At 59.4% G+C, this 183,280-nt stretch carries 178 protein-coding genes, 2 tRNA genes and 2 pseudogenes (1 of these 182 only partly in view); 101 read left to right on the top strand and 81 right to left on the bottom strand.

What is annotated here, in order from left to right; all coding sequences use genetic code 11:
- The 7 genes and pseudogenes from ACIQJ2_RS18315 to ACIQJ2_RS18285 all read left to right on the top strand — a co-directional run.
- Positions 1-92: pseudogene (locus tag ACIQJ2_RS18315) on the top strand (50S ribosomal protein L13); the annotation flags it as partial.
- A 2-nt stretch (positions 93-94) separates the two neighbouring features.
- Positions 95-565, top strand: coding sequence for a 30S ribosomal protein S9 (gene rpsI, locus ACIQJ2_RS18310; RefSeq protein ID WP_400677868.1), 471 nt, complete (start codon positions 95-97; stop codon positions 563-565).
- A 138-nt stretch (positions 566-703) separates the two neighbouring features.
- Complete coding sequence (locus ACIQJ2_RS18305; RefSeq protein ID WP_400677869.1) at positions 704-967, top strand: hypothetical protein; 264 nt, start codon at positions 704-706, stop codon at positions 965-967.
- Between the two features lie 64 nt (positions 968-1,031).
- On the top strand, positions 1,032-1,409 hold the full coding sequence (locus ACIQJ2_RS18300; RefSeq protein WP_199149806.1) for an antibiotic biosynthesis monooxygenase: 378 nt from the start codon (positions 1,032-1,034) through the stop codon (positions 1,407-1,409).
- Positions 1,390-2,343, top strand: coding sequence for an agmatinase (speB, locus tag ACIQJ2_RS18295; RefSeq protein WP_400677871.1), 954 nt, complete (start codon positions 1,390-1,392; stop codon positions 2,341-2,343). Before ACIQJ2_RS18300 ends, speB begins: the two co-directional genes overlap by 20 nt.
- 84 nt (positions 2,344-2,427) lie before the next feature.
- A complete protein-coding gene (gene argC / locus ACIQJ2_RS18290; protein WP_400677872.1) occupies positions 2,428-3,360 on the top strand; it encodes an N-acetyl-gamma-glutamyl-phosphate reductase in 933 nt (310 codons plus the stop codon).
- Positions 3,361-3,784: 424 nt separating this feature from the next.
- Positions 3,785-5,125: a DUF2778 domain-containing protein gene (locus tag ACIQJ2_RS18285; protein ID WP_400677873.1), complete on the top strand. Its 1,341-nt coding sequence runs from the start codon at positions 3,785-3,787 to the stop codon at positions 5,123-5,125.
- Between the two features lie 135 nt (positions 5,126-5,260).
- Here ACIQJ2_RS18285 and ACIQJ2_RS18280 read toward each other — a convergent pair whose 3' ends face one another.
- Positions 5,261-6,364 (bottom strand): COX15/CtaA family protein, encoded by a 1,104-nt coding sequence (locus ACIQJ2_RS18280; protein ID WP_400677875.1) that lies wholly within the window; start codon positions 6,362-6,364, stop codon positions 5,261-5,263.
- A 113-nt stretch (positions 6,365-6,477) separates the two neighbouring features.
- Here ACIQJ2_RS18280 and ACIQJ2_RS18275 point away from each other — a divergent pair, with 113 nt between their 5' ends.
- Together ACIQJ2_RS18275 and ACIQJ2_RS18270 are read left to right on the top strand one after the other, a co-directional pair.
- Complete coding sequence (locus ACIQJ2_RS18275; protein ID WP_199087902.1) at positions 6,478-6,687, top strand: DUF2842 domain-containing protein; 210 nt, start codon at positions 6,478-6,480, stop codon at positions 6,685-6,687.
- 135 nt (positions 6,688-6,822) lie between these two features.
- Entirely contained in the window at positions 6,823-8,079 is a 1,257-nt protein-coding gene (locus ACIQJ2_RS18270; RefSeq protein WP_400677876.1) for a GNAT family N-acetyltransferase, read from the top strand.
- Here ACIQJ2_RS18270 and ACIQJ2_RS18265 read toward each other — a convergent pair whose 3' ends face one another.
- On the bottom strand, positions 8,080-10,287 hold the full coding sequence (locus tag ACIQJ2_RS18265) for a GumC family protein (protein ID WP_400677878.1): 2,208 nt from the start codon (positions 10,285-10,287) through the stop codon (positions 8,080-8,082).
- Between the two features lie 194 nt (positions 10,288-10,481).
- Here ACIQJ2_RS18265 and ACIQJ2_RS18260 point away from each other — a divergent pair, with 194 nt between their 5' ends.
- The 6 genes from ACIQJ2_RS18260 (at position 10,482) to ACIQJ2_RS18235 (ending at position 16,674) form a co-directional block, all read left to right on the top strand.
- Positions 10,482-11,057, top strand: a complete 576-nt coding sequence (locus tag ACIQJ2_RS18260) for a polysaccharide biosynthesis/export family protein (RefSeq protein ID WP_199149703.1) — start codon at positions 10,482-10,484, stop codon at positions 11,055-11,057.
- Between the two features lie 12 nt (positions 11,058-11,069).
- Positions 11,070-12,215, top strand: a complete 1,146-nt coding sequence (locus ACIQJ2_RS18255) for a glycosyltransferase family 4 protein (protein WP_199149704.1) — start codon at positions 11,070-11,072, stop codon at positions 12,213-12,215.
- 76 nt (positions 12,216-12,291) lie between these two features.
- Complete coding sequence (locus ACIQJ2_RS18250; RefSeq protein ID WP_199149705.1) at positions 12,292-13,854, top strand: undecaprenyl-phosphate glucose phosphotransferase; 1,563 nt, start codon at positions 12,292-12,294, stop codon at positions 13,852-13,854.
- Complete coding sequence (locus ACIQJ2_RS18245; RefSeq protein WP_400677879.1) at positions 13,851-15,113, top strand: O-antigen ligase family protein; 1,263 nt, start codon at positions 13,851-13,853, stop codon at positions 15,111-15,113. Before ACIQJ2_RS18250 ends, ACIQJ2_RS18245 begins: the two co-directional genes overlap by 4 nt.
- Before the next feature lie 29 nt (positions 15,114-15,142).
- The gene (locus ACIQJ2_RS18240; protein ID WP_400677904.1) at positions 15,143-16,321 is read left to right on the top strand and encodes a glycosyltransferase family 4 protein; all 1,179 of its coding nucleotides are present in this window, start codon (positions 15,143-15,145) and stop codon (positions 16,319-16,321) included.
- A 62-nt stretch (positions 16,322-16,383) separates the two neighbouring features.
- Positions 16,384-16,674: a DNA-binding protein gene (locus ACIQJ2_RS18235; protein ID WP_400677880.1), complete on the top strand. Its 291-nt coding sequence runs from the start codon at positions 16,384-16,386 to the stop codon at positions 16,672-16,674.
- Between the two features lie 154 nt (positions 16,675-16,828).
- Here ACIQJ2_RS18235 and ACIQJ2_RS18230 read toward each other — a convergent pair whose 3' ends face one another.
- Positions 16,829-17,851 carry an alpha/beta hydrolase family esterase gene (locus ACIQJ2_RS18230; RefSeq protein WP_400677881.1) on the bottom strand — a complete coding sequence of 341 codons (1,023 nt, stop codon included), beginning with the start codon at positions 17,849-17,851 and terminating at the stop codon, positions 16,829-16,831.
- A 226-nt stretch (positions 17,852-18,077) separates the two neighbouring features.
- Complete coding sequence (locus tag ACIQJ2_RS18225) at positions 18,078-18,290, bottom strand: hypothetical protein (protein ID WP_199149708.1); 213 nt, start codon at positions 18,288-18,290, stop codon at positions 18,078-18,080.
- 251 nt (positions 18,291-18,541) lie between these two features.
- On the opposite strand from ACIQJ2_RS18225, the gene ACIQJ2_RS18220 reads away from it, so the two are divergent.
- Positions 18,542-18,934: a hypothetical protein gene (locus tag ACIQJ2_RS18220; RefSeq protein ID WP_400677883.1), complete on the top strand. Its 393-nt coding sequence runs from the start codon at positions 18,542-18,544 to the stop codon at positions 18,932-18,934.
- Between the two features lie 148 nt (positions 18,935-19,082).
- Positions 19,083-19,736, top strand: coding sequence for a thermonuclease family protein (locus ACIQJ2_RS18215; protein WP_246762293.1), 654 nt, complete (start codon positions 19,083-19,085; stop codon positions 19,734-19,736).
- A 37-nt stretch (positions 19,737-19,773) separates the two neighbouring features.
- Here the strand turns inward: ACIQJ2_RS18215 and ACIQJ2_RS18210 are convergent.
- Together ACIQJ2_RS18210 and ACIQJ2_RS18205 are read right to left on the bottom strand one after the other, a co-directional pair.
- Positions 19,774-19,850 (bottom strand) — tRNA-Pro (locus ACIQJ2_RS18210).
- Positions 19,851-20,028: 178 nt separating this feature from the next.
- The gene (locus ACIQJ2_RS18205; RefSeq protein ID WP_400667028.1) at positions 20,029-20,424 is read right to left on the bottom strand and encodes a BA14K family protein; all 396 of its coding nucleotides are present in this window, start codon (positions 20,422-20,424) and stop codon (positions 20,029-20,031) included.
- 173 nt (positions 20,425-20,597) lie between these two features.
- Here ACIQJ2_RS18205 and ACIQJ2_RS18200 point away from each other — a divergent pair, with 173 nt between their 5' ends.
- Positions 20,598-20,852, top strand: coding sequence for a hypothetical protein (locus ACIQJ2_RS18200; protein WP_400667030.1), 255 nt, complete (start codon positions 20,598-20,600; stop codon positions 20,850-20,852).
- Between the two features lie 75 nt (positions 20,853-20,927).
- Here ACIQJ2_RS18200 and ACIQJ2_RS18195 read toward each other — a convergent pair whose 3' ends face one another.
- From ACIQJ2_RS18195 to ACIQJ2_RS18160, 8 genes are all read right to left on the bottom strand, one after another.
- Positions 20,928-21,257 carry a hypothetical protein gene (locus ACIQJ2_RS18195; RefSeq protein WP_199096405.1) on the bottom strand — a complete coding sequence of 110 codons (330 nt, stop codon included), beginning with the start codon at positions 21,255-21,257 and terminating at the stop codon, positions 20,928-20,930.
- Positions 21,258-21,486: 229 nt separating this feature from the next.
- The gene (locus ACIQJ2_RS18190; protein ID WP_199149713.1) at positions 21,487-22,593 is read right to left on the bottom strand and encodes a porin; all 1,107 of its coding nucleotides are present in this window, start codon (positions 22,591-22,593) and stop codon (positions 21,487-21,489) included.
- Positions 22,594-22,958: 365 nt separating this feature from the next.
- Positions 22,959-23,507: a MerR family transcriptional regulator gene (locus ACIQJ2_RS18185; protein WP_199096401.1), complete on the bottom strand. Its 549-nt coding sequence runs from the start codon at positions 23,505-23,507 to the stop codon at positions 22,959-22,961.
- A gap of 229 nt (positions 23,508-23,736) precedes the next feature.
- A complete protein-coding gene (locus ACIQJ2_RS18180; RefSeq protein WP_007692773.1) occupies positions 23,737-24,075 on the bottom strand; it encodes an integration host factor subunit alpha in 339 nt (112 codons plus the stop codon).
- A gap of 108 nt (positions 24,076-24,183) precedes the next feature.
- Positions 24,184-25,155: a beta-ketoacyl-ACP synthase III gene (locus tag ACIQJ2_RS18175; protein WP_199149714.1), complete on the bottom strand. Its 972-nt coding sequence runs from the start codon at positions 25,153-25,155 to the stop codon at positions 24,184-24,186.
- A 19-nt stretch (positions 25,156-25,174) separates the two neighbouring features.
- Complete coding sequence (gene plsX, locus ACIQJ2_RS18170) at positions 25,175-26,221, bottom strand: phosphate acyltransferase PlsX (protein WP_199149715.1); 1,047 nt, start codon at positions 26,219-26,221, stop codon at positions 25,175-25,177.
- Positions 26,222-26,323: 102 nt separating this feature from the next.
- Positions 26,324-26,881, bottom strand: a complete 558-nt coding sequence (locus tag ACIQJ2_RS18165) for a DUF177 domain-containing protein (RefSeq protein ID WP_199149716.1) — start codon at positions 26,879-26,881, stop codon at positions 26,324-26,326.
- A gap of 12 nt (positions 26,882-26,893) precedes the next feature.
- Complete coding sequence (locus tag ACIQJ2_RS18160; protein WP_199149717.1) at positions 26,894-27,448, bottom strand: ubiquinol-cytochrome C chaperone family protein; 555 nt, start codon at positions 27,446-27,448, stop codon at positions 26,894-26,896.
- A 279-nt stretch (positions 27,449-27,727) separates the two neighbouring features.
- Here ACIQJ2_RS18160 and ACIQJ2_RS18155 point away from each other — a divergent pair, with 279 nt between their 5' ends.
- Entirely contained in the window at positions 27,728-28,237 is a 510-nt protein-coding gene (locus ACIQJ2_RS18155) for an outer membrane protein assembly factor BamE (protein WP_199149718.1), read from the top strand.
- A gap of 74 nt (positions 28,238-28,311) precedes the next feature.
- On the opposite strand, the gene ACIQJ2_RS18150 is transcribed toward ACIQJ2_RS18155, so the two are convergent.
- The 3 genes from ACIQJ2_RS18150 to ribH form a co-directional block, all read right to left on the bottom strand.
- A complete protein-coding gene (locus ACIQJ2_RS18150; protein ID WP_199149719.1) occupies positions 28,312-30,450 on the bottom strand; it encodes a sodium-translocating pyrophosphatase in 2,139 nt (712 codons plus the stop codon).
- Positions 30,451-30,698: 248 nt separating this feature from the next.
- Complete coding sequence (gene nusB, locus ACIQJ2_RS18145; RefSeq protein WP_184701656.1) at positions 30,699-31,181, bottom strand: transcription antitermination factor NusB; 483 nt, start codon at positions 31,179-31,181, stop codon at positions 30,699-30,701.
- Between the two features lie 3 nt (positions 31,182-31,184).
- The gene (gene ribH, locus ACIQJ2_RS18140) at positions 31,185-31,640 is read right to left on the bottom strand and encodes a 6,7-dimethyl-8-ribityllumazine synthase (RefSeq protein WP_199094044.1); all 456 of its coding nucleotides are present in this window, start codon (positions 31,638-31,640) and stop codon (positions 31,185-31,187) included.
- A 198-nt stretch (positions 31,641-31,838) separates the two neighbouring features.
- Here ribH and ACIQJ2_RS18135 point away from each other — a divergent pair, with 198 nt between their 5' ends.
- From ACIQJ2_RS18135 to ACIQJ2_RS18125, 3 genes are read left to right on the top strand one after another with little or no spacing between them, the layout of a single operon-like run.
- Positions 31,839-32,348 carry a cupin domain-containing protein gene (locus ACIQJ2_RS18135; protein WP_400667036.1) on the top strand — a complete coding sequence of 170 codons (510 nt, stop codon included), beginning with the start codon at positions 31,839-31,841 and terminating at the stop codon, positions 32,346-32,348.
- Positions 32,349-32,387: 39 nt separating this feature from the next.
- Complete coding sequence (locus ACIQJ2_RS18130; protein WP_400667038.1) at positions 32,388-32,912, top strand: GNAT family N-acetyltransferase; 525 nt, start codon at positions 32,388-32,390, stop codon at positions 32,910-32,912.
- A gap of 16 nt (positions 32,913-32,928) precedes the next feature.
- On the top strand, positions 32,929-33,411 hold the full coding sequence (locus tag ACIQJ2_RS18125; RefSeq protein ID WP_400667040.1) for a GNAT family N-acetyltransferase: 483 nt from the start codon (positions 32,929-32,931) through the stop codon (positions 33,409-33,411).
- Positions 33,412-33,464: 53 nt separating this feature from the next.
- Here the strand turns inward: ACIQJ2_RS18125 and ACIQJ2_RS18120 are convergent, their stop codons facing one another.
- From ACIQJ2_RS18120 to ACIQJ2_RS18090, 7 genes are all read right to left on the bottom strand, one after another.
- Positions 33,465-34,088 carry a riboflavin synthase gene (locus ACIQJ2_RS18120; protein ID WP_400667042.1) on the bottom strand — a complete coding sequence of 208 codons (624 nt, stop codon included), beginning with the start codon at positions 34,086-34,088 and terminating at the stop codon, positions 33,465-33,467.
- The gene (ribD, locus tag ACIQJ2_RS18115; RefSeq protein ID WP_400667044.1) at positions 34,088-35,197 is read right to left on the bottom strand and encodes a bifunctional diaminohydroxyphosphoribosylaminopyrimidine deaminase/5-amino-6-(5-phosphoribosylamino)uracil reductase RibD; all 1,110 of its coding nucleotides are present in this window, start codon (positions 35,195-35,197) and stop codon (positions 34,088-34,090) included. The genes ACIQJ2_RS18120 and ribD overlap by 1 nt, the downstream gene beginning before the upstream one ends.
- Positions 35,198-35,199: 2 nt before the next feature.
- Positions 35,200-35,676, bottom strand: coding sequence for a transcriptional regulator NrdR (nrdR, locus tag ACIQJ2_RS18110; protein ID WP_068385764.1), 477 nt, complete (start codon positions 35,674-35,676; stop codon positions 35,200-35,202).
- A gap of 9 nt (positions 35,677-35,685) precedes the next feature.
- Positions 35,686-36,984 (bottom strand): serine hydroxymethyltransferase, encoded by a 1,299-nt coding sequence (glyA, locus tag ACIQJ2_RS18105; RefSeq protein ID WP_400667047.1) that lies wholly within the window; start codon positions 36,982-36,984, stop codon positions 35,686-35,688.
- A 174-nt stretch (positions 36,985-37,158) separates the two neighbouring features.
- Positions 37,159-38,472: a L,D-transpeptidase family protein gene (locus ACIQJ2_RS18100; RefSeq protein ID WP_199094036.1), complete on the bottom strand. Its 1,314-nt coding sequence runs from the start codon at positions 38,470-38,472 to the stop codon at positions 37,159-37,161.
- Between the two features lie 611 nt (positions 38,473-39,083).
- Positions 39,084-39,599, bottom strand: coding sequence for a transcriptional regulator LdtR (gene ldtR, locus ACIQJ2_RS18095; protein ID WP_199094050.1), 516 nt, complete (start codon positions 39,597-39,599; stop codon positions 39,084-39,086).
- Between the two features lie 133 nt (positions 39,600-39,732).
- The gene (locus ACIQJ2_RS18090) at positions 39,733-40,173 is read right to left on the bottom strand and encodes a DUF6163 family protein (RefSeq protein WP_400667050.1); all 441 of its coding nucleotides are present in this window, start codon (positions 40,171-40,173) and stop codon (positions 39,733-39,735) included.
- 144 nt (positions 40,174-40,317) lie between these two features.
- Between ACIQJ2_RS18090 and hemB the strand changes: the two genes are divergently transcribed.
- The 6 genes from hemB (at position 40,318) to ACIQJ2_RS18060 (ending at position 44,395) form a co-directional block, all read left to right on the top strand.
- Entirely contained in the window at positions 40,318-41,331 is a 1,014-nt protein-coding gene (hemB, locus tag ACIQJ2_RS18085) for a porphobilinogen synthase (RefSeq protein WP_400667052.1), read from the top strand.
- Between the two features lie 86 nt (positions 41,332-41,417).
- Positions 41,418-41,876, top strand: a complete 459-nt coding sequence (locus ACIQJ2_RS18080) for an RDD family protein (protein ID WP_400667054.1) — start codon at positions 41,418-41,420, stop codon at positions 41,874-41,876.
- A gap of 181 nt (positions 41,877-42,057) precedes the next feature.
- Entirely contained in the window at positions 42,058-42,837 is a 780-nt protein-coding gene (locus ACIQJ2_RS18075; RefSeq protein ID WP_199148867.1) for an arginyltransferase, read from the top strand.
- Positions 42,838-43,734: a DMT family transporter gene (locus tag ACIQJ2_RS18070; protein ID WP_400667056.1), complete on the top strand. Its 897-nt coding sequence runs from the start codon at positions 42,838-42,840 to the stop codon at positions 43,732-43,734. It abuts the gene before it with no gap.
- A gap of 50 nt (positions 43,735-43,784) precedes the next feature.
- On the top strand, positions 43,785-44,006 hold the full coding sequence (locus ACIQJ2_RS18065; RefSeq protein ID WP_400667058.1) for an AbrB/MazE/SpoVT family DNA-binding domain-containing protein: 222 nt from the start codon (positions 43,785-43,787) through the stop codon (positions 44,004-44,006).
- Complete coding sequence (locus tag ACIQJ2_RS18060) at positions 44,006-44,395, top strand: type II toxin-antitoxin system death-on-curing family toxin (protein ID WP_400667059.1); 390 nt, start codon at positions 44,006-44,008, stop codon at positions 44,393-44,395. The genes ACIQJ2_RS18065 and ACIQJ2_RS18060 overlap by 1 nt, the downstream gene beginning before the upstream one ends.
- Positions 44,396-44,467: 72 nt before the next feature.
- Here the strand turns inward: ACIQJ2_RS18060 and parC are convergent, their stop codons facing one another.
- Positions 44,468-46,726 carry a DNA topoisomerase IV subunit A gene (gene parC / locus ACIQJ2_RS18055; protein ID WP_400667062.1) on the bottom strand — a complete coding sequence of 753 codons (2,259 nt, stop codon included), beginning with the start codon at positions 46,724-46,726 and terminating at the stop codon, positions 44,468-44,470.
- A gap of 230 nt (positions 46,727-46,956) precedes the next feature.
- Here parC and ACIQJ2_RS18050 point away from each other — a divergent pair, with 230 nt between their 5' ends.
- Entirely contained in the window at positions 46,957-48,144 is a 1,188-nt protein-coding gene (locus ACIQJ2_RS18050) for a hypothetical protein (protein WP_199148893.1), read from the top strand.
- Positions 48,145-48,221: 77 nt separating this feature from the next.
- Here ACIQJ2_RS18050 and ACIQJ2_RS18045 read toward each other — a convergent pair whose 3' ends face one another.
- The gene (locus ACIQJ2_RS18045) at positions 48,222-48,869 is read right to left on the bottom strand and encodes a TetR/AcrR family transcriptional regulator (protein WP_400667064.1); all 648 of its coding nucleotides are present in this window, start codon (positions 48,867-48,869) and stop codon (positions 48,222-48,224) included.
- 66 nt (positions 48,870-48,935) lie between these two features.
- Here ACIQJ2_RS18045 and ACIQJ2_RS18040 point away from each other — a divergent pair, with 66 nt between their 5' ends.
- Both ACIQJ2_RS18040 and ACIQJ2_RS18035 read left to right on the top strand, forming a co-directional pair.
- Positions 48,936-50,105: a serine hydrolase domain-containing protein gene (locus ACIQJ2_RS18040; protein ID WP_400667066.1), complete on the top strand. Its 1,170-nt coding sequence runs from the start codon at positions 48,936-48,938 to the stop codon at positions 50,103-50,105.
- 170 nt (positions 50,106-50,275) lie between these two features.
- On the top strand, positions 50,276-51,445 hold the full coding sequence (locus ACIQJ2_RS18035; protein WP_400667068.1) for a hypothetical protein: 1,170 nt from the start codon (positions 50,276-50,278) through the stop codon (positions 51,443-51,445).
- A gap of 76 nt (positions 51,446-51,521) precedes the next feature.
- Here the strand turns inward: ACIQJ2_RS18035 and aspS are convergent, their stop codons facing one another.
- Positions 51,522-53,312 carry an aspartate--tRNA ligase gene (aspS, locus tag ACIQJ2_RS18030; protein WP_400667069.1) on the bottom strand — a complete coding sequence of 597 codons (1,791 nt, stop codon included), beginning with the start codon at positions 53,310-53,312 and terminating at the stop codon, positions 51,522-51,524.
- Positions 53,313-53,577: 265 nt separating this feature from the next.
- On the opposite strand from aspS, the gene ACIQJ2_RS18025 reads away from it, so the two are divergent.
- The 4 genes from ACIQJ2_RS18025 (at position 53,578) to ACIQJ2_RS18010 (ending at position 59,053) form a co-directional block, all read left to right on the top strand.
- A complete protein-coding gene (locus ACIQJ2_RS18025; RefSeq protein ID WP_400667071.1) occupies positions 53,578-54,969 on the top strand; it encodes a multicopper oxidase family protein in 1,392 nt (463 codons plus the stop codon).
- Positions 54,970-55,140: 171 nt separating this feature from the next.
- Positions 55,141-56,286, top strand: a complete 1,146-nt coding sequence (rnd, locus tag ACIQJ2_RS18020; protein WP_199148874.1) for a ribonuclease D — start codon at positions 55,141-55,143, stop codon at positions 56,284-56,286.
- Between the two features lie 192 nt (positions 56,287-56,478).
- The gene (locus ACIQJ2_RS18015) at positions 56,479-57,531 is read left to right on the top strand and encodes an adenylate/guanylate cyclase domain-containing protein (protein ID WP_199148875.1); all 1,053 of its coding nucleotides are present in this window, start codon (positions 56,479-56,481) and stop codon (positions 57,529-57,531) included.
- 163 nt (positions 57,532-57,694) lie between these two features.
- Positions 57,695-59,053 (top strand): esterase-like activity of phytase family protein, encoded by a 1,359-nt coding sequence (locus ACIQJ2_RS18010; protein ID WP_400667074.1) that lies wholly within the window; start codon positions 57,695-57,697, stop codon positions 59,051-59,053.
- Between the two features lie 67 nt (positions 59,054-59,120).
- On the opposite strand, the gene ppx is transcribed toward ACIQJ2_RS18010, so the two are convergent.
- The 4 genes from ppx to ACIQJ2_RS17990 form a co-directional block, all read right to left on the bottom strand.
- The gene (gene ppx, locus ACIQJ2_RS18005) at positions 59,121-60,641 is read right to left on the bottom strand and encodes an exopolyphosphatase (RefSeq protein ID WP_199148877.1); all 1,521 of its coding nucleotides are present in this window, start codon (positions 60,639-60,641) and stop codon (positions 59,121-59,123) included.
- 11 nt (positions 60,642-60,652) lie between these two features.
- Complete coding sequence (locus ACIQJ2_RS18000; RefSeq protein ID WP_199148878.1) at positions 60,653-62,851, bottom strand: RNA degradosome polyphosphate kinase; 2,199 nt, start codon at positions 62,849-62,851, stop codon at positions 60,653-60,655.
- Positions 62,852-62,926: 75 nt separating this feature from the next.
- Positions 62,927-63,640 (bottom strand): DnaA regulatory inactivator HdaA, encoded by a 714-nt coding sequence (hdaA, locus tag ACIQJ2_RS17995; RefSeq protein WP_400667076.1) that lies wholly within the window; start codon positions 63,638-63,640, stop codon positions 62,927-62,929.
- 2 nt (positions 63,641-63,642) lie between these two features.
- Positions 63,643-64,773: an AI-2E family transporter gene (locus ACIQJ2_RS17990; protein WP_199148880.1), complete on the bottom strand. Its 1,131-nt coding sequence runs from the start codon at positions 64,771-64,773 to the stop codon at positions 63,643-63,645.
- A gap of 221 nt (positions 64,774-64,994) precedes the next feature.
- Here ACIQJ2_RS17990 and purM point away from each other — a divergent pair, with 221 nt between their 5' ends.
- Positions 64,995-66,068: a phosphoribosylformylglycinamidine cyclo-ligase gene (purM, locus tag ACIQJ2_RS17985; protein WP_400667078.1), complete on the top strand. Its 1,074-nt coding sequence runs from the start codon at positions 64,995-64,997 to the stop codon at positions 66,066-66,068.
- The gene (gene purN / locus ACIQJ2_RS17980) at positions 66,065-66,736 is read left to right on the top strand and encodes a phosphoribosylglycinamide formyltransferase (RefSeq protein ID WP_400667081.1); all 672 of its coding nucleotides are present in this window, start codon (positions 66,065-66,067) and stop codon (positions 66,734-66,736) included. The genes purM and purN overlap by 4 nt, the downstream gene beginning before the upstream one ends.
- A 103-nt stretch (positions 66,737-66,839) precedes the next feature.
- Here purN and ACIQJ2_RS17975 read toward each other — a convergent pair whose 3' ends face one another.
- The 3 genes from ACIQJ2_RS17975 to ACIQJ2_RS17965 all read right to left on the bottom strand — a co-directional run bounded on the left by ACIQJ2_RS17975 (position 66,840) and on the right by ACIQJ2_RS17965 (position 70,868).
- Positions 66,840-68,009 (bottom strand): alpha-D-ribose 1-methylphosphonate 5-triphosphate diphosphatase, encoded by a 1,170-nt coding sequence (locus ACIQJ2_RS17975; protein ID WP_400667084.1) that lies wholly within the window; start codon positions 68,007-68,009, stop codon positions 66,840-66,842.
- A gap of 145 nt (positions 68,010-68,154) precedes the next feature.
- On the bottom strand, positions 68,155-68,748 hold the full coding sequence (locus ACIQJ2_RS17970; protein ID WP_400667086.1) for an NUDIX domain-containing protein: 594 nt from the start codon (positions 68,746-68,748) through the stop codon (positions 68,155-68,157).
- On the bottom strand, positions 68,745-70,868 hold the full coding sequence (locus tag ACIQJ2_RS17965) for a molybdopterin-dependent oxidoreductase (RefSeq protein WP_400667088.1): 2,124 nt from the start codon (positions 70,866-70,868) through the stop codon (positions 68,745-68,747). Before ACIQJ2_RS17965 ends, ACIQJ2_RS17970 begins: the two co-directional genes overlap by 4 nt.
- A gap of 81 nt (positions 70,869-70,949) precedes the next feature.
- Here ACIQJ2_RS17965 and ACIQJ2_RS17960 point away from each other — a divergent pair, with 81 nt between their 5' ends.
- Together ACIQJ2_RS17960 and ACIQJ2_RS17955 are read left to right on the top strand one after the other, a co-directional pair.
- Positions 70,950-71,801: a 23S rRNA (adenine(2030)-N(6))-methyltransferase RlmJ gene (locus tag ACIQJ2_RS17960; protein WP_400667090.1), complete on the top strand. Its 852-nt coding sequence runs from the start codon at positions 70,950-70,952 to the stop codon at positions 71,799-71,801.
- A gap of 25 nt (positions 71,802-71,826) precedes the next feature.
- Positions 71,827-72,420, top strand: coding sequence for a glutathione S-transferase (locus tag ACIQJ2_RS17955; RefSeq protein ID WP_400667092.1), 594 nt, complete (start codon positions 71,827-71,829; stop codon positions 72,418-72,420).
- Between the two features lie 238 nt (positions 72,421-72,658).
- Here the strand turns inward: ACIQJ2_RS17955 and ACIQJ2_RS17950 are convergent, their stop codons facing one another.
- A complete protein-coding gene (locus ACIQJ2_RS17950; RefSeq protein ID WP_199148888.1) occupies positions 72,659-73,291 on the bottom strand; it encodes an outer membrane protein in 633 nt (210 codons plus the stop codon).
- Positions 73,292-73,654: 363 nt separating this feature from the next.
- Between ACIQJ2_RS17950 and ACIQJ2_RS17945 the strand changes: the two genes are divergently transcribed.
- The 5 genes from ACIQJ2_RS17945 (at position 73,655) to ACIQJ2_RS17925 (ending at position 78,102) form a co-directional block, all read left to right on the top strand.
- On the top strand, positions 73,655-74,422 hold the full coding sequence (locus ACIQJ2_RS17945; RefSeq protein ID WP_400667094.1) for an SDR family oxidoreductase: 768 nt from the start codon (positions 73,655-73,657) through the stop codon (positions 74,420-74,422).
- Positions 74,419-76,461: an excinuclease ABC subunit UvrC gene (uvrC, locus tag ACIQJ2_RS17940; RefSeq protein WP_400667095.1), complete on the top strand. Its 2,043-nt coding sequence runs from the start codon at positions 74,419-74,421 to the stop codon at positions 76,459-76,461. The genes ACIQJ2_RS17945 and uvrC overlap by 4 nt, the downstream gene beginning before the upstream one ends.
- Positions 76,462-76,668: 207 nt before the next feature.
- Positions 76,669-77,256, top strand: a complete 588-nt coding sequence (gene pgsA / locus ACIQJ2_RS17935) for a CDP-diacylglycerol--glycerol-3-phosphate 3-phosphatidyltransferase (protein WP_199095546.1) — start codon at positions 76,669-76,671, stop codon at positions 77,254-77,256.
- Entirely contained in the window at positions 77,256-77,510 is a 255-nt protein-coding gene (moaD, locus tag ACIQJ2_RS17930; RefSeq protein WP_199150698.1) for a molybdopterin converting factor subunit 1, read from the top strand. The genes pgsA and moaD overlap by 1 nt, the downstream gene beginning before the upstream one ends.
- A gap of 124 nt (positions 77,511-77,634) precedes the next feature.
- Positions 77,635-78,102, top strand: coding sequence for a molybdenum cofactor biosynthesis protein MoaE (locus ACIQJ2_RS17925; protein ID WP_400667096.1), 468 nt, complete (start codon positions 77,635-77,637; stop codon positions 78,100-78,102).
- Positions 78,103-78,218: 116 nt separating this feature from the next.
- On the opposite strand, the gene ACIQJ2_RS17920 is transcribed toward ACIQJ2_RS17925, so the two are convergent.
- On the bottom strand, positions 78,219-79,115 hold the full coding sequence (locus ACIQJ2_RS17920) for a branched-chain amino acid ABC transporter permease (protein ID WP_199150700.1): 897 nt from the start codon (positions 79,113-79,115) through the stop codon (positions 78,219-78,221).
- 66 nt (positions 79,116-79,181) lie between these two features.
- Between ACIQJ2_RS17920 and ACIQJ2_RS17915 the strand changes: the two genes are divergently transcribed.
- Together ACIQJ2_RS17915 and ACIQJ2_RS17910 are read left to right on the top strand one after the other, a co-directional pair.
- On the top strand, positions 79,182-79,730 hold the full coding sequence (locus ACIQJ2_RS17915) for a CGNR zinc finger domain-containing protein (protein WP_400667097.1): 549 nt from the start codon (positions 79,182-79,184) through the stop codon (positions 79,728-79,730).
- The gene (locus tag ACIQJ2_RS17910; RefSeq protein WP_199150702.1) at positions 79,727-80,248 is read left to right on the top strand and encodes a hypothetical protein; all 522 of its coding nucleotides are present in this window, start codon (positions 79,727-79,729) and stop codon (positions 80,246-80,248) included. Before ACIQJ2_RS17915 ends, ACIQJ2_RS17910 begins: the two co-directional genes overlap by 4 nt.
- A gap of 73 nt (positions 80,249-80,321) precedes the next feature.
- On the opposite strand, the gene ndk is transcribed toward ACIQJ2_RS17910, so the two are convergent.
- Entirely contained in the window at positions 80,322-80,744 is a 423-nt protein-coding gene (gene ndk / locus ACIQJ2_RS17905; RefSeq protein WP_168805436.1) for a nucleoside-diphosphate kinase, read from the bottom strand.
- 192 nt (positions 80,745-80,936) lie between these two features.
- Between ndk and ACIQJ2_RS17900 the strand changes: the two genes are divergently transcribed.
- The 7 genes from ACIQJ2_RS17900 to ACIQJ2_RS17870 all read left to right on the top strand — a co-directional run bounded on the left by ACIQJ2_RS17900 (position 80,937) and on the right by ACIQJ2_RS17870 (position 88,918).
- The gene (locus tag ACIQJ2_RS17900; protein ID WP_199150704.1) at positions 80,937-81,446 is read left to right on the top strand and encodes a DinB family protein; all 510 of its coding nucleotides are present in this window, start codon (positions 80,937-80,939) and stop codon (positions 81,444-81,446) included.
- A 156-nt stretch (positions 81,447-81,602) separates the two neighbouring features.
- On the top strand, positions 81,603-82,103 hold the full coding sequence (locus ACIQJ2_RS17895; protein WP_400667098.1) for a hypothetical protein: 501 nt from the start codon (positions 81,603-81,605) through the stop codon (positions 82,101-82,103).
- 48 nt (positions 82,104-82,151) lie between these two features.
- On the top strand, positions 82,152-84,041 hold the full coding sequence (locus tag ACIQJ2_RS17890; RefSeq protein WP_400667099.1) for an ABC-F family ATP-binding cassette domain-containing protein: 1,890 nt from the start codon (positions 82,152-82,154) through the stop codon (positions 84,039-84,041).
- Between the two features lie 106 nt (positions 84,042-84,147).
- Positions 84,148-85,038, top strand: coding sequence for a polysaccharide deacetylase family protein (locus ACIQJ2_RS17885; protein WP_400667100.1), 891 nt, complete (start codon positions 84,148-84,150; stop codon positions 85,036-85,038).
- 118 nt (positions 85,039-85,156) lie between these two features.
- On the top strand, positions 85,157-87,211 hold the full coding sequence (locus ACIQJ2_RS17880) for a prolyl oligopeptidase family serine peptidase (protein WP_400667102.1): 2,055 nt from the start codon (positions 85,157-85,159) through the stop codon (positions 87,209-87,211).
- Between the two features lie 161 nt (positions 87,212-87,372).
- Positions 87,373-88,296, top strand: coding sequence for a Gfo/Idh/MocA family protein (locus ACIQJ2_RS17875; protein ID WP_400667104.1), 924 nt, complete (start codon positions 87,373-87,375; stop codon positions 88,294-88,296).
- 76 nt (positions 88,297-88,372) lie between these two features.
- Complete coding sequence (locus tag ACIQJ2_RS17870) at positions 88,373-88,918, top strand: GrpB family protein (protein WP_400667106.1); 546 nt, start codon at positions 88,373-88,375, stop codon at positions 88,916-88,918.
- A 30-nt stretch (positions 88,919-88,948) separates the two neighbouring features.
- Here ACIQJ2_RS17870 and ACIQJ2_RS17865 read toward each other — a convergent pair whose 3' ends face one another.
- Positions 88,949-89,398 (bottom strand): DNA polymerase III subunit chi, encoded by a 450-nt coding sequence (locus ACIQJ2_RS17865; protein WP_400667108.1) that lies wholly within the window; start codon positions 89,396-89,398, stop codon positions 88,949-88,951.
- A 32-nt stretch (positions 89,399-89,430) separates the two neighbouring features.
- The gene (locus tag ACIQJ2_RS17860) at positions 89,431-90,927 is read right to left on the bottom strand and encodes a leucyl aminopeptidase (RefSeq protein ID WP_400667110.1); all 1,497 of its coding nucleotides are present in this window, start codon (positions 90,925-90,927) and stop codon (positions 89,431-89,433) included.
- Between the two features lie 209 nt (positions 90,928-91,136).
- Between ACIQJ2_RS17860 and ACIQJ2_RS17855 the strand changes: the two genes are divergently transcribed.
- From ACIQJ2_RS17855 to rsmA, 7 genes are all read left to right on the top strand, one after another.
- Positions 91,137-91,919 carry a phosphatase PAP2 family protein gene (locus ACIQJ2_RS17855; protein WP_400667112.1) on the top strand — a complete coding sequence of 261 codons (783 nt, stop codon included), beginning with the start codon at positions 91,137-91,139 and terminating at the stop codon, positions 91,917-91,919.
- Between the two features lie 103 nt (positions 91,920-92,022).
- Positions 92,023-93,201: an LptF/LptG family permease gene (locus tag ACIQJ2_RS17850; protein ID WP_199150713.1), complete on the top strand. Its 1,179-nt coding sequence runs from the start codon at positions 92,023-92,025 to the stop codon at positions 93,199-93,201.
- Positions 93,198-94,283, top strand: a complete 1,086-nt coding sequence (lptG, locus tag ACIQJ2_RS17845) for an LPS export ABC transporter permease LptG (RefSeq protein WP_400667114.1) — start codon at positions 93,198-93,200, stop codon at positions 94,281-94,283. Before ACIQJ2_RS17850 ends, lptG begins: the two co-directional genes overlap by 4 nt.
- The gene (locus tag ACIQJ2_RS17840; protein WP_400667116.1) at positions 94,284-96,668 is read left to right on the top strand and encodes an LPS-assembly protein LptD; all 2,385 of its coding nucleotides are present in this window, start codon (positions 94,284-94,286) and stop codon (positions 96,666-96,668) included.
- Between the two features lie 210 nt (positions 96,669-96,878).
- Positions 96,879-97,823 carry a peptidylprolyl isomerase gene (locus ACIQJ2_RS17835; RefSeq protein WP_400667118.1) on the top strand — a complete coding sequence of 315 codons (945 nt, stop codon included), beginning with the start codon at positions 96,879-96,881 and terminating at the stop codon, positions 97,821-97,823.
- A 7-nt stretch (positions 97,824-97,830) separates the two neighbouring features.
- Positions 97,831-98,856 carry a 4-hydroxythreonine-4-phosphate dehydrogenase PdxA gene (gene pdxA / locus ACIQJ2_RS17830; RefSeq protein WP_400667120.1) on the top strand — a complete coding sequence of 342 codons (1,026 nt, stop codon included), beginning with the start codon at positions 97,831-97,833 and terminating at the stop codon, positions 98,854-98,856.
- Positions 98,856-99,683: a 16S rRNA (adenine(1518)-N(6)/adenine(1519)-N(6))-dimethyltransferase RsmA gene (gene rsmA, locus ACIQJ2_RS17825; RefSeq protein WP_199150832.1), complete on the top strand. Its 828-nt coding sequence runs from the start codon at positions 98,856-98,858 to the stop codon at positions 99,681-99,683. The genes pdxA and rsmA overlap by 1 nt, the downstream gene beginning before the upstream one ends.
- 24 nt (positions 99,684-99,707) lie before the next feature.
- On the opposite strand, the gene gmk is transcribed toward rsmA, so the two are convergent.
- From gmk to fabD, 7 genes are all read right to left on the bottom strand, one after another.
- Positions 99,708-100,370 carry a guanylate kinase gene (gene gmk, locus ACIQJ2_RS17820; RefSeq protein ID WP_199150833.1) on the bottom strand — a complete coding sequence of 221 codons (663 nt, stop codon included), beginning with the start codon at positions 100,368-100,370 and terminating at the stop codon, positions 99,708-99,710.
- Between the two features lie 3 nt (positions 100,371-100,373).
- Positions 100,374-101,261 (bottom strand): YicC/YloC family endoribonuclease, encoded by an 888-nt coding sequence (locus ACIQJ2_RS17815; RefSeq protein ID WP_199150834.1) that lies wholly within the window; start codon positions 101,259-101,261, stop codon positions 100,374-100,376.
- A gap of 109 nt (positions 101,262-101,370) precedes the next feature.
- A complete protein-coding gene (gene mltG, locus ACIQJ2_RS17810) occupies positions 101,371-102,582 on the bottom strand; it encodes an endolytic transglycosylase MltG (protein WP_199150835.1) in 1,212 nt (403 codons plus the stop codon).
- 216 nt (positions 102,583-102,798) lie between these two features.
- Positions 102,799-104,061 (bottom strand): beta-ketoacyl-ACP synthase II, encoded by a 1,263-nt coding sequence (fabF, locus tag ACIQJ2_RS17805; protein WP_400667123.1) that lies wholly within the window; start codon positions 104,059-104,061, stop codon positions 102,799-102,801.
- A 114-nt stretch (positions 104,062-104,175) separates the two neighbouring features.
- Complete coding sequence (locus ACIQJ2_RS17800; protein WP_004122114.1) at positions 104,176-104,412, bottom strand: acyl carrier protein; 237 nt, start codon at positions 104,410-104,412, stop codon at positions 104,176-104,178.
- A 285-nt stretch (positions 104,413-104,697) separates the two neighbouring features.
- The gene (gene fabG / locus ACIQJ2_RS17795; RefSeq protein ID WP_199088337.1) at positions 104,698-105,435 is read right to left on the bottom strand and encodes a 3-oxoacyl-[acyl-carrier-protein] reductase; all 738 of its coding nucleotides are present in this window, start codon (positions 105,433-105,435) and stop codon (positions 104,698-104,700) included.
- 23 nt (positions 105,436-105,458) lie between these two features.
- Positions 105,459-106,403 (bottom strand): ACP S-malonyltransferase, encoded by a 945-nt coding sequence (gene fabD, locus ACIQJ2_RS17790; protein WP_400667127.1) that lies wholly within the window; start codon positions 106,401-106,403, stop codon positions 105,459-105,461.
- A gap of 195 nt (positions 106,404-106,598) precedes the next feature.
- Here fabD and ACIQJ2_RS17785 point away from each other — a divergent pair, with 195 nt between their 5' ends.
- The gene (locus ACIQJ2_RS17785) at positions 106,599-107,642 is read left to right on the top strand and encodes an aldo/keto reductase (RefSeq protein WP_400667129.1); all 1,044 of its coding nucleotides are present in this window, start codon (positions 106,599-106,601) and stop codon (positions 107,640-107,642) included.
- Positions 107,643-107,691: 49 nt separating this feature from the next.
- On the opposite strand, the gene ACIQJ2_RS17780 is transcribed toward ACIQJ2_RS17785, so the two are convergent.
- From ACIQJ2_RS17780 to ACIQJ2_RS17770, 3 genes are all read right to left on the bottom strand, one after another.
- On the bottom strand, positions 107,692-108,906 hold the full coding sequence (locus ACIQJ2_RS17780; protein WP_199150839.1) for a hypothetical protein: 1,215 nt from the start codon (positions 108,904-108,906) through the stop codon (positions 107,692-107,694).
- Positions 108,907-109,043: 137 nt separating this feature from the next.
- Positions 109,044-109,790, bottom strand: a complete 747-nt coding sequence (locus ACIQJ2_RS17775) for a histidine phosphatase family protein (protein ID WP_400667737.1) — start codon at positions 109,788-109,790, stop codon at positions 109,044-109,046.
- Positions 109,791-110,010: 220 nt separating this feature from the next.
- Positions 110,011-110,691 carry a hypothetical protein gene (locus ACIQJ2_RS17770; protein ID WP_400667132.1) on the bottom strand — a complete coding sequence of 227 codons (681 nt, stop codon included), beginning with the start codon at positions 110,689-110,691 and terminating at the stop codon, positions 110,011-110,013.
- A 429-nt stretch (positions 110,692-111,120) separates the two neighbouring features.
- Between ACIQJ2_RS17770 and rpsF the strand changes: the two genes are divergently transcribed.
- The 4 genes from rpsF (at position 111,121) to rplI (ending at position 113,570) form a co-directional block, all read left to right on the top strand.
- Positions 111,121-111,567 carry a 30S ribosomal protein S6 gene (gene rpsF / locus ACIQJ2_RS17765; protein ID WP_028753379.1) on the top strand — a complete coding sequence of 149 codons (447 nt, stop codon included), beginning with the start codon at positions 111,121-111,123 and terminating at the stop codon, positions 111,565-111,567.
- 12 nt (positions 111,568-111,579) lie between these two features.
- Positions 111,580-111,828, top strand: coding sequence for a 30S ribosomal protein S18 (gene rpsR, locus ACIQJ2_RS17760; RefSeq protein WP_004122103.1), 249 nt, complete (start codon positions 111,580-111,582; stop codon positions 111,826-111,828).
- Between the two features lie 163 nt (positions 111,829-111,991).
- Positions 111,992-112,972, top strand: a complete 981-nt coding sequence (locus tag ACIQJ2_RS17755) for a DUF2232 domain-containing protein (protein ID WP_400667135.1) — start codon at positions 111,992-111,994, stop codon at positions 112,970-112,972.
- A gap of 19 nt (positions 112,973-112,991) precedes the next feature.
- On the top strand, positions 112,992-113,570 hold the full coding sequence (gene rplI / locus ACIQJ2_RS17750) for a 50S ribosomal protein L9 (protein WP_199150718.1): 579 nt from the start codon (positions 112,992-112,994) through the stop codon (positions 113,568-113,570).
- Between the two features lie 95 nt (positions 113,571-113,665).
- On the opposite strand, the gene ACIQJ2_RS17745 is transcribed toward rplI, so the two are convergent.
- The 3 genes from ACIQJ2_RS17745 to ACIQJ2_RS17735 are packed head-to-tail and all read right to left on the bottom strand — an operon-like array spanning position 113,666 to position 116,849.
- A complete protein-coding gene (locus tag ACIQJ2_RS17745) occupies positions 113,666-114,733 on the bottom strand; it encodes an HlyD family secretion protein (RefSeq protein WP_199150719.1) in 1,068 nt (355 codons plus the stop codon).
- 17 nt (positions 114,734-114,750) lie between these two features.
- Entirely contained in the window at positions 114,751-116,397 is a 1,647-nt protein-coding gene (locus ACIQJ2_RS17740) for an MFS transporter (RefSeq protein ID WP_400667138.1), read from the bottom strand.
- Between the two features lie 8 nt (positions 116,398-116,405).
- Positions 116,406-116,849: a MarR family transcriptional regulator gene (locus ACIQJ2_RS17735; protein ID WP_199150721.1), complete on the bottom strand. Its 444-nt coding sequence runs from the start codon at positions 116,847-116,849 to the stop codon at positions 116,406-116,408.
- Positions 116,850-117,198: 349 nt separating this feature from the next.
- Here ACIQJ2_RS17735 and ACIQJ2_RS17730 point away from each other — a divergent pair, with 349 nt between their 5' ends.
- Together ACIQJ2_RS17730 and alr are read left to right on the top strand one after the other, a co-directional pair.
- Positions 117,199-118,695 (top strand): replicative DNA helicase, encoded by a 1,497-nt coding sequence (locus tag ACIQJ2_RS17730; protein ID WP_092851542.1) that lies wholly within the window; start codon positions 117,199-117,201, stop codon positions 118,693-118,695.
- A 205-nt stretch (positions 118,696-118,900) separates the two neighbouring features.
- Positions 118,901-120,064 carry an alanine racemase gene (gene alr, locus ACIQJ2_RS17725; protein WP_400667140.1) on the top strand — a complete coding sequence of 388 codons (1,164 nt, stop codon included), beginning with the start codon at positions 118,901-118,903 and terminating at the stop codon, positions 120,062-120,064.
- A 59-nt stretch (positions 120,065-120,123) separates the two neighbouring features.
- Here the strand turns inward: alr and ACIQJ2_RS17720 are convergent, their stop codons facing one another.
- Positions 120,124-120,759, bottom strand: a complete 636-nt coding sequence (locus tag ACIQJ2_RS17720; RefSeq protein ID WP_199150723.1) for a LysE family translocator — start codon at positions 120,757-120,759, stop codon at positions 120,124-120,126.
- A 153-nt stretch (positions 120,760-120,912) separates the two neighbouring features.
- Here ACIQJ2_RS17720 and radA point away from each other — a divergent pair, with 153 nt between their 5' ends.
- The 9 genes from radA (at position 120,913) to rarD (ending at position 130,819) form a co-directional block, all read left to right on the top strand.
- Positions 120,913-122,316 carry a DNA repair protein RadA gene (radA, locus tag ACIQJ2_RS17715; protein WP_400667142.1) on the top strand — a complete coding sequence of 468 codons (1,404 nt, stop codon included), beginning with the start codon at positions 120,913-120,915 and terminating at the stop codon, positions 122,314-122,316.
- Between the two features lie 90 nt (positions 122,317-122,406).
- Positions 122,407-123,021, top strand: a complete 615-nt coding sequence (locus ACIQJ2_RS17710) for a CvpA family protein (protein WP_199088313.1) — start codon at positions 122,407-122,409, stop codon at positions 123,019-123,021.
- Positions 123,022-123,184: 163 nt separating this feature from the next.
- Positions 123,185-124,669: an amidophosphoribosyltransferase gene (purF, locus tag ACIQJ2_RS17705; RefSeq protein WP_400667144.1), complete on the top strand. Its 1,485-nt coding sequence runs from the start codon at positions 123,185-123,187 to the stop codon at positions 124,667-124,669.
- Between the two features lie 65 nt (positions 124,670-124,734).
- A complete protein-coding gene (locus ACIQJ2_RS17700) occupies positions 124,735-125,475 on the top strand; it encodes an SDR family NAD(P)-dependent oxidoreductase (protein ID WP_400667146.1) in 741 nt (246 codons plus the stop codon).
- Positions 125,476-125,701: 226 nt separating this feature from the next.
- Complete coding sequence (gene cysS, locus ACIQJ2_RS17695) at positions 125,702-127,093, top strand: cysteine--tRNA ligase (RefSeq protein WP_400667148.1); 1,392 nt, start codon at positions 125,702-125,704, stop codon at positions 127,091-127,093.
- A complete protein-coding gene (locus tag ACIQJ2_RS17690; RefSeq protein ID WP_400667150.1) occupies positions 127,090-127,572 on the top strand; it encodes a GFA family protein in 483 nt (160 codons plus the stop codon). The genes cysS and ACIQJ2_RS17690 overlap by 4 nt, the downstream gene beginning before the upstream one ends.
- Positions 127,565-128,041 (top strand): GFA family protein, encoded by a 477-nt coding sequence (locus tag ACIQJ2_RS17685; RefSeq protein ID WP_400667152.1) that lies wholly within the window; start codon positions 127,565-127,567, stop codon positions 128,039-128,041. The genes ACIQJ2_RS17690 and ACIQJ2_RS17685 overlap by 8 nt, the downstream gene beginning before the upstream one ends.
- 139 nt (positions 128,042-128,180) lie before the next feature.
- The gene (gene cimA, locus ACIQJ2_RS17680) at positions 128,181-129,797 is read left to right on the top strand and encodes a citramalate synthase (RefSeq protein WP_400667154.1); all 1,617 of its coding nucleotides are present in this window, start codon (positions 128,181-128,183) and stop codon (positions 129,795-129,797) included.
- A 110-nt stretch (positions 129,798-129,907) separates the two neighbouring features.
- On the top strand, positions 129,908-130,819 hold the full coding sequence (rarD, locus tag ACIQJ2_RS17675; RefSeq protein ID WP_400667156.1) for an EamA family transporter RarD: 912 nt from the start codon (positions 129,908-129,910) through the stop codon (positions 130,817-130,819).
- Positions 130,820-130,834: 15 nt separating this feature from the next.
- On the opposite strand, the gene ACIQJ2_RS17670 is transcribed toward rarD, so the two are convergent.
- Both ACIQJ2_RS17670 and ACIQJ2_RS17665 read right to left on the bottom strand, forming a co-directional pair.
- Positions 130,835-131,494, bottom strand: a complete 660-nt coding sequence (locus tag ACIQJ2_RS17670) for a YdcF family protein (protein ID WP_400667158.1) — start codon at positions 131,492-131,494, stop codon at positions 130,835-130,837.
- 76 nt (positions 131,495-131,570) lie between these two features.
- Positions 131,571-132,194, bottom strand: a complete 624-nt coding sequence (locus tag ACIQJ2_RS17665; protein ID WP_400667160.1) for a TIGR00730 family Rossman fold protein — start codon at positions 132,192-132,194, stop codon at positions 131,571-131,573.
- Positions 132,195-132,349: 155 nt separating this feature from the next.
- On the opposite strand from ACIQJ2_RS17665, the gene ACIQJ2_RS17660 reads away from it, so the two are divergent.
- From ACIQJ2_RS17660 to ACIQJ2_RS17635, 6 genes are all read left to right on the top strand, one after another.
- Positions 132,350-134,401, top strand: a complete 2,052-nt coding sequence (locus ACIQJ2_RS17660) for a LysM peptidoglycan-binding domain-containing protein (protein WP_400667162.1) — start codon at positions 132,350-132,352, stop codon at positions 134,399-134,401.
- 209 nt (positions 134,402-134,610) lie between these two features.
- Complete coding sequence (locus tag ACIQJ2_RS17655) at positions 134,611-136,497, top strand: ABCB family ABC transporter ATP-binding protein/permease (protein WP_400667164.1); 1,887 nt, start codon at positions 134,611-134,613, stop codon at positions 136,495-136,497.
- Between the two features lie 134 nt (positions 136,498-136,631).
- Complete coding sequence (locus tag ACIQJ2_RS17650) at positions 136,632-137,330, top strand: phosphatase PAP2 family protein (RefSeq protein WP_199149007.1); 699 nt, start codon at positions 136,632-136,634, stop codon at positions 137,328-137,330.
- A 307-nt stretch (positions 137,331-137,637) separates the two neighbouring features.
- Positions 137,638-138,336, top strand: a complete 699-nt coding sequence (locus ACIQJ2_RS17645) for a phosphatidylserine decarboxylase (RefSeq protein ID WP_199088293.1) — start codon at positions 137,638-137,640, stop codon at positions 138,334-138,336.
- A gap of 120 nt (positions 138,337-138,456) precedes the next feature.
- Positions 138,457-139,317: a CDP-diacylglycerol--serine O-phosphatidyltransferase gene (pssA, locus tag ACIQJ2_RS17640; protein ID WP_199149008.1), complete on the top strand. Its 861-nt coding sequence runs from the start codon at positions 138,457-138,459 to the stop codon at positions 139,315-139,317.
- A gap of 322 nt (positions 139,318-139,639) precedes the next feature.
- Positions 139,640-139,780 (top strand): hypothetical protein, encoded by a 141-nt coding sequence (locus tag ACIQJ2_RS17635; RefSeq protein WP_184701477.1) that lies wholly within the window; start codon positions 139,640-139,642, stop codon positions 139,778-139,780.
- A gap of 82 nt (positions 139,781-139,862) precedes the next feature.
- Here ACIQJ2_RS17635 and ACIQJ2_RS17630 read toward each other — a convergent pair whose 3' ends face one another.
- Positions 139,863-140,627, bottom strand: a complete 765-nt coding sequence (locus ACIQJ2_RS17630; protein ID WP_400667167.1) for an SOS response-associated peptidase — start codon at positions 140,625-140,627, stop codon at positions 139,863-139,865.
- 43 nt (positions 140,628-140,670) lie between these two features.
- Complete coding sequence (locus ACIQJ2_RS17625) at positions 140,671-140,991, bottom strand: YnfA family protein (protein ID WP_400667169.1); 321 nt, start codon at positions 140,989-140,991, stop codon at positions 140,671-140,673.
- 163 nt (positions 140,992-141,154) lie between these two features.
- Here ACIQJ2_RS17625 and ACIQJ2_RS17620 point away from each other — a divergent pair, with 163 nt between their 5' ends.
- From ACIQJ2_RS17620 to ACIQJ2_RS17605, 4 genes are all read left to right on the top strand, one after another.
- Positions 141,155-141,568, top strand: coding sequence for an NUDIX hydrolase (locus tag ACIQJ2_RS17620; protein ID WP_400667171.1), 414 nt, complete (start codon positions 141,155-141,157; stop codon positions 141,566-141,568).
- Positions 141,569-141,667: 99 nt separating this feature from the next.
- Positions 141,668-142,102, top strand: coding sequence for a TIGR02301 family protein (locus tag ACIQJ2_RS17615; RefSeq protein ID WP_199149012.1), 435 nt, complete (start codon positions 141,668-141,670; stop codon positions 142,100-142,102).
- Positions 142,103-142,206: 104 nt separating this feature from the next.
- Positions 142,207-142,464 (top strand): hypothetical protein, encoded by a 258-nt coding sequence (locus ACIQJ2_RS17610; protein ID WP_034507811.1) that lies wholly within the window; start codon positions 142,207-142,209, stop codon positions 142,462-142,464.
- 16 nt (positions 142,465-142,480) lie between these two features.
- Complete coding sequence (locus ACIQJ2_RS17605) at positions 142,481-143,242, top strand: hypothetical protein (RefSeq protein WP_400667173.1); 762 nt, start codon at positions 142,481-142,483, stop codon at positions 143,240-143,242.
- On the opposite strand, the gene ACIQJ2_RS17600 is transcribed toward ACIQJ2_RS17605, so the two are convergent.
- Entirely contained in the window at positions 143,226-143,420 is a 195-nt protein-coding gene (locus ACIQJ2_RS17600) for a hypothetical protein (protein ID WP_400667175.1), read from the bottom strand. The genes ACIQJ2_RS17605 and ACIQJ2_RS17600 overlap by 17 nt on opposite strands.
- Here ACIQJ2_RS17600 and ACIQJ2_RS17595 point away from each other — a divergent pair.
- Genes ACIQJ2_RS17595 through ACIQJ2_RS17585 form a run of 3 tightly spaced genes read left to right on the top strand, consistent with a single transcriptional unit; the run spans position 143,419 to position 145,402 of the window.
- The gene (locus ACIQJ2_RS17595; protein ID WP_400667177.1) at positions 143,419-144,258 is read left to right on the top strand and encodes a YgfZ/GcvT domain-containing protein; all 840 of its coding nucleotides are present in this window, start codon (positions 143,419-143,421) and stop codon (positions 144,256-144,258) included. The genes ACIQJ2_RS17600 and ACIQJ2_RS17595 overlap by 2 nt on opposite strands.
- Positions 144,255-144,872 (top strand): HD family hydrolase, encoded by a 618-nt coding sequence (locus tag ACIQJ2_RS17590; protein ID WP_199149014.1) that lies wholly within the window; start codon positions 144,255-144,257, stop codon positions 144,870-144,872. Before ACIQJ2_RS17595 ends, ACIQJ2_RS17590 begins: the two co-directional genes overlap by 4 nt.
- Positions 144,869-145,402, top strand: coding sequence for a tyrosine phosphatase family protein (locus tag ACIQJ2_RS17585; RefSeq protein ID WP_400667179.1), 534 nt, complete (start codon positions 144,869-144,871; stop codon positions 145,400-145,402). The genes ACIQJ2_RS17590 and ACIQJ2_RS17585 overlap by 4 nt, the downstream gene beginning before the upstream one ends.
- Positions 145,403-145,460: 58 nt before the next feature.
- On the opposite strand, the gene ACIQJ2_RS17580 is transcribed toward ACIQJ2_RS17585, so the two are convergent.
- The 3 genes from ACIQJ2_RS17580 to ACIQJ2_RS17570 all read right to left on the bottom strand — a co-directional run bounded on the left by ACIQJ2_RS17580 (position 145,461) and on the right by ACIQJ2_RS17570 (position 147,376).
- The gene (locus ACIQJ2_RS17580; RefSeq protein WP_400667181.1) at positions 145,461-146,117 is read right to left on the bottom strand and encodes an EF-hand domain-containing protein; all 657 of its coding nucleotides are present in this window, start codon (positions 146,115-146,117) and stop codon (positions 145,461-145,463) included.
- A 261-nt stretch (positions 146,118-146,378) separates the two neighbouring features.
- On the bottom strand, positions 146,379-146,888 hold the full coding sequence (locus ACIQJ2_RS17575) for a superoxide dismutase family protein (RefSeq protein WP_199149017.1): 510 nt from the start codon (positions 146,886-146,888) through the stop codon (positions 146,379-146,381).
- A 149-nt stretch (positions 146,889-147,037) separates the two neighbouring features.
- Complete coding sequence (locus tag ACIQJ2_RS17570; protein WP_199149018.1) at positions 147,038-147,376, bottom strand: hypothetical protein; 339 nt, start codon at positions 147,374-147,376, stop codon at positions 147,038-147,040.
- Between the two features lie 294 nt (positions 147,377-147,670).
- Between ACIQJ2_RS17570 and ACIQJ2_RS17565 the strand changes: the two genes are divergently transcribed.
- The 3 genes from ACIQJ2_RS17565 to ACIQJ2_RS17555 all read left to right on the top strand — a co-directional run bounded on the left by ACIQJ2_RS17565 (position 147,671) and on the right by ACIQJ2_RS17555 (position 152,018).
- The gene (locus tag ACIQJ2_RS17565) at positions 147,671-150,439 is read left to right on the top strand and encodes a DUF2339 domain-containing protein (protein ID WP_400667183.1); all 2,769 of its coding nucleotides are present in this window, start codon (positions 147,671-147,673) and stop codon (positions 150,437-150,439) included.
- A gap of 67 nt (positions 150,440-150,506) precedes the next feature.
- On the top strand, positions 150,507-151,160 hold the full coding sequence (locus ACIQJ2_RS17560; RefSeq protein WP_400667185.1) for an HD domain-containing protein: 654 nt from the start codon (positions 150,507-150,509) through the stop codon (positions 151,158-151,160).
- Between the two features lie 9 nt (positions 151,161-151,169).
- Entirely contained in the window at positions 151,170-152,018 is an 849-nt protein-coding gene (locus ACIQJ2_RS17555; RefSeq protein WP_400667187.1) for an MOSC domain-containing protein, read from the top strand.
- Between the two features lie 193 nt (positions 152,019-152,211).
- On the opposite strand, the gene recO is transcribed toward ACIQJ2_RS17555, so the two are convergent.
- The 11 genes and pseudogenes from recO to rpoZ form a co-directional block, all read right to left on the bottom strand.
- A complete protein-coding gene (gene recO / locus ACIQJ2_RS17550; protein WP_400667189.1) occupies positions 152,212-152,991 on the bottom strand; it encodes a DNA repair protein RecO in 780 nt (259 codons plus the stop codon).
- Positions 152,992-153,150: 159 nt separating this feature from the next.
- Positions 153,151-153,525: pseudogene (locus ACIQJ2_RS17545) on the bottom strand (response regulator); the annotation flags it as partial.
- A 330-nt stretch (positions 153,526-153,855) separates the two neighbouring features.
- Positions 153,856-154,608 carry a Crp/Fnr family transcriptional regulator gene (locus tag ACIQJ2_RS17540; RefSeq protein WP_400667191.1) on the bottom strand — a complete coding sequence of 251 codons (753 nt, stop codon included), beginning with the start codon at positions 154,606-154,608 and terminating at the stop codon, positions 153,856-153,858.
- 84 nt (positions 154,609-154,692) lie between these two features.
- Positions 154,693-155,637 (bottom strand): GTPase Era, encoded by a 945-nt coding sequence (gene era / locus ACIQJ2_RS17535; RefSeq protein ID WP_199149024.1) that lies wholly within the window; start codon positions 155,635-155,637, stop codon positions 154,693-154,695.
- Between the two features lie 22 nt (positions 155,638-155,659).
- Positions 155,660-156,379 (bottom strand): ribonuclease III, encoded by a 720-nt coding sequence (gene rnc, locus ACIQJ2_RS17530; protein WP_199149025.1) that lies wholly within the window; start codon positions 156,377-156,379, stop codon positions 155,660-155,662.
- Complete coding sequence (gene lepB, locus ACIQJ2_RS17525) at positions 156,376-157,122, bottom strand: signal peptidase I (RefSeq protein WP_199088265.1); 747 nt, start codon at positions 157,120-157,122, stop codon at positions 156,376-156,378. Before lepB ends, rnc begins: the two co-directional genes overlap by 4 nt.
- A gap of 115 nt (positions 157,123-157,237) precedes the next feature.
- Positions 157,238-157,642 (bottom strand): holo-ACP synthase, encoded by a 405-nt coding sequence (acpS, locus tag ACIQJ2_RS17520; RefSeq protein WP_199149026.1) that lies wholly within the window; start codon positions 157,640-157,642, stop codon positions 157,238-157,240.
- A gap of 37 nt (positions 157,643-157,679) precedes the next feature.
- Positions 157,680-158,264, bottom strand: a complete 585-nt coding sequence (locus ACIQJ2_RS17515; protein WP_400667194.1) for a DUF2062 domain-containing protein — start codon at positions 158,262-158,264, stop codon at positions 157,680-157,682.
- A gap of 231 nt (positions 158,265-158,495) precedes the next feature.
- Positions 158,496-158,645, bottom strand: a complete 150-nt coding sequence (locus tag ACIQJ2_RS17510; protein WP_081615336.1) for a DUF3563 family protein — start codon at positions 158,643-158,645, stop codon at positions 158,496-158,498.
- A gap of 193 nt (positions 158,646-158,838) precedes the next feature.
- The gene (locus ACIQJ2_RS17505; RefSeq protein ID WP_199149028.1) at positions 158,839-161,055 is read right to left on the bottom strand and encodes a bifunctional (p)ppGpp synthetase/guanosine-3',5'-bis(diphosphate) 3'-pyrophosphohydrolase; all 2,217 of its coding nucleotides are present in this window, start codon (positions 161,053-161,055) and stop codon (positions 158,839-158,841) included.
- A gap of 100 nt (positions 161,056-161,155) precedes the next feature.
- Complete coding sequence (gene rpoZ, locus ACIQJ2_RS17500; RefSeq protein ID WP_199091789.1) at positions 161,156-161,557, bottom strand: DNA-directed RNA polymerase subunit omega; 402 nt, start codon at positions 161,555-161,557, stop codon at positions 161,156-161,158.
- A gap of 311 nt (positions 161,558-161,868) precedes the next feature.
- Here rpoZ and ACIQJ2_RS17495 point away from each other — a divergent pair, with 311 nt between their 5' ends.
- Positions 161,869-162,453: an NYN domain-containing protein gene (locus tag ACIQJ2_RS17495; RefSeq protein WP_199091787.1), complete on the top strand. Its 585-nt coding sequence runs from the start codon at positions 161,869-161,871 to the stop codon at positions 162,451-162,453.
- 119 nt (positions 162,454-162,572) lie between these two features.
- Here the strand turns inward: ACIQJ2_RS17495 and smpB are convergent, their stop codons facing one another.
- Positions 162,573-163,052, bottom strand: a complete 480-nt coding sequence (smpB, locus tag ACIQJ2_RS17490) for an SsrA-binding protein SmpB (RefSeq protein WP_199149029.1) — start codon at positions 163,050-163,052, stop codon at positions 162,573-162,575.
- A 139-nt stretch (positions 163,053-163,191) separates the two neighbouring features.
- Positions 163,192-164,076 (bottom strand): 4-hydroxy-tetrahydrodipicolinate synthase, encoded by an 885-nt coding sequence (dapA, locus tag ACIQJ2_RS17485; protein ID WP_400667198.1) that lies wholly within the window; start codon positions 164,074-164,076, stop codon positions 163,192-163,194.
- Positions 164,077-164,293: 217 nt separating this feature from the next.
- Here dapA and ACIQJ2_RS17480 point away from each other — a divergent pair, with 217 nt between their 5' ends.
- Positions 164,294-166,342 carry a transglycosylase SLT domain-containing protein gene (locus ACIQJ2_RS17480; protein ID WP_400667200.1) on the top strand — a complete coding sequence of 683 codons (2,049 nt, stop codon included), beginning with the start codon at positions 164,294-164,296 and terminating at the stop codon, positions 166,340-166,342.
- An 86-nt stretch (positions 166,343-166,428) separates the two neighbouring features.
- The gene (locus ACIQJ2_RS17475; protein ID WP_400667202.1) at positions 166,429-167,322 is read left to right on the top strand and encodes an alpha/beta fold hydrolase; all 894 of its coding nucleotides are present in this window, start codon (positions 166,429-166,431) and stop codon (positions 167,320-167,322) included.
- Between the two features lie 123 nt (positions 167,323-167,445).
- Here ACIQJ2_RS17475 and ACIQJ2_RS17470 read toward each other — a convergent pair whose 3' ends face one another.
- From ACIQJ2_RS17470 to ACIQJ2_RS17450, 5 genes are all read right to left on the bottom strand, one after another.
- Positions 167,446-168,540, bottom strand: coding sequence for a porin (locus ACIQJ2_RS17470; protein WP_400667204.1), 1,095 nt, complete (start codon positions 168,538-168,540; stop codon positions 167,446-167,448).
- 475 nt (positions 168,541-169,015) lie between these two features.
- Entirely contained in the window at positions 169,016-170,077 is a 1,062-nt protein-coding gene (locus ACIQJ2_RS17465) for a porin (protein ID WP_199147372.1), read from the bottom strand.
- Positions 170,078-170,714: 637 nt separating this feature from the next.
- Positions 170,715-170,804, bottom strand: a tRNA-Ser gene (locus ACIQJ2_RS17460).
- Positions 170,805-170,987: 183 nt separating this feature from the next.
- Complete coding sequence (locus ACIQJ2_RS17455; protein ID WP_400667206.1) at positions 170,988-172,205, bottom strand: NAD(P)/FAD-dependent oxidoreductase; 1,218 nt, start codon at positions 172,203-172,205, stop codon at positions 170,988-170,990.
- A 148-nt stretch (positions 172,206-172,353) separates the two neighbouring features.
- Positions 172,354-173,472, bottom strand: a complete 1,119-nt coding sequence (locus ACIQJ2_RS17450) for a Gfo/Idh/MocA family protein (RefSeq protein ID WP_400667208.1) — start codon at positions 173,470-173,472, stop codon at positions 172,354-172,356.
- A gap of 228 nt (positions 173,473-173,700) precedes the next feature.
- Here ACIQJ2_RS17450 and ACIQJ2_RS17445 point away from each other — a divergent pair, with 228 nt between their 5' ends.
- The 5 genes from ACIQJ2_RS17445 (at position 173,701) to iolB (ending at position 180,581) form a co-directional block, all read left to right on the top strand.
- On the top strand, positions 173,701-174,573 hold the full coding sequence (locus tag ACIQJ2_RS17445) for a MurR/RpiR family transcriptional regulator (protein WP_199147378.1): 873 nt from the start codon (positions 173,701-173,703) through the stop codon (positions 174,571-174,573).
- Positions 174,574-174,752: 179 nt separating this feature from the next.
- Positions 174,753-176,687, top strand: coding sequence for a 5-dehydro-2-deoxygluconokinase (gene iolC / locus ACIQJ2_RS17440; protein WP_400667210.1), 1,935 nt, complete (start codon positions 174,753-174,755; stop codon positions 176,685-176,687).
- An 89-nt stretch (positions 176,688-176,776) separates the two neighbouring features.
- Complete coding sequence (gene iolD, locus ACIQJ2_RS17435; protein WP_400667212.1) at positions 176,777-178,627, top strand: 3D-(3,5/4)-trihydroxycyclohexane-1,2-dione acylhydrolase (decyclizing); 1,851 nt, start codon at positions 176,777-176,779, stop codon at positions 178,625-178,627.
- Between the two features lie 66 nt (positions 178,628-178,693).
- Positions 178,694-179,611, top strand: a complete 918-nt coding sequence (gene iolE / locus ACIQJ2_RS17430) for a myo-inosose-2 dehydratase (RefSeq protein ID WP_400667214.1) — start codon at positions 178,694-178,696, stop codon at positions 179,609-179,611.
- A gap of 172 nt (positions 179,612-179,783) precedes the next feature.
- The gene (gene iolB, locus ACIQJ2_RS17425; RefSeq protein WP_400667216.1) at positions 179,784-180,581 is read left to right on the top strand and encodes a 5-deoxy-glucuronate isomerase; all 798 of its coding nucleotides are present in this window, start codon (positions 179,784-179,786) and stop codon (positions 180,579-180,581) included.
- A gap of 247 nt (positions 180,582-180,828) precedes the next feature.
- Here the strand turns inward: iolB and ACIQJ2_RS17420 are convergent, their stop codons facing one another.
- Both ACIQJ2_RS17420 and ACIQJ2_RS17415 read right to left on the bottom strand, forming a co-directional pair.
- Entirely contained in the window at positions 180,829-182,196 is a 1,368-nt protein-coding gene (locus tag ACIQJ2_RS17420) for an MATE family efflux transporter (RefSeq protein ID WP_400667218.1), read from the bottom strand.
- Between the two features lie 65 nt (positions 182,197-182,261).
- Positions 182,262-182,696, bottom strand: a complete 435-nt coding sequence (locus ACIQJ2_RS17415; protein ID WP_400667220.1) for a glyoxalase superfamily protein — start codon at positions 182,694-182,696, stop codon at positions 182,262-182,264.
- Between the two features lie 310 nt (positions 182,697-183,006).
- On the opposite strand from ACIQJ2_RS17415, the gene ACIQJ2_RS17410 reads away from it, so the two are divergent.
- Positions 183,007-183,280 carry the 5' portion of a PilZ domain-containing protein gene (locus ACIQJ2_RS17410; protein WP_199147392.1) on the top strand. The gene runs 119 nt beyond the window's last position, so 274 of the gene's 393 nt are visible here — the first part of the coding sequence; its start codon is at positions 183,007-183,009; its stop codon lies beyond the right edge, outside the window.

Here is a 183,280-nt window from a genome sequence, read left to right as displayed (position 1 = left end):
TCTACGCCGGCTCCAACCATCCCCATGAAGCCCAGCAGCCCGTCGTCCTCGACGTCGCCAAGCTGAACAAGAAGAACGTAAGGAGCGCCTGATAATGGCTGATCTCTCTTCCCTGAAGGATCTCGGCACGGTATCGGAAGCAGCTGCTGCTCCGGTTCACGTCCGCAAGGTCGATTCGTTCGGCCGCTCCTATGCGACCGGCAAGCGCAAGGACGCTGTCGCCCGCGTATGGGTCAAGGCCGGCTCCGGCAAGATCATCGTCAACGGCAAGGACTACACGGCTTATTTCGCCCGTCCGGTTCTGCAGATGATCCTGCGTCAGCCGATCGTCGCTGCTGCCCGCGACGGCCAGTTCGACATCGTTGCAACTGTTGCCGGTGGCGGTCTCTCCGGCCAGGCCGGTGCTGTTCGCCACGGTCTGTCCAAGGCCCTCACCTACTTCGAACCGGGCCTGCGCTCGGTCCTGAAGAAGGGCGGCTTCCTGACCCGCGACAGCCGCGTCGTCGAACGCAAGAAGTACGGCCGTGCAAAGGCACGTCGTTCGTTCCAGTTCTCCAAGCGTTAATCGCTTGCCCGAGACGGGATTTGGAAAGGCCGGGGTTTCCCCGGCCTTTTTCTTTTGGCTATAGCGGCATGGTGTAGATCTGCCGGGCAAGACACGCCATTTTATGGCAGACTTGCATTGCAGATACCGAGGATTGCAATGGCCAAAATCATTCTGACATTCCTGTTGATACTCGCCAGCGTCTCGCCTGCCCTTTGCGACGACGCCAGGCAGCCGCCAGCTACCGACAAGGCAGCCGATATGCAGAGCATGAAGGACTTTCTTCAGGCGAACCCGGACTGTGTCGAATTTACCGACAACTGCTCCTACTGTCGCGTGACGAATGGACAGGCCGCATGTTCGACGCCGCAGATCGTCTGCGTGAAAAAACCGTATCAATGCAGCATTCGATCAGGCAAATAGTTGCCGACCCTTGGCTTGCGATTCCAAGCCAAATCCCGAATCTGACTACACCCGGAGGGATATGATGAGTACCAGCAATTCATCGCGTTTCGCAGCCACTCCCGAGCCGCCCTATTACATCGTCACCTTCGCTTCGATCCGCACAGAAGGCGACAATGGCTATGGCGCCATGGGAGATCGCATGGAAAAGCTCGCCCTCGAGCAGGACGGCTGTCTCGGGCTCGAAAGTGCAAGAGGCGCCGATGGTTTCGGCATCACCAACTCCTTCTGGCGGGACGAGCAAAGCATTCTTGCCTGGAAGAACGTGGTGTCGCACCTTGCCGCACAGAAACTTGGCCGCGAGCGCTGGTACGAGCAATATAAGGTTCGCATAGGACGGGTAGAACGGGCCTATGATTTCCAGGCGAGCAAAGGAGATACCCTTGCCGAGCACGTCGATTGATCACGCCTTCACTGCGAACAGTCTGACCTCGGCCGCCGGCGATCCAACCTTTGCCGGCGCACTCTCCTTCATGCGTCGCCGCTTCACCAAGTCGCTCGAAGGCGTCGATGCCGTCGTCTGGGGTATACCCTTCGATGCCGCCACATCCAACCGGCCGGGAACGCGCTTCGGGCCGCAGGCGATCCGGCGCGCCTCGGCTATCTTCGACAACGATCCGCAGTATCCCTTCAACCGCGACCTGTTCGCCGAGATGGCCGTCATAGATTATGGCGATTGCCTGCTCGATTACGGCAATCATCGGGACACGCCGGTGGCGATCGAGCGCCAGGCAACCGATATTCTCGACAGCGGCGCCTTCATGCTGACGCTCGGCGGCGATCATTTCGTCACCTGGCCCCTCCTGAAAGCGCATGCGGCAAAGCACGGGCCGCTGGCGCTTGTGCAATTCGATGCCCATCAGGATACATGGTTCGACGACGGCAAGCGCATCGACCACGGCTCCTTCGTCGCCCGCGCGGCGCGCGACGGCCTGATCGACCCGGACCGCTCTATTCAGATCGGCATCCGCACGCACGCGCCGGACGATTTCGGCATCCATGTTCTCTATGGCCATCAGGTCGAAGACATGAGTGCCGCCGACATCGCCTCGGCGATCATCTCGCATACCAAGGGCGCTCCGGCCTATCTCACTTTCGATATCGACTGCCTCGATCCGGCTTATGCGCCGGGCACGGGAACGCCGGTTGCCGGGGGACCGTCCAGCGCGAAGATCCTTTCGACCTTGCAGCGGCTGCATCAGCTCGATATCCGCGGCGCCGACGTGGTCGAAGTCTCGCCAGCCTACGACCATGCCGATATTACCGCCATTGCGGGGGCAACGGTGGCGATGTATATGCTCGGGCTTCATGCTGAAAGGCGTGCGGCCGGACGCTAAAGTCCGGCTGTTATCATATTGAATCAACTCCATGGCAAATTGAGTCTGGAAACACTCTTAACCTACTGAAAGAGCAGGAATAACATGGCACCGAAGATCTTCATCGATGGCGAACACGGAACCACGGGCTTGCAGATCCGCACGCGCATGGCCGACCGCCGCGACGTCGAGCTTCTGTCCATTCCTGAAGCCGAGCGCCGCAATGCTGCAATGCGCGAGGACATGCTGAACAGCGCCGATGTCGCCATTCTCTGCCTTCCCGACGAGGCGTCGAAGGAAGCGGTGAAAATGGTGGTGAGCAACAACAATGTCCGTATCATCGACACCTCGACGGCGTTCCGCATCCATCCCGACTGGGCCTATGGCTTTGCCGAAATGGACAGCAATCAGGGCCGGAAGATCAAGGATGCGCGTTTTGTCGCCAATCCGGGCTGCTACCCCACGGGCGCAATCGGCCTCATCCGTCCACTGCGCGCCGCAGGCATCCTACCGGCCGGCTATCCCGTGACGGTCAATGCCGTCTCCGGTTATACGGGCGGCGGCAAGCAGATGATTGCCCAGATGGAAGACGCGGATCATCCGGATGCGATCAGCGCACCGCATTTCCTCTATGGCCTGCCGCTGACCCACAAGCATGTCCCTGAGATGACGACGCATGGGCTGCTCGATCGCGCGCCGATCTTCTCGCCGTCCGTCGGCCGATTCCCGCAGGGCATGATCGTGCAGGTGCCGCTTCATCTCGATGACCTGGCGGAAGGCGCGACGCTGGAGAGCATCCATGCGGCGCTCACCAACCATTATGCCGGTCAGGATATCGTCGAGGTCGTCTCCCTTGATGAGAGCCGTGCGCTGTCGCGCATCAATGCCGTCGAGCTCGCCGGCAAGGACACGATGAAGCTCTTCGTCTTCGGTACGCCGGGCGCAGCTCAGGTCAATCTGGTCGCGCTGCTCGACAATCTGGGCAAGGGCGCCTCCGGTGCTGCCGTTCAGAACATGGATCTGATGCTGGGCGCCTGAGCCCGGCACACAAGCGAATAATCAGCAAGCCCGGTCGATCACCCTCTGAGGGTAGATTGGCCGGGCTTATTGCTGAGCTGATACCTTCGTCGATTCGGCACATTTTAGTGCCCGCAGCCACAATTCTGCCTTCCAGCTAAATTAGCAGACGCTACACGAAAAATTGATCTACCGTGATGCGGCGCGACCTATTGTCGGCCGGATTCACCGTTTATCGGCTTCACGGGCCGAGATGAATTGGACGTTAAACGCATCCCTTTTTCAATGAATATCCAAGAATGAGCCAGCGTAAAGGAATTGGTTACCATAATTCGGCATGCTTCCAGACAGTCGGCAATGTGGTGGTCAGACGCGAATTCCGCGTCGAGGCGCGTGTGCATCTGTGAGCCGGCATAGTGTCTGTGTAGTTTGGATAATGAGTATCATGGCGTTTGTCACCGAAGGCTTCGGTAACTTCAATTCGCGCTCCGGCTACGCCCCGCGCCTGAAAAAATCCTTCAACATCCGTCCCGGCACATTGGCCACCGGCGTCGCCGTGGTGGCCTTCGCCTGGGTGGCCGCGACGCTGGTGACCACCCAGTCGATGATGTTGTCCCTCCCCGGAGCGACGACGACAACCAACGACTTTCTGACCCCACGAGCGTCAGCCTTCATCGTGCCGCAGAACCCCATGGCACGCCCTGCCCGACTTTCCAGCCAGGTCGCATCCCTGAACGGACAAAACCGCTTCGCCAGTGCCCCCGCAAATGGGACGACCTATGCGACCGCAGGGAGCGATGTTCAGACCGGGACCGCCAGCAGAGACGCCATTCGTTCGCAACTGGCCAGCGCTTTGACGCAACAGGCGTCCCAGATCAAGTTGGAGCAAAGCGCGGCCGCCAGCATCAAGAGCGGCCGCATCGAAGTCGCCGCTGCCTCACCCGAAACGATCGACCGTCTGCGCAAGGTGATCGCCGTCAACTTCGCCACCGCTGTGCAGTCGCTGGCGCAAGTGAAATATGCCGCCGCCTCGATCCCGGCGGCGAGCCCGGCACAGAAGGCCGTTCAGCCGCTTGCGGTTGCTTCGGCAGCGCCCGCAGCCCTGCCGGCAATTGCGGAAGCGACGCCGCTACCGGCCAAGGATGCCGATATCGCGATGACGCAAGCGGTGCTGAGCGTCGTGCCGATGGCCCGCCCTGCCCGCGAGGAGGATATGCGGCGGCCTAACACTCCGGCCGCGGCCGCCGTCGCCAAGGCAACCGTCAAGGATACACCCACCCAGCCGCCGGCACGGCTTCTGGCCTATGCAGATCCGGACGACAGCTCCGTGCGCAAGGCCAAGCCCTTCATCAATCCCTTTGCTGCTATCAGCCCCGGCAGCGGTACGGCAATCTACGATATCGAAGCGAAGACGGTCTATCTTCCAAGCGGCGAACGCCTGGAGGCGCATTCCGGCCTCGGCCACATGCGTGACAATCCCCGCTATGTGGACCGCAAGAACACCGGCCCGACACCGCCTGAGACCTATAAGCTGACCTATCGGGAAAGCCTGTTCCATGGCGTTCAGGCGCTGCGCCTGACACCCACAGGCGGCGGCCGCGTCTATGGCCGCGACGGCTTGCTGGCGCATACGTACATGCTCAGAGGCGGCCGTGCGGAATCGAACGGCTGCGTGGTCTTCAAGGACTACAGTCGCTTCCTAGCTGCCTTCAAGCGCGGTGAAATCAAGCACTTGAAAGTCGTGTCGCGGATGTCGTCGGCAGCAAGCGTCGCTTCGGCCCGCTAGGGCGCCGTGCATCCTTTCGGATGCACAAGGCTAGTTCTATCTCTTTTGCTCTACGGCATCAGGCTTTCCGAAAATCTGAAACGATCTTCGGAAAGCCTGATGCCGTAGAAGGAATGAATTGAGGCGTTGTGCGCCTCAATCTCCGACGACAATCGAGGTCTGGCGCGGCAGTTCGCCATAGAAGCCTCGCCAGTTGGCAATCGCAAAGCCGAAGACGATCAGGGCGCCAGCCTGATGTGCGAGCGCCAGATGCAGCGGCACCTGCAGCAGCAACGTAGTAATCCCAAGAATCGCCTGAATGAGAACCAGCACGAACAGCACGACCGAACGGCGCGCATGCGTCGTCTGCGATGCGGCCCGCAACGAAATGATCATATTGATGACCACGACTGCGAAGAGCGCGTAAGCGCCGAGGCGATGGACGAACTGCACCATTTTCGGGTTTTCGAAGAAATTGATCCAGCCCGGCGACTGCACGAGCAAGCCATCCGGGACGATGGTGCCGTCCATCAGCGGCCAGGTATTGTAGCTCATGCCGGCATGGAGACCGGCGACGAGAGCGCCCAGATAAATCTGGAACAGAGACATGATCGCGATGAGGCCGGCCAGTTTTGCTGAATAACGGGTCGGCGCCGGCTCGTTCGAATGCGGGGACAGCGCCCTCATGAACCACATACAGGCAGCAAAAATCAGACAAGCCATAACAAGATGAATCGCAAGACGATACTGGCTGACATTGGTGCGTGCCTCCAGACCCGAATAGACCATCCACCAGCCGATTGCGCCCTGCAGCCCGCCAAGGAGAAAAATGCCGCCCAGCGGCAGCCACAGCCTGCGTTCGACACGGCCGGTCAGCACGAAGAACAGCAGCGGCACGCCGAAGATGACGCCGATGCCGCGTGCGAGCACCCGATGCGCCCACTCCCACCAGAAGATTCCTTTGAATTCGTCGACCGTCATATCCTTGTTGAGGATCTGAAACTGCGGGATGCGCTTGTAGAGATCGAACTCGTCCTGCCATTCCTGCGCGTTCAGCGGCGGGATGATGCCATGGATCGGTCGCCATTCCGTGATGGACAGGCCGGATTCAGTGAGCCGCGTCGCGCCCCCCACCAGCACGAGCCCGAAGAGAGCCAGCAGCACACAGGCAAGCCAGAGGCGGATCGCCCGGCGATTGCGATCCTGACGGACGACTTCCTTCATAATAGCCTGTTCCGACGTGAAATTAGTGGCAGCCATGGCGTCTCCCTTCGATCAGGCTGTTGATTTGCCCGATAGGGGCGTGCAAAACAAGTCCCGGGAGTTTGCGGCATGCCGTCGCGGCATGTCGCCTCAAGAGGAGAATCCAATCCGTGCCCCTTCGCCTGCGCAAATTCATCGGCATGATCCTGCTTGTTTTGCTGGTTGCAATCTATGCGATCGTTGCGATGATCGTTGCAGTGCGCACGCTCGGAGATCAACCCGGCTGGGTCCATTTCCTCTACTTCCTTTTCAGCGGCACCATCTGGGTGCTGCCGGCGATGGGCATCATCAAATGGATGGCCGGGCCGCGGCCACAGTGATGGATGCGTTCGTGTCGTTTACGCAACGCTAACCTTGATCCACAGGATGTGCGGGCAAAACGTGCCATCTTAAGCCAAAGATAAACCGCTATCCGCGAAACTGCGTCCGAATGCCGCCAATGCGGAAAGGATCGGATGCAGATACAGTCGCAAGATATCGCGGGCATCGCCACTGTTCAGGCAGCGGGCGAGCAGGATGCGTATGTCCAAACGCGGTCGGCGCTGCATGACGATCTAGAGGTCGAGATCTTCGACAGCATGGCGCCCCTTGAGGCCGAATGGCGCATCCTAGAGCGAGATAATCTTGCTTCTCTGCACCAGAGCTATGACTGGTGCCTGCCATGGGTCGAGATATTCCGGCGCCCACTCGCCATCATTCGCGGTTCCATCGATGGCCGGACCGCCTTCATCCTGCCGCTGGAAATCATCCGCAGCCGTGGCGTTCGGCGGGCCGAATTCATCGGGGGCCAGCACAGCAACATCAATACCGGCCTGTTCTCCAAGGAATTTCTGCCGAATGGCGATCTGACTGCGGCGCAAACGGCAGCCGTGGCCTCTGCTTTGCGCGGCAAGGTGGACCTCGCCATCCTGCGTAACGTTCCGCTCGAATGGCGTGGTCGCACAAGTCCGCTCGGTTCCTTGCCCGCAATAGAAAACCAGAACCATGCCTTCCAGCTGCCGTTCCTGGAGAATTTCGAAACGAGCCTGAAACAGGTCAACGCCAAGCGACGGCGCAAGAAGTTCAAGCATCAAAGCCGGATCCTCGAGGCTAAAGGCGGTTATGAATATCTGATTGCGGCACCCGATCAGCAGGATGCCTTGCTGGATCAATTCTTTCGGCAAAAGGCCATCCGCTTCAGGGAAGCAGGCCTCCCGGACGTCTTCGCCGATGCGCCGACACGAGCAACAATGCATCGGCTCCTGCGCCGGCGGGAGAGCGACAGCGTCGACGCCACGCTGCAGATGCATGCGCTACGGCTGAAGGGCGAGCATGAAGGCCATGTGGCCGCCATCGCAGCCCTCTCACGCAAGGGCGATCACGTCATCTGCCAATTCGCCTCGATCGACGAGTCGCTGGTGGCCGAGGCAAGCCCCGGCGAGCTGCTATTCTGGCTGATGATAGAGCGACTGCACAAGGAAGAGGTCGCCCTCTTTGACTTCGGTATCGGAGACCAGATCTACAAGCGCTCCTGGTGTCCGGTGGAAACCACGCAGCACGATCTACTTTTGCCCATTTCTACCGTGGGCCATGCCGCCGCGACGATGCAGCGCGGCATCATACGCGCCAAGACGGCCATCAAGAGCAACCGGCAAGTCTACGCCTTCATCCAAAGGTTGCGATCGCGGCATGTCGCCGCGACGGCGGAGGCAGATACGGCCGAGAAGGATTGATCAGGCGGCGTCGCGGCGCGTATCCGGATCATGCTCCTCACGCCATCCCGACATCAGGATAATGTGCTCGTAGCCAGCCTTCTGGAATTCGGTCATCGCCGAGATGAACTGCTTTTCGTCAGGCTCCGGCATGGACAGAATGATTTCGGTGTCCTTGCTCCGCGTCAACCGCGCCACGCCTGAAACTTCGGCTGCGCCGCATTCCACCAGAACGATATCATAGGCCGAACCGAGCGCGTCGAGGATTAGCGCCAGGCGATCCGCTCCGCGCATCGCACGCCCGAGGTCGCTCATGCCTTGCGGTACGAGATGAGCGTCGGAAAGCCGATCCGGATGGATCGTATCGGCAAAAGCGGTTTCCCCACAGAGCAGGTCGGTGACACCAGGAAGCTCGCCATGCTCTGCCATGAGCTTGGAAGGGCAGCCGGTTCCCGTCATATCGACGAGTACGATGCGATGTCCCGCATCGGCAATCGTTCGAGCCAGCATGACCGACGCCGTGGAACCGTCATCACCGGTCGGTGATATGACGATTGCGAGCCTCGAGCCGCTGTCGATCAGATAGTCGGCAACGGATTGGATGGAAAAATCCTCTTCGTCTTCCGCGTTCGGCGCGGTTGCCTTTGGTTTGCGCTCCGCACCGACCGCATCCTCTTCCGTCTTCCGGGCCAAGCTATCGGCCACGGGCACCGACAGCATGCTTGCCGGGACCTCGGTACGCCCGATTGCAGCGATCTCCGCAGTCGTATCGGGCTGATGAGGAAGTGAAGCGTTGGCGGCAAGCTTCCGCTCGCGGCTAACCGGGCCGACCGGCCGCAACGCACGGCCGCTGAACAGTTCGGCCAGCATGATGACTATGCAGGTCAAAAGGAAGGTTGCGAGCGTGGATACGACGACGATCGGGCCAACCTTCGGGAATGCGGGGTCGACCGGCTCCACCGCCGACGAGACGACACGGGCATCGGCCGGGCTCGAATTCTTGTCGACGCGGGAGGCTGCCTCGCGATAACGAGCAAGATAGGTCTCCAGCAATTGCCGCTCGGCTGTGGCTTCGCGCTCCAGCGCGTTGAGGCCGACCTCGTCCTCCCCCGCCTTGGCGCTTGCAGCTTTCAGCGTATTTGCCTGCGCCAGCAACTGCTGCTCGCGCAGCTGCGCAACCTTGGCTTCATTGTCGATGCCGGCGAGGATCCTCTGTGTTTCGCGGTTGATTTGCTGACGGCTGTCGGCAAGCTGCGCCCGCAGGCTCTTCAAGCGCGGATGGCCGTCCATCAGTGTCGTCGAGAGGTCCGATATCTGCGACTCCAGGCTGGATTCCGTCGCCTTCAACCGCTGAATGGCCTGCGATCCCGAAACGTCGGAAAGCGTGTCGATGGAGCGACCGCTCGAGAGCGCATTGCGCACGGCCTGGGAGCGTGCTTCGGCATTGGCCTTGTCCGCCCTCACCTGCGCGAGCTGCGTGAAAATATCGGAAAGCTGCTGGGTGGCGAAATTGTTGTTCTGGTTGCTCTGCAGAAGTCCGTTGGCGGACCGGTAGTCCGCAACCTTCTTTTCGGCTTCGCTGACCTTCTCGCGCAGATTGGTGATCTCCGGCTCCAGCCAGCGGGTCGCCTCGCTGTTGGAATCGAGCTTGGCACCGCTCTGCATCGACAGATAGACCTGTGCGACAGCATTCGGCACGCTGGCCGCAAGAGCGGGATCACGCGAGCTGAAGCTTATGCCGATCACACGCGACGAGTTGATCTGGTAGACCTGCAGCCGGCCGGTAAACGCATCCAGCATCCGCTCTTCCGGTGCCTTATCGGCAGGCGGACGCTTCAGATGAAGCTTGATGAGAATATCGGAAAGCGCCGAGCCATTGCTCGACGTGTCGAATTCCGGGCTCTTGTAAAGCCTGAGATTGGCAATGACCTGCTTGATCAGATCGGCCGACTGAAGGATCTGAACCTGGCTGGCAATATTGAGCTCGTCCAGCAGCGGCGCGGAGCCGGCGTCATTGCTTGAGGTCGTCGCGAATGCCGGCGCGCGGGCCTCGATCAGAATGCGAGTTTCGCTGCGATATTCCGGAGAAACGACCTTGGCAATGACAAGCGCCAGACAGGCACCCGCCAAAGTGATTGCAACCACCCGCAGCCTTCGCCGCCAGACGGCGCGAAAGAGCTGCGCAAGATCGATGTCTACATCCTGCTGGGTGTTGTTGACACCGGACATATACAAAAACTCCGTAATAGAAAGCCGGAGTTAATCGTAAACGACTATGGTAACCCAAGCGTTAATAGTATTTCAGCAGCATTGTTTTTGACATCGCTAATTTTTTGCCGGTTTTCCTCTTGGTCTTTACCGACCGTTAACCCTAACGGATTGATAACGACCACAGTGTCTTCTCCCTTTCTAATGAGCGCGAAATGCCCTTCGCAAAGCCAAAGATCGCCCTTGCACTCGGCATGCTAGCCATGAGCGTCGCGCTCACCGGCTGCAACACCTATCAGCCTGCGCCGAAGGCGTTCAGCGAAGCCACGATCCAGCCCTATACTTTGGACAGCGGCGACCGGCTGCGCGTAACGGTGTTCGATCAGCCAGGCCTCAGCAACACCTATACGGTCGATCAGGCGGGCTATATCGCATTTCCTCTGGTCGGTCAGGTCACGGCCCGCGGCAAGACCTTGCAGCAACTCTCCGGCCAGATCGCCCAGAAGCTGCGACAGGGCTATATTCGCGATCCCGACGTCTCGATCGATGTCGATCGCTATCGCTCGGTCTACATCATGGGTGAAGTCGGCCAGCCCGGCCAATATTCCTACGTACCGGGCATGACCGTTCAAAATGCAATCGCGGTTGCCGGCGGCTTCAGCAGCCGCGCCAATCAATCCAACGCGGACGTCACGCGCAAGATCAACGGTCACGTCATGACGGGCCGTGTCGGCATCTCCGATCCGGTGCTCGCGGGCGATACGATCTATGTCAGAGAGCGGTTGTTCTAACCGCGCCCACTCATGGCAAAACCGCTGCGCATAGTTCACTGTTTCAGATCGCCCGTCGGCGGGGTCTTCCGCCATGTCCGGGATCTGGCGGAGGAACAAAGCAAGGCGGGACATGAAGTCGGCATCCTTTGCGACAGCCTGACCGGCGGAGAGCACGAGGATCATCTGTTCGATGACATCATGCCTTTTCTCGCGCTCGGCGTCGTCCGGTTGCCGATCCGGCGTCAGATCAGCCTCTCCGATGCGTCGACGCTTTGGAGCAGCTATCAAAAAATCAAGAGTTTGCGGCCGGATGTGCTGCATGGGCACGGCGCCAAGGGCGGCCTGCTTGCGCGCGTTCTCGGCTCGATCTTGCGGGTTAACAGGTATCGCATTGCCCGCCTCTACACTGCGCATGGCGGTAGCCTGCATTTCTCACGCGGTTCGCTGCAGGGCTTGCTGGTGCACAGCCTCGAGCGAATGCTTGAATTTCTGACCGATGGCCTGATTTTCATCTGCGATTTCGAGCGTCTCGCCTACGAGAAAAAAATCGGCAAGCCTCGCACACGATCGGTGCTGATCTACAACGGCATCAGCGAGCGCGATTTCCGCTCTATCCCGACACGATCGGACTCCGTGCATTTTGTCTACATCGGCATGCTGCGGGATCTCAAAGGTCCGGATCTGTTTATCGAGGCCTTCGCCAAGACGGAGCGGCGGATCGGCAGGCCGCTCTCGGCGCTGATGATCGGCGACGGACCGGACAGGGACAAATACCACCGGATGATGATCGAGCGCGGCCTTGGCCACCGCATCGGCATGTTGCCAGCCATGCGCGTGCAAGAGGCCTTCGCTGTCTCGCAGAACATTGTCGTTCCCTCGCGCGCAGAGGCAATGCCCTACATCGTTCTGGAAGCGCTGGCGGCAGGAAAGACCGTCATTGCCTCACGTGTCGGCGGCATCCCGGAGGCACTCGGAGAAAACAGCGCCGCGCTGGCCAAATCCGAAGACGCCGACGACCTGTCCCGCGTGATGGCCGAGGCCATGACCGAACAGGACTGGGGCAACCGCCACATGCCCGATATCGAGACAATCCGGCAAAATTTTTCGGCGCCCGTGATGGCTCGGGATACTTTGAACCTGTATCAAAATATACTTGGTTCTGGTGACGAACATTAGAATACAAGCAGGTGTTGTAAGTGTTTCTTAGCTGATATCTGCTAGGCCTTCTCCGGTAACGACCGGATAAGTTGCCATGAACACTAGCGAAAAGTCCGAACAATTTAACTTAGACAATCTTCGCAAGCAGGCTTCGGAAATCCGCACCCGCGGTGCCGAAGAGGCTGACGGCGATCGTCCGAGCAACGAACTCAATCCCTATGCGCGACAGATCGCCGAGCAATTTCGCGAAACCAATCAGACGCCGGCGATTATCATCGGCCAGTATCGGCTGTTCGAATTTCTGTCGCTGCTCGCGGTCGGACTAGCGCTCCTGTTTTTCGGCACTACGCCCAGCGAGCATCCATTCCTGTCGAGAGTTGCGGTGACCATCGCTGTAAGCGGCCTTGCCATCGCATTCATGCAGGTGGCGGATGCCTATCAAATACCGATCCTTCGCTCGCCTCATCACTTCCTTCACCGAATTTTGGGGCCATGGATTGTCGCCTTCGGCATCATGACCCTGACCCTCGTTCCTTTCGGCCTGGGCGACATCTATTCCCTGCCCCTCCTTGGCGCCTGGCTGGGGGCGGGAGCGGCGTTCCTTCTCGTCGCACGGCTCCTTTTCGCCTATGGCATCCGCAATTGGGCTCGCAATGGTATCATGGAGCGACGCGCGGTGATCGTCGGCGGCGGCGAGCCTGCCAAGGAACTTATCCGCGCGCTCGAACACCAGCCCGATAACGATATCCGCATTTGCGGCATATTCGACGACCGTGGTGAGAAGCGCTCGCCGGTGATGGTCGCCGGCTATCCGAAGCTCGGGACGGTTCCGGAACTGGTCGAATTCGCCCGGCTGGCGCGGGTTGATATGCTGATCATTTCTCTTCCGAGCAGCGCTGAAGATCGCATCCTGCAGCTGCTGAAAATGCTCTGGGTTCTGCCGGTCGATATTCGCCTGGCCGCCCATGCCAACAAGCTGCGTTTCCGGCCGCGTGCCTACTCGCATGTCGGCGCGGTGCCGATGCTCGATATCTTCAACAAGCCGATCCGCGATTGGGACGGTGTCGCCAAGCGCATCTTCGACATCTTCTTCAGCCTCTTCGCCCTTGCCCTGCTCTGGCCGATCATGCTTGGCGCCGCGATCGCCGTGAAAGTCACGTCGAAGGGGCCGATCCTCTTCATGCAGAAGCGTCACGGCTTCAACAACGAGATCATCAACGTCTTCAAGTTCCGCTCGATGTATACACATATGAGCGATCCGACGGCGCGCAATGCCGTCACCAAGAACGACCCGCGCGTTACGCCCGTCGGACGCTTCCTCCGCAGGAGTTCCATCGACGAACTACCGCAGCTGTTCAACGTCTTGCTCGGCAGCCTATCGCTCGTCGGTCCAAGACCGCATGCCGTCCTCGCCGCCAGCCATAACCGCACCTACGCCGATGTCGTCGAAGGCTATTTCGCCCGCCATCGCGTCAAGCCCGGCGTCACCGGCTGGGCGCAGATCAACGGCTGGCGTGGTGAGATCGACAGCGACGACAAGATCAAGTTCCGCACGGCCTACGATCTCTACTACATCGAGAACTGGTCGCTGCTGTTCGACCTCAAGATCCTGTTCAAGACGCCGTTCAGCCTGTTCAACACGGAAAACGCCTATTGACCGCGATCGAGCTCCCACCTCCCGGCGTTGCGCAGCCGCAACTTGCGGCATTGCGACTGGTCGGCACGGCCTGCGTCACCCTGGGAGTGCTGATGTCAGGCTTCGTGATGGCCGAACCCGCGCCCTATGAGCTTTGGCTCGCCTTTCTCATCGGCACTTGGTTCATTCTCGGGCTGAAAATATCCCGCAGCGTCGCGCCGCTGCTGGTGCTGTTCCTGACGTTCAACATCGGCGGCATGTTTTCGATCACGCAGATGCGCGACCTGCAGGCAAGCAACCATCTCGACGGTCCGATCTATATTGCCGTCTCGACTTTCCTTGCGCTGAGCTCCGTCTTCTACGCCGCGATCATCGAGGACAGCCAGAAGCGGCTGAAGCTGATCTTCAATACCTGGGTGGTGGCGGCGCTGATCACCGCAAGCCTCGGCATTCTCGGCTATTTTCATGCCGTCCCGGGTTTCGATGTCTTTACCCGCTACGATCGCGCCATGGGCGCTTTTCAGGACCCGAACGTCTTTGGTCCCTATCTCGCCGCGCCCAGTCTCTATCTCATGCACGGGTTGCTGATCGGCGATTTGAAGAAGGCGCCAATCAGGATCGCATGCCTGCTCGTTCTCGCCTTCGCCGTCTTCCTTTCATTCTCGCGCGCAGCCTGGGGATTGTTTGCCTTCACATCGGCGATGCTGATCTTCTGCATGCTGCTGAAACATCGCAGCAATAAATTCCGGTTGCGCATCCTGGTAATAGCGCTTGCGGCGATCATCCTCATGGTCGTGCTGCTTGTGATCGCACTGCAGTTTCCGCAGGTCAGCGACCTGTTTTCCATCCGCGCGCAACTCGTTCAGAGCTATGACGGCAGGCACCTCGGCCGCTTCGAGCGCCATAGCCTCGGCTTTTTGATGTCGATGGAGCGTCCCTTCGGCATGGGACCGCTGGTCTTCGGTCACATGTTTGAAGAAGACGAGCACAATACCTGGCTGAAAGCGTTGACCACCTATGGTTGGCTCGGCTTCTTCTGCTGGGTCAGCATGATCACCTGGACCGTCTATATCGGCTTCCGCAACCTTCTGAGGGAGCGGCCCTGGCAGCCGTTCGCGATGATCGCCTGGATCGCTGTTCTCGGTCATGTCGGCATCGGCAACGTCATCGATACCGACCACTGGCGCCATTTCTACATGTTGATCGGCATCGTCTGGGGCTGCAACGCCCTCGAGCAAAAATATCAGCATGACTTGAGTGGAAAGGAGGCCGCGCCTTGAATATCCGCACCAGTATCAAGCGTCTGTCGATGCTGCAGGTCCTCGAGCCGAGCGGCGGCGGCTCCGGCCGGCACTTCCTCGACCTTTGCCGGGCCATGCAGCATCGCGGTCATTCGGTGACTGCCGTTTATTCGCCTGTACGAGCCGAGCCTGCCTTTGTTCGGGAATTGGAGGGCATCGGTCTCGACCGGGTCATCCCGGTCGCGATGCGACGTGCGCCAGGTCCATGGGACATCACCGCATGGAGACATCTGCGCAAAATCGCATCGAAGCAAGGTCCGTTCGACCTGATCCACGGTCACAGCTCGAAGGCCGGTGCGCTGACCCGGCTGCGCTTGCCGGGAAAACACACCCCGGTTCTCTATACGCCGCATGCCTTTCGCACCATGGACCCAACGCTCGGCTCAAAGGGCCGGCTGATCTATGGCGGCATCGAGCGCCTGCTCGGCAATTGGCTGACGGATCAGCTAATCTGCGTGTCGCGAGACGAATATAATCATGCCCTGTCGCTCGGTATCTCCGAAGACCGGTTGCGCATCGTCGTCAATGGCGTCAATGCGCCGCCGAACAGCCAGCGCGCCGCCATCCGCAAACGATATGGCATCCCCCAGGATGCGCTGCTTTTCGGCTTCGTCGGCCGAATGACTCGCCAAAAGGCCCCAGAGCGGCTGCTCGAGGCTTTTATCCGCATCGCCAGCGAGATGCCGCACGCGCATTTGCTCATGATCGGCACCGGGGAGTTGGCGGATGCCGTCACCGATATGATTAGATCAGCCGGCCTGGAAAAGCGCGTCTATCTCGACGGCAGCATACCGGGGGTAACGGCGATCGAGGCCTTCGATGTCGTTGTCATGCCAAGCCGCTACGAGGCGATGTCCTATGTGATGCTTGAGGCTGCAGCAGCAGGCAAGCCATTGTTGCTGGCCGATGTCGGCGGTGCGCGAACGGTACTCGAACACGGCAGGAACGGTTACATCGTGCCCAATAGCGATGATCCGAGGGAACTGGCCGGCACCATGGCGCGCCTTGCCGACCCCAAGCTGCTTGCGAGCCTCTCCGCCGAGGCGCGCAGCCGCAAGGATGGCTATACCCTCACCGGCATGGCCGATGCCACCGAACAGATCTACTATGACCTGCTTGGCTATCCCGTCCCTGCTCCGCTTGCGAGACCCGAAAGCATCAGGCCTCAGAACGCCGCGGCGTACTAGGCTCGCATGATTTTCGTCGGAAATCGGTTCCGATTTTAAAGCTTATACGGTAGAGTTACAGCATGATCACATCAGCACAATTGCGCGGCGCGCGCGCCATGCTCGGACTGACGGTGGAAGCGCTCGCCAGCGACAGCAAGCTTCCGATCTCGACCGTCGAAGCGCTGGAGATAGACCTCAATTCCAAAGATATGAAGGCGCTTGCCGCCGTTCGTACCGCCTTGGAAAGCCACGGTATCGTTTTTCTCGCAGGCGGCAGCGACGGAACCGGCGGGGCCGGTATCCGTTTCAAGCACTGGGCTGAGAATGACGGCATTCGGCCCGAAAATCTGAATGCGACCAACGACGATTGAGCGATCGCAGGAATAGAGATGCTTTGTGAAAGCGCCGGAGCGCTTTCTCTTGGGGCCGTCCTCGTCGCCGCGCGAATGCTCTATCGTCTTGAGTTGACGCATCCCGGACGGAAAACCGCCACGCACCTTTCTTGGAAAGGCCCAGAAGCGAGCCTCAGGCGGCCAGCCCCCAGCTCTTGACCAGCTGCTCGGGCGCGGAAACGGCGGCGGGTAGAATGTAGCGCTCGGTGTCGTTTGCCGGCTCCCTGCCCTCGATCGGCGGACAGACCGGCAGGCCATGTCCGAAATCGGTCAGCGTGACGAGTTCCAGAATCATATTGCCGTAGTCGTCGCGCCATTCGCGACGCTCGCCGCCTTCGAACAGGCGCAGGCGACCTTTGGTGCGCGGACGCTCGCGCACGGCAAGCCATTGTGCGACGGCCGATTCCGCATTGACGAAGGAAACGACCTCATCGGCGTCGCCGTGCCAGATGGACACGACCGGAAAACGGGTAGCATCGGGAGAGGCTTCGCGAACGAGCTCGCCCCATTTGTCGGCCGAGCGCGTCGAACCGCGCTTCATGACATCGAGCGCCGACATGGCATCGCGGGCGGCGCCGAAAGGCAGCCCGCCGATGATGGCACCTGCAGCAAACAGTTCCGGATAGGTCACAAGCAGCGCCGAGGCCATGGCGCCACCGGCCGACAGGCCCATGACAAAAATCCTGCTATCGTCGATTTCATGCACCTTGCGGCTGAAATCGATCATCTCACGAATGGAGCCGAGTTCGCCGCGATCGCGCGTCACCATGCTCGGACGGAACCAGTTGAAACAGAGATTGGGATTGTTCGATGCCTTCTGCTCGGCATAGAGCACGACAAACCCGTGCTGACGGGCAAGAGCCGACCAGCCGCTGGCGCGATCGAAATCCTCGGCGTTCTGATGGCAGCCGTGCAGGACGACGACGAGCGGCATGGGTCCTTTGATGCCAGGCGGCACGTATTCGAGCATGCGAAGGCCACCGGGATTGCGGCCGAACCACAAAATTTCGGTCAGCCGCTGGGGAACCGGACGCGTGGAGACGCGACGGCGCGACGGCTGGGCTTGCGGCTGCGTCACCGGAAACTTGAGCTGCGGCAGCTCGACGGAGTCGGTAAGCAGGCGGCGAAGCCGGCTCGGAACTTTAAAATTCATCATGGACCTTTCAGATTATCCACACCCGCCGCTTTTGGTTTTTGCTTTGTCACGGCGAACGCGCACTGTCCCGAACGGGAATCAGTGACATCGAGAGACGAACTCTCTTTGTGCAATGCAGCAAATATAGGGTGAAAGTACCGCTTCGAACAGCCACAATGCATCATTGCAGCTATGTGAAATCAGCTTAAACCGATTAGATTCAACGCTATAAAAAAACGCGGTTGTGTCAGAAATAAGCCCTTGCAAGCGCAAGCAGCTTGGCATCGTCCTTCACGCCCTGACGATAAAGCTGAATGATCAATGCGCCGAGACGCTCTGCCTGCAGACCGCGCGTATCAATCCCACGATCACGGCATATGGTGTCCAGCACCTTCTCGAGGCGATCGAGATCGTCCGAAAATAGAGGCAAATCCCTCGGATGGATGGGGGTTTCCAACATTCGCGCCGTCTCGTTCTTTGAGTTGAAGCGCGCCACGCCTCTTCGGTGGCCACCTCTTACTCTACAACACCACTGGACTATGCGCTTCGGCCCCAGACTTGGCAAGGAACCAATTGCGCATGCACTTGCTGTTGGGACGCTTCTGATTCGCAGGCTATGCGGAAGTCTCGACTGGAAATACAATTTTAAGTTAGGCCATTACCTCGCCTTCACCCAGGTCTGCGATAAACGGCAAAACAGGAGAGACGACAATGAACAGATTTTTGATCCCGACTATGCTTGGCCTACTGCTCGCCGGCATGGCGCTGCCGGCCGTTGCGCAGAACTTTCCAAATCTGCCGCTGCGCAATCCCCACCAGCTACCGGACGGATATATGTCCGTGCAATCGGGAATATCGCTCTCCTACTCCGTAGCGGACGGCAGCAACGAGGAGCAGCAGGAGAAGGCTTTGAAATCCTTCTACAAGATCGCCGCAAGCAGCTGCTCTACCCTGCTCGACACCATCGCAGAAGCCTGCGAAATCAGCGCCATGTCGAGCAATACATCCGCCAGTAACTTCGACGGCCGGGGACAGAGGCTCTCGGTGAACGGACAGGTGACCATGTCGGTGAAGCTGAAACTTTCGACCACTTCGGCGAAATAGGAATCCTTCCGCCTTGTCACTGGAGAACGAAAAGCCAACGGATCGGTAAGAAATCGCAGCGATAATCCCCTCGCAATTGAGGGACGATACTATGGCTAAGGCGAAACGACGCACGCGGCGGAAACCGCAACCCAAGACGGGAAGCTCAATGTGGCTGTGGGGCTTCGTCGGCTTGGCGACAATAGCCGGCATGTACGCCTATCAACATCGCAAGGATATGCCCTCTATGCTCGCTCATGCCGGCGCTGTCGCAGGCATGCCGCAGATGGCCCAGGAAGCGCCGACGCCGGCGGCAAAGCCAAAAATCAAGACCGCAGCGGTTATTCCGGAACCCCGCGCGACCACAGCCCTCCCCGTGCCGCCGGCAGCCATCCCCATGGTTACCGCCGCCATCCCCGTTGCTCTGCCGATTAACAGGCCGTCGATCGACCGCCCCGGCATGCGGGCGCAGACGGGTGGACGCTTCGCGCTTTGCGGCGCCGGTTCGGGCACCAACTGCGTGGTGGACGGCAATACATTCTGGCAGGATGGCATCAGGATCCAGCTCGCCGATATCGACGTGCCGGGCGTTGAGGTGGCGCGCTGCCCCAGCGAGAAGCAGAAGGCCGTGGCTGCGAAACTGCGCCTGCAGGCTATTCTGAATGACGGGACTTTCGTACTTTCCGGCAGCAACCGCCGCGACGACCTGAATGGCGGCAAGCTGCGCATCGCCATGCGTGCCGGCCGCTCGATCGGCGATCAAATGGTTTCCGAGGGACTGGCACGGCGCTGGACTGGCCAGTCATCCTCTTGGTGCGGCTAGATCATTGAAAATTTGATTGGGAGTTCAAGGAGATAAATGGTCGGGGCGACTGGACTCGAACCAGCGACCCCTTGACCCCCAGTCAAGTGCGCTACCGGGCTGCGCTACGCCCCGACCTGCCGAAACGGCTTGATCCTGTTAGACTTTCGGCATTTCCGGCGCAAGCGAAAAATCGCGCAATCAGAATAAAAATGGAACAGGGCCGAAGTGATGGATGGAGACGATGCAAAAAGCCGCACCGAATCCACGCCGCTGCTCTCGCGATGTTCATTCGCTCAGAAAAAATTCCTAGCTAGCGACATGCCTGCCTCGGCCCATGGCTCGGCTGGTAGGTATTGTCCGCGGGATTGTAGGAACGATAACGGCTTGCGCAGGCGCGCGCATGGCCATCGTAATAACCACGGTCGCGCTGCCAGCTGAACAGGGTGCCGGTCACGAAGGATTTGAAGAGCACGCCGCTATCTGAATCATCATCGTAATAGCTGTCGGAGCCATGAAACCGATGCCCGCCACCCCATCGGTTGTGGTGATGCCAATGCCCATGGCCGTGATCATGAACCTGGATGACATCGGACTGTTCGGGCACCGACAATGTCGGCATGGTAATCGCGCCGGCCGGCATGGCAGCGCCGGCTGCCAGCAACAAACCAAAGCTCGCGGTAGTTATCGATCTGGCAATCGTAAACATAGGCGACTCCTTCGAAATCCGGCCGCAGCGCCAAGCACATCTGCGTGAAAACCTTGTCGCCGAGCGCGCCGATACTACCTTATATAGTGATTTGGAGCCGCACTCATAGATGCCGTCCCTTCTTTATTGTGCGACGCTTTCGCACCAGCGGATGGGCGCAGAAAGTCAAGCCAATGAAACCCTTAATAGCTCTTTTGATATGCGCACCGCTGCTTGCGGCATGCAATACGACCGAGCCGCTGCAACCCATCCCCGGCAGCATCACCTATGGCGGTCAGCCGCATATGAAGCTGACCCAATCGCCCCCCGGCAGCCGCATCGAGCATCGTTTCACCAACAAGTGGGGACAGGATGTTTACGAGACCTACATCCTGCAGCCGGACCGCAGCCTGAAGCTTGTCAGCCGCGAGGAAATGACGCCGCTCTGACGATAGTCTCCGGATATGAAAACTCCGCCGGGTTGAAGCGGCGGAGTCTTGTTCAGATGAGAGCGAAGGCGGCGTTTACCAGCAGCGATAGCAGCGGCGGTAATAGGGCCGGTCGTAGTAGCGGCGATGATGATGATTGTCGCTGACGGCAGCGCCGATCAGCACGCCACCGATAATGCCTGCGGCTGCAAGGCCGGCAGCCTGATTTTCAGCCTGCTGCGCCTGGGCGCGATTGGCCTGATAGGTGCTGCCGACGCAACGGTTATAGCGCTGCGTGCCAGGGCGGAACCCCTGAGACTGACAGGTCATTTCGGCATTCATCGCGGATTCTTGCGGCGTCTGGCAGCTCGCTAGAATGGTTGAAACGGCGACAAGGCTCGCCGCCATAGTGGCACGTATACGCATATTCCCTCCGGCATAAATAATACAACCCCAAGGGATCGAATTACAGCCAAAGGTAATATTTAGCAAGTCGGGCTTATCAAGCTAAGCGCGAAATTGGCATCATGATTAATGGGTGAAAGCCGCCGGCATGCCCCTCACAACATGGGCTTCGCGTGCCGCGAAGCCCTTTCTAGCCTGGCCTCCGTCTGCCGGCAGAACCGCAGACGAAGACCGGTAGCGTCAACTCAAATCAGAAGTTCCGCTCGAAACGAAGAATGCCCGCAACAGTATCGTCCTTGATAAAGTCGTAGTGCATGTAGGTCACTTCGGGTTCGATCAGCAGATCCTTGACCGGATTGAACTTGAGGTTCGTGGTCGCCTCGAAAATCTTCGATTCCGTGTAGGCGAGCTGCAGGTTCCATTTCAGCTTTTCGTTGATCGGAACGCCGACGCCGCCCCAAACCGCCCAGTCTCCCCAGCCGCATTTGGCTGCATTCACGGCGCCGCTGGACGTCGTGCAGGCGGAAATGTCCTGATTGGTGCCGGCATATTTGTTCAGCTTGTCGCCGTCCGTGTTCCAACCGCCCATCAGGAAGGCTTCCACGCCGCCGAACTTCGCATCTATGCGCGCCTTGATGGCGCCCTCTTCGACGATCGAGTCATAACCGCCGATGACCTTGAAGCCCCAGTCGCCCGTCTTGTAGCCGAAGCCGGCGACGACATCGGGGGCATAGTGGTTGGACTTGTCGTCCGTCCACCAGCCAGCACCATAGGATGCCTGGCCATCGGTGGTGGAGTTGCTGTCTTCGAGCGAAATCACGGCCGTGAAGCCATTGCCGGCATCATAATTGTAGGTCAGCTGGTTCAATTCGTAAGGGCCGTCATAAATAGCGTCGTCGTTGATGACGTCGCCGGCATAGCCCGCATAAAGATTGAATTGAGAGTCGAGCTTACCGACCGTGAAGCCGGCAAGGCTGATATTGGCAAACAGCAGCTTGGAGGAGGTAGCGCCTCCATCGTTCCACTCCCAGCGGAAGATGGTGTTTGTCTTCAGCGCGCCATATTCCGTGTCAGTCGCAGTGTCGATATTGAGCTCGATGCGCTCATGCCAGAGCGTGCCGACCTTGCTACGCGGATTATAGGCGTCGAACCATTCGCCCTCGGTGCGGACCTTGCCGCCGACCTTCAGGCAAGTCTCAGTGCCGGGAATATAGAAATAGCCGGTGCCATAGGCATCGCAGATCCGAACGTATTCCAGAGGCTCTGGTTCGGCGGCGACAATTGCATCTGCAGCATGGGCAGCGCTCGCTGCGACGATCGCAGCAGCGGAGCCAAGAAGAAGGCTCTTGATGTTCATGGTATCTCCATTCGACGATCCATCAGGGATGGAGTCTCCCGGCAGACAATCTCTTGCCCCTCCATAGCCTGACTGGCTGTTCCCCTTCTCCGAAGGGTGAAGCAACGAAGCTTCACAGTCAGACTGAACCTGCAGTTTGCGCCCGGCAAGTTAAGAAGGCTGCCGAACTAATTTCATGCAACGCAGAAGCGCAACGTCGTGACAAATTTGTCACAAAGATATATCCGAAGACATGACAACGAAACAAAGTTGCGTCTTGGGAGGTTTCCAGCACCTCAAAATCTACCCAGGATTGAGCACACAGAGTTGCGCAGGCTCAAACACACATCTCGTTGGGTAAGATGATTGCGTTGCGAGTCGCGGCGCTATCGCACCTGATCGAGGAGGCGTTTGCACTCCAGAAGATCGTAGAGCGTCTCTTGCAACAAAGCCCGATCTTCCTTGCCGACGCTGGATTTACCGATGGAGACATCGGGCGCGCCATCGTCGCCGCTCACGAAATTGAAGAACCGACGGCTTATCGGTGCCTTTGCCCGGCCGACGACCTGATCTTCTTCTGGATTGGCGGAACTGACGCGCGGCTCGACGGGAGCGTGCTCCTGCGCCGCCGCGGCCAATGCTTCGACACTTGCGAGATCGCCGTGACCGACCGCAATGACAAACTTGTTGCCATTGGTCTTCAAAAGCTTCTGAACGCCCTTGATCGTGTAGCCGTGATCGTAGAGCAGGTGACGGATGCCGTTCAAAAGATCGACGTCTTCAGGTCGATAGTAACGTCTGCCGCCGCCGCGCTTCATCGGCTTGATTTGCGGGAAACGCGTCTCCCAGAAACGTAGGACATGCTGCGGCAGATCAAGGTCTTCCGCAACTTCGCTGATCGTGCGAAATGCATCCGGGCTCTTGTCCATCATCATACTCCCACAGTGCGAGTAAGGCGCCATTCGGGCCGGATCGCACAAAACCGGATATCGACGTCGTATCTTGTCGGGATACGAATCACCATATTTCAACGGTTTGGCAGAGGAAATTCAAGTGGCCTCTGCAGCCGCAGCACAATCAAGCTGCAAAAGCGTTGGAAAAGCCAACAACAAAGGCCGCAGCGCAAGGCTTACGGCCTGTGGGAAAATCGATCCTTGAAATGGATCAGGAAGCAGGATTGGCCGGCCTCGCCTTCGCCTTGCGGCTGGCGTGCGCCTTGAGGATTCGTGTCTTCAGGACATTCGACGCCTTGAAGGTCATGACGCGCCGTGGAGAGATCGGCACTTCCTCACCGGTCTTCGGATTACGACCAATACGTTCATTTTTATCGCGCACCTGAAACGTCGCGAAGGAGGAAAGCTTCACAGTTTCGCCACGCACGATGGCGTTGCAAATTTCATCGATCACCGTCTCGACGAGCTCGGCCGACTCCGTGCGGGAGAGGCCGACTTTCCGGAATACTGACTCCGCCAAATCCGCGCGCGTCACTGTCTTGCCAGTCATAGCTCCCCGCCCATACTGATTGGTAATCTTATTCAAGCCTTGCGAGACTATTGCCCTTGCGCCAAACGGTCAAGCTCTTGTTCGGAATCGGCTTTTAGAGATACGGCGCTACCAGCGCAGCAGCACCGCACCCCATGTGAAGCCGCCGCCCATGGCCTCCAGCATCACCAGATCGCCCTTCTTGATTCGCCCGTCACCGGCAGCTGTTGCGATCGCCAAGGGGATGGAAGCAGCCGAAGTATTGCCATGGAGATCGACGGTGATCACAACCTTCTCGGGAGCAATTCCAAGCTTCTTGGCGGAGCCATCGATAATGCGCCGATTGGCCTGATGCGGCACCAGCCAGTCCAGATCGTCCACCGTCGCGCCGGTCGCGTCGAAGGCGGCCTGAATGACGTCGGTGATCATGCCAACGGCATGCTTGAAGACTTCGCGCCCCGCCATATGAAGAACGCCGACCGTACCCGTCGAAGACGGGCCGCCGTCGACATAGAGCTTTTCCTTGTGGGCGCCGTCGGAACGCAGGCTTGCCGCCAGCACGCCTCGATCGCTGTTGGCACCGCTCCCCTCGCCCGCCTCAAGCACCAGCGCGCCAGCGCCATCGCCGAAGAGAACGCAGGTCGTGCGGTCCGTCCAATCGAGGATACGGGAGAAGGTCTCAGCACCGATGACGAGCACGCGCTTGGCAAGGCCGCCACGAATATAGGCGTCGGCCGTGGTCACGGCATAGACGAAACCGGTGCAGACGGCCTGAACATCGAAGGCGAAGCCATGATGCATGCCAAGCCGGTTCTGAATGTTGACGGCGGTTGCCGGAAAGGTGTTGTCGGGCGTCGATGTCGCGACGATGATCATGTCGAGATCATCGGGCGTCAGGCCGGCATTGGCGAGTGCCGCCCGTGCCGCCCGCTCGCCGAGCGACGCCGTGGTTTCGTCATCCCCCGCAATATAGCGTTGACGGATGCCCGTGCGCTGGACGATCCAATCGTCACTGGTATCGACGACCTGCTCCATCTCGGCATTGGTCATGACGCGCTTGGGGAGCGCCGCCCCAAATCCGCGAACAACTGAACGGATCATTCTGCTTGTATCCCGTCGTTCATGCCGCTTCCGGCCCAATCGGGGGCAGCCGCTTGGCATGGTATTTCTTCAAATCATTTTCAATTTTCTGCGTCAGGCCATTCTTGGCCATGTCGTAGCCGACATCGATGGCGGCCGCGAAAGCTTCGGCATTGGCCCCGCCATGGCTCTTGATGACGATGCCGTTCAGACCAAGGAAAACGCCGCCATTGACCTTGCTGGGGTCGAGCTTCTCGCGCAGCAGATCGAAGGCGCCCTTGGCAAGGACGTAGCCGATGCGGGCCAGCAGCGTGCGCGACATGGCAGCGCGCAGATAGGAGCCGATCTGCTTGGCTGTACCTTCCGCCGTTTTCAGCGCGATGTTGCCGGAAAAGCCTTCCGTGACCACGACATCGACCGTACCCTTGCCGATATCGTCACCTTCGACGAAGCCGAAATACTCCAGCGACTCCAAATTGGCTTCGCGAATCAGGCGGCCGGCATCCTTGACGTCCTCCTGTCCCTTGATCTCTTCGACACCGACATTCAGCAGTCCGATGGTCGGACGTTCGATCTCGAAAAGCGCGCGCGCCATTGCACCGCCCATCAGCGCAAAGTCGAGCAGCTGCTGTGCATCGGCGCCGATGGTGGCGCCGACATCGAGCACGATGCTTTCGCCCCGAAGTGTCGGCCAGATCGCTGCGATTGCCGGACGTTCGATATTGGCCATGGTGCGCAAACAGAATTTCGCCATCGCCATCAGCGCGCCGGTATTACCGGCGGAAACGACCACGTCGGCATCGCCTGCCTTCACCGCATCGATCGAACGCCACATGCTGGAAACATAGCGGCCGCGGCGAAGCGCCTGGCTCGGCTTTTCATCCATGCTGATGGCAACTTCGCATTCGTGAAAGACCGATTTTTCGCGAAGCTTGGGATATTTTGCGAGGACCGCTTCGCAGCGATCCTTCTGTCCGTACATGATGAATGTAATATCGGGATGCCTATCCAGCGCCTTGGCCGCGCCGGGAACAACAACCTCAGGGCCGAAGTCGCCACCCATTAGGTCAAGAGAAATTCTGATCACGCGTCCCTAGTCCTTTTTCTTCGCCGAGACCGGCGAATTTGGCGTCAAAATACCGTTTTCTCCCCCGGTTACAACAGAATTGTGCTCGATCAGCACTGTGGCCTAGTCCTTTTTCCAGTCTTTCAGAACTGCGAACGGCGAAGGCTTCCTGTCATTTTCACCAGTATCTTCAATGTGCCCTTCGAACTCGACGCCGGGCTTGCGCGGGTACGGATCGATGGCAAGGGCTGCGAATTCCGCAACGACCGCCCCGGCGTCGATCGTATCGCCGGTAAAGGTTTCCGGAAGGTCCGGGCCGTCCGGATCGAGCACCATCTCGCCCGCGTCGGTCGACGGTGAGCGCGCCAGCTTGGAATCTTCGGGCACGAAGATGTGCTCGAAATCTTCGTCGATTTCCGACTCGACCGGCTCAAGCGTGACGACGCAAGCCTGGACGATTTTCGCCTTCACATTACCCTTGACCCGCACACCATCGCGCTTCCAGCGCGAAATCTTCATATCGGCCGCCAGTTTTTCCACGGAGAGGACATCCCAAAGTTCCGCCAGACCGGCAAGCTCGCGCTTATCCGCTTCGACATGCACGTCGACAGGATTGGCGGAGATATGACCGACCTTCACGAGATAGGAAAAGGGTGTTTCATCGGATCCGTGTGTTTTCATTCCTGTCTCCTATTATTGCTCTTGGCCGCGCCCAACTGGCAACGGCAATGCCGCCGAACCGGTGGCGAGCTCCGCCTCCGGCACAGCGGCCAGATACGCCTCCGCCGTCATCATCCAGTCGGCCAGCCCGACCATGGACGCTGCGCCATCATCCGCTTTCGGATAGATGTTGCGCCGAAGCGCGGCGGCAAGAGCGGTGCGGTCCTCGCCATCCATGGCAGCCGCATAACTTTCAAGCCGCCCATAGAACATGCCGGCCAGTTTCTTCATGCGTTTCGGCACGCTGTTGTCGCCGATCCCGAGTTCGCGGATCGAATAATCTATATCCTCGAAAAACGCATCGACGATTTCCTGTGCAAGCTCCTGGCCGCTGGTCGCGGAAGACCGCGTGCGGCGAAAAAACAGGATCATGACGACGGAAAGCAATTCGAAGCGCCCCATCACCGTGTCGGGCACGTCGTAGTCGGTATAGAAAACCGGCTGCCGCGCCGTCGATGTCAGAAGCTCATATTGCCTGACGACGATGATCTGATTGTGATTTCTTTTGCGAAAGAGCCCAAAAATCATGAGAATTCCCGGTATTGGCTCGTTCAGAGCGCGCCGTTTTTGCTTGGCCTTGTTGCATCCACGCAAAAGCTGGTTTACCGAAGCAGGCGCGAATTGCAATGCCGTTTGTGCCCGCTTCGAGGCTCCTGCCCTTAACCGTCGTTACGTTGTGAATGATTGTTGATGAAGAGTGCCGAACAGCGTCTTGTGCCTTTCCAATCGCGGAAAGGCCACAATGATGTGCACAGCAAGGTCACACCGGCCGTCCGGCCATCGGATTGATTCATTAGGGGAGATGAGATGTCGTTGACCAGACGGTATTTCAAGTCTGACATATCTTTCAGCAGCACTGCCGCCATCGCCCTGGTGATTGCGACCATGGGCCTTTCGGGTTGCAAGACCAGTGAGGTCATGAACAACGGTTACATCTTCGACCCGCAGTCGCTTGCGCTTGCGCCTGTTGGTTCGAGCCGCGAGCAGGTCCTGCTCTCGCTCGGTACGCCTTCGACAACAGCGACCTTCGATGGAGAGGTTTTCTACTACATCTCTCAGAAGCGCACCCGCGCTGCTGCCTTCATGAAGCCGAAGCTCGTCGACCAGAACATTCTGGCGATCTATTTCGACAAAGACGGCATCGTGAAGCAGGAAGCCAATTATACGCTGAAGGACGGCAGGGTCTTCGACATGATCAGCCGCACGACGCCGACCGGCGGCCGCGACATCACCTTCCTGCAACAGATCCTGCAGGGCGGCGGCAACGGCGTAAACGGCGCAAAGAACTTCCTCAACAATCTCAATCCTGGCCAATAAACCGGGAAGCTATTTCACAGAAAAACCCGCGAAGCGCTGCTTCGCGGGTTTTTTGTTCGTTCTGTTCGCCTTCCTTATCCGGCAAGGATGGCGAGCAGCAGCAATGCCACGATATTGGTGATCTTGATTGCCGGATTGACTGCAGGACCAGCCGTATCCTTGTAGGGATCACCGACGGTGTCGCCCGTCACGGATGCCTTGTGAGCTTCCGAGCCTTTCATATGGCGCGTCCCGTCCTTGTCGACGAAGCCGTCCTCGAAGCTCTTCTTGGCATTGTCCCAGGCACCGCCACCCGATGTCATGGAAATGGCGACGAAGAGGCCGTTGATGATGACCCCGAGGAGCGAGGCGCCGAGCGCCGCGAAAGCCGAAGCCTTCGAGCCGGAAATCAGCAGAACGCCGAAGTAGACGACAATAGGCGCAAGCACCGGCAGCAGCGACGGGATGATCATCTCGCGAATGGCGGCCTTGGTCAGGAGATCGACGGCGCGGCCGTAGTCGGGACGCTCCGTACCCTGCATGATACCCGGCTTCTCACGGAACTGCCGGCGTACCTCCTCCACGATCGAACTGGCGGCACGACCGACGGCCGTCATCGCAATGCCGCCGAAGAGGTAGGGAATAAGGCCACCGAACAGCAACCCGGCAACGACATAGGGGTTGGAAAGATCGAAGGAGATCGTCCCGACATTGGCGAAGTAAGGGAACTTGTCGCCGTGCGCCGCGAAATATTGCAGGTCGTTGGAATAGGCGGCGAACAATACCAGCGCGCCGAGACCGGCGGAACCGATGGCATAGCCCTTGGTTACGGCCTTGGTGGTGTTACCGACCGCGTCCAGAGCGTCGGTGGATTTGCGCACTTCCGGCGGAAGATGCGACATTTCCGCGATGCCGCCGGCGTTATCCGTTACCGGGCCGAAAGCATCGAGCGCAACGATCATGCCGGCAAGCCCGAGCATGGCCGTAACGGCAATGCCGGTGCCGAACAGGCCACCGAGCTGATAGGTGGCGATGATGCCGCCGACGATGACGATCGCCGGCAGCGCCGTCGATTCGAGCGAGACGGCAAGACCCTGAATGACGTTGGTGCCGTGACCGGTGACCGACGCCTGGGCGATGGAATTCACCGGCCGCTTGTTCGTGCCGGTGTAGTATTCGGTGATGACGACGATCAGCGCCGTGACGATAAGGCCAACGATGCCACAGGCAAAGAGCCTCGTGCCGGTGACTTCAAAGCCCGCAACGGTACCTACCGAACCCCAGCCGATGGTCAGCGAAGTGGCTGCCCCAAGACCGATGATCGAGAGGACGCCCGTAGCAATCAGGCCTTTGTAGAGGGCGCCCATGATGGAGCCATTGGCGCCAAGCTTCACGAAGAAGGTGCCGATAATCGACGTGATGATGCAGGCGCCGCAGATCGCCAGCGGATAGATCATTGCGGAATTGAGCAGCGGCGAGCCGGCAAAGAAGATCGAGGCCAGAACCATGGTCGCGACGACGGAAACCGCATAAGTTTCGAACAGGTCGGCTGCCATGCCGGCGCAATCGCCGACGTTGTCACCGACGTTATCGGCAATGGTGGCCGGGTTACGCGGATCGTCCTCGGGGATACCCGCTTCGACCTTGCCGACGAGATCGCCGCCAACGTCGGCGCCTTTGGTGAAGATGCCGCCGCCGAGGCGGGCGAAGATCGAAATCAGCGAGGCGCCGAAGCCGAGAGCCACCAACGCGTCGATCACGTCACGAGAACCTGCCTCATGGCCGAGAATGCCGGTCAGTACATAGAAGTAGATGGAGACGCCGAGCAGGGCGAGGCCCGCAACCAGCATGCCGGTGATGGCGCCCGACTTGAAGGCGATATCGAGGCCAGCAGACAGGCTCTGCGACGACGCTTGGGCCGTGCGGACATTGGCACGCACGGAAACATGCATGCCGATGAACCCTGCGGCGCCTGAGAGGATTGCGCCGATCAGGAAGCCAAAAGCGGCTTCGGACGACAAAAGGAGCCATGCAGCAATGAAAACAATGACCCCGACGATGGCAATAGTTCTATATTGACGCGCAAGATAAGCCTGCGCTCCTTCACGAATATAACCGGCAATCTCTTGCATGCGGGCGTTGCCCTGATCGGCAGCGAGCACCGACCGGGTTGCCCATACGGCATAGATGACCGAGAGCAGTCCGCATGCGATCACTCCTAAAAGAATCGACATTTCGCTTTTTCCCTCCAAAAAAGCCGGCGGTTCACTCCTCCCCCGGCCGCCTGCGACATCGACCAATCCCCTCCTCCAGGGTGATCGACCAATGTGCAATGCAAGATTGATGTCGGCAAAACGTCGCGTCAAGACCGCCCGCAGGTAAAACACCCGCAGGAGGTTCAAAAGAAGATTCGAAGATGAAATCAGACGCGAACGAAGGAAACGAAAGCGCAACCCGGCATGGGCCGCGCCTTCAGGCGGGCCTATTTCTTGGCGTCGCCGCGAACCTGCTTGGCGATTCGGTCGAGAACCGCATTCACAAGCTTCGGTTCGTCCTCTTCAAAGAAGGCATGTGCGATCTCGACATACTCGGTGACAATCACCGGAACCGGCACGTCCTTGCGGTCGAGCAGCTCGAAGGTGCCGGCGCGCAGGATGGCGCGGACGGTGCTGTCGAGACGCGAAAGAGCCCAGTCGTCCTGAAGGGCAGAGCCGATCAGCGGATCGAGACGGGTCTGCTCGCGCACGACGCCCGACACGATGGAGCGAAACCAGGAGGCATCTGCCTTCAGATAGGTCTCGCCGTCCAGCTCCTGCCCGAGACGGTGCGCCTCGTATTCGGCCACCACCTCCAGAACGCCTGTTCCGCCGATATCCATCTGATAGAGCGCCTGCACCGCCGCGAGGCGTGCTGCGCCCCGCTGATTGGCGGGCTTTGCGGGTCGCTCGTTATCCTGATTGCTCATGAATTATGCACCCAACTTCTCTTTCAGCGCGATCATGGTCAGCGCCGCACGGGCGGCGAAACCGCCCTTGTCCTTGTCCGAACGGCGCGCACGCGCCCAGGCCTGATCGTCATTCTCGACGGTCAGAATGCCATTGCCGATCGCGAGAGACTCGCTCACGGCCAGATCCATCAACGCGCGCGAAGATTCGTTTGCGACGATGTCGAAATGATAGGTTTCGCCACGGATGACCATGCCGAGGGCGACGTAGCCGTCATAGATAACGCCGCCGTTGTCGCCACCGTCAAGCGCCATGGCGATCGCGGCCGGGATCTCCAGCGCGCCGGGCACGGTTACGACGTCATAGGTCGCGCCTGCCGCATCCAGTGCGGTCTTGGCACCGTCGAGCAGAGCATCGGCCATATCATCGTAGAAGCGAGCTTCGACGATAAGAATGTGGGCATTCGAAGAGCTGGACATACATCACCTGAGGATTGAGAGGGCGCGGCACCTTATTAGGCCGGGTCAAACCACGGCGGGCCGCGCTTGGCAAGTGTTTTTCAATGGTCCGCGCCGATTCCGGCCCTATTTGGAAATGAACGCAGCCCCGCGGAAATTGTGGCTTCCGCAGTCGCAACCGCTTCGATAATAATTTCTGGCCTGCGAAGGGGGAGCCTCATGACAAAAAAATCCATACCCGCCGTCAATGTCGGCGAGCTTGAACTGGAGCATTGGCAGAAGGGCAGCTTCTTTGCCGGCAGCGACACGTCCTTTGGCGCAATGCTCGGACTGAAGAACCTCGGGATCAGCTACAACGAAGTGCCGCCAGGCAAATCCGGCTGTCCGTTTCACAATCATCACGTCGAGGAAGAGATGTTCGTCATTCTCGACGGCGAAGGCGAATACCGCTTCGGCGATCATCGTGTCGCCGTCAGCAAGGGTGACGTGCTCGGCGCACCCGCGGGCGGACCGGAAACGGCACATCAGTTGATCAACACCGGTCCCGCCGTCCTGATCTATCTCGCCATCTCCACGAAGGCGAAAACCGAAATCGTCGAATATCCGGATTCCGGCAAGTTCCTCGCCAAAACTTATGGCGAGGGCAAGACGACGTTCCGTGCCATCGGCCGCGCCGCAGACACCAATCTCGACTACTGGGACGGAGAGCCCGGTGCCTCAGACGATTGAGCGTTGTCAAAAATCTATTTCAGCAAAGTTTTAAGCCCCATGACCATCATTCCGACGTTAACGACCGACCGACTTGTGTTGCGTGGCCACACGCTGGACGATTTCGACGAATTCCTTGCCCTCTGGAGACATGAAGACCTCGTCCGCTTTATCGGCGGTGAACTGCCGACACGCGAGCAGGTTTGGGCTCGCCTGCTGCGCTATGCCGGCCTATGGCACCACCTCGGCTTCGGCTTTTTCGCCGTCGAGGAAAGGCAAAGCGGCAAGCTGATCGGCGAAGTGGGCTTTCTCGATCTGCACCGGGACATCACGCCGACGACGGAAGGCACGCTGGAATCCGGCTGGGGGATTACGCCGCCGATGCAGGGTATGGGCTATGCAACAGAAGCGATGAGCGCGGCTATTGCCTGGGCCGACAGACAATTCGCCGGCCGGCGCATGACCTGTATCGTCGATCTCGACAATAGGTCATCTCTGCGCGTGGCCGAGAAAATCGGCTTCCGCAGGATCGGCGACGTCATTTATAAAGACAAACCCAACGCCATGTTCGAACGTTACGCCTGATATGACGGGGCGTGACATGCCGGCTTCACACGAAGAATTCTCGATCAAGGCGTACGAACCGGGTGATGCGCAAGCCACGATCGATATTTTTCTGCGGGCCATTCGCGAAGTCGCCTCGAGAGATTACGGCCCGGCCCAAATCGCTGCCTGGGCGAAAGTCGAAGACAGCCAAGTATGGGCACGATATCGAGCAAGCCGGCCGACCTGGCTTGCGATGGATGCTGCGACGCCCATCGGCTTTACGGATCTCAAAGCAGACGGCTGTCTGGATATGATGTTCGTCGATCCCGACTATCAGGGAAGAGGCGTTGCCAGCCTGTTGCTTGCGACGGTCGAGCAAGCCGCCCGTGAACAGGGCCTCTCGCGAATTTTCACCGAGGCTAGTCTGACCGCCCGCCCCTTCTTCGAGCGTAAGGGCTTTGGGGTCGTGACCACGCAGCAGGTGCAAAAGCGTGGCCAGACCTTCATCAATTTTCTAATGGAGAAGTCGCTTCGGTAGGAGAACCGAAGCGAGCCAGGGAGCAAATTCCTAGCAATTGAAGATCCTGCGACTCAAGCCTCTTCGCGCGCGACGGGGAATTCCGCCAGCCGTGCGGCGTAGCGCGCCATGGTGTCGACTTCGAAGTTGACGAAGTCGCCGGCCTTGCGTTCGCCCCAGGTCGTGACTTCAAGCGAATGCCGGATGAGCAGCACGTCGAATTCCATGCCGTCGACGGCATTGACCGTGAGCGAGGTGCCGTCGAGCGCGACCGAACCCTTCGGCGCGACGAATTTGGCAAGATGTTCCGGCGCACGCAGGCGAAAGCGCGTGGCTTCTCCTTCGGCCGTCACGGAGAGGATCTCCGCCTTGCCATCGATATGGCCGGAAACGATATGACCGCCGAGCTCATCGCCGATCTTGAGGGAGCGCTCGAGGTTGATCTTGTTGCCCGCTTCCCAGCTGCCGATCGTGGTCAGGCGTAGCGCCTCTTCCCAGGCCTCTACCTCGAACCAGCGCCCGTTGCTGCCCTGTTCCGGCAATCCGGTCACCGTCAGGCAGACGCCGGCATGCGAAATGGAGGCACCCATGTCGATCGTTGCCGGATCGTAATTGGTGGCAACGCGCAGCTTGATGCCCTCGTTCATGGGGGAAATGGATTCGACCGTGCCGACGTCAGTGACAATTCCGGTAAACATCAAAAACCTCTTTCGTATTCGTCGCAAAGATCGTCGCCGAAGCGGCTCTCGCCGACATGCCTGAAACTTGGGGGGATATTGGACTTGAGGACGGGTGATTCAATACCGCCCTTGCCGATAGTGCCCGGCCCCTGAAACAGCAGGATGCGATCGACGAGATCCGCATCCAGAAAGCGCTGCGCGGTCCTGGCGCCACCTTCCAGCAGCAGAGACGAGATGCCGCGCGTGCCGAGCGCCTCCAGCAGTTCACCCGGCTCGCTGGTATTCGATTGCAGGACTTCAACGCCCGCCGCATCCAGAGCCGCACGGCGCGCCTGGAAGGCGGCATCTGTGTTTTCATCGAAGGACGGCGGATGAGCGGCAACGGCGATGACCGGATGTTTCCGCGCCGTTTGCACCAGCGTGCTGCCGAGGGGGAGCTGCAGCTGCTCGTCGATGACGATGCGCAGGGGCGAGCGATTTTCCAGGCCGGGGATCCGGCAAGTCAATTCCGGGTCATCTGATATCGCCGTGCCGATGCCGACAAGGATGGCATCGCTCTCGGCGCGCAGCATCTGCACTTCCGCCCTGGAGAGATCGCCGGTGATGCGAACCTGGCCCTCGCCTACCCTGCCGATCATGCCATCGGCAGAAACAGCAAGCTTGAGAGTCACATAGGGCCGGTTTCTCGTCTGACGCATGAGGTAACCGGCCAGCGACCGTCGACCCTCTGTCTCCAGAACGCCTGTCTCGACTTCGATACCGGCAGCGCGCAGCATGTTGATGCCGCGCCCGGAGACGCGCTGGTCGGGGTCGGTGACGCTGATGACGACACGCGCCACGCCGTAAGCGATCAATGCCTCGGCGCAGGGCGGCGTTTTGCCGTAATGAGAGCATGGTTCGAGCGTCACATAGGCTGCGGCGCCCCTCGCCGCCTCACCGGCTTCCGCCAATGCCTGGGGCTCGGCATGGGGCCGGCCGCCAACCGCAGTGACGCCGCGGCCGATGACCGCACCATCCTTGACGATGAGACAACCGACCGACGGATTGGTCGAGGTCAGCCCCAGATGCTCACGCGACAGGCGGATAGCCTCCGCCATGAAACGTTCGTCTTCCGGCAGCTGTGTCATGGTCAGGGATCCAGCGGATCGCGCGCGATCTTGGCGTTGATCTCGTTGATGACGTGCTCGAAATCTTCCGCATGGGAGAAATCACGATAGACCGAGGCATAGCGTACGAAAGCCACGTCGTCGAGGCTCTTCAACGCTTCCAGCACCTGGAGACCGATCTGTTCGGAGCTGATTTCGGTTTCGCCCGAGCTTTCGAGACGGCGGACGATCCCCGAAACGGCGCGCTCGATGCGGTCGCGATCGACCGGACGCTTGCGCAGTGCGATCTCGAAAGACCGCACCAGCTTGTCTCGATCGAAAAGCACCTTGCGGCCGGTCTTCTTGATGACCATCAGCTCGCGGAGCTGCACCCGCTCGAACGTCGTGAAGCGACCGCCGCAATCCGGGCAGATTCGCCGCCGGCGGATGGAGGTATTATCCTCCGCCGGGCGCGAATCCTTGACCTGGGTATCTTCCGTACCGCAATAGGGGCAGCGCATGCGCCCTCCTCAGCCTAGGTAACCGTACATCGGGAAGCGGTCGGTGAGCTTGACCACCTTCTCGCGCACGGCAGCCTCGACGGCAGCGTTACCCTCGTCGGAATTGGCAACTTTCAGGCCATCGAGCACTTCGATGATCAGATTGCCGATTTCGCGGAAATCGCCTTCCTTGAAACCGCGCGTCGTGCCGGCCGGCGTGCCGAGACGAACACCCGAGGTGACGAAGGGCTTTTCGGGATCGAACGGAATGCCGTTCTTGTTGCAGGTGACGTAAGCGCGGCCAAGAGCGGCCTCGGCGCGCTTGCCGGTGGCGTTCTTCTTGCGCAAGTCCACAAGCATCAGGTGGTTGTCGGTACCGCCGGAGACGACATCGACGCCGCCGGAAATCAGCGTTTCGGCGAGCGCCTTGGCGTTCTTGACGACCTGAGCGGCGTAATCCTTGAACTCCGGCTGCAATGCTTCGCCCAGAGCCACGGCCTTTGCGGCGATGACATGCATCAGCGGGCCGCCCTGGAGGCCGGGGAATACGGCCGAATTGAACTTCTTCGCCAGATCCTCGTCATTGGTGAGGATCATGCCGCCGCGCGGGCCGCGGAGCGACTTGTGCGTCGTCGTCGTCGCGACATGGCAATGCGGGAACGGCGACGGATGCTGGCCACCGGCAACAAGACCGGCGATATGGGCCATGTCGACCATCAGGTAGGCGCCGACGCTGTCGGCGATCTCGCGGAAACGCTTCCAGTCCCAGATACGGGAATAGGCCGTGCCGCCGGCGATGATCAGCTTCGGCTTGGTTTCTTCGGCCTTGCGCTGGACCGCATCCATGTCGAGCAGGTTGTCGCCTTCGCGTACGCCGTAGGAGACGACATTGAACCACTTGCCGGACATGTTGACCGGCGAGCCATGCGTGAGGTGGCCACCCGAATTCAGGTCGAGACCCATGAAGGTGTCGCCCGGCTGCAGCAGCGCCAGGAATACGGCCTGGTTCATCTGCGAACCGGAGTTCGGCTGAACGTTGGCGAAGTTGACGCCGAACAGCTTCTTGGCACGATCGATGGCGAGCTCTTCGGCGATATCGACGAACTGGCAGCCGCCATAATAGCGCTTGCCCGGATATCCCTCGGCATACTTGTTCGTCATGATCGAGCCCTGCGCTTCCAGCACGGCGCGCGAGACGATGTTTTCCGAGGCGATCAGCTCGATTTCATGACGCTGGCGACCCAACTCCTTGCCGATCGCTCCAAAGATGTCCGGATCGGTGTCGGCAAGCGAGCGATTGAAGAAGGATTCGGTGGACGCATTTGTCATCGTGAAAGCTCCTGAACGGCCGGAACGGCAATGCAGACGGTATTAGCGTCAGGGTCGCCGGAGAGCAATACGATCAGCGACATTTGCTGGGCATTCTACGCTGAGGAGCTTCAGCCGACAAAAAAGCCGCGTCCAGGGACGCGGCTTTGGCAATCAGCGAGGGCAAACGGCCGGTTACTGAACCGGCTGCTCCATGCCCTGTGTCGTATCGAGCGCCAGCTGAGAATTTCCGTCGAGATTGTAGATGTCATCACGGAACTGGACGATACCGTCTGCAGCGCTCCAGGCAGAGATATAGACGAAATAAACAGGCACTTCCGTCGAAAGCGTGATCGGCGTGTTTACCCGGGTCGAAATGACCTGCTCGATACGCAGGCGCGGCCAGCCTGGGGTGTCGGCAAGCAGCCAGGTCGCCAGGTCACGCACGTTCTGAACACGCACACAACCCGAACTGTCGAAGCGCATCAGCTTGTTGAACAGGCCCTGCTCCGGCGTGTCGTGCATGTATTCGTTGTTCGGATTATGGAAATTGATCTTTGTGGACGCCATGGCGTTCGTCTTGCCCGGATCCTGACGGAACATCAGATCTGGCGCCTTGTCCGAATTCCAATCGATCGTCTCAGGCGCGACCTCCTGACCCTTGCCATCGAGAAGGCGGATGTTGCTCCTCTTCAGGTAGGTCGGATCCTTCCGCATAAGCGGCATGATGTCCTTGACGATGATGGAACGCGGCGCCGTCCAATATGGGTTGAGGATGACCTCATAGATTTTGGAATTGATGATGTGCGTCGGTCGCGATTCCCGTCCCACGATCGCTTCGTGGCGCAGCGCCACCTGACCGTCTTCCACGGCCTCGACGCGGGTCGCGGGGATGTTGACCATAACGTGACGACGCCCAAGATCCGATGGGAAGGTCTGAAGGCGAACGAGATTGGTGTTCAGCTGCTGCAGACGGACATTAGCGGGAATATTCATCGCCTTTAACGTGAAATCGCCGATGACACCATCCGGCGGCAGGCCGTGACGAGCCTGGAAACGCTTGACGGCGCCGTCAACGTAGGAATCGAACGAGGAGGAAATGCCCGCCTCGCGCGGCAGGTCGCCGCTGACCATCAAATGCTGGCGAAGCGTCTGCACGGCGGGATCGGTGACGCCGATCTGCAGCGGCTGCTGGCTGGTCGGATTGATCTGCGGCCAACCGCCATTGGAAACAATGCTTTGATACTGAGCAATCGCCTGCTGAATGTTAGGTACGGAATCCGGTCCAAGAATTGGCTTGTTCGACTGCACAGCTGCTGCCGTGCGTGCCGCAGCCTTAGCATCGAACTGATCATCCCAATTGCCGCGGGAACGATCGTTGATCAACGCTTCCAGCGGAGACGCATTCTGTGCGAGGGCCGGAGCCGCCAATGCGGCAGCGCCGAACGTTGCGACCGACCGCAGGAAAGAGCGGCGCGAAAAGGGTTCAATTCCGTTTTTCTTCGACATATCCCAACCGTTCAACGCTGCGATTCAGTCATGCGCAGCTTAGAGAGGAAGCAGTAAATAGCGCAGTAAGCGCCAAGTAACGCAACTCAGTACGACCCGTTCCCTTAAGGCACCATCAACAACTTCACCACGAACTATCACAATATTGCGAAGTGCAGATTTGAGGGTCGGAAAATCGGAACTTGAGAACGCCGCTTGCCGTTAGTTTCCGCTGTCATAGCAATATGGCCAATTCGTGTCGTCCGGCATGAAACTTGCCTTGTCACACCGCCACGGAAGACGCGCCATGCTGCAATTGCTAAAATACCACAATTGCGCGTGGTTCATAGCGTGTATTGCCCCGCCGTCAATGCGCAAATGCGCGGTGTGCTGCATGTGACGCAAGGTGAAGGAAGGACGTGGCAAAAAGCGCACAACTACAAGCCTTAAACGGGTTCAAGCCAGACACGCAGGGAACGTGTCCAGCTTGCTTGTACCGGAGAGTCTCACGGCGTATCCTTCGCCGTTGCTTAAGGCGCATCGCGAACTTTCAGATTCGCTATCGGCACTTAAGCCTTTGATGCTTCGCCTGTCGTTATCGCAAAGCCGCTAAGCACTTTGCGCAACATGTTTTAGAGGCGATACAGGATCTGATCGTTCCAGAAGCGGTCGAGGCGCTGCAGGAGCTTGTTCATCTGGGTGAATTCGTCGGTGCCGATGCCGCCGACCTTGTCGATCGAGCCGATGTGCCGGTCATAGAGCTTGGCGACGGTTTCGGCGATATCCTGGCCCGTTTCCGTCAGGCTGATGCGAACCGAGCGACGGTCGATGCGCGAGCGCTGATGATTGATGAAGCCGAGGTCGACCAGCTTCTTGACGTTGTAGGAAACGTTGGAGCCGAGGTAGAAGCCGCGCGAGCGCAGTTCGCCAGCCGTCAGCTCGGAATTGCCGATGTTGAAGAGGAGAAGTGCCTGGACGGCGTTGACGTCGTCACGACCCTGACGGTCGAACTCGTCCTTGATTACATCAAGCAGGCGGCGGTGCAAACGCTCGACCAGGTGGAGGGATTCCATGTAGAGAGCCCGGATATCGTCAACCTGCTGGTCCCGAGCATTCGCAACTGCCTGCGGCTTGATTTTCGTGTTCATCATGACTTGGCCTCACTCTGTTTTGTTTGGCGGTGTCGTTTTCTTCCCGCCTTGAGTGAGACCCTATCGAATACACATAAAATTCTACTTAAACTGCAGGCTTAACAGCACCTTACCAGGAACTCTTGCTGTCTCAGGGTAAATCAACCATTACCTGCTGCCGCCGGCGGCGTCGCTTTTCCTGCCATAGAAGGACACGGAACAGGCAATAAAGCACGGCGACGCAGGCATGCAAGATCATAATGAGCGGATTGGATCCGAAGACCTCCGGCCACACGCCATACATCAATGCCTGACCGCCTGCAGCCAGCACCCACATAACCGGCCCCCATGATACGGTAAGCCACAATCCGAGCGCCGCCACCGGGAAGACAACAGCCAGTCCGGCACCCGCGACCTTCCAGGGAAGATTGAGGAGATCGAAGCGGGCATGGCCATCGAGCGAGTAGCCGACGAGCATCGCCCAATATTGCAGGCCGAGCCAGAAGCACGCGATCGCGATCAGCCGCAGGAACAGCACGAACAGGATGTCCGTCAGCGTATTCTTGGGTACGGTCGAAGAATCAGGTTCCATGCGCGAACAATACGTAGGAGGCATCGGCCTCGCCAGCGAGATCTTGGCTGCGGCCTTTCGCCCGCTTTTGAATTCTGGGGACAGCGTGATAGGTACGCTCTCCATATAACAGGCCATAAGTAGACGAAAAAGGATGGCGGCATCATGGAAAACAAGACGCATCTCGTTGACGAGATTACCGGGCATCGCCGCATGCGACGCAACCGCAAGGCCGACTGGACGCGCCGCCTCGTCCAGGAAAACCGCCTGACGGTCGACGATCTGATCTGGCCGATCTTCATCATTCCCGGCACCGGCATTCTGGAGCCGATCCCCGCCATGCCCGGCGTCAATCGCATGACGGTGGACAAAGCCGTCGAAGCAGCGAAGGAAGCGGCCGATCTCGGCATCCCCGCGCTTGCCACCTTCCCAAACATCGAAATGGAACTGCGCGACGAGACCGGCTCGAACAGTCTCGAAAAGAACAACCTCATCAATCTTGCCACCGCCGCGATAAAGAAGGCAGTTCCGAATATCGGCGTCATCACGGATGTCGCCCTCGATCCCTTCACCAGCCACGGCCATGACGGCATCCTGCGCGGCAACGAAATCGTCAACGACGAGACGGTCGAGCAGGTGGCACGCGCCGCCGTCTATCAGGCAGATGCGGGTGCCGACATCATCGCGCCGTCGGAAATGATGGACGGGCGTATCGGCGCGATCCGCCAGGCTCTTGACGCCGCGGGTCACCAGAGCGTCGGCATCATGAGCTACGCGACGAAGTTCAGCTCCGGCTTCTACGGCCCTTATCGCGAGGCGATCTCGACCGGCGGCCTGCTGAAGGGCGACAAGAAGACCTATTATATCGACCCGGCCAACGGCACCGAAGCCGTACGCGACGCCGCACTCGATGTCGAGGAAGGCGCCGATATGCTGATGGTCAAGCCCGGCCTGCCCTATCTCGACATCTGTTGGCGGTTGAAGGAGGCCTTCGGCCTTCCGACCTTCGCATACCAGGTCTCCGGCGAATATGCGATGATCAAGGCCGCCGCCGCCAATGGCTGGATCGACGGCGACAAGGTGATGATGGAAACCCTGCTCGCTTTCAAGCGTGCCGGCTGCGACGGCATCCTCACCTATTTTGCCGTCGAAGTCGCAAGACAGCTGGCGAAAAAATAGTTTCGGACCGTGTCGGCGGCCTGCTTATTGTATTTGCAGGCCCTGATACCATATGTTCGGCAAATGTTTCCCCAAGGAGGAAAACGATGAGCCTGAACCCCAGCCCGCTCTATGCAGCACCGGAAGACTGGCGCGCCTATAGTGGCGTGCTGAGCCGGCGCGTCTTTGCCTTCATCGTCGATTACATCATTGTCGCCCTGCTCTGCATTCCGGCGGCGGTGCTGTTGTTCTTCGTATCGATCCTGACGTTCGGTCTAGGCTTCGTTCTCTATCCTGTTCTCTTCATCCTGGTTGCGGGACTTTATTTCGGCTGGACCCTTGGCGGTCCTTACCAGGCTTCGCTGGGCATGCGCGCCATGGGCATCACCATGGTACGGGTCGACGGCCGCCGCATGGATTTCCTGACGGCGATCGTTCATCTCGCGCTGTTCTGGATCCTTAACTCCGTGCTGACGCCGCTCATCCTGCTGGCAGGTCTGTTCACCGACCGCAGCCGCCTGATCCATGACATGCTGCTCGGCACGGTCATCGCTCGCACAGCTTAAAGCCAAGGCAATCCTTCACAAGATATGGCTTCCCTGCGCCCGGATCGGTGCGCAGGGCGCCGTTGATTTGTCTGCTCAATTAGGAAACTGTGATCTTTCGCAAAGGACATAGTTGACGTTTTCCAAACTTGGGCCATGCTTGTGAAAACACTGATGCCGAAAGAAAGGCAATAAACGGCAGATGAATACGCAGTCGACGCCATCTCCGCAGTTTTACCTGACGGCACCGGCTACCTGCCCGTACTTGCCGCACGAGATGGAGCGCAAGGTCTTTACGCATCTTGTCGGCCCGCGCGCGGCGGAGATGAACGATATCCTGACCCAGGGCGGCTTCCGACGTTCGCAAAACATCGCCTATCGACCTGCCTGCGAATCCTGCCGCGCCTGCATATCTGTGCGCATTCTCGCCCAGGAATTCGAGGCCAGCCGTTCCATGAAGCGCGTCGTGGCGGCCAATAGCGATGTGATCGCCACAGAATTTCCGGCGCAGCCCTCCAGCGAACAATATTCTCTCTTCCGCCGATATCTGGACTACCGCCATCAGCAGGGCGGCATGTCCGACATGACCGTGCTCGACTATGCGATCATGGTCGAAGATACGCATGTGAATACGCGCATCATCGAGTATCGCCGCCGCGAAGAGGGTTCCGGGTTGGAACAGCGCCCGAAGGGCGAGCTTCTGGCAGCAGCGCTGACCGATGTGATGAGCGACGGCTTGTCGATGGTCTACTCCTATTTCAACCCCGACCTTGATCAACGCTCGCTTGGCACCTTCATGATCCTTGACCATATAAAACGGGCGAAGGCTCTTGGATTGCCGCATGTCTATCTTGGCTATTGGGTCAGGGGATCGCGCAAGATGGATTACAAGACACGCTTTCAGCCGCAGGAGCATCTGACTCCGCGCGGATGGGAACGCTTCGATCCTAGCGCCGACGACGACAAAGACAGCGCGCGCTGAATGTTCGCCAATCTCTCCGACCATAGAAAAGGCCTGTTGCTGACCACGTTCGGCGGTCTGGTCCTGTCGATGGACATACCGTTGATCCGGCTTGCCAGCGGTGAAGTCTGGTCGGTGCTCTCGGTGCGCAGCGTGGCCACGGTCGTTGCCGCGCTTGCTGCCCTTTTCGTCATCCGGCGTGTTACTGGCTCGGTGCGCGGTGCGCTGCCGGGCTGGCTCGGAATTCCTGTCGGCTTCTTCTATGGCCTGACGACGATCTGCTTTCTTCTCGCCGTCTATTATACGACGGCGGCGAATGTGGTGTTCATCATCGCCCTCAACCCGATGTTCACCGCGCTGCTCTCGTGGATCTTCCTCAAGGAACGCCCTGCCGTTTCGACCTTCATCACCATGGCGGTCATGGTCATCGGGGTCGGACTGATCGTCGGGGACGGCATGGAGGGTGGCCACCTGCTGGGTGATGCCCTGTCCGTGCTCGCGTCGCTTTCCAGTGCCTGCGCTATAACGATCAGCCGCGCCTCCCGCCGGGGCATGGGCTTCGCTTCGCTATTGGCAGCCGCCCTACCCGCAGCCTTGGGACTTTATCACGTCGTACCGGGCGGCTTCTCCATCGATCACCCAGGCTGGATCCTGCTGGATGGCGGCGTGCTGATGCCCCTATCCTTCTGGTGCCTTGCGACAGGCACCCGCTATCTTTCGGCACCGGAAGTCGCGATGTTCTATCTTCTGGAAACGATCCTGGCACCGATCTGGGTCTGGCTGATCTTCACGGAAGCGCCAAGCAACATGACGCTTGCCGGCGGCGCGATACTGATCCTGGCGCTCGCCTCCCATTCGCTTTGGCAGGCAAGGGTTAAAGCAAGGGCGGCAATGGTCGCCCAAGGCATTGCGCATTGAGGTGACGGCCCTCTTATGTTATAACTAGGTTATTACACGGGAGCTCAGAAATGAACGTCACCATTCGAAAGATCGGCAACTCCGAAGGCGTCATTATTCCAAAGGAAGTTCTCGATCAGCTCGGCCTTGGCGCTGGCGATACGTTGGAAATTAGCTTGAAGGATGGTGGCTTGCTGATGCAACCGACCGACGCCGATTTTGTGCGTCAGATGCAACACGCACAGCGATTCATGGATCAATACAAGGTCACTCTCAAGAAACTGGCTGAATAGTGCCCGTTACTTTCCTGACAAGGATGCTCATCGAACAGTTGCATGAGATGCAAATCAAGCGTTTCGGCGGTTCCTATGGTTTGAGAGACGAAGGCGTCCTCGAATCCGCCTTGGCACGTCCAATTAATAAATACCAGTACGGCACTGAGGATATTATAGAGCTGGCGGCAGCTCATCTGTTTGGCTTAGTGAAAAACCATGCTTTCGTGGATGGCAACAAGCGTATCGCCATTGTTGCAACAGCCGTCTTTCTCATGGAGAACGGCTACCGAGTTCAGACGACAGATGCCAACCTCTACAGTTTCGTCGTCGCCGTAGCTGCTGGAGAGATCGATGAGGACGGCGCGTCACGTTTCCTGCGTGACGTCTGCATACCCTACACCGATTGACGCTCCATTTGTCGGCGGTGCCCATCTCTTTTAAGACCCGGGCCATTCCTCGACTTTACCTACCTATCTCACTCACCCGGAAAACCTGCCGCTTCTCGGGAAGCCCTTCGGCACGGCGCGGCCTGCGCCGGCACGATCGCCGAGCCATTCCGTCAGCTCGTCCTTGGTCTTGGTGAAGGTGCGACCGGCGCTATCTTCCCAGGTCAGGCCATCGGCGATGACGAAGCAGCGGATGTCGGAAATGCCGCCATCCTTGTACTTCTGCAGGCGCACGCCCTTGCCGCGGGACATCTCAGGCACCTGCGACAGCGGGAAGATGACCATCTTGCGGTTCTCGCCAACCACTGCGGCATGATCGCCGGAGACCGGCACAAGAAGCTTCGTTTCGTCGGGATAGGAGACGTTCATGATCTGCTTGCCCTTGCGGGTATTGGCGACCAGTTCCGCCTCGGCGACGATGAAGCCATTGCCCGCCGTCGAAGCGATCAGCTGCTTGCGCTGCGGATCGTGGACGAACGCCGTCAACACGTCCTGATCGTTTTCCATGTCGACCATGATGCGCAATGGCTCACCGTGACCTCGGCCGCCCGGCAGCTTGTCACCGCCGAGCGTATAGGCCTTGCCGCCCGTCGTGATGATCAGGATCTTGTCCGTCGTCTGGGCAGGGAAGGCAACCTTCAGCCCATCGCCTTCCTTGAAGGTGAGCGACGCGGTATCGGAAATATGACCCTTCAGGGCGCGGATCCATCCCTTTTCCGAGACGACGACCGTGATCGGCTCCTTCTCGATCATTGCCTGCAGGATTGCCGCATCGTCGGCTTCGGGCGCCTCGGCAAACTGGGTGCGACGGCGACCGATCTCGGTTGCCTTGGCAAATTTCTTCTTCACCTCGCCAGTTTCCCAGGCGACCGTCTGCCACTGCTTGTCTTCCGACGCGAGCAGGGATTCGATCTCGGCCTTTTCCTTGGTCAGGCCATCGAACTCCTTGCGGATTTCGAACTCTTCCAGCTTGCGCAAGGAGCGCAGCCGCATGTTGAGGATCGCCTCGACCTGATTGTCCGTCAGCCCGAACCGTTCCATCATCACAGGCTTCGGCTCATCTTCCTCGCGGATGATGGCGATGACCTCGTCGATGTTGAGATAGGCGATCAGGAAACCGCCGAGGAGTTCGAGACGTTTCTCGATGGCGGCGAGCCGGAAACGCGAGCGACGCAGCAGCACTTCGCGGCGGTGGTCCAGCCACTCCTTCAGCACCTCGTTCAGCGCCATGACCTTCGGAATGCGGCCCATGGACAGAACGTTCATGTTGAGCGGGAAGCGGCTTTCCAGCTCCGTCAGCTTGAACATCGACTCCATCAGGATCGTAGCATCGACGCTGCGGCTTTTCGGAATGAGAACAACGCGGATGTCTTCGGCGGATTCGTCGCGAATGTCTTCCAGCAGCGGCAGTTTGCGCGCGATAAGCAGTTCGGCGATCTTTTCGATCAGCCGGGACTTCTGCACCTGGAACGGAATTTCCGTGACGACGATCTGGTAACCGCCACGGCCGAGATCCTCGATTTCCCACTTGGAGCGGACGCGGAAACCGCCACGGCCGGTCTTATAGCTTTCGATGATGCTCTGGCGGTCGTCGATAATGATGCCGCCGGTCGGAAAGTCCGGACCGGGAATATACAATTCCACCAGCTTCTCGACGGTGGCATCGCGATCCTTGATCAGATGCAGAGCCGCATCGCAAAGCTCGTGGGCATTGTGCGAGGGAATGGAGGTTGCCATGCCGACGGCGATGCCGGAGGAGCCATTTGCGAGGAGATTTGGGAAGGCTCCAGGCAGAACGATCGGCTCGGAATTCGACTCGTCGTAGGTATCGCGGAAATCGACCGCATCCTGATCGATGCCCTCAAGCAGCAGTTCGGACACCGGCGTCATCTTGGATTCGGTGTAGCGCATGGCGGCCGGGCTATCGCCATCGATATTGCCGAAATTGCCCTGGCCGTTCACCAGCGTGTAGCGCTGGGAGAAATCCTGGGCCAGACGCGCCAGCGCGTCGTAGATCGACTGGTCGCCATGCGGGTGATAGTTACCCATCACTTCGCCGACGATCTTGGCGCATTTGCGGAAGGCGGCGTTGGGGCGCAACCCCATCTCGCTCATCGCATAAACGATACGCCGATGCACCGGCTTCAACCCGTCGCGGACGTCCGGAAGCGCGCGTTGCGTAATCGTCGACAGAGCATAGGCCAGATAGCGCTCTTCGAGCGCAGCCTTCAGATCGACCGGAACGATGTTGTCGTCGCCGTCACCAGGCGGCGGTGTCAGATTTTTTCCCATGGCCCTTGACTATCGGAGATGGCGATTCCCGGCAAGAAATCAGCGGAAAGCACCTGTGGATGAAGGCATCTCCGGCGCCATTCCACGCGGTTGCACTTACAATTTTGCTGCGGTTGCACATATTCCTCTTTGCCGGTGGATTTTTAGAGAAAGATCAATATAAATCGCCGCAGTACAAGCTGACTATGTACGCCCCCGCCGGGACGCCGGCTTAACGAGGAAACGCCATGATGACTTTCTACCGGACCACGCGGCTGATGCTGAGCAGTGCAGCCGTTCTGTCTTTTGCCAGCTCCGCTTTCGCGCTTGACGGCAACGACCTGCTGAAGAAGATCAACGACATCTATGGCCAGCAGGGCGCAACCATCGCTGCACAAGGCGTGGATATCGACGGCAGCACGGTGACGCTGAAGGGCGCAAGCTTCAAGGCAGCCGGCATGGACGATAGCATTCCGCTTGGCGACATCACCCTCGACGGCGTTGAAGAAAAGGATGGCGGCTACACGATCGAAGAGATCGACTTTGCCGATGTCGATTTCAGCAAGGACGGTGCCGCCGTTTCCGCGACCGACCTCAAGCTCAATGGCGTCGAAATTCCGGCTGACGCAACCAAGGGCGACCTTGGCTCGCTCCTCTACTACAAGAGCGCCCATGCCGGCGCCGTTTCCGTCACCAAGGATGATGTCGAAGTGTTCTCGATCGAGGGCGCCGACGCAACCATGAACAAGCGCGACGACAAGTCGGGCCTCGACTTCGATGCCAAGATCAACGGCATCAAGGCCGATCTCAGCAAGGTCGACGATGCGAAGGCCAAGGAAGCGATCGAAGCACTCAAGCTGCAGCAGATCGACGGCACCGTCGCCATGAAAGGCAGCTGGGAAATCGGCCCCGGCACGATCGACATCAGCGAATATTCCTTTGACTTCAAGGATATCGGCAAGCTGAACCTGGCCTTCAGCATTTCGGGCTACACACCTGCTTTCGCCAAGTCGATGCAGGAAGCGCTCAAGACGGTTCGCTCCAACCCGAACCAGCAGGAAGCACAGCAGTCGGCCGGTCTCGCCATGCTCGGCCTCCTGCAGCAGCTGACCTTCAACAGCGCGAAGATCCGCTTCGACGATGCGTCGATCACCGGACGTGCGCTTGATTTCGCCGGCAAGCAGCAGGGTGTCTCGGGCAAGCAGCTCGCCGACACGCTGAAGGCGATGACGCCGATCATGATGGCCCAGCTCAACGTTCCGGAACTGCAGAACGCCGTTTCGACCGCCGTCAACGCCTATCTCGACAATCCGAAGAGCCTGACGGTTACGGCCGCTCCGGGCAAGCCGGTTCCGGTTCCGATGATCATCGGTGCAGCCATGGGCGCTCCGCAGTCGATCCCGCAGGTCATCGGCCTCAAGGTTTCGTCGAACGACTAAGCCGTCGTTCCTAAAGCCATTTTCAGAAACCCGGCGATCTCGGTCGCCGGGTTTTTCTTTGCCGGAGTATCAGCTCGCTATTGCAGCTGATATTTCCTGATCTCGCTCAGCGCATGGGACATCAGGGAAAGCAACTCCTCCGTCGTCGCGCCATCGCGCGCCTGAACGGACATGCCCTGCACGATCGCACCCAGAAAGCGCGCAAGGGAACGTGCATTGGTGTCCGGTCGCATGTCTCCTTCCGCGATGCCCCGTTCAATACGGGCGGTGAAGATATCCAGCGACTGAAGCCGCATCGACGCGACGTGAAGGGCGATCGGCTCGTTTTCCTCAGCGCAGTTCAGCACGGCCGTCGAGATCATGCAGCCCTTCGGATGCTCCGGAGCCGTGAAGATCTTGGCCGAGTTCGTCAGAAAGCGTTCAAAGGTGGTGACCGTATCCACCTTGTCCTGAAACGGATTGCCGGGCTCGGGCCGGGGCATGCGCCGATATTGATCCAGCGTCTCGCGATAAAGCTCCGCTTTCGAGGTGAAAGCGGCATAGAGGCTCTGCGGCGTGATGCCCATCGCCGCCGTCAGATCGGCGATGGAGGAGCCGTCATAGCCATGCTGCCAGAATGTGTCCCGCGCCGCAGCCAAAACCGTCTCGCGATCGAAGGCGGGCGGGCGTCCGCGCCTACGCGGTGGAGAATTTTCGGCCTTTTCATTATTTTTCACAATGGTCACTCTAGAAATAGTCTCCGAATTGGGTTATTCAGGAATGGTCATTGTGATTATAGAAGGTTTTGCCCCATGAGTCTTCCCCTGGAAAATTCCACGCGTCCGACCCAAAGCAGCCTCGCCGAAGGTGTCGACGCCGCAATCGATTCCGCTCTCGCTGACAAGAGGTTGGTAGGGACCGTAGTGCTGGTCGCCCATGATGGAGAGCTTGTCTATGCCCGCGCCGCCGGTCTGGCAGATCGGGAAAACAACGTTGCGATTCGCGAAGATGCCATCTTCCGGCTGGCCTCCGTCACCAAGCCGATCGTCACCATCGCCGCTATGCGCCTCGTCGAACAAGGCCGTATCGGGCTAGACGATCCGATCACCAAATGGTTGCCGGATTTTCGGCCGCGGCTGGCCGATGGAACCGAGGCCGTCATCCGTATTCGCCATCTCCTGTCGCACACGTCCGGGTTGGGTTACACCTTCGCTGAAGAACAGGACGGTCCATATCATCGGGCCGGCGTGTCCGATGGCTTGGACACACCAGGCCGGTCGGTTGCCGAGAACCTTCAGCGTCTCGCAAGTGCACCTCTTATCTTTGCGCCCGGCGAGGACTGGCGTTACTCGCTGGCGATGGACGTACTTGGCGGCATCGTCGAAAAGGAAACCGGCCGCGTGCTCGGTGAGGCGGTCGCAGAGCTTGTCATGCAGCCGCTCGGCCTTTCGGATACGGCATTTTCGGTCGAGGATCGTAGCCGCCTCACGGCCAACTATGTCAATGGTGATCCTCAGCCGCTGCGAATGGAAGACGGCACGCTTGTTCCGATACTCGATGGCGTGATCCGCTTTGCGCCCGACCGGATATTCGATCCCGCCTCTTACCACTCCGGCGGTGCGGGCATGGCGGGAACGGCAAGCGATGTGCTGGCTATTCTCGACGCCATCCGCAAGGGCGGTGCGCCGCTGCTCTCGCCCGATACGGTCAAAACGATGATGACCGATCAGGCGGGCGGCCATATGCAGGCACAGCAGGCCGGCTTCGGCTTCGGCTTTGGCTGGTCAGTCGTCATCGATCCCGTTGAGGGTCAGGTCCCCTTCTCGGCAGGCACGATCAAATGGGGCGGCGTCTACGGCCATAGCTGGTTCGTCGACCCGAAGAAGGGCCTGACAGTGGTTGCCCTGACCAACACGGCGCTTGAGGGCATGTGGGGGCAGTTCACGACGGATCTCGCCAAGGCGGTTTATGCGGCGCTCTAACTCACGCTTGCATCCGAAACAAAGCCGATGACCACAATCGTCGGCTTTGTTCGTTTTACGGCAATGGGCGGCGCAGCGAGATATTGCTAGACATCGACAATATCAATGCAATTAATACGTGCGTATCAATATCCTTTCAGCCGAGATGCTCCATCATGATCTTCCATCGAATGAAACTGCTGACGGTTGTCAGCGTAGGACATGTGCTATTCGCGAACTCTGCTTTCGCACTCGATGGGGCCGACGTCCTGAAGAAGCTTAACGGTGCCATGGTCGCGCAAATAGGCGACTCGATCGAGGCTGGAAATATCGACGTTAACGGTTCAACCGTCACCCTGAGAAACGTGACATATACGCCGCGAGAAAGAGACGGCATTACTCTGGGCGATGTCACGATGACTGGCGTGGCCGAACGATCGGGCGGCTACACAATCGAGAAGATCCTTATCCCGGACGTTACAATAGAACAAAAGAACCTTAGTGTCAGTGTAACAGGACTGAGGGTGGACGATCTCGCAATTCCCGCGAATGCAGCGCTGAACGATATAGATTCAGTATTCACTTATCGTGCGCATATTGGCCCGGTATCTGCTCTAAAAGTCGGCGAAAAGTTTTTCTCCATATCCGCTGCCGATTCCGTCTCAACGAAACGTCCAGACAGAAAAGGCGTCGATTCCAGTTTCACAATTGATGGAATTGTTGCCGATCTTTCCTTGGCTCAGATGCCTGTAAGCTCTCAAGCAATCCAACACTTCGAGCTGCAGAACCTGCGCGCGGCGTTTTCCATGAAAAGCAGCTGGGAGCTTTCGACCGGCAAGTATGATCTAACGGAATACACGGTCGATCTCGAGAATATCGGGAAACTGAATGTCAAGCTCAGCCTCTCCGGTGTTACCCCCGCATTCTACAATACCGCAGACGCCCTGTACTCTTCCATGACCGGCACCGAGGACGATCAAGACACCAAGAACGCCAAATACTTGTTAGGTCTCGCCTTCGTTCGGCAGCTGACCTTGAATAGTGCTCAAATCCGTTTTGACGATGCTTCATACACCAATCGCGCATTCGACTATATGAGCAAATGGGATCATCTGACACGGGCGCAATCGGCCAAACGCTTTGCTAAAGACATACTGGCCTCGACCGCTGAGCTCGGGATTCCCGATCTCCAAAGAATGCTTTCAGCGGCCGTCATCGACTATTTCGACAACCCCAAAAGCCTGACGTTCAGCGCTGCTCCAACCAAACCTGTTCCGATGTCGGCGGTCATAGAAACCGCGAAAAATGCGAGGGAGCTGATCCCCAATATGATTGGCCTAAACATCACGGCGAACGATTAAGCAGGCGTCTCGCTAAGCCACAAAAAACCCGGCGATTTCGGTCGCCGGGTTTTGCATTTCAACGGGCCTGAAAGCCTCAGTCCTTCTTGACCGGCGGGATCGGCCGGATGGCCAGTTCGCGCAGCTGCGTCGGCGTTGCGGCCGAGGGAGCACCCATCAGCAGATCCTGCGCCTGCTGGTTCATCGGGAACAGCGAGATTTCGCGCAGGTTCTTGGCGCCGACCAGCAGCATGACGATACGGTCGATGCCGAAGGCAGCGCCGCCGTGCGGAGGTGCACCATACTGGAAGGCGCGATAGAGGCCACCGAAGCGCTCCTCGACGTCGGTCTGGCTGAGGCCGACCTTTTCGAAGGCGGCAACCATGGTTTCCGGCGACTGGTTGCGGATCGAGCCCGAGGCGATTTCGAAGCCGTTGCAGACGGCGTCATACTGGAACGCCTTGATCGTGAGGGGATCCTGGTTCTGCAGCGCCTCAAGGCCACCCTGCGGCATCGAGAACGGGTTGTGAGCGAAATCGACCTTCTTTTCTTCCTCGCTCCATTCGAAGAACGGGAAGTCGACGATCCAGCACAGCTCGAAACGGTCGCGATCGACCAGGTTCAGCTCTTCGCCGGCCCTGGTGCGGGCTTCGCCGGCAAACTTGTAGAACTTGGAGGGGTCGCCAGCCACGAAGAAGCAGGCGTCGCCGTCATCGAGGCCGAGCTGGGTGCGGATCGCATCCGTGCGCTCTTCGCCGATGTTCTTGGCAAGCGGGCCTGCACCCTCGAGCTTTTCGCCTTCCTTGCGCCAGAAGATGTAGCCGAGACCCGGCTGACCCTGGCTCTGCGCCCAGGCGTTCATGCGATCGCAGAATGCACGCGAACCGCCGGTCTTGGCCGGGATCGCCCAGACTTCAACCTTCGGGTTGGAAGCGATCATGTTGGCGAAGACCTTGAAGCCGGAGCCGGCAAAATGCTCGGTCACCGCTTCCATGACGATCGGGTTGCGCAGGTCCGGCTTGTCGGAGCCATACTTGCGGATGGCAACGTCATAGGGGATGCGCGGCCATTCCTTGGTGACCGGCTTGCCTTCGGCAAATTCCTCGAACACCTGGGTCATCAGCGGGCCCATCGTGTTCCAGACGTCTTCCTGCGTCACGAAGCTCATTTCGAGGTCGAGCTGGTAGAATTCGCCCGGCAGACGGTCGGCACGCGGGTCTTCATCACGGAAGCACGGCGCGATCTGGAAGTAGCGGTCGAAGCCGGCAACCATCAGCAGCTGCTTGTACTGCTGCGGCGCCTGCGGCAGCGCGTAGAAGGTGCCGGGGTGGATACGGCTCGGCACGAGGAAGTCGCGCGCGCCTTCCGGCGACGAGGCCGTCAGGATCGGCGTCGTGTATTCGGTGAAGCCGACTTCGCCCATGTGACGACGCATGGAGGAGATGACCTGCGTGCGCTTGACGATGTTCCGATGCAGCGTTTCGCGGCGAAGATCGAGGAAGCGATACTTCAGGCGCACATCTTCCGGATAGTCCGGCTCGCCGAAAACCGGCAGCGGCAATTCCTTGGCGGCCGACAGCACTTCGATCTCCTGAGCGTAAAGCTCGATCTCGCCGGTCGACATGTTCTTGTTGACGGTGTCCTCCGTACGGGCCTTTACCAGACCGTCGATGCGGATGACCCATTCGCCGCGAACCGTTTCCGCGAGCTTGAAGGCCGGCGAATCAGGGTCGGCGACCACCTGGGTGATGCCGTAGTGATCGCGCAGGTCGATGAACAGAAGGCCGCCATGATCTCGGACGCGATGAACCCAGCCGGAGATACGGACGGTCGAACCGACGTCGGACTTGCGCAGGGCGGCGCATGTGTGGCTGCGATAGCGATGCATAGTATATATCCTGGACTTGGCGGGCCGTGGCGAAAGGACATGCAAGCCCCTCGCCTGCCGACGAGAAAATCGGGCGGAAAAGCGCATGGCGCGCCCGATTTGTCAAGGCTCGAACGCCGGAAGTCGACTTAAAGCTGTTGCATTCGCCGCCTCAATCGGCACCTGCAAGTAGCCGCTGCGGCAGTTTGGCTACCGGAATGCTATTGCTGAATGGCAATGTCAACTTTAAACAGGCATCCACATATCTTCGCCCCCGGAGCGTAACATGCCGATCCTCACCCGTCGTAATCTTCTGAAAGCTTCAGCCGTTGCGGGCGCCTATGGTGTCGGGCTCGGTATCGCCGGCAAGTTTGCAGGCAGCGCCGCAGCAGCTGAGCCGCGCGTCATGAAGACCGCAAAGATCGAGGCCAATTTTGCCGATGGTGGAACGACCAGGAATGTCCTGACCTATGGTGACGCAGGCATGCCGCCGGTGGTGCGCATGAAAAAAGGCGAGGCATTTGCGGCCCGGCTGATCAACGGCATAGACGATCCGACGACCATCCACTGGCACGGCATCCGCCTTCCCAACAATATGGACGGCGTGCCCTTCCTGACGCAGCCCTACGTCTATACCGGCGATCATTTCGACTACGCCTTCACGCCGCCCGATGCAGGCACCTTCTGGTATCATCCGCATTGCAACACGCTGGAACAGATGGGTCACGGCATGACCGGCGTCATCGTGGTGGAAGACCCCAAGGATCCCGCTTTCGATTCGGAAGTGGTGCTCAATCTGCGCGACTGGCGGCTGGGCGGCGATGGGCAGTTCATTGCCCAGTTCCGCCCGCGCGATGCGGCCAAATCAGGCACATATGGCACGGTCCGAACCGCGAATTGGCAGCAGGAGCCGCAATATGACGCCCCTTCCGGAGGCCTCGTACGGCTGCGCATCGCGATCACCGACGTCACGCGCATCTTCTCGTTCCGGATGGATGGGGCCGAGGCGACCGTGATCGCCATCGACGGCAACCCCGTACCGCAGCGTTTTCCGCTGGACCTCCTGCAACTCGGCCCGGGACAGAGGCTGGAGCTGGCGGTGCGCATGCCCGACGCCGAAGGCGCGGTCATCAAACTCGAGGATATCAAGGGCACCAATCCGAAGGTGCTGGCGACATTGCGCGCTGTGGGTGCCTCGCTGAAGCGCGATGTTCGGGATCTGTCTCCGCTGCAGGCCAATCCGGTGCAAAAGGCGGACCTCGGCTCCGCCACTCACCTGCCGTTGATTCTCAGCGCCACGGCGGAGAATACCGCCGACAACAGCATTTGCGGCTCGCTCGGCTACAGTTTCTGGGCGATCAACAAGGTGCCTTGGCCGGGTGATACTCCAGACCCTACGGCTCCGCTTGCCGAACTCAAGCTCGGCAAGAGCTATGTCATCGATATGGAAAACGTCACGCCGCATAGCCACCCCATCCATTTGCACGGGATGAGTTTTACCGTCCTCTCCTCGTCGACACGGCAAGTGCAGCCGTTCGTGTCCGATACGTATCTCATCCAGCCCGACGAAAAAGTGCAGCTCGCCTTCGTCGCCGACAATCCGGGCGACTGGCTGCTTCATTGCCACATCATCGAGCATCAGAAGACGGGCATGACCAGCTATGTCCGCGTGGCATAGTGAAGGGCCGCATGCGGCTTTCCGCGCCGGCCACCCTTCGAAGAAGCAACAACCCCCGGTTAATTTCAGCCAAAAGCGGCGTGCGGCAACGCTTTGTCCGCGAAAGTATTGACATATCCGGCTGAAAGGAGAAGGAAGTTAAAGAACTATTTTATCGATGAATGTGTTGAGATGATCGAAACTACCGCCCAATTGGAGGCGGCCTGCCGAGAGCTGGCCAAGTCGGATTTTATTACCATCGATACCGAATTCCTGCGAGAGACGACCTTCTGGCCGGAACTTTGTTTGATACAGATGGCGAGCCCGACCACCGAGGTATTAGTCGACCCGCTGGCCAAGGGGCTCGACCTCGCGCCCTTTTTCGAGCTGATGGCCAATCCGGCCGTGCTGAAGGTTTTCCACGCAGCACGCCAGGATATCGAAATCATTTTCCATCGCGGCAATCTCATTCCGCATCCGATCTTCGATACGCAGGTCGCGGCAATGGTATGTGGCTTCGGGGACTCGGTCTCCTACGACCAGCTCGTCAGCCGCATCAAGAACGTCCACATCGACAAGTCCTCGCGCTTCACCGACTGGAGCCGTAGGCCGCTCTCGGAAAAGCAGCTGGACTATGCCCTTGCCGACGTGACCCATCTGCGTGATGTCTATCTTTCGCTCGACGAGCAACTGAAGCGCGAAGGACGCGCCTCCTGGCTACAGGAGGAAATGGCGATCCTCGAGGCGCGCGATACCTATGACCTGCATCCGGACGATGCCTGGCAGCGGCTCAAGATGCGGCTGCGCAAGCCGCAGGAGCTGGCGGTTCTCAAATATGTGGCGGCATGGCGCGAACGCGAGGCCCGCTCTCGCAACGTTCCGCGCGCACGCGTGCTGAAGGACGATGCGATCTATGAGATCGCACAGCAGCAACCGAAGGATACCGAGGCATTGGCCCGGTTGCGCACCATCCCGAAGGGCTGGGAGCGTTCGGCCGCCGGTGCTGCGGTTCTCGAAGCCATCAACGCGGCGCTGGCGCTGCCGAAATCCGAGATGCCGCATCCGCCGCGTCATCAGCAGGCCCCGGAGGGTACGGCTGCAGCAGCTGAATTGTTGAAGGTGCTGTTGAAGCTCATTGCCGAAAAGCACGGCGTTGCACCGAAGGTTATCGCCAATAGCGATGACCTCGACAAGATTGCCGCCGAAGGCGAGAAGGCGGATGTCGCAGCCCTCACCGGCTGGCGGCGCGATCTCTTCGGCGAAACGGCCTTGCAGTTGATACAGGGTCAGGTGGCGTTGCGCTTCGTCGGAAAGCGGATTGAAACCGTCGCCCTATAATAGCGACATTCTCCTTCCACAGCGTCTCGCGATTGCGTATGATTCGCAGATCGAGACGCTGGTCGCCATCACGATTGCGCCGCAAATCTCGTGGAATGAACGTCTTACGCAGTCGTTATGTTCGATGACGTTTCGGTTTCCCGGCGCAATCCCGCGTCGATGACAGGCGTCGCTTCTCGGCGGAAAAGGTGAATGGGCATTCTCCATTCAATGCGCACCTGGCTTTTGTCATCGCTGCTTGTCGCCTCGACGGGCGTGCTTTACGGCATCATGTTCTTCCCGCAGGCGCCGATGTATATCGGCGCAATCTTTGCGCTGTTCTGCGGCATGCCGCTGCTGGCCTTCGAGCGCCGCATGATCCTGCCGAAGCTGAACGTCTGGGTGCATCGCCTGCCGACGCCTGCCTTCATCCTCTCGGCGCTCGTCGTCGACTTCCTGCTGATGAGCGTCGGCTACGCGATGGCCGGCAGCCTCCTGAAGCTGCTTGGCCTGGTCGATGGCTCATGGAAAGACCTCACTCTGCTGAAGTTCGACGTCTATCTGTACGCCGTCCTGGTGACTGCCGTGATCATCTTCGTCGGCCGCGTGCGGGAACTCCTCGGCCGCGACGTCTTCCTCAGCCTCTTGACCGGGCGGTATCGCAACCCGACGCAGGAGGAACGTGTTTTCCTGTTCATCGATCTCGTCGGCTCCACCGCCTTTGCCGAGGAACATGGAGACCTCAAGACTCAAGAGTTTCTGGGTGCGGTGTTTGCAGCGATGGCCGAGCCGGTCCGCCGGCACAAGGGCGCTATCGACGACTATATCGGCGATGCAGCCCTCATCACCTGGCCGCTTCGCCGAGGCCTCAAGAACGCCAACTGCGTGCGCTGCGTCTTCAACATCCTCAACGATATCGAGGCCAATGCGGAAACCTGGCTGAAGTCCTACGGCAGGGTGCCGCGTCTTCGCGCCGCCCTGCATGGCGGCAGCATCGTCACGGCGGAAATCGGTGTCGACCACCACAAGATCGCCTATTTCGGCGACACGGTGAACACCGCCGCCAGGCTCGAGTCGCTCTGCAAGACGCTGGAGCGTCAGGTGCTGATTTCGAGCGATCTTGCCGGGCGGCTGGATCTTCCCGAGGCGATCATCAAGGAAGAACTGGGTGACCATGCCGTGCGCGGCCGCGATCAGCATCTCGGCGTCATCGCACTGCATACGCAAGACCGGCAAGCGCTGAAAACTGCCAATGGAAGATCGTAAGCCATAGAAATCTCTGGCTGTATGCTCAGATCAATGCGCGCCTGGGCTTCACACCCTATGGGTTGTCCACAGTCACCAAACCTTCACCTGGACGTTAATTCGCCGACACAGCTCACCTGTTAAGCCGGAGGTGTTTCGCCAATCCCACCAACCGGGTGACATGATGACCAGAATTCTTTCCGCCTCCACGGCACTCTTCATTTTGCTTGCCGCATCGGCTCAGGCAGACGAACAGCAGTTCAAGGCAAAGCTCGTCGGGCAGGCCATCCTGCCAGCCAATACAATCGCCGCCGCCCCTGCAGACGCGGCGGAATTCCTGAAGACCTCCGGCAAGTTCACCACGCCGGACCGTAAGCGCACCGAAGCGCTCGCATCCGTTGCGGGCAAGGATGGCGCCCGCGTCACCGACATCAAGCTGCCGTTCGCCGGCCAGCCGATCCAGGGCTTCTCCGGCATCAAGACCATGCCCGACGGCACCTTCTGGACGCTCTCCGACAATGGCTTCGGCACCAAGCAGAACTCCAGCGACGCCATGCTCTTCCTGCACCAGCTGAAATTCGATTGGGACAGCGGCAAGGTCGAAGTCGTCAAGAACCTGTTCCTGTCCGACCCGAACAAGAAGGCTCCCTTCCCGATCGTTATGGAAGGCGCCGACAAGCGCTATCTGACCGGCGCCGATTTCGACATCGAATCGATCCAGCCGGTGGCCGACGGCTTCTGGGTCGGCGAGGAATTCGGTCCTTACCTGCTGAAGTTCGACACCAACGGCCAGCTGACAGATGTCTTCGCCACGACGGTTGACGGTAAGCCGGTCCTGTCTCCCGACAATCCGCTGCTGCAACTGCCGGGCAACCCGACGCAGAAGATGCCTGCTTTCAATCTGAAGCGCTCAGGCGGCTTTGAAGGTCTCGCCATGTCGAAGGACGGCACCAAGCTCTATGGTATGCTCGAAGGCCCGATCTACCAGGAAGACGGCAAGGTGGAGAATGTCGACGGCAAGACGGCCATCCGCGTCATCGAATTCGACGTCGCCTCCAAGAGCTGGACCGGCCGCAGCTGGCTCTATCCCTTCGCCGACAAGGGCCTCGCCATCGGCGATTTCAACATGCTTGACGAAACGACTGCCCTCGTCATCGAGCGCGACAATGGCGCCGGCACCAAGGACAAGGCTTGCGCCGATCCCAAGCAGCCGAAACCCGATTGCTTCGAGGCCCCGGCTGAGCTCAAGCGCGTCTACAAGATCGAGTTCAGTGATGCCAATGTCGGCAAGTCCGTTCGCAAGATCGGCTACATCGACCTGATGCGCATCGAGGATCCGGATCACAAGCGCCGTCAGGGCGGTGGCGAAGGTTTCTACGATATGCCGTTCATCACCATCGAGAATGTCGACCGCGTCGATGCCACGCACATCATCATCGGCAACGACAACAACCTGCCCTTCTCCGCAGGGCGCGCCGTCGACAAGGCCGACGATAACGAATTCAGCCTGCTCGAAGTCGGTGATTTCCTGAACGCGAAGTAAGCCGCGACAAGACCGCCTCTCCCTGCCATGCAGGGAGAGGTTCTGGGCCTGCGAGGAGCAGGCAGATCTATTCGAAGCAGAAGGCCAATCGGCGGTTCGTGAGCTTGCCGAGCTGCTGCAGGCGCCCATCCAGCCTCTCACCGGCAAAATCGTGATATTCGGCCGGAACGACGAATTCGAGGTCTAGATCCGGATTTGTCGAACGACGGAACGACAGATTACGGACGATTCCGGGCATCGATGCCGAAAACAGATAGACGACGCGCAGCAGACCGCCGAGAAGCTTGGCGCGCTCGATGTAGAGCGGCGTGGCGATCGTCGCCAGCGGCTCGGTCGCGCCATCATCATGCAGGCCTTCGAAGCGATAGTAGTTGGCGAGCGCCACGAATGCGCGGCCGGCATGGGTGATACCGACGAAAGACGTATGGGCGATGATGTTCAGCGCCTGAAGGCCGCGATAGTCGGGATGGGCACGCCAGCTGATGTCGGCGAGCAAACAGGCTGCCTGGCGATAACGGCTCTCCTCCTCCGTCTCGGTGATCCCGAAGAACGGCATCATGCGTCCGGTCCAGTCCGCAAGCTCGCGGGCATGCTCCGGCGAACGGGCACGCAGGATGGCGAGCTCTCCCGCCGCCACCAGGAGCGGATCGCTATGGCGCTCCGCCTCCGTGAGCAAGGAATAGAGATAGCCTTCACGTACGCCCTGGGCGGAGAAGGAAATGATGGATGGTTTCATGGCCGTCAGCACTTCACGCATGGCGACCGCGCCGAAAGGCAGCAGCAGACGGCGATGCTTGGAAACCGCCTGCAGGGCCGGATCCTTCGAATCCTTGGATTCGACGATCTGATCCAGGAAGCGCAGCATCTCGTCGAGCTGCACTTCGTAGCCCTGCATCATGTGCAGCGGGTATTTGCGCGTTTCCATGTGCAGCTTGGCAATGTTTCGCCACGTGCCGCCAACCGCATAGAAGGTGCGGCCCTCGCCCTTGCTCAGCAGCTTGGCCGTCTTGACGTGCTTGCGCGCGAAACCGCGCGCCTTCTCGATCGAGCCGCCGGCATATTCGGACAGGCGCAGGCCGCCGAGCGGCAGCGTGATGCCTTTGCCGAACTCGCGATCCTTGATGTCGATCAATTCCAGCGAGCCACCGCCGAGGTCGCCGGCAATACCGTCCGGATGGAAGAACCCACTGATGATACCGAGTGCGGAGAAGCGCGCCTCTTCCTCACCGGAAAGCACGCGCACCTTGCGCTGAAGGATCGTTTCCGCCTGATGGATGAACGCCGGACCATTGCTGGCCTCGCGCGCGGCGGCCGTCGCCAGGACATAGATGGTCGACGCGCGAGCCTGATCGGAGAGCGCCTTGAAGCGATGCAGGGCCGCGAGAGCCCGCGCCACGCTTTCCTCATCCATCTTGCCGGTCAATGCTATGCCCTTGCCGAGGCCGCAAAGCACCTTCTCGTTGAAGAGAATGGTCGGAGACCGCGAATGGCCTTCATAGACGACAAGACGGACCGAGTTCGATCCGATATCGACAACGGAGACAGGGGCTATACCGGGAAGGCGCCCCTGGGCTTCTGATTCAACCATGCAGGTCCAGTTTATTTGTTGCGGCCCGACAACAGCCCAGCGATCAGTTTCGGCGCACTGGATTTCAAGGCTTCACCCCGGCCGGACAGGCTGGGATTGGTCATGAAATACTGCTGCGCATTGAATGGCTCTTCTCCCTTGCGCACTTCCATGCGCCTTGAAGTACCGTCCGGCAATATCTCGTAGCTCTGTTGATTGTCAATGATATTGCCCAGCATGATCTGTGAAAGCACCTGCTCGTGCACGGTCTTGTTGGTGAGCGGCACCAGGGTTTCGACGCGGCGATCGAGGTTTCTGGGCATCATGTCGGCCGAGCCGATATAGACCAGCGCCTTCTCCGACGGCAGGCCTTGACCGTTGCCGAAGCAGAAGATGCGGCTATGCTCGAGGAAGCGGCCGATGATCGACTTGACGCGAATTTTCTCCGAAAGACCAGGCACCTGCGGACGCAGGCAGCAGATGCCGCGCACGACGAGGTCGACCTCGACGCCCGCATTGCTGGCACGATAAAGCGCGTCGATGATGTCGGGATCGACGAGCGAATTCATCTTCATCCAGATCGCAGCCGGCTGGCCGCTCTTGGCATGCTCGATCTCACCCTCGATATGCTGAAGGATGCGGCTGCGGAGCGTGTAGGGCGACACCGCGATCTTCATGTCGTGCTCCGGCTCGCCGTAGCCGGTGATGAAGTTGAAGATATTCGCCATATCATGGGCAATCTTCGGGTCGCAGGTGAAATACGAGAGGTCGGTATAGATCTTGGCGGTGACCGGGTGGTAATTGCCGGTGCCGAGGTGGCAATAGGTCCGCAACTTGCCGTCCTCGCGGCGCACCACCATCGACATCTTCGAATGCGTCTTGAGCTCGATGAAGCCGAAGACGACCTGCACGCCCGCACGTTCCAGATCGCGCGCCCAGCGGATGTTTGCCTCTTCGTCGAAGCGGGCCTTCAGCTCCACCAGCGCCGTGACCGACTTGCCGAGATCGGCCGCGTCGATCAGTGCTCGGACGATCGGGCTGTCGTTCGAGGTACGATAAAGCGTCTGCTTTATCGCCAGAACGTCAGGATCCCTAGCAGCCTGGAGAAGGAACTGGACCACCACGTCGAAGGATTCGTAGGGGTGATGGACGACCATATCCTTTTCGCGGATGGCGGCGAAACAATCGCCGGCATGCTCGCGGACGCGCTCAGGAAATCGGGCGTTATAGGGCTCGAAGCGCAGATCGTCGCGCGGAGCCTTGCAGATTTCGGAAAGAGTATTGAGCGCCAGCAGGCCGGGCAGAACCGCGATGCGGTTTTCCGGAACGTTCAGCGATTCCACCACGAACTGGCGAAGTTCCAGCGGCATTTCGGAATCGGTCTCGATGCGGATCACCGAGCCGCGGCGGCGCCGCTTCAGTGCGGTTTCGAAGAAGCGCACCAAGTCCTCAGCCTCTTCCTCGACTTCGATATCGCTGTCGCGGATGAGGCGGAACGTACCCGAACCCTGCACTTCATAGCCGGGATAGAGGCGGTGGATGAAGATGTTCACCACATCTTCGAGCGTGATGTAGCGGATGACGTTGCTCGCATCCGGCAGACGAACGAAGCGGTCGAGCGCCGGCGGCAGGCGAAGCAGCGCCGTCATCGGCTCACGGCCGTTCATGCTCTTCAGTTGCAGCGCGATCGAGAATCCGAGGTTCGGAATGAACGGGAACGGATGGGCCGGGTCAATGGAGAGCGGCGTCAGGACCGGGAAGATGGCCTGCTCGAACTCCGTGTGGAGCCACTGCCGATCCATATCGGAAAGGGCAGCCGGGCGGACGATCAGGATGTCTTCCTTGGCGAGATATTGCTGCAGGACGGCAAGCGAAGCCTGCTGCTCCATCTGCAGGTTGTCGATCTCGCGCAGGATGTCGTCGAGCTGCTCGGCCGGCGTCTTGCCGTCGGGCGTGCGAACGAGAATCTTCTGGCGGACCTGACCCTCGAGGCCGGCAACGCGCACCATGAAGAATTCGTCGAGGTTTGCGGCGGAGATGGAGAGGAAGCGGACACGCTCAAGCAGCGGGTGCGCCGTATTCAATGTTTCCTCGAGGACGCGGCGATTGAACTGCAGCCAGGAGAATTCACGGTTGATGAAACGCTCGGGACTGGTCAGCAACGGATTGACCGGAGCCTCCTCCGAGGTTCCCTGGCTGGCGTCCTGATGTTCCGTGAGTGCCGAGTCCATGTTCCACCTACCCTCTTCTAATCCTGTGCCACGTATATCAGTTTGACGACGGAACTGTGACAGTTCGGTATCAACTCAATCCGGCCGGCGGGAATTACCCAGCTCATTCAGTACTTCAGCGGCCAGCACGCGCGTGATCCTGGTTCCTCGTCCCAGCGCCAGCCGGTCGAGACGATCGACGATCAACTGCGCTGCGTTCATGGAGCGCTCCATGCGATTGACGATATAAAGGACGAGTTTGTCATCGATATAAAGCTGACGGTCGGCAAAGAGCTTTACGATGATCTGCGACAGCAGCTCCTCGTCCGGCTCCCCAATCTCGACCACAGTCGCCGCCTTCAAGCGGGAGCGCAGGTCAGGCAGCGTCACCGGCCAGGACATCGGCCAGAGCCGGCTCGTCATCAAAAGACTGTTGCCGTTCTCCCGAACGCTGTTGATGACATGGAAAAGCTCGGTATCGTCGAAGCCAAGGCGATCGACATCCTCGAAGATAACGGGGCCGTTCGCAGCGGCGATTGCGGCATCGGAACCCGCCACGGGATGAATTGGGGCCGCATCGCATCTCTCGCTCCAGATGCTGGCAAGGTGCGATTTTCCGGAACCGACCGGACCGGCCAGAATGACGACCGGCGACGGCCAATGCGGCCAGGAATCGACGATCCGCACCGCCGCCGTCAACGGATCGGCGACGAGCAGGTCATCGCGGCCGCTTGCGGGGTCGTGTGTAAAGGCCAAGGGCAGCTGTTCGGCGGTCCTGCGCCTCAAATCAGCGTTCTTTGCATCGGTCATGTCTAGTTATTCTCGGGTTTGCCGGCCTTGGCTCTGCGGGCCCTGCCGGCCTCCGAGCGTCCGTGATAGAGCTCGCTCTGAAGGTACCGCGAAAGGGCGAAGCGGACAAGAACGCCGCAGGCAGCGGCAGCCGGAACGGCAATCAAAAGCCCGACGAAGCCGAAGAGTGCGCCAAAGGCGAAAAGCGCAAACATCAGCCAAACCGGGTGCAGGCCGACGCTTTCGCCGACGAGCTTCGGCTGCAGCACATTGCCTTCAAGGAATTGGCCGGTGAAGAAGACGGCAAGCGTCAGACCGACCCAGAGATAGTCGGGCCAGAATTGAACGAGCGCGACGCCGACGGCCAGGACAAGGCCGACCATCGAGCCGACATAGGGAATGAAGCTGATCATGCCGGCGAACAGGCCGATCAGAAGGCCGAAGTTCAAGCCGACGAGCGAGAGGCCGACGCCGTAGTACACGCCGAGAATGATGCAGAGCGAGCCCTGCCCCCGGATGAAGCCGGCAATCGCCTGATCGATCTCGCGGGCGATTTCACGGACGGTAGCGACGTGGTCGCGCGGGATCCAGTCATCCACCTTGGCGATCATCCGGTCCCAGTCGAGCAACATGTAGAAGGCAACGACCGGCGTGACGACCAGCAGCGAGATCACGTTGACCAGCGCCTTGCCGGAGCTCCAGAGCTGCGCGAACAGCCCACCGACGAAACTCAGGCCTTCGGACATGATGCTGGAGAAATTGTCCTTGATCGCGCCGAGCTGATTGCGGATCCAGTCGGGCAGCACCATCGTCTGCGCCTTGGCGATCAGCTGTTGTATCTGCTGCACATAGGTCGGGATGTGCTGAATGAAGTCGTTGAACTGGTTGATGATGATCGGAATGAAGATCGTCAGCGCCAGCGCAAAGATCAGCAGGAACGAGAAAAGGATCACCACCGTCGCCATCAGGCGGCTGAGGCCGAACCGCTCAAGCCGGTCAGCGACCGGATCCAGGAAATAAGCAACTGCCATACCGGCAATGAACGGCAGCAGGATCGTGCTGAAGACATAAAGGAAGCTGACGAACGCAACCAGTACGATCACCCAGAACGTGACTTGGCGCTTGAGGCTGGCTCCGCTGACCTTTTGCTCCATCGACTTCCCCGTTGCTCCGGCCCACCTGCCGTTCGCTTAGGACATAGGATGATGCTGTAATTATGGTCAAGTCTGAGAGCAGAAATCGGCGCCAAGTGCTGTGAAGCGGGGAAAATCGAGGGGTTGGCAGCGCTTGCGCCTTGCATAACGGCCCCTATCATGCAATGGCGACCCGATCGAAGCCCTATCGCGATAGAAGGGCGGCCATCGGAGGCGGAAGCATGAGCCAGTCTGGAAAAAACGGTCTGACCTATAGCGACGCGGGCGTCGATATCGATGCCGGCAACCTGCTCGTCGAAAAGATTAAGCCCGCCGTGCGCTCGACGCGCCGGCCCGGTGCGGATGGCGAGATCGGCGGCTTCGGCGGCCTGTTCGATCTGAAAGCAGCAGGCTTCACCGATCCGGTGCTGGTTGCCGCCAATGACGGCGTCGGCACCAAGCTGAAAATCGCGATCGACGCGAATTATCATGACACCGTCGGCATCGACCTCGTTGCCATGTGTGTCAACGATCTGGTCGTCCAGGGCGCAGAGCCGCTGTTCTTCCTCGATTACTTCGCGACCGGCAAGCTCGATCCCGACCAGGGTGCAGCGATCGTCGGCGGTATTGCTGCCGGCTGCCGCGATGCAGGCTGTGCGCTGATCGGCGGTGAGACGGCGGAAATGCCGGGCATGTATTCTCACGGCGATTACGATCTGGCGGGCTTTGCCGTCGGTGCCGCCGAACGCGGCCAGCTGCTGCCGTCAGGCGATATTGCCGAAGGCGACATCATTCTCGGCCTCGCCTCCTCGGGCGTTCATTCCAACGGTTTCTCGCTGGTGCGCAAGATCGTCGAGCTCTCCGGCCTTGGCTGGGATGCACCGGCCCCCTTCGCCGAAGGCAAGGCACTCGGCGAAGCACTGCTCACACCGACACGCATCTATGTGAAGCCACTGCTTAAGGCCATCCGCGAGACACATGCTCTCAAGGCACTCGCTCACATCACCGGCGGCGGCTTCCCGGAAAACATTCCGCGCGTGCTGCCGAAGCATCTGGCCGCTGAAATCGATCTGACAGCCGTCAAGGTGCCGCCGGTCTTCTCCTGGCTTGCCAAGGTTGGTGGCGTCGAGGCCAAGGAAATGCTGCGCACCTTCAACTGCGGCATCGGCATGATCGTCGTCGTCGCTCAGGAAAACGTCGCAGCCGTAAAGGCCGCGCTTGAGGCCGAAGGCGAAGCGGTCGTCACGCTCGGCCGTATGATCGCGCGCGAAGAAGGCGCGCACGGCACCGTCTACAAGGGCACGCTGGCTCTATGACCACGCCGCGCAAACGCGTCGCCGTCTTCATCTCGGGCGGCGGCTCCAATATGCTGGCTCTTCTGAAGGCCACGAAGGCGGCCGACTACCCAGCCGAGATCGTCGGCGTCATCTCCGACAAGGCAGACGCCGGTGGTCTGGCGAAAGCTGCTGCAGAGGGCATTGCTACCTTCTCTTTCGGGCGCAAGGATTTTGCCAGCAAGGAAGCCCATGAAGAGGCGATCCTTGCGCAGCTTGCGGCCCTCTCCCCCGACGTCATCTGCCTTGCCGGCTATATGCGGCTTCTTTCCGGCCGCTTCATCCAGGCCTACGAAGGGCGGATCATCAATATTCATCCATCGCTGCTGCCGCTTTTCCCTGGTCTGCACACGCATCAGCGCGCCATCGACGCCGGTATGCGCATCGCCGGCTGCACCGTGCATTTTGTCACCGAAGGCATGGATGAAGGCCCGGTCGTCGGCCAGGCTGCCGTACCGGTACTGACCGGCGACACCGCCGACAGCCTCGCCGCTCGCGTGCTTACGATCGAGCACCAGATCTATCCGCAGTCGTTGCGGCTGGTGGCGGAAGGCAAGGTCAGGATGGAAGGTGGCAAGGCCGTAAGCCTTGCCGAGGCATCTGCCGCGCAAGGGCGGCAGATCGTGTCACTACTTGGTGATGTAAGCTAGAGCGCTTCCGCTTTTTCTTGAAATGCGAAGCGCTCTATCTTCTTGTTTTCTTACGCATTCCGGACGGAAAACCGCTCCGCACTTTCTGGAAAAGCTCTAGCTTTCAAGCCGCCATCGCCATCAGCGGATGCAGCGTGCCGTCGCTATAGACGATGCGGCCGCCACGGAAGGTCGCGCGAATGCGGTGAACCGAACCGGGTTCGACGGCGACCAGATCGGCGAGCTGGCCGACAGCGATTTCACCGCGATCCAACAGACCCGCCGAACGGGCAGCATTGGACGTTGCGGTCGCAACTGCCGCCGGGAGGCCGCCGCTTGCAACATCGGCGATCTTGAAGATCGCCGGCACGAAGGCGGCCGGGTGATAATCTGCTGCGATAACGCCGAGGAGGCCGGCACGGGCCGCATCCAGGGCGCTGAGATTGCCGGACATGGACTGGCCGCGAAGCGCGTTCGGCGCACCCATGAGCGTCCAGAGACCACGGCGGCAGGCTTCTTCGGCGGCCGGGCCAGTGACGGGAAACTCGCTGATCGTCACGCCGAGATCGTGCATTGCCGCCACCTTCTCGGCGCTGTCATCGTCATGCGACGCCAGCGAAAGCTTATGCTTCAGCGACAGTGCGACGACGTCGTGCAGCTTGCGTTCGATCTCCGGATCCTGACGCTGCGCGATGCGTGTCGCCACGACTTCTTCCGCCGCCTCACGCGACATGGAGCGACGCTCGGACATGCTGCGGATATAGCTTTCGATGTCGTTATACTGGCCCTGCCCCGGCGTGTGATCGGTCAGGGAAACCATGTCGACGGAGCCCTCCTCCAGCAGCCGCTCCAGCGTCGGAGCTGCGCCGAGATTGGTGATTTCGTAGCGGGCATGGACGCGATGATCGATCAGCAGCTCGTTGCGCAGGCTGCCGATGCCGCGGATGACAGCCGAAGTGGTTTCGAGCGAACGGACATGACCGTAGACGCTTTCGGTCGCAAAGGAGAGTGCCGCGAAGGCGGTGGTGACGCCGGCTGCCGCCAGCTTCTTGTCCAGCTCGTGAATGCCGAAATCGATCGGCATCATTGCATTCGGCCGCGGTGCGATTTCGCGCTCGATCATATCGCAGTGCAGATCGACGAAGCCGGGCATCAGCAGGCGACCGCCACCATCGAAGGTCGGCCGCTCCACCGGCTCGGAGCGGATTTCGGCAATCACGCCGTCCTCGACACGCACCGCGCCATTTTCGACGACTTCATTGGGAAGAACGAGCGTAAAATTGCTGAGCCACATCGGCTTTCTCCTGAAACAGCGTCAAATCGAAGGAGGCTCGGAAACATTCGAATGTTTCTGGCCAGCACGCCCCGGTAAGCTCGATTCGTGACAGCATGATGAATGGGAAGCGGTGTTTTCACCAAAGCTGCCAATCGCTCAGCGTCTACCTCAAGCTCGCGACGTTCAATGTCGCCCATTGCAGCAGCATGATGGTCTTTGCGTCGTAGATATCACCGCTCTCGATCATCGCCATGGCATCCGACAGACGCACTTCCAGGACCTCGATATCCTCGTGTTCCTCGGCAAGACCACCACCAGCCGCAATGCGGTCGGACGTATCGATCACGGCGGCGAAGAAATGGATGATCTCGGTCACGGCCCCCGGAGACGTCAGCGCCTTGAAGAGGAAGCGAACATCGCGAACTCGAAAACCGGTCTCTTCCATGGCCTCACGGCGGATGGCTGCTTCCGGGTCGTCGCCGTCAAGCAGACCGGCGGGCACTTCCAACATCCATGCCGGCACGCCGAGCAGCTGGGCCGGCAGGCGGAACTGCCGGACGAGCACCACCGTTTCCCGCTTGGGATCATAAAGCAGGATGCAGGCGGCTGGCGTGCGCTGATAGACTTCCCGCTTCGGGCGGTGCTTTTCGCCCTGCGAATCCGTGTAGTCGAGATCGAAGCTGCTCAGCCGCGTCCATTGGTTCGCCAGCGTCCTTTCGTTGACGATTTCGGCTTTCGCCTTTTCGAATTTAGTCATGCCATATCCTTGCGGAGCCATACTTTATTGTCGTGAACAGCCGCGCCACCATAAGGCGCGACCGGATCGGCGCCGGTGAGCACATTGATGCCTTCGCCATCGACATGGGCCCTGTTCGGCCACAGGCCCTCGGCGATCAGCACACCGGGCTTGACTTCCGTCGTCACGCGGACGTGGAGGCGGATGTCCCCTCTTGCATTGCCGATGCGAACCAGCTCGCCGTGGGCAATAGCGAGCGCTTCTGCGTCCGCAGGGTTGACCATCACTTCAGGACGACCTTCCTTCTGCCGCGACGTCTTGGTTTCCGAGAAGCTCGAATTCAGGAAATTGCGCGATGGCGAGGTCGCGAGCCGGAACGGATGCTCGGGATCGGCTACCTCGATCACGTCGACCTGATCCGGAAATTCCGGCAGCTCGACATGCGGACCGAGCAAGCCGACCGAGGCGGGCGGCCTGTTCGGTGCCGGCTGATTGGACCAATCGGGGCGGAAACGGAACTTGCCGTCGGGATGACCGAAGCCATTGATGAAATGGGCATCGTCAAAATCGGGCTGACGGTCGAACCATTTGTTCTCGAGAAAATAGTCGTAGTCCGGCAGGCCACTCTTCGAGAGAACCCTGTCGATCATTTCGCGGGCGGAAAAACCGAAACCGGGACGGTCCGCGACGCCAAGGCGTTTGGCCAACTCCTCGATGACGAAGAGATTGCTGCGCACAGTCGTCGGCGGCTCCACCAGCTTCGGGCCGAGGAGAATGTGGTTCTGCCCGCCAGCGCGATAGATGTCGTCATGTTCGACGAACATGGTGGCCGGGATGACGATATCGGCCATCTCGGCCGTATCTGTCATGAACTGCTCGTGCACGGCGACGAAAAGGTCGGAGCGCGCAAAGCCGCGCTTTACCAGCCGCTGTTCGGGGGCGATGTTCATCGGGTTGGTGTTCTGGATCAGCATGGCCGTGACCGGACCACGATGGCGAAGCGCGACAGCATCGCCGGTCAAAGCGCGGCCTATCTGCGACTGATCGATCATGCGGATGTCCTGATCCTTCATGGCGCGGCCGGTCAGTTCGCTCGCGTCCATGCGGAAGATATCGCTGTTCGAGTGAAAGGCGCCGCCGCCCTCATATTGCCAGGAACCCAGCACCGTCGCGATCGATGCTGCCGCGTGCATGGCGATCGCGCCGTTGCGCTGGCGGGTGAAGCCATAGCCAAGACGGAAGTAGGTCTTCTTGGTCTCCCCCACGAGCTTGGCGAAAGCTTCGATCTCATCCACCGACAGGCCGGTGATATCAGCCGCCCATGCCGGGGTCTTCGACTTCAGGTGTGTCTCAAGGCCTGAGGGATCGTCGGCATATTTGGCCATATAGGCGCGGTCGGCATAGCCGTCGCGGAAGGCGATGTGCATGACCGCGCAGGCAAGTGCCGCATCTGTACCCGGCTTGACGATCAGGGCCATGTCGGCTTGCTTCATCGTCGGGTTGTCGTAGATATCGACGACGACGATCTTGGCGCCGCGCTCCTTGCGGGACTTGATCGCATGGGTCATGACGTTGACCTGGGTCGCCACAGCATTCGTGCCCCAGATGACGACGCAATCCGTACGGCTCATCTCGCGCGGATCGGGACCGCGCAGCACACCCGTCGCCATGGTGAAGCCGGTCCAGGCCGGGTTGGTGCAGATCGACGAGAAAAAGCCGGAATAGCGTTTGGCGTGGCGCAGTCGCTCGATGGAATCGCGCTGCACCCAGCCCATCGTGCCGGCGTAGAAATAGGGCCAGATCGCCTCGCTGCCATCCTTGGCCTCGGCCTTTACGAAGGCCTCGGCAATCTCATCAAGCGCTGCATCCCAGGAAAGCTCCTGCCAGCGCCCAGCACCCTTGGCCCCTGCTCGGCGCAACGGCTTCATCAGCCGATCGGGGTGATAAAGCCGCTCGGCATAGCGCGCGACCTTGGCGCAGATGACGCCCGAGGTGTAGGAATGATCGTTCGCACCACGAACCCGGCCGATCTTGCCGTCTTCAGTCAGATCGACCTCCAGCGCGCAGGTGGAGGGACAGTCGTGCGGACAGGCCGTATGGCCTATGCGCGATTTGGCTGGAATGGGGGTCGCAATGTTCATGATGTTTGTATATTTCAAGCCATGTCCGGCCACTAGAGATAATGCGGCCCATCTCAACAATTCATGCGGACTTCACCGACAATGAACTATCGGCACATCTACCACGCGGGCAATTTTGCCGATGTCTTGAAACACGCGATCCTCGCGCGCCTCGTTCGCTACATGCAGAACAAGGACAAGGCATTTCGCGTGCTCGACACGCATGCCGGCATCGGCCTTTACGATCTGTCGTCCGAGGAAGCTCAGAAGACGGGCGAGTGGCAGGATGGTATCGGCCGGCTGCTGGAGGCGGAGCTTGTGCCGCAGGTGGCAGATTTGCTGGAGCCCTATCTCGCCGCCGTGCGCGAGCTGAACCCCGAAGGCGGCCTCCGGCTCTATCCGGGCTCGCCGAAGCTTGCCCGCATGCTGTTTCGCCCGCAGGACCGCCTGTCGGCGATGGAGCTGCATCCGGACGATTTCCAGCGGCTTCACCGGCTGTTCGAGGGCGATCACCACGCTCGCATCACCGAGCTGGACGGCTGGCTGGCGCTCGGCGCGCATCTGCCGCCGAAAGAAAAGCGTGGCATCGTGCTCGTCGACCCGCCTTTCGAGGAGGAAGGCGAATATGACCGGCTGGTCGACGGATTGGCAAAGGCGTGGCGGCGTTTTCCGGGTGGCACCTATTGCCTCTGGTATCCGATCAAGAAGGATGCGCCGATCAAGCAGTTTCACGAAGCGCTGCAGGCGCTGGAAATTCCAAAGATGCTCTGTGCCGAGTTGAGCGTCAAAAGCGACCGCGGCTTTACGGGGTTGACCGGCTCCGGCCTTATCATCGTCAATCCGCCCTTCACATTGAAGGACGAGTTGCACGCACTGCTGCCGGCACTGAAGGACATGCTGGCGCAGGACCGCTTCGCCTCGCAGCGCGCCTTCTGGTTGCGCGGCGAGCACTAACCCCTGAGCACACCATAGGTGATCCATGAGACTTCTCTGCGCGCCCGCCTCCCCTTTCTCCAGCAAGGTGCGCATGGCGGCACGCCATTTCGGCATCAAGCTTGAGGAAATCCATGTCGATACGAATGCCGGGCCGACGCTTCTCATCGACAACAATCCGCTCGGCAAGATTCCGACGCTGCTGACCGACGAAGGCGACGCCATTTTCGACAGCCGCGCGATCATGCATTATTTCCATCGGCGCAAGGGCAAGTTCTATCCGACCAAGAAGAGCAAACGCACGGAAGTCGAAGTTCTCGAAGCGCTATGCGACGGTACCAACGAGTGCCTACTGTCGATCGTCTACGAACGGCGCGTTCGCGAGCTTGAAAAGCAGCATCAGCCCTGGATCGATCGGCAGTGGACGAAGGTAGCGCGCGCGCTCACCCATCTCGACGCCGAGCCGCCGAAGATCGGCAAGAAGCTGCATGCGGGGCATTTTGCCTTCGCCGCCCTCATCGGCTACTTGCACCTGCGCTTCGAAGGTCAATGGGAAGCGGATTATACGGGGTTGCTCGACTGGGAGCGCAAATTCGAGAAGCACTTCCCGGATTATCAGGTGATGAAGCCGCGGGCCTAAAGCGCGTCGCGATCTCGAAGATTCGCTTCACGCGCTTTAGCTCTTTGATCTCGCGCATGTCGCAGCCGCAAAACCGCTGCACACTTTTGCGCGACATGCTCTAGGCAGGCCCCGTTCGGCGCATAGGTACGCACTCCCCTGGCAAGATCGTGCATGCCTATCGTCCTTACGCAGGGCACAAACAGAAAAAGCCGGGGTTCTCACCCCGGCTTTTTCTTCATTCCAAATCGTCAAGCGACTAGAACTTCACGCCAATACCGACCTTGACGCTCTGCTCGTCGTAACCGCGCGAGAAGCTGCCGGAGTCGAGGTTGAAGGTCTTCTTGCCGTAGTCCGTGTAACGGTACTCGAGGCGAGCCGTGATGTTGTTGGTGATGAAGGTTTCAGCACCAGCACCGACGGTGTAGCCAACTGCCGTTTTGCTTTCAGACGAAGTAGCGTCGGAGAGCTTGTTCTGGCCGAGAGCCAGACCGGCCGTGCCGTACAGCATGAAAGGGTTGAAGTCGTAACCGAGACGGGCACGGACAGAGCCGTTGACGCCGTTCTTTGCAGTCAGACCGTTGCGGGTAGCGTCTGCGCCGGAGTAGCCGAGATCACCTTCGATACCGTATACGATCTGGCCCTGCTGCCAGTTGTAGCCGGTGAAGGCCTGGCCGCCGAAGCCGTAAGCGTTACCGTTACGGGTGAAGTGGCCCTTGTTCCAGTCGCCTGCACCACCGATGTAGAAGCCGGACCAGTTGTTAACCGGCGGAGCGACGTCCTGGGCGACGGGCGGCTGCGGAATCTGCTCAACAGCGTCGGCAGCGTGAGCTGCAGTAAAGCCGCCGAGAGCGAAAGCGGAGACCATGAGGGTCGTTACGAGAGTACGCATACTTTTCTCCTTTCAGTCCCGTGTGCTTCGTCTACTGTCTTTGACTTCGAAGCGTCACGAGCAATTAAAACAAATCCCTCCCGGATCGAGGTTGAAATTGAAGTGCAAATGAGGAATTGGAAGAGCCAAAATATGATATCATTGTGGCACAGACATGGCTGAATTTCGATGTTGCTTCATCGCAACAGATGAATTGTTAACCATAACCAATGGTTAAAGCGTGTATACTTATTTTAATCTAAATATATCTCAAGCTTTACATAGGCGCCTTCAAGAACGCTATCTGCCGAAGCATCTTTTCATATGGTGTATCGACGTCCTATATGATCACCGATTGGGTAACGACGAGCAAAAGGCGATCTCTTGAGCCAGGAAAAACTACGCACGGCATTGATAACGGGCGCCTCCAAAAGAATAGGCCGGGCCATCGCCGAGGATTTGTCGGCTAATGGCTTTGCGGTCGCGCTGCATGCCAACCGATCCTTCGCCGAGGCCGCGGAAATTGTGGCAAAATTGCAGCAAGCGGGCCGAAAGGCGATTGCGATCAAGGCGGATCTGCAAAATTTGGGCGAGACGTCAAGCCTTGTCGAACGAGTCACAAATGCGCTCGGCCCGCTTGATCTGCTCGTCAACAATGCTTCCGCTTTCCTCGGCGATTCCGCCGGGCATTTCGACGCCGAAGCCTTCGAGGCGCATTTCGCCGTGCATGTGCGTGCGCCGTCGATTCTGGCCGCCGATTTTGCGCGACAGCTGCCGGCTCCCTATCAAGGGCTGATCGTCAACATGATCGACCAGCGGGTCTGGGCGCTGAACCCGCGCTTCTACTCCTATACATTATCGAAGGCGGCGCTTTGGACGGCGACCCAGACGATGGCCCAGAGTTTCGCGCCCCGTATCCGCGTCAATGCGATCGGCCCCGGGCCGACAGTGCGCAGCGTGCGGCAGACGGAAGAGGACTTTCAAGCGCAGATCGACGGCCTCATATTAAAGGTGGCGCCAGGGCTCGAAGAATTCGGCCGCACCGTCCGCTTTCTTTTTGACACGCCCTCGATCACGGGCCAAATGATAGCGCTCGACGGCGGCCAGCATCTTGCCTGGGAAACGCCTGATGTGGCGGAGAGTGCGGAATGAATGGAAGAAAGCTGCCCGACGGCGGCATTCTCTACGACGAATCGGATGACATAGAAGACGACATCGAGGTTGAGGGCGATGCCGCCGCCTCCCCCGTCACGCCCGTCGACTGGAACGAAGGCGGCAAGAACGAAACCGGGCTTCGCGGCGCGGAGCTGATCGCCGAATTCGTCAAGCGGCTGCCGAACAATCCCGGCGTCTATCGCATGTTCAACGAAGCCGGCGACGTGCTCTATGTCGGCAAGGCGCGGAACCTGAAGAAGCGTGTCGCCAACTACGCCATGGGCCGGGTGCATTCCAACCGCATTGCCCGCATGGTGCGCGAAACCGCCAATATGGAGTTCGTGACCACCCGCACGGAAACCGAAGCGCTGCTGCTGGAAGCTAACCTGATCAAGCGATTACGGCCGCGCTTCAATGTCTTGCTGCGAGACGACAAGTCGTTTCCTTATATTCTGATCACCGGGGACAAGCGGGCGCCGGCCATTTTCAAGCATCGCGGCGCGCGCGCCCGCAAGGGCGACTATTTCGGCCCCTTTGCGTCGGCGGGCGCCGTCGGCCGCACCATCAATTCGCTGCAGCGCGCCTTCCTGATCCGCACCTGTGCCGACAGCGTTTTCGAAACGCGCACGCGGCCCTGTCTGCTCTACCAGATCAAACGCTGCTCCGGGCCCTGCACGCATGAGATCAGCGATGCGGGCTATGCGGAGCTGGTGCAGGAGGCGAAGGATTTCCTTTCCGGCAAGAGCCAGAACGTCAAGGCGCATATGGCCGAGGAAATGAACGCCGCCGCCGAGGATCTGGATTTCGAGCGCGCCGCCGTTTTTCGCGACCGACTGGCTGCGCTCTCGCACGTGCAGAGCCATCAGGGCATCAATCCGGCCGGCGTCGAAGAAGCCGATGTCTTCGCCATTCATCACGAAGGCGGCATCTCCTGCATTCAGGTCTTCTTCTTCCGCACCGGTCAGAACTGGGGCAACCGCGCCTATTTCCCGAAAGCCGACCCCTCGCTTTCGGGCGCCGAGGTGTTGAACGCCTTCCTCGCTCAGTTTTACGACGACAAGCCTGTACCGCGGCAGATCCTGCTTTCGGAAACGGTTGAGGAAATCGAACTGCTGGCGGCCGCCCTCGGCGAGAAGGCCGGCCATAAGGTGGCGATCCTGGTGCCGCAGCGCGGCGAGAAGCGCGATCTGGTCGATCATGTCGTTGCCAACGCCCGCGAGGCACATGGCCGCAAGCTTGCAGAGACAGCGTCGCAATCGCGATTGCTGGAGGGCTTCAAGGAAACGTTCCAGCTTCCTTATGTGCCGCAGCGCATCGAGATCTACGACAACTCACATATCATGGGTACCAATGCGGTCGGCGGAATGGTGGTGGCCGGGCCGGAAGGCTTCGTCAAAGGCCAGTATCGCAAGTTCAACATCAAATCGACCGACATCACGCCCGGCGACGACTTCGGCATGATGCGCGAGGTCATGACCCGGCGGTTCTCACGCCTGTTGAAGGAAGAAGGCAAGCCCGACCGCAGCGCGGCGGCGGAAGCCTCCGGCGCGGACGCTGCCGACCAGCCCTTTCCCGCCTGGCCCGACATCATCCTCATCGATGGCGGCCAGGGCCAGATGACGGCGGTGCGCGCCATTCTCGAGGAACTGGGAATCACCGACAGCGTCATTGCCATCGGCGTCGCCAAGGGCGTCGACCGCGATGCCGGGCGCGAGCGCTTCTTTGCTCCTTCCCGCGAGAGTTTCACGCTGCCGCCCCGCGATCCGGTTCTCTATTTCATCCAGCGCCTGCGAGACGAAGCACACCGCTTCGCGATCGGTTCGCACCGCGCCCGGCGCAAGAAGGAGATGGTGAAGAACCCACTCGACGAGATCGGTGGCATCGGCCCGTCGCGCAAGCGAGCATTGCTGCAGCATTTCGGTACCGCCAAGGCCGTTTCGCGAGCCGCCCTGTCCGATCTGATGGCCGTCGAAGGCATATCGGAAGGTGTGGCGCGGCAGGTCTATAACCATTTCCACGAGGACGCCGCGAAATAGAAAATTGCGGTCGCAAATTCCACGCAATAGCGGTGAAAAAACAGAAACAATGTTGACGATAGACTGGTCAAACCATCATCTAGGGATGGTGCCAAAAAGTGCGAAGCGGTTTTTGGACCAGATCATGCCCAATCAAATGGCTGCGGCGAGATGAGGCTTGAATAAAGGCTCACCAAACCGCCGGCACAAAGAGACGAAACGATTTCCATGGCTTCGCGCGCTTACAGCATTCCCAACCTGCTCACCTACGGTCGCATTATCTGCGTCCCTCTGATCGTTCTGTGCTTCTTCGTCGAAGGCAAGCTGGAAGGGTCCGATTTCGCGCGTTGGGTGGCGCTGTGGATCTTCGTCATCGCCTCGCTTACGGATTTTCTCGACGGCTATCTCGCGCGCATCTGGAATCAGACTTCAAACATCGGCCGCATGCTGGATCCGATCGCCGACAAGCTGCTGGTTTCCGCGATCCTGCTTCTGGTCGCGGCTGACGGCACCATCGCCGGCTGGTCGCTATGGGCGGCCATCATCATTCTCTGCCGCGAAATCCTGGTCTCGGGCCTGCGCGAATATCTGGCGGCGCTGAAAGTCAGCGTTCCCGTGACGCGCATCGCGAAATGGAAGACGACAGCGCAGCTCGTTGCCATCGCCTTCCTGCTGGCTGGGCCGGCGGGCGACAAGGTGCTACCCTATACGACGGAGATCGGCATCGTGCTGCTCTGGGTCGCGGCATTGCTGACCATCTACACCGGCTACGATTATTTCCGCGCCGGGCTGAAGCATGTCGTGGATGAGGAATAATGACGAAACTCGTCTATTTTGCCTGGGTGCGTGAGCGGATCGGCAAGGCGGAAGAGGAAATCTCCCTTCCCGCCGAGGTCGTAACAGTCGGCGATCTTCTGAGTCATTTGAAGAGCTTGGGTGAAGAATACGAGGCGGCACTTCAATTCCCCGAAGCGATCCGTGTTGCCATCAATATGGAGCACGCCGATCATGACGAACCCATCGCCGGCGCGCGGGAGATCGGGCTCTTCCCGCCAATGACGGGAGGGTGAGGAGTGGTCGGGCAACGCCCGAGCAATCGATCCTGTGAATCGATTGCAGCGACGAACGCCCTGAGCCCTAGCGAAGGGCTGGGAGTTTCTGCAAACTCTTTGAGAGCTCGACAAGGAAATTGCGATGATTTCGTCATACGTCAAAGTCCAGCATGAGGATTTCGAGCTTCAGACGGAGATCGACCGGCTGACGGATGGGCGAAGCGACATTGGAGCCGTTGTCACCTTCTCCGGGCTCTGCCGCGACGAAGGCGGTACGCTCGGCGCGCTGGAACTCGAACACTATCCCGGCATGGCGGAGGCGGAGATCGGCCGCATCGCTGGCCTCGCAATAGAGCGCTTTTCGCTTCTCGGCCTGACGGCGATCCATCGCTATGGCAAGATTTCTCCAGGCGAGAACATCGTGCTCGTCATCGCAGCATCATCGCATCGGCAGGCCGCTTTCGATGGCGCCAATTTCGTCATGGACTATCTGAAAACCTCAGCCCCGTTCTGGAAGAAGGAGCATGGCAAGGACGGGGCGGAAGGCGGCTGGATTTCGGCCAAAGATGCCGACGACGCGGCACGTGCCAAGTGGGCAGGCCAAAAGTAGTCTTCGGAGCGTGATGCCGAAAAGTGTAGGCGGTTTTCGGACGACATCATGCTCTACTTCCTTGATTCTAGAGCGGATTCAGATTTCAGGTCGAACAGACCTGAAATCATCCGGCTCTAGGGTATGACCCTTTCGCGACGGCTGAGCACCAGCAGCAGCACCAAGAGCGCGAAAATGACGAAGTCACGCCAGAGGAATGGGCCGTAGGCGCCCCACATCGTCTCACCCAAGCCAAGCAGCGCCGCACCGCCCGCCGACTTCAGCGGATCGGAATATCCTCCGACCGCCGCAATCATCAGCACCTTGAGCCCGAACATCAGCCCTGCTCCGAAATCCATGGTTCCGTAGTAGGAGGTGGCCAACAAGCCGCAGATCGTCGCAACAAGCGCGGAAGAGACGTAAGACAGCAGGAAGACCCGCCTGGAACTTGCTCCGCAGAGCTCGGCGGCGAGCGCATCGTCGGTCACGGCGCGCCAGATGCGGCCCCAGCCGGTGCATTTAAGCACATAGGCTCCGGCAAGGATGACGAGGATCATCGCCGCCGTGTTCAGCAACTGGATCACGGTCAGCGTCACCCGGAAGCCGCCACTGTCCCAGAAAACAATCACCTCGTTCAGGAAGGGCGGCAACCAGATGCTGCGCGTATTCGAAGCCAAGCGCGCCGTCTCCATCAGGATAATCATCATGCCGAGCGCGGCAACGATGATCGTGTTCGGCGACTTGCGCGACAGCGGCAACATGATTGCGCGGCCGACGAGGAGGCTGGTGCCCAACGTGTAGGCGGCGGCGACAAGGGCGCCGAAGGCGAAGGCGGCCGGAAGGATCAGATACATTCTCGTGTAGCCGACGTCGGTGAAGAGTACGAGCATCTGCCCGGCAAAGGCGAAGAGCGCGCCATAGGTGATGTCGGCCCGTTTCATGACCCCGAATGCGATGGAATAGCCAAAAGCCAGCGTCGCATAGAGCGCGGCGAGCGGAACGGCATTCGCCAGTTGCTGCAGAAGATAGGCCATCCACCCCTCCGAGGAATGCTTAAATAGTAACTGGCAAAATTGATTTTACCAGTTATAATTTTTGCCATGAGCTTTTCCTGGACCCCCCATCGTTTTTCCGGAGGCGCACTTGCGCTCGATGTCGCCAACAGCGTGATCTTGCGCCACGATGAGGAACGCCGGACCGATCGTTTCGAGGCAACGGGACAGATGGACAGCTTTCCGAAAGCTGCCGCCAACTTCTGCGCCGAACGGGCGCTTTTCGGCGATATCCTGCCGATTCAGCGGGACAACAGAGCCGAGTTCATAGCACTGCGCGAGGCGATCGACCGCTATTTCCGTGCGCGCGTTCTCGGCGAGGCCGCCGACGCATTGCTTGCCGAGCTCCTCGCGGCATTGGCGCGTGTCTTGAAGCAAGCTCCGGTCGATGGGCTCGATGCCGCGACGGTGCATTCGACGCTACGGCTCATCGCCATGCCGGATCCCGAGCGAATGAAGATATGCCGCAACTGCGGTTGGCTCTTTATCGACCGCAGCAAGAACAAGAGCCGCGCCTGGTGCGACATGGCGGTCTGCGGCAACCGTGCCAAGGCCAGCCGGCACTACCGGCGCAAGAGGGAGGAGACTGCGCCATGACAATGCGAAGGATCATACTGACGGCCATCGGCGCGGGGATAGTCGCCGGGCTAACGCTGTCCGGCTGCCAGAGGAAGGACGACCAGGGTCCGACCGAGCTTACCGGTCGCATCTTCGTGTTCAACTATCGCGTGGCGAGCGCGACCTACATGATCACGCTGAAGAAGATCGCCCCGATCCCCGACGGCACGATTGCTGTTGCGGAATTCGAAAATCCGGCGGGTGGCGATCCGCTCGTCATCCACGAGAAGATCTATTCCTTCTGGGACAAGATCACGCTGGAAAGCCCGGATCTACGCTGCGTGCGCAAAGACCATCCCTATTCCGTCTCGATCAAGCTGGTGGATGCCAGCAACAAGACACTTCAGACGCTCAAGACCGAAGTCAAATCCGACCTCGATCAGACGGTGCTGCCGACGAAACCGCTCGTGGTCGGCCCCGCCTATACCGCCAATCCCGATGTCTTCAAGGGTGACGGCAGCGTCGATTATGGACACGATAATGCCTGCCCGGCATGAAAAAAGCCGGGATGTGATCCCGGCTTTCTTTGAGTCAATTCAAGTCGTTCAGCGCAAGAGCTGAGAGGCCGATTCAGCCGACGATTTCGGTTTCTGCGAACCAGTAAGCGATTTCGATCGCAGCTGTTTCCGGGGCGTCCGAACCATGAACGGAATTTTCGCCGATCGACAGAGCGAAGGACTTGCGGATGGTGCCCTCGTCAGCGTTTGCCGGGTTGGTGGCGCCCATAATTTCGCGGTTCTTCAGGATGGCGTTCTCGCCTTCCAGGACCTGAACGATGGTCGGGCCGGAGGTCATGCCTTCAACGAGTTCGCCGAAGAACGGACGTTCCTTGTGAACGGCGTAGAAGCCTTCAGCTTCGCGCTTGCTCATCCAGACGCGCTTGGAGGCGATGACGCGCAGGCCGTTGTCTTCAAAAACCTTGGTGATGGCGCCGGTCAGGTTGCGCTTCGTTGCATCCGGCTTAATCATCGAGAAAGTACGTTCAATCGCCATGGGTCCGTTCCTTGTAATCAGAGAAAAGTGGGCGGTGTTTACCTGCCTCAAAGCCCGAAAACAAGGGGGATCGCCCAATTTCACGCCGCTGTCACAGTCGGAGCGGCCGATTCGCGATCGGCTCGGTGGCACTGCGAAGACTTATTTGCAAACCTTGCGACAGTATCGTCGCACCCATTAGGGAGAAGCCGCATGCTCAAACACTTCAGGATGCTTGCCGACTACAATCGCTGGGCCAATGTTCAGCTCTACAATGCCGCGACCGAGCTTAGCGATGCCGAATTCAACGAAGACCGCGGCGCCTTCTTCGGTTCGCTCCACGGAACGCTCAATCATCTACTGATAGCGGATCGCTTGTGGATGCACCGCTTCAACGGCAGCGGCGGAGTGCCGGCATCGCTCGACGTTGTCCTGCACGACACTCTCGAAGGGCTTTGCAGCGCACGAGAGGCGGAAGATCGAAATATCGCCACCTGGTTGGAAACCCTCGATGCCGATGCGCTGGCCGTCAACATTACCTACACCTCGATCCTGCGACCGGGCGCCATTACCGTTCCTCTCCATGCGGCGATATCCCATATGTTCAACCACCACACCCATCATCGTGGCCAGTGCCACACGATCCTCACATCCATGGGCAAGCCGTCGCTGGTGCTGGACCTGCTGCACTTCCTGCGGAGCGAGGGGACGCGCTGGATGTGAGCCTGAGGCGAGCCGCCATCTCCCGCCTTCGCCCAAGCGTTGAGCAGGTGCCTCATTTTGTTGCGACGCAGTGCAGATAGGGCATTTTGTTCATGTTCCCTTAACCTGCGGGCCTGCAGATTGACGAGATATATCAGATCATGGTCATGAGCAGGCATGAAGAACTCGCAGACAGGCGTTTCGGCATATTCTATCGACGACGATGAAACGGAAACCGAGCTCGAGGTCATCGGTCGTTTCATGACGCGGTTGAAGGTGAAGAACCTGCCGCGCAACTACCAGCTCTTTCATGAGGCGCTTTATGGCCAGGACGGAAGTCTTGCCGTTGAGATTGAGGCGCTGGGGGCCCTTCCCTCGCAAAGCGGGCTCGACGAGATCGGCCTGAAACATCGCCTCGTCAGCCATTGTGGGCTGGTGGCGCGGAAATCGGAAAGTGATGCAGCGGAAATGCTGCGCGAAGTCGCGGATCAACTGGCCAAAGGACTGATGAAGAAACAGCACTTCGCCCGCGAGGTCGAGGAATCTGCGAGCGTCGGCACCACCCTCGACTGTCTCAATGCATCCTTGAGCAATCTGATGCTCTATGAGACCGAGCTGACAGAGCGGCTCAGGAACAGCGCGAACCCGCAAAAACCGGCACGCAGCTCGATCGCCTGAGCGTTTTCGACTCTTGCCTTCGGCGTCGAGTTCGGCCAAAACCGCGCCATGATTTCGATTTCAGACCTTTCCGCGCGCATTGCCGGCCGCCTTCTCATCGACCATGCCAGCGTGACGCTTCCGGCGGGCACGAAGGCTGGCCTCGTCGGCAAGAACGGCGCTGGCAAATCCACACTCTTCAGGATCATCACCGGCGATCTCGCCGCCGAAAGCGGCTCCGTCTCGATCCCGCGTAACGCCCGCATCGGTCAGGTCGCGCAGGAGGCACCCGGCACCGAGGAGCCGTTGATCGATATTGTGCTTGCAGCCGACAAGGAGCGCTCGGCGCTGCTCAAGGAAGCGGAAATCGCCACCGATCCTCATCGCATCGCCGATATCCAGACCCGGCTTGCCGATATCGGCGCGCATTCGGCCGAAGCGCGTGCCGCCAGCATCCTTGCCGGCCTCGGCTTCGACCATGAGGCGCAGAAGCGCCCGGCCTCCTCCTTCTCGGGCGGCTGGCGCATGCGCGTCGCGCTCGCAGCCGTATTGTTCTCCGAGCCGGATCTCCTGCTGCTCGACGAACCCACAAACTATCTCGACCTCGAAGGTACGCTCTGGCTGGAGGATTACATCCGCCGCTATCCGCACACGGTCATCATCATCTCGCACGATCGCGACCTGCTGAACACGGCGGTCAATTCCATCGTGCATCTCGACCAGAAGAAGCTCACCTTCTATCGCGGCTCCTATGACCAGTTCGAGCGGCAGAAGGCCGAAGCCGACGAGCTGCAGATGAAGGCGAAAGCCAAGAACGACGCGGCGCGCAAGCATCTGCAGAGCTTCATCGATCGCTTCAAGGCAAAGGCCTCGAAGGCGCGGCAGGCGCAATCTCGCGTCAAGGCGCTGGAGCGCATGGGAACGGTTGCCGCCGTCATCGAAGACCATGTGATGGGCTTCAGCTTCCCGGAACCCGAAAAGCAGCCCGCCTCGCCCATCATCGCCATCAGCGGCGGCGCCGTCGGTTATGAGCCCGAAAAGCCGATCCTGAAGCGCCTGAACCTGCGCATCGACGCCGACGACCGCATTGCCCTGCTCGGCTCGAACGGCAACGGCAAGTCGACTTTCGCGAAGTTCATTTCCGGTCGGCTTGATGCTGAAAGTGGCGACGTCAGGCTGGCTCCGAACCTGAAGATCGGCTTTTTCGCCCAGCATCAACTCGACGACCTCATTCCCAACCAGACCGCGGTCGAGCATGTGCGCCGTCGCATGCCCGAAACGCCGGAGGCGAAGGTACGCGCCCGCGTCGCGCAGATGGGCCTGGCGACAGAGAAGATGGACACGCAGGTGAAGGATCTGTCCGGCGGCGAGAAGGCTCGTCTGCTGATGGGCCTTGCCGCCTTCGACGCGCCGAACCTTTTGATCCTCGACGAACCGACAAACCATCTCGATATCGACAGCCGCAATGCGCTGATCCAGGCGCTGAACGACTATTCCGGCGCGGTCATTCTCATCTCGCACGATCGCCATCTGATCGAGGCGACGGTCGACCGGCTGTGGCTGGTGCGCGATGGCACGGTCTCGAATTTCGATGGCGACCTCGAAGACTATCGCAGTCTGGTCGTTGCCAGCCCGAAGCCAAGGGATGACAAGGCCAAGGCAAACGGCGGCGACGATTCCGTTTCCAAGGCGGATCAGCGCAAGCTCAATGCCGACCGCCGCGCCTCGCTCGCACCGCTCAAGAAAAAGATCAACGAAATCGAATCCTTGACCGGCAAGCTTGAAAAACTGATTCAGGCACTTGATGCAGAACTTGCGGACCCTGCCCTTTACGAAAAGGCGCCCGCCAAGGCTGCGGAGAAGGCAAAGCAGCGCTCCGATGCGGCCGATAAACTCGCAGCTGCCGAAGAACAATGGCTGGAACTTTCGTCGGAATACGAAAGCGCAATGGCCGGCTGATCTCGGGGAATTCTTAACCGTTTCGGGACAGATCCTAACCGATCATTAACCATAATTACGGAAAGTGCGCTCAACCTTCATTGACAATAAGTGTTGAGCGATTCCCATGAACTACCGTGTTTTTTTGGCTGGCCTGGCCGTGTCCCTGGCATTGGGAGGATGCGCCTCGAAACCGGCCAGCGACGCTTCGCTCAAAACCGGTTACGCAGCCGAGGAATCGCGTCACAAGCCGCTGAAAGCCAACGATCCTGTCGACATGGAGCCCAAGAAGTGGCTCATGGCCGACCTGGAGACGCGCGATCTGGAAGGTCTGAACGGTCCGCACAGCCTTGCTGGCCGAACGCTGGAAGTCGCTTCACTCAAAGACATCAGGCTTGCCGACAAGGAGGTCATTCTGACCTTCGACGATGGCCCTGCTCCCGGCAAGACGGACCGCATTCTCGCAACGCTCGACAAGTTCGGCGTCAAGGCAGCCTTCATGATGGTCGGTGAAATGGCGCAGGCGCACCCGGCGACCGCGCGCGAGGTGCTGGCGCATGGCGACGCCATCGGCAGCCATACCTTCCGCCACCCCGATCTCGACAAGATGACCTTCGACGCAGCCATGACCGAAATCGCCCGCGGCAAGGATGCAGTCACCAAGGCTATCGGCACGGACGTGCCGTTCTTCCGCTTCCCCTATCTCGCCGACTCCAAGCGCCTGCGCAGCGCTATCGCCGCGCGCGACATGATCGTCATGGACGTGGATATCGACAGCAAGGATTACTTCACCTCGACACCAGCCGCTGTGGTGGAGCGCACCATGAAGCAGCTTCATCAGCGCGGCCGCGGCATCGTGCTCATGCACGACATTCATCAGCGCACCGTCCGGATGCTTCCAGTCCTCCTCACCCGTCTGGAGAAGGAAGGCTACAAGGTCGTTACGCTGAAATACAAGCGCAACTCGACCCCGGCGACCAACCTTGTCGCCCAGGCCCAAACCTCAATGGTGCGTTGAGGCAAATCGCCACCATAGATCCAGAGAACGATATAGCCGCGGAAGCACGGTTGCTTCCGCGGCTATTGTTTGATTTGGTTGAAGGCGATCACCACCAAAAATGGAATGGCGAGCCTCGATGCACCTCCACCTTGAACATGACGACGATCCGCGAACCCTGCAATTCGTTGCCGCGAAGGATGCCGAATCCGAACGGCTTCTGACGACACCGGAGTTCGAGGCGGATCGCGACGCCATCAAGGCGATGATCGAGCGTGAGGACCGGCTGATCGCGACGACCCGGCGCGGTAACTGGCTGTTCGATTTCCATCGCAGCGCAGATCATCCGCTCGGCCGCTGGTATCAGCTACCGGCCAATCTCGCTCCCCTGCCCGATGCTCCCTGGGAGCCGATCTTCGATCTCGACGCCTTCTGCGCAAAGGAAAACAAGCTTTGGCTCTGGCGTGGCGCGCTCACCTGCCCCTGGGAGCCGACACGGGTGCTGATCTGCCTTTCCGACGGCGGCTCCGATCCCATCCGCATGCTCGAATTCGACTGCGAAGCGAAGAGCGTCGTCGAAGGCGGCTTCGATACGCCGGCGGTGCGGAGCCACGCAACATGGCTGAGCCGCGACGAAATCGCCTATTTCGGCTCGATCGACCGCGAATCCTCGACGCGCTCCGGTTGGCCGCGCGTCGGCCGCCGTCTAAAGCGCGGACAAGCCCCCGCTGACGCGCCTGTTCTCTACGCTGCAGCCGATAGCGACATCTATGGCTCCTGCGCGGTCTCCGACCCGGTGCTGGCAGGCCTGGCGACAGAAGCCACCGCCCGGCAGATCCGCATCTTCACCGCCAGCCACGAGATCAGCAGTTGCAGTGTGTTTATCGAAGATCGGGACGGCTCATTGCGTAAGATCGATCTGCCTGAGGATATCGACTTCGGCTTCAACCACTCCCATCTCATCTGGCTTGCCAAGACGGACGAACGGATACCCGCCGGGAGCCTGGCGCTGCAACCTCTGCCGCTTGAGCCGGGCAAGACCGGGACGCCACGCATCCTGTTCTCACCCGGCGAGCGGCAATCGGTTTCGCAATTCCTGCTCATGCGCGAATGGTGTGTCTTCGTCGTCTCCGACAATATGGAGCCGCATCTTTTCGTTCTGGACCTGACCAGGCCAGATGCTGAAGTTCAGGAAATCGTGCTACCAGCAGACGTCCAGACCGTGTCCTTCCAGGCACTCTATTCGGATCTGCATCTCGGAGACGACACGCTGCAGGTCTACGGCTCGGGCTTTGTGCAGAAGCCATCCTGCTATCATCTGAACCTTAGCAATCGCCAGGAGCCACTGGAACTCAAGCTTATCGCGAGCGCGCCCAGCTATTTCGACAGCGGCGGCATGACATCCTTCCTGCTGGAAGCCACCTCCGAAGACGGCACCAAAGTGCCCTATCATATCGCACTGCCGAAAAGCTGGACCAAGGGCGAGCTGCCGGTACTGCTGTATGGCTATGGCGGGTTCGACGTCTCGCTCGGCCCATATTATTCCGGCGTCATCGGCCGCTGGCTGGAACAGGGCAACGCCTATGTGATGGCCTATATTCGCGGCGGCGGCGAATTCGGTCCGAACTGGCATCGCACCGCCAAAGGACACGGCCGCCACAAGGCCTTTGCGGATTTTGCCGCCGTTGCCCGCGATCTCGTTGCGCGCGGCTTCACCACACCGTCCCGAATCGCCGGAAACGGCGGCAGCAATGGCGGGTTGCTGACCGGCGTCATGGCGACGCGCTATCCGAAGGATTTCGGCGCCATCTGGTGCCAGGTGCCCGTGCTCGACATGACACGCTTCCATACTTTCCCTGCCGGCAAAGCCTGGATCGACGAATACGGCAATCCCGACGATGCGGCCGATCTTGACTATCTGCGGTCCTATTCGCCGCTGCACAACATCAAGCCGGCATCGGAAGTCAGCTATCCGCCGATCTATATTGAAAGCTCGAGCAACGACGATAGGGTGCATCCGTCCCATGCACGACGGTTTGCGGCGCGACTCGAGGAGCTCGGGCATCATCCGCTCTTCCGCGAATTCGGCTCGGGCGGCCATGGCGGAGATGGCGCTTCGACCGAATTGGCGGCGCGCACGGCGTTCGGATACAGCTTCCTGCGAGAGACGATCGTGAAAGCGAAGGGTGTCTGATCTATCTTTTGGCACTGCTTCGCATATGCCGGAAACACGGCGAAGGGCATGGTTACCAGGGGCGGCGCGCGGACAAGCCGCCCATCGCAATCAACCGCCCTTGCTCGCCGACAGCATTCTGATAAAGATCAGATAAATAATCATACTAATCGAGAGACACCATGCCCACCATCAAGCTCGCTATTGTCGGCGTCGGCAAGATCGTCCGCGACCAGCATCTTCCATCCATCGCGAACAATGCAGATTTCGAACTGATCGCCACGGCAAGCCGCCATGGTACGGTTGAGGGTATTCCGTCGTTCACGACCATCGAGGCCATGCTCGACGCTGTGCCCGAGATCGATGCCGTATCGCTCTGCATGCCGCCGCAATATCGCTACGAAGCTGCCTACAAGGCGCTTTCCGCCGGCAAGCATGTCTTTCTGGAAAAGCCGCCGGGCGCAACCTTGAGCGAAGTGGCCGATCTTGAGAACCTGGCGAAGGCTAAGGGTGTCTCACTTTTTGCAAGCTGGCATTCGCGCTATGCGCCTGCAGTGGAAGCGGCCAAATCCTTCCTTGCCGGAACGACCATCCACAGCGCTCATGTGATCTGGAAGGAAGATGTCCGCCATTGGCATCCGAACCAGGAATGGATCTGGCAGGCCGGCGGCCTCGGCGTTTTCGATCCCGGCATCAACGCCTTATCGATCGTCACCCATATCCTGCCGCCGCTTTTCCTGACCGGCGCGACACTGGAATTCCCTGAGAACCGCGATTCGCCGATCGCTGCGGACCTGCATTTCAAGAGCGGCGCTGGCCTTCCCGTCCATGCCGAATTCGACTGGCGCCAGACCGGCAAGCAGAGCTGGGATATCGTCGCCGAAACGGCGGCGGGCCAAATGGTTCTGGCCGATGGCGGCTCCAAGCTTTCCGTCAACGGCGAACAGACCTTCTCTGCGCCGGAAGCAGAATATCCTTTGCTCTACCGCCGTTTTGCCGAAATCGTCAAAGCCGGAACTTCGGATGTCGATGTCTCGCCGCTGCGTCACGTCGCCGACGCCTTCATGCTCGGCAAGCGCAAATTCGTCGAAGCATTTTACGATTGATACACATTTCCCGATGAAGACAATACGATCCGCAACGTGCTAGCGTAGCGTATCGTCCTCATCGGAGATGATGCCTATGGCATCGGAACATGAACAATCCTTCGGGCTCGGCGTCGGTCATAAATCCGTCCGACTGGCCGAGCCAAATCAAAGTTGGCACGAGGCTTATTTGCTGGAAGAGGCCACCATCCGCCGCGCGCTCGGCGAACTTGCCGTCGATGTCCAGCATTTCGGCAGCACCTCCATTCCAGAGATCAAAGCCAAGCCGATCATCGACATTGCGGTGGGAGTGCGACGCTTCGACGACGGCCTCGCCTGCATCGAACCGATGGCATCCATCGGTTATGTCTACGCCGGCAGCAATATCGTTCCCGACGACCATATTTTCGGCCGCGACATTGCAGGGGACACCCGCACGCATCTGGTCCATGTCGTCGAATATGGTGGACCGACCTGGCGCAATTTCCTCATGTTTCGCGACCGAATGCGCAGGGAACCGGAGCTGGCACATGCCTATGAGGCGCTAAAAGTCGAGCTTGCGGCGAAATACGCCAATGATCGCGCGGCCTACACTGCTGCGAAAAAGGACTTTATTCAGAAGATCCTTTCAGAAGGCGAATAGAGCAACTCCCCGCCAGACGACGGGATGCACTCAAGCTTTCTTTTCCCAGCGGCCATCCTGCGTCTGCTGCCAGTAGGTGAGGTTATGTCCTTCGCCTTTCAGGCGCTTCCACTGGGACCGCGCGCTTTCCAGCTGCTCCTGATCATAGCCGTCGAACATCAGCACGACGCGCTGATAAGCTCCGACATCCGTGACTTCGGCGCCATCGATGAAGAAGCGCACGGTGGCGCCATTTATATTGTCGGGCGAAACCGTCAGCAAAACCGGCTGGCGGCCTGCCGTCTCCTCTGCGTCGGTGCCATGCGGCAGGAAACTATTCTCACGATATGTCCAGAGATGGGTATCGAGAAGATCGCGCCGCGCGGGCTCGCGCAACTGAACGGCGACCTGCCAGCCGCGCTCGACGCTTTTGTCGAGAAGCGGCGGCAGGGCATCCTCGAGTTTCGATTCTGTCAGATGATAGAAGAGTACGTCTGTCATGCGGCCCCTTCTATCTTACAAAGCCCGGCAGGTCACGATTCGTAGTGAGCCCGAACCAATTCGTCGAGCAAGCGCACGCCGAAGCCGGAACCCCAGGATTGGTTGATTTCATCCTGAACCGAGCCCATCGCTGTACCGGCGATATCCAGATGCGCCCATGGCGTTTCCCCGACGAAACGCTTGAGGAACTGGGCAGCGGTGATCGAACCCGCATAACGGCCGCCCGAGTTCTTCATGTCGGCAAACTTGCTGTCGATGATCTTGTCATAGTCCTTACCGAGCGGCATGCGCCACAAGCGCTCGTCGGTGACAAGACCTGCGGCCGTCAGCTCGCCTGCCAGTGTGTCGTCGTTGCTGAAGAGGCCGGCCTGCAAATTGCCGAGAGCAACAAGGATGGCGCCGGTCAGTGTCGCCAGATTGATCATGAACTGCGGCTTGAAGCGATCATTCGTGTACCAGAGCGCGTCGCAGAGAACGAGCCGGCCCTCGGCATCCGTATTGATGATTTCGATCGTTTGGCCGGACATTGAAGTGACGATATCGCCCGGGCGCTGCGCATTGCCGTCTGGCATATTCTCGACCAGGCCGATGACGCCGATGGCGTTCACTTTCGCGCCACGAGCCGCAAGCGTGTGCATGAGGCCGGTGACGGCAGCCGCGCCGCCCATGTCACCCTTCATTTCTTCCATGCCGGCTGCGGGCTTGATGGAAATGCCGCCAGTGTCGAACACGACGCCCTTGCCGACGAAGGCGATCGGCTTGTCTTTCCCCTTGCCGCCCTTCCATTGCATGATCACCAGACGCGGCGGGCGGGCGGAACCTTGCGCCACGCCGAGCAGTGCGCCCATTCCAAGCCGGCGCATCTCCCGCTCCGTCAGGATTTCGACCTCGACGCCGAGCTTCTCCAACTCCTTGGCCTTGGCTGCGAATTCGACCGGTCCGAGAATGTTCGGCGGTTCGTTGACGAGATCGCGCGCAAGGATCACACCGCCGGCGATGGCCTCGGACGCGGCAAAAAGCTTCTTGGCGGAAGCCGCGTCCTGGGTGACGATAGTGACCTTCACAGCCTTGCGGGCGTTGCCCTTTTCCTCGTCATCGTTCTTCTTCGTCTTATAGGTATCGAAGCTATAAGCGCGCAGCAGCATGCCCAAGGCAAAATCCGCGGCCTGCTTGGCGCCGACATCGACACCATGCGCATCGACGAAAATGGCAACTTTCTCGACATTGCGAATCTTCGCAGCGGCGCTGCCGCCTAGCTTTAGCCAGTCATGGGCGCTGATATCCTTCGCCTTGCCTGTGCCGATAATGATGATCCGGTCGACGGGCGCGCCTTCGGGAGCGATGATATCCAGGCTGCTCAACGCCTTGCCCTTGAAGCCGGATACCGGCGCGGCTTTGGCGAAAACACTGGCCGGATCGGCGCTCTCGGCGCCTGCGGGCAAGTCTCCATCCGTACCTTTCAGAAGGATAGCCAGGCCACCGCTGAGGCGAGCCGACTTGGCGAAGGAAATCTCGAATTTCACAGACATCTCTGCTCCACTAATCACGCGTGTTCATCAGGTGAATTTTTCTACAACCATCATTGAAGGTTTCATTAGGGAATACAAGCGATTGGCGGCATATTCTCTGAGGAAGCGGATTGACGGCCGCAAATTTCCTGTCATTCAATTAAGCTAAAATGGCAAGGCTGGCATCTCGCGGAGCCCGGCGACATTAGTTTTTCCTGCGAAAGGCAACCTTGAACATAGACTCCAACGGCCCGAACCGCGACGATCGTTTTTCCAAAGTTCTGCGCCCACGCAACGCCGGCGACGCCTTCATCAGCCTTTTTTGCCTCTGGTGGGGTCTGCTGGGTCTGTTTTCGCTCTTTCCACAAATTGACCTTGCGGTTGCGAAGTTGTTCTTCGCTCCGACGCAATGTCTGGTTCCGTCGAGACTCGGGCAAATCTGCGGGTTTTTCCCCTACAGCAACGATCGCATCCTAAGTCTGCTTCGGGAAGCGTTTCTCGACCTGCCATATATTGTCGCATTCGTTCTCGTCTGGATGCTGTTCAAATGCTGGCAACAGCATGGAGCAACCTTCAACAGCCTCAGAGCAAGAAATCTCAAGATCGCACTAGGCTCGCTGCTGATCGGCCCGGTCCTGATCGTCAACGTTTGGCTGAAGGCCTTCTCCGGGCGGCCGCGCCCGCGGCAAACCGACCTCTTCGGCGGCTCCCTCGATTTCGTCCAAGCCGGCTCCTTCGCTGGCAAATGTGTCAGCAACTGTTCGTTCATTTCCGGTGAAGCGGCATCGGCTGGCTGGCTATTTTGCTTGATCCTGATCATCCCACGACCGATGCGTTCGGTCGTAGCGCTGCCGATTGCCGCCGTTTCGTTGCTGATTCCGGCGCTCAGAGTGGCTTTTGGCGCCCACTACCTATCCGATGTCGTGCTTGGCTGGCTGTCTTCGCTCGTCGTATTCGCCGCCCTGGTGGCATTATCTCAAACGACACACAACAGAAGAATCTCGGAAAATTAACGATTTTTTCGCAAGTTGGTTGTCGCCAAAAAAACGCAAACAGCGTAGATGAGGATGGAATCTCTGTCGGCTCGCCCGGCGAGTGTTGCGTTTAAGGGCCGGCATGAAGTTATTCGAAACCTATATCGTACGGCGTGCCGGTATGATGTTCCTGGTGGCGTTGCTGCCGGTGCTCGCTATTATTTGGACCACCCAGGTTCTGCAGCGCATCAATCTCGTAACGGATAGCGGCCAGTCGATGGGATCGTTCGCGATGCTCGCGACGCTTATCCTGCCGACGATCATTCCGATCGTCCTGCCTTTCGCGCTTGTCATCGGCATCACACAGACATTGACTGCCATGAACAGCGATTCCGAGCTGACGGTCATGGAGGCGGCCGGTGCCAAGCGCAGCATCATCATCCGCCCGATCATGATTCTCGCCATCGCGGTCAGCGCGTTTTCGTTCTTCGTGGATAACGTCGTCGAGCCCAAGGCTCGTGTCGCCGGTCGCCAGATGGTGGCGGAGGCCTATGCCGACCTGCTCTCGACTGTGATCGAAGAAAAGAACTTCCGTCGTATCGAAGACGGCCTGTATGTACAGATCTCGCAACGCATGTCGGGTCGCATCCTTAAGGGTCTTTTCGTCGTCGATTCCAGAGATCCTTCTTTCGACCTCATCTATTACGCCAAGGAAGGCGCCGTTGACCCCAGCGGCACATCCCTGCTGATGAAAGACGGCGAAGTTCATCGCAAGACTGCCGATGGCAATGTCTCCGTCATCAAGTTCGATTCCTATTCCTTCGACCTCTCGGATATGACCCAGAGCCGCGGTCAGGCAACCTTACGCGCCAGCGACCGCAGCCTCGGCTTCCTGCTCAATCCGGATCCGAATGATCCTGACGTCAAAGCGCGGCCAGGTAATTATCGTTCGGAACTGCATCGCCGTCTCAATGAGTGGGCCCTACCGGCTATATTTGCCTTGATCTCGCTCGTGATCGCCGGTGACGCGCGCTCGCATCGCGAGGCGCGGCTGCATCCGATGGTGTCGGCGCTGACGATTGCTTTTGCGCTGCGCTGGGCCGATTTCTATGCGGCCAACCAGATCGACAGCAATCCCAAGTTCGTCGGCGTTCTCTATGCCATCAACATTCTGTCCGCTCTCATCGCCACAGCTCTGCTATTGCGTAACCGCAAGATGACCATGCCGGTCACGATCCGTAACCGCCTCAGCAATTGGAGGCAGAAAATCCAGGATCGCATCCCGACGGCGCCGAACGGTTCGAACGGGAGCGGCGCATGATCTTCGGAACACTCGGACGCTATTTCTTCAGCCGTTACATTGTAACGACGTTCTGGTTCTTCCTCGGCGTCGTCTCGATCGTATACCTCGTCGACTTCAGCGAAAATGCCGGCCGGCTTTCTGGCTTGCCTGGTTACACGGTTTCGCTCGGTCTCGTGATGACCGCCGTCAGATTGCCGCTCATTCTGCAGCAGACAGTGCCGTTTATCGCTCTTTTCGTCGGCATGACGGTTTTGATCGCGCTGAACCGGCGCCGTGAACTGGTTATTGCGCGCGCGGCGGGTATTTCGGTCTGGCAGTTCATGACGCCGTTTATTGTCGGCGCTTTTTGCGTGGGATTGCTGACCACGCTTGCCCTCAACCCGATTGCAGCTTGGGGACAGCGTCAGGCGGAAACGATGGAAGCCGATCTGCGCGGCGACCCCTCCTATCACAACCGGCTTTCCGTCCCATGGCTGCGTCAGTCGGACGGCAAAGACGACACGATCATCGGCGCAAAGGCCATTCTGAACAATGGAACGACCCTGATGGGCGTCGTGTTTATCCACTTTGATTCACAGGGAAACATCATCTCCCGACAGGACGCGGAGTCGGCAAAGTTGGAAGATGGTTACTGGCTTCTTAATAATGTCATCGAACGACGGCCCGGTGAGATACCGGACCACAAGAGCTCGATACAGGTTCGTACGAATCTGAAACAGGATTTCGTATCCCAGCGCCTAGCGCAGCCGGAAACCATTGCTTTTTATGATCTTTCTAATCGAATAAAGGTCGCGCGGTCCTTCGGCATCTCGACCAATGCACTCGAAACACAGTTTTATTCGCTCGCGTCGCAGCCGCTCCTTCTGGTGGCGATGACGCTGATCGCAGCAACTGTGTCCCTAAAATTCAGCAGATTCAACCAATCGCGTTCCGTGATTCTGGGTGGAATCCTCTCAGGCTTCGTGCTTTATGTTGTCACCGTGCTTGTAAAGGCATTCGGGAGCAGCGGAGTGGTTCCTCCCTTCGTGGCGACATGGGTACCCGTGATCGTCGCATTGGCATTCGGAGCAACGATCCTGCTTCATCAGGAGGACGGCTAAGTGGCGGCAGGCAACCGCGAGAGTATCAGAAATATTGTGGCTGCCCTCATCACGGGCACGGCCGCATGCGCATATGTTATGAGCCCGGTCGTCGCGTACGCCCAGTCGAATAATGGCAACAACAATGGCGGCACTGGCGCTGTGACCTCTCCCGTAAAGGTCAACGTGCCGGAGGGCTCGAAACTTGTCCTCTCGTCCAATGAACTGACCTATAACAAGGACGCACAGATCGTCACCGCAATCGGTGCCGTTCAGATCAACTATGGCGGCTATAAGATGGTCGCCCAAAAGGTTGAATATAATCAGAAAACCGGGCGGATGATGGCTCTCGGCAATGTCGAGCTGATCACGCCGGACGGCAATCGCATGTATGGTGACAAAATGGATGTCACCGACAGTTTTTCCGATGGCTTCGTGAACGCACTACGCGTTGAAATGCCAGACAACACCCGCATGGTCGCCGAGAAGGGCGAACGCGTCGGCGGCACGCAGATGATTCTGACAAAGGGCGTCTATACGGCTTGTATGGCCTGCTCTGAGCAAGGTCGCGCGCCGCTATGGCAGGTCAAGGCGCAGCGCGTCATCCAGAACGGCGTCACCCATACGATACGCTTAGAGCATGCGCGCTTCGAGCTGTTCGGCCATCCGATCGCCTACGTCCCTTGGATTGAGGTTCCGGATAACACCGTAAAGCGCAAGTCGGGCTTCCTGTTCCCGTCGGCAAGCATCTCGCAGCGCCTCGGCTTTGGCTTGAAGGTTCCTTACTACTACGTCATCTCACCTAGTATGGACGCCACGGTTACGGCCACGGGCTACACCAACCAGGGGCTGCTGCTTGAAGGCGAATTCCGTCAACGACTTGAAAACGGCACGCATACCTTGCGCGTTGCCGGCATCAGTCAGATGGATCCCGGGACGTTTACTGCGGGCACCAGCGACGCCGAACATAAGACACGTGGTATGATCTCCTCCAAGGGAGACTTCAGGATCAATCCGCGCTGGACTTTTGGCTGGGATGTTATGTTGCAGAGCGACAATAACTTCTCGCGTACCTATGGTCTGGACGGTATTAGCCAGAGCACGCATACAAACCAGGCCTATTTGACCGGCATCGGAAAGCGCAACTATTTCGATATGCGCGCCTTCTACTATAACGTACAGGATGCGGATAACAGCAACACTGCGCAGAAGCAGCAGGCCTACGTCTATCCGAGCATCGACTATCATTATGTCGATCCGAAATCGGTCTACGGCGGCGAACTGTCGGCGACGATGAATTTGACGCATCTGTCGCGTGACAAGACGTCCGTGCTTGATGCAACCACCGCTCTTGGCGATTCGAGCCTCAACGACCGTTATCTCGGTCTTAAGGGCGACTATACGCGCCTGAGTACTGAACTGCAGTGGCAGCGCACCTTCACCACCGATCAGGGACTGGTGTTGACGCCGTTGGCTGCGGCTCGAGGCGACGTCTACGGCCTCGATATGAATGCACCGAGCGCCGGCACCTACTCCGGTAACTATGACAACAGCGACTATGCGACGCGTGGCATGGTCACCGCCGGCCTTGAGGCCAAGTATCCGTTCCTCATCACGACCAATAACAGCACGCATGTGTTCGAACCAATCGCGCAGATTTACGTGCGCCCGGACGAGCAGCTTGGCGGACGGTTGCCGAACGAGGATGCGCAGAGCTTCGTCTTCGACGCGACCAACCTGTTCGATCGTGACAAATTCTCCGGTTTCGACCGCGTAGAAGGCGGTACGCGAGCCAATCTGGGTTGGCGCTATACCGGCAGTTTCGACAGCGGCTACAGATTGCAACATATCTTCGGCCAATCCTACCAGCTGGCCGGCCGCAATTCATTTGCGACCACCGACCTCGCCGGTGTCGGCTCGGATTCCGGACTTGAAACGACCCGATCCGACTATGTCACGATGTTCGGCTTGACCACGCCGCAAGGTATCTCGCTGTCGACCTCCTATCGCTTCGATGAGAAGGATTTTGCCTTCCGCCGCGGCGACACCTCGGTCGGCTTCGCAAACGACATATTCCAGACCTCATTGATCTACACCCACATTGCCGCCCAACCGCAATATGGCTTCACGAGCAATCAGGACGAAATCCAGTCCCGCGCTCAGATCAAGTTCAAGGAGTACTGGTCGGTTTTCGGAACGGTAAGCTACGACATCAACAACGGTCAGTTTACGCGTCAGGGCGTCGGTCTCTCATATGAGGACGAATGCACGATCTTCACGATCTCGTTCCTCGACAAGAAGGATTCGACCGCGCAGGCCGCAAGCGACTGGTCTGTCGGCGCCCGCATCACCTTCCGCACGCTTGGCGACGTCAACCTCGGCAATGTGCAGAACGCAACGTTCTGATATATAGAAAAATATTGGATAAAGCCGGCTTCGCAGCCGGCTTTATTATTGCAACGCGGACCGCTATTCCCTTTGCGTCATTGTTTCGCCGCAAGGATTTTGCAATTCATCGCGCCTGATGTAGACATGTGGCCCAAGCTTGCCGTATTGCGCCTATGGCGTGCCGATATGGCGCATGCCGATAGAAAGACCTTTGGGAAGGGGTAGTTGATGTTTTCTGGAAAGACACCGATTCGCGCTCTGGTGTTCGGAGCCGCAGCCCTGGTCATGGCAAGCTTCGCCGTGCCGAGCAGCGATGTCGCTTTCGCGGCAAGTGAGGTAAAAGTCCTTGTCAACAGCCAGGTCATTACATCGGGCGATATCGCCAAGCGTGTCAACTTCCTGAAGTTGCAGCGCCAGAAGGGCGACCTCAACAAACTGGCGAAGGAACAGCTCGTCGATGAGACTCTGAAGCGGTCGGAAATCTCCCGCCTGCGTATGTCGGTATCGACGACGGAAGTCGATGCTGCCTTTGGTCGTTTTGCTGCCAGCAACAAGATGTCAACCCAGCAGCTCAGCCAGATCCTCGACAAAATGGGCGTGACGGTTGAACACTTCAAATCCTATATCGCCATTTCCATGAGCTGGCCGCGCGTGGTCAATGCCCGCTTCGGCTCAAGCAGCCGCCTGTCGAACGACGCTCTCGTCACCCGCATGACGGAGAACAAGACGAAGCCCGTCACGACAGAGTACTTCCTGAAGCAGATGGTTTTCGTGGTTCCGGCAGCAAAGCGCAATGCCATCCTGAAGTCGCGCAAGGCCGAAGCTGATGCATCGCGCGCCAAATTCCCAGGCTGCGACCAGGCGAAGGTCTTTGCCGCAACCATGCGAGATGTTTCCGTTCAGGATCTTGGCCGCGTGCTCGCACCTGATGTTCCGGAAGTCTGGAAGCCGTTGCTCGAGAAGGCATCCGGCAACACGACGGCGACCGTCGTTACCGACCGCGGCGTCGAATACATTGCCATCTGCTCGCAGCGTCAGGTTAATGACGACGTCGCCGCAGCAGCTGTGTTCCGCGCCGAAGACATCGGCAAAAACAACGCCCAGGGCGTCAGTGCAAATGACAAGAAGTACATGGACGAGCTGCGCTCCAAGGCGCAGATCGTCTATCGCTGATCGGCCAATGCCCTCGCGCCCAACTATTCCCCTGGCGCTTACGCAAGGGGATCCGGCAGGCATAGGACCAGATATCACGCTCGCTGCCTGGCTACGCCGCAGCGAGCTTGATCTGCCACCCTTCCTGTTTCTCGGCGACCCAGCCGTTCTCGCCGCACGGGCCTCACAGCTGGGTCTGAGCGTGCCGTTAAAGCAGGCTGATCCGTCCGACGCCTGCGATATCTTTCACGACGCTCTGCCCGTTCTCCCGATCGACGGTGGAGCGACGGTCGTCGCGGGAGAGCCGCACGTCAATACGGCGCGAGGCACGATTACGGCCATTGAAATGGGCGTTTCTCTCAGCATGAGCGGCAAGACGTCGGCAATCGTCACCAATCCGATCGCCAAGTCGGTCCTCTATGACGCAGGCTTCGGCTTTCCGGGTCACACCGAGTTTCTGGCAGATCTTGCAATGCGTGCGACAGGCAAGTCGGTCATGCCGGTCATGCTTCTCGCCGGCCCGAAACTCCGTGCCATCCCGGTTACCATCCATATTCCCCTAAAAGACGTGCCCCAGGCGCTGACCTCGGATCTTATTGCCGAGACCTGCAGGATCACAGACCACGACCTGCGCACTCGTTTCGGCATTGCCAAGCCGCGCCTGGCGGTTGCCGGCCTCAATCCGCATGCCGGAGAGAATGGCGCGCTCGGCAAGGAAGACGACGAGATCATCCGGCCGGCGATCGAGATCATCCGCACTGAAGGGATCGATGCCTTCGGCCCACTGCCCGCCGATACGATGTTCCATGACGACGCACGCCGCCGATACGACGTCGCCATATGCATGTACCACGATCAGGCGCTGATCCCGGCCAAGGCGCTTGGCTTCGACGATTCCGTCAACGTAACCCTCGGACTACCATTCGTCCGCACCTCGCCCGATCACGGCACCGCCTTTGGTATTGCCGGAAAGGGTATAGCCAAAGAGACCAGCCTGGTCGCCGCCCTCAAGCTGGCGAGCGAGATCAGCAGCAAGACTGGAAACAACCGCTAATGGCTGCGCTCGATGGCCTGCCGCCTCTCCGCGATGTGATCCAGCGTCATGGCCTCGACGCGCGCAAGGCGCTCGGCCAGAATTTCCTCCTCGATCTCAACCTGACCCAGAAGGTTGCCCGCACAGCCGGTTCCCTGGAAGGCGTCACCGTTTTCGAAGTCGGGCCCGGACCCGGCGGCCTGACGCGCGCGATCCTGGCGCTCGGCGCGGCCAAAGTCATTGCCGTCGAGCGCGATGCTCGTTGCCTGCCTGCATTGGCCGAGATCGCTGACCATTATCCGGGTCGGCTCGAGGTTATAGAGGGCGATGCTCTGAAGACGGATTTTGCGGCTCTTGCACCGCAAGGGCCAGTCAAGATCATCGCCAACTTGCCCTACAATGTCGGCACGCAGTTGCTGGTGAACTGGCTCCTGCCAGCGCAATGGCCGCCTTTCTGGCAGTCGCTCACGCTGATGTTCCAGAAAGAAGTTGGCCAGCGGATCGTCGCACAGGAAGACGACAATCATTACGGGCGTCTCGGCGTGCTCTGTGGCTGGCGCACGCAAGCGCAGATGGCCTTCGACATATCGCCGCAGGCCTTCACGCCGCCGCCGAAGGTAACGTCGAGCGTGGTGCATCTGACACCGAAGGAAAATCCCATTCCCTGCGCTGTCGAAAAGCTTGAGATTGTGACGCAGGCCGCCTTCGGCCAGCGCCGTAAGATGCTGCGGCAGAGCCTGAAACCGATCGGCGGAGAAGCACTGCTGCTCAGGGCCGATATTGACCCTCAGCGCCGGGCGGAGACACTTTCCGTAGAAGAGTTCTGCCGGTTGGCAAATTGCCTCTGATCGGGTCAGAGCTTCCGATCAACCTTAAAGCTTCGGCGTCTCTTCCAGCAAATCCCGAACGAAATCGAACATGCCGTGACGGCGATCGCGACGCAGCCGCTCTGCCTTGACGATCGACTGGACGGCGTCGAAGGCGACGTTCAAATCGTCATTGATGATGACGTAATCATATTCACGCCAATGCCCGATTTCGGCTCGCGAATTGGCGAGGCGCATCGCTATGACTTCTTCCGAATCTTCGGCCCGACGATGCAGACGCGATTGCAGCTCCGTCATGGTTGGCGGCAATACGAAGATGGAGACGACATCCGCCGGCATTTTCTCCTGCAGCTGCTGTGCGCCCTGCCAGTCGATGTCAAAGAGCATGTCGCGCCCTTCGGACATCGCCGTTTCCACGGGCTCGCGCGGCGTGCCGTAGAAATTGCCATGCACCTCGGCCCATTCGAGCAGCGAATCTGAATCGCGAAGGCGTTCGAACTCGCGTTGCGAGACGAAATGGTAATGCACGCCCTCGATCTCGCTCGGGCGGCGCTGCCGGGTCGTGACGCTGACCGAGAGGCTCACCTGCTTGTCTTTGTCGAGCAACGTGCGCGCGATCGTTGACTTGCCTGCGCCTGACGGAGAGGAGATGGCAAGCATCAGCCCCCGGCGGGCAATTGCGATGGATGTGGATGTTGCCGGCTTCATGGCCTACTCCAAATTCTGGACCTGTTCGCGGAACTGGTCGATGACCACCTTCAGCTCGATACCGGCAGCGGTCACCGCTGCTGCATTCGACTTGGAACAGATGGTATTCGATTCCCGGTTAAATTCCTGTGCAAGAAAATCGAGCTTGCGGCCGACTGGCCCGCCCTTCGAAATAAGATCGCGCGCTGCCGCCACATGAGCCTTCAGGCGATCAACCTCTTCGCGAAGATCGGCCTTGGTGGCAAGAAGTGCGGCTTCTGCATGAAGCCTGTCGCGGTCAAGACCAGACGATCCCTCAAGAAGCATCGCGACCTGTGCAGCCAGCCGCGTTGCGATTTCCTGTGGCGAGCGCGAGGGATCGCGCTCCACTGTGTTCGTCAGGGCCTCAATCGTAGCGACCTGGCCGAGCAAGACCTGACCGAGTGCCTGCCCTTCCCGGCCCCGCATGTCGCGAAGATCGGCAAGAGCTGCCGTCAGGCCGGCCATGATATCGGCGTCGCGTGCGGCAAGCGTTTCTTCGCTTTCCTCAGCTTCCTTGAATTCCACCAGACCACGAACCGCCATGAGGCTATCCAGCCGCAATGGCGCGGGATCGATGACACCGGCGAGCTGGTCCCGCAAGGCGAGTACGGCTGCCAGCGCATCCTGGTTCACGACGACCTCGACGCGGCTATCCTCGACCGATAGCGACAGCCCGACCTGGAGATTGCCGCGGGAGAACCGATCGGAGATCAACTTGCGAACATCGGTCTCCAGTCGCTCCAGCCCTTGCGGTAGGCGCAACCGGACATCCAGTCCCTTGCCGTTTACGGACCGCAACTCCCATGCCCAGCGACCACGCCCGCTCGTTCCCTCACGCCGGGCAAAACCGGTCATGGACTGCAATGCCATGCAAGCCTCCGAAAATTCCTATCCCCTATCCGTCGAAAATCATCGGATTACGGATCAATGTAAAGTGAAACCGCGCCATGGGCTTCACGGAAGCCATGGCGCAACAAGATCAGTTGGTCTTCTTCTTCTGCTGGGCACCAGAGCCAGGGGCAGTCGTGCCGTCGTCCGGCTGTCCGTCGACAGCAATGGAACTTGGGTCTTCGCCCTTTTCAGCAACGAGCTTGCGCCAGCGCTTGACGTTGGCATTGTGCTCTTCCAGCGTCGCTGCGAACACATGGCCGCCGGTGCCGTCGGCGACGAAATAGAGATCCTGCGTCTTCCACGGATTGGCGACGGCTTCAAGCGCATCCTTTCCGGGATTTGCGATCGGCGTCGGCGGCAGACCCTTGATGATGTAGGTGTTATAAGGCGTCTCTTTCTTCAGGTCCGACTGATAGATCGGACGATCAGAAGGCTTTCCTTCACCGCCGAAGAGACCGTAGATGATGGTCGGATCCGACTGCAGACGCATGCCCTTGCCAAGACGGTTGAGGAAAACCGAGGCAACGTGAGCACGCTCATCCGCAAGGCCGGTTTCCTTTTCGACGATGGAAGCGAGCGTCACGAAATCCTGCGTGTTCGCCAGCTGCAGGTTCGGATCGCGCTTGCTCCATATCTGCTCAACCAGCTTTTTCTGTGCACCTGCCATCTGATCGACGATTTCGGTGCGCTTGGTGCCGCGCGTGAATTTGTAGGTATCGGGCCTGAGGCTTCCCTCGGGCGGCAGCGCCGAGGGCAAATCGCCTTCCAGCACGGTATCGGCCTGCAGCTTGTTGAAGATCTGTCGGACGGTCAGCCCCTCAGGCAAAGTCACCGAATAAAGGATGGACTTGCCTGATTTCAGCAACTCCATGATGTCCTTCATGGAGGCACCCGCCTTGATCTCGTACTCACCGTTCCGCAGCGTTTCGCCATGCAGATAGGTGGTCGTCAGCCAACGGAAGATACGCTGATCGCTGATGATGTTGTTTGATTCCAGGCGATTGGCGATCTCGTTCAGGCCGGCGCCGTTGCGCACGATGAAGTTCGTGTTTGTCGTCAACGGACCCGGGCTCTGATAGACCGAGAAGGCATAATAGGTGCCTGCAACTGCTGCGACGACAACGAAAACCACCAAAGTCATCAGAAAATTCAGGAAGATGACCATCTGGCTGCGGGCTTTGCGGGAACGCTTCGGCGGATCCGGAACACGCTCCGGACGCAGGGCTTCATTTGCCGATTTGGGTATGATCGGCCCCTTCTGCCCGTTCGGAGTTCCGTTGCTCTGGTTCGTATCGCTCACCGGCAATCCCTTCCTTTTCTAGTTGCCTGCTCTTTGGCCAAGCAATGCGGCAAAAAACAGGTTTAGAAGATAAGGCGGAGCCCGCAGAGGCTCCGACTTAGACCGATCAGACATTACCGCGATGCATCATTGCGATGGATGCAAGTCCGGTAACATTCGAGAACGGCGCGCAGGCTTGCCGAAGAACACTCCCGCTTTCGCAGTTACGAGCCGTTATTATGCCTCATAACGGCGCAGGACAAGCGACGCATTGGTGCCGCCGAAGCCAAAGGAATTCGACAGCGCGACATTTACGTCCCGCTTGCGAGCCTTGTGCGGAACGAGATCGATGGCGGTCTCGCGTTCCGGATTGTCCAGATTGAGCGTCGGTGGAACGATGTTGTCGCGAATGGCAAGCGTCGCGAAGATCGCCTCGATTGCGCCTGCGGCACCGAGCAGATGGCCCGTGGCAGACTTGGTAGACGACATCGAAATCCGCGATGCGGCATCACCGACCAACCGCTCGACGGCGCCGAGTTCGATCGTGTCGGCCATGGTCGAGGTGCCGTGGGCGTTGATATAGTCGATATCAGCCGGCGTCAGCCCGGCGCGCTTCAGCGCTGACGTCATGCAACGGAATGCGCCTTCGCCATCTTCCGACGGAGCGGTGATATGGTGAGCATCGCCGGAAAGACCGTAGCCGACGACTTCGGCGTAGATCTTGGCGCCGCGCGCCTTAGCGTGCTCCAGCTCTTCCAGCACGACGATACCGGCGCCCTCACCCATGACGAAGCCGTCACGATCGCGATCATAGGGGCGCGAAGCCTTTTGCGGAGTATCGTTGAAGTCGGTCGAGAGCGCCTTGCAGGCGGCAAAGCCGGCGAGCGAGATACGGCAGACCGGAGCTTCGGCGCCACCTGCCACCATAACATCGGCGTCGCCGAGTATGATCAACCGGGCTGCATCGCCAATGGCATGGGCGCCCGTGGAGCATGCGGTGACGACCGCATGGTTCGGGCCGCGCAGCTTGTGGCGGATGGAGACCTGGCCGGACACGAGATTGATGAGGCGTCCGGGGATGAAGAACGGCGAGATGCGGCGCGGACCTTTGTCACGCAGCGTATAGCCGGCTTCGACGATACCTTCGAGACCGCCGATACCGGAGCCGATCATGACGCCCGTTGCGATCTGATCCTCGTCCGTTTTGGGATGCCAGCCGGCATCGGCCAACGCCATGTCGGCGGCTGCCATGCCGTAAATGATGAAAGGGTCGACCTTGCGCTGCTCTTTCGGCTCCATCCAGTCGTCGGCATTGAATGTGCCGTCGGTGCCGTCGCCAACCGGAATGCGGCAAGCAATCTTTGCAGCGAGGTCTTCGACCTCGAATTCGGTCACGAGGCGTGCACCATTATGGCCGGCGATCAAACGCGACCAAGACACCTCGGTGCCGCAGCCCAAAGGTGATACCATGCCGGTACCCGTGATAACGACACGTCTCATCGCCCGCAGACCCCCGTCTTTTTATGATGATATGCGTGTAAATATGCTTCGTCCGGCTTAGCAGGACGAAATAGGGCGGACTCTGCAGCCCGCCCCTTCAAAAAGCGCAGAAGATTAGGCCTGAGCCTTCTCAATGAACTTTACCGCGTCGCCGACCGTCAGAATCGAGTCAGCAGCGTCGTCCGGAATTTCAACGCCGAATTCTTCTTCGAAAGCCATGACCAGTTCGACCGTGTCGAGCGAGTCCGCACCCAGATCGTCGATGAAGCTTGCGCTTTCAACAACCTTGTCGGCGTCAACGCCAAGATGATCAACAACAATTTTCTTTACGCGTTCTGCGATATCGCTCATGTCGGTTTCCTCGACCTTATATCCTGATCAGAATGCCCTGTGACATCCCTACCTATTCAAACCTGCAGCATCTGTCCTGACGCCGCTGGCAAACTCGTTCAACCCGTCATTGAGATCCGGTCCAGCGCCTTGAATGCGGCCCAGTCCGTCTGCATTTTCCGGACGACTGTTCACAGTCATGGCCCGCTTAACACGGTTTAAGTCCGTCGCAAAGCCAGAAAATAGCCGGCTCCGGGTTGCTCAACATGCTATTGGAGGGAAAGTTCCCTCCCAATAGCAATTCCTTTAGATCATAGCCATGCCGCCGTTGACATGGATCGTCTGACCCGTGACGTAGCTGGCTTCCGAAGAAGCGAGATAGGCAACAGCGGAAGCGACTTCCGCACCCGTGCCCATGCGCTTCATGGGAATGGCTCCCATGATGGCTTCCTTCTGCTTGTCGTTCAGCTTGCCCGTCATCGCGCTTTCGATAAAGCCCGGAGCAACGCAGTTGACCGTGACGTTGCGGGTAGCGATTTCCTGGGCCAGCGACTTGGTGAAGCCGACCATGCCGGCCTTGGAGGCACAGTAGTTGGCCTGGCCGGGATTGCCCGTCACACCGACGACGGAGGTGATGTTGATGATGCGGCCATAGCGGCGGCGCATCATCGGATGGGTCAACTCGCGCGTCAGGCGGAAGACGGCAGTGAGGTTCACTTCCAGAACGGCATCCCAGTCGTCGTCGCTCATACGCACGAAGAGGCCGTCCTTGGTGATGCCGGCATTGTTGACGAGAATATCGACGCCGCCGAGTTCCTCTTCCGCCTTGACGCCAAGCGCCTTCACCTCGTCGCGATCCGACAGGTTGGCCGGGAAGATCTTGACGCGATCGCCCAGTTCGGACGCCAGCGTCTCCAGCTTTTCGACACGCGTGCCATGCAGGCCGACGATGGCGCCCTGCTTGTGCAGCAGCCGGGCGATTTCTTCGCCGATGCCGCCGGATGCGCCGGTTACCAGGGCCTTGCGGCCGGTCAAATCAAGCATGTGTTTCCCTCGCTTCTAGATTTTCAGCCGAGCAATGCGGCAAGCGCCGTGTCGATATCGGCAGCATTGTTGACGGCAATGCCGTTGACCGACTTGTCGATGCGGCGGGCCAGGCCCGTCAGCACCTTGCCGGCGCCGATCTCGTACAATGTCGTGACATCGTTGGCGGCAAACCATTCCACCGTCTCGCGCCAACGCACCTGGCCGGTGACCTGTTCGACCAGCAGCCTGGCAATCTCGTCGGCATTCGTGACCGGAGCCGCCTTGACGTTGGCAATGACAGGCACGACCGGATTGTTCTTGGCGACGCCGGCGAGCGCTTCGCGCATCGCTTCGGCAGCCGGGGCCATCAGCGCGGAATGGAAAGGCGCGGAGACCGGCAGCAAAATGGCGCGCTTGGCACCCTTGGCGGTCGCAAGCTCGGCAGCCTTCTCGACCGCGGCCTTCTCGCCGGAAATGACGATCTGACCGCCGCCATTGTCGTTGGCGATCTGACAGGCGCCCAGCGCAGATGCTTCCGCACAGACGGCGACGACATCGGCATGTTCGAGGCCGATGATCGCGGCCATGGCGCCGACGCCGACGGGAACAGCCGCCTGCATGGCGTTGCCGCGAATACGGAGAAGCCGCGCCGTGTCGCCAAGCGAGAAGGTTCCGGCGGCGCAGAGCGCGGAATATTCGCCGAGCGAATGACCGGCCACATAGGCGACCTTGCTCTTCAGATCGAGGCCACGTGCCTGCAGAACGCGGATGACCGCCATCGACACAGCCATCAGCGCCGGCTGAGCATTGGCGGTCAACGTCAGCTTGTCTTCCGGGCCATTAAAGATGACGTCGGAGAGCTTTTCACCGAGCGCTTCATCGACCTCTTCGAAGACGGCGCGCGCCTCGGCGAAATTGTCGGCAAGATCCTTGCCCATACCGACGGCTTGGCTGCCCTGGCCGGGAAATGTGAAAGCAACAGTCATTATAAAGCGTCCTTTTGGGGGTCGTTTTGCTTCCCAATGACATTGTTTGCGGTGGAGTCAATAGCGCAAGTCCCGGAGCCACAAGCTTTTGCGCTTGCGAAACAGAATGATTTTCTTCTTGCGCTTGCTCAATTCGAGCCTAAATTCCCCCGATCCCCTCCCTCAGGTTTTTCTGCCGTTTTCCAAGGTTTTCCCATGAAATATAACAATTTAGGCCGCACTGATATTTCCGTCTCGCAGATCTGTCTGGGCACGATGACCTGGGGCACGCAGAATAGCGAAGCCGAGGCGCATGAGCAGATGGATTATGCCGTCAGCAAGGGCATCAATTTCTTCGACACCGCCGAAATGTACCCGACGACACCAGTCGGTCCCGAGACACAAGGGCGCACGGAAGAATATATCGGCACTTGGTTCGAGAAGACCGGCAAGCGGAAGGACATCGTGCTCGCCACCAAGGTCGCGGGTCCCGGCCGCGAATATCTGCGAGGGGGACAGGGGCCGGATGCCGCCAACATCAATGCAGCCGTTGACGCCAGCCTGAAGCGGCTGAAGACCGATTACATCGACCTCTATCAGGTTCACTGGCCAAACCGCGGCCATTTCCATTTCCGCCAGAACTGGCGCTACAACCCCTTCAATCAGGATCGCGAGAAGGCAATCGCCGATATCACCGAGATCCTCGAGACGATGGGCACGCTGGTGAAGGCCGGCAAGATCCGCGCCATCGGCCTCTCGAACGAGACGACATGGGGCATCCAGAAACATCTGACGATTTCAGAGCAAAAAGGCCTGCCGCGCGTCGCCACCACGCAGAACGAATACAATCTGCTCTACCGGCACTTCGACCTCGATCTGGCCGAACTGTCGCATCACGAGGATGTCGGGCTGCTCGCTTACTCGCCGCTCGCGGGCGGTATCCTCTCAGGCAAGTATGTCGGCGGCGCACGCCCTGCGGGCTCGCGCGGCTCGATCAACACGGATATTGGCGGGCGCCTGCAGCCGCTGCAGGAACCGCCGGTCAAGGCCTACCTCGAAATATCAGCCAAGCACGGCATCGATCCCTCCAAACTGGCACTCGCCTACTGCCTGACCAAGCCCTTCATGACCTCGGCCATCATCGGCGCAACGACGATGGCGCAGCTCGAGACCGATATCGCGTCAGCTTATGTCACGCTTCCGGCGGAGGCCTTGGCCGAGATCGAGCAGGTGCACCGGAAGTATCCGATGCCGATGTGAAGAGTGTGCCGATAGGGCTCAAAACCAATAAGCGGGCAAGTTTGCCCGCTTACTCGGCTGTTGCGGTAGAAGCGCTGCAGCAGATTTCTCGAACGTAATTATTGCCATAAGTAACGAAGGCGGTCGGAGGGATGCTTTTGGTGTTAATTAACGGCTGAAATACGAGGGAATCAATGTTCCCCCCATACGTGCCCACAATCGTGACAGCATAACGCCCCTGTGCGGTTAAATGAACTGCCATTGGAATAAATGACCGCTTGGCTAGGGATATTGCGGCCTCTAAAGACTTTTCGGTGGTTATTTCAATGTATCGTTTCCCGAACTGATTTTCTTCAAACTCACGCACCCACACCGAAGGCTGCCGCATATAACCGGTCTTTTTGCCGATTGACACGCGATACCAGTCGCCAATGTTCTTCATGATCTGCAACTCGCTTCCATTCGCAAAAGCCGCAATCGTCTTGGAGCGCATATCCCGACTGGTCTTTAATAAGGCCGACCCACTATCATCTTGAACGATACCGCTTCTTGGAACAGGAACTTGCAGAAGTGGCGGCTCCTCATTCAGCGTCTTTACCGCTTTGCGTCCATCAGCAATCGGTGCCTGAGCTTCACCAGACGGCGATTTGACATCAGATTCATGAACCTCTTGGAACGACACCGTCGTCACCCGAAACTGTGTCATTTCGCTCGATGACAAATAACGAATATCATTGCTATCGTATTTGAGGGCAAGCTGCAGCAAAAGAGGATCGACGCCCATTTCGCTCATGTAGGAAATCACGTCGGCGGTTTGCTGTTGGACGGCCGCAACGGCATGCTCGACACTCATTCCACTGGTGTCTGCGAACGAGGATTTGTGAACGCCGATTGCGCCCGGCTCGGCATACCGAGTTACCCCGCCAAGAAATGACAAGGAACAAGCCGAGGCGCATTCCGAGCCTCGCGCAGCCACGGTTTGGAGGCCCAGAGATCGGATCAGACGACCAAACTCCATGGCCTTGTATACGTTTCCGCCGCCACTAAAGAAACTAACGGAGTATGCATGGCTGGAAAGAACTTTATCGCGAAATATGGCCAAGTCATCGTCAGCTTCGAACTGACCGCTTACCATGATAAACTTAGAACCATCTTTCAAGTTTTGAACTTCGTAACTCAGTCTCGCTGTTGCACCCTGAGCAACAAGGGTAAGGCCCAAAGCAAGACCTGCCATGGTAAAGCTTTTTCTCGTTACTTTCACAACCAAGCCCCCGACATCTGCCAAGTCATGATTTTCATAGGTCCAATCATTTCACAAGTCATGATTGCAGCGCGTATTTCAAAAGTTGCGCGGGATTAAGCTTGGCACGGTGCATAGGCCTCTAACACCGCCACGAATGTCCGATAGACCGCTGCAAGCAGTTATTGCTCCGCCTTTGGCGTGATCGCCAATTCCGAACCATAAGCCTCCTTCAGCTCCTCCTGCCCTTTCACCCGATCCACGGACTTGTGAAGCAGCGTCGAACTATAGCCTTTTGCACTCCGCCCCTCGATCAAGGTCACGTCGGCATTTCCCGGATTGTCCGATTGCTCGAACCAGTCGACCGGATGGTGGAGGAAATTCATCTCGAAGGCGCGGTTGGTCACGCCATGGCCGACGATGATGACATTATTCTTGCCGTTTTCGGCATCGTGCATGACGGTCTGCAGGAACAGGCGTACGCGCTGGGCGACGTCGGCGCGGCTTTCTCCATCCGGCGGCCGCGCATAAAACTTGCCGTTATTATTGCGCAGCCTCGCCCATTTCTCGAATTCGTCAGGGAATTTCCGCTTCTGTTCGGCATGATCGTAGATTTCGGTGAAGAGGCCGAAATCCTGTTCGCGCAACAGATAGTCCTCCCTGACGTCGTCGATCAGGTCGGCCGGCAAAACTTCAAGCAGCGCATCCTTGCTCTGCCTTGTCCTTAGAAAGGGTGAATACCAGACGTTCAGCTTGCGCAATTCCGCATTCGGCAAGCCTTTGAGATAAGTCGCGATTGCCTGGCCAGCCCGCAGCACCTGCCGGTGCCCCCATTCGGTCAACGGAACATTGTGATCACCGAACTGCCGGTAGGCGCGGTCATCGATATTGCCCAGGGATTCGCCATGTCGGACGAGAAAGATGCGCATGAATGGTCCGTATTGGCCGGAATTGATGGAGAGTATCATGACGGTAGCGTAACCGGCAGGCAATTCGAGTGTAGGAGCCGGTATTCGGCCGATACCCAAGCCATTTCCAGGGAATTTTGAACGCCAAGCGCCAGTTTGCCGTGCCCAACACGCAGCTCTGAACGGTCATTGCTCAGCAATCATCGCCGCCCGCTCGCGTTTTCTTCCCATCCGCCCAGCATTAGCGCCTGCCGCACTCCCAGCGCGGCACCACTGAAAAATATTCCTTTTCGAAGGTTGGCAATAGGCTCAGGGCTGTCTCGGCTGTTTCCACCGTTATCAAGCTGGGATCACTTTCGTCGCCGGCCAAATCCCCGGAGATCAATATTTGCAGTCCGTCCCTCAAGTCCCTTGGCAAATAGGGGGTGATCACCTCGATATTCGCAATGACACTGCGCCGCGCTTCATCGGGTGTGAAATCATCCAGGAGATGTTCGAGATCGGCGGCGCTTTCCACCAGTTTGCTGAAAATGAAGCTTTCGAACGAAGGCATTTCCACCGCGCTTTGCGCTTTATCATGCCAGACCAATCCGGCTCCGATCCCGCCATTGGCCATCGGCATCAGGCAATAGGCATCGCCTGCTCCGGATATTGCAAACGGTAGAAATCTCCGCCCGTTCTGAAAGGTCGGGTTCAGCCAAATTTCGACAATTTGGAGGGCCTTGTCGACACTGATCCATTCCAGATCATAGACACAAGAAAGAATTGGCTGCGCATTCAAAGTGTAGTCGCGCCAATTCAGTTTCCAGTCTGCCTGGTCCCTGCCATAGTCTGTTTTACCCTCCTCGAGCAGCCTGCTGAGGATCGGCGGGAGGGTTATGCCGCATTGGGCAGATAGCGTTTCGAAGGTCGGTTCAGCCACTTGTGTCATCTCCAGCTCCGATTGCGGCTTGCAATTTCATGCACGACATTTGCCGCGCCGCAGAATAATGAGTTTCAAGACCGCCACAAGGCTCGCCGGGTGGCATACGCTTCGTTGGCCGTCGCCAATGCTCCAATAACGGTTCGGGCGTCTAAATCGTCCAATTCCCCCGTGCCCCTTGCCTTTCGCGCAAAAATCCGTATAAGCCGCCCTGTTCGCAACCCGGTCTTCTGGCTGGTGGCTGAACGGAGGGCCGGTTTTCCGAGAGGGGAATCGTTCGGAACGGAAGTGTTCCAGCCTCCCGTGTCTCCGCTCTCGACCGTCTCGGAAACGCTTTTCTTGCTTGGGGTTACCCCTCTCAGGAGCAGTCGTTGAGGCTTAGCCGCCGAATACCGGGTTCAGACCAACGCAAGAAAGGCAAAGCTATCCATGGCTCTTTACGAACATGTATTCCTTGCCCGACAGGATATTTCCGCTCAGCAGGTCGACGCCCTCGTAGAACAGTACAAGGGTGTTATCGAAGCTAACGGCGGTAAAGTCGGGCGTATCGAAAACTGGGGCCTCAAGTCCCTCACCTACCGCATCAAGAAGAACCGCAAGGCTCACTACGCCCTGATGGACATCGATGCTCCGGCCGCTGCGATCCAGGAAATGGAACGCCAGATGCGCATCAGCGAAGACGTCCTGCGTTACATGACGATCGCTGTCGAGAAGCACGAAGAAGGCCCGTCTGCCATGATGCAGAAGCGCGACCGTGACGACCGTCCGCGTCGTGACGGCGACCGTCCGGAGCGCAGCTTCGGCGATCGTGGTCCGCGCCCGGATCGTGGTGACCGCGAAGACCGTCCGCGCCGTCCGCGCGAAGACCGCGTATAAGGAGATTTGAGAATGTCTGAAGTTTCCTCCGCACCGGTCCGTCGTCCGTTCCATCGCCGCCGCAAGACCTGCCCGTTCTCGGGCGCCAATGCGCCGCGCATCGACTACAAGGACGTTCGTCTCCTGCAGCGCTACATTTCCGAGCGCGGCAAGATCGTTCCTTCCCGCATCACGGCCGTTTCTCAGAAGAAGCAGCGCGAACTCGCCCAGGCGATCAAGCGCGCCCGTTTCCTCGGCCTGCTGCCCTACGTCGTCGCTTAATAGCACCTGACGCAGAATGAATAAGGGGAAGGCAGCAATGCCTTCCTTTCTCCCTTTCGCGATGGGCGCGAATCGGAACCTTGAAACCCCATGTTGGGGACGGTTTTCTGGCTCGAGTGCCGAAAGCATCCTCTAACTGCTCGATATGAAGCAGGACAGCGACGTGAAAAAGTTGAACGCAAAAGAGCTTGGCATCGGCGCACTCGCCGGTCTGACCGCCGCCTTACTCGTGTATGGCGCGACGCTTCAGCCGTTGCTGTTTATCCTTTTCGGCGCGCTTTCCGCTCTTCCCATCCTGATCGTCGGCCTCGGCTGGGGCAATGTAGCCGTCATCACGGCCGTCGTGGCCGCCGGCATTGTCGGCACAGTTGTGCAGTCGATGTATTTCGGGATGTTTGCCATCGTGCTGGCGCTGATTCCGGCGTGGCTCAGCCATCTTGCCAATCTGGCACGGCCAGCATCCGAACTTGGCGGCCCGGACCACCTGATGGCTTGGTATCCGCTCTCCGACATCATGCTGCATCTATGCGCCGCTTCCGCCGTCGTTATCATCATCGCCGGCGCGGTCATGGGCTACAACGCCGATCTCGTCAGCCAAGTGGTGGACGTTTACGTCAAGGTCATGAGCCAGCAGCAACCGACGCTCGACCTCGATCCGGTGGCAATCGCGAAGACCAAGATGCTCATGCTCTATGCGATCCCGATCGCCTGGGGCATGATCTGGGTCATGATGATGCTGGCCGCCTATTATGTGGCCGCGCGCATCGTTGCCGCCTCGAAGCACAATCTCCGCCCGCGCGAGGATATCCCCTCGTCGCTGCGCATGAACCGCAACGCGATCTTCGTCTTCCTAGCGGCAATCGTGGTCATCTTCTTCGGTGGCGTGCTGGCGCTTATTGCCGCCGCCGTGCTCGGCGCCTTCGGCGCGGGCTTCATCGTTTCCGGCTTCGCGTCACTGCATTATCGCACGCGTGGCAAGGACTGGCGCATTCCGGTGCTGGTGCTTTGCTACCTCGCGTCCTTCCTGCTGACGCTGCCGCTCTTCATCATCCTTGTTCTCGGCCTCTACGATACCCGCAAGGCGATATCGCTGACCCCGCACAAGAATGCCGATACATCCAAACCAACTGACACGAAAATCTGACATCGAAAGGAACAAGAAAATGGAAGTCATTCTTCTCGAACGTATCTCCAAGCTCGGCCAGATGGGCGAAACCGTAAAGGTTCGCGACGGCTTTGCTCGTAACTACCTGCTGCCGCTCGGCAAGGCGCTGCGCGCCAACGCCGCCAACAAGGCCCGTTTCGAAGCCGAGCGCTCGACGCTCGAAGCTCGTAACCTGGAGCGCAAGAGCGAAGCCCAGAAGGTTGCCGACGTTCTCGCCGGCAAGTCCTTCATCGTCGTTCGCTCGGCTGGCGAAACCGGCCAGCTCTACGGTTCGGTCGCTGCTCGTGACGTCGTTGAAATCCTCGCAGCCGAAGGCTTCAACATCGGCCGCAGCCAGGTTCACCTGAACACGCCGATCAAGGCTATTGGCCTGCACGACGTTGCCATCGCTCTTCATGCCGAAGTCGAAATCAAGGTCGAGCTGAACGTTGCCCGTTCCGCTGAAGAAGCCGAGCGTCAGTCCAAGGGTGAAACCCTCACCTCTGCCGACGCCATCTACGGCATCGACGAAGACGCTCTGCGTCCGGAAGACTTCTTCGATCCGGAAGCTGACGGCAACGCCGAAGACGAAGCTTGATTTTCAAGCTTTCGCACAGTTGCGAATGAAGAAGCCTGGGTCTAACGACCCAGGCTTTTTTTTATTACGGACGGAGAATGAAGCGTATCTTTCGGTCAGTCGCCAGTCTTGGCCTCCGGCAGCGGGGCCGAGTCCTTGTCGATCGAGACGAGAACGGACATGCCGGGCGCCAGTTCGTCCGCCAGGGGCTGACCATCCTCGATCTTGATCCTGACGCCGAGGCGCTGGGCAACCTTGGTGAAATTCCCCGTGGCATTGTCGGGTTTGATGACAGCGAATTCCGAGCCCGCCGCCGGCGAGAAGCGCTGAATACGGCCCTTGATCTCGCGATGTCCGAGCGCATCGACGGAGATGGTGGCCGGCTGGTCCAGCTTCATGCCATCAAGCTGCGTTTCCTTGAAATTGGCAATGACCCAGACGTCCTTCGGCACGAGGCCCATAAGCTGCGTGCCTGATGTCACATACTGGCCGAGGCGAACGCCGACCTCTCCGACACGCCCGTCCTGAGGCGCCCGGATCGTCGTGTTGTCCAGATCTATATCGGCAAGCTGTACCGCGGCCTCGGCACCGCTGACACCCGCCTCAAGCGAAGCACGATTGACGATGATGGTGGTCAGGTTCTGCTGGGAGACGTCGAGCGCAGCCTTCGCCTGATTGACCGCGGCTTGCGCCTGCTGCAGCGTTGCCTGCGCCTGTTCGGAATCGCTTGTCGTCGATACGCCTTTGGCGACCAGCGTCGTCACGCGGTCGGCGGCAAGCTGGGCACGCTTCAGCGCGGCATTGGCGCTATCGATCTGCGCCTGGCTGGAGACGATGCCGGCCTTGGCCGCCTGTTCCTGCTGCTGCGAATTCGCGAGTGCAGCCTTTTGCCCGGCAAGCGTCGCGCGCGCCTGCGCCACCTTCTGTTTGTAGATGCGGTCGTCGATCTGTGCGAGCACGTCGCCTTCCTTGACGAGCTTATAGTCCTTGATCGGCACTTCGGTGATATAGCCGCTGACCTGCGGGCTGATGGTGGTGACATAGCCTTTGACATAGGCGTCGTCGGTGGTCTCGACGGAGGTTTTGAAGGGCGGCAGATGCCAGGCATACAGCACCAGCATGACGCCGCCGATGCCGGCCAGAACCGCGATGACTTCGATTGGGGAGCGAACGAGCCTCGACATGGAGCTACTTCATATCCTCATGGGTTTGTTGTCACGACCTGCGACCGATCTTCCGCAAGCCTGGTTCTGACAAAGCGATAAATGACATGGATGGTGAGCCCGACCAGCGACAGAAAGGCGATCGCTGCAGCAACAAGGAATGCGTCGCCATAGGCAAGCATATTGGCCTCTCGGCTCACCTGTGTACTGAGCAGCGCCAGCCCCTCTCCTTTCAGAAGTGCGCTATCGCCGATCACCTTGCCATAGGAGGCTGAAAGCTGGCTGACGCGGTCGGCCACATGCGGGTCGGTCAGCAGTACGCGCTCGGTCAGCACTGCCGAATGGAACTTCTCGCGAATGATAATGAGCGTGCCGTAGAAGGCCGAGCCGATGAGGCCGCCGATGCTCTGCGTGAAGGTGAAAACGACGAAGAAGGTCACCAGATAAGGCGGCCCTTTGGATATCGCTGCCTTGAAGCCCTCGGACATGGAGGGTGGCAGGAACAGCGCAGCGCCGGCCGCGACAAGCGCCTGGCTGAGATACATCTGCTCCGGCCGCGTCAGGTTCGTGACCTGCGCATCCATCAAGCAACCTACACCCATCAGGATGAGCGCGACGAACTGGATCTGCCAGGTGAAGCCGTAGCTCATGAAGACGGTACAGATAAGCCCGCCGATGATCGAAAATGCCAGGATGATCCAGTACAACATGGAGAGCTGATCGTAGAGCAACCCCACGGCGCTCTGATAGAAGGTCATGACGACATAAGTCTGCTCGGCGGCAATGAGACGAAAAATCAGCAGGATCGCCGTCAGATGCAGGATTTCCGGCCGCAGGAGCCAGCGCACGTCGATCAGCGGTGTCGACCGTCGGAGGTCGACGACAATGGCGGCGGTGATCGACGCGATGCCGAGCGCCAGCACGATGCCGAGCCAGGGCACCTCCAGCCACCAATAGAGGCGGCCGACCGAGAGAACGACAGCCAGACAGCCGAAACCGATCGCGACTAGCATATAGCTGAAGATATCGCCGAGAACGATGACCTTGACGCGCGGCGGCGGCGTCAACGGCAGGAGATAGATGATCGGCATCACGAGCAGCGCCAGCGCCATCTCGAGCGTATAGAGACCACGCCACTCGCCATAATCGAGAAGCGACGGTGACACGAGGCGGGTGATGGGGGCGGCGAGCAACGTATTCGTCATCGCCAGACTGACGCCGACGGTCATTTTCTTCGCCGGCTCGAAGGCTTCCAGCATGTAGAGGAAGCCGAGCGTCGAGAGTGGCGCGCCGGCGATGCCGCTCAAGAAACGGACGACGATTGCCGAATGCAGATCCGAAACGAAGAGGTTGAGCAACGAGGCGAGCACGAAGCCGAGAATGCTGACCTCGGCAAAATTGCGCACTCCATATTGCAGGCGGATTTTCACCAATGCGATGGCGAGACTGACATTGGGCGCCATATAGGCGGCCGAGAGCCATGCGGATTCGGTAGTTGTTGCCGCGATGGTTCCCTGAATCTGGGTGAGATTGGCAAAAGCAAGATTGAGACCCAGGCCCTGGGTCAAAAAGAACATGACGGATGCCGCAATATAGAGCGGCACTTTCCAGCCCGGCATAGGCGGCGAAGCGGGGGGGACGGCGTTGGCTTCCGTGTTGGCGACCGAACCCGGATCACCGCTCATACGCTACCTCATGATTTACCCACGTTCTGGACGTTGGCCGTCATCGCGCGGATAACCTTGAGCGCTACGCCGATATCCTCGTCCGAAATTCCTTCCAAGATATCCGCACGCACACCGGTGGCAAGAGCCTCGACCTCGGCGGCAACGACTTTTCCGGATTCGGTCATAAAGATCTGCTTGGCACGGCGGTCGGACTGGGCCGGGCGGCGCTCGATGAAATTCTGCGCCTCCATGGCATCGAGGATGCGCACGAGCGTTGGCGTCTCAAGCTCCAACTCGTCGGCAAGCTCCCTCTGGTTGATCCCATCCCTGCGTGAGAGCTTGCGAAAAACCCGGGCGCGAGACAGCGTCATGCCGTGTTCGCGAACAAGCGCGTCAAACGCGGCCCTCAGCTTGCGATTGAATGCAAAAAGATCGTCGAAAAGTTCTTGTCTTGATGGCGTTCCGGACATTATTGCAACTTTATACTATTAGCACCCTACCCTAAATCATAGGAAATAAACAGATTTTCACGATTTTTCAAGCGCGATGGCCGCAACAGCTAATGCACACCTTGAAAGACCCCGCTAAAATGATCCCCACGAATAAGCTGCCTATGTGATTCGTGTGTCGATCCTTGCGTTGCAAAGTGGCCACAAGAAATTTTTTATGGGGCGAAAATCTGTCCCTGTGGACGAGTGGAACAACGTTGATAGACCGGACCGATTTGTAACGCTCCACATGCTCATGCGTTTGCGCTGTTGACCGTGACAACGGATCGTCGCAAACCAGTCGATATCCTAAAGCACGAAGAGATGGAAAATGAACGAAGCTGCGCGCAAGCTCGCCGCCATTGCTCCCGCCGAACAGCACTACCGCGAAGCGCCCAACAATATCGAGGCGGAACAGGCTCTGCTCGGCGCCATCCTCGTCAATAACGATGCCTATTATCGCGTCTCCGACTTCCTGAAGCCGATCCACCTCTATGAGCCGTTGCATCGGAAGATCTTCGAAGTCGCCGGCGACATCATCCGCATGGGCAAGACGGCCAATCCCGTGACCATCAAGAGCTTCGTGCCAGCGGACGAGAAGGTCGGCGACATGACGGTCGCGCAGTATCTCGCTCGCCTCGCCGTCGAAGCAGTGTCGATCATCAATGCGGAAGACTATGGACGCGCCATCTACGACCTGGCGCTGCGCCGGGCGTTGATCACCATCGGCGAGGATATGGTCAACATCGCCTTTGATGCGCCGCTCGACATGCCGCCGCAGACACAGATCGAAGATACCGAACGCCGGCTGTTCGAACTTGCGGAAAACGGCCGCTATGACGGCGGCTTCCAGGCATTCAACGACGCGGTGGCACTGGCGATCGACATGGCGGCGGTCGCCAAAGAACGCGACGGCGGCCTTTCGGGTATTTCCACCGGCATCCACTCGCTGGACAGCAAGATGGGTGGCCTGCAACGCTCCGACTTGATCGTCCTTGCGGGCCGTCCCGGCATGGGCAAGACCTCGCTCGCCACCAATATCGCCTATAATATCGCCGCCTCGTTCGAAGGCGAAGTGCAGGCAGACGGCTCCACCAAGGCAAAGAACGGCGGCGTCGTCGGCTTCTATTCGCTCGAAATGTCGTCGGAGCAGCTCGCCACCCGTATCATCTCAGAGCAGACGGAAGTCTCCTCGTCGAAAATCCGCCGCGGCGACATCAACGACGCTGATTTCGAGAAGCTGGTCGCATGCTCGATGATGATGCAGAAGGTGCCGCTCTATATCGACCAGACCGGTGGTATCTCGATCGCGCAATTGTCAGCGCGCGCTCGCCGTCTGAAGCGGCAGCGGGGCCTCGACGTGCTGGTGGTCGACTACGTTCAGCTGATGACCGGCTCGGGAAAATCGAACGAGAACCGCGTCCAGGAAATCACCCAGATCACCACCGGCCTGAAAGCGCTCGGCAAGGAGCTGAACGTTCCGATCATCGCGCTCTCCCAGCTCTCGCGTGCCGTCGAAAGCCGCGAAGACAAGCGGCCGCAGCTTTCCGACCTTCGTGAATCCGGCTCCATCGAGCAGGACGCCGACGTCGTGCTCTTCGTGTTCCGCGAGGAATACTACGTAAAGAATGCCGAGCCGCGCGATATCAACGACCCTAAGTACGCCGAATGGGAAGCCCAGTTCGAGCGCGTGAAGGGTACGGCCGATGTGATCATCGCCAAGCAGCGCCATGGACCTACAGGCACCGTGAGACTTGCATTCCAGTCGGAATTCACCCGCTTCGCAGATCTCGCCGATTCCTCGTTCATTCAATACGAAGAACACTGACGAAGGCGCTTCGCGGCGCATATGTGCGCCGCAGCACTTTTTCTTTTCATAGATGACCACTATCCTGGCCGGAGTGACAGTAGAGCGCCGTACTTCCTTTCGGAAGCACAACGGCCGCTCCACCTATTTGAATCTACGCATCAGGCTTGCAGATTTTCGCCAAGCTGATGCGTAGCTCCGGCCATTTCTTCGTTAAGGCGGCTCCATGACAGACAATTTCGATGACAATGACGCTTTCGCTTCCGCCGGCCTGCGGTTGACGGTCGATCTCGGCGCTCTTGTCGAAAACTGGCGCGACATGGCTCATCGTTCGGGAAGAGCCCGCACCGCCGCCGTCGTCAAGGCCGACGCTTATGGCCTCGGCATCGAGGATGTCGGCGAGACCCTTTATTCGGCCGGCGCCCGCGATTTCTTCGTCGCTACGGCGGATGAAGGCGCGACCTTGCGCCTCTATGCACCTGAAGCACGGATCTTCGTGCTCTGCGGCATCTGGCCAGGCATGGAACGGACATTCTTCGATAACGATCTCGTTCCCGTCATCGCCTCGGAAGAGCAGCTGACCTTCTGGATGTCGGTGCTTTCAGAATATGGCGACTATCCCTGCGCCCTGCAGGTCGACACGGGCTTCAATCGGCTGGGTCTGCCCATGGAAGACGCGATCGCGCTCGCCAACGACGTCTCCCGCCCGGCAAGCTTCGCACCGGTGCTCGTGATGAGCCACCTTGCCTGTGGAGACGACCCAACCAACGCGATGAACCAGCAGCAGCTGGACGCCTTCCGCAAGGTCAGCACCGCCTTCGAAGGCATCGAGGCGAGCCTTGCCAATTCGGCCGGTATCCTTCTCGGGCCGGAATATCATTTCGATCTCACCCGCCCCGGTATCGCCACTTACGGCGGCGAGGCCATACCCGGCATCGCCAATCCGATGCGCCCGGTGGCAACCGCGGAGGCCCGGATCATCCAGACCCGCTCCGTCAAAGCGGGGGAAACGGTGGGCTACGGCCGCGCGCTTCGGTTGACGCGCGACAGCCGGTTGGCGATCGTCTCTGCCGGTTATGCTGATGGTTACATGCGCAGCCTATCGAGCGCCGGCGTGCCGCTGCGCCAGACGGACGTGGTTGCCGGCCATGGCTTCATTGCCGGACACAAGGTCCCGGTTGCCGGTCGCATCACCATGGACCTCACGATCTTCGATGTGACCGATCTGCCGGAAAATCTGGTCCGTGCCGGCGACTATATCGAACTCTTCGGCAGCAATGTCCTGGTTGACGATGCGGCCCGATCCGCCGGCACGATCGGCTACGAGATGCTGACGAGCATGGGTCTCAGGCACGAGCGGCGGTATATCTCGGAAGAGATCGAAGAATAGCCCGATATTGGCGCATCTCCGCAACAGTGGAAACTCCTGCTCACTTTGCGGTCGGCGCTTCAGCGAGCGCTGATTGCCAAGCGAACGCCAAGCGCGACGAGCAAAGTGCCAAGCCCGCGATCGAGCCAAAGCCCAAGGTTGCGATTGCGCCGGAGAGCCGCTGTCAGGCGGCTGCCGAGCAGGACGAGCGGCGGCTCGACAAAGGCAGCAACGGCGATAATCAGGCTGCCGTGCAGCAGTAGCTGTGCCCAAACCGGGCCTGCGCCTTCGACGACGAATTGCGGCAGGAAGGCAAGAAAGAAGATCGCGACCTTCGGATTGAGCAGAGAAACGAGAATGCCCTGCCGATAGATGCGACCCGAGGACTGCGCCTTGCCGGCTTCCTTGATCCAGCCGCCCTCACCCCTGGAGCGAAGCGCCTGTATGCCGAGCCAGATCAGATAGGCGGCGCCGATCCACTTGATGGCAGAGAAAGCGAGCGCCGAGGCAGCCAGGATCGCCGACAGCCCCGCCGCAGCCATCAGCACATGCAGGCAAGCGCCGCTCCAGATCCCGAACAGGGCCGCAAAACCGGAACGCATACCGCTTCTGATCGTATGACCGAGAATGAAGGCGATATCCGGCCCCGGCGACAAATTGAGGAGGATTGCTGCGGTCAGAAAGGCAATCCAGTGGGCCAGCGAATAGTCGAACATCGGTCACCATCCTAAAAAAGGCTGGCATAAAGGCTCGCACGATCACCGTTGATACGGAAATCATTAGTTTTGATAGGCAGCGAAAGACATTATCTGACAGCCCGAGCGATTCGCCGCGAAAGCGGAGCAATTGAACTTTGAGAACAGCATTCTATGGCTAAGGCCCGTACACAATTCATCTGCCAGAACTGCGGCACCATCCACAACCGCTGGGCGGGCAAGTGCGACAGCTGCGACGCATGGAACACCATCGTTGAGGAAGATCCCATGGGCGGGATCGGCGGCGGCCCGGCGAAGACGCCTCGGAAGGGCAAGCCGGTTACGCTTACGTCACTCTCGGGCGAGATCGAGGAAGCGCCGCGCATCCATACCGGCATTTCCGAACTCGACCGCGCCACAGGCGGCGGCTTCGTGCGCGGCTCGGCGGTGTTGGTCGGCGGCGATCCCGGCATCGGCAAGTCGACGCTGCTGATGCAGGCGGCGGCGGCACTTGCACGCCGCGGGCACAAGATCGTCTATGTATCAGGCGAAGAAGCCGTGGCGCAGGTTCGACTGCGCGCACAGCGCCTACAGGCCGCCGACACGGATGTCATGCTGGCAGCGGAAACCAATGTAGAAGACATTCTGGCGACGCTTGCCGAGGGCAAGCGACCTGACCTTGTGATCATCGATTCCATCCAGACCTTGTGGAGCGAGCTCGCCGAATCGGCACCCGGCACGGTTACCCAGGTACGCACCGGCGTGCAGGCGATGATCCGCTTTGCCAAGCAGACCGGTGCGGCGATGGTGCTGGTCGGCCATGTCACCAAGGATGGTCAGATCGCCGGTCCGCGTGTCGTCGAGCATATGGTCGATGCGGTCCTCTATTTCGAGGGCGATCGCGGGCATCACTATCGCATCCTGCGCACCGTCAAGAATCGCTTCGGCCCGACCGATGAAATCGGCGTCTTCGAAATGTCCGACATGGGTCTGCGCGACGTGGCCAATCCGTCCGAACTTTTCCTCGGCGAGCGCAACTCCAAATCGCCGGGCGCTGCGGTGTTTGCGGGCATGGAAGGCACGCGACCCATCCTGGTCGAGGTGCAGGCATTGGTGGCGGCGACATCGCTCGGCACGCCGCGACGCGCCGTGATCGGCTGGGATTCGGCGCGATTGTCGATGATCCTCGCCGTGCTGGAAGCCCATTGCGGCGTTCGCCTCGGTCAGCACGATGTTTACCTGAATGTGGCGGGCGGCTACCGCATTTCCGAGCCGGCTGCCGACCTCGCGGTCGCTTCTGCACTGGTTTCCTCCTTGGCCGGTCTTGCTCTGCCCGCCGATTGCGTCTATTTCGGCGAAGTCAGCCTGTCGGGCGCCGTCCGGCCGGTTGCGCACACCGGCCAGCGTCTCAAGGAAGCCGAGAAGCTGGGATTTTCCGCGGCCCTTCTGCCTGCCGCTTCCGCCGACCTGCCAAAGGTCAATGGCGGGCGCTGGAGCGAGATTGAAAGCCTGCCGGATTTGGTCGCGCGCATTGCCGGGTCGAAGGGCGCGCTCAAGCGTGCGGAAGATGAAGACTGAGCCATACTTCAGCCGTCCTTGACGTAGAAGAGGCTCGTACTGAGGCCGATGCCCGCCACATGGTGCGGCAAGTCTTGAAGTGGATTATACATGCCCATTACGATTTTCGACGGTATTGTTATCGGCGTTCTTCTATTCTCCGCCGTTCTGGCCATGGTTCGAGGCTTTTCGCGCGAAATTCTCTCGATCGTCAGCTGGGGCGGTTCGGCCGTCGCCGCTTACTATCTTTATCCCCTGCTGCTTCCCTATGCGCTTCAGTACAAGGCCGATACCAAGATCGCGACGATCGCTTCGGCCGGCGTCATCTTCCTGCTGGCGCTGATCATCATCTCCTTCATCACCATCCGGATCGCCGATTTCATCATCGACAGCCGCATCGGCGCGCTCGACCGGACGCTCGGCTTCCTGTTCGGCGCGGCTCGCGGCCTGCTCCTGATGGTTGTCGTCGTTGCCTTCTGGAACTGGCTTGTCGCCCCTGCCGCCCGACCGGACTGGGTCAACAATGCCAAGTCGAAGCCCTTCCTCGATTCGATGGTTGAAAAGCTGAAATCGGCGCTCCCTGAAAACGTGCAGGCGATGCTGCCGCCGGAGATCCTCAACAAGATCGCCCCGAACCAGCAGCAGCAACAGTCGCAGCCACAGCAAGGTGGCGACAACGATACCGCCCCACCGGACGACGCACCGGCGCCGCAGACAAACAATTGACAATGCGTTTACAGGCTTGACCTGCCGCACGATAATCGCCATGTGAGCGGCATGAAACACGATAATCCGGCCCGATATATTTTCCGGCCGGATTTTCAGCTATTGTAGTAGTCAGTCGTGACGCCGCCCGTTCCGCCCACGTTGAGAGCAAAGGCCAGCAGCCATGAACCATTCCCTTTCCATCGAGAATGATATCGACGGCGACACGCTGCATGAAGAGTGCGGCGTGTTTGGCATTTTGGGGCACCCCGATGCGGCGACGTTGACCGCGCTCGGATTGCACGCCTTGCAGCATCGCGGCCAGGAAGCGGCTGGCATCGTCTCTTTCGACGGCCAGCGCTTCCATTCGGAGCGGCGCATGGGTCTCGTCGGCGACCACTACACCGATCCCGCAACGCTCGCCCGCCTACCCGGCGACCGGTCGATGGGCCATGTGCGCTACTCGACGACGGGCGATGCCGTTCTTCGCAATGTGCAGCCGCTGTTTGCCGAACTGGAAGTCGGCGGCATCGCGATCGCGCATAACGGCAATTTCACCAATGGCCTGACCATGCGCCGGCAACTGATCGCCGACGGCGCCATCTGTCAGTCGAATTCGGATACCGAAGTCGTTCTCCATCTCATTGCCCGCTCCAAACAGGCCTCTTCCTCCGATCGCTTCATCGATGCCATCCGCCAGATGGAAGGCGGCTATTCGATGCTCGCCATGACGCGCACGAAACTGATCGCCGCCCGCGATCCGATCGGCATCCGGCCGCTTGTGATGGGCGAACTCGACGGCAAGCCGATTTTCTGTTCGGAAACCTGCGCCCTTGATATCATCGGTGCGAAATACGTACGCGACGTCGAAAACGGTGAGGTTATCATCTGCGAGATCCAGCCCGACGGTTCGATCACGATCGATGCACGCAAGCCCGAGGTTGCCAAGCCGGAGCGGCTCTGCCTGTTCGAATATGTCTATTTCGCCCGTCCCGATTCCGTTGTCGGCGGCCGTAACGTCTATGTCGCGCGCCGGAACATGGGCATCAATCTCGCCAAGGAATCCCCGATCGAGGCTGACGTCGTCGTGCCCGTGCCCGATGGCGGCACGCCAGCTGCGATCGGCTACGCGCAGGAAAGCGGTATTCCTTTCGAGCTCGGCATCATCCGCAACCACTATGTCGGCCGCACCTTCATCGAGCCGACGCAGCAGATCCGTGCTTTCGGCGTCAAGCTCAAGCATTCCGCCAATCGCGCCATCATCGAAGGCAAGCGTGTCGTGCTCGTGGATGATTCCATCGTGCGCGGCACGACCTCGGTGAAGATCGTGCAGATGATCCGTGAAGCCGGCGCCCGCGAAGTGCATATCCGCGTCGCCAGTCCGATGATCTTCTATCCGGATTTCTACGGTATCGACACGCCCGACGCCGAAAAGCTGCTCGCCAACCAATATACCAGCCTGAAGGCGATGTGCGACTTCATCGGCGCCGATTCGCTGGAATTCCTGTCGATCGACGGGCTTTACCGGGCTGTCGGCGGCGAGCTGCGCAACAATGCACAGCCGCAATTCACCGACCACTACTTCACCGGCGACTACCCGACGCGCCTGCTCGACAACGAAAGCATCAGCAACGTTCGCAAGCTTTCCGTTCTCGCCAGCAACGGCTGAACCAAGTCACGGTCGATAGGGGCGGCTCGCCCCCTTCTTTTCCCAATATTTCGGATCAAGGCAGCATGAGCGTCAATCTTAAGGACAAGATCGCCCTCGTCACGGGCGCATCGCGCGGTATCGGCTATTTCACGGCACTGGAACTGGCCAAGGCCGGCGCGCACGTCATCGCCTGCGCTCGCACGGTGGGTGGCCTTGAGGAGCTGGACGATGCCATCAAGGCGGCCGGCGGTTCGGCAACGCTGGTTCCCTTCGACCTCGCCGACATGAACGCCATCGACGCACTTGGCGGCTCGATCTTCGAACGCTGGGGCAAGCTCGACATCCTCGTCGCCAATGCCGGCGTACTCGGCGTGATCTCGCCGATCGGCCATATCGAAGCAAAAGTCTTCGAGAAGGTAATGACCGTCAACGTCACCGCTACCTGGCGGCTGATCCGCTCCGTGGAACCGCTGCTGATGCGTTCTGAAGCCGGGCGCGCCGTGATCCTGTCCTCGGCCGCCGCGCACCGCTGCCGGCCGTTCTGGGGTGCCTATTCCGCGTCCAAGGCTGCCGTCGAGGCACTTGCGCGAACCTGGGCGGGCGAAACCCAAAGCACGCCCCTGCGCATCACCAGTGTCGATCCGGGCGCGACCCGCACCGCCATGCGCGCCCAAGCCATGCCCGGCGAAGATCCGGATACGCTGCCGCATCCTCGCGAAGTCGCTCAGGCAATCCTGCCGCTCATGGGCGCCGATGTCACCGAAACCGGCAAGCTCTTCGTCGTGCGCGAGAACAAGCTCGTCGACTACCGGATGCCGGAATAAAAAACAGCCTTTCCCCGCACGGGAGAGGCTTTGTGCCCACTTGACCAAATTCATCCGGCGCGCGATAAAGCCTGCCATGAAAACGGTTATCTGCATTATCTGCCGGAAAATTATTCGCTAGCGCTTCGCTGGTCTGGCCGTTTTCGTCTCCCAAAATCCAAGATGACAAACGTTCCGGCCGGCCGGTAACGATTTTTTTTTGGATCTATGCTTTTGGGAGAGTGACATGGCCGCCGTGCCGCAACTGAAATTCTACAACACGCTGACGCGCGAAAAAGTCGATTTCCAGCCGATCGACCGCAACAACGTCCGCATGTATGTTTGCGGCCCCACGGTCTATGACTTCGCCCATATCGGCAATGCCCGCCCGGCCATCGTCTTCGATGTGCTCTTCCGGCTGCTACGGTATGCCTATGGCGATAGCCATGTCACCTATGTCCGCAACATCACCGACGTCGACGACAAGATCAACGCGCGCGCCCTGCGCGACCATCCTGGGTTGCCGCTCAACGAGGCAATCCGTCTGGTGACGGAGAAGACAGAGCGGCAATATCGCGACGACACGACGGCACTTGGCTGCGTTGAACCGACCGTGCAGCCGCGAGCGACCGACAATATCGCGCAGATGATCGCGATCATCGAAACCCTGATTGCCAAGGGCCATGCCTATCGGGCGGCCGGCGAAGTGCTGTTCGACACGAAATCGATGGCCGACTACGGCCAGCTCTCGAAGCGCAATCTCGACGAGCAGCAGGCAGGCGCCCGCGTCGCGGTCGACGAACACAAGAAGAGCCCCGGCGATTTCGTGCTCTGGAAGCTGTCGGACGAGAACGAGCCCGGCTGGGAAAGCCCGTGGGGTCGCGGCCGACCGGGCTGGCATATCGAATGCTCTGCCATGAGCGGGCGTTACCTCGGCGATGTCTTCGATATTCATGGCGGCGGTCTGGATCTGATCTTCCCTCACCATGAAAACGAGATCGCCCAGTCACGTTGCGCCCATGGCACGCATGCCATGGCAAATGTCTGGATGCATAATGGCTTCGTGCAGGTCGAAGGCCGCAAGATGTCGAAATCGGAAGGCAATTTCGTCACGATCTATGAGCTTTTGCAGACTGAGAAGCTCGGCGAGCGGACTTGGCCCGGCGACGTGCTGCGGCTTGCGATGCTGATGACGCATTACCGCGAGCCGATCGACTTCTCGGTGAAACGCCTCGAAGAGGCGGAGCGGCTGATCGCCAAATGGCCGGCGGCTGACGTCGGCGGGGCCTCTCCGGATGAAACGGTGCTTGCCGCCCTCGGTGACGATCTCAACACCGTCGCCGCTATCCAGGCGCTGCATGCGCTCGCGCAAGCCGCCAACGCCGATGCCAGCCTCCTGCCGGTCTTCGCAGCCAGCGCCGATCTTCTCGGCCTGCTGCCGAAAAAGGCCGAGGTCGACGAGGCTGTCGTCGCCGAGATAGACGCCAAGGTGCGTCAGCGCCTGGAGCTGCTGAAGGCGAAGAATTTCGCTGAAGCCGACAAGCTCCGCGATGCACTTTTGGCTGAGGGCGTCCAGCTGAAGGACGGCAAGGATCCGGCGACAGGCGAGCGCATCACGACTTGGGAGCTCAAGCGGTGAGCATCACCCACACCGGCGGCTGTCAGTGCGGCGCGGTTCGTTTCCGAGTGCGGGGCGAGCTGAAGGATGCGTCGATCTGTCATTGCCGCATGTGTCAGAAGGCCTTCGGCGCTTATTACGCGCCGCTGGTCTCGACGCGCGGTGCCGATCTCACTTGGACACGCGGCGAGCGGAAAATGTTTCAATCCTCCAACTATGTGAAGCGCGGCTTCTGCGGGGATTGCGGCACGCCGCTGACTTATGAGGCGCCGGATGGCATCGCAATTGCCGCCGGCGCCTTCGACGATCCCTCCAAGTTGCCGCCCGTCGTGCAATACGGAACGGAAGCCAAACTCGACTTCGTCGACCGGCTGCATCTATTGCCGGGGCACCGCACGGAGGAGGATGCCGAACAGGCGCCCTTCGTGGTCGATATCGTATCTTACCAACACCCTGATCATGATACCCAAAGCTGGCCACAGGAGAAGCGCCATGACTGAAGCGACCAGAAGCGGAGGATGCCAGTGCGGCGCGGTGCGGTTTCGCATTCGCGGTCAACTCGGCCGGCCATCGATCTGCCATTGCCGCATGTGCCAGAAGCAATTCGGCAGTTTCTTCTCCGCACTGGTGACGGCGCCGGATGAAGGGCTGGAATGGACGCGCGGCGAACCGACCTATTTCCAATCCTCCATCAACATCGAGCGCGGCTTCTGCAAGAACTGCGGCACGCCGATGACCTATCGCCACCCCGGTGGTCTCGAAATCGCTATCGGCGCCTTCGATGAGCGCGATGATCTCGCCCCGCAGATTCAGGTGAATCACGCTTCGCGGCTGCCCTGGGTGGAAACGATCTTCGAAAAGCCAGTCCTTCAGGACCCGGATTTCTACGCCCAGCAGGAGCGGATCATCTCGTTCCAGCATCCCGATCACGATACGGAGATCTGGCCGGCGGAAGGACTGAAGATATGACCGCGGCGCGGCGCAGAGCCTTGCGGAAAGCAAAGTAAGGCGCCTTGCCCAGACTGGCCCTCTCCCCCTCTTCGACGGTTTCGGACGCGGACGGATAAGGGGCACACCACCACCAAACCGGTTCGCCGGAGGAAACAGTATGACACGCGAAAAAATCTATCTCTTCGACACGACGCTCCGCGACGGCCAGCAGACGCCCGGCATCGATTTCTCGGTCGAGGACAAGATTGCGATCGCTACCATGCTGGACGAATTCGGCCTCGATTATGTCGAGGGCGGCTATCCGGGCGCCAACCCGACCGACACGGCCTTCTTCGAGCAGAAGCGCACGAAATCCGCCTCATTCGTTGCCTTTGGCATGACCAAGCGCGCGGGTGTCTCCGCCTCCAACGATCCCGGCCTTGCCAGCCTACTGCAGGCTAAGGCCGACGCGATCTGTTTCGTGGCGAAAAGCTGGGACTATCACGTCAAGGTGGCTCTCGGCTGCTCCAATGAAGAGAACCTCGAAAGTATCGCCGAAAGCGTCCAGGCGGCCGTGGGCACTGGCAAGGAAGCGCTCGTCGACTGCGAACATTTCTTCGACGGCTACAAGGCCAACCCGACCTATGCGCTGGCCTGCGCCAAGACCGCCTATGATGCGGGCGCGCGCTGGATCGTGCTCTGCGACACCAATGGCGGCACGCAGCCGCCTGAGGTCCGTGCCATCGTCGAGGCGGTCATCGCCTGCGGCGTTCCCGGACACTGTCTTGGCATTCATGCGCATAACGACACCGGCCAGGCTGTCGCCAATTCGCTCGCCGCCGTTGAAGCCGGTGTGCGGCAGATCCAGGGCACGTTGAACGGCATCGGCGAGCGCTGCGGCAATGCCAACCTCGTGACGCTAATCCCCACACTGGCGCTGAAGCGCGCTTATAGCGAGCGCTTCGAAACGACGATCGACGCCGAGCGGCTCGTTGGGCTCACCGGTCTTTCGCATGCCTTCGACGAGCTGCTGAACCGCTCGCCCGATCATCAGGCGCCCTATGTCGGCGCATCGGCTTTTGCGACCAAGGCCGGCATTCATGCGTCTGCGCTGCTCAAGGACCCCCGTACATACGAGCATGTGACGCCGGAAAGCGTCGGCAATTTCCGCAAGGTCATGGTGTCCGACCAGGGCGGAAAGTCGAACTTCATCAACGCGCTGAAACGGCGCGGCATCGAAGTGGGCAAGGACGACCCCCAGCTCGACCGATTGATCCAGATCGTCAAGGAACGCGAAGCGACGGGCTATGCCTATGAAGGCGCGGATGCGAGCTTCGAGCTGCTGGCGCGCCGCACGCTCGGCACCATTCCCGAATTCTTCGCGATCGACGGCTTCCGCGTCATGGTCGAGCGCCGCTTCGATTCCCACGGCCGGGTGAAGATCGTCTCGGAAGCCGTGGTCAAGATCATCATCGACGGCGAGACCATCATGTCGGTCGCCGAAGGCGATGGTCCGGTCAACGCACTCGATCTGGCGCTGCGCAAGAATTTCGGAAAATACCAGCACGAGATCGACGATCTGGAACTGGCCGACTTCAAGGTCCGTATCCTCAATGGCGGCACCGAGGCAATCACCCGCGTTCTGATCGAATCCACCGACAGCGACGGCGTGCGCTGGTGGACGGTCGGCGTTTCGGAAAACATCATCGACGCGTCCTTCCAGGCGCTGATGGATTCCGTCATCTACAAACTGATGAAGAACCGGCATATGGCGGGCAAGATCGCGGCGGAGTGATCGGCCGACTATCAAAAAGCTTGACGATGTCGTCAAGGAAATGAATTGGCCACGCCCCGCGCCTTGGAGTAATCCCGTCCCAAACAACAAGGAATGACGGGAAAAAGCCTATGGCCACCGATGCGGTCACGCCGGAAATCAAGAACAATGACGGTCTGCGCGGCTTCGGCTACGCGATGACAGCCTATCTCTTCTGGGGCATCCTGCCGCTCTACATGAAGGCGCTGGCGCATATTCCGGCCATGGAAGTCATCGCCCACCGCATCTTCTGGTCCGTCCCGGTCGCCGGCACCGTACTGCTGGCGCTTGGCGGCATGCGTGACGTGAAGGCGGCATTCCGCAATCCTCGGACGATCGCCATGGCGTCGCTCACCGCCATGCTCGTCACGATAAATTGGGGCACTTATGTCTGGGCAATCGGTGCGGGCCATTCGCTCGATGCGGCGCTCGGCTACTTCATCAACCCGCTGTTCAGTATCGCGCTTGGGGCCCTGCTCCTGAAGGAAAGACTGGCGCCCGTGCAGATCATCGCGATCTGTCTTGCCGCGATCGCGGTCATCATTCTCACGATCAAGGCCGGCACCCTTCCCTGGGTCGCCCTGTCCCTGACTTTTTCCTGGGGCTTCTACGCCTTCTTCCGCAAGACGCTGCCTGTCGGCGCCAATCAGGGCTTCTTCATCGAGGTGCTGTTGCTCTGCATTCCGGCAACACTCTACATCATCTATCTCGAAGCGCGCGGCGAAGGCCACCTGTACCAGACCGGCCTGTCGGACACGGCGCTTCTGCTCGGGTGTGGCCTGGTAACCGCGCTGCCGCTGATGATCTTCGCCAATGGCGCAAAGCTCCTCCGGATGTCGACCATCGGCATCATGCAGTACATCGTACCAACGATGGTCTTCCTGATAGCCGTCTTCCTGTTCAAGGAGCCGTTCGGCTCGACGCAGATGATCGCCTTCTCGCTGATCTGGGCCGGACTTGTCCTCTACAGCTGGTCGATGCTGCGTCAGAGCAAGGAGAGATAGCCGGAAGTCTCAACGTCACGTTCCCGGTTCATCCGAGCGTGCCAAGAGGCTTTGCAAATATAACAGGGGTCTGAATGAAACCGGCTTTGAATTCGGATCCAGCGCGAGCCTGATCCCATAGACGGCGTATGCCGGCACTTCCCGCCAACTCGAATAGACATCGCGCAACTGAAATGAATGCGGAAACGCCGCGTATATGTCCGAAGCGCCGGCACGCTCGAATGCCAGCTTTGCCCTAGCCAGATGATAATATTGGCTGATCAGCATCACGCGGGACGTCCCGTGGTCGCGCATGTAGGCAACGGCGTTGCGAGCGGTCGCCAGCGTGTTGTCTCCCTTGTTATCGACAACGATTCTGTCTGCCGGAACGCCGCCTGCGACCAGATAGTCCCGCATCGCTGCCGCCTCATCAAGCCCGGGGCCATCGATGCCGCCGCTGACGAAGAAGGTGGCACATTGGTCGCTGCGGTAGCAATTCAACGCAACGTCAAGGCGAGACGTGAGGACGCGGCCAGGCGTGCCGTCAGCCTCGAGCGCGTTGCCGAAAACGACCGCCATATCTGTCCTATCGTAGGGTATGCTTGCGCCCACAACACAGATGAAAACGGCAGCCACTGCCCACAATCCGGCGACGGTCAAAACCGTCAACCTGGCGCAGCGAAACAAGAAACGCATGGCCGGACTATCTCCTGATTGGATTTGATCCGAAGGTTTCGGATTGCGTTTGCAGGGCCGGCCAGCCGGAATACCGCTACAGCTTGGAGATGACGGCTTCTTCGCCACCGCGGTCGCCGCCGGCTTCGGCGGCATGCTTGCGGATGGCGGGGATGATATCGTCCACCTTGTCGATGACGAGAGGCTGGACGCGATGGGCCGTGTGAACGAAGCCCTCTTCCGTCATATGGCGGATCAGCTCCATCATCGGGTCCCAGAAACCGTTGATATTGGCAAACACCATCGGCTTTTCATGACGGCCGAGCTGACCCCAGGTCATGATCTCGACGATCTCCTCCAGCGTACCGATACCGCCCGGCAACGCCACAAACGCATCGGCGCGCTCGAACATGGTATGTTTGCGCGCATGCATGTCGGGCGTTATGATGAGCTCGTCCAATTGACCGAGCGAATGGCGCGTCGCTTCCATGTCGACGAGAAATTCCGGAATGATGCCGGTGACCTGACCGCCGTTTGAGAGCACACCGCTTGCGACAGCGCCCATGATACCCTTCGTCCCGCCGCCATAGATCAGGCGCAAGCCATTCTCGGCTATGCTTTTGCCCAGCTCGCGGCCGGCAGTCATGTAGGAAGGATCACGCCCCGGCCTCGAGCCGCAATAGACGCAGATGGATCGGATTGGCACAGAATCGTCGGTCATGACTGCAAACAACTATGCTGCAAATGCTCAGTCAAGATTTTTCGACGGAAAACTTGTGTCGGAACATGCGAAAATGGCTGAGAAAGCTTGTAAAAACAGGCGAAATCGCTAGCAATTTCAGGAGTTGCGACGACTGCGCCGCGTGGAGATGAATGATGATGAAGAACCGTGCCGGTTGGCTGGCTCTGTTGGTGTTGGTAATTGCGACCCTGTTGATGGTCTTTTTCGTGATGCCGCGCATCAACGGCAATAAGAACCCAATCGGCGATGTCGTCAATCAAGCCGGCAATACGGTGAAGAATACAATCGAGGAAAATGCGCAGAAGGCCGGCGAGACCGCGCAGAATACCGCCCAGGCAACGCAAAATGCCGTATCGAGCGCCGTCAATTCCGCCGACCTCGCCAAGAAGCTGACCGATCTGACAAGTGCCGCCGCAACATCGCTTGTCGACCTCAAGGGCCTCTTCAAGGACGGCAGCACGCCGGGCCAGGATATTTTCGCAGCCGCGAAGACCAAGGCAGCCACCGCGCTGCAATCGATCGTCGCTTTTGCGCTTCCACAGGGGGTCGATGCCACGACGACCGGTCTTGTGAAGAAGGCGCAGGACGGCGCCGGCAAGGCGCTTGCCATCATTCAGTCTCTGCCTGACAACGCCGCCGAAGCAGGCAGCGCGATCGACAAGGCATTGGCAGCCCTGACCGGCCAACCAGTGCCGCAGACCGAAGCAAAATCTTCGATCCCGTCCTTCGACGTGCTGCGCGTGGAACCGGACGGCTCCACCGTGATCGCAGGCTCGGCCGAGCCGAATGCAAAGCTCGAGATCGTCGACGGCGAAAAGGTCGTCACTACGACGAAGGTCGGCCCGAGCGGCGACTTTGCCGCAGTGCTCGACAATCCGCTGCCGCCCGGCGACCACGAACTCGTGCTGCGCGCCACCGGCAAGGACGGCAAAGCCGTCAATTCGGAAGAAGTCGCCACCGTCTCGGTACCCAAGGACGATTCAACGCAGCTTCTTGCCATGGTCTCGAAGCCCGGCACTGCAAGCCGTATCATCACCGCTCCGTCCGCCAAGCAGGGTCGCGTGACATCGGCAGAAGAGAATGCGCTGGCGACCAACGTTCAGGGCAGCGCTGCAGCAAATTCCGATGCCAAGCCGCAACCGCAGCAGCAAGACACGGCCGTCGCATCTGCAAACCCTGCAGCCGGCGCAACCAATCCGCCGGCCGCCAAGACGGACGAGCAGCCCGACGTCATGGTCAACGCCGTCGAAATCGAGAACGACCATATCTTCGTCGCCGGCACCACGAAGCCGAACGCCAAGGTGCGCGCCTATGCCGACGACAAGCTGATCGGCGAGATCACGGCCGGCGCAGACGGTCACTTCGTCGTCGATGGCGTAATGCCGCTTGCCGTCGGTGATCACAAGATCCGCGTCGACGTGCTCGATGCAGAAGGCAAGGTTGTGGTGCGCGGCAGCGTCAACTTCACGCGCCCTGAAGGCAATCAGGTGACCGTCGCCGCCCAGACGCCGGCCGCCAATGCCCAGACGCAATCAGCAGCCCCAAGCATGGTGCCTCTCGACGAAGCCGAGCTTATCAAGCTGAAGGAAGGGGCCGGCAAAGCTTTCGCGCTCCTGAAGGGTCTCTTCACGGACGGCAAGCAGCCGGATGCGGAACAGCTTGCGGCCGCCCGGTCCGGCACGGAAATCGCTCTGAAATCGCTTTCGGAATTCCGCCCGTCCATCAACGCGACTGCCGATCTGAAGAAGGCCGCGACCGATGCAGCCACTGCTGCGGCCAAGGCCCTTGGCGTATTGCAGGCTCTGCCGAAGGATGCGAAATCCGTCGGAGCCGCATTGCCCGGCCTCGAGCAGCTGATGGCGGCGATCACCGCGCCTACACAAACCGCGCCGGCAAAGCCGAACACCGAAGTCTCGTCCAGCGAGAGCGGCCCGAAGACGGTGGAGCAAGCACCATTGTCTCAGGATGCCAACGCCGTCATCATCCGCCGCGGCGACACGCTCTGGCAGATCTCACGCCGTGTCTATGGTGCCGGCGTACGCTACACGACGATCTATCTGGCCAACGAGGACAAGATCAACAATCCGGACCGGATTCTGCCCGGGCAGGTATTCGGCCTGCCGAAGGACGCGCTGCCGAATGCCGAGGAGCTGCATCGCAAGAGGCTCTCGGGCGAACATCTCTAGGCTCAGCATCTTCTTTCGATAAAACATTCGTCGGCCAGGCGCGATCAACGCCTGGCCGAAGCTTTTATGCGGCGTGAAAATGGTATAAGCGTCGCGCAACCCTCATCGCCTTCATGCAACGGCCATACCTTTGCGCGTGAAGGCTTTTTCAGTCGGACCGACCCAATGGTTGACCATCTCCGGCTGTTTCAATTTCGCCGGAGACGGACATGGCAGACCGCAAGAAGACCATATCGGCGGATTCCAGCAATCCATTGAGTACGATCGTCAATCTCTGGCCCTATATGTGGCCGGCGGGTCGCATGGATCTGAAGATGCGCGTCGTGTGGGCGACCGTCTTCCTGCTGGTCTCCAAATTCTTCCTGTTGCTGGTTCCCTATTTCTTCAAATGGTCTGTCGATGCGCTGAACGGCAAGCTCGACATGCAGGGCATTCTGCCCGCCTTCATGGTCGGCGCAATCGCCCTGATCGTGGCGACGAACATTACCCGACTTATCCAGCTGGGCCTCAATCAGCTCCGCGATGCGCTGTTTGCGAGCGTCGGCCAATATGCCGTTCGCCAGCTCGCCTATCGGACCTTCGTGCATATGCACGAGCTGTCGCTGCGCTTTCATCTTGAACGCAAGACCGGCGGCCTTTCGCGCGTCATCGAGCGCGGCACCAAGGGCATTGAGACGATCGTCCGCTTCACCATCCTCAACACCTTTCCGACCTTCATCGAGTTCCTGCTGACCGCCATCATCTTCTGGCGCGGCTATGGCTTTTCCTATCTCGCCGTCACCGCGGTCACGGTGGTTGTCTACATCTGGTTCACCGTCAAGGCGAGCGACTGGCGCATCTCCATCCGCCGGACGATGAACAACAGCGACACCGACGCCAATACCAAGGCAATCGATTCGCTCCTGAACTTCGAGACGGTCAAATATTTCGGCAACGAGGAGATGGAGGCCAAGCGCTTCGATCAATCGATGGCGCGCTACGAAAAGGCTGCGACCGGCGTCTGGACGTCGCTCGGCTGGCTGAACTTCGGCCAGGGCGTCATCTTTGGCCTTGGCACGACGGTCATGATGGTCATGTCCGGCTGGTCGGTTCTCAATGGCCAACATACCGTCGGCGACTTTGTCTTCATCAACGCCATGCTGCTGCAGCTTTCCGTGCCGCTCAACTTCATCGGCTTCGTCTACCGCGAAATCCGCCAGGGATTGACCGATATCGAGGAGATGTTCGATCTGCTCGAGGTCCAGCCCGAAGTGGTCGACGCCCCGGACGCCAAGGAGCTGGTCATCGGCAGCGGCGCGATCTCGTTCAAGGACGTGCATTTCGCCTATGATCCGGCGCGGCCGATCCTGAAGGGCATTTCCTTCGAGGTGCCCGCCGGCAAGACCGTCGCCGTCGTCGGTCCGTCCGGCGCTGGAAAATCGACCCTGTCCCGCCTGCTCTATCGCTTCTACGACGTACAGAGCGGCACGATCACCATCGACGAGCAGGATCTGCGCACGGTCACGCAGAAAAGCCTGCGCAAGGTGATCGGCATGGTGCCCCAGGACACCGTGCTCTTCAACGACACCATAGCCTACAACATTCGCTACGGCCGACCGGGCGCGAGCGATGCCGAGGTGCAGGCGGCAACGGAGATCGCCCAGATCGGCGATTTCATCCGCCATCTGCCAGAAGGCTTCGAGACGAAAGTCGGCGAGCGTGGCCTCAAATTGTCCGGCGGCGAGAAACAGCGCGTCGCGATTGCGCGCACCGTTCTGAAAGCCCCACCGGTTCTGATCCTCGACGAAGCGACTTCGGCGCTCGATACGACAACAGAGCGCGAAATACAGGCGGCCCTCGACGTGGTTTCGGAGAACCGCACGACGCTGGTCATCGCGCATCGCCTTTCGACCGTCATCGGCGCCGACGAAATCATCGTACTGAAGAGCGGCGTGATCGCAGAGCGCGGCACACACGCCGATCTACTCGCACAGAACGGCCTTTATGCCTCCATGTGGAGCCGCCAGCGCGAAGCGACGCAGGCGGAAGAGCATTTGAAGCAGGTGCGCGAAAACGACGATCTGGGCGTGGTCAACCGGTTGGCGCCGGCAAGCTGAACGCTATTCATCACTTCGGCTCAGCGCTTCGCCCTTGCGGGCAGCTATTGCGCGAAGATTTTGTGCACGCCAACTGTCACGAACCTGAGATGACAGCTTGCTAGGTACGGGGCTCACTTAATAGGGAGCCCCAAATGCGTACTTTTGCCAAAGCCTTAACGTTGCTGCTCGTCATCGGCGCCGCCTCGCCCGTTTTCGCCGATGATGCCAAGCCGTTTGCAGATGCCAAGGAGATCAATCTCCTCAATCTCCTGCCGCCGCCTCCTGCCAACGATTCTGCGCAGATGAAGGCTGAACTTGGCGAAATCCTCACGATCCAGGTTACCCGTACGCCGGAAATGGCATCCCGTGCCGTAGCGGACGCCGAAGAAAATGTCTGGCGCTTCTCCGACGTCATCGACAACCCGAAGTTCACCAAGGACAACCTGCCGAAGTTCTCGGCCTTCTTCGATCGCGTCGTCGAGACCGAAGGTGCCGTCGTCGATCCCGCCAAGGATGTCTGGAAGCGCCCGCGCCCGCATCTCTACAGCGATCTGGTGAAGCCGATCGTTCCGCTCTCCAAGTCCGGCTCTTATCCGTCGGGTCACACGACGGTCGGTACGCTGATGGGCATCGTGCTGGCGAACATGGTTCCGGAGAAGCGTGCGGCCATCATGGCTCGTGCGTGGGAATACGGCCATAACCGCGTCGTCGGCGGCATCCATTATGCATCCGACATCGAAGCCGGCCGCATCGCCGGCACCGTCATTGCCGAAACGATCGCCACGCATGACGACTACAAGAGCGAGTACGAAGGCGCCAAGGCCGAACTGCGCGCCGCTCTCGGCCTCTGATCCTTCCAACCATCGCAGCATGTGCAAGGCCGCCGCTTTCCAACGGCGGCCTTTTTCGTTGCATGTCATGCGAGTTGGCACCGGGCGGGCTTCCGGGACTGGAGATCCCCGACACGCCATGCCGATACGCATTGCGCTGGGGGCGAAGGTGCGAGAGCATTGCCCATGACGGCGTTTGGCTGTAGTCACCGTCGACTGGTAATCAGAGCAAGACCGCTTATCTTGTTCTCGTCTTTTGATTGGCACACTCTCGCTCGGCAACCGGGGTTCGGTTTTCGCGGGGATGCCCTAACGGAGTAGGCCGTAGATGAGCTTGTTCAACAGCGTGCGCAACGTCATCGTTCCGGTGCACAAGGAAGGCTATCCCTTCGTCGCGGGGTTCTTCGTCGCGTCGCTGGTGCTTGGCTGGATCTTCAAGCCGCTCTTCTGGATCGGCCTGATCCTGACGCTCTGGTGCGCCTATTTCTTCCGTGACCCCGAGCGCATGACGCCGCAGGATGACGATCTTGCGATCTCTCCCGCCGACGGCAAGGTTTCCGGCGTGCAGATGGTGACGCCGCCAGCGGAGCTCAATCTCGGCAGCCAGCCGATGCTGCGCATCTCTGTCTTCATGAACGTCTTCGACTGCCATGTGAACCGTTCGCCGATGCGCGGCCGCATCACCAACATCGCCTATCGCCAGGGCAGCTTTCTCAATGCCGAACTGGACAAGGCGAGCGAGCAGAACGAGCGCAATGGCCTCGTTATCGAGACAAAGCATGGCGAGATCGGCGTGGTGCAGATCGCCGGCCTGGTCGCCCGCCGCATTCTTTGCTTCGTCAATCCCAACGAGCCGCTCGACGCCGGCGAACGCATCGGCCTGATCCGCTTCGGTTCGCGCCTTGACATTTTTCTGCCCGAGGGAGCATCGCCGCGCGTCGCCATCGGCCAGCGGGCGATTGCCGGGGAAACCGTGATTGCGGAATTCGGCTCCTCAAAGGGCCCGACCGTTAGCCGCCGCAGCTGAGCCTGGAGCATTTCCGCTTGAGCGGAGTCGCAGAAATGCTCCATATCATTGTTTTCACGCAATTCCGGAGGCAAGCCTGCTTCGCACCTTTGCCGGAATTGCTCTAGGACTACGAGCAAGATGAAAACGCCTTTTCCGCCTTTCGAGCCGCATGGGCCAAACGACGAAGCGCGCGGACCGCGCCTCCGGGAAATCCCCCTGCGGCTGATCGTGCCGAACATGATCACCGTGCTTGCGATCTGCGCGGGCCTGACGGGCATTCGTCTTGCTTTCGAGAACCGTTATGAGCTGGCGGTCGCCGCCGTGCTGGTCGCCGCCTTCCTCGATGGCGTCGACGGGCGTGTTGCCCGGCTGATGAAGGCAACCTCGAAATTCGGCGGGCAGATGGATTCGCTTGCCGATATCGTCAACTTCGGTGTGGCCCCGGCACTCGTCGTCTATGTCTTCCTGCTCGATCAGGCCCACTCGCTGGGATGGATCGCGGCGCTGATCTATACGATTGCCGCTGCTCTGCGGCTTGCCCGCTTCAACGTGATGGCAGAGCGCGAGCACAAGGCCTCCTGGCAATCCGAATATTTCGTCGGCGTCCCCGCACCGGCCGGCGCTATGCTGGTGCTGCTGCCCGTCTATCTCGGCTTCCTTGGCCTGACACCGGATCGAACCTTCGCCTATTGGGGCGCAGCCTACACCGTGCTAATCGGCTTCCTGTTGGTCAGCCGCTTGCCCGTCTGGTCCGGCAAAACGGGAGGCAACGGCATCAGGCGCGACCTCGTATTGCCGATGATGCTCGGCCTCATGGTCTATGTCGCTTTGCTGATGAGCTATACATGGCATGTGATGGTGGTGACGGTCGTCGTCTACCTGCTGTCGCTGCCGCTCGGCGCCCGCTCCTGGGCAAAAAAATACGGCACCTACACCATCAACGGACCGGGCGACCCTGATGTCGACGATGCCGACGACGATATCGGCCGGCACATCTAGCAGGCATCCGTAACTGCTCTTGCGGCCCTCCTGCGACGACATGGCGCAACCGCAAGTCTGTAAGTCGCCCTTAACAATTTAGAGGGCGTGGACGGCAGCGGCGAGGCCTCATATGTACTCTCCGCTCAGCGATTTTGCCGGACGAGGCGACTTCCGCCAGATGGAATCCACACGAAGAATCCGCGCTAATCTCTCGAAATATGGTCGTTGTTTACAAAAGCTGATTGGAAAACGCCTTCGATTTGTCATGATTTATGACGAGATAGCGATGCACGACAGTGAATCGCGAAGTGCTCCGGGGGAGCATGGTGAGGAGTAAATCATGACGCAGAAGAAAGACGAACCGGCACAACCGCAGGCAAAGATCGATCCCAGCAAGCTTTACCGGCCTCTCGGCCTGAAAGCCGTTCTTGCAGCGCATCTCATGCTGAAGACCAAGCCGCTCAAGAAGAAAATCGCCTGACCTTGAGTGCCGTGGGCCGGCTGCCAGGCAGCCTAGGCGCACTATAATCCTGTTGCGACGCCGGCCGCCGAATGGCGGTCGCTCAGAAGAAGCTCAGCTGGCCATCGTCGGGATCCGACTTCTTTGGCGACTTCTTCGCAGGCTCGATCATTACCGGTGTCTGCAGATCCGGTCCCATATTGGCGACCTTGTTCACTCGATCTGAAACCGGGATTGCGTCGAAAAAATTTTCCTGTACCGGAGCCATGAGATCGAGCACCTCGCGCGGCTCCTGCGTCTTGCAATCGAGCCAGCGCGCGAAATCCTCCGGCTGGATGACGACGGGCATGCGATCGTGGATGGGGCGCATAGTGCTATTTGCCGCAGTCGTCAGAATAGCGCCCGTATCAACCTCCGAACCATCGGCCGACGACCAGGTTTCCATCAGCCCGGCAAAGGCGATCACGCCTCCTCTGCGCGGGCGGATCCAATAGGCTTGCGACTTCTCGCCGCTTTCCTTCGACGGTCGATGCCATTCGTAGAAGCCCGATGCCGGAATGAGGATACGGCGGTGGCGCATGGCGGCACGGAACGATGCCTTGCCAATGGCCGTTTCGGCGCGCGCATTGATGAGAAGCGGAAACTCCTTCGGATCCTTCACCCAGGAAGGCGTGAAACCCCAACGCACCAGAAGGGCGCGGCGATCCGGCAGATTGCTGCCTGGAAGCTGTCTGTCGCCGGATATGACGACAAGGATCGGCTGGGTCGGCGCGATATTGTAACGCGCCGGAAAACCATCATTCAGCAGGACACCGAGCGCTTCGCCCACGTATTCCGCCGTCGATGTCAAAGCAAAGCGTCCGCACATGAAGCTTGTGTTGCACCCACAAAGCGCCGGGTCAAGCGCAAGCTCAGCCGCGCGGACCGAAGAGGATGAGGCCTGCGCCTGCAAGGCAGATGGCAGCACCGGAAATATCCCAGCGGTCCGGCAACCGCCCCTCGACCAGCCAGAGCCAGAGGATGGAGGCGACGATATAAACGCCGCCATAGGCCGCAAAAGTGCGCCCTGCGGCCTCGCTCGGCACCAGCGCCAGCAGCCAGGCAAAGAGCGCCAGCGACAATAGACCGGGTGCCAGCCACCAGATCGGCTTTGCCAGCCTCAACCAGGCCCAGAAGGCGAAGCAGCCGGCAATTTCGGCCAAGGCCGCAAGAACGTACAGTCCGTAGATCATCTCTGGTCGCCCGCCCGCTCGGCATTTTCGAATCGCCGTCCCACAGCCGGCGAGTTAAGGGGCTTTCCCACGGGACAGCAAGGGTCGTTTCCTGTAGAGATCGTGCACCAGTGGCATCGCGCCATTGCCCCCAAGCCTCATCATGTAAATGCGAAACGACCCGATGAATTCCATTCCCCGCCCTGCCTCATCCGCAATTCTCGAACGCGACGGCCGTTTTCTGCTGGTGTTGCGCAGCAAACCGCCATCCGCCGACATGTATGCCTTCCCGGGTGGCCGGGCCGAAGCGGGCGAGACGCCTGCGCAGGCGGCGCTGCGCGAATTCGAAGAGGAGACAGGCATAAAGGCGCGCAATCCGCGCCTGTTCGAGACCTACGATCTGCGCTCGCACGCGGCGGATGGAACGCTTACGAGCCATTTCCTGCTGTCCGTCTTTCTTGTCGATGCCGACACTGATGCCGTCGCGGTAGCGGCCGACGATGCCGCCGAGATCGGATGGTATTCGCTGGAGGAGATTCGCACCCTGCCGGTGCCGGCAAGCGTGCTTGAATGCGTGGAGCGAATTGCGGCCGCCTAAGCGGTACCGCGTTGCCATATTAACGATAAGGAACAATAACGGGGTGAAAAGGGGGCAAGGTGCCTTGTTCCCGTCATGCTTGTTCGGTCATGTAAACACATGATTCACCATTGTTACAGCCGACCGCTCCTGATCTGCATAGCGCTGGCCACCGGATTCCCCGCTGTGGCGCAGCCTGCGGCGACGGCGCCGACGGTGCAAACGCCTGACGGTGCGGATGCCGAGCGACCCACGCCTTATGACGAGCGGCTTTCCCGGCTTGCCGAGATTCTCGGCTCGATCGACTATCTGCGTACGCTCTGCAGCTCCAAGCAGCAGGAGGGATGGCGGGGCGACATGCAGCAACTGCTCGATACCGAGACCAAGGGCGAGCCGAAGCGAAAAGAACGCCTGACGGCCGCATTCAACCGTGGGTATCGGTCATTTGCCTCGGTTTACGCGAATTGCACCCCGCAGGCCTTGGTCGCCGAAGAGCGATACCGTAACGAAGGTGCAACACTGGCTACAGAAATCACCGCACGCTTTGGAAATTAACGTTTTATTAACCCCTTTTCGTACCGAGCCGTGTCGTTTTAGGAAAAGGCTGATAAAGTTATTAAGCAAGTGGTAAGGACATGAACGTCTCGAGGAAAGAAACAATGGAAACCAGCCTGAATGAAATCGACGACATGATCGTCCATGAAAAAATGCAGGCAGCGCTGGAGTACCAGAACGAAGCTTGGGCCGACGGTATGGCTGACGGCATCGAGCCCGAAATTATCGCCGATGCAGCCATTGCGCATGCGATTCGCGAGACGATTCGCATTCAGGGCGAACAGGGCGCGGAAGCCTTGCTTGAATCACTGCGCGAACGCATGCTCGCTGGCGAATTCTCCCCGAACCGTACCCTGCAATAACAATCAGAGATTGCTGATGCGTATTTTCCCAGGCAATGAGTTCCGCTGTTCCATTGCCTCTCTTGCAGCTGCGACATTGTTTTTGAGCAGCGCTGCCTTACCGCTGCCGGCCCTCGCCTTCTCCGAGCTCAATCCTCCCGCTCAGTTGCCAAGCGCCAACGGCACCTCAGGCCAGCAGAAGACCGGAAAGCCAGTGGAGCAGGCACTGGAAGCACCAGCCAACAATGCGCTGCCGATGCCCGACCCGCTGATCAACAAGCAGGCTGGCCAGAGCAGCAGCGATGCTCCGAATGCAAGCAGCAAGTCGGTCGAGTTTCTATTCGACATCGACAAAGCGCCGGAGCCGGTGAAAAAACTCCGTGCGGCGATCGTCGAGGCGGCGGCATCGGGAGATCTCGAGCGTCTGCGACCGTTGATGAATGTCGGCGGTGGGCTCAAGCAAACCCAGGTTACGGCCGACGACCCCGGCGAAGATCCGATCAAGACCCTGCACGATCTCTCGGGCGATCCTGACGGCATCGAAATCCTGTCCATCCTGCTCGATATCATGTCGACGGGCTTTGCCCATGTCGGCCAGGGGACGCCGGACGAAATGTATGTCTGGCCTTATTTCGCCCAGAAAGACATCAAGACGCTCTCCACGCCGGAGAAGGTCGACCTGATGCGCATCGTTACGGCCGGTGATTACGCCGACATGCTGGAATTTGGCGGCTACAATTTCTATCGCGTCGGCATCACGCCGGACGGGCGCTGGAAATTCTTCACCTCGGGCGAATGATCCTGCCGGGGAACTTGCGGTTCCCCGCCGAAGGCCCTACCTCTTCATGATGAATCATGTCGCGCGAAACTGCCTGGTGGTTTTGCGGCAGCGACATGCGCAAAATCAATAGCTTGAAGAGTGGTAGCGGATCTGGAAGATCGCGACGCTCATCAAGCCAAATCAGCGGATTCATCATGCCGGCCGTATTCCTGAAAGATCGTTCCTTCATCCGCGTTGATGGTGCGGATGCAGAAACGTTCCTGCACAACCTCATCACCACCGACCTTATGTCGCTTGCAGCGGACGAAGTGCGCCCCGGCGCATTGCTGACGCCGCAGGGTAAAATCCTGTTCGACTTCATGATCCGGCGGGATGGGGCGGACTTTCTGATCGAAACCGATGCGGCACAGCGGGAGGGCTTGCTCAAGCGCCTCACCCTCTACCGCCTGCGCGCCAAGATCGATTTTACCCTTCTTGAGGTGGAAGGCGTCACGGTTGCCTGGGGCGATGCGATCGGCGAAGGCCCCCGCGACAGCCGTTTTCTCAAGGCCGGAATTATGCTCGCACGCACCCCCGGCGAGCATGGCCACAATGACAGAACGCTTTACGACGGTCTGCGCATTGCCAATGGCATCGCTGTCTCCGATCGCGATTTCGCGCTGCAGGATGCGTTTCCGCACGACGTATTGATGGATCTGAACGGCGGCCTCGGTTTCCGCAAAGGCTGCTATATCGGCCAGGAGGTGGTTTCGCGCATGCATCATCGCGGTACGACACGCAGGCGCGTCGTCATCGTCGACGGTAGTGCGGATCTCCCGGCTTCCGGGACGGAATTGACCGCCGGTGGCAAGCCCATGGGCTCGCTGGGATCGGTCGACGGCGGCAAGGGTCTTGCCATTATCCGTATTGACCGCGCAGCCGAAGCAATGGCAGCGGGGATGCCGATCCTGGCTGGAGACATCGAAGTTTCGGTGTCCCTCCCTGCATGGTCCGGGCTCACCTTCCCCGCCCCCGCCGACGAGGCTTCGGCATGAGTCCGGCGAAAACCCCGCGCGCATGGCAGCGCATGCTTTCCGGGCGGAGGCTCGACTTGCTGGATCCCTCTCCGCTCGACGTTGAGATCAGCGACATTGCGCACGGGCTTGCCCGTGTCGCCCGCTGGAATGGCCAAACCTCGGGCGATCACGCCTTTTCGGTCGCGCAGCACAGCCTCGTCGTGGAAGCGATCTTTCGCCACCTCAACCCAGCCAGTCCCGACGAATGGCTGGCTGCGCTGCTGCACGACGCACCGGAATATGTGATCGGCGACATGATTTCGCCGTTCAAGTCGGTCGTCGGCGGCGGCTACAAGGACGTGGAAAAGCGGCTGGAAGCGGCGATCTATCGCCGTTTTGCCCTGCCACCGCATTGCGCGCCGCAGCTGAAGGAAAAGATCAAGAAGGCGGATACGGTCTCAGCTTATTTCGAGGCGACATTGCTTGCCGGCTTCACACCGACAGAAGCGCGCAAGTTCTTCGGGCAACCCCGCGATATCACGCGGGAGATGCTGCCGATCGAGCCGATGCCGGCGACCGAAGCGCAGCGGATGTTCCTGCAGCGCTTCGAAGAGATCGAAGCCCAACGCGTCGAAATGAGGATCGGCGCGTGACGGCGATTGTCGTGTCGCCGCTCGCCCGAATCGCAGAGATGGCCGTTCGCCATGGTGCACGCGAGATAATCAGTCTCATGGCGAAGGAACAGAACTTTCATCGTCCGGCCGTCATCAAGGCGGACCGGCATCTGCTGCTGAGCATGAACGATATCAGCTTTGCCGGCACCGGTGACCTCATTGCCCCGCAGGAGGTGCATGTTCGGGCCATCGTCGACTTTGCCGGCGAGTGGGATCGCACAGCGCCCCTGCTTGTCCATTGCTGGATGGGCGTTTCCCGCTCGCCGGCCGCGGCGCTGATCGCCGCGCTCGCCGTTTACCCCGAGCAAGACGATCTGGCTCTCGTCCGCCGTCTGCGCGCGGCGTCGCCGTTCGCGACACCGAATGCTCGATTGGTCGCGATCGGCGACGATATGCTTGGGAGAAACGGAAGGTTGGTGGCGGCGGTCAAGGGAATCGGTCGCGGCGCGGATGCCGATGGCAATGCGCCTTTCGTACTGCCCCTGTCTGTGGCCGGAAACGTCGCATAAAAAACGAGGGCCGCCTCTATGCGGCCTTCGTCATCTCATCGGCAGACTTCGTCATAGCTCAAGCTGCGACATTGCCCGCCTGCGCGGCACTATTCGCCTGGTCGGGATCATATTGGCCGTAGGTATTCTGATAAAGGCTTGACGGATCCTGCATCTCGCTGAGAAAGGCGCTGAACGCCGCATTTTCAGCGATCGTCGCCGGGCTTGTCGTGCTGCCGCCCGATGCCGGCTCCAAAGACAGCATGTCGGCCGCGGACGAGTCGGAAGACTTGAGCGCATCGAGACCTTCCGCGAACTGATCTTTCGTCAGCGAGCCAGTATTCTCTGCGTCTATGCTCGCGAACAGGTTTTCGGCGTCGCTTTCGCTCATATCCTTCGGCCGTCCGGCGACAAACTCCTTTTGCGAGATCTTGCCATCCTGATCGCTGTCGAGGCTGGCGAACAACTGATCCATCGGCGATTGATCTGATGAGCCGTCGTTCGAAGTCGAAGAGCCGGACTGCCCGGCATTCGCCTGCTGCATCTGCAGCAGCATAGACGCCAGATTGCCGGAGAAAATGTCCGTGGCGCTTGGATCGCTGCTGCTGCTGTCACTGTCCTCATCGTTGAGAATGCTCGCCGACAGAAGGCCCGACTGAGCGGCCTCCTGCAATTCCTGAGCATCCACAATGCCGTCCTGGTTCTTATCAAGCGGACTGTACGAGGCAGCCGTCATGCTGCTTCCAATTGAAGAAACGCCACTCATCCAAATCTCCTAAGCAAACGCCATCGGCGTGTTCGACTGCCCCCCGGCACGCTTAGTCAACCGTGCATAGGATAGGTGGATTTGGTTCGTCGGGTCAGATGGCTGTTAACTCACCATTAACCATAATTGACAGGCATCGAATCATATTGCCGGTGGGCATGCGCCGGCTGAAGACAACCGGCGTTTTGCACAGCCTAGCGCAAGGTTCCGAATCGCGCCCTATAGCTGTCGCTACTGGATGACGGCACACGCCAGACGCTTGCCGGCGCCGCCGACCGGCTGGCTGCGGTAATCATCCGACTCCGCGTGGATCATCAGCGTCCTGCCTCGGATGCCGTTCTTGCCGTTCAGCGATACCATGCCGTTGTAGACCTGCGCCCGCAGCTTGCCATCCTGATCGACATACTGATTTGGCATGTCGCCGGCATGCGGTCCCTTGGCGGCGAGAAAGCCGTGTTCCGCGTTGGTCGGATTGAAGTGCCCGCCCGCGGATTCGAAGCCGTGCGCATGGTCGCACTTGCTGCTTTCGTGGATGTGGAAAGCGACCCAGCGGTTGGCCGGCAGACCGGAGACTTCCATCTCGATCAACACGCCCGACCTACCCTCGGTCAAAGTCGCCCTCCCCGCCTGCTTGCCGTCAAGCCCGACAAAATCGGCCGTCGCCGTTCGCTGGCTCTGGGCCGCTGCAGGCATGGCCGCAGCCAATGCCAAGATTGCAGCCATCATCATAGTCCGTCTCATGGAACGGTCTCCCTTTTGTGGTGGTTGCTGTCCAACGCATTGCGGACACGAGTGTTCCGCAGACAAGAAAGTGAATTGCATCAAACAAATAAAGCGGCCTGCCGTCATCCGGCAGGCCGCTCGAAACAATCAGATGAAAGCGGCTATTATCAGGCCGCCATGCTATCGGAATCATACTGGCCGTAGGTGCTGCTATAGGCATCCATCGGCGACATCAGATCCATCTCGAACGCCGTGGTGTGCCCCGGCAGCTTGGCCTGAGAGGCCGTGTCTGCACTCGGCATTTGCAAGAGCTTTGCCATAAGGCTGCTCAGGGCGTTGTTGGAACCATCCGTCGTGCTGCTATTGGCATTGGCCTCGAGAATGCCGGGACGCTGACCAGCTTCGCGTTCTTCGCCGCTGAGCAGACCGTCTCCGTTGGCATCCAGACGCGCAAGCGTTCCGCGATACGGGTAAGAGCTGTTGGATACGGAAGATACATGGGACATACAAACCTCCTGTGGTAGGAGCCGCCTCATGCGACGTCGTTTGCACGCAATACATTCGTGTTGAAACTATGGGTCGTTATTAAGCTGCTTCGCTCTATCAGTAAATACGAATTGTTAATGGCTATTAACCATAATTTTCAAACGGTAAATCCGGTCTAGCTAACATTCCGCCGACACGCCTTCCCCCGATGGTGCGACATAATCCACTGGAATCATGGGCGAATTTGACAGCTGACCCTTACCGTTCAAGCCAATTGGTATATTGTACGGGGGATTGCCCACGGAGAGGCCTTGATGGAACTGCTGCCGCTTGTCGTCGTAATCGCCGGCATTTTCATACTGCTCGGATACAACCAACGGATCAAGCGCCTAGAGATTCGCGTGCAGGAGCTGCAAAAAGCCATTGCCGGCAAGGCGCTCCCCGCAGAGCTGTCCGAATCGATTGCGACAGAGGAAATGCAACATGATGTTGCGCCGCTGCCGACAGGACCCGAGCAGAGCCCGGCAAGCGAAGCCGTGATCGAAGCCTCTTCCACTGATGACATCGAAGAACAGTTCGCTGCGCGCGAGAGCATCGACACGCTCACCGACGGCGGCCCCGCGATCACAATCCCGGAAACGACGAAGCCGAGAGAAAGCCTGGAAAGCACGATCGGCGCGCGCTGGGCGGTCTGGGTCGGCGGCATCGCGCTCGCCTTCGGTGGCATCTTCATGGTCAAGTATTCCATCGAGAGCGGGCTCCTGAGCCCGGGCGTCCGGCTCGTGCTGGCGGCGATCTTCGGGCTGGTGCTTGTTGCAGCGGGCGAGATTATCCGCCGCCGTTCCGCGCCGGTCCTCGGCAACCCTTTCCAGAATGCGATGGTGCCCGGCGTGCTGACGGCCGCGGGCGTCGTCGCATTGTTCGGCTCGACCTATGCGGCGCATGGCATCTACGGCTTCATAGGGCCGGCCACAGCCTTCGTTCTGCTCGCCCTTATCTCCCTTGCCACCCTGGCGCTATCCTTGTTGCACGGACAGGCGCTGGCGGGCCTCGGCCTGCTCGCTTCCATGGTCACACCTGCCCTGATCGCATCGACAGCGCCGCGGCCCTGGATCCTCTTCGGCTATCTCGTGCTGACATGGCTCGCGACACTGCTCGCATCGCGGCTGCGTCGCTGGCTGATTGCGCCGTCGCTTGCCAATGCATTGCTCAGCATCTGGCCGCTGCTCTATATCTCCAACAGCCCGGTCGTGGATTTCACGCCGGTGACGCTTTCGATGCTGGCCATGATCGGCGGAACCATATTCCTGTGGCCGGGGCGTTATCAGGCAGCTGAGACAGCAGACGAAACAACCATCGAAACGGAAGAGCAAGCCAATCCGCCGCAACGTCGCAGCTCTGGCGGCTGGGGCGCGTTTCTCGCCCGGCCGCCGCTGGGCATGACGCTGACGGCAACGATCGGCGCCCTTGCCGTGTCGCTAAGCCTGCTGGGCTACAGTCTCCTCTACGGGTACCCCATCGTCGATACCGTGTTCATGTTCGCGGCGATCGTCGCAGCGGTGGCTGCCTTTGGCGCTGGCCGACTGCACGCGGCCTGGGCCGCAATCCTCTCTGCCGTCACCGCCATTTTGGGTATATCCGGCCTGCTGACGAACTGGATTTATGGTCTCGACCCCAGCATCGTCGATGCGCTGGCACGCATGCAAAGCATGGTGATCTACGAATCGCTCGGCCTCGGTGCAATCTTCGTGCTGATCGGCACCTTGTTTCTACGGCGCTTTGCAGACGATGAAAAACCCTTCGCGGCGCTCTGGAGCGGGATCATGGTCGTCGTGCCGCTGGCCATCGCCACGATCAGTTTCGTCAATTTCGGCAACTGGGTGCTCGACTGGCTGCACGGCCTCTATGGCATAGGGCTCACTGTCGCGCTGCTTGCGCTCGCGGAATGGCAATACCGCCGCTCGGGCGACGGATGGAACCTTCCGACCAACATTCTCGCTGTCGGCTCCTTCGCGGCCTCAGTGTTTGCCTTGCATATGCTTGCGCATCACGCCATACCAACCATCCTGCTGCCGGTCCTCGGCATCGGCTATCTGTTTATCGGACGAGCGCGTGACTGGCCGGTTCTGCCGTGGACAATGGTCGCCGCACTGATTGTCGCCATGGCGCGCATCGCCTGGCAGCCGACCATCGTCGATCCGTCCGAACTTAGCACCACCCCGATCTTCAACATGCTGCTCGTGGGATACGGCATCCCCGCAGCCCTTGCGGTCGTGGCTGCCTTCATGGTCCGCCGCGCTCCCAACATCCGGCTGCGCAGCGCGCTCCAGGCCTTGGCGTCGTTTCTCGTTCTGCTGACAATCGCCATCCTGGTGCGCCATGCCATGAACGGTGGCGTCCTCAACGACGCCGTTCCGACGCTCGGCGAACAGTCGATCTATACGCTGCTGGCGATCGGCGCTTCCGCAACGCTGATGGCCCTGGACCTTAGCGCCGCAAGCCCCGTCTTTCGGTACGGCAGCATGGCACTCGGCACGCTCTCTGTCATCATGATCCTGACGCTGCACCTGCTGGCACTGAACCCATTCGTAACGGGAGAAAGCACCGGAAGAATCCCGCTGTTCAACCTGCTGCTGCTGGGCTATCTCCTCCCAGCCGTTGCCTACGGCGGGTTGGCGCTCCTCGCACGAGACCGGCGCCCCCTACCCTATGTCAGCATGCTGGCCGTTGCAGCAGCCGTAATGGCCTTTGCTTGGGCAACGCTGACGGTGCGCCGCTTCTGGCAAGGGGAATACATTCCCTTCTGGAACGACTTCATCCAAGGCGAACTCTATTCCTACTCTGTCGTATGGCTGCTTATCGGCATCGCCCTCCTCGGGCTTGGCGCCCGCTTCGAGGCACGGAGCCTGCGCATCGCCTCGGCGGTGCTGGTCTTCATCGCCGTCGTCAAGGCGTTCCTGATCGACATGGCAAACCTCGAAGGCTTCCTGCGCGCCCTCTCCTTCATCGGCCTCGGCGCAGTCCTGATCGGCATTGGCCTGTTCTATCAGAAGATCCTGACGCGCAAGAAAGCGACGGAGTGATTGCAGCGAATCCTTTCGGCCGATAGGAGTGGCCTTGCCCACAGATCATTCCGGAGTATGTGCGATAATGGACGTCAACAGGATGGCGCGAGCCTTTGCCCCGTTCGAAACGCTGGCTGCGGATCTCATTCCGCATGCTGCCGATGGCGACGATGGCTCACACGATATCGCCCATATTCTGCGAGTTTTCCGCAATGCCATGGCGATTCAGGCCGAAGAAGGCGGCAATGCCCGTATTCTAGCTGCAGCCGTGCTTCTTCATGATTGCGTCGCCGTGGAGAAGAATTCGCCACATCGCGCGCAGGCTTCACGGCTCGCCGCAGAGAAAGCAGCGAGCATTCTGCGGGGGCTTGGCTGGGCGGAGGAGGATATCGCCGCGACGGCGCATGCGATCGTCACTCACAGCTTCTCCGCCAATCTTCCGCCCGAAACCGCAGAAGCGAAGATGCTGCAGGATGCCGACCGGCTGGATGCGATCGGCATGGTAGGCGCCGCACGCTGCTTCTACATCGCAGGCCGTCTCGGTTCGTCTCTCTACGATCCTTTCGATGCGCTTGCGACAGAACGACCGCTAGACGATAAGCGCTTCGCCATTGACCATTTCGAGACAAAGCTGTTCAAGCTGGCGGATGGATTTCAGACCGAGACAGGGCGCAAGCTTGCCGAAGCACGGCATGACCGGCTGAAAACCGTGCTCGCTATGTTCATCGACGAAATCTGAGGGCTATCCATGCGCGTCAGCGATCTTTTCATTTACCCGCTCAAGAGCGCGCGCGGTATCGCCATCCCATCAGCCGCCGTCGACGCCTTTGGTCTGGCAGGCGATCGTCGCGCCATGCTGGTTGACCCCTCCGGCCATTTCTTTACCCAGCGGGAGTTGCAGGATCTGGCCCGCATAGACATTCAACCTGGCCCCTCCTATCTGCGGCTCAAGATGGATGGCAAGCCCGACATCATCGTCCCGCCGCCTCACCCCGAAAACCGCATGGATGTCGTTGTCTGGAAATCGGCCGTCAATGCATCCGTCGCCGACGACGAGACCAACAAGGCACTGTCGGCCTGGATGGGGCGCGAAGTCAGGATGGTCTTCTTCGACAGGCTTGCAAAGCGCATAGCCAGTCCGGAATGGGCGGGCGATGATACGCCCGTCACCTTTGCCGATGGATATCAGATCCTCGTCACCACCACCGGTTCGCTGAAGGCGCTCAACGCCAATCTCGCCGCTCACGGCGAAGGCGCCGTCGGCATGGAGCGTTTTCGCCCGAATATCGTCATCGATATCGATGAGGAATGGCCCGAGGATCGCTGGGCTGCGATCGAGGTCGGCGGCATTCGTCTGGATCTCGTCAAGCCCTGCTCGCGCTGCATCATGACGACGCAAGACCAAAAGACCGGCTCACGCGACGTACCGAACCCCATGCCCGCGATGGGTCGCATCCGCATGTCGGCCGATCGCCGCGTTCCTGGCCCGCTTTTCGGCTGGAATGCCGTGCCGCGCGGCGATGGCTCGGTGAAGATTGGCGATAACGTGACGGTTCTTGAGACACGGCCGGAAGGCTGGGCTCTCAAGCGGCGATAATCAACTACAGCATCGGCCCGAAAGTCGGAATCGATTTTCGGGCCAATGCGCAGATGTCAAAGAAGCAGAAACTGCGACCTTCCAGTTTCGCATCCAGCACATTAAATAATTGATTTAATACATATTTTCCGCAAATCGTCGCGCACATCCTACTGAACCTGCCGTGACAATTGGCATCGCAGGCGGCGACTTTTCAGCGCCCGGCAGCAACATCGGAGGGCACGGCATCATTGCCGCGCGAAATCATGACGACAGCCTTCATGGCCGCCTGAATGAAACCATCTCGTGCTGCCGCGACCTGTATGCCACGAGGCTCGTAGACATGGCGATGCAGAAAGAAGCCGGTCAGACGAAAGGCCGCAGACAGGCTGTCTCCATCCGCAGCGACCATGGCTCCGCTCGTCAGAAACGGCGGCAGCGCCAACATCTTATCCGCCCATGGCAAGCCAGCCGCACGGCAGACCGCCCGCCCGCTTTTCGGCGAAACAAAAGCCAGATCCTCGCGCACGCCAGTGGCGGCGCATTCGGTCAAATCGAGGCCAAAACCGAGGTCGTTCAAGACAGCGAGTTCGAAGCGCACGAAAAGCTCGCCAGCATCGGCAGGGTTCTGCAGGTTTTCCAAAATGACATCGAGGGCATCGTAGAGATGCGGGTGTGGATCGCGCTCCGGCAGTAGCCGAAGCAAGGCGGCCATCGCCTGAACACCGTAGACGGCGGTGGCGGTTTCCATCAGCCGCGCCGCCCTCAACGTCACCGGCTCCATGCGGAACTCACCGAGATGCTCGTGCAGCCTTGCCCGCCAGGTCGCTTCGACGAGATTGCCGGCCTGCAGTACGGGCTGCATGGAACGAGATCTGCCGCCTCGCACCATTCCCATATGGCGCCCCCGCGACCGCGTCATCACCTCGACGACGACACTGGTCTCGCCGTGGCGCTTCACGCCCAAGATGATCGCGTTGTCCTGCCACTGCATCGGCTGGCTTATCCTAAGAATATGTCTCGATTCGAGTTTAGAGCATTTTCAGGAAAAGTGCGTCGCAGTTTTCCGTCCGCAATGGCTAAAGACGAGAAGATAGAGCGTTTCGACGCTTCAAGGAGAGGCGGAAGCGCTTTGGGCGAAGGTCTTCTGATGTCACGGGGTGGAAGATCTTCCGGCGGCCGAGAGCATCTGGACAAAGAGGCGCATGGCTTCCTCATCGAAAGGCTTGTTCAAAAGCGGCACATGCCGCAGGTCCGGTGGAAAATCGAGCGTATCGGAGTAACCGCTGACGAAGCCAAAGACGATGCCGCGCTCCAGCAGCAGACGAGCGAAGCCGAAGCTCGTCGTTTCCCCCAGATTGACGTCCAGCATCGCGAAGTCATAGTTATCGGAGTGAATGGCGTTGACCGCCTGTTCCAGATTCGAAGCAATCTCAACCTGCCCGATCCCGACAAGGCGCAGTATTTCCTCCACCTCCATCGCGATAATGAGATTGTCTTCGAGTATAAGGACCCGTTGAAGCGTCATCTCAACGTCATCCCTGAATGCGTGCGCCAAGCCATACGGCCCGTTAAGAAATTCCACATCTATCCCTCCGGCGCCAATCATCGGCCCGTATTGAATGGAAGGTTTCCCATCCGTTCCTGGCTAGGTCTGTTGTGACATGACTTCGCCTACAACCCGCTTCGCACTTTTTGCATTGCGGTACTATGGGCTCGTCAATGTGCTCCAATCGCTTTTGCCGCCGGGGTTAGTAAAGAATGAAACTGGTCGAAAAGTGACGGACGTATTAATCTAAGCTGGTACAGTTGAAGCCGACATTTAAAAAAGACATGTCGCCGATCACAATAAATATCGTCAAATGAAGGGCCGCTTGCCCGAATCGGGATTGTGCCAACCGGCTACATCTGCGAGGCCCTTCGCATCCAGAACGCTGCAGCCGCGATCCTGCCAAAGAATCAATCCGCGCCCAGCCAGCTTTTTCAATGTCTTATTGGTATGGACCACGGAGAGGCCGAGCGTATCGGCAACATGCTGCTGCGTGATGGGAATGACCTTGCTGCCGTTGAACAAGTGAAGCACGCTGGCGCGCTGATACAGATAAGCGAGCAGATAGGCTGCCCGCTCGATTGCCGATCGACGGCCGATGCTCAGCAGATGCTCGTCCAGAATCCGCTCTTCCTGAGCCGCAATCCAGGTCAGATCGAAGGCTAACGGCGGATGGGAATTATAGAGGGTCATCAATTCCGTGCGCTCGAAAACGCAGAGCGAGACCGGCGACAGCGCTTCCGTCGAATGCTGCATCTCTCCCATGATCGAGCCTTGCAAACCGATCAGGTCTCCAGGCATGACATAGTTGAGAATCTGCCGCCGCCCGTCCTCGAGCGTCTTGTATCGGAAGCCCCAGCCGGACAAGATGGTAAAAAGGTGGGCGCTGTGAGCCCCTTCCAGGAAGATCGTAGCGCCCGCATCGACGAGCAACTCGCCCTTCTTGAAGCCGCTGATGAAACTCAGCTCTTCGCGCTCGAATTCCCGAAAATGAGGAAGAGCCCTCAACGGACATTGCTGGCATGGTGTCCGTTGCCCGTGCATCGTCGCGGCTTTCGCCATGGAACGCTCCCCTGAGTTGCATCAGCTCAGGCGCGCGCCTGATAAACTGTTGCAATATAAAGCACTCAGCGGAGCAAAGTTCCATTAATGCGGGAAATCGAGGCCCATTTCCCGGAAACGCTCGGGATCGTCGCCCCAATTCTCGCGCACCTTGACGAAGAGGAAGAGATGTACCGGCTGTTCCAGGATCTCCGAGAGCTCCTTGCGCGATGCAGTCGAGATCGATTTTATCGCCTCGCCACCCTTTCCAAGGGCAATCTTCTTCTGGCTTTCCCGCTCGACATAGATCACCTGTTCGATGCGAACGGAGCCATCCTTGCGCTCTTCCCACTTCTCCGTCTCGACATGCGATGAGTAGGGAAGCTCCTGATGCAGGCGCAGAAACAGCTTTTCGCGGGTGATTTCGGCAGCGAGCTGACGCATCGGCAGATCGGAGATCTGGTCCTCGGGATAGTACCAGGGGCCCTCCGGCAAGATCTTTGCCAGATAGTCCATCACATCGTCGCAACCGGAGCCGTTTTCGGCCGAGATCATGAAAGTCTGGTCGAAGGCGATCTTTTCGTTGGCGGCCGCAGCAAGTGCCAGCAAGTCCTCGCGGCGAACGCGATCGATCTTGTTGAGCACGAGGATTTTGGGCTGCGGGACTTCTTTCAGTCCCTCCAGAATGGCTTCGGCATCGCCGCGCAGACCGCGCTCGCTATCGATCAGCAGCATGATCAGATCGGCATCCTTGGCGCCGCCCCAAGCCGATGTCACCATTGCCCGGTCGAGGCGACGGCGCGGCTTGAAGATGCCGGGCGTATCCATGAATACGATCTGCGCATTGTTGTGGATGGCGATGCCGCGAACGACGGCGCGCGTCGTCTGCACCTTATGGCTGACGATCGAAACCTTGGCGCCGACGAGCCGATTGAGCAACGTCGACTTTCCGGCGTTTGTCGGGCCGATGAGCGCCACGAAACCGGAATGGGTCGGGCCGCTATGTTCAACCGCGCCGTCTTCGGCGGGCGTATCTTGCTGATTGGTCATCTTTTCCGTCGTTTCTAGGCAGTCACTTCTCAGTCGACTGAGGCTGCCATACACCTTCACGCTCCAAAATCCGCGTCGCCGCCACTTGTTCGGCTGCGCGCTTGGAGCGTTCAATTCCTGTCTCGGGCGCGGTTCCCGCCACTGCCACGGTCACCGTGAAGCGGGGATCATGATCCGGTCCGCTGCGATCATCAACCCTGTAGACCGGCGTCACGCCGAATTTTGCGTGCGCCCATTCCTGTAACTCGGTCTTGGCGTCACGTCTTGCCCCATCGGGCCGGACCGCTCGGCGCTGCCAATAGCGCAGAATGAACGTGCGGGCCACTTCAAGGCCGCCGTCCAGATAAAGGGCTGCGATCAGGCTTTCGACGACATCGGCGCGCACGTTGAGCATGCGCTTGCCGGTCAGTTTCTTCACGTCGGCGCCGGTGCGGATATAGAGATGCAGCTGCATCTCATCGGCGACTTCGGCGCATGTCTCGGCGCTGACCAACTGATTGAGGCGCACCGAAAGCTCGCCTTCGGTCGCCGTCCCAAAGGTGCGGAACAGAAGCTCGGCAATGCACAGGCCGAGGACCCGGTCGCCAAGGAATTCCAACCGCTCGTAGTTACCCGATTTGTGCGTGCGGGCGCTGGCATGCGTCAGCGCCCAATCGAGACGATCCCTTTCGGCGAACTCGTAGCCTATTATAGATTCAAGCTTGGCACGATCCGCCTGCGAGAGCGCCTGCACTTTCGTCATTCGACAACCTTGAAGAGACGATCCCAACGCATGTTGGTCGGCCATTTCCAGATCTCGCGGAACGACGTATCGTGACCGAGCGAGAAGAAGATGACGCTGGCGCGACCGATCAGGTTCTCAGCCGGCACGTAACCGACATCGAAACGGCTATCGTCGGAATTGTCGCGGTTATCGCCCATCATGAAATAATGGCCGGCCGGAACGACGTATTCCTGCGTGTTGTCGCCACGCGAATTCGGCGAAAGATCCAGCGTATCATAGACCTTGCCGCTATCTGCCAGCCGTTCGCTGTAGACGGGGATGTGATCGCCCGGCTCCTGGCTGTAATCCGACGAGAAGGTGCCGTGCGGCTCGCGCGGTACGGCCTGGCCATTGATGTAGAGAATATCGTTCTTCATCTGGATGCGGTCGCCCGGCAGGCCGATGACGCGCTTGATGTAATCGACATCCGGATTGGGCGGGAAGCGGAAAACAACCACGTCACCGCGCTTGGGCTCACTGGCGAAGATACGGCCGCTGAAGAGGTTCGGCGAGAACGGCAGCGAATACTTCGAATAGCCGTAGGCGAACTTGTTGACGAAGATATAGTCGCCGACAAGAAGCGTCGGCATCATTGAGCCTGACGGAATGGTGAATGGCTGAAATAGAACCGTGCGGATGATCATGGCCAGGACAAGTGCCTGAACGATGACCTTGATGTTTTCCCACAGAGCATTCTGCTGTTTAACGGCTTTCTCGGACACGCAGTCTTGTTCCTTTTTCGCACCCCACCGGCGCAACTTGCATTCAGGCTCTCTCTACTCGCTTCAAATCATCGCGGCAATGCCGCTAGCGCCAAAAGCCACATCTAGCAGCGATTCAGCCCTCAATCGGCAGCGCCTCGATGATCACAAAGGCCTGAGCAAGAGGAAAATCATCCGTTATCGTCAAATGAATGGCGGCGCGGTGATTCTTCGGCAACATAGCGTTCAGCCGTTCCGCCGCACCGCCGGTCAACTGCATGGTCGGCTTGCCGCTCGGCAGATTGACGACACCCATATCTCGCCAGAAGACGCCCTGCGCCAATCCAGTGCCCAATGCCTTGGAGCAAGCTTCCTTGGCGGCAAAGCGCTTGGCGTAGGATGCGGCTTTGTTCTTGCGGCCCTCCGATTTGGCGCGCTCGACATCCGTAAAGCAGCGATCGGTGAACCGGGCGCCGAAGCGCTCCATTGTCTTCTCGACACGACGGATGTCGATGAGATCGCTGCCTATACCGATAATCATGATGCGGCCCTCCCGACGGACCCGGACGACGTCAGTTTCAGACGCTCGAGGCGTTATCGGCGAGTGCCAGCCGCTCACGGGCACGCTCCATCAGGCGCTCCTTACGGCGCGTCTTGAAGGTTTTCACGCCGTAATAGGTGAGCGCATAGACGATCACGCCGGAGACGATCGCGGGCGGAATGCCACCGATCAGCATCGGCTTCAGGACCGGATCCCAGATCTGCAGGAGATCGCCCTTATGCCAAAGTGCCGGGAGATCGACGCCGCCCTGACTGCCGCTATCGCGCGCCAGGATCAAATGACCGATTTCCCAGGTGAAAGCCCAGATGAAGGGGTAGGTAATAGGATTGCCGGCAGCCAGACAGCCGAGCGCGGAGGCGATGACGTTGCCGCCGATCAGATAGGCGATGATGATCGCCATCACGAAATGCACACCGATAAACGGCGTCCACGACACGACGATCCCCGCTGCAAAACCAGCCGCAACCGAATGCGGCGACGCGGCCAGGCGAACAAGGCGCTTGCCAAAATATTGAAAAGAGCGAACGAAACCTTTACGGGGCCAGATGTGCTCCCGCAGTTTTTCCTTCAGTGTCAGTGGTTTTCGGCGACGAAATAGCATGCGGCTTATCTAGTGCACTGGAGGCCGTCATGACAAGACCGGCCAAACACATCCCAAGCCGATTAAGAACCGAAACTACGGCTCTTTTTGGAACGTCATCTAATCGAGACACGGAAACAAGGACGCCCTCTCATTTCCGGCGAGTTTCCGGCGAGCATTCCCGCAAGATCGGGAAGCTCCAAGGGCGCAATATTTACGCGCCCCTCCTGGACTTGGAAGTATTGGCAGCAATTAACGCTGGCGGAACAGACCGCGGTCAACCTGGCGCTGACGATATTCAAGGTCAAAACGGTCATGCGAACCATTCAGGTAAGCCATTTCGCGCTCTTCGACACTCGGGACGCGCAGGGCGCGGGCGATTTTCTTGATCGGGCTAAACATTATCTTCTCTCATCTCTGTTTCATTTCTTCGATGACCAGAAGATAGGCGCGCCAAGGGTTAATTACCAGCTCTCTAACATAGACACAGATATGCTATATGTGCATAGCTATCCGGAAAGCTGCTCGTTTTTGGTCATAAAATGATCACAAAATATGCAGGCTGCACTCGATCAGTCCGCGACGCCGAATGGCGTCACTCATAAAGCCGCTTTACGGTGGCGATACAATCGAGTTCCTTGAGCTGCACCAGAAGCTGGTTCAACTGACGCAGATCCCAAACTTCGACGTCCAACGCCATCTCGGTGAAGTCGGCAGCGACGCGAGCAGTGTTGAGAACGCGGATATTGACATCGACGTCGGCGACGGTCTGCGCGACCTTCGCCAGGGTGCCGGGCTCGTTCAGGGCGTTGATCAGCACACGAGCCGCAAAGCGGGACTTGTTGGCCTCATCCAAATCCCAGCGCACGTCGATCCAGCGCTCCGGCTCATCATCGAACCGCTGCAGGATGGGCGACTGGATCGGATATATGGTGATCCCCTTACCCTTTTCCATGATACCGACGATACGATCGCCGGGGACGGCGCCTGTCGGTGCGAAATGCACCTCGACATTGGCCGCCAGACCGCGGATCGGCGGAGCTTCGACGCCATCGGCGAGATCGGCCTTGTTCTTGCCGGGGATTTTGAAAATCATGCCGGAGGCGCTGTGAACGTTGAACCAGCCTTCGTCGCCGGCCGGCTTGACGGTTACGCGTTCGTCCTGATGATCGGGATAGACGGCGCGCAATACGTCGAGCGACGACATCTCCCCTCGCCCGACGGCGGCGATGGCATCTTCCACATCCTTCTGGCCGAGGCGATGCAGGGCCGGCTTCAATGCGTCCCGCGAAAATACCTTGCCGGCGCGCTCGAAGGTGCGCTCCAGGATGCGATGGCCAAGCCCGGCATATTGCTTGCGAATGGCAAGCCGGGTTGCGCGACGTATGGCGGCGCGCGCCTTGCCGGTGACGACAATCTCTTCCCAGGCTGCAGGCGGCACCTGCACGCCGGAGCGGATGATTTCGACTTCGTCGCCGTTGGTCAATCGCGTCACCAGCGGCATGATGCGACCGTTGATCTTGGCCCCGACAGTGGTGTCGCCGATATTGGTATGGACGGCATAGGCGAAATCGATCGGCGTGGCGCCGCGCGGCAGAGCAATCAGCTTGCCTTTGGGCGTGAAGCAGAAGACCTGATCCTGGAACAGCTCGAGCTTCGTGTGCTCAAGAAACTCTTCAGGGCTGTCACCCTCGGCCAGCGCTTCGATGGTGTGACGCAGCCAGGAATAGGCGCTGCTTTCCCGTGAAAGAACATCGCCATCGCCATTGGTGTTTGCGCCGTCCTTGTAGAGCGTATGCGCGGCAATACCGAACTCGGCGATCTCATGCATGCGCTTGGTGCGGATCTGCAGTTCGATGCGCTGGCTGGATGGGCCGACGATCGTGGTGTGCAGGGATCGGTAGTCGTTCTGCTTCGGCGTCGAGATATAGTCCTTGAACCGGCCGGGCACGACGCGCCAGCGGGTGTGCACGATGCCAAGCGCACGGTAGCAGGAGGGAATATCGTCAACGAGAAGGCGGAAACCATAGATGTCCGAAAGCTGCTCGAAAGAGAGCGATTTCGACTGCATCTTGCGGAAGACCGAGTAAGGGCTCTTCAGCCGACCCTTGACCATGGCATTGGCCAGGCCGTTGGCGACGAGGAGGTCGCGCAGTTCGGTTTCGATCTTCTTGACGAGGCCCTCGTTGCGCCTGGACAGCTCCTCCAGCCGCTTGGTGACCGTGTCGTGCGCTTCCGGGTTGATATGACGGAAGGAGAGCTCTTCGAGCTCCTCGCGCATGTCCTGCATGCCCATGCGGCCGGCCAGCGGCGCGTAAATTTCCATCGTCTCTTCGGAAATGCGGGCACGCTTTTCCGGCGACATGTGATCGAGCGTGCGCATATTGTGCAGGCGATCGGCGAGCTTGACCAGAAGTACGCGGACATCGTCGGAAATGGCGAGCAGCAGCTTACGCAGGTTTTCGGCCTGCTTCGCCTTCTTGGTGACGAGATCGATCTTCTTGATCTTCGTCAGCCCCTCGACCAGGCGACCGATGTCCTCGCCGAACAATTCGTCGATCTCGGCACGGGTCGCCGTCGTATCCTCGATGGTGTCATGGAGGAGAGCGACCGCGATGGTCGATTCGTCCAGACGCATGTCGGTCAGAATGGCCGCAACTTCGAGGGGATGGGAGATATAGGGATCGCCGCTTGCGCGCTTTTGCTGGCCATGCTTCTGCATCGCATAGACATAAGCCTTGTTGAGCAGCGCCTCGTTGGCATCGGGCTTGTACTTCTGCACCCGCTCAACAAGCTCATATTGCCGCATCATTCCAAGGCTACTCCCGCCAAAACAAAAGCGCGCCAGTCATCTGACCGGCGCACGCATCCCCTCATCATATCGCTCCTGCCCGGAGCATCAAGGTCGACGATCAGTAATCGTCGCTTTTTTCCGGCGGAACAAGGCCTTCGATGCCGGCAAGCAGTTCTTCTTCCGACATCTGGTCGAAAGTAACGGCTTCCGGGGCATCCTCTTCTTCTTCACTGGAAGCAGAAGCGCCGCCAGTTGCCAGCAGGCTCGCCGGATCGGGCTCGGGCTCATCCACTTCAACATGCTTCTGCAGCGAGTGGATCAGATCTTCCTTGAGATCGTCGGGCGACAGCGTCTCATCGGCAATTTCGCGTAGCGCAACGACCGGGTTCTTATCGTTGTCGCGGTCGATGGTGATCGAGGAACCCTGCGAAATCAGGCGGGCACGATGGCTGGCAAGCAGCACGAGCTCGAACCGGTTCTCAACTTTATCAATGCAATCTTCTACTGTGACACGGGCCATTGCCTGTCCTTTGCGGTCGTGATGTCGTCATCATGTCTCGGAGTAGCACGCCGATACAAGCAAACGATGGCAAATTCAAGTTTTTCCTGTTTGAGCGCCTGCGCGCCATCCCAGAAAGTGCTAAAATTCCCCTAGACAAATGATGCATTCTACCTAAGATTGCTTGGAATATCGCTGGTCGTGCCCTAAATCTCGAATATATGAATAATTCATAAAGTAATTCGGATTATTCTACGACGCTGTACAAGGCATTGTTTTAGCTTACCTTTGAATAAAAAGATTACGTTTTTGTAACAGTGGATATGTAAGCGATGTTTGACCCACGCGAGAAAATTGCACTTTTTATAGACGGCGCCAATCTCTACGCTGCATCCAAGAGCCTCGGCTTCGATATTGACTATCGCAAGCTCCTGAAAGCGTTCCAGAAACGTGGCTACTTGCTCCGCGCCTATTACTACACCGCCCTGATCGAGGATCAGGAATATTCTTCAATCCGCCCGCTGATCGATTGGCTCGACTATAACGGCTACAAGGTCATCACCAAGCCGGCGAAGGAATTTACCGACTCCATGGGGCGCCGCAAGATCAAGGGCAACATGGACATCGAACTTGCCATCGACGCCATGGAGCAATCCGAGACCGTCGATCATCTGGTGATCTTCTCCGGCGACGGCGACTTCACGACGTTGGTGGAAGCATTGCAGCGCCGCGGCCGCAAGGTTTCGGTCATTTCGACCATGGCAACCCAGCCGCCCATGATTGCCGACGATCTGCGCCGCCAGGCCGATCATTTCATCGATCTCGTATCGCTCAAAGCAGAGATCGGCCGCGAACCTTCCGAACGGACGCACCGCACCGCGGATGTATCTCATACGGAAGCCGATGCCGAGCAATAGAGCCGGATAGTTCCTGACCCGCGGCTTTTGAATTCACGCTTTGGCTGCCACTAAGCCTGTATCTGATCGCTCCCGGCCGAATGCCGAGCAGATGAGTGTTCCACAAACTCGCTGCGATTTTACCCGTTGTCTTTCAGCAGACGGCTCTTCTGCCGGTTCCAATCGCGCTCCTTCTCGGATTCGCGCTTGTCGTGGAGCTTCTTACCCTTGGCGAGCGCCAACTCAAGTTTCGCACGGCCGCTATCGTTGAAGTAGATCTTCAACGGCACCAGCGTCATGCCCTCGCGATTGATGGCCGAGCGCAACCGGCCGATTTCGCGACCGGAGAGCAACAATTTACGGCGGCGGCGCGGCTCATGATTGAAGCGATTCGCCTGCAGATATTCCGGCAGATAGGAATTGATCAGCCAGATCTCACCATCTTCGTCCGAGGCGTAGGATTCGGCGATATTGGCCTTGCCTTCACGCAATGACTTGACCTCCGTGCCCTTAAGCACGAGGCCTGCCTCATAGGTGTCGATAATCTCGTAGTTGAAACGCGCCTTGCGGTTCTCCGCCACGATCTTGTTCACCACGCGCTGGCTGCCTTTAGGGGCCATGATTCTTCTTCTTTTCTTTTATCATTCCGGCAGCGGCCACGGGCGCGCCAAGTTTCTGCACTCTAAATAAGCGAGACCGCCCTCCTTGTGAAGAGAGCGGCCTCGCGGAAGTTTTTGCGCAATGGACTTACAGTCAGCCTCAGTTCAGCAGGCCGGCATGGCGCATCGCCGCATCGATGGCTGCTTCCGTGCCCGGCTCCAGGGTCGACAATAGCGGCGAGCGGACATTGCGGCTCATGCGGCCGAGACGGGAAAGACCATATTTTGCACCGCAAAGACCAGGCTCAAGGAAAATCGCCTTGTGCAGCGGCATCAGGCGGTCCTGATATTCCAGCGCCTTGGCATAATCGCCGGCGAGCGTCGCAGCCTGGAACTCCGCGCAGAGGCGCGGCGCGATATTGGCCGTCACGGAAATACAGCCGATGCCGCCATGGGCATTGAAGCCAAGCGCGGTTGCATCCTCACCGGAGAGCTGGTGGAAATCGCGGCCGCAAGTGATGCGCTGCTCGGAAACCCGTTCGATCTTGCCGGTCGCATCCTTCACGCCGACAATGTTGCCATAGGCCTTGGCGAGTGCACCCATCGTCTCCGGCGTCATGTCCACGACGGAGCGGCCTGGAATATTGTAGATGTAAATCGGCACCTTCACCGCTTCGGCAACGGCAGCGAAATGGGCGTACAGACCCTTTTGCGTGGGCTTGTTGTAGTAGGGCGTGACCACCAGAACGGCATTGGCACCGACTTTTTCGGCGTGCTGGGCAAGCTCGATCGCTTCGCGCGTGTTGTTCGAGCCTGCGCCGGCCATGACGGGAACGCGCTTATTCGCCACTTCGATGCAAAGCTCGACGACGCGCTTGTGCTCGTCATGCGACAAGGTCGGCGATTCACCCGTCGTGCCCACGGGCACCAAGCCGCGGCTACCCTCTTTTATCTGCCACTCGACATGGGAGGCGAAAGAAGCCTCGTCAAACTTGCCGGCGTCAGTAAAGGGTGTAACAAGTGCGGGAATGGACCCCTGGAACATACAAGTCTCCTAGCGGCGCTGCCTTCATGCTTAAGCCGCAATCCATGGTTATGAATCCGCGCACCATAAAGCGCCGGCTTGACGGGGACAAGCGCGCTTTGATTGGTGAGGGGCAGTTTCCGATATGATAATTGATTGAAAGTCGGACCGCCGGTAAGGTTTCGTTAATATTACATTAGGCAAATGGAAAGGGCCTGATTGTTTTGTGAGTAGCCGGATGAAAAGACCTGTGATGATCTGGACCGCCGTAGGCTTGGCGGTCGCATGGGGCGCTTTTGCGTCTCAACCCTCCGGCCAGCAGACAACGAACCGCGCCGACGTCGCAATGTCGATGCCGGACCCTATGAACACGGCTTCTATACCGCGTGGCACCGCCATAGCCCCCCTCAGCGGCGACTTGAAGGCCGGTCTGGACGCACTCTCCAACAAGAACCCGATGCAGGCGCTCGCCATCCGCAACAGCATGCGCGAAGGCACGCTTGATCGCCACATTTTGACCTGGGCGATCGCGACTTCCGGCCAGCAAGGCATTCCTTCCGGCGAAATCGCTGCCGCGGCGCGCGAACTCGTCGGTTGGCCAGGCCTTGGCAGCCTCCGTGCGAACTCGGAGCGGGCGCTCTACGTCGAAAATCCGTCCACAGAACAAATTCTCGCCGCCTTCGGCAGCACCCAGCCGGAAACCGTGGAAGGCTCGGTAATCCTGTCGCGGGCGCTCGTTGCTCGCGGTTCCGCGTCGCAAGCTGCGAAACTGATCCGTAAGATTTGGCGCACCGAGGCGCTGGACAAGCCTTTCGAGGACAAGATCCTCGCTGAATTCTCAGCACTTTTGTCACCCGCCGATCATAAGGGGCGCATGGACTTTCTGCTTTACCGCGACCGTACTGCCCAGGCGAAACGCTTCGGCGACCTCGGGAAAGCGCAGTCGCTCTACAAGGCCTGGGCTGCGGTCAATGACCGTTCGAGCAAGGCCGATGGTTTGATTGCCGCGATCGACGCCCAATGGCGCAAGGATCCTGCCTATCTCTACATGCGCATCAAGAACCTACGCCGGCAGAACAGATATGACGATGCCGCCAACCTGCTCGGACAGATGCCACGGGATCGCGGCGTCCTCGTCAGCCCCGGCCAATGGTGGAATGAGCAACGTATCGTCAGCCGCGGGCTGGTGGATCAGGGCGACTTCAAGGATGCCTATCGCGTCGTCGACGCCAGCGTCGCGGAAAGCCCGCAGGATGTCGGAGAGGCCGAATTCCATGCCGGATGGTACGCCCTGCGCGGCCTTCAGGATGGCGCGAGTGCGTCGACCCATTTCCGCAAGATCCTGCAGGTGTCGAACGGACCGATCTCGCAATCGCGCGGCTGGTATTGGCTCGGTCGCGCAGCCGAAGCCGGCGGCCCCGGCAAGGCAGCGGATTTCTATGCCAAGGCAGCGTCCTATCCCAGCACCTTCTATGGCCAGCTTGCCGCCGAGAAGCTTGGCCGGCGGACGCTGAACGTCACCTATCCTGCCCCCTCGCCTGATGATCGTCAGCGCTTCCAGGCGCGCGAAGCGGTGCAGGCAATTTCGAGACTTGAAGCAGCCGGACATGGCTGGCGCGCGGAGGCGCTCTACCGGGCACTCGCGAGACAGCTCGACGGCCCCGGCGAAATCGCCTTGCTGGCCGCCCAGGCCGAACGCTCCGGCAACCATCAGCTCTCCCTGCAGATCGGCAAGATCGCCTATGGTCGTGGTGTCGACGTGGCAGCGCTCGCCTTCCCGATCGGCGTTATTCCGCAGAACGCCAATATCTCCGGCTCCGGCAAGGCGCTTGCCTATGCCATCGCTCGCCAGGAAAGCGCCTTCAATCCGGCAGCCGTCTCCTCGGCCAATGCCCGCGGCCTGCTGCAATTGCTACCCAAGACAGCCAAGGCCGTCGCCGTCCGGCACGGCATGGCCTATTCCGCCGAAAAGCTGACGCAGGATGCCGGCTACAACGCCACGCTTGGCGCCCACTATCTGGGCGAGCAGATCGACACGTTCGGCGGCTCCTACATCCTGACCTTCATCGCCTACAATGCCGGCCCCAACAAGGTTCCCGAATGGATCGCCCGCTATGGCGACCCACGCGGCAAGTCGCTCGACAACGTCATTGACTGGATAGAGCGTATCCCCTTCCCCGAGACACGCAACTATGTCCAGCGTGTCATGGAGAACTATCAGGTCTACAAGGCTCGGCTCGGGCAGAAGACCGATATCGTCAGCGATCTCGTCAACGGCCGCACCTAACCACGCCGGCTTGCGCGGCGCAGGTTGTGCAAGCCGGCGGATTGACGTTACATTTCTCGTGATATCCCAAGCACGAGGCATGATGCATGCGCAGCGATGATGAAAACGGCTTTCTTGCTCGTACGATAGCGGCCGAGGACGGCCTGAAGCTTTATGTTCGAGACTATACCGGCGACGAGCAGGCAACGCAGGCACGGCCGCCCATCATCTGCCTGCCAGGTCTGACCCGCAATTCGCGCGACTTCCACCAGTTGGCCATGCTCTTGGCTCATCATCCAGCAACGCCCTACAGGGTGCTCACGCTCGATGCGCGCGGGCGCGGCCGGTCCGAACGCGATGCGGACAAATCCCACTACAATCTCGTGGTCGAAACCCAGGACGTCATTAGCCTGTGCGCAGCGCTTCACATCCCGCAAGCCGTCTTCATCGGCACCTCACGCGGCGGCCTGGTCATGCATCTGCTCGCAGCCAGCCGTCCGGATCTTTTGAAAGCGGCCATTCTCAACGACATCGGACCGGTGCTTGAAAAGCCGGGCCTCATCGAAATCCGCGACTACCTCAATCGAGACCGGAAACCGGTCGACCGGGACGATGCCGTTGCCATTTTGCGAGAGAACCACGGAGCTGCATTCACCGCGCTCAGCGACGACGACTGGCGGGACATGGCCGCCGCGATCTATAGCTTCGGCGACGGCAAACCCGTGGCCGATTATGACCCGGCCATCGCCCAACAACTGCTATCGCTCGACCTTGAAGCGCCTCTTGCGGACCTGTGGCCGCAATTCGAGGCATTCGACGGCACTCCGCTGATGGTGATTCGCGGCGAAAACACCAAGCTGCTAAGCATCCGCACCGTCGAAGATATGGCGAACCGGCACCCGGGCACGGTTATCAAGCAGGTCGTTGGCCAGGGCCACGCCCCTCTCCTGCATCTCGGCGATATCCCGGAAGCCATTCTGAGCTTTCTCTCAGCGCCTTAAGGCGGCCCTCTCACCACTTGGACCGCGCATAATAAAAAAGGCCCGGTTGGGAAAACCGGGCCTGTCCTCTTCCGATCGGAGGTCAGATCGGAAAATTTGTCGACTTCGTATCGGCGTACCGAATTAGAAGCTGCGCTGGAAGCGGAGGATACCAGCCCACTGATCCTGGTTCACAGAATCGAAGTTGGTGTAGGTAACTTCCGGCTCGATGAGCAGGTTCTTAACCGGGTTCCACTTGACGTTCGTGGTTGCCTCGAAAATCTTGCTGTCGGTGTAGGCGAGCTGAACATTCCACTTCAGCTTTTCGTTGATCGGAACGCTGACGCCGCCCCAAACAGCCCAGTCACCCCAGCCGCAGAGATCGCCACGGCCGACCGGGCAAGCAGATGCGTTCAGGTTCGAACCGGCATACTGGTTCAGCTTCTTGCCGTCCGTGTTCCAGCCGCCCATCAAGAAGGCCTTGAAGACGCCGAAGTCGGCATCGATACGAGCCTTGACAGCGCCTTCTTCAACGATCGAGTCGTAACCGCCGACGACCTTGAAGCCGAAGTTGCCAGCCTTGTAGCCAACACCGGCAACAGCGTTCGGAGCGTAGTGGTTAGCCTTCGACTGAACCCAAGCGCCGCCGTAAGACGAAGCATCCGAACCAGAGTTGCTGTCTTCGAGCGAGACGACAGCCGTGAAGCCGTTGCCTGCATCGTAGTTGTAGGTCAACTGGTTGAGTTCGTACGGGCCGTCATAGATCACGTCGTCGTTGATGACGTCGCCAGCGTAACCCGTGTACAGGTTGTACTGCGAATCCTGCTTACCAACGAGGAAGCCGCCGAGGCTGATGTTAGCCCAGAGCAGCTTGGTGGTGGTGGCGTTGCCGTCGTTCCAGTCGAAACGGTAAACGGTGTTGGTCTTCAGCGGACCGTATTCGGTGTCCGATGCAGTGTCGATGCTCAGCTGAGCGCGGGTATGCCAGTACGTGCCGCGGTCGCCGCCGGGGCCTGGATTGTAGGCATTGTACCAGCCGCCTTCGGTACGGACCATGCCGCCGATCTTGAGGCAGGTTTCGGTGCCCGGAATGAAGAAGTAGCCAGCACCGTATGCGTCGCAGATGCGAACGTATTCCAGCGGCTCCGGCTCAGCGGCAACGATAGCGTCGGCTGCGTGAGCACCGGATACTGCTGCCAGCGCAGCAGCGGAGCCGAGAAGAAGGCTCTTGATGTTCATTAGAAACTCCAGTTTCAATATCAATTAGGTATGAGTCCTCACGCCGAGAAAAACGACGCGCCCCACCCCACCTAGATTTTCAAAGTTGACCCCTGATCTGGGAGAACCAAGACAACTAAGTCTTGCTTCCGATTTGGAACCTACAGATCGTTTTTTTCAGAGCAATATCAGATACAAACTATCGTCATTTATGACGCGCGTTTCAAAAGGTGCGTTGCACAAAAATCACGTCGCAAAACTGTCACAACATCGCCGCAGTTGAAGCGACGCTCTACTTCAGATTACCTTTAAAGAAGGCGCAACTTACAAGTTAATATTAAGAGAGAAAATTTCACAATCAAAAAGCGACCACGTTTCTCTTCCCAATACTCGAAAAGAAACACAACGGTTCACGTGCCATAGAAAAAGCCCGGCCAGAAGGCCGGGCTCTTCCTCACCGAAGTGAGAAATCTCAGATGACCGAAGTCAAATCAGATTAGAAGGTACGCTCAAAGCGGAGGATACCGGCCCACTGGTCTTCGTTGATCTTATCCCAGTTGGTGTAAGAAACTTCCGGCTCGATGAGCAGGTTCTTAACCGGGTTCCACTTGACGTTCGTGGTAGCGGCAAAGGTCTTGTTGTCGGTGTAGGCGAGCTGGAGGTTCCACTTCAGCTTTTCGTTGATCGGAACGCTTGCACCGCCCCAAACAGCCCAGTCACCCCAACCGATCGTAGCTGCATCGCCACCGCCGTTGGAACCGGCATACTTGTTGAGCTTGCTGCCATCGGTGTTCCAGCCGCCCATCAAGAAGGCCGAGAATGCGCCGAAGTCAGCGTCAACACGAGCCTTGATAGCGCCTTCTTCAACGATCGAGTCGTAACCGCCGACGACCTTGAATGCCCATGCACCGGACTTGAAGCCAACACCGGCGACAACGTCAGGAGCGTAGTGGTTGTGGCTGTCTTCGCCGTTAGCGCCGGTTGCACCTGCGCCGGAGTTGCTGTCTTCAACCGAGATCACAGCTGTGAAGCCGTTGCCGGCATCGTAGTTGTAGGTGATCTGGTTGAGTTCGTACGGGCCGTCATAGACCACGTCGTCGTTGATGACGTCGCCGGCGTAACCGGTGAAGACGTTGAACTGAGAGTCTTCCTTACCGACGAGGAAGCCACCGAGGCTGATGCTGGCGTGCAGCAGGTTGGTAGCCGTTGCGTTGCCGTCGTTCCAGTCCCAACGCAGTTCAGTGTTGGTCTTCAGCGGGCCGTATTCGGTGTCCGAAGCCGTCTGCAGACGCAGCTCAGCACGGGTGTGCCACTTGGTGCCGAAGTGAGTGTTCGGGTTGTAAGGGTCGTACCACTGACCTTCGGTACGAACCTTGCCGCCGATCTTGAGGCAGGTTTCGGTGCCCGGGATGAAGAAGTAACCAGCGCCGTATGCATCGCAGATGCGAACGTATTCGAGCGGCTCAGGCTCAGCAGCAACGATAGCGTCGGCTGCATGAGCGCCGGAAACTGCTGCAAGCGCAGCAGCGGAGCCGAGAAGAAGGCTCTTGATGTTCATATTGACCTCCAGTCAAAGTTTTTATCGAGAATAAGAACTACCCGAAGGTATTCCCTGTCCTATCCTCGCGTTTCAAGAAGTGGACGATCAATCGCCCTCGCTTCCGAGAGTGAAAATACAAGACGTGCTCTGTCACGCAATCGACATCTTCTCGGAAAGGGTGATTTGCGTAAGCCTTCCGTAAGCCCTGTTGCCGAAAGGACACAAAACGACAGCGGCGCGGCAATAGAGGTTTAGACTTCGTTAAGAAAATCCTTAATCTACGGGCACTTATACGGCGGCTCCAGATATTGCCCAAGAAACGGGATTCGGCCGCAACACAGCCATTGCGCTGCAAAACAAGGGATTCAGCGATGAATGGAGCGCCAGTTGTGCTCCTTGCCATACAAATCGGCAGTAGCAGCGCGCCCCAAGACCACTCACCTCACCGTCCCGAATCGATGCACCTACCCGGATGATTCTGTTTTGCCTCTCTCGAGATCGCACGACAGACGATGCTCGAGAGAGATAACGGCGCGACCAAGCAAGAGAATTTGAGGGGAATCGGTGAAGCGGAAGACCGCGCATCACAGGATGTGGTCAGACAGGTAGACCCAAACTCGATGTTGGGCGGCTGGCGACATGGCTGAGATTGAAATGGCGGAGAAGATGGGATTCGAACCCACGATACCATTTCTGGTATACTCCCTTAGCAGGGGAGCGCCTTCGACCACTCGGCCACCTCTCCGGTGCGGCCCTGATAGGGCCATTCATTTATCGACGCAAGCGCTTTTTCGCCTTCCCCACCTTCTTTCCTGGAATCGGCGATAGCCGGCTGCCGAATTCCCCAGGCTTTAGAGAGACGAAGCTGGCTTTCTGCTCTTGCGCATGTCGTGCCGCGAAACGCCACGACACTTTCGCGAGACATGCTTTAAGCCAGGAGCTGCTTGAGGTCTGCCGCCGGGTCCGAAAGAATCGCCCTGGACGGAGTAGTCCCTGCTTCCAGAAGCTTCTTGCCGGCCACATAGGCCTTTGCATCGTTTATGGCGTCGACGGCAATGAAGCGGCCCTGCTTGAAATACCAGACGGAGGCAGCGCCCTCACGCGCCCCGGGGCGCAGCAATGTCTCGTCATAGCCAAGATTGAAGCCGGCAATCTGCAGCTTCACGTCATATTGATCCGACCAGAACCACGGCTTCGGATCATAGGCCTTATCGCCGCCGGCAATGATCTCGGCTGCGGCGTCCGCCTGGTCGACGGCGTTCTGCACCGATTCGAGCCGGATTCGCGTGCCGTCCCACGGCAGTTCGACGCAATCGCCCATGGCGAAGATGGATGGATCGGAGGTACGGGCAAACGAATCGACAACAATGCCGTTGCCGACCTCCAGGCCTGCTTCCTTGGCGAGCCTGTCATTCGGAGCAACCCCGATACCCACCACGACGAAATCGACGTCGATTGTGGTTCCATCGGAAAGCTCGGCAGCGACGACATGACCGTTACGGCCGACGAGTTGCTTCAGGCCCGTCTTCTCGCGAATGACGACATCATGTTTCTGATGGATCGCTCGGAATATATCGGCGGTTTCCTTGGCCGCGACCCGCTGCAGGATACGCTCGCTCATTTCGATAAGGGTAACTTCAAGGCCGCGATGGCGCGCGACTGCTGCTGCCTCCAGGCCGATATACCCGCCGCCGATGATGAGGACCCGGCGGCCCGGGCGCATCTCTTCGGCAAGGAGATCGGCATCGCGCTTGTCACGAGCGACATACACGCCTTCCAGGGCGCCGCCGACGGAAGGCGGAAGGCGGCGCGGCGTGGAGCCGGTGGCCAGCGCCAGCGTCTCATACTCCAGCCTGGAACCATCCTGCGTGACAATCTGCTTCGCAATACGGTCGATCTGCTCGACCCATGTGGATAGACGGATCTCGACATTGTTGTCCGCGTACCATTGTTCCGGGCGGAACAGCAGCCGATCGAAACTCATCTCGCCGAGGAGATACTTTTTGGTCAGGGGCGGTCGCTGGTAGGGCAAGCTCTGCTCTGCACCCGCGATGGTGATAGGCCTTGAATCACCAAGCGCCCGCAATTTGGCTGCGAGCGCAAAACCCGCCTGCCCGGCCCCAACAATGACCAATCTGCCCGTCACGATCCGTTCTCCATATTGTTATTATATGGTGTGCCGCCAGCAAGAGGCAGGCAGGCACACCTATGGCCTCAGGGGTAACGCCTACATCTGTAAGCGTCAATCATGACTGACACTGCACCCCGGATCGGGAGAAAGTTAGGCCGAAGTACTATTGAGCGATCTCAATCCAGCGCCGCTCATGGAAGGACCGAGCCATGGCATGGACTGACTTCTCTATACGCAAGCCATCTGTGAAACCGACAACTGACGCAGCGTCACCGGAAATGGCGCGGATCAACTCGCGGCATTCGATGATCTTCAAATCGTTGAAGCCGAGACCGTGGCCCGGCGCCGGAATGAATCGGTCGTAGGGCTTGTGAGCTGGCGCGGCGAGCACCTTGCGGAAACCCTGTTCGCTATCCCTGCCGTCGGCCTGATAGAGTTCGAATTCGTTCATGCGCTCCTGATCATAAGAGATCGAGCCCTTGGAGCCGAATATCTGCAGAGCTATCCGCCCCTTGCGACCCCAGGCCGAGCGATTGGCCATGAGTACGGCGGAAACGCCGCCGCCAAGCCGCATCAGCACATTGGCGAGATCATGGTTCTCGACGGCACGGCTGCCGCCGTCCTTCAACGGGCGCTCGGCATAGGGCTTCACCATATCGGTGATGACGGCCTCCACATGTCCGAACAGAAACCAGAGTAACGAAAGCGGATGCACGGCGAAATCATCCAACGCACCGTAGCCGGAGGCAAGCTCGCTCTTCCAATAGAAGAGGCCGCTCGGATCGGCCATGAAATCCTCGTCCATTTCGACGCGAACGTGATTGACGACACCGATCGCGCCGTCCTCGATCAACGACTTGATGTGCCGCATGACCGGGTTCTGGATATAATTGTAACCGAGAATGGCGACCTTGCCGGAAGCCCTAGCCGCAGCGAGCATACGCTCGGCATCGTCAAAGGCCGGCGCCATGGGCTTTTCACACCAGACATGTTTGCCAGCCTCGAGAGCTGCAATGGCCATTTCGGGATGGAACTGATTGGGCGTGGTGACGGAGACGACATCGACCTCGGGATCGGCGATGAGGTCGCGCCAGTTGGCCGTCGCCTTCTCGAAGCCGAATTCATCGCCGCGCGCCTTTGCCAAATCGGCATTCGCTTCGGCCAGATGAACAAGGCGAGGTCGCGCCACATCACCGAATACGGTCTTGACCGCATTCCATGCCAGCGCATGGCATTTGCCCATATAGCCCGTACCGATCAGTCCAACGCCCAGTGGCTTCATCTGCCTGTTCTCCTCCGCTTCCACCCGAAGCGGAGCCATTTTTGGAATGTTTAGACCGTTTTGGCAAGCGTGCTCTCTTGCAAGCCATAGCCTTATTTCCGCCGAATGCGTGATTTTTCTTTTTAAATTATGCACTTAAAAATATTCGTGCCGAACAAATCGAAATCCGCTATCTTTGCGAATATGGAATACATATTCCATTACAGGGACGAAATGGCGGAAACAGGCATGGATAACGGTATCGATACGCAGACGAGGGTGCCGCGCGACTTCGAAAGTCTGCGCAGCAACATTATTGAGCGCAAGAACACCATGCCGAAGCGCCTTGCTCAGGTGGCCGCCTTCGCGCTTGGCAATCCCGACGAAATCGCCTTCGGCACGACGGCGAGTATCGCAGCTGCCGCCGAAGTCCAGCCTTCGACGCTGGTGCGCCTTGCTCACCACCTCGGCTATGACGGCTTTTCCGATCTGCAAAGCATTTTCCGCGAGCGGCTGCGCGACCGGACGCTGAGTTACGAAGAACGCCTGGTGACCCTCGAGCGCTCCGGGAGCGAAAATGAGGAAGCCAGCATTCTTTCCGGCTTCCTGTCCGCAGCAAGCCAATCGGTCAACAAGCTCGCTGCGACCATCGAAACGGAGACCTTCGCTAACGCGGTCGACGTGCTCGCGGCGGCCGAAACGATCTATCTCATAGCCAAGCGCCGCTCCTATCCGCTCACCGCGCATATGGCTTATGCCTTCTCGAAGCTGAACATACGTCATCAGATCGTCGCTTCACCGAACGGCATCGATGGCGAGATCGCTCGCTTTGCCACGCAAAAGGATGCCGCGATTGCCGCCAGCTTTTCCCCCTACGCCGCCGAAAGCCTAACGCACGCCCAGGATCTGGCTGCACGCAATGTACCTGTCATTGCCATCACCGATTCGGCCTTCTCGCCACTCACCGCCTGCGCCACACACTGGTTCGAGGTAGCCGAGACCGATTTCGCCGGGTTCCGCTCCATGTCGGCATCGATGGCATTGGCCATGGCCTTCCCCGTTGCCATTGCCGAGCGGCGACGAAAAGCTGCGGCAAAAGCCGACAAAACCAAAATGGAATAAATATTCCGAATTGACAAAAACTCGGAACCTATGTTTCATTACAACCAGGATAGCGGCGACAGAAAATGGCCAGCCAATCCACCGCAACCGGGACGATACGAATACCGGCACTTTCAATGACGCATGATCTCGGCGCAGGCTGAAGAGCAAAAGAGGTCATGCATGGACGGGAGGACATCATGGCACACGGCAATTCTGGCGCTGAGCCGGAGGCAAGACTCGATGTGATCACCATTGGACGATCCTCCGTCGATCTTTACGGTCAGCAGATCGGATCGAAGCTTGAGGATATCGCGTCCTTCGCCAAGTCCGTCGGTGGTTGTCCGGCCAACATCGCCGTCGGCACGGCGAGGCTCGGGCTGAAATCCGGCCTCATTACCCGCGTCGGCGATGAGCAGATGGGCCGTTTCATCCGTGAACAGACCGCGCGCGAAGGTGTCGCCGTCGATGGGATTGCAACGGACAAAGAGCGCCTGACGGCGCTCGTCCTTTTGGCGGTCGAGGCCGAAGGCGTCTCGCCGATGATCTTCTATCGCTCCGATTGCGCCGACATGGCGCTCGATGAAGGTGACATCGACGAGAACTTCATCAAGTCCTCGAACGCAGTCCTCGTCTCCGGCACGCATTTCTCCAAGCCCAATACCGAAGCGGCACAACGCAAGGCGATCCGCATTGCCAAGGCGAACGGCCGCAAGGTGATCTTCGATATCGATTACAGGCCGAATCTCTGGGGCCTTGCCGGCCATGCCGAAGGCTTCGAGCGCTATGTGAAGTCGGATCGCGTGTCCTCCAAGATGAAGGAGACGCTGCCGGATTGCGACCTGATCGTCGGAACGGAAGAAGAGATCATGATCGCATCGGGCGCAGACGACGTGCTCGGTGCGTTGAAGGAGATCCGCCGTCTCTCGTCCGCAGTCATCGTGCTCAAGCGCGGCGCTATGGGCTGCATCGTCTATGATGGCCCGATTTCCGACGATCTTGAAGCCGGTATCGTCGGTCAGGGTTTTCCGATCGAGGTGTTCAACGTTCTCGGCGCCGGCGATGCCTTCATGTCCGGCTTCCTGCGCGGCTATCTGCGCGGCGAGCCCTTGAAGACCTGCGCCACCTGGGCCAATGCCTGCGGCGCCTTTGCCGTTTCCCGCCTGCTCTGCTCGCCGGAATATCCGACGTGGGCCGAGCTCGACTTCTTCCTGAAGACCGGCAGCAAGCACCGCGCCCTGCGCAAGGACGAAGCGATCAACCATATTCACTGGGCAACGACCCGGCGCAGCGACGAAATTCCGCTGCTGATGGCGCTTGCCATCGACCATCGTTCGCAACTCGTCAGCGTCTGCGATGAGTTGGGCATCGGGCACGACAAGATAGTCGCTTTCAAGCGGCTTGCAGTCGAGGCGGCGGCACGGGTGGCTGACGGCCGGCCCGGCTATGGCATGCTGATCGACGAGCGTTTCGGCCGCGATGCCTTCTTCGATGCGGCAACGAAAAATTTCTCCTGGATCGGCCGCCCCGTCGAGCTGCCGGGATCGAAGCCGTTGAGATTCGAATTCAGCCAGGATATCGGCTCGCAGCTCGTCGAATGGCCGCTCAGCCATTGCATCAAGTGCCTGTGCTTCTATCATCCGGACGATCCGAAGGAGTTGAAGGCCGAGCAGCAGGAAAAGTTGCGGACGCTGTTCGAGGCGGCTCGCAAGGTTGGCCGCGAACTTTTGGTTGAAATCATCGCCAGCAAGAACGGTCCGCTGACGGACGATACGATCCCGACGGCGCTGGAAGAGCTTTATGCGCTCGGCATCAAGCCGGACTGGTGGAAGCTGGAGCCGCAGGAATCGACCGCTGCATGGAAAAAAATCGATGCCGTGATCGCCAAAAATGATCCATTGTGCCGGGGCATCGTGCTGCTCGGTCTGGAGGCGCCGGCAGAGGAGCTGATCCGCAGCTTCGAGGCGACGCTCGCTGCGCCATCGGTCAAGGGTTTCGCCGTCGGACGGACGATCTTCTCCGACGTAGCAAGGGCCTGGTTGTCGAGCGGGATTAACGACGAGGAAGCGATTGCCGACATGGCCGGCCGCTTCCGGCAATTGACGGCAGCGTGGCTCAAAACCCGCGGCCTGTGAAATTTCGGAGCAATTCCAGCAAAGGCACATAGCGGTTTTTCATCCGGAATTGCTTGAAACGAAGAGATACGGCATTTGGGAGGCGCCCGATGGGCAAGACGATCCGACTGACGATGGCACAGGCCGTCGCGCATTTCCTCAAGAAGCAGATGACCATCATCGATGGGCAGAAGCAGCCGATCTTCGGCGGCGTCTGGGCGATCTTCGGTCACGGCAACGTTGCCGGCATCGGCGAGGCGCTCTATCAGGTGCGCGAGGAATTGCCGACCTTCCGTGCTCACAATGAACAGGGCATGGCCCATGCTGCCATTGCTTTTGCCAAGGCGAGCTTCCGTCAGCGCTTCATGGCCTGCACGACGTCCATCGGCCCCGGTGCGCTGAACATGGTGACGGCTGCCGGCGTGGCGCATGTCAACCGTATCCCGGTCCTCTTGCTGCCCGGCGACGTTTTTGCCAATCGCGCGCCCGATCCGGTGCTGCAGCAGATTGAGGATTTCGGCGACGGCACCGTTTCCGCGAATGACGCCTTCCGTCCGGTCTCGCGCTACTTCGACCGCATCACTCGCCCGGAACAGATCATGACGGCGCTGAAGCGCGCGATGCAGGTGTTGACCGATCCCCTCGATTGCGGCCCGGTGACGCTTTCGCTCTGCCAGGATGTGCAGGCCGAAGCCTATGATTATCCGGAAAGCTTCTTTGACGAGCATGTCTGGACCCAGCGTCGCCCGCAGCCGGATGCCGACGAACTGGCCAATGCGATCGCGCTCATCCGCCGCTCGGAAAAGCCGGTCATTCTGGCCGGCGGCGGCGTGCTCTATTCGCAGGCAACCAAGGAACTCACGGCTTTCGCTGAAGCGCACGGCATCCCGGTGGTCGTGACGCAGGCCGGCAAGTCGGCCATCGACGAAAGGCATCCTCTGGCGCTCGGCTCGGTCGGCGTGACGGGCACCTCGGCGGCGAATGCCATTGCCGAGGACACCGATCTGGTGATCGCCGTCGGCACGCGCTGCCAGGATTTCACGACCGGCTCCTGGGCGCTGTTCAAGAACGAGAAGCTGGCCATGATCGGCCTCAATATCGCAGCCTATGACGCGCTCAAGCACAATAGTCACCCACTGGTGACGGATGCTCGAGAAGGTCTGAAGGCACTCGACGCCGGCCTTGCGGGCTGGCGCGCTCCGGCAGCGCTTGCCGAAAGGGCAGCGCAGGAAAAGAAGATCTGGATGGAAGCCGCCGCTCGGGCAATGGCGACCACGAATGCCGCCCTGCCCTCCGACGCCCAGGTAATCGGTGCGGTTGCACGGACCATCGGCGGCGAGAAGACCGTCGTGCTTTGCGCCGCTGGTGGCCTGCCCGGCGAGATGCACAAGCTCTGGCCGGCAACGGTGCCCGGCAGCTACCACATGGAATACGGCTTCTCCTGCATGGGCTATGAGATCGCCGGCGGCCTCGGCGCGAAGATGGCCCATCCGGAAAAGGACGTCGTCGTCATGGTCGGCGACGGCTCCTACATGATGCTGAATTCCGAGCTTGCGACTTCGGTCATGCTTGGTCTGAAGATCACCGTCGTGCTGCTCGACAACCGTGGCTATGGCTGCATCAACCGCCTGCAGATGGCGACGGGTGGAGCGAACTTCAACAACCTCCTGAAGGACTCGCGCTTCGAGGTGATGCCGGAGATCGACTTCCGGGCACATGCGGCCAGCATGGGCGCTATTGCCGTGAAGGTTTCCTCCATCGCCGAGCTGGAACAGGCGATCGAAGCGTCCAAGAAAAACGACCGCAGCTCGGTCATCGTCATCGACACCGACCCGCTGATCACCACGGACGAAGGGGGCCATTGGTGGGACGTCGCCGTTCCTGAGGTCAGCCCGCGCGCCGAGGTCAACAAGGCGCGCGCCGCTTACGAGAAGGCCCGCGCCGCCCAGCGCATCGGCTAACTGATGTCAGACACTTTTCCGGAGGAGCTGAGACGCTCCTCCGACACTATTTCAAGGAGACTATTGATGAAGGCCAAACTCGGCATGTCGCCCATCGCCTGGTGGAACGACGACCTTCCTGAGCTCAGCGACGACGTATCGCTGGAAGAGTGCCTGCGCCAGTCGCGCGGGGCCGGCTTCACCGGCATGGAACAGGGCCGGCGCTTCCCGAGCAATCCGGATGAAATGCTGCCGATCCTGCGCGCTGCCGACGTGACGCTTTGCGGCGGCTGGTTCTCCGGCACCCTCGTCAATGAGGAGCTTGCAGCCAACAAGGACCGCATCGCGCCGATGATCGAGCTGTTCAAGGCCGTCAACGCGCCTTGCATCGTTTATGGCGAAGTCGGTCGCTCGATCCAGGGCGACCGCTCCAAGCCGCTCGCCACCAAGCCGCGTCTTTCTGATGACGAGATGAAGGCCTATGCCCACCGCGTCACCGAGTTTGGCGAATGGTGCGCCGAACAGGGCATGCCGCTCTCCTACCACCATCACATGGCCGCTGTTGTCGAAACCGAACCGGAACTCGATGCTTTCATGCGCAATTCCGGCGCCGGTATTCCGCTGCTGCTCGATGCCGGCCATCTCGCCTTTGCCGGCGGCGACGTACTGCGCGCCATCGACAACCACCACGCCCGCATCAACCACGTCCATGTCAAGGATATCCGCAAGTCCGTCGTCGATGGGCTGGACCGCAGCCGCCAATCCTTCCTCGATGCCGTCGCGCTTGGTGCGTTCACAGTACCGGGCGACGGCTCGCTCGATTTCGGCGCCATCGTCAAGCGCTTCGCCGATTACGGCTATGAGGGCTGGTTCGTGGTCGAAGCCGAACAGGATCCGCGCAAGGCGCCGCCACAGAAGATGGCCGAGATCGGCCATGCCGAGCTGATGCGCGTCATGACGGCGGCAGGCTACACAGTGGAAACCGAAGGCTTTCCCAAGGGATAGCCAGAGCGTTTCCGCTTTTCTTCGAATCGCGAAACGCTCTAGCTCTTTGTTATCTAGCAATTCCGGACGGAAAACCGCTGCGCACTTTTCCTGGAATTGCTCGAGAGATGAGCGCCCCTCGCCGATCGAAGGATGGCGAGGGGCGCTTCCAAGCAATGGAGGAAGAAAACCCATGCCCAATCTCAAGGTCAAACCTGACGGCTCCCATGGCCGAGTCACTCACGTCACGCCCGAAAGCGCCGGCTGGACCTATGTCGGCTTCGATCTCCACCGTCTGAAGGCGGGCGAGACGGCTTCGGCCGAAACCGGTGATCGCGAAGTCTGCCTCGTCTGGGTCAGCGGCAAGGGAAGCGCCCAGGCGGGTGCGAAAGATTTCGGCTCGCTCGGCGGGCGGATGAGCCCTTTCGAGGGCGCGCCGCATGCGCTGTATATTCCGGCTGGTTCAAGCTGGTCGGTAACCGCCGAGACCGATCTGGAACTGGCGGTATGCTCGGCACCGGGCGGCGGCTCCTATGAAGCGCGCGCCATTCCGCCGGGCACCCATCCGGCCCTGACGCGCGGCAAGGGCACGAACATCCGCCACGTCAACAACATCATGCCGGAAGACGACGGTGCCGCGCATTCGCTGCTGGTCGTGGAGGTGATCACGCCGGGCGGGCACACGTCTTCCTATCCTCCGCACAAGCACGATCAGGACAATCTCCCGAACGAAAGCTTCCTCGAGGAGACCTACTACCACCGCCTCAACCCGCCGCAGGGTTTCGGCTTCCAGCGCGTTTATACGGACGATCGGTCGCTCGACGAAGTCATGGTGCTGGAGGATGGCGACGTGACGCTGGTGCCGAAGGGTTACCATCCCTGCGCGGCCTGCCACGGCTACGATCTCTACTATCTCAACGTCATGGCTGGACCGAAGCGCATTTGGAAATTCCACAATGCCGTTGAGCACGAATGGCTGCTCAAGTCCTGAGGTCGTGTCGAGGTTCTTAACTACACGCCCTCGTGGTTCGAGACGGCCCTTCGGGCCTCCTCACCATGAGGGCTGATCTCCTGCGCAAGACGACACATTAAGCTCGCCTGATACGACAGAAAGCCGTTTTGCGCGACGATGTACGCTCTATCCTCACCCTGAGGAGCGAAGCCTCGAAGGGCGAGGATAGTCGCAAAGCTTCCCAACCACAAAAAGGCCGCGCCCGAAAGCGCGGCCTTTCTTCTTTCTATGCAGGCAACAAGCCGTAGCGCCATTTCCTATCCCTGGCATTGCGCGACAGCACGAGCCAGGTGAGCAGGATCATTCCCGCCTCTGCGAAGATAGGCGTCATCCAGATCCCCCGTTCGCCGAAGGCGAAGGGCAGAAGGAATGTCAGCGGCAGGGTGAACAGATAGGACCGCGACAGACCGAAGATCGCACCGCGTTTCGCATCGCCGATCGATTGGAAATAGGACGACAGGATGATCGCCTGGCCGAAGATGAAATAAGCGCCGATCGTCCAAGGCAGGATGCGGCCAACCTCCTCGACAATCAGGGGATCGGCGACAAAGATCGAGCCTAGATGCCCCGCCAGCAGTTCGACGACAAGTTCGACGGCGGCGCAATAAACCAGGGCCGAGATCATGGCGATGAGAACGCTATGGCCGACGCGGGCCGGAAGCGCCGCACCGTGATTATGGCCCGAGATGGTCTGCAGCGCGATGCTCAAGCCGAGCAGCGGCAGATAGGCGAAGGTCATGATCCGCGTGACAATCCCGTAGGCGCCAACGGTCGCCACGTAATCACCCTGATGCCAGATCGACAGGTTGAAGAGGATCGCTGCCGAACTCAGCGAAATCCCGATGAAGCCGAGGCTCATCGGTGCGCCAAAAGCAAAGATGCCGCGCCACTCGCGAACATGCGATGCCATGTCGACCCAAAGGCCGCCCGGGCGACGCAGGCGATAGACGATCACGATCGACAGGCAGATGAACTGCGCCAGGATCGAGCCGCCGGCGGAACCGACCACGCCCCAATGGGCGACGGCTATCAGCAGCCAGTTTGCAAGGATGTTGAGCAGCGTCGAGGCAAGCGTCACCAGCGTCATGAAGCCGAGCTTTCCTTCGCAACGCAGCCCATCGAGATGCAGCGAGAGGAAGAAGCTGATCGGCGCGAAGGCGACCATGACGCCCATGAAAGCCTCGCCGGAACGGGCGACCTCCGCGTTTCCTGCCGCAGCGACGGAAATGAACTGCCGTGCCGCAAGCCAGTAGACGAGGTTAACAATGACCACGACGGCGATCGCCAGCGTATGGGCGCCCGTAAACACGGACTTCGCCCCTTCGCGGTCTCCGGCCCCGAGGCGGCGGGCGAGAATGCTCGCCATGCCGTTCGAAACCAGCGTCTGCAGCGCGACCAGCAACATGAGCGCTGGAAAGATGAGGCTGACAGCCGAGAGCGCGTCAGCTCCGACATAGACGCCGAGAAAATAGGCGTCGACGACGGCGAAGAGGCCGCTGACGGTGGTGATGATGATGATCGGCGCTGCTGTCTTGGCGAAGACACCTGGCAGCCAGCCGGTCAGGAACATGTTGGTTTCGGTATGACGTGTCATGGTGGTATCCACACAGAATCGCTCGTTATTGGCGAAGATAGCGGTGTATCGGCAGAAGATGAAAGTCAGATGTCGAGAACGAGATGCGGCATACCGTTCGAAGTCTTGCGTGGCGAAATGCCATCCGCATCGACCTGAGCGTTGATGCGCTGGCGGAATGCCGAAAAGCTCTCGAACTCCACCACATCGACCGGTTCGTCGAAGTGAATGGTGATCTTGTAGAGACCTCCGGATTTTGCCGACATCGCCAGAACCTTGCCCGTGAAGGGCTTGTTCAGATAGCGCCCGCGAACGGCCGAGCCGACATCGAAAGGCGTATCCGGCCCATCATTCGGTTTCGCCGCAAGCGCCGACAGCGTGTTCCAGTCGCGCAGTCCATGTTGCTTTGCGATCAGTTCCAGTGCGGTGCCGTGGCTCATGTCATCGCCGCGTTCGGCCATGGCCTGACGCAGACGCCGGGCTTGAGCCTTCAGTTCATCTATGGACGGGTACGTCGTCATAGGATCAGCCTTTTCTAAGGCACGCAATTACGACCATGAAACGGGGCTCGCTTTACCGTCAGTCAGCATGCCTCAAGTGGCCGTGACCTAAAACAGCGAGAACTTCACCTTGGACTTTCATCCGCGAGCGGCAGGCGCCTCGAACCGAGATGTCGTATGATCCAAGCCGATACCGCTGTCAAGATGCACCCAAATCGGCACAAATCGCGGACCCGTTAAAATTCTACCGATGCAATTGACGCTTCTGCAAAATCTCCGTGCAAGGTTCATAGTGTAACCGAGATGAATTCGGTCTGTTCTTCAACAGGGAATGACAATGCTTCGCGCAACGCATCTGGCGAAAGTCAAATCCGAAGTCTATGAGCGCAGCTGGGAACGGTTCTTCGTCCAGCGACCGGCACGGCTCGTCGCCGTGCGCCCTTGCCTTACCGGCATCTCCGTCCGCAGCGCCGAGATCGTCGATATCTCGCGTGGCGGCGCCAGCTTTGTCGTCGGCACGACGGTTGGTCTGCCGAGCCATTACTATCTGAACATCCTTGGGCTCGCCTACCGCATCGCCTGCGCGGAAGTCAGCCGCAACGGCA

The organism is Rhizobium sp. NPDC092011 (assembly GCF_044756305.1).
Lineage (GTDB): Bacteria > Pseudomonadota > Alphaproteobacteria > Rhizobiales > Rhizobiaceae > Rhizobium.
This window is presented reverse-complemented; position numbering and strand designations above follow the sequence as displayed.

Bases quoted from the DNA above. Each gene is read 5' to 3' on its own strand.
- rpsI (WP_400677868.1), top strand. From the start codon at position 95: ATGGCTGATCTCTCTTCCCTGAAGGATCTCGGCACGGTATCGGAAGCA.
- ACIQJ2_RS18305 (WP_400677869.1), top strand. From the start codon at position 704: ATGGCCAAAATCATTCTGACATTCCTGTTGATACTCGCCAGCGTCTCG.
- ACIQJ2_RS18300 (WP_199149806.1), top strand. From the start codon at position 1,032: ATGAGTACCAGCAATTCATCGCGTTTCGCAGCCACTCCCGAGCCGCCC.
- argC (WP_400677872.1), top strand. From the start codon at position 2,428: ATGGCACCGAAGATCTTCATCGATGGCGAACACGGAACCACGGGCTTG.
- ACIQJ2_RS18285 (WP_400677873.1), top strand. From the start codon at position 3,785: ATGGCGTTTGTCACCGAAGGCTTCGGTAACTTCAATTCGCGCTCCGGC.
- ACIQJ2_RS18280 (WP_400677875.1), bottom strand. From the start codon at position 6,364: ATGGCTGCCACTAATTTCACGTCGGAACAGGCTATTATGAAGGAAGTC.
- ACIQJ2_RS18270 (WP_400677876.1), top strand. From the start codon at position 6,823: ATGCAGATACAGTCGCAAGATATCGCGGGCATCGCCACTGTTCAGGCA.
- ACIQJ2_RS18265 (WP_400677878.1), bottom strand. From the start codon at position 10,287: ATGTCCGGTGTCAACAACACCCAGCAGGATGTAGACATCGATCTTGCG.
- ACIQJ2_RS18260 (WP_199149703.1), top strand. From the start codon at position 10,482: ATGCCCTTCGCAAAGCCAAAGATCGCCCTTGCACTCGGCATGCTAGCC.
- ACIQJ2_RS18255 (WP_199149704.1), top strand. From the start codon at position 11,070: ATGGCAAAACCGCTGCGCATAGTTCACTGTTTCAGATCGCCCGTCGGC.
- ACIQJ2_RS18250 (WP_199149705.1), top strand. From the start codon at position 12,292: ATGAACACTAGCGAAAAGTCCGAACAATTTAACTTAGACAATCTTCGC.
- ACIQJ2_RS18240 (WP_400677904.1), top strand. From the start codon at position 15,143: ATGCTGCAGGTCCTCGAGCCGAGCGGCGGCGGCTCCGGCCGGCACTTC.
- ACIQJ2_RS18235 (WP_400677880.1), top strand. From the start codon at position 16,384: ATGATCACATCAGCACAATTGCGCGGCGCGCGCGCCATGCTCGGACTG.
- ACIQJ2_RS18230 (WP_400677881.1), bottom strand. From the start codon at position 17,851: ATGATGAATTTTAAAGTTCCGAGCCGGCTTCGCCGCCTGCTTACCGAC.
- ACIQJ2_RS18225 (WP_199149708.1), bottom strand. From the start codon at position 18,290: ATGTTGGAAACCCCCATCCATCCGAGGGATTTGCCTCTATTTTCGGAC.
- ACIQJ2_RS18220 (WP_400677883.1), top strand. From the start codon at position 18,542: ATGAACAGATTTTTGATCCCGACTATGCTTGGCCTACTGCTCGCCGGC.
- ACIQJ2_RS18215 (WP_246762293.1), top strand. From the start codon at position 19,083: ATGTGGCTGTGGGGCTTCGTCGGCTTGGCGACAATAGCCGGCATGTAC.
- ACIQJ2_RS18205 (WP_400667028.1), bottom strand. From the start codon at position 20,424: ATGTTTACGATTGCCAGATCGATAACTACCGCGAGCTTTGGTTTGTTG.
- ACIQJ2_RS18200 (WP_400667030.1), top strand. From the start codon at position 20,598: ATGAAACCCTTAATAGCTCTTTTGATATGCGCACCGCTGCTTGCGGCA.
- ACIQJ2_RS18195 (WP_199096405.1), bottom strand. From the start codon at position 21,257: ATGCGTATACGTGCCACTATGGCGGCGAGCCTTGTCGCCGTTTCAACC.
- ACIQJ2_RS18190 (WP_199149713.1), bottom strand. From the start codon at position 22,593: ATGAACATCAAGAGCCTTCTTCTTGGCTCCGCTGCTGCGATCGTCGCA.
- ACIQJ2_RS18185 (WP_199096401.1), bottom strand. From the start codon at position 23,507: ATGATGATGGACAAGAGCCCGGATGCATTTCGCACGATCAGCGAAGTT.
- ACIQJ2_RS18180 (WP_007692773.1), bottom strand. From the start codon at position 24,075: ATGACTGGCAAGACAGTGACGCGCGCGGATTTGGCGGAGTCAGTATTC.
- ACIQJ2_RS18175 (WP_199149714.1), bottom strand. From the start codon at position 25,155: ATGATCCGTTCAGTTGTTCGCGGATTTGGGGCGGCGCTCCCCAAGCGC.
- ACIQJ2_RS18165 (WP_199149716.1), bottom strand. From the start codon at position 26,881: ATGAAAACACACGGATCCGATGAAACACCCTTTTCCTATCTCGTGAAG.
- ACIQJ2_RS18160 (WP_199149717.1), bottom strand. From the start codon at position 27,448: ATGATTTTTGGGCTCTTTCGCAAAAGAAATCACAATCAGATCATCGTC.
- ACIQJ2_RS18155 (WP_199149718.1), top strand. From the start codon at position 27,728: ATGTCGTTGACCAGACGGTATTTCAAGTCTGACATATCTTTCAGCAGC.
- ACIQJ2_RS18150 (WP_199149719.1), bottom strand. From the start codon at position 30,450: ATGTCGATTCTTTTAGGAGTGATCGCATGCGGACTGCTCTCGGTCATC.
- nusB (WP_184701656.1), bottom strand. From the start codon at position 31,181: ATGAGCAATCAGGATAACGAGCGACCCGCAAAGCCCGCCAATCAGCGG.
- ribH (WP_199094044.1), bottom strand. From the start codon at position 31,640: ATGTCCAGCTCTTCGAATGCCCACATTCTTATCGTCGAAGCTCGCTTC.
- ACIQJ2_RS18135 (WP_400667036.1), top strand. From the start codon at position 31,839: ATGACAAAAAAATCCATACCCGCCGTCAATGTCGGCGAGCTTGAACTG.
- ACIQJ2_RS18130 (WP_400667038.1), top strand. From the start codon at position 32,388: ATGACCATCATTCCGACGTTAACGACCGACCGACTTGTGTTGCGTGGC.
- ACIQJ2_RS18125 (WP_400667040.1), top strand. From the start codon at position 32,929: ATGCCGGCTTCACACGAAGAATTCTCGATCAAGGCGTACGAACCGGGT.
- ACIQJ2_RS18120 (WP_400667042.1), bottom strand. From the start codon at position 34,088: ATGTTTACCGGAATTGTCACTGACGTCGGCACGGTCGAATCCATTTCC.
- ribD (WP_400667044.1), bottom strand. From the start codon at position 35,197: ATGACACAGCTGCCGGAAGACGAACGTTTCATGGCGGAGGCTATCCGC.
- nrdR (WP_068385764.1), bottom strand. From the start codon at position 35,676: ATGCGCTGCCCCTATTGCGGTACGGAAGATACCCAGGTCAAGGATTCG.
- glyA (WP_400667047.1), bottom strand. From the start codon at position 36,984: ATGACAAATGCGTCCACCGAATCCTTCTTCAATCGCTCGCTTGCCGAC.
- ACIQJ2_RS18100 (WP_199094036.1), bottom strand. From the start codon at position 38,472: ATGTCGAAGAAAAACGGAATTGAACCCTTTTCGCGCCGCTCTTTCCTG.
- ldtR (WP_199094050.1), bottom strand. From the start codon at position 39,599: ATGAACACGAAAATCAAGCCGCAGGCAGTTGCGAATGCTCGGGACCAG.
- ACIQJ2_RS18090 (WP_400667050.1), bottom strand. From the start codon at position 40,173: ATGGAACCTGATTCTTCGACCGTACCCAAGAATACGCTGACGGACATC.
- hemB (WP_400667052.1), top strand. From the start codon at position 40,318: ATGGAAAACAAGACGCATCTCGTTGACGAGATTACCGGGCATCGCCGC.
- ACIQJ2_RS18080 (WP_400667054.1), top strand. From the start codon at position 41,418: ATGAGCCTGAACCCCAGCCCGCTCTATGCAGCACCGGAAGACTGGCGC.
- ACIQJ2_RS18075 (WP_199148867.1), top strand. From the start codon at position 42,058: ATGAATACGCAGTCGACGCCATCTCCGCAGTTTTACCTGACGGCACCG.
- ACIQJ2_RS18070 (WP_400667056.1), top strand. From the start codon at position 42,838: ATGTTCGCCAATCTCTCCGACCATAGAAAAGGCCTGTTGCTGACCACG.
- ACIQJ2_RS18065 (WP_400667058.1), top strand. From the start codon at position 43,785: ATGAACGTCACCATTCGAAAGATCGGCAACTCCGAAGGCGTCATTATT.
- parC (WP_400667062.1), bottom strand. From the start codon at position 46,726: ATGGGAAAAAATCTGACACCGCCGCCTGGTGACGGCGACGACAACATC.
- ACIQJ2_RS18050 (WP_199148893.1), top strand. From the start codon at position 46,957: ATGACTTTCTACCGGACCACGCGGCTGATGCTGAGCAGTGCAGCCGTT.
- ACIQJ2_RS18040 (WP_400667066.1), top strand. From the start codon at position 48,936: ATGAGTCTTCCCCTGGAAAATTCCACGCGTCCGACCCAAAGCAGCCTC.
- ACIQJ2_RS18035 (WP_400667068.1), top strand. From the start codon at position 50,276: ATGAAACTGCTGACGGTTGTCAGCGTAGGACATGTGCTATTCGCGAAC.
- aspS (WP_400667069.1), bottom strand. From the start codon at position 53,312: ATGCATCGCTATCGCAGCCACACATGCGCCGCCCTGCGCAAGTCCGAC.
- ACIQJ2_RS18025 (WP_400667071.1), top strand. From the start codon at position 53,578: ATGCCGATCCTCACCCGTCGTAATCTTCTGAAAGCTTCAGCCGTTGCG.
- rnd (WP_199148874.1), top strand. From the start codon at position 55,141: ATGATCGAAACTACCGCCCAATTGGAGGCGGCCTGCCGAGAGCTGGCC.
- ACIQJ2_RS18015 (WP_199148875.1), top strand. From the start codon at position 56,479: ATGGGCATTCTCCATTCAATGCGCACCTGGCTTTTGTCATCGCTGCTT.
- ACIQJ2_RS18010 (WP_400667074.1), top strand. From the start codon at position 57,695: ATGACCAGAATTCTTTCCGCCTCCACGGCACTCTTCATTTTGCTTGCC.
- ppx (WP_199148877.1), bottom strand. From the start codon at position 60,641: ATGGTTGAATCAGAAGCCCAGGGGCGCCTTCCCGGTATAGCCCCTGTC.
- ACIQJ2_RS18000 (WP_199148878.1), bottom strand. From the start codon at position 62,851: ATGGACTCGGCACTCACGGAACATCAGGACGCCAGCCAGGGAACCTCG.
- hdaA (WP_400667076.1), bottom strand. From the start codon at position 63,640: ATGACCGATGCAAAGAACGCTGATTTGAGGCGCAGGACCGCCGAACAG.
- ACIQJ2_RS17990 (WP_199148880.1), bottom strand. From the start codon at position 64,773: ATGGAGCAAAAGGTCAGCGGAGCCAGCCTCAAGCGCCAAGTCACGTTC.
- purM (WP_400667078.1), top strand. From the start codon at position 64,995: ATGAGCCAGTCTGGAAAAAACGGTCTGACCTATAGCGACGCGGGCGTC.
- purN (WP_400667081.1), top strand. From the start codon at position 66,065: ATGACCACGCCGCGCAAACGCGTCGCCGTCTTCATCTCGGGCGGCGGC.
- ACIQJ2_RS17975 (WP_400667084.1), bottom strand. From the start codon at position 68,009: ATGTGGCTCAGCAATTTTACGCTCGTTCTTCCCAATGAAGTCGTCGAA.
- ACIQJ2_RS17970 (WP_400667086.1), bottom strand. From the start codon at position 68,748: ATGACTAAATTCGAAAAGGCGAAAGCCGAAATCGTCAACGAAAGGACG.
- ACIQJ2_RS17965 (WP_400667088.1), bottom strand. From the start codon at position 70,868: ATGAACATTGCGACCCCCATTCCAGCCAAATCGCGCATAGGCCATACG.
- ACIQJ2_RS17960 (WP_400667090.1), top strand. From the start codon at position 70,950: ATGAACTATCGGCACATCTACCACGCGGGCAATTTTGCCGATGTCTTG.
- ACIQJ2_RS17955 (WP_400667092.1), top strand. From the start codon at position 71,827: ATGAGACTTCTCTGCGCGCCCGCCTCCCCTTTCTCCAGCAAGGTGCGC.
- ACIQJ2_RS17950 (WP_199148888.1), bottom strand. From the start codon at position 73,291: ATGCGTACTCTCGTAACGACCCTCATGGTCTCCGCTTTCGCTCTCGGC.
- uvrC (WP_400667095.1), top strand. From the start codon at position 74,419: ATGAATGGAAGAAAGCTGCCCGACGGCGGCATTCTCTACGACGAATCG.
- pgsA (WP_199095546.1), top strand. From the start codon at position 76,669: ATGGCTTCGCGCGCTTACAGCATTCCCAACCTGCTCACCTACGGTCGC.
- moaD (WP_199150698.1), top strand. From the start codon at position 77,256: ATGACGAAACTCGTCTATTTTGCCTGGGTGCGTGAGCGGATCGGCAAG.
- ACIQJ2_RS17925 (WP_400667096.1), top strand. From the start codon at position 77,635: ATGATTTCGTCATACGTCAAAGTCCAGCATGAGGATTTCGAGCTTCAG.
- ACIQJ2_RS17920 (WP_199150700.1), bottom strand. From the start codon at position 79,115: ATGGCCTATCTTCTGCAGCAACTGGCGAATGCCGTTCCGCTCGCCGCG.
- ACIQJ2_RS17915 (WP_400667097.1), top strand. From the start codon at position 79,182: ATGAGCTTTTCCTGGACCCCCCATCGTTTTTCCGGAGGCGCACTTGCG.
- ACIQJ2_RS17910 (WP_199150702.1), top strand. From the start codon at position 79,727: ATGACAATGCGAAGGATCATACTGACGGCCATCGGCGCGGGGATAGTC.
- ndk (WP_168805436.1), bottom strand. From the start codon at position 80,744: ATGGCGATTGAACGTACTTTCTCGATGATTAAGCCGGATGCAACGAAG.
- ACIQJ2_RS17900 (WP_199150704.1), top strand. From the start codon at position 80,937: ATGCTCAAACACTTCAGGATGCTTGCCGACTACAATCGCTGGGCCAAT.
- ACIQJ2_RS17895 (WP_400667098.1), top strand. From the start codon at position 81,603: ATGAAGAACTCGCAGACAGGCGTTTCGGCATATTCTATCGACGACGAT.
- ACIQJ2_RS17890 (WP_400667099.1), top strand. From the start codon at position 82,152: ATGATTTCGATTTCAGACCTTTCCGCGCGCATTGCCGGCCGCCTTCTC.
- ACIQJ2_RS17885 (WP_400667100.1), top strand. From the start codon at position 84,148: ATGAACTACCGTGTTTTTTTGGCTGGCCTGGCCGTGTCCCTGGCATTG.
- ACIQJ2_RS17880 (WP_400667102.1), top strand. From the start codon at position 85,157: ATGCACCTCCACCTTGAACATGACGACGATCCGCGAACCCTGCAATTC.
- ACIQJ2_RS17875 (WP_400667104.1), top strand. From the start codon at position 87,373: ATGCCCACCATCAAGCTCGCTATTGTCGGCGTCGGCAAGATCGTCCGC.
- ACIQJ2_RS17870 (WP_400667106.1), top strand. From the start codon at position 88,373: ATGGCATCGGAACATGAACAATCCTTCGGGCTCGGCGTCGGTCATAAA.
- ACIQJ2_RS17865 (WP_400667108.1), bottom strand. From the start codon at position 89,398: ATGACAGACGTACTCTTCTATCATCTGACAGAATCGAAACTCGAGGAT.
- ACIQJ2_RS17860 (WP_400667110.1), bottom strand. From the start codon at position 90,927: ATGTCTGTGAAATTCGAGATTTCCTTCGCCAAGTCGGCTCGCCTCAGC.
- ACIQJ2_RS17850 (WP_199150713.1), top strand. From the start codon at position 92,023: ATGAAGTTATTCGAAACCTATATCGTACGGCGTGCCGGTATGATGTTC.
- lptG (WP_400667114.1), top strand. From the start codon at position 93,198: ATGATCTTCGGAACACTCGGACGCTATTTCTTCAGCCGTTACATTGTA.
- ACIQJ2_RS17835 (WP_400667118.1), top strand. From the start codon at position 96,879: ATGTTTTCTGGAAAGACACCGATTCGCGCTCTGGTGTTCGGAGCCGCA.
- pdxA (WP_400667120.1), top strand. From the start codon at position 97,831: ATGCCCTCGCGCCCAACTATTCCCCTGGCGCTTACGCAAGGGGATCCG.
- rsmA (WP_199150832.1), top strand. From the start codon at position 98,856: ATGGCTGCGCTCGATGGCCTGCCGCCTCTCCGCGATGTGATCCAGCGT.
- gmk (WP_199150833.1), bottom strand. From the start codon at position 100,370: ATGAAGCCGGCAACATCCACATCCATCGCAATTGCCCGCCGGGGGCTG.
- ACIQJ2_RS17815 (WP_199150834.1), bottom strand. From the start codon at position 101,261: ATGGCATTGCAGTCCATGACCGGTTTTGCCCGGCGTGAGGGAACGAGC.
- fabF (WP_400667123.1), bottom strand. From the start codon at position 104,061: ATGAGACGTGTCGTTATCACGGGTACCGGCATGGTATCACCTTTGGGC.
- ACIQJ2_RS17800 (WP_004122114.1), bottom strand. From the start codon at position 104,412: ATGAGCGATATCGCAGAACGCGTAAAGAAAATTGTTGTTGATCATCTT.
- fabG (WP_199088337.1), bottom strand. From the start codon at position 105,435: ATGCTTGATTTGACCGGCCGCAAGGCCCTGGTAACCGGCGCATCCGGC.
- fabD (WP_400667127.1), bottom strand. From the start codon at position 106,403: ATGACTGTTGCTTTCACATTTCCCGGCCAGGGCAGCCAAGCCGTCGGT.
- ACIQJ2_RS17785 (WP_400667129.1), top strand. From the start codon at position 106,599: ATGAAATATAACAATTTAGGCCGCACTGATATTTCCGTCTCGCAGATC.
- ACIQJ2_RS17775 (WP_400667737.1), bottom strand. From the start codon at position 109,790: ATGCGCATCTTTCTCGTCCGACATGGCGAATCCCTGGGCAATATCGAT.
- rpsF (WP_028753379.1), top strand. From the start codon at position 111,121: ATGGCTCTTTACGAACATGTATTCCTTGCCCGACAGGATATTTCCGCT.
- rpsR (WP_004122103.1), top strand. From the start codon at position 111,580: ATGTCTGAAGTTTCCTCCGCACCGGTCCGTCGTCCGTTCCATCGCCGC.
- rplI (WP_199150718.1), top strand. From the start codon at position 112,992: ATGGAAGTCATTCTTCTCGAACGTATCTCCAAGCTCGGCCAGATGGGC.
- ACIQJ2_RS17745 (WP_199150719.1), bottom strand. From the start codon at position 114,733: ATGTCGAGGCTCGTTCGCTCCCCAATCGAAGTCATCGCGGTTCTGGCC.
- ACIQJ2_RS17740 (WP_400667138.1), bottom strand. From the start codon at position 116,397: ATGAGCGGTGATCCGGGTTCGGTCGCCAACACGGAAGCCAACGCCGTC.
- ACIQJ2_RS17735 (WP_199150721.1), bottom strand. From the start codon at position 116,849: ATGTCCGGAACGCCATCAAGACAAGAACTTTTCGACGATCTTTTTGCA.
- ACIQJ2_RS17730 (WP_092851542.1), top strand. From the start codon at position 117,199: ATGAACGAAGCTGCGCGCAAGCTCGCCGCCATTGCTCCCGCCGAACAG.
- alr (WP_400667140.1), top strand. From the start codon at position 118,901: ATGACAGACAATTTCGATGACAATGACGCTTTCGCTTCCGCCGGCCTG.
- ACIQJ2_RS17720 (WP_199150723.1), bottom strand. From the start codon at position 120,759: ATGTTCGACTATTCGCTGGCCCACTGGATTGCCTTTCTGACCGCAGCA.
- radA (WP_400667142.1), top strand. From the start codon at position 120,913: ATGGCTAAGGCCCGTACACAATTCATCTGCCAGAACTGCGGCACCATC.
- ACIQJ2_RS17710 (WP_199088313.1), top strand. From the start codon at position 122,407: ATGCCCATTACGATTTTCGACGGTATTGTTATCGGCGTTCTTCTATTC.
- purF (WP_400667144.1), top strand. From the start codon at position 123,185: ATGAACCATTCCCTTTCCATCGAGAATGATATCGACGGCGACACGCTG.
- ACIQJ2_RS17700 (WP_400667146.1), top strand. From the start codon at position 124,735: ATGAGCGTCAATCTTAAGGACAAGATCGCCCTCGTCACGGGCGCATCG.
- cysS (WP_400667148.1), top strand. From the start codon at position 125,702: ATGGCCGCCGTGCCGCAACTGAAATTCTACAACACGCTGACGCGCGAA.
- ACIQJ2_RS17685 (WP_400667152.1), top strand. From the start codon at position 127,565: ATGACTGAAGCGACCAGAAGCGGAGGATGCCAGTGCGGCGCGGTGCGG.
- cimA (WP_400667154.1), top strand. From the start codon at position 128,181: ATGACACGCGAAAAAATCTATCTCTTCGACACGACGCTCCGCGACGGC.
- rarD (WP_400667156.1), top strand. From the start codon at position 129,908: ATGGCCACCGATGCGGTCACGCCGGAAATCAAGAACAATGACGGTCTG.
- ACIQJ2_RS17670 (WP_400667158.1), bottom strand. From the start codon at position 131,494: ATGCGTTTCTTGTTTCGCTGCGCCAGGTTGACGGTTTTGACCGTCGCC.
- ACIQJ2_RS17665 (WP_400667160.1), bottom strand. From the start codon at position 132,194: ATGACCGACGATTCTGTGCCAATCCGATCCATCTGCGTCTATTGCGGC.
- ACIQJ2_RS17660 (WP_400667162.1), top strand. From the start codon at position 132,350: ATGATGAAGAACCGTGCCGGTTGGCTGGCTCTGTTGGTGTTGGTAATT.
- ACIQJ2_RS17655 (WP_400667164.1), top strand. From the start codon at position 134,611: ATGGCAGACCGCAAGAAGACCATATCGGCGGATTCCAGCAATCCATTG.
- ACIQJ2_RS17650 (WP_199149007.1), top strand. From the start codon at position 136,632: ATGCGTACTTTTGCCAAAGCCTTAACGTTGCTGCTCGTCATCGGCGCC.
- ACIQJ2_RS17645 (WP_199088293.1), top strand. From the start codon at position 137,638: ATGAGCTTGTTCAACAGCGTGCGCAACGTCATCGTTCCGGTGCACAAG.
- pssA (WP_199149008.1), top strand. From the start codon at position 138,457: ATGAAAACGCCTTTTCCGCCTTTCGAGCCGCATGGGCCAAACGACGAA.
- ACIQJ2_RS17635 (WP_184701477.1), top strand. From the start codon at position 139,640: ATGACGCAGAAGAAAGACGAACCGGCACAACCGCAGGCAAAGATCGAT.
- ACIQJ2_RS17630 (WP_400667167.1), bottom strand. From the start codon at position 140,627: ATGTGCGGACGCTTTGCTTTGACATCGACGGCGGAATACGTGGGCGAA.
- ACIQJ2_RS17625 (WP_400667169.1), bottom strand. From the start codon at position 140,991: ATGATCTACGGACTGTACGTTCTTGCGGCCTTGGCCGAAATTGCCGGC.
- ACIQJ2_RS17620 (WP_400667171.1), top strand. From the start codon at position 141,155: ATGAATTCCATTCCCCGCCCTGCCTCATCCGCAATTCTCGAACGCGAC.
- ACIQJ2_RS17615 (WP_199149012.1), top strand. From the start codon at position 141,668: ATGATTCACCATTGTTACAGCCGACCGCTCCTGATCTGCATAGCGCTG.
- ACIQJ2_RS17610 (WP_034507811.1), top strand. From the start codon at position 142,207: ATGGAAACCAGCCTGAATGAAATCGACGACATGATCGTCCATGAAAAA.
- ACIQJ2_RS17605 (WP_400667173.1), top strand. From the start codon at position 142,481: ATGCGTATTTTCCCAGGCAATGAGTTCCGCTGTTCCATTGCCTCTCTT.
- ACIQJ2_RS17595 (WP_400667177.1), top strand. From the start codon at position 143,419: ATGCCGGCCGTATTCCTGAAAGATCGTTCCTTCATCCGCGTTGATGGT.
- ACIQJ2_RS17600 (WP_400667175.1), bottom strand. From the start codon at position 143,420: ATGATGAATCCGCTGATTTGGCTTGATGAGCGTCGCGATCTTCCAGAT.
- ACIQJ2_RS17590 (WP_199149014.1), top strand. From the start codon at position 144,255: ATGAGTCCGGCGAAAACCCCGCGCGCATGGCAGCGCATGCTTTCCGGG.
- ACIQJ2_RS17580 (WP_400667181.1), bottom strand. From the start codon at position 146,117: ATGACGGCTGCCTCGTACAGTCCGCTTGATAAGAACCAGGACGGCATT.
- ACIQJ2_RS17575 (WP_199149017.1), bottom strand. From the start codon at position 146,888: ATGAGACGGACTATGATGATGGCTGCAATCTTGGCATTGGCTGCGGCC.
- ACIQJ2_RS17570 (WP_199149018.1), bottom strand. From the start codon at position 147,376: ATGTCCCATGTATCTTCCGTATCCAACAGCTCTTACCCGTATCGCGGA.
- ACIQJ2_RS17565 (WP_400667183.1), top strand. From the start codon at position 147,671: ATGGAACTGCTGCCGCTTGTCGTCGTAATCGCCGGCATTTTCATACTG.
- ACIQJ2_RS17560 (WP_400667185.1), top strand. From the start codon at position 150,507: ATGGACGTCAACAGGATGGCGCGAGCCTTTGCCCCGTTCGAAACGCTG.
- ACIQJ2_RS17555 (WP_400667187.1), top strand. From the start codon at position 151,170: ATGCGCGTCAGCGATCTTTTCATTTACCCGCTCAAGAGCGCGCGCGGT.
- recO (WP_400667189.1), bottom strand. From the start codon at position 152,991: ATGCAGTGGCAGGACAACGCGATCATCTTGGGCGTGAAGCGCCACGGC.
- ACIQJ2_RS17540 (WP_400667191.1), bottom strand. From the start codon at position 154,608: ATGGCGAAAGCCGCGACGATGCACGGGCAACGGACACCATGCCAGCAA.
- era (WP_199149024.1), bottom strand. From the start codon at position 155,637: ATGACCAATCAGCAAGATACGCCCGCCGAAGACGGCGCGGTTGAACAT.
- rnc (WP_199149025.1), bottom strand. From the start codon at position 156,379: ATGACGAAAGTGCAGGCGCTCTCGCAGGCGGATCGTGCCAAGCTTGAA.
- acpS (WP_199149026.1), bottom strand. From the start codon at position 157,642: ATGATTATCGGTATAGGCAGCGATCTCATCGACATCCGTCGTGTCGAG.
- ACIQJ2_RS17515 (WP_400667194.1), bottom strand. From the start codon at position 158,264: ATGCTATTTCGTCGCCGAAAACCACTGACACTGAAGGAAAAACTGCGG.
- ACIQJ2_RS17510 (WP_081615336.1), bottom strand. From the start codon at position 158,645: ATGTTTAGCCCGATCAAGAAAATCGCCCGCGCCCTGCGCGTCCCGAGT.
- ACIQJ2_RS17505 (WP_199149028.1), bottom strand. From the start codon at position 161,055: ATGATGCGGCAATATGAGCTTGTTGAGCGGGTGCAGAAGTACAAGCCC.
- rpoZ (WP_199091789.1), bottom strand. From the start codon at position 161,557: ATGGCCCGTGTCACAGTAGAAGATTGCATTGATAAAGTTGAGAACCGG.
- ACIQJ2_RS17495 (WP_199091787.1), top strand. From the start codon at position 161,869: ATGTTTGACCCACGCGAGAAAATTGCACTTTTTATAGACGGCGCCAAT.
- smpB (WP_199149029.1), bottom strand. From the start codon at position 163,052: ATGGCCCCTAAAGGCAGCCAGCGCGTGGTGAACAAGATCGTGGCGGAG.
- dapA (WP_400667198.1), bottom strand. From the start codon at position 164,076: ATGTTCCAGGGGTCCATTCCCGCACTTGTTACACCCTTTACTGACGCC.
- ACIQJ2_RS17480 (WP_400667200.1), top strand. From the start codon at position 164,294: ATGAAAAGACCTGTGATGATCTGGACCGCCGTAGGCTTGGCGGTCGCA.
- ACIQJ2_RS17475 (WP_400667202.1), top strand. From the start codon at position 166,429: ATGCGCAGCGATGATGAAAACGGCTTTCTTGCTCGTACGATAGCGGCC.
- ACIQJ2_RS17470 (WP_400667204.1), bottom strand. From the start codon at position 168,540: ATGAACATCAAGAGCCTTCTTCTCGGCTCCGCTGCTGCGCTGGCAGCA.
- ACIQJ2_RS17465 (WP_199147372.1), bottom strand. From the start codon at position 170,077: ATGAACATCAAGAGCCTTCTTCTCGGCTCCGCTGCTGCGCTTGCAGCA.
- ACIQJ2_RS17450 (WP_400667208.1), bottom strand. From the start codon at position 173,472: ATGAAGCCACTGGGCGTTGGACTGATCGGTACGGGCTATATGGGCAAA.
- ACIQJ2_RS17445 (WP_199147378.1), top strand. From the start codon at position 173,701: ATGGATAACGGTATCGATACGCAGACGAGGGTGCCGCGCGACTTCGAA.
- iolC (WP_400667210.1), top strand. From the start codon at position 174,753: ATGGCACACGGCAATTCTGGCGCTGAGCCGGAGGCAAGACTCGATGTG.
- iolD (WP_400667212.1), top strand. From the start codon at position 176,777: ATGGGCAAGACGATCCGACTGACGATGGCACAGGCCGTCGCGCATTTC.
- iolE (WP_400667214.1), top strand. From the start codon at position 178,694: ATGAAGGCCAAACTCGGCATGTCGCCCATCGCCTGGTGGAACGACGAC.
- iolB (WP_400667216.1), top strand. From the start codon at position 179,784: ATGCCCAATCTCAAGGTCAAACCTGACGGCTCCCATGGCCGAGTCACT.
- ACIQJ2_RS17420 (WP_400667218.1), bottom strand. From the start codon at position 182,196: ATGACACGTCATACCGAAACCAACATGTTCCTGACCGGCTGGCTGCCA.
- ACIQJ2_RS17415 (WP_400667220.1), bottom strand. From the start codon at position 182,696: ATGACGACGTACCCGTCCATAGATGAACTGAAGGCTCAAGCCCGGCGT.